The organism is Bacillus pretiosus (assembly GCF_051294775.1).
Taxonomy (GTDB): Bacteria; Bacillota; Bacilli; order Bacillales; family Bacillaceae_G; genus Bacillus_A; species Bacillus_A wiedmannii.
The window spans coordinates 57672-284350 of the sequence record NZ_JBPPHF010000002.1; the positions used below are offsets into that span (position 1 = coordinate 57672).

The following is a 226679-nucleotide window of genomic DNA, read 5'->3' on the forward strand; positions in this document are numbered from 1 at the left end:
GATGAAAGAGGGATTCTTCCTACTATGCTAGAGTGCGATGAATGTAATAAGACCCAATTGGATGATATCGAGGGAAGTTGATAAAAAAGAGCTTGAAACAATTCAAGCTCTTTTTCATTATTATTTATGTCTTAAAATATGCTCAACCTCATGCGCACTTAATTTACTTGCCTTAGCAATTGTTTCAAGTGGTATACCAAGATCATGCATACTTTTAATCATTTGAATTTTTCCTTGTTGAACCCCTTCTTTTCGCCCTTTTTCTATACCTTGTTCTAAGCCCTTTGCTAAGCCTTTTTCCATACCTTTTTCCAAGCCTTTTTCCATACCCTTTTCCATACCCTTTTCCATGCCTCTTTTCATACCTTCTGTCTCTGCATGGGCGAATTTTGCGGCTTCATCCATTAAAACTTTCTCCCTTGCGTCATAGGCTTGTCGGAAAGAGGAATCTTGACTCATACGTTCCCACTTGTTTATTGCTTTTTGTAAAATAGGGTCTTGGTTCATAGCAATATCCTCCAATGTTTTAGTTAAGTGTTCATCCTCATTTGCTGAAAGCAATAAAAGCCAACGAACAAATGGATCTTTCCACGGATTTACTTTTTCTTCATGCCATTGTTTTGTTAACTTTGGAATTTCTACAATGTGAATTTCTATGTCATCACTCAAGAGTTTTTGTTGCTGTGAATTCCATAATGTGCCCGTTGTATGAAATTCTTTGTGGTCTGAGAACATTATAAAGTTCAATAAATTAATGGTGATGGTTTTATGAAGCGAACTGTAAGGCATACCTTTTTGTAATTGAGATGTGTATAATTTTCCCCAATAATATAAACTACGTTTCATCATATCGTGATTATTATTGAGCTGTATTTCTACATTTACTTTTGTTCCTGTGTTTAATGTCGCTGAAATATCTAAAATAGATAACTTATCCTCTTCATATTCCCGATGTAAATGTGGATCTTCTAGTTGTAGAGAAGCGATGGGTGATTCTAAAGACTCCTGTAACGTAGCGTTTAAAAATGCAATTAGAATATCTTCACTACCATTCGTACCAAACAATTGTTTAAATGCAAAATCAATGCGTAAATTAACTAACTGTTGGTTGAACAAAGTTTGTCCTCTCCCTTGTGTCAGGTTGCTTCTTTCTTTATTTCATTGTATCTAAAAAGAACTAGGGCATGCAAATAGACCATTCTGTTATTTTATTAGGAGTATTATTAGAAAGTGAAAGGCAATTATGTCTATGTTATACTCTAGTGAAAATGAATTCTTCCAATCAGTAGCCGCTGCAATAGAGAAGAAAGATCCAGGCATTATTGTGAATAAGCATTCTAATACGCACTGGAAAAATTGGGTGGAGTTTGATTACGAAAACTCATATTAAAAATGAAAGAGTAGACTAAAACCTTTCTAAGAAAAAAGACGAGCTAACATTTTAGCTCATCTTTTTTCATTATACAACCGCAGGATTATAAATCATCGTAAAGTGTCCTTGTAATAATTCAATTTGACAAGGTGTATGAAGCGAGCTTTCTCCATCTGTATCTACTTCTTTTTCTTCTTCTGTTTCAATATGAATGGATTTCGCTTTTACGTGGAAGATGTCATTTTCATTTGAGTCTTCAAATAGTTTCTTTCCGATATAATCTTTAAACGCTTGAATGCCTGTTGATTTGACTACGAAAATATCAAGTGTTCCGTCGTCGCATTTTACGTTCGGGATAAAGGACGGAATCCCGCCAAGATATTCCCCGTTTCCAACCATAACAAGGACAGCTTCGTCTTCATATACTTGTCCGTCGTACGTAATTTTTACTGGGAATGTTTCAGCATTTTTGACAGTTCGAATTGTGCTTAAGTAGTAGCCGATTTTTCCAAGCTTTGCTTTCTCTTCTGCATCAATATTGTTTGATACTTCAGAGACCAGTCCAATGCCCCAGAAGTTTAAGAAGTGTTGTCCATTTGCTTTTGCAACATCAACTGGTTTTACGTGTTCTTGTGTAATGAGTTTTGCTGCTTCTGCGATGTTTTGCGGAACGCCTAGCGTACGAGAGAAGTCGTTGCAAGTGCCGCCTGGAATGATTGCAAGTGTAGGTCTAGTTTCAAGAGGTGCTAAGCCATTTGTGCATTCGAATACAGTACCGTCGCCACCAAAGACGATAATTAAATCTACTTTACTAGCAAACTCTTGGCAATATTTTGTTGCATCGCCTTGCTCTTTCGTATGAAGGATATGTAAGTCAGGAAAAGCTGCCGCAAGAGGTGGTACGATTTTCGTTAAGTTCGTATGTAGATCACCTTGTCCTGCTTTCGGATTTACGATGAGGAGTACTTTTTCAAATTTTGTTTTTGTCATTTTATTCTCTCCCTTTGTCTTTTACGAATCGTGATAGAAAATAAACTTCCATCAATGATTGATAGAAGTTTATTCTATTATATTATTCCGTTACAACTGAAGCGATAAATGGTAAGTTACGATATTTTTCTGCGCAGTCGATACCGTAGCCAACGATAAATTCGTCTGGAATTTGGAAGCCAACATATTCAGCTTTTAAGTCCACTTTACGACGCTCAGGTTTATCAAGTAACGTACAGAATTTCAATGCTTTCGGTTTATGCATAAAGAAGTGATCTTTTAAGAAGTGAAGTGTTAAACCAGAATCGATAATATCTTCTACGACAATTACGTTTTTTCCAGTAATGTTTACATCGATATCTTTTAATAGTTTTACTTTGCCAGTTGTTTCTGTTTGATTTCCGTAGCTAGATGCAGAAATAAAGTCGATTGTTACATCGTTTTTAATGTGACGAATTAAATCGGCAGCGAATACGAAAGATCCTTTTAATACAGCGATTACTACGATTTCTTCTCCTTCAAAGTCACGTTCGATTTGAAGTGCTAGTTCTTTTACTTTTTCTTGTAATTGTTCTTCAGAAATTAAAGTATCTTTTATTTCAAGATTCATTGGAGTCCTCCTACAGTGTAAAACTTGTGAACATTTCGACTGTAAAGGAAAGAAGGGGAAAAGTCAAAGAAGATATAAGTTTTTTACAGAAATCCCCACAAAATAGTCAGATGATATGATATACTGATCATATAAAGAAAACGCTTTCAAAGAGGGTGATTATGATGAGAAAGAAAGAGTATACAAGTGCAACATTTATAAAAGCATTACTTTTAACAATTGTTCTTGGTAGTTTGGCTTACATAATTGATGTACCAGCGATTCGAATTTCACTAATTGGAATGACTTTAGTATTAGGCGCAATTTCCCACGGTATGATGTCACAGCTACAAGAAGCTGGAGTGGATCATATGAAAGATCATATAGATAAGAAATGAGAAACCTTCACGTATAGAGAGTGAAGGTTTTTTGTTTCTTACAAAAATGTAAGGTAGTTGTAAGGCAAATCGATAGTTGCATAGTAGTGTTTTGGATAAACTATAGGTGTAAGGTAAAAGGCAAGCATATTTTAGGTAAATTAAGTTTTAGGCACTCTATATGTGAAAAAGGAGTAGGAGGGCATGGAGAAACGTTGGACGACCTTTTCTTTTTTAGCAACTAGCAACACCGTAATGCTAGCTGGCGAAATGGATTTTTTGCACTTGTTTGATCGAGAAGACGATCATTCTTCTTCTAAATTTACAATGAAATGGAATAAATGGAGCGAAAGTTGTAGGTTTGAAGAAGAGGCCCCTAACGAAGAGCAAAAGATTATTTTGACAAACCCTATTAAAGCGTGGGTTGTTCAACGTCGTAAGTGTAACGTCAAAAATCACTTAAAGAAAACTGAGCCGAGACAATTAGTTATCGCTCCGGCCCGTTCTACTTCTAAATCACGCGAAAGTAACATGTAAATATTGAGACACACACCCGAAAAAACATCGCATATATTGCGATGTTTTTTTATTTTTCTACAATGAAATCTTTAAATGAAATATATTTCATCTGCATCTTATATTTATATCTCTTGTTTATTCTAGTGATACATCCGATGCGAGTTGATGTGAATAAAATATAAGGAGAGAATGAAGATGAAAAAGAGACTATTACCAATTTGTGCAATGGCACTTTTAACAGTAGGATATTCTTCAGTAGCGAGTGCGGATACTGGAACAGTAACAAAGGAAGAACAGGCACAACTGCAGCAAGATAAAGCGAAAAAAGAAGCAGTGATTAAAGAACAGCAAAAAAGTGAAGAAGAGAAAAAGAGAGTAGCGCAAGAGCAGTTGAAAAACGATAAGGCGAAAAAAGAAGCAGTGATTAAGGAACAGCAAAAAAGTGAAGAAGAGAAAAAGAGAATAGCACAAGAACAGTTGAAAAATGATATGGCAAAAAAAGAAGCAGCACAAGTACAACAAAAAAATGGTGCGGTAAAAAAAGAAGTAGCGAAGCCAGCTGTACAAGGTGAAAAATTACCAAACACAGCATCCAATAATGTAGCAATGATGGCACTAAGCGCATGTCTTGTAGGGATAGGGACATTATTTGGTTTGAATCGTCGCAATAAAGTTAAGGCGTAAATAAAATATTGTCCTATAAAGAATGGAATAATTTCATATATTAAAAATGGTAGGTTATTCCTACCATTTTTGGCATGGAGGGATGAACATGAAGTTACTCAATTATATAGGTATCATATTGATGGCCATAGGGCTATTCACGGGATCATATTACGCTATGGAATGGTATAAAGGAAAAAGCTCTGCTCAACAATTAACGAAAGAAGAATTAAAGAGCCTTGAAAATATACAACATAATCAACTTTCTTACGAAACACCTGTAACTTCCCAAGTACCTTCTTCTCAAACAGAACATAAAGAAGGAGAAAAGGTTGCACTGTTAAATATACCGAAAATAAAGAAGAAGTTTTCTATATACTGGGGAGCGGATGATGCAACGTTGAAGAAAGGAGTTGGAATGTTCGTTAGTGATGTAACGACAACACCATCTGGAGGGGGACATACTGTACTGAGTGGACACCGGGATACTGTCTTTACAGATTTAGGAGAGTTAAAAGAAAAAGACACTCTTGTTTTAGAGTATGATAATAAAACTTACACATACGAAATTCAAAAGATATGGATTACCCATGCGGATGATCGTACTGTTATTATAAAAAAAGAAGAACCGATATTAACACTAACGACTTGCTATCCATTTGATTATATAGGGGATGCACCAGATAGATATATTATCGAGGCGAAGTTAACGGCTAGTTATTCAAAATGAAGTGATAGTTTCTGAAAGTGGAAGGGGGATACATAAGTTATGTCAAAAAACATTTTAATTGTGGAAGATGAAGATATTTTGCGTGAAATATTAAAAGATTATTTTTTGAGTGAGCAATATGTGGTGTTTGAAGCAAGAGATGGGAAAGAAGCTTTAGTTGTATTTGAGGAAGAAGAGGTTGATTTAGTTATTTTAGATATTATGTTGCCGGAACTTGATGGATGGTCTGTTTGCCGAAGAATTCGTAAAACATCTGAGGTTCCTATTATTATGCTGACGGCACGTGTAGATGAAGATGATACGTTACTTGGATTTGAACTTGGGGCAGATGACTATGTGACGAAGCCGTATAGCCCACCAATTTTATTAGCAAGAGCGAAAAGGCTGTTAGAAAGTAGAAAAGTAACGAAGCAACTTCTAGAGAATGAAGATGATACATTATCCATCCAGGGTATTCACGTCCACTTCCCATCGCGCACTGTTACGGTAGATAGGAAAGACATTAATTTAACACATACTGAATTTGAAATATTAGCGTATTTCATGAAAAATCAAGGGATTGTTTTAACGCGAGAGCAACTCATTTCAAGAATTTGGGGATATGAATTTGCTGGTGACGATCGAACGGTTAATAGTCATATTCGTAATTTAAGAAATAAATTAGGAGAGAAAGCAAAGTGCATTACAACTGTAGTACGAACAGGTTATAAATTTGAGGGGAATGTATGAGAAAGGGGATTGTACTAAAATTATTTGCCCTCACAACAGCATTATGTATGTTAATTTTAGCGACGATATTTATTGGACAAACGATATTTTTTAAACAATATTATGCGAATCGAAAAGTAGAAGATATTAAAGTGAATTTAAATTCCTTTGAGAAGAATTATTTGAATTATGCAGGAAGTGCAGAAGGAGTTCAGAAGCTGGAGCAAGACTTTTTAAGAGAAAATAATACGTGGATTACAACGTTAGATCAGAATGGGAATTTAAAACATGCGGATGATTTTTATTTTGAAGTAACGATAGATCGTAGGCAACAAAAGAGCTTTGGACAACAAATATTCAAAATTCCTTTATACAATCTCGTCAATATAGAGGAGATTGATAATAAATTATCAGATCCGTTTTTAGGACAAGAAATTTATTTTTCTGGCGTGAAAAAAGGTGATAGTTTTATTCCATTCTCTTTCGCGTTAGGTAAGCAAAATTTAAATGGATCTAATAAACCGTTAGAAAAAGCGTTTCAGGAGAAAATGAAATTAGATGAGGAGAAAAAGAGAGCGGATCAAGAACAACTTGTTAAAGAAAAGAAACCAGCTGTTCAGGAAGAATCTGCTCAGGAATTAGATACTTACATAAGAGGACGTGTTACGAAAGTACAGTTTCCTGATGTAAAAGGTCTTGTAAATCCAATTTATAAAAATAGTCTATTCTTAGATAGCATAAAAGAGTTTCAAAGGGATGTATTACTAAATGAAAGTAATCAAATAGAATATTCAATAAAAACAATGGACTATGAAAAAAATGATATAAAATATAAATTATTAATGAAACCAATAACAGAAAGAGACGGATCAGTCACATATATTTATGCGATGGCTTCTTTACAGCCTGTAGATGAAGCTGTACAAATGGTGCAAGATTACTACATTTACATCATTGCATTTGTAGTCGTTCTTATTTTTCTAGCTTCGTTCTATTATTCAAAACAAATTGCAAAGCCGTTATTAAAAATAAATGATACGACGAAGAAAATAGCACACTTAGATTTCACAGAACAAATACCGATTACTTCAAAAGATGAAATTGGTGATTTATCGAAAAATATTAATGTATTATCTAATAAGCTCCATTCGCATATTGGACAGCTAGAACAAGATATTGAAAAGGAAAGAAAGTTAGAAAATACGCGGAAAGAATTTATTTCTGGTGTTTCGCATGAATTAAAAACACCGCTGAGTATTATGAAAAGCTGTATTTCTATTTTAAAAGATGGAGTAGCTGAGCATAAAAAAGAATACTATTTTCAGGCAATGGAACGAGAAGTAGATAAAATGGATACTTTAATTTTGGATATGCTGGAGTTAGCTAAATTTGAGTCAGGTACATATAAAATGAAAAAGGATGTATTTTATATCGATACAGTAATTGAAGATATATGTGAACACCTTTCTGTGGACATAGAGAAAAAAGAACTTCATGTGCATAAAAATATATGTTCATTTGAAGTAGTCGCAAATCAAAGTCGGATTGAACAAGTAATCGTGAACTTCATTACGAATGCCATACGTTATACACCGAATAAAGAGGATATTATTATTTCTACAATAGATGAGAAAGATCGTATAAAAGTGTGTATTGAAAATAAAGGTACTCACATTGAAGAAGAGCAATTAGATAAAATTTGGGACCGTTTTTATCGCGTGGATGTAGCTCGCCAGCGTTCACAAGGTGGAACTGGGCTTGGTCTAGCTATTTCTAAAAATATTTTAGAACTGCACGATGCTGAATATGGGGCAGAAAATACAGAAGATGGTGTATTATTTTACTTTTATTTACCTAAAAAAGCGTAGATGATGCATGCTACGCTTTTTTTAATTTATTTTCATATTATCTTTACCTAATCTTTATTTTTAAACGATATAATCTGGGTAGAAAATGAGGTTCTGTAAGGAGTCGATGAACCGTGCATAGCAATTGGCTAAGTATAATGGTATTTATTTTCTTTTGTGCATTTATTGTATTTTTAATTGATATTACGATATGAAGAAAAAGAGCGCTCATTAAGCGCTCTTTTTCTTCGAGTTCAGTTGATAAGCACTAATGCTCTTGAATAGGCGTGGTGAAGTAAGAAATAAAAAGATAAGTAAAACGGTACATAGAATATAGGAGCCAATCATTGTGCTACCGTTAAATATTAAAGAATATAGAACTGCTGATTGACCTTTCGGTGCATATTGTCCCCAGAAAATAATACCAGCGATAAAGTGACAGAAATAGCGAGCAAAGCTACCAACAAATGTAGCAACAATAATGTAACCAATAACTTTCTTTCCTTCGTTTTGTTTTTGTGAAGGTTTGTCTTTACGGCTACTTAAATTGGATTGTTCTAAGCTATTTTCATTGGATGTTAAAAGTGCTTTTTGAATTGGTCGATAGAATAAACCAGCAAATCCAATAAATGCGAAAGCAACGAAGTATTCAATGATTACTTGAATTGGTGTGACGATAATGGCATCGCCTACGACAATTTGTAATAATCCCCAAATTAAGCCTCCTAAGAAAGCCATTTTGAAGCCCCAGCGATATGCGATAATAAAAATAGGAATCATAGCGAATGAGATGGAACCGCCTGTTGCTGATATTTTGATTGAAAGTGGTAAAATGTCGATGACCAGAGCGAAGGCTGCAAGAATTGCAGATTCGATCATCGCTTGTAAATTGGTGTTACGCATGTTGTCTCCCCCTAAATCCAAGTTGTACAAAAAAGAATAGATATCATAGGAGGATACGAAATACGTAAATAAAAAAGAGGTATGTATTTCGGACGTTTGCACAATCCCTGCGTTAGCATTAACTAACAGGTTCGAAGGGTCGGAACGAAGTGTTCCCTCTCAGCGGCATGGCTCCCCCAGTGATAACGAGATTCTTTATTTGTTATTGTTTATTGTAAGCGAAATGGATGAGAATGGCAAACGAATACAGTATGACAATGATTGAAATAGAATTGTAGCGAAATGTTAATAAATATGAAGCAAAAGGGTATAGTACAAGAGAAATAGAGTGTGCTATAATTTTTTTGAAAATAATTATCATTCTCTTCTGAGGGGGAAGGTTATGAGCTTAGTAGATATTAAAATCGGTGAGAAAGTGTTAGTAAAAAGCGTTCAGTCTTTAGATCATTTACTGAAGAGAAGATTGGCTGCTTTCGGTCTTTCTGAAGGAAGCGAACTTCGCATGAAGCAGAAAGCGATGTTCAAAGGTCCTTGTACATTGGAGTGTCGTGGACAGTTAATTAGTATTCGTCATTGTGACGCGAAAATGATAAAGGTGGAATTAGCGTGAATAAGGTAGCTTTGCTAGGGAATCCGAATACAGGGAAGACATCATTATTTAATGCACTTACTGGTTCTTATGAATACGTAGGAAACTGGAGCGGTGTAACAGTAGAAAAGAAGGTTGGTAAATTAAAAGATAAGCAAGGAACATTAATTGATTTACCAGGTGTTTATGATTTGAATCCAGTTTCGCGTGATGAAGGTGTCGTTACAAATTTTCTACTAACAGACGAATTTCATCATATGTTAAATATAGTGGATTCTTCGCAATTCGAGAGAAATATGCATTTAACGTTGCAATTACTTGAGTTTGGAAAGCCGGTTTCAATCGGATTAAATATGGTCGATGTGGCAAAGCAACGAGGCATTGTAATTGATGTAAAACGATTATCAGAGCTATTAGGTGTAACAGTCGTTCCTGTCGTTGCAAGAAGTGGAAAAGGCTGTGAAGAACTACTTGCTACTCTTAAAGAAAATGACAAAAACGAGAAAAAGCCATTCATTATTTCATATGGTGTACAGATGGACGAAGGAATTGGAGAGGTAATAGCTCTTTTAGAGACAGCGAATTATAAGCATCCAAGATGGTTAGCCCTTCAATTTTTAAGCAATAACGAAGTAGTAGAAAAAGAAATGAAAGCATTACCAATTTATAAGGAACTTGTAGCCATTCGATCTCGCTTAGAAGGAAAACTTGATTGTACGTTGGAAGAGCACATTTACAAAACTCGTGAAGCGTATATTGAAAAGTTAAAAACAAATGTTATGAAGCATGAGAAAGAAGGGAAAATTCCTTTTTCGGAAAAAATTGATAGATTAATTACACATAAAATTTTAGGACTTCCAATCTTTTTAGCAGTTATGTTTTTTATTTTTCAGGTTACGTTTACGTGGATTGGTACACCTTTATCCGATATGTTAGATGAATTTTTTGGTGGACAGCTTACGGATTGGGTAACGGCTGGGCTCACAAGTGTTGGAGCTTCTGATTTTATTCAAGCACTCGTTACAGAAGGTATTATTGCTGGTGTTGGTGCGGTATTAGTATTCGTTCCACAAATCTTTGCACTATTCTTTTTCATTTCATTATTAGAAGACTCAGGATATATGGCGCGAATTGCAGTTGTTATGGATAGAATTATGGAGTTCTTCGGTTTAAATGGAAAAGCATTCATTCCGATGATTATCGGTTTTGGATGTAATGTTCCAGGTATTATGGCAGCGAGAACGATTGAACAAGAAAAAGAACGTTTACTTACAGTTCTTGTAACACCATTTATGTCTTGTTCGGCACGTTTACCTGTATACGCATTATTTGCGGGAGTATTCTTCCCTCATAGTCAGGCAACTGTTGTGTTTTCTTTATATGTTGCAGGTATTGTTCTTGCATTATTAGTTACAAAAATTATGTCTCTTACCATTTTAAAAGCGGAAAAGTCTATTTTCGTCATTGAACTACCTCCTTACCGCGTGCCACAAGCGAAAACGTTATGGCTAAGCACGTGGGAGAAAGGGAAAGGATTTGTTCGTAAAGCAGGTACATTCATCTTCGGTGGTTCTGTTGTCATTTGGTTATTAAACTATGCAGGTCCATCAGGATTTGGTGTTGATATGGGAGATAGTTACTTAGCGATGATTGGTGGATTTATTGCACCACTATTTGCACCGCTCGGCTTTGGAACGTGGCAAGCTGCAGCATCTCTTTTAACAGGATTTTTAGCGAAAGAAGTTGTCGTTTCTACAATGGCAATTATTTATGCGGTGAAAGAAGATGTGCTTGGAAATGTAATGGGAGCACATTATACTGCGTTATCAGCATATGCATTTATGTTCTTTATTTTATTATATGTTCCGTGTTTAGCGACAGTAGCTGTTATTAAACGTGAAACAGGATCAACGAAGTGGACGATTTTCTCTGTCGTTTATCCACTCGTTGTTGCTTATGTATTAACGTTCATTATATATCAAGTTGGATCCTTACTCGGATTCTAGAAGGAGATGTATTAGAGTGATGGTCAATATTATAATTGGAGCTATCATTTTTGGTTATGCAGCATACACGTTAGTTAATTTTGTAAAGAGAAGTAAAAAGGGAAAATGCGCAGCATGTTCTTTAAATAAATCGTGTCAGTCGCAAACTTGTAGTCCGGATATGGAGCAAATCGCTCACAAATAGCAAAAAAGCTTTGCGAATTTCGCAAAGCTTTTTTGTTTTACTTTTTAATTTTTACAAGTTGTGATGATTCTACACCATTTTTTCCAGGGAATTCTTTACTAGGGTCTTTATCGAATTTTAATACCCCAACAGATTTTTCATCGCCTTTTACATTTACGTAAGTTGCATCATCAACAATCGCGAACATGTCGGCATATGCACGTCCACTTCCGATAATTGTATTGCCTTCGTATTTTAATTTTGCCCCATCAAGTGTAGCATTTTCTACTTTTTCTTTAGCAAATAATACACCTTGCTCTGCTGTTACAGCTGGTAATTTATTAAGTGGTTTCGTGTCGTCTTTTTCATCAACTTTGCTAAGTAACTCTTTCTTCACCAGTTCTTCACCAGTTTTCTTATCCATAACAAGAACTTTTTTACCCTCTAATGTAGTCATTTTCATTTTATAGAAGTCTTTTTCTTTCACTTCTTTTTTGTTTTTATCTGTAATTTGTTGAACTTGTTCTTCTGATCCGTACAGTACAAAACCGTTTGCTTTCTCTCCTAATAAAGAACAACCTGATAATGCTCCGAATGAAATTGCTGCTGCTAATCCGATGCCTACTAATTTTTTCATGATGATTTCTCCTTTTTATATGTTTTATTGTAAATACAGTTTTTGTATTAGTTCTGAAATGATGAGAAGCTTGTTCGTTGCTTCTGGTATTAGTGTATAAGAAATATTGCAACGTAACTATCGAGTTAGCTTACAGTAACATTACAATAATGTAATTTAGTGAAAGTGCATAAAAATAAGTCAATTTTGAAGAGGATTAATGAGAATATATTAGGAATACAATGTTTTATATAGAATGTCATATTATATTGGCTGTATTTTGGAAATAACATGTAAGGACATATTAGTTTTGTTATAATAAACACGTAGGCTGTAAAAATGAATATTCTTTACTGTTAAGGGAGATTTTTCAGTTTTCCAAGTAGTGAATTTGAAATATGAGGTAAGTCATAGGAGGAATTAGAATGTCTGTATTTAAACGATTACGAGATTTAACAATGTCGAATGTATATTCATTAATTGAAAAAGCGGAAGATCCAGTTAAGATGACGGATCAATATTTACGCGATATGCAAGCGGATGTACAAGAAGCTGAGAAAAGTGTAGCAGCTCAAATTGCACTTGAGAAGAAATTCAAAATATTATTTGAAGAGCAAGAAGCACTTGTGAAAAAACGTGAAGAGCAAGCTCATATGGCTGTTCAAGCAAGCAATCTTGATCTTGCACGTCGTGCTCTTGAAGAAAAACAAAACGCAGAGCAAAAGATGAATGAGTATAAAGCAAGCTATGAGCAAAACAAAGCTGCTGCCGATAATCTTCGCCTGAAGCTAGAAGAAATGCGTAAGCAATTAACAGAGCTGAAAAATAAACGTGAAACACTTGTAGCACGTGTAAATGCGGCGAAAGCACAAAAGAATATTAATCAGGCGATGTCTGGATTTGATTCAAATTCAGCAAAAGCTGGTTTAAGTCGTATGGAAGAGAAAGCTCTTCAATTAGAAGCTGAAGCAGAAGCAAGTGGTGAAGTGTATAAAAAAGAAAAGTCATTAGATGATGAATTCGCAAGCTTAAACAAAAATTCTGCTGTTGACGATGAATTAGCTCGTATTATGAAGCAGTATGAGAAATAATATAGAATAGACAAAGAAACCGACATGTCTGAAGAGAATTCATGTCGGTTTTCTATTACTTTTTAGAGGAGGTTTTGCAATGACATGGACAAATGTGTTAGCCATGCTTGTATGGACTGGAGCAAGTGCAGTACTTTTATTTGCAATTATGTGGGTTGATTCAATTTTTACTAAATACAATGATTTAAAAGAAATAAAGAATGGGAATACAGCTGTAACAACGCGTTTCGTTATGAAATTATTCGCGCAAGGGTACATTTTATCTCAATCCATAACGAAAGCAAATGACTTATGGCAAGCGCTACTTGCATCAGCAGTTTCTTTCGTTATTTTATTAGTGGTAGAAATGTTTATCGAATTTGTGTTAAAGAAAATGTCCGGTTTAGATTTAGAAGAAGGTACGAAAGAAGGCAGTGTTGCGCATGCGATGTTGGCCGGATCATTACATATCGTTGGTGCACTTATTTTAGGTGCTTGTTTATAAAGAGAGAAGGAGGGGTAAATCATGAGTTTATTTAAACGAATTAAAAATATAATGAAGAGCCCAGAACCGCCGAAACCGGAGAAGAGTTTGTTAACGTTAGCTCCTGGCGATATGATTGAAGTTTCATTAGTCATGTACGAATTAACTGGGAAAACGAGTATGCATTCTCGTAAAGAAATTGTTTTAACGCTGCAAGACGGGAAAGATATTCGTTATTTAAAAATTGAAGATCGTGAAAATACGTATTATAAATTATATACACCAATCGATGGTCGTTTAGATTCAATTGATGAAGTTCCGACGACAATTGAAATGGATGATACAGAGTACCATATGGAAGAGCAATATAACGGACGTGTTGTTGTGATGGGAAAAACACCATTCTCTGCTTCAGAGGAACAGTATGTATGGGAATTCCAATCAGATAATCGAAAATTATTGCGTATTGAATGGCAAAATGGTCGCACAATGATGTATGAGGGAGAAGCAATTATTCCTGCTGATGTACAAATTATAAGAGCAACGTAAGGGGGCGTAATCATGTCAAACCGATTGTTTACCATGATTAAATCGTTCGTGATCCCTATACTTGCTATCGTTACGTTACTTGTTGTTGCTGGATATGCCTTATCAGGTTGTCAAGGCGGACAGACAAAGTCGATTCAAGACCGTTATCCACTAGAATCTGTCGCAAAAGAAGGTAAACAAGAATCTTACGTGTATAGGGCCGCCAATCGGTCAGTTCCTGAAGTCGCAAAGGAACTCATTAATGAAAGAGAACCGAAGCAAGCATCTAAAGAAGACGAAAATCAAATGTTCCTCGTTTATTCTGATAAGATTTATAACCTGCAAAAGGATAAAGAGAAACCTTCTGATACGTTAATTGAAATAAGTAATAAAGAATTTGTCCGTCAAAATTACCAACCATCCTTCCTGCAGGGATATATTATGGGGAGTATTTTAAACGATATATTCGGTTCACGAAAATCATCATACGGTGATTATCGCGGATATAATGACAGACAAAATCATAAACCGGTTATTCCAGAGAGACCGCCTACGAAAGAAGAAAAGAAAACCCCGCCTCCAATTACGAAGGAAGGGAAAGGATCTATCATTAAGCGAGGCGATAATGTAGATTCGAAACCTTCCGTAGGAGATACAGGAAGTATTACGAAAAAAGGAAGTAGTACGCCTCCGCCTTCTACTGGAAGCAAAGGGAAAATAACGAAAAATCCAGGTGGTTCAAGCGGATCAGATGTGAAGCCGAAATCATCTATTAAAATGCCGCCAAGGAATACATCGCCTCCGAAAACGAGGGTCGGTGGTTCAGGAAAGATTACGAAGAGAAGATAGGTATAGAGGCCGAAAAGGAGAAGTTGCTTTTCGGTCTTTTTATTATGGAAATTAATCCCTTTTAGCTGGTACAATTAAGTTATAAGGAGGAGATTAGTATGACTATATATAAAAGGTTTAGTTTGATTATGTTCCTCGTCTTATTCCTCAGTTTGTTTATTAGCACAACGATGAAATTTCACTTTGTAGTAGGTATTCTATGGATACTATGTACATGTACTCTTTTTCTATATGTTCCGCTGCGTTTTCAACATGAAGTGCCTGCCTTTCAAAAATATGTAGCATGGATTAAGAGAGGAAGAAGATGGGGAGAGTAAAATTATATCAGCGATTATTAGAATATATCGACCGCAACTCCAAATATATCAGCGATTATTGAAATATATCGACTTATCGACAAAGACTGCAACTTCATAATAAGAAGAGGGTGTGCCAAATTGTTGGCACACCCTCTTTATTCATAATGATTAATGAATATCACGTTTCTTAAAGTTACCGCCTTTTACTTCTGCTACGTCATAAACTGTAATAAAGGCGTGTGGATCGATTTCATTAATAAGTTCTTTCATTTTACTTTCTTCTAAACGGTTAATTACACAAGAAATTTCTTTGAATTTCTCTCTTGAATAACCACCGTATACTTCGTTATATGTTGCACTTCGGCCTAAACGATCACGAATTGTTTCTACCATTAATTCAGGTTCTTTCGTAATGATTTTAAATGTTTTCGAACCACTTAAACCAACTTCAACGATATGAATCACTTTCGAAGCGATAAAGTAAGCAATTGCCGAAAGGATAGCTCCTTGAAGACCGAATACTGTTGATACGAAAATAAATACGAACATGTTTAAGAATAAAATAAGGTCACTTGTTCCAAAAGGTAACTTACGAGAAAGTAATACAGCTAGCATATCGATTCCATCTAATGCGCCGCCGTTACGTAATGCTAGTCCCATACCGAAACCGATAATAATACCACCAACAACTGTAACGAGTAGTGTATCGCCTTCAATAATAGTAGGTATTCCGTGCATAACAACGGTACCTATTGCTAATGAAGCAATCCCGATAATAGAATAAATTGCAAAGCTTTTACCTATTTGTTTATATCCTAACCAAACGAAAGGAATGTTAATAACTGCGATTAGAGCTCCTAATGGTAATCCAAATAATCTTGAACTAACGATACTTAAACCAGTCACACCACCGTCTGAAACGTTATTTGGAATTAATACCGCTTCTAATCCGTATGCTGTAATAAATGCCCCAATAATAATCATCAAAGCTTTTGAAGCGATTTTTAGCTTATTGGGCTTGTTTTTGATAATTTTCTCCATGTAATTTCCTCGTTTCAAACTAGTTTCTTATTTGTTACGTAATTCACACCTAAATTTCATTTTAACATTTAATTTGAAAAATTTCTCTTTTAATGGATGTATGCAGGGAATATTATCACCATATTATCTTTAAAATATTTTTGAAATGAGTATAAGAAATCCCATCCTTTCAAAGGATGGGAGACTATTAAGAAATGATAAAACTAAGCACGGATAGGAATAAAGAAAATCCTAAAATAGCTCCGCAAACTTTCATATGACGTTTACGTCCCATCACAACGATTGCGACATACTCACGAATCATTGCATTAGGCCAGTAATAAAATGCAGTTTTTGATCCGATTCCTTGGCTATTAAGCCCCGCTTGTCTTGCATATATACCAGCGCGGAAAAGATGGAAATTATTCGTTGTAAAAATACTTCTATACTTACCTTCAGGTTTTAAAGACTCCATAATTTCTTTAGAGAACGACATATTTTGATATGTGTTTACAGAGCGATTTTCTTGCACTGTATGTTCAAGCGGGATTCCTTTTTCAACAGCGTACTTTTGCATCGCTTCCGCTTCTGGAAGACCTTCATCTGGACCTTGTCCACCAGAGAAAATGATTGTTGGTGGTGTATTCACAGCGGCTTGTTTCCAGTAAAAGTCGATTGCTTTATGAATACGACTTGCAAGTAAAGGTGGTACTTTATCATTAATTAAGCCGCTACCAAGAACGATGATGAAATCTTGATTACGCCTTGGTCTGTTGAATTGATATAGAAAATAAGCGCTTAAGAAGTTAGATAAGTGTATAAAGAAATATAAGGTTATAAGAGAAATTCCACCAAAAATAGGTTGCAAATGCGGTGAGAAGAAACTTGCTGGACTTATGAAAAAGAATAATATACAGAATAAAATACCTAAAGCAGCAATGAGTGTTAAACAGTTAGTGAACCGTCGTCCTTCTCGTTTCATTAAAATTCTCGCATTCAGAAATAGCCCAAACATTAAAGCAACAACACCGAAAGGAATCATAAGAATAAGTGCTAAAATAGGTAAAATTATACTATAGCGTAGTACATCAATACTTGAATTTACAGATATAATCACACAAAAAAGAAGGAAAAAACAGAAAAAAACATTAAATAAAAAGCCGTTTATTATTTTTCGCGGATCCTTTAAGTAAGAGATAAGAAAAATAATAAACAATATAAGAGGAATAATTCCAAAATACATAAATATAGTACACCTCAATTTTTATAATAATTTGACATACCCTTTATATTACATGATTTTATAATTGAAAATGAAAGAAAAAATGATTTAGAATTTTCTCAATAAAATATATAGATACATATGTTACAATGTATGGAAAGCGATATATTAAAAGTAAAATGGTTGAAAAGGCACTCTATGGAGTGTCTTTTCTTTTTTTCATGTAATTATGCATATTATATTTATTTTCAAGTGAAGAGGATTAAAATATAAGTGGTAGGCAGACTATATAAAGCAGAATTTCTTACAAACATTTCCCTCTACTTTTTGTATCTAACAATCGTATAACAATAAATAATTCTGTTTTATAGCGTCTGTTTATGAAAGGTGCCCTCTTTGAAGGCACCTTTTTATTGTTTCATGTAGATACTTTTCACTGTTGATATAGTGGAAAGTATCTATACTAAACATTAGCAATCTTCCGTATAAATATTATCAATTTACTATATATTCCAGTGGTGTTAACCTACATATGAAAGGCTTTCTTTTTCAAAATATTACCCCTAATAAATTTTTGAAGAAGTCAACTGTCTCCAAAATTGCCATTCATGCTTAGCAAAAAAGAATCCTTTTGGATTCTTTTTTGTGTTCGACATAATGTGACAAAATATATTTAAATAATTTGTTATATTGTTAAATGGTTATTATAGGAAAGAAAAGGAGACTTAAGTATGGGATTTAAAAAATTAATTTTAACAGGTGCAATTGTTGCAACTACAGCATTTACTTCAATTGGAACAGCGCAGGCAAGTGCAGATTTTAAAGATGTTCCAAACAATCATTGGTCTTATAAAGCGATTATGGATTTAGCAAATAAAAACGTTGTTGCTGGATACGGAAATGGGATTTTTGGATTTGGTGATGATGTAACACGTGAGCAAGTTGCAGCTCTTATGTTCCGTCATTTAAAACCGACAGTAAAAGAACAGTATAACAATCCGTATAAAGATGTTACGGATCGTTCAACTATGTTTAAAAAAGAGATTCTTGCTTTAACAGAGATGGGTGTATTCGTTGGAGATAACACAGGAAAATTTAGACCGAAAGATTCGTTAACTCGTGAAGAAATGGCACAAATTTTGACAAGGGGATTCCAATTGCAAATAAGAGGCGATCATAATTTCCCGGATGTAGATAGAAATGGATGGGCGAATCCTGCGATTACTGCAATTAAATCAAATTATATTACGGCTGGAACTGGTGATGGTAAATTCGCACCTAAAATGCATGTAAGTCGTGAGCAATACGTTCAGTTCTTATATAATGCAACGTTACCATTTGAAGAAAGACCAGGAGCAAAACAACCACAACCAGAAGTGAAGCCAGAAGTGAAGCCAGAAGTAAAGCCAGAAGTAAAACCTGAAGTGAAACCGGATCCGAAACGTTTTGCTAATTGTAAAGAAGCAAACGATGCTGGATATTATGACATTACAAGAGATAGTCCATATTATGGTAAGCATTTAGATCGTGATGGCGATGGAGTTGCTTGTGAGAAAAAGAAAAAAGGTAAATAAGAAAAAGCACTCAGTTTGAGTGCTTTTTCTTATGGAAACATGCTATTTTTTTAGGCGGTTCTCATAAAATAAAAGTAAGGAAATGAAAGTAGGTGACAAAATGCCGTCAGTTGTGGAAGGCGTTATTATTGAAAACTGTAACGGAACGATTAATTTAGGAGATAAATATAACGTGCAGCCGATTGAAAAAACGAAAGCTTATAATGGATCAGGATCATCGAATACAGGAAAAAAAGTACAAACATTTAGTGGTATTAGTACAGCAGATGTAAGGGATAGCGATGCGAACGATCAAGGAATACAGTTTACTTTATAGATAAATATGTAAAATTGCATAAAATGATGAACTTGCCCTGTGCTACAATCTAGCTGTGAGCTGTTCATGATTCTTCTGTATTATAGTTGTTAGATTGGAAATATAACATCTTATCAAAAATCATACGTACAAAAAAGACACTTCAAACGAAGTGTCTTTTTTTACTTTAGTGATACCCTTTAGCAGAGTCTTTATGAATTTTATTTTTAAAGATACTGTAGCTCCAAAGTTGATATCCAATAACAATTGGTACCATAACCATTGCAACGAAGAACATAATTTTTAAGTTTAATTGACTACCAGCTGCGTTATATAGCGTTGTACTATAAGCATCATTAATACGAGATGGTAACATTCTTGGGAACATACCTGCAAATCCAGTTGTCATAAACATTGCGATTGTTAAGCAAACGAATGTGAATGCGAGACCTATATTATGTTTGTACACCATAATAAGTGCGAGTACACTCAGTAACATTGCAAGTACCGGAAGAATGAATAGTACCGGATATTCTGTGAAGTTTTGGAATAAATTTGTACGATTTGCAGTTGCTACATAGAAAATAGCTAAAATGATAGCAGCTGCCATTGAAAATGGTCTTGCGATTTTATAAGCACGATCAGATACTTCACCAGTTGTTTTAATCATAACCCAAAGGGCGCCAGATACGACGAATATAGCAGTGAAGAACAGACCACCTAAAATACCATAATGATTTAGTAAGCTTAGTAAATTTCCTTCATAGCCATTTTTTCCGATTTGTAGTCCGTAATAAAGGTTAGCGAACGTAACACCGAATAAGAAGGCGATTAGGAAACTACCAATTGTAAATGCCCATTTACAAGTTTTTTGCCAAATTGGTGAATCGTCTTTATGCATAAATTCAAGTCCGGCAGCACGAGCAAACAGTGCGAGTAATACTAAAAATAGTGGTGTATATAGGTAACTAAACATATTTGCATATGTGACTGGGAAGGCAGCAAATGTTGCGCCACCAGCTGTAATTAACCATACTTCATTACCACCCCAGAATGGGCCGATTGCTTCTTGTAATTGATTTCGTTCTTGTCGGTCTTTCGCAACGAAAGGAAAAATCATTCCGTTACCAAGTGCATATCCATCAAGAATGAAGTAAACTGTCCAAATCACGCCCCATAAACCAAACCAGATAATTGCAAGCATGTCATGAGACATGAGCTGCACCTCCCTCAGTAGCAGGTTCTTCTAATGCTGCTGGTCCTTTTTTCGCGAACTTTAGCATTAAGTATACGTCTGCGATTAAAAGTAATGTGTAGAACAAGATTAAACTAATTAATGAGAACCAAATTTGTGGAACAGATATAGGTGATACAGATTCTGCTGTACGCATTAGTTTATAAACTGTCCATGGTTGACGACCTACTTCGGCAACAATCCAACCAGCGTTAATTGCGATATATGGTAGTAAGACAGACCATATTGTAATTTTTAAATAACGTTTTGAGTTTTCTAGTTTTCCTTTTCGGTTTAAGTAGAAACCGTACCAAGTTAATGCCATAAAGAACATACCAAGTGCAACCATTAAGCGGAAGCTATAGTACACGAGGTTAACATTTGGACGTTCATCTTTCGGGATATCTTTTAAACCAACAATTTCGCCATCAAATGAGTTTGTATAGAAGAAACTCCCTAGTTTCGGAATAGTAAGGAATTCAAAGTTCTTTTCGTTTTTTACATCAGGAATTTGAACAATCGAAAAGCCTTGTCCTTTTCCAGTTTCCCAAACTGCTTCCATCGCAGCTCCTTTAGCTGGTTGATATTTAGCTGCTGATACACCAGACTGATGACCCATAAACGGTGTAACAGTTGCAGCGAATAAACCTAACATTAAACCAAATTTAAATGATTTTTTGAAGAATACCACTTCATTTTTACGTAATAAATGATAGGCGCTAATTGCCATAACGAAGAAAGCACCAACGATATAACAACCAATTACAGTATGGAAGAACATGTTCCAAGCATATGGATTTGTCACAAGTGCCCAGAAATCATTTAATTCAGCGCGGCCGTTACGTACGACGTAGCCAACAGGGTTTTGCATAAAACCGTTTGCTGTAATAATCCAAAGGGCGGAAATATTTGTTCCAAGTGCAACCATCCACATACAGAAGGCACGGAATTTTGGTGAAATTTTGTCTTTACCGAATAACCATATTCCCATGAAAGTAGATTCTAAGAAGAAGGCAACGAGTGCTTCGATTGCGAGAGGTGATCCGAAAATATCTCCCATATATTTGGAGTACTCAGACCAGTTTGTTCCAAATTGGAATTCCATCGTAATCCCAGTTATAATCCCCATTACGAAGTTAATTGTAAATAATTTACCCCAGAAATTTGCCATTTTGCGGTATGTTGGATTCAATGTGCGGGCGTATTGAGTTTCCATACATGCTACTAAAATAACAAGTCCGATTGTCAAAGGTACAAATAAAAAGTGATAAAAAATAGTAATTGCAAATTGAAAACGACTCAGTAACAGAACGTCGGACATAATGAATATTCACTCCTTTTTTACATTATCTACAATCAGTTTATAGTGAAAATACGTTTTAAATAGGAGGGACTTGTTACAAAGGTGTGTGTATATTTTGAAAGAATTATGTCGGTTATCTGAAAATATCTTATTTTCACTATAAAGTAATATCCTTTTTGAGTTTTTTAAATTTTGGTACACTATATAAGTAATGTAAATGAGAGAAAAGAGGGTTCTTTACTATGAAGTCATTAGAAGAGATTTTACAATACAATGAAAAATTCGTTGAAGAAAAAAAATACGAAGAGTACGAAACAGGTAAATTTCCAAACAAAAAGATGGTAATTATCTCTTGTATGGATACTCGTCTTGTTGAATTATTACCGAAAGCGATGAATATGCGTAACGGTGATGTGAAAATTATTAAAGTAGCAGGCGCTGTTATTTCACATCCGTTTGGAAGTATTATGCGTAGTATTTTAGTTGCTGTATATGAACTTGGTGCTGATGAAGTTTGTGTAGTTGGTCACCACGATTGTGGTATGGCAAAAATTCAAGCAAGCAGTACAATTGAGAAGATGAAAGAGCGCGGTATAACAGAAGAGAAATTAGATACACTTCGTTATTCTGGAATCGATTTAGAAAGATTCCTACAAGGATTCTCTAGTGTAGAAGAAAGTGTAGAACATAGCGTATCAATACTTCGCAACCATCCATTACTTCCTGAAGAAGTACCTGTTCACGGTCTTGTTATAGATCCTGACACAGGAAAATTAGATTTAGTTGAGAATGGTTACGACAATTAAGAATTTACTTTGTCATCCTTTTTATCTGGGACAGGATCAAATCCTCCCGGGTGGAAAGGGTGACATTTTAATATACGCTTGCATGTAAGCCAAAATCCTTTCAGAGCACCATGTTTTTGAAATGCTTCTAATCCATAATGAGAGCAAGTTGGATAAAAGCGGCACGTTGGTGGTGTCATTGGAGAAATGAATTTTTGATAAAAGCGTATAATCCCAATAAAAATCTGTTTCATAATGGTCTCCTTTTCAGCATAGTCTTAAAGTATTATAGCACGACTGTACATAATACTTTACTAATGTGGATTTCCGTTATATCATATTGGATATAACGGAATTAAATTAAAAGCGGGAGAGATGTTGTATGCCATCAGTAGAAAGCTTTGAATTAGATCATACGATTGTAAAGGCGCCTTATGTAAGACATTGCGGAGTTCACAATGTAGGTAGTGACGGTATTGTAAATAAATTTGATATTCGTTTTTGCCAACCGAATAAACAAGCAATGAAACCAGATGTTATTCATACGTTAGAACATTTATTAGCATTTAATTTACGTAAATATATTGATCGTTATCCGCATTTTGATATTATCGATATTTCACCAATGGGCTGCCAAACAGGATATTATCTTGTAGTAAGCGGAACACCGACAGTTCGAGAAATCATCGATTTATTAGAACTAACATTAAAAGATGCGGTTCAAATTACAGAAATTCCAGCTGCAAATGAAACGCAGTGTGGTCAAGCGAAACTTCACGACTTAGAAGGAGCACAACGCTTAATGAACTTCTGGTTAAGCCAAGATAAAGATGAACTTGAGAAAGTGTTTGGATAAAAAGGAAAACTGCCTGTTAAAGGGCAGTTTTTTTATTTGTAGAAATGTATGTATGAAGAGTATTGACTTTAACGTATACGTCAAAGTTTATAGTGAAGGTAAATAAAATAAGGTGTGAGGAGGAAATAATGGATAAGTATAGCATTGGCGAAATTTCAAAGGAAACGAATGTAACGACGAGAACACTTAGATATTATGAGGAAATAGGATTGTTACAACCGTCTTATGTTGCTGATTCAGGATATCGTTACTATTCAAAAGGTGATGTAATTACATTGCAGCAAATCACAACTTTTAAAAAGCTTGGTTTTAAGCTTTCAGAAATAAAAGAAGTATTAAAAGAAGAAAAGGGGATTTTAGAAGAAGAAAGATGGAAGAATGCGATTCAAAATGAAATTCAAACGATACAAGGGGAAGTAAAAAGATTACAGGATTTAGAAAAGCTACTATATACAACATTTCATTCTATTGAATTAACAGGGGAGCTTAGGACAGAAGATTTAATGTTATTTATAAAATCCGTACAGGGAATTGATCAGAGGAAGAAATTTTGGAAAAGGTATTTTAATGAGGAAGAGCAGCAGATTATTCAGGGTTTACCAACATTTGAAGAAAATGATAAAAGAACGAAAGATTGGTTGCAAGTATTAAGAGAAATTCGCGAGCGTATAAATGAACCAGTAGATTCACCAGAAGTTCAACAATTGGCGGAAAAAGTAGTGGGTTTTTCCATGCATGTATTTCAAGAAGATGAACAATTAATAAATAAGTATTGGGAATTAATTAGACCTGGAGAGGGAGAGATTGCGAAAGTATATGGACTTGATTCGGAAACAATGAAGTATATAGATGAAATAGTAGAGTGTTATTTGAAAAAGGAGGAAGATAAATGACAGTTATGCAAAAAGAGAAGCTATATGGAAAGGAGCACGCGCGATTAGAGCGGCAATACTTTTATAAACATGTGGGTATTTTCATTCTTGCACAGCTTTTATTTATTTTTGTCATAGGGCTTGTACCAGCTCAAGTGCTACCAAGTGGGTCTTATATTCTTCATATGAAAGAATGGTTTTTGAATAAACAAATAGGCTTTTATCAAAATGAAACTATTAATACCATTGTCAGTGTTTGGACATCGGTACTTATGATTCATTTTATATGGGCGATGTCTTACATTCTTTTTCCGAAAAAGAAACGTAGCTCTTCAAAACAAGAAATACGACAAGAGGTAAAAGAAGAAGTGAAAAAGAAAAAGGAGATTAGTACAAATCGGGCTTGGCTGTATTTAGTTTTTGGTGGCTTAATCGAAATATATTGGGCAACAGGATTAAAAACAAATTCAATGAGTATTTTGACACTTATTGCAATTTTAGTTAGTTTTCATCTCTTAGTTGAAGTAACGAAAAGAATCCCAATTGGAACCGCATATGCAGTATTTACTGGAATTGGGACAGTGGGAACGATAGTAGTAGATATTTTATATTTTAAAGAGCCATTTTCGTTTATTAAAATTTTCCTTGTTTGTTTATTAGCACTATTTATTATCGGATTGAAATTTAGTGGCGACAAGGAAGAGGTGAAATAAAATGGCGTGGATGTATTTAATTATAGCTGGGCTTTTTGAAATTGTCGGTGTAATTGGGATAAAGAAAGTAGCAAAAGATAATAATTGGACGAATAATATTATTTTAATTGGTGGCTTTATTATTAGTTTTCAATTTTTAACGATGGCGCTTCAAGAAATTCAGTTATCAATTGCATATGCAGTTTGGACTGGAATTGGGACGCTTGGTGCAGCAGTTGTCGGTATTTTATTCTTTCAAGAGCCGAAAAATGCTTTTCGAATTATTTGTATCGTTGGAATTATGGGAACGATTATTGGATTGAAAATGGTGAGTTAAAGAAGAGCTGAAATGCTCTTCTTTTTTTATGAAAGTATACTAGACACCCCAACATACAAAACAAAGGCAGAACCGAGAAAATAAACAAATGCTTTTGCTTTTTGCCGCTCTTTTATTTCATCGATTCCAAAAAGGATAAACATAATACTCAAAAGGATAAAAACGTATGGTAACAGCATAGAGAGGTTTGCGAAGAAGCTAAATAGGGCGAGAATAAGTGCGATAGTGGCGATTATAATTCGAATGTTTTTTAACATATAATCCTCCTTTAAAAGAACATTATAAATAGACTACTTACCGAAATAGTTCTGATAAGCTAAGAAATAAAGCACCAGAGCCAGCCATGAAAGCGAGTATACCGCTAGATTTTCTATGCTGTTTTATTTCTCCTATCGCTACAGTGAAGGCCATTAATCCTAAGAAAAAGAACATATAAGGCATAATGTCTCTGTTACCGCTAATAAATCCATAGATTGCTATACATAAAGCGATAAGTGCAAAAGTAATCCGAACGCCATTTAACATAAAAACCCTCCTTTTCCCTTATTTGTTCAATGGTAATAAGAAACAGTAAAGTCCCTAATAGAAAGTGTGAAAGTAGTAGAAAGTTATGTTGCCCTGCCAGTAAACGAATGCTGGTTATGATGTGGGGTAAAATAAGTAGTATATGAAGCGTATTATGAATTCTTCTTGCTGTTTTTTGTGTAAGGCTACGCTTATCAACAGAATGTTTATAAGCGTAGCCTTTATTAATCGTCATGACGGAGAGTACTAGTATGACTAGGACGATTATAATACCGATAATTAATATTTTGAACATGGAATCCCTCATTTTCTTTATTTTACATAATTTTGTAATTGATGAAAACAATAGAAATTAAAAGGATGAAAGAAGGGTGTTACATGGAGACGAAAAAAACATATTATATATCAATAGGAAACGGTCAAATTTCACAAGTGAAGACGGCGGATACGTATAATTTTGAGATTTCCGCAAGTGATGAGGAAATTACGGAGTTAAGAGAGTACTTTGATCAAGCATATGTAGAGGATTTAGGTTCATTTGTACGTTCTCACGTTCCATTTGTTGAATATCATCACGATTCGAATAATGACCGATATGATGAACAACTACAAAAAGCATATAAAATGATTTACGATTTAGGTAATCATGAGACGAAAGAATTAGTCGCGCAAATGGGAATAATCAATGGATTGTAATTGGATAATATTATGCAGAAAAGCGAGAATATGCTACAATTTGTGGTAGGAAAAACTTGTAACCATCAATAGGGGAGTAATGGCATGTACAAATTTAAAGATTATTACCACAATACTGTACAATTATCGTTTGAACGTTATCCATTTTCTCCTGAGCCAAAGCATGTTTGGGTTGTATGCCGGTACGGGGATCAATGGTTATTAACGCATCATTTACGTCGCGGTCTTGAATTTCCAGGTGGTAAAGTAGAATTAGGGGAAACACCGGAAGAAGCGGCAGTTCGAGAGGTTCATGAAGAAACCGGCGGCATAGTTTCTGATTTAACTTACTTAGGACAATATAAAGTATCTGGAAAAGACAAAATAATCATTAAAAACATTTATTTTGCAACAATTAGTGCGGTAGAAGAACATACGCATTACGAAGAAACGAAAGGATCTGTTTTATTAACAGATATTCCTGATAACATTAAAACGGATAGAAAATTTAGCTTTATAATGCGTGACGATGTACTGGCGCGCACGATGAAACATATAGAAGAAATCGGCTGTTTTACGAAGTAAAGTGGCCGGTTTCTTTTTTTGTGTGTAAGAATAAATGTAAATATATCTTTACATTATTTTGGGTATATTATACAATTTTGTAAAGATATATTTACATTTTAGGAGGGGGAAGATGGATAAAAGAAAAGAAACGACTGTTACTGTTTCGATGGGGAAATTAAATTTCTATTCATGTTGTATAGCATTTGCTCTGGCGATTGGAGTTAGTTTTTTACATTCACTTCTTTCAGGTGAGTTTCAAATTGAAATTACGTTACCAACCTTGTTTCTTTTTATTATCGCAATGATTGTTCTTGTTTGTATTCATGAAGCGATACATTTAATAGGGTTTCGCTATATCGGTGGTGTTCCGTGGAGTGAACTGAAATGGGGTGTTAATTGGAAATTAGGTGTTGCATATGCTCATTCTAAACAGGCGATTACAGTAAAGCAAATGAAGAAAGTGTTAATGCTGCCGTTTTTACCAACTGGAATTTTGCCAATTGTAATTGGGTTAACTACGAATGTGCAATCCATCTCATTTTTAGGGATTTTACTAACAGCAGGTTGTATCGGTGACATTGCCCTATATCAAAAAGTTTCAAAGTTTCCAGATGGTGCGCAAGTTAAAGATCATCCGAGTAAACCGCAGTTTACAGTATATGAATAATAAAGGAAGGGGAGGCGTTTTTGAAAAACGGCCTCTTTTTTGTTTGTCAGCTTTTGTCGGTAAGTCGATATATTGTAAAAAATCGCCGATGTAATTTATTTACTATTATTTTGTTTTCATTTCTACCTCTAAAAACGAAAGCACCTCCAACAAATCGTTCACCATGCGTGAATGTTCAAAGTCACCCCAAAACGAATCTCTCTTCCACACACCAAGAATCCCTACTTGTTCAGAACCAAGCACGTCGTTTTCTGGATGATCTCCAACGTAAAGACATTCTATGGCCTTAACATCTAGCTTTTTTAAAGCCCGTTCGAAAATCTCAGGATGTGGTTTTTTAATTCCTTCCGCTTCTGAAACGAGAATTGTATTTGTATACGTATGTATGTTTAGTGCGCGAAGATTATTCATTTGAAAGTCAGTAAAGCCATTTGTAATAATACCAATTTTAATATTTTGTTCTGTTAAACGCTGAAGTAATTCATGCATATTTTGGAAAGGAATACAATGATGTTGAAAGTTTGTAATGTAGTCATACAGCAGTTGCTCTGGTGTTAAAGTGGTAATGTTGTATTCGCAAAGGAGAGTAGCATATACTTTATCTTTCCACGTATAGCCATTATTATCGAGCTCAAGAAATCGAGAACAATACTCTGATTTTTCTATGTTCATTAAGTGAGAGGCAAAGCGATTATATTGATCATGAATAAACTGTTCTAGAGATTGGCGCCGATCTAATAGTGTTCCATCTAAGTCGAATAAGACTGCTTGAATCATGAGAAACCTCCTTATAGTTTGTATAATTAAGTATCGCACATTCGTTAGAAATTGCTTATGATATTTTTGTAGAATGGAACGACGGAGGTTTATATGAAGAGACTGTATGGTAAGTTAGTAGCGGTTGTCGTCGCAATTGGTTTAGTAGCAGGGTGTGATATTTCTATGAAGAGTGTGAAGGAAAAAGAAGTTTGTAAAACAGAAGAAGAATGTGTGGAAATAGGAGATAAGAAACTTCAAAAAGTATATGAAAAAATAGATGGATTATCTGAGCTTGAAGCAGTAGAAGATTATGATATAGAAGAGCATGAAAGTGCGGATATGAAAGGAGCAGAACAGAAAAAAGAAGAGGATGAAAATTACTTCTTTTTAGTTTCTTATTATATTGATGGTGATGAAATTGTAGATCCTTATTTTGAAAAAATAGAACGGAAACGTTTAAATAAAGTGTTCGCTGAAGATAAAGAAGCGAAAGAAGAGGTGCTACAACAGCGTCAAGATAGAGGTTATCATGAAGACTTATGGGATATGTACCGCACGCTCATTCCAGCTAAATATCGTGGGAATATAACCGAATTTGATTTAATAACGGACGGTTATGACGGTGTTGTTGCTCACGTTATGCCTAGTATGGAGAATCCGAAAGATTGGACCCTAAGCTTAGATACACTTGATTCGGCGGTAAATATCGATGAAGTGATGAAAACATTAATTCATGAGACGGCTCACGTGTTGACGCTCGGGCATAAGCAAATACCAGTAGATGAAAACTATGTAAAGGATTTTGAAGAAGATAAAGATATTTCAACGTACCGAAATAACTGTGAAACTCTTTTCTTACAAGAGGGATGTGCGAGGGGAAAATCTTATATTAATCAATTTTATAACTCTTTCTGGAAGGACATTGAGCAGGAGTGGATAGAAAGGAAAGTAGAAGAAAGTGAAGAAACTCAAATTGAATTTTTTAAAGAAAAGCATGAGGAGTTTGTCTCACATTATGGAACGACAAACGTAGCGGAAGATATTGCAGATACGTTTACAGCATTTATTTTGCAAGATTCAAAAAAGGTGAAAGAAGGATCGGAGTTAAAGTATAAAAAAATTACGTTCTTCTATCAGTTCCCTGAGCTTGTAAAAATGAGAGCGGAAGTGTTGACGGGATTATATGATGTTTCGAAAACGTTAGAACAACAAAGTGGACACTAATGCGAGTTATATATGTTAGCCAAGAAAACGTAAAGAATTTTAGTTCTTTGCGTTTTTTATGTTGGTAAAATTGAAAATTCTGTCTTTTTATCAAAAAGAAGAAGGAACTGAAGCTTTAAAAGAGAATTAGTATAAAAATGTCACAAATTAGACACAATTATAATGCGCATATTGTAGGGACTATAAGTTTACTCTCAAGGAGGTAATGAAACGTATGAAAACGATTCTTGCGGTTGCTGGTCTCATTTGGGTAATATCTCACGGTTTTCCGATTTTTGAAGGAGAGCAAATTCGTAGTGCATTAAATAAAAAGTATGATGATTATCATGTAATAGATCGAAAAGAAAATGTCGTTACAGTACGTGTGAAAGATTGTTTCCATACAGTTACAGTTGCGGATGGAAACGTTACAAATGAAACAAAGATGTGTGATAAAAGGTAAAGAAAGAAGCTGACTATAGTTTATCGCCCTAAGTCAGCTTCTTTTTCGTTTTCCAATTAAAAGTTTTTCAAATGCCTCAACAAACACATACATAAGTGTTGCGAGGACGCAGGTGAGTAGTACGCTCAGTAAGACGAGCGTGAAATTAAATACTTGGAATCCGTAGCTAATTAAGTAGCCAAGACCTTGTTTAGAGACGAGAAGTTCGCCGAATATAACACCGACCCATGATAAACCAACGTTCACTTTTAACGTTGAAATAATTGCTGGGAAGGATGCAGGGAGAACGACTTGCTTATAACATTGCCATTTATTTGCGCCAAATGTGTCCATCACTTTTATATAGTTAGAATCGACTTCTTGAAATGCGCTGTAAATAACGAGAATGGTAATGATGATGGAAATGATTACTCCCATTGCAATCGACGAAGAAATATTTGGACCAAAAATTACAATGATAATAGGACCAAGTGCCACTTTTGGCATGGCGTTTAGGACGACGAGATAGGGATCAAGTACGCGGGCGAGAAGTGGCATCCACCAAAGGAAAGTAGCGATAATAGCGCCGAGCACTGTTCCAAGAATGAAGCCTACTCCTGTTTCAAGTAATGTCGTCCATATGTGAACCCAAAGCGAACCGTCAATCCATTTACTAAGGAAGAGATCCCAAATGCTTGAAGGGGAGCTAAAGAGTAAAGGATCGAGCCACTCTTTTTTGCTAGCTATTTCCCATAGTGAAAAGAAAAGAATGAGCAGTAAAAGCTGCAGTGAGCGTGCTAACCATGCGCGCTTGCGTTCTTTTTTCTGAAACTGTTCATGTAGTTGCTTTATATTATCCAAGTTGCTCCAGCTCCTTCCATATATCTTGGAAGAGGGATGGGAAGTCGTGGTGATGGCGTGATTCTAACGGTGATAAGGAACGGATGCTTTCAGGGACGATAAATATTTTTGCAATTTTCCCTGGATTCGCTTGTAGTAAATAAATACGATCACTCATCGCAATGGCTTCTTCAATATCATGTGTTACGAGTAGTGACGTTTTCTTAAATTTGCGTAGTAAGTTGAAAACGAGATCTTCTAGTTTCAATTTCGTTTGATAATCGAGCGCTGAGAATGGTTCATCTAGCAATAAAATTTTAGGATCGGTCGCTAACGTTCGAACGAGAGCGGCACGTTGACGCATACCGCCGGACAGTTCACGAGGGTATTGCTCTTCTACATCATGTAGACCGACTTGTTTTAAAAGCTGTAAAGTATGTTCTTTCGTCTGTTCATTGTAAATTTTTCGGGTGTGAAGTCCGAGCATAATATTTTCTTCAATTGTTTTCCAAGGGAACAAGTAATCTTGCTGCAGCATATATCCCATAGATGAAGTTTTCGTTGTAATAGGCTCACCATCTAAAAAGACGATACCTTCAATTGGATCAAGAAGCCCGGCAATAATGGAGAGGAGTGTCGTTTTGCCGCAACCACTTGGACCGAGTATAGAAATAAATTCGCCTTCTTCCACTTGTAAACTCATATCTTCGAGAATCAATTTGGCATTCTCTTTTGCGAAAAAGCAGTGAGAAACGTTACGTATTTGTAAAAAACTCATACACTTCGCCTCTATTTCTTAATAACGCTTTCGGCAATTTTTGTATTGACGAGCGCTTCGTGTGGAACTTCTTTTTGTAATTCGCCAGCTTCTTTCATAATCGTTTGGAGCTGTTTCCATTCTTCAGCATCTAATAGCGGATTTGTCGCATAAGAATGTTGCTTTTTATAACGTTCAATTACTTTTACTGTAATGTCCTTTGAAGTGTCTTTAAATAACGGAGAAACGGTGTCAGCAATCTCTTCTGGACTATGTGTATCAACCCATTGTTGTGCTTTATAGAGCGCACGTGTGAATTTTTCAGCAGCATCTTTATCTTTCTTTAAGAAGCTTTCTTTTGCCATGAACGTTGTATACGGAACAGTTCCAGATTCATTTCCGAACGAAGCGACGATAAACCCTGTTCCTTCTTTTTCGAATATACTTGCAGTCGGTTCAAAGAGCTGTACAAATTCCCCAGTACCAGATGCAAAGGCACTTGCAATGTTAGCAAATTCGATGTTTTGAATTAAGTTTGTATCTTTGTGGGGATCAATGCCATTTTTCTTTAAAACGTATTCTCCAACCATTTGCGGCATGCCGCCTTTACGCTGTCCTAAAAACGTAACACCTTTTACGTCATTCCAATTAAAAGAGTCTAATTTTTTACGCGAAACTAAAAATGTTCCGTCTGTTTGTGTAAGTTGTGCGAAGTTAATGATAGGGTCTTTTGCACCTTGTTGATGAACATAAATAGACGTTTCAGAACCGACGAGAGCAATATCAATTCCGCCAGATAATAGGGCGGTCATCGTTTTATCTCCGCCAGCTGTTGTTTGGAGGTCAATATTTAATCCTTCATCTTTAAAAAATCCTTTTTCAATCCCGACATATAAAGGGGCGTAGAAGAGAGAATGGGTAACTTCGCCGATGCGAATGTTTTGCGTGTGTTCTTTCGTACCTTCCTTTTTACTACTGCAAGCAGCAAATGTGAAAACAGCTAGTAACATAATGCAAAAAACAGCTATAAATTTTTTCACTATATGACACCTCCTAGAAGTCACTCTACAAGCATGATATGTAGGTAAGTGCCCATATGTGAGTGTAGATAGGAGGAATTTTTTTTGTGGTAAAGAAGTACAAATATAAGGGGTGATAAAATGGAGTACGAATACGATGATAGCGTACATTTACATCTTGACTATTTCGGAACAGAATGTGATATGGAATCGATTGCTTATAAGCGGAAGAATGAAGACGTGTGGGATGTGTATTTTAATTTTGGAACATATGGTCTTCAGAAAGATGAGATCGAGACAGGTAGATTTATGGACGAATATGCTGGTCATTACGTTTTTTCTGTACATGCTCGTGATCTTAGCTGGGAATTTGGAAGTGCTCAATTTGAAGAGTGGGTTTTGAGAAATCAAATAGTAGAAAAATCGCTGCAAAAATAGGGAGGAATTTTGTGGTCGATTTTCTCATTTTCTTGTTCATTTTCGTAGTCGGTTTTTTTATTATGCAAGTACTCATTTACAGATTTGCAAAGAAAAACATTCAAAAATATACAAAAAGAAAATGGATTCATATGTGGCTAGAGATGAATATGAAAAAGGGCCCGAGATTAGATCTTTTTGATTTTGTAGTTATCTTACTTGTATGTATTATATGGAAAGTATGGATGTATTCTCTTATATAATACATATGCTCATGTCTGTTAGAATGAAGGAGAACCTGTCAGTGTTGGTAGGTTCTTTTCTTATGGTAATAATTTTGTGAAGCATAGTTCATTTATGCTGTTAGAATATAGAGCGAAGAAGTTTTATTCCGTTCAATCTTGAACGGCCCTAGCTAATTAAAGTTTCACTGTATTTTTAAGGGGAAATTAAGGATACATGTGTATTATTACAAGCACATAGGGAGACTAGCTGCATACAAATATGGTATTTTGTATATGACAATATGTTTGTTGATGCGAGACGAAGGGGTAAAGGAAAGAGGGAATAAATTGCGCTTTAATGTTTTTACACAGCGACGAAGAAGAGATGAATTTCATTTTAGTTTCTCGGCTCAGCAACCGAGAAAGAATCTATTAATTTCTATCATTCTTAGTGGAATGTGGGCGATCTGTTTAGAAACGCTATTCTTTGTTATGTTAAGGTCTTTCGAATTTGAGAGAACGAAAGATTTTTTTAATGGGGAAATACAGCTAAGTATACTCATTATTGTTTTGTGGAGTGTACTACTATATATCATTCATTTGAATAAAGGCATCAGTCATAAGCTTAGGCCGGCTATTCGAGTGTATGTCGTATTATTTTTAATTGCTCATACGATGAATTGGATGTATATCATCGTGCAGGAGGATATGAGCCTTATAGTAGTAAATACATGGGTGTATTTACAATATGGGCAGTATATATTAAGCCTGTTATTTATTTATATGGTATACGTTTTTGCATATAATTTGTTTGGAAGAGTTTTCTTAAGTACAACGATAACTAGCTTAGTCTTACTTATTTTTGTGATGGTGAACCATTTTAAACTCATTTTTAGAGGAGAGCCATTCTATCCATCTGATTTCACACAGGTTGGCCATATGGATTCCGTTATACCGATGGTTATGGATTATTTTAGTTTTTGGAATATGTTTCTGACAATCGTTGGCATTATTTTGATTGTGTTTGTAGTTATGTATATCCGAAAGTATATTCCAGTTATAAAATCACATATTATTATGAGGATTATTTTAATATGCGGCTCTGCGTTTATGTTGTATGGATATAGTAACTACCCTACTACCTTTATGAATAATATATTTATAAAAAGTGGAGTAGACATCCGCGCGTGGAATCAAGCCGCAAATTATAAGGTGAATGGTTTTGTTATAGGATTTTTAAGTAACTTAGATACGACAGTTATCCAAGAACCAGAGGAATATTCAAAAGAAAATATGCAGCAAATTGCAAAGGATATAGAAAAACAATATGGCGATAAAATAAAAGGACAAAAAAAAGCAGAGAAGCCGAATATTATATTTATTATGAGTGAAGCTTTTTGGGATCCGACAAAATTAACGAATCTTTCATTTAGCGAAGATCCAGTGCCGAATTTACATCATTATACAGAGAATTTTCCAGGTGGACAAACGATAGCTCCTACATTTGGAGGGAATACAGCGAATACAGAATTTGAAGCATTAACGAGTTACTCGATGAGTCTTTTAATGCCAGGTTCTATACCATATCAACAAGCTGTTCCAAGCCAAAAAGAGATTCCATCGATTGCAAGTGAGTTGAAAAAACAAGGGTATTATGCAAGTGCAATTCATGCGTTTAATCGATCGTTTTATAAACGTGAAGATGTATATAAAACATTGGGATTCGATAATTTTAATGCAGAAGATACGATGAAAAATAAAGAAGTAGTGGGAGACAATATTGGTGATTTATCTATGAGTCAAGAAATCATAGATGAATTAAAGAAGAGAAAAGAACCTACATTTATTCATGCGGTGACGATGCAAAATCATTTTCCGTATAAGCCAAATATGTTTGGAGAAAATAAAATAGAAATTAGTGGATTAACAGAAGAGGAATCGAAAGCGGAATTAGAAGCATATACAGAAGGTGTAAGACTGTCTGATGAAGCTCTGCAATATTTAATCGAGCAGCTTAACGATTTAGACAGACCTACTTTATTAGTCTTCTTTGGAGATCATTTACCTATGTTAGGAACTAATAAATCTATTTATAAAGAAGCAGGATATATAGAAAATGAAGAGACGGTAAGAGAAAGATTAATTATGTCAGAAACACCATTGTTAATGTATGCAAATTTTGATTTGCCAAATGACAATTTAGGTTTAGTAAGTCCAATTTATTTTTCTAATCTTGTTTTTGATTATGCAGGACTAAATCAATCACCGTTTTATCAATTTTTATCGGAAATGCATAAAGAAATACCGGTTCTTAGAGATGAGTTAAAGGTTAATAAAGATGGGGAAGAGATAACAGATTTAACAAAGAAACAAAAAGAAATGTTAGAGCAATATAAAATGATCCAATATGATTTACTTGCTGGAAAGCAGTATAGTAAAGATATACTTTTTAAATAGAACAAACAAAAAGAACTTGTATAACGATACAAGTTCTTTTTTTTATAGTATTTAACGGGGTAACCAGACAAGCTGGGTTTAGGGAGTATTACCTGTACATTTAGTATAAATGAAAATGTAATCGTTTTATTGATTGATTTATGAGAAATATGTGAATTTTAATCTTTTCAAAAAATGCGTTCCAATTGAAGCGATTTGGTATAGATTTTTATGAATGCAAAAACTTTATAAGTTCTGCATTTAATTCATCCGCTTGATCAATTGGAGAGCCGTGACCGCTATTTGTAAGAGGATGTAACTGAGAATTTTTAATCCGCTTTTGCGTGAGTTCAGCGCTTTTGTAAGGGATAAGTTGATCGTGAACACCGTGGAATATTTTTGTTGGGACGTTAATTTCACTTAAATCTTTCGTTACATCTTCATTTGCGGCTGCTTGCAATATTTTGATGAGAGCGTAGGAAGCAGACTGCATACCGAGATAAGAAAACCATTCTAACGTAGCAGATCCTAAGTTTCTATTAAAAAATGATAAAGATACATCATTTAAAAATTTTGGCATATTGGCATACATTTGATTAATAAGGGTATCTGCTTGTTCTTTTGGGACACCATAGGGCGATTCTTGATTTTTAACGAAAGAGGGGGAAACAGCATCGACTAATACAAGTTTAGAAATACGATGGCCATTATAGCGGGACATGTACCGAATAGAAAGAGCACCACCTACTGAGAAACCGACTAATGTAGCATCTTCTACTTGAAGTGCTTCGAGAACAATGGCGATATCGTCTGCTAAACGATCGTATGTGTAACCAGTCCATGGTTTATCAGATTTCCCGTTTCCGCGTATATCCATAGCGATGCAGCGGAAACCATGCTGTGGTAACACATTGAGTTGATATTGGTACATTTGATGATTTAAAGGCCAGCCATGAACGAAAAACACGGTTTTACTACCGGGTCCAGGATTAACGTCTTGCACAAAAATATGCACATCTTTCTCGACGGTAACAAACATAAATTATCCCCCTAACCTATTCATATGCTCTATCCCAAAAGCGTTGTTTCGTCATGGCTTTAATGAATTCATTTGCAAGTTGCGTAGGATTTTGTTCTATTAGGATGCCAGGCTTTCCTTCAATATTTAAAGATTGAATAACGGTAGATCCATTTTGAAAGGCACCAATTGGCTTAAAGTGATTATATGATTCTACGACAAATGAACTCGCTTTATTAAGAAACTGTTCATCAAGGTTTCCTCCAATAAGAAGTAGCCCGTCATAAAGAAGTGAAGATCCCGTTAAGAAAGTGTCATTCACGTCCCAACGTACATTTTGCGTTCCTTGCACAATACCTAATCGCTCGGAAACAATTACTGGCTGCAACCCAACTTGTTTGAATTGATTTAGTATATATTGCGCGTTTTGTCCGTCATATCCATTTGCAACAATGACACCTACTCGTAATGTATTAGGACTAAATGTCGTATTTGCCATACTGAGTGCTGGCGATGATTTCGTAACGCCCGATTCTTGAATATTTGGGACTTTTGCTCCGATCGCTTCAGCGACTAACGTAGCTAATTCAGTACTAATATGCCCAATCATAGTTACGACTTGTTGGCGGACCGATTTACTTTTTACTTTTCCTAATTCAAAGGAGAAGGCTTGCATAATATGAACCTTTTCGACGTTACTCATACTATTCCAAAATAAACGTGCTTGAGAGAAATGATCTTTGAAACTAGCGGCTGTTTCTCTCGTTTTATGCCCTGATCAGTAGAAGGATATGTAACGAACCCACCCTTTGTACCGGGGACAGTGTAAGGAGTGCTATTTGCTAAGGAATTATTATGGTAAGCAATTTTTCCTTTGTCGATTATATATTTAGATGCACCATCTCTTTGATTGTTGTGAAATGGACATATCGGAAGGTTAATCGGTAATTCTTGATAATTCGTACCGACGCGTGCCAATTGAGTGTCTGTATAAGAAAAGAGCCTACCTTGTAAGAGCGGATCATTTGTAAAATCAATACCACGGACGATACTTCCCGGATGAAGCGCGACTTGTTCCGTTTCAGCGAATACATTCTCGACGTTGCGATTTAATGTCATTTTCCCGATGATTTTAACGGGAAAATCTCCTTCAGGCCAAATTTTCGTCGCATCTAATATATCGAAATCGTATTTAAATTCATCCTCTTCTTCTAAAATTTGAATGCCAAGTTCGTACTCAGGATAGTTTCCAGCATTAATATTTTCCTACTAAATCAAAATTTTCTTCTTCTGTATAAAATTTAACGGCGAACCCTCGTACATCTCGATTTGTTTCATTCGCCCCTTTTGATCCAGCTACTTCAGAGAAGCGAACGAAAAGGGGGTTTTTTTTTGAAGGGTCATGTAAAAAGTGGGCCATTGTTAGCTCTTCTAAAGATTCATATAGCTCGAATATACCATGTGCACCGTATCCGCGTGCGTGAACGACTCTTTCAGGAATTCGTTCACGGTCAAAATGAGCAAGCTTTTCTCGCATTAGGAAATCTTCTAGAAGGGTAGGACCACGATCACCAGCGGTTAAAGTATTTTCATCATTTGAAATGGTAACACCTGTATTTGTCGTCATTTTCTTTCCTTCATTCTCACGCGTGAAGGATTTAAGTTGTTCTGTTTTTTTATTTTTTTGCCGTCCACATAAAACACCTCCCATAATATACGTATTATTGTTTATAGCTTTTATGCTTATATAGCCTGAAGATACTTTGCTTTATTGGGATGATTTTCCTCAAATGTTCGATTTATCTTTGTTTGTCTATGAAAATCATTTATTATAATAAATGGTATTCTTCGAGATATTATTTTGAAGGGGTGTTGAAGTGAAAGGAAGTTTTCTATCATATAAAGAAGAAGAAAGGAATGCAAAAATTTTTTTATGGGTGCTATATGTCATTGTTGTTTCATACCAAATTTTCTATGCAATCGTATTAGAAAATAAATCATTAACGGATAGGGGACATAGCATACTATGGCAAGTTATTTGCGGAACTGCAATACTCGGTGTGAATGTATATTTAATAAAAAAAGAGAAAGCGAACCTTGTTAAATATGCATGTGTATTTGCATACATAGGAATAGAAATCGTTAATATACTTTCGTATATGCTTTATAATAAGGCGGCATTTGATGGAGTAAATATAATAGAAATTATTTTCATCTTCTTTGTACCTATATTTTTAAATAAAAAATATTTTGTGTTTGTACTTTCGACAATTGTAGGGAAATATGTTATTTATTTATTCGTATTAAAGGAAGTAAAAGGATTTATGTTCCTCATTATGTATACACTCGTATTAATAGCGGCATACATCATTTTAAATCGATTTATACAATACCTTTCAGCGGTAAAGGAAAGTATTAAGATTGCTAGTGAATCACAAAAATTAGCAGTAATAGGAAAAATGGCAGCGACAGTGGGACATGAAATTAAAAATCCACTTGCTTCATTAAAAGGGTTTACGCAATTACAACGAGAGAAGCATGAGGAGGACCCTATTTACGAACAGATGATTTTTGAAATAGAAAATATGAATAATATGATAAGCGAGTTAATGGAAGTTGCTACATGTAAACCTTCTGTTTATAAGAAACATAATATAGGTGAAATTGCATTACAAGCAGTAAAAATTGTTCGCGAAAAAATGAATGAATCTAGCGTCCAGTTTATTTCTAATGTGGAAGAAAAGACGATAGAAGTTGAATGTGATGAGCGGAAAATAAGAGGAGTCTTTCTATATGTCATAAAAAATGCTCTGGAGGCAATGGAGCAAGGTGGCACATTAGAGTTACGGTTAGAAAACAAAGGAAAAGATTATGTAATGCTAAGTGTAATTGATAATGGTTACGGTATTAAGAAAGAAAATTTAGCTCGTGTTAAAGAGGCCTTTTATACAACGAAACAAGATAAAATTGGCCTAGGACTTACTGTAGCGAATCGGCTTGTTACTGAGCAGCATCTTGGTGAATTACATATTTCAAGTGAAAGAGATATTGGAACTAGAATAGATATTATGCTCCCGAAGCAACGTGGAAATAATGAAATCCAAGAGGGAGAAAAGCTAGGAGTTACGATATGAATAAAGACGATATATTTAAAAATGAAGAAATGAAGGCACTGAAAATATTTTTAAGTTTATTTTTCATTATATTTTTTGTATACGATCTTGCCTACGAATTTATTGTACCTTTAATAGGAGGAGAGCAAGAAGGAGTAGGACAATTTGAAGATGGTTTAGGTTTATGGCTTTATTTTCTAATGGTGATTTTGTTTTGTATTGGAGTATACTTCATGAAATGGAAGAATCCATTTGCAGTGAAATATATTATTCTAATTGGATATAACCTATTAGATTTTATCCATAATTTTATGATTTACTACGGTAGTGATGCTGAGTTTGATGGTGGGAATATAGTAGAAGGATTTTTTATTTTATTTGCCCCACTCTTTGTGAACAAAAGGTATTTTTGGTTAGTTACTGGTATACTTGTTGGGAAATACGCTCTTATAGGAATCATTATTCACTCGTCACTCGTTTTAATCCCGATGGCATTATATAGCGTATTTACTATCATATGTTGGATTATGTTTTTAAGGTTTCAATCTTACGTTCGTACGCTTGAGATGATGGATAAAGAAATACAACAAACAGAAAAGCTAGCAACTGTTGGGAAAATGGCTACAGTTATTGGTTACAAAATTAGAAGACCTCTAGCTAATTTAGATAAATTTGTTAATAAGCAAGCAAATAAATATCCTGAGGATAAAATATATAGTGATATTATGAAACAAGAAGTAGAGCGAATTCATACAATCGCTACAGAACTTAGTGGATTTGAGAAATCTAAATCACTAGAATCAGAAGTTCATAATATAGAAGAAATTATCGCTTATGTTATTCGAGTTATGGGAAAGCCTGCTTTAAAGCAAGGAGTGCACATACAAGGTATTTATAGTAAAGACATACCATCGATTACATGCGATGAAAAACGATTAAAGCAAGTATTTTTTAATTTAATTAAAAATGCGATTGAAGCAATGTCAGTTGGCGGAACGATTACGATTAAAGTGACTGTAGAAGATGCAATCATTGTTCAAGTTAAGGATGAAGGTTGCGGTATTCCAAAAGACAAAATTCCGAAGCTAAATGAAGCTTTTTACACAACAAAAGAAACGGGAACAGGTTTAGGTTTAGTAGTTACAGAAAAAATTATTAAAGACCACAACGGTAAAATGAGTTTTGAAAGTGAAGTTGGGGTTGGAACGACTGTGAAGATTGTATTGCCAATGTAATGAAAAAATTTTTAAAAGAGAGATTACTTATTTGAGAGTGATCTCCCTTTTTTATTGTGGATGAGAGTAAGACATGTTGATAAAGGTAGGCAAGTTAATTATATTAACATAGTGTATACAATTAAAAATCCAATATATGGATAAAATTACAATGATAGTATATACTAAACTTGTCTGTTATTCGTTTTAATTCATTTGTATTTCTATTTGCTGACCCGAATCTCGGGTCTTTTTTTGTTAAATAAATTATTTTTTAGTAAGGACTATATATCAGTGATTAAAAAAATAGAATATACAGCACTCGCAGTAATTTGAACATGAGTGATACAACCTCCTTTATTACATATATTGTATATTAGTCTTAATTTTCTGTATATAAATTTAAGAGAAAATGGTGGTACAATGTATGAAGGATATGAGAAGAGAGGATGAAGATTAACATATGTACGTTACTGTAACAGAAGCAGCATATAAAAAGATTATGGATACGATTCCAAATGAAGCGAAATATATAAAGTTATTTTACGATAATGAAGGTTGCGGTTGTGTAATGAGCGGAATTATCGATTTAGTAGCTGTAGCAGAAAAAGATGAGCGCGATGTGGATATCGAATCTAGCGCAATGAATTTTATCGCAGATCGCACAAAGCTTGTATTTATGGATGATAAGTTAACAGTTGATTGGCATGAAGTTGGAGGAACTTTTCAGCTGAAGAGCCCAAGCCAATTTTATAATCCAAATATGAAGTTACACGTTCGAGTGTAAGAAAGAAAAGATGGTCCAAAATATTTTTGGACCATCTTTTTATTATATAAGGTACTATTATTTTCGTTTTTTGTTGATAAGTCGATATATTCGAAAAATCGTCGATATAAGTTTATGTACCAAACAAAGCAAACCTCTCCATACAATACAAAGATTTTTTCACATAATGAAATGTACATGTGATTGAATTTTCTGTATAATCTTATTTGCGGAGGGGATATGCATGAGAAGATGGGGGATTGAGTTATTAATTTTAGCAGTCGTTATTATTTGGGGGATTAATTTTACGATTGCTAAATATGGACTTTTAGAATTTACAGCAATTGAGTTTACTGCACTTCGGATGATATCAGCGGCACCGCTTATGTTACTCCTTACATTTTTTATTGAAAAGTCGGTTTATATGGAACGAAAGGATATACCTAGATTAATCATCGTTAGTGTTGTAGGTATTGTACTGTATCAAACGTTATTTATGGAAACTGTCAAATATACGTCCGCTACAAATGCCTCTTTACTCATTTCTATTTCACCTATTTTTACAACTGTATTTGCTATTTTTTTGAAACAAGAAAAGTTTTCTTCTCGAAAGCTCATCGGTTCTATAATTGCCTTTTGTGGTGCTGCATTAGTTTTATTAGCAGGGCATTCGCTTGCTAGTTCTTTTTATGGTAACGGAATTGGACTTATTACATCAATATGCTGGGGGCTTTATCCTGTTTTAGCAGGTCCATTAATTAAAAAATATTCAGCACTACGTGTTACCGCATGGTCAGCATTAGTTGGCGCGATTCCGCTTTTATTGTTAAGTGGACCACATGTATTTATAATGCCATTTCACATTACACATGGAATGACACTATTCGCTTTACTATATTCCATTTTCTTTGTAACAGTATTTGGTTTAGTGATGTGGTATGTTGGTATTCAAAAAATTGGCGCGTCACATACGATGGTATATATGTATATAACGCCACTTGTAGCTGTTTTATTTGCAGCTATATGGGCAAATGAATATGTATCATTTCAACAAATAATCGGTGGAATTATTATTTTCTTCGGTCTATGGTTTGTGAAATCGGAGAAAGTAAAAATTCATTCTACTGCGGGGGAACCTATATCAAAATAGGAAAACAGATCATCTATGATCTGCTTTCCTATTTTTTTATTTTTGGTAAGAAGACGAGAAATAAGATAGCAGTAATAAGTGGAATTAAGTTTAAAAATGGAATACGGAAGAGTGTGATAAGAATAATACCTGGAAGAAGAACACCGAGGACAGCGTAGAAAATACTATGATTTTTCGTGTACCAATACAATGAAAGTCCAATAAGTGCAGGGATAATGAGGTGAATGAGAGCCATTAAAAAATAAATCATTAGACGCCCCCTTTATTTGTGTACTTATTACATCATATCCGTATGTTCATAGATTGATATCACTTTTTTCATAAATGGACGAAAAATGTTTGGAAAAACGTCACAAATTATGAGAATATGATGTTTGAAATTTTGTATAATATTATTTCCTGAAAACATTCAAACAACATAAACATACTGTTTATGTTGTTTTTAATTTGAGTGAAATGAATTTTAAGTAGTATGAACTCGAAAGAAATGAGTTATACAGCTTTTGTTGGATAGATAAAAATTACTGAAGAGGAGAACAGCATGATTAGTATGTCATTAAGATCATTTAAAATTCAATCGTATTATTTACTAGGTTTTCTTTTGCTAGGATGGATGTTAACACCGTTTTCAGCTCATTTTCTAGGTGCTGGAATTGGACTTATCGTAAGTATGTATTGTGTTTGGCTTTTAGGGAGACGAATTGAGAAGCTTGGAGATAGTATCGTAAAGAAAACGAAAGCACCGACGCTCGGTATGTTTAATCGTTTTGCAGCTGCCATTTTGGGCGCTGTTATTATGTACGAAATTGAGCACCACATGGTTATGTGGGCATTTGCAGTAGGGATTCTGGGTGGTTATTTCTTAATCGTTGTGAATTTAGGCTACTATAGTATGAAAGATGAGGAAGAATTAACAAAGGGCTAAAAAGATAAAAAGCCTCTTTTTAGATGGAATAGAGGGTCCGGCGAGGGGTAGTTACAATAGGAAGCATAATTTTGCATAAAATACAGGTTTCTGCTTCCTATAAGCTAACATGAAATCACGTATTAGTATGACTCTTATGTTCTTTAAAAAAGGTGGATATAATACAACAAATTATTCCGATAATTAGAATAATATATTTTATCGTTTCACTTGTATGCTCAAATAAATTAACATTAAGCATCACAAGTCCCCAAAACATTTGGATCGCTCCATAACTGAATAAAATTTTTCCTGTACGAGAAAAATTTTTCAAAGGCCTCATCCTTTCCTGCATATGTAAATTGTACCATAAAAAAATAATAATGAATGATTATAAAATGAATTTTCTGTAAAATTCGGATGTTGGTATGTAATTTTATGAACTAAGTCATAGATGAAGAGATAAGATATAGAAAGAAGCTTACGTTTTTAACGTAAGCTTCTTTTTTATGTAAGTGTGTATAACCGTTAAGCCGCATTGGGTTTTGTCGGTGAGTACGCGGAACTTTACGGTTACACGACACTTATTCATATGAGTAAAAGGGGTATTCCAACAGAAAGTTTGTACTTAAGCGATTGGACCGCCTAAGTTAATAATATCTTCAGAAACGCTGTCGAACTTTTTGAAGTTCTCTTTGAATTCGCTCGCAAGCTCGATTGCTTTCGCTTTGTAAGCAGCTTTATCAGCCCAAGTTTGTTCAGGCATTAACACTTCGTCAGGTACACCTGGTACGTGAAGTGGAACTTCAAGACCGAAGATGTCATGTTTAGCTGTTTCAGTTTTCGCAAGTTCGCCGCTTAATGCAGCTTGAATCATTGCACGAGTGTAACCTAAGTTCATACGTTTACCAATGCCGTATTCGCCACCAGTCCAGCCAGTGTTTACTAAGAATACTTTCGCATCGTGTTTCTCGATTTTTTCACCAAGCATTTCAGCATAGCGAGATGCATCAAGTGGTAAGAATGGTGAACCGAAGCAAGTTGAGAATGTTGCTTGCGGAGATGTAACGCCGCGCTCTGTTCCTGCTAGTTTACTAGTGTAACCACTTAAGAAATGATACATAGCTTGTTCTTTTGATAACTTACTGATTGGAGGCAATACGCCAGATGCATCAGCAGTTAAGAAAATGATTGTATTTGGGTGTCCAGCAACACTTGGCAGTACGATATTGTCAATCGCATGCATAGGGTATGCAGCACGAGTATTTTCTGTTAAAGTAGTATCGTTATAGTCTGCGATACGCGTTTGGTTATTAATGATAACGTTTTCTAAAACAGATCCAAATTTGATTGCATCGAAAATTTGTGGTTCTTTCTCGTGAGAAAGGTTTACACATTTTGCGTAGCAACCGCCTTCAATATTGAATACACCGTTATCAGACCAACCATGCTCATCATCACCGATTAATTTACGGTGTGGATCAGCAGATAATGTTGTTTTACCTGTTCCAGATAAACCGAAGAATAGTGCTACGTCGCCTTCTTCACCTACGTTTGCAGAGCAGTGCATAGAAAGAATATCTTGTTCAGGTAGTAAGAAGTTCATAATAGAGAAGATTGATTTTTTCATTTCTCCAGCGTATTCTGTACCACCAATTAGTACGATACGTTTTTCGAATGAAACCATAATGAATGCTTCAGAGTTTGTACCGTCAACAGCTGGATCAGCTTTGAAATTCGGTGCAGAAACAATTGTGAACTCTGATTCATGAGTTGTTAATTCTTCTTCAGTTGGACGAATGAATAATTGATGTACAAATAAATTGTGCCATGCATATTCGTTAATAACTTGAATTGGTAGGCGGTAATTGCGGTCAGCGCCTGCAAATCCATTGAAGATGAATAACTCTTCTTTTTCTTTTAAGTATTCTAAAACTTTAGTGTATAATTTATTAAAATGTTCTTCAGAAATCGGTTGATTCACTGCTCCCCAAGCAATTTTGTCAGCAACCGATGCTTCTTTCACAATAAATTTATCTTTAGGAGAACGTCCTGTATATTTTCCTGTTGAAGCAGAAACGGCACCAGTAGAAGTTAATTTCCCTTCATTTCGCATTAATACTTTTTCCACTAATTGCGGAACACTTAGTTGAATCTGTGCATTGCTTCCGTTCAATAATTCATGTAAACCAATTTGGACATTCACAGTACTCATATTTATATACCATCCTTTTCATTTAATGAAATATTTCTCGTAATCCCCAACAAGAGTATAACACAATTATATAAATAATGTATACTATTTATTTCTTTTTGTTTGTGTGAATGTATTATTTCCTTATTAATATTTCATTCCAGGCGTATTGAGAAAAACTTTCAGGAAAATGTGAATATTAATTGACAAATGAATATCATTTCTTTAGTATAGGTTGGGACGGATACTCTCTTATCCCGAGCTGGCGGAGGGACAGGCCCGATGAAGCCCAGCAACCTCACTTGTAGTGGTAAATACAGGTGAATAGGTGCTAAAACCTGTGCGAGGCTAACGGTCTCGAACGATAAGAGCAAAGGGCAAAAAGCAGTATGCAAGTAGCAAATTAAACCTTTCCTCTATGCAAAGTAGGAAAGGTTTTTCTGTATGCTTGTGTGGGAGAATAAATGTATGTCGCAGTTTGTGGCAAATTAAGGATGAGTTCCGTACAATATATACAATTACTGTAGGGAGGTTTACCACATGACAAAAAAACGTCATCTGTTCACATCTGAGTCTGTAACTGAAGGACATCCAGATAAAATTTGTGACCAAATTTCTGATTCAATTTTAGATGCGATCTTATCAAAGGACGCAAATGCACGTGTAGCTTGTGAAACAACTGTAACAACTGGTTTAGTATTGGTAGCGGGGGAAATTACGACTTCTACTTACGTAGATATTCCAAAAATCGTTCGTGAAACAATTCAAGGCATTGGTTACACACGCGCAAAATACGGATTCGATGCAGAAACTTGTGCAGTTTTAACATCTATCGATGAGCAATCTGCTGACATCGCTATGGGTGTTGACCAAGCGCTAGAAGCACGCGAAGGTCTAATGACTGACGCTGAGATTGAGGCAATTGGTGCGGGAGACCAAGGTTTAATGTTTGGCTTCGCATGTAATGAAACACAAGAATTAATGCCACTTCCAATCTCGCTTGCTCACAAATTAGCTCGCCGTTTAACTGAAGTACGTAAAGATGACACATTATCATACTTACGTCCGGATGGAAAAACGCAAGTTACAGTTGAGTATGATGAAAATGGTAAACCTGTACGTGTAGATACAATCGTAATTTCTACACAGCATCATCCAGATGTTACATGGGAAGAAATCGATCGCGATTTAAAAGAGCATGTAATTAAAGCTGTAGTTCCAGCAGAATTAATGGATGGAGAAACGAAATTCTTCATTAACCCAACTGGCCGCTTCGTAATTGGTGGACCACAAGGTGATGCTGGTTTAACAGGACGTAAAATCATCGTTGATACTTATGGTGGATACGCTCGCCACGGTGGCGGTGCATTCTCTGGTAAAGATGCAACGAAAGTTGACCGTTCTGCAGCATATGCAGCTCGTTATGTTGCGAAAAACATCGTGGCAGCTGGTCTTGCTGACAAAGCAGAAGTACAACTTGCATACGCAATTGGTGTAGCACAACCAGTATCAATTTCAGTTGATACATTCGGGACTGGTAAAGTATCTGAAGACGTACTAGTAGAACTAGTTCGTAACAACTTCGATCTTCGCCCAGCTGGTATTATTAAAATGCTAGACTTACGTCGCCCAATTTATAAACAAACAGCAGCTTACGGCCACTTCGGACGTACTGATGTAGACCTAACATGGGAACGTACAGACAAAGCTGCAGCTTTAAAAGAGCAAGCTGGTCTATAATATATGAAAAAAAGCTTTGCGCCGTGAGCGCAAAGCTTTTTTTATTTTGTTTTACTTACAATTTGAATGCATGAGCTACGATATACTTCGCCGTCTAGCTCAATATACTTTTTCATATTCGTCATGCCTTTTCATACGTTTGTATTTCTTTTTTACATGATTTACAAAGGATTGGTTTCTTCTTGAACATATGTAATCAACCTTTCATTTGACGTGCTTTACCCGCGCAAAAGGCACTGCTTAGTAAAAATAGTGTTGCGAATATAATACTTACTAATGTAGCGTATGGAATTGCGCCTTTTAGCGAAAAGCCGACAGTAATGGAAGCGACGAATAAGAGGATGAATGTTGTTGTTAGTTTTTTATAAAGTTCCATAGTGAGTGAACCCCCAGATTATTTTGTAATTTAAAATGAAATCTACCATGTGGAAAATATAAGAGGATTTAAAGAGTAGCTAATGATGTGTAGTCTAGGAGTATAAGAAAGTATATTTTCCTTTTTGTGGTTGTATATACTTATATTGTATCATGGTGTATTAGCGGCTTCATACATAATTGTGTAAAGATAGGTATGATAAAATGAAGAAAAGACTTTAGGAAAGGGAAGATGAAAAATGAGTGTAACTGAACATAAAAAACAAGCTCCAAAAGAAGTGCGTTGTAAGATCGTGACGATTTCCGATACACGTACGGAAGAGACAGATAAGAGCGGACAACTATTACATGAATTGTTAAAAGAGGCAGGGCATACAGTGACCTCTTATGAAATTGTAAAAGATGATAAAGAAAGTATTCAGCAAGCGGTGTTAGCTGGTTATCATAAGGAAGATGTAGATGTTGTATTAACAAATGGCGGTACTGGTATTACGAAACGCGATGTCACAATTGAAGCAGTATCAGCGTTATTACATAAAGAAATTGTCGGATTTGGTGAGCTGTTCCGTATGATTAGTTATTTAGAAGATATCGGAAGCAGCGCAATGTTAAGTAGAGCGATTGGTGGTACAATTGGACGCAAAGTAGTTTTCTCGATGCCAGGATCGAGCGGAGCAGTTCGCCTTGCAATGAATAAATTAATTTTACCGGAATTAGGTCATATTACATTTGAGCTGTATCGCCAATGAGTAAGTATGCTGGAATTGTATTAGCAGGCGGTATATCGAGTCGATTCGGTGAGCCGAAAGCGTTAGCAATTTGGAAGGGAACTACTTTTGTTGAGCATATTGTGAAAGTGATGGGAACTACTTTGCAAGACATTGTAGTAATTAGCCATACTGATATAAAAGAGCGAGTAGAGCAATTCGTACAAGTACCTGTTATAGAAGATATTCCGCATTATAAAGGAAATGGACCGCTTGCCGGCATTGTATCAGGTATGGAATATATAGAAGCAGATTGGTACGCTATTATGCCTTGCGATGCGCCAAATATTTCGCAAGAATGGTTTATCATTTTGCTAGAGCAAACGAGTAATGAATATGATGCGGTTGTACCTATTATTAATGGAAGAAAACAACCGTTACTTGCAGCGTATCATAACCGTGTGAAAGAAAAGATTTATGCTTTGCTTCAGGAAGAAAAAAGAAGTGTGGGCCAGCTTTTATCACAATGTAATGTAAAGTATGTTGCTGGAGAAGATGTACAAGCGCATGCGGATTGGTTTATAAATGTGAATACGAAAGAAGAATATGTGCAGGCTCAAAAAAACCTTTCAAATGAATGAAAGGTTTTTTGGTATACAGAAATTGGGGAACAATTACTGTATAAAGGTATGTGAGTAAGTTGATTTTAAGGGGAATTCTTAAAATCACTATACAGTTAAAACACTGTATAACCATATATTAATTTTTATGGGTTTTTATTACAAGTCTGTTTAGTTATGTTTATTTTTGATATAATGAATATAGAAATAAAACAATGTTTAACCTTATGTATCATTTATGAAACTAAAATTTATAACTGTGTAATAAACTCCCTTCGTCTAGTTGAAGGGAGTTCTTCTGTTTAAGCGAGTAATTCTGATGCGGTGTTCTGAAGGACGGTTTCGTATTGGTCAAGTAACCCACGGAAAATCTCATCCCAGCTTTTTGTTTTAGCATAAGATGAAGCCGCTATGCTCATTTGCATAAGTTGCTCTTCATTTCGCAATAAAGAATGGATGGATGATAGAAATGAATCCGCATGTTTGGGCGGGCAAAGAACTCCTGTCTGTCCATCCGTAATAATATTTTTAACCCCGCCACTATTTGCACCGATGACAGGTGTACCGCATGCAAGTGATTCGAGTACGACATTTCCGAACGTTTCAGTAGCGGATGGAAATACCATGATGTTAGAACAAGCATATACTTCAGCTAAATCCTTACCTTGTAAATATCCAGTAAAAGTGACATTTGTATTCGGAACAGCTTCACGTAAATTTATTGCTAGAGGACCGTCTCCTGCAATGAGCCAATGAATATCGTTTCGAGTATGCGCTGTTTTCGCGATAAGGTGTTGTAACGTATCAATATCTTTTTCAGGGGCAAGCCGTCCAACATAGGAAAGGACATACTTCGCTGTAATATTATATTTTTTTCGGAATAGGTCTGTATTGTAAGATGGATGAAAGAGTGTGCAATCTACACCACGTCCCCATATGGAGAGGGCCTGAAAGCCTTTGTTTTTTAGTTGGTGTAACGTTTCAAAGGAAGGAACGAAATTTTTTTGCATATGACTATGAAACCATTTTAAATAGTTCCAAAGCATATTAGAGAGAAATTCGATTTTGTAATAGCGTAAATAAGCATCGAAATCAGTATGATAAGAACCGACAACTGGGATGTTTAACTTTTTTGCATAATACAATCCACAAAGTCCCATGTTGAAAGGTGTGGCAATGTGAATAATGTCAGGCTTAAAGGAAAGAAGTTCTCGTTTAATGCGCGGAGTAGGAAAAGAAAAGCGACATTCTGGATATAATATTGTTAACGGAATACTTCTCATCTTGTTCACATTAGCCACGAAATTATCTTCAGCTGTATGCTGAGGAGCGAAAACAGAATAGGCGATCTTTTCTTTCTGAAAATAACGTGTTAATCGTTCTAATGTTTTCGCAACTCCGTTAACTTGTGGCGTAAAAGTATCGGTAAAAATGGCGACTCTCATCATATCACTCCTTTATGTGAAAAGTGGGATGAATTGATAAAAAGAGATGATGCCAGAGCAAGTGCCGAGGCACATACCGACGAATACATCAGACGGATAGTGAAGCCCTAAATAAATGCGAGAAATACCAACGCATAATGCTAACGGTAATAGAAAAGCAAATATGCTTGGATTATAGCAAATAAATGGAATAAGGATAGAGAAAACGGCTGTTGTATGACCAGACGGGAAAGAGTGGTCTTTTAATGGATGGACTGGATATTTCGCATCCTGAATTGTTAAATAAGGGCGTTTTCGCGGATACCATCTTTTTAATATTTGTACAGGAATATGGCTAATTGCTAAAGAAATAGCAGTTGCGATTGCAGCTTGATGCAAAGTCCCTTTTGCAAAAATTAAAAAGAAAAGTGTGAGTGCGATTGAGAAAGTAGCACCACCGATATGAGTAATATTGCTGAAAAAGATATTTAATGTTTTTTGATCAAAGTATCGGTTAATTCCTTTGAAAATGTAACATTCTATTTTATACAGTCCACTGACCTTCATGAAAATTCTCCTCCCTCGTTTACATATATATGGAGATATTAGCTTTTATTTTAATAAGATTTTATTGAGGGAGTAATAATGTTTTGTAAAGAAAAAGTTAGTTTTTATCCCGCTTTAATGGGCAGTAAGACCCCCACCTCAAAATGCAGCGAAAGCAAAGAAGTTAGGTGGGGGATCAACTGCCCATAAAAGTCCGATTGGTTCAACTAATAATCAGTGGGGGATGAAGAAAAACCCCACTGATTAAAGTTTCACTTTATATAAAAAGCTGCCACTTTAATGGCAGCTGGAAAAGTTACTTCTGTAATGATTTATAATACTGGCCTTTTTCAACATATTGTGTGCGAATTCGCTCCATGTCTTTACGGTCTTCTTCTGTTAATTCACGAACGACTTTAGCTGGTCGACCGAATGCTAATGTGTTTGGCGGGATTTTCTTTCCTTGTGAAACGAGGCTTCCAGCACCGATAAAGGCTCCTTCACCAATTTCAGCACCATCTAATATAATAGATCCCATTCCAATTAAAGCATCTTTTTTAATATGACAGCTATGTAAAATAACTTGATGCCCAATGGTTACGTCGTCTTCTAAAATAAGAGGATACTGTGGGCTTTGGTGAAGTGTACATTGGTCTTGTACATTTACCCGGTTTCCAATGATTGTTGGTGAAACATCACCGCGTATGACTGTATTAAACCAAATACTTGATTCTTCACCAATGGAAACGTCGCCTGTAATCGTAACATAATCAGCGACAAAAGCACTACTCGCAATTTTCGGATTTTTTTCTTTGTAAGGATATATCATGTAAAGTCTTCCTTTCCTAGAGACTAGTTTCAGTGTATCAAATTATGAGAAAGAGTGAAATGGAGGAGGTCCGTATGTGGAATTATGAAGCAGAGGAAGCGAAAGCTGTCGTTGTTATCGTGCACGGCGCAATGGAATATCACGGACGTTACGAAGCCGTTGCGGAAATGTGGAATCATATCGGCTACCACGTCGTAATGGGGGACCTTCCGTCACACGGAACGACTTCGAGAAATAGAGGACATATTGATTCATTTGATGAATACATAGAGGAAGTTAAATTATGGGTGAAAGAGGCAAGAAAGTATAGGTTACCTATTTTTATATTTGGTCATAGTATGGGTGGTCTTATTGTCATTCGTATGATGCAAGAAACGAAGAGAGAAGATGTAGACGGCATTATTTTAAGTTCGCCATGTTTAGGCTTAGTAGCTGGACCTTCAGCACCACTTCAAGCTGCCTCAAAAATATTAAATATTATCGCTCCAAAATTGCAATTTGCAACGAATCTTACAGTGGAAATGTCCACTCGTAATCATGAAGTTAGGGACGCGATGGAGAATGATTCATTGTTCTTGCGCAAAGTATCAGTACGTTGGTATAGTGAATTGATTAAGTCTATCGAAATTGCTCATAAAAAAATAGATGATTTTCCAGATGTTCCGCTCTTGCTAATGCAAGCTTGTGAGGATAAACTTGTAGATAAAATACGTGTCCGCACTTGGTTTGATAATGTTAAAATAAGTGATAAGGCTTTTAAAGAATGGCCGAATTGTTATCACGAGTTATTAAATGAGTATGAGCGTGATGAAATTTTGAATTATATTCAGTCATTTACTGAAATACGCATCAATAACATAATAGAAACAAACAAATAAGTAAATTATTTGTACATCGAATAGAGGAGATGAAGGAAGAAGTGAACGTACCGAGTAATCCCATAACGCTCATGGCGAAAGTATACCGTGATGTGTTTCCGGTAGTACACCATGAGCTAGCGGTGTGGAAAGAGCGTGCCTACCATATTCCGAATGATGAGCTTCATAGTCAGGCAATCGCGAGTATTGAGAATAAAACGTTTCATTGCGAAGGCGGTGGTATTTTAGCACTGTTAGCAAATGAGCACCGAGAGGAATGCATTCGTTTTATCGTAGCGTATCAAACAATCAGCGATTATTTAGATAATTTATGTGACCGCAGTACATCACTTGATCCGAATGATTTTGCCGCACTGCATGAATCTATGTTAATGGCATTATCACCTGAAGTAGAAGGTGGCGGTAATTATTATCGCTATCGTGATGACCAAGACGATGGTGGTTATTTAGATGAACTTGTTGAAACATGCCAAGATGTTTTAAAGAAAACGAAGCACTATGACAAAATTGCTCCTGTTCTTCATGAACTTGCTTGTTATTATTGTGATTTGCAAATTCATAAACACGTGAAGTTAGAAGAAAGAGAACCACGCTTACAAAAATGGTTTGAAGCACATAAAGAAAATTTACCTGAAATGAGCTGGTTTGAATTTTCAGCATGTGCCGGTTCTACACTTGGAATCTTCTGTCTTGTAGCATATGCATTTCATGATGAATTACATGATGAAGATATTGCGAAAATTAGACAAGGATACTTCCCATACGTACAAGGACTTCACATTTTACTTGATTATTTCATCGATCAAGAAGAAGACCGCGCCGGCGGGGATTTGAATTTCTGTAGTTATTATGAAAACGAGCAAGCGATATTAGATCGTATGAAACATTTTGTAGAAGAAGCAGAGAAGAGCATTGGTGATTTACCTCATGCGAAGTTTCATCGTCTCATAAGCCGAGGGTTACTTGGTATTTATTTATCAGATCAAAAAGTATCAGCACAAAAGAATATGCACAAAATGGCACGGCGCATTGTAAAATACGGAGGGCTTACTTCACGATTCTTCTATTGGAACGGGAAGATGTACCGAAAGAAAATGGCGCAGTGATGAAGAAAACCACTCATGTAGAGTGGTTTTTGTTATAATATGGTAAAGTCTGGTAGTGGAAATGAAGCGATTGTTTCAAAAGCTATATGAAAATATTGAAGTAACGTTACTCATGCTACTTTCCATTTCATTTGTAACTGGAATGTATATGATGATGAATAGGCCAAGTGGTCCTACTATGATGGATTATGTGCCGCAAGTAATAATTGGCACAATTATTATTGTAGATATCGTGTTCTTAATGAATAGTAGAAAAAAACAAACGAATAGTAAATAAAAAAGCATTTGTACACGAGAGTACAAATGCTTTTTTATTTATGATCGTATTTTTGCAAATACATATATGAGAAGTTCAATTGCGAAAATAACTAAAACAGATAGTCCGAATAAAGGCATGACAGCGCCTAGTATAACCATCATGATAAAGAAAACGATTATGCTGTTCTTATCTCTTTGCTTTGGTGGTGCTGCTAATTTTCCTTTCGGCTTTCTTGCAAACCACATTTTTACTCCGTAATAAATAAGAAGTAATAAAGATAATGTCGTTAGTAAGCATAATATTTTATTTGGCCATCCGAATAAATGACCTTCGTGAAGCGGGATACCGTAAGTGAACCATTGTGCAAATAAGCCATAATCACGATAGTCCGTTTTTGAAATGAGTTTTCCGCTATATTGATCAAAGTAAGCTGTTATTTCTTCATTTGGTGCCACATCCATGCCCGTAATACCAGAACCGCTCGATTTCGAAACGGTGAATACACCTTTCGGATCAGTTGGTAGTGAGATAACGTATGGCTTCTTTATTTCAATTCCTTTTTGTAATTCATCGACAGAAATTGTTTTTGGCTCATTTGAATTCGATTCAGGAGGAGCTTCTTTTCTTGTTGCCCACGGCAATTCTTTTACCTTTGATTCAGGCGGTGCCATATACAACTTTGGATATCCAATCGATTCATTCGACGATGCGATTTTATAAATTTGGTTACCCATAAATCCTGACCATGGCAATCCAGATGCGACTAACAAAACGAGTGGAATTGTAAATATAATACCGATAATAGAATGACGTCGTTTTGCTTTTTCTCGCTTATTAGATGCCGGTGTGTTTTTGAACTGGCGTATACTCATATACAATCCAGTTACAATTAAAAAGATTGTCCAGCATGCCGCAAGCTCTATAGTATAGTTGACGACAGTGCCACCAACTAAAAGAGAACTATGTAATTCCCGCATTATATTGGCAAACGTTTCACTTGCATTTTGATCTCCAATAATTTGATTATTGCTATCTAAATACACATATTTTTGTTGCCCTGTATATTCATTTGCAATAGTAAGCCTCGTATTATAATCCCCATTAAACTCACTAATTTTCGCCACACTATAATGTGGATATTTTTTCTCTGTTAAGGAAATAGAATCAGACATCGAAATAGATTCCGTTTGGGCGCTCTTCCCAAAATATAAATCTTTATAGATGAAATCTTCAACTTCTTCCCGAAATAAATACCCAATTCCGCTCAGTGACAACGTAATAAGAAGCGGTGTAATAAAAAGCCCAGCATAAAAATGCCAACGCCAAAAAATGTAATGAAGCGAACGATTTACTTTCATACTTTCAGTTCCCCTAACCTTCCCTATATGAATAAATTCCTCATTTTAATATAGCGAGATTAAGTGTGGATATTTTGAAAGAATTGTGAAAAATGTTAAAAGTTTTGGGGAGGTTTTCTATGTTTATGAAGATCTCTTTGTATTTGATAGATACATCCTAACAACCGCCTCAGCAAGACATTGAGCGGAATCAACAAAATCCTCACCCGCCACCACATTTAAATCAGTACATGCGATAATTGCGGTATCAACTTCATCTTTCAACTGCACAACGAGCGTATTCCACAATTCGCGAGCTTTTTCAATTTCTCCGCCTTTAATACAAGAAATAGTTTGATTAATCATTGTCTGCCATTTTTCATAATGAATGTATTCTATATTCCGTTTTACAATCCCGTCTTGATAAATACCAGCTTGAATTGTCGCTTCTGTTGCGAGAAGCGCGATTCTTTTTGTACTTTCAGGAATTGCTTGTAACGTCTCATCGACTATATTTAAAATCGGGATAGAAAGAGAACGCTGTAATTCTTCAAAATAAAGATGCGCTGTATTGCAAGGCATAGCGATAAATTCTACGCCAGTACTTTCAAGTTTTTGCGCCCCTTCAATAATCACTTTTTTCATCGCCTCGTGATCAATAGCCCGATCCATATAAAACGGTGTTGGACAAGAATAAATCATCATATGAGGAAAGTCCATGTCATGTTTTGCTCCGTATATTGTTTGGCACCCTGCTACAACTGTATCGACGAATGGTCCAGTTGATTTTGGTCCCATTCCTGCTAGTATTCCGATCATTGGTTTGTCTCCTTTAATATGTAATTAAAAACGTTTTTTGCGAACGATAAAAAGAAATAAAGTAAGTAATAAAAATGAATATACGATAGCCCAAGCTGTGAGCCATAGCGTGTGAGTAAGTATATTAAATTTGTATTGTCCAAGCATTAGAAAGCTTTCGACAGGTGGTAAAAACCATAGTAATTCTTTTTTAAATCGGATAGATGCGATCGTTATAAGCAATATGAATGTAAGGCTAAGCCAAGCGGTGCTTGTTTTTTGAATCATATTTCTAGTAAATAAAGTTGCAATTGAAATTCCTATTATAGAGAAAGATATATGAGCGAGAAATCCGACTAGGAATAAAGAAACTGTCATTTTTTCATTAAACATTTGCAAAATCATTGGATAGATTACGGATATAAAAGATAGCACAGTACAAATGAGAAGAGCGGTAATATATTTACCCACATATAGTGCGGAAATATTATTTGTGTGAGAAATAGTAATTTGTTCTTGTACAGGATCTTCCGTATGAAAAATTGTGATTGTAATCCAGGCAGATAATAAATAAAGGGCGAGAGCTGTTTCTAAGTATGTCGGTACAATAGGAGTCGGCTTATATGTATATACAAAAAGTAAGCTCACAAAGTACATCGCAATAGGAGGGACGTACTTATACGATTTTGTATAGTCGAGAAAATGGTAACGAATAAGGGCAAACATAATAAACCTTCTTTCGATTTAAAAGTTAGGTTGTAGCAGTGTGATAGATGCTTTTTTATGTAATAAAAACTGAAGCATTTCGTTTGTATATTCTTTTTCGATTTGTAATTGAATAAGGTTTTGATTTGAATTGTGTGCAACGTGTATAAATCCTAATTGTTTCCGTAGTTCTATCGCTGAAAATGTTTCGTGAACGATTGCTTCAATATAGACTTGTTCTGCTCCTTTTTGTACAGAGATATTTTCCGTGATTGTATGATTTGCTAACTTCACAATTCTATCGGCGAAGTTTTCTAGTAGTTGTTTTTCGTGACATGTGAAGAGTATAGATATGCCGTGTTTTTTTAATGAGAGTAAAATATGTTCTAGTTCTTGCTGAGAGTTAGGATCTAGCCCAGAAAGTGGTTCATCTAAAATTAATAAATGGACATCTGTAAGTAATGCTTGTAAGATGCCTGTTTTTTGTTTCATACCTTTTGAAAAGTTTCGTACAACAGAATGCCTTGCATGATGTAAATGAAAAGATTCAAGAAGCATCGGAATTTTATCTTTTAAATATTTTGTTGATAAACCGTGGATGTGGCCGAGATGATATAAATAATCTTCTAATGTAAAACGAATCCCTTCAGGAAAATGTTCAGGTACATAGCCGATTTGTATATGTTCTTTTCTTTGAAGTGTCCCTGCCGTAGGTGAAATAAATCCTGCAATTATTTTGAGTAGCGTACTTTTTCCAGTCCCGTTCCCGCCAATAATAGCGAGCGCTTCTCCTTCTGGAATGGATAAATCAATGTTGTCTAGTATAAGTGATTTGCCATACTTCTTTTGAATTCCCCTTAGTTCTACTAGCAAAGTTCTATCCTTCTTTCTTCAAATATTGTATATATCCATTATATAGGAGAATAACAAAAAGACGTGCAATGAGTGCACGTCTTTTTTTGTTATGTTTTGTCGATAAGTTGATATAGTGTGTCGAATCGTCGATATATCGAAAAAATCGTTGATATATTTTATCGCTTCTCAATCGCCACAATAAATGGTGGGTTATTTTGCTGGTTAATGAAGCCGTATCGTAGTACGTGAGCTTGTTTTTGGTCGAGTTCTTCTGCAAATTTGAGAACAGCGTCGCGTTCTACTTGTCCTTCTGGGTGTCCGTGGTAAATGACAAGGACGATGATTCCTTCAGGTGCCATTACTTCTAGTAATTGTTCAATTGCCGAGAGTGTTGAGTTCGGTTTTGTAACGATATGCTTGTCACCACCAGGAAGGTAACCTAAGTTGAAGATAGCGCCTGTTACTTTTCCTTTTGCATCTTCTGGTAGTACGGATAGAAGCGTATCGTGACTATCGTGAACTAAAACAGTGCGTTCAAAAAGCTCTTTTTCTTTTAGACGGATAGTAGAGCTTTCAATTGCTTCTTTTTGAATATCAAATCCAAATACTTTTCCGTTATCTCCAACGATTTCAGCTAGGAAGCATGTGTCATGTCCATTGCCGAGCGTTGCATCTACAGCGTAATCGCCTTCTTTTACTGCCGTTTGCAGTAGTGTGCGAGCAAACGGTAATACACGTTCTAATTTCATTGTTGTTTCTCCTCATTTGCATATTTTCCTTGCCAGCTTCCGCGGCGTACAAATTCTGCATCGATGGAATTTAATACTTCCCATTTATTTAAGCTCCACATTGGACCAATCATTAAGTCAGGCGGACCGTCACCTGTGATACGGTGCACAATTACGTCTTCTGGAATCATTTCAAGTTGGTCAACAACGAGACTTACGTAATCTTCAAGAGAAAGGAATTCTAGTTGTCCTTTTTCATATTGCTTCACCATTGGCGTTCCTTTTAATAAATGAAGTAAATGAATTTTAATTCCTTGTATATCAAGCTTCGCTACTTCACGAGCTGTTTCCATCATCATGTCGTAATCTTCAAGTGGAAGACCGTTAATAATATGAGAGCAAACTCTAATGCCATGCTTACGTAATTTATTTACACCTTCCACGTAAGATGGGTAATCATGAGCGCGATTAATAAGGTTTGCAGTTCGTTCGTGAACAGTTTGTAAACCGAGTTCAACCCAAAGGTATGTGCGTTTATTTAAGTCCGCTAAATATTCAACGACATCGTCCGGTAAGCAATCTGGACGAGTGGCGATAGAAAGACCGACAACGTCTTTTTCTGCTAGAAGCGGTTCGAATTTTTCTTTTAACACTTCAAGTGGTGCATGTGTATTTGTGTACGCTTGGAAATAAGCGATACATTTTCCGTCTTTCCACTTTGAGCGCATTTTTTCTTTCATTTCATGATATTGCGTTATAACATCATCGCGGCGATCACCAGCGAAGTCACCAGATCCGGCAGCACTACAAAATGTACAACCACCGTAAGCAACTGTACCGTCACGGTTCGGGCAATCGAAGCCAGCATCTAATGAAACTTTAAAGATTTTTTCACCAAATTCATTTCGTAAATGGTAATTCCATGTATGATAACGTTTATTGTCGTTTGTATATGGAAAAGGGTTTTGAACCTTCATTACTTTCCCTCCTAAGCCGAGTCAAAATGAAACAAAATCCATTATAACATACTCATAAGGTTCATATGGAAGGGACACACTAAAGGGGAATTGAAGCAAGGAGGGACAATTATGGCAGAGCGTCAATCACTTGAATCGTATATTACACAAGCAGAACAAGCGGTGGAATATGCGAAAGAACAATTAGACCAAGGTATGAGACAAGAGCATTATAATACGATGGAGTATTCAGATGCACAGTTACAATTAGAACAAGCATATAACGATTTACAAACGATGCAGCAACATGCGAATGATGAGCAACGTGAGCAGTTAAATAGAGCACGCATGGCAATTCGCCAACTGCAACATCAAATGATTATTACACCGCACTAATAAGGAGTGAATGTAATGGCGAAACGTTCAGATCAAAATAATCCAGAGCAAAAAACGCAAAATGGACATAACGCTGAGTTTTCAAATGAACTTGATCCAGTTGTTCAAGTGAAACAGCGCAACAGTAAAAAAGGACAACCTCAAAGATCAAAGCAATCAGAGTAAACCAGGTCGCAATATGACCTGGTTTTATTTTGCTATATGACAATAATGTAAGATTTCTGTAAGGTTTGCCGATAGTTGTAAGCTTACTTTTCCAGTAGAGTAAGGGAGGATTAAATTTTGGACAAGGAGTTGCTTTATGGGGAACAACATTACAAACAAACGAATTGATGAGTTAGATTACATTCGTGGCTTCGCATTACTGGGGATTATTTTAGTAAATATTCTTGCACTACTAAATATTAAGGTACCCGATCCTAATACAGTAGATGCCAGTTATCAAAGGTTTCTATACTTATTTGTAGAAGGTCGTTTCTTCTCGATTTTCTCATTCTTATTTGGAGTAGGATTCTACATCTTTATTACAAGAGCAATTGCGAAAGGGAAGAATGGGTACGTTCTATTTCTACGCCGCGTAGTTGCACTATTTATTTTTGGTTTAATTCATCAAATGTTTCAGCCTGGAGAAGCACTAGCGTTATACGCAATTTGCGGATTAGTCGTTTTACCGTTTTATAAAGCGAAAAAAGAAGTGAATGTAGTACTCGGTCTTATTCTTACGATAGCTTTTAGTATTATGGCAGCTAAGGAATTATTACCATTAGGTTTAATTTTATTAGGTCTTGCTGCAGGGCAGTATAAAGTGTTTGAAAACCTTTCAGCAAAAATCAAACAAGTCGCTATTTTTACAGGCATTATGTTTGTTTTAAGTGTTGCAGCGTTATGGTATCAATATGGGCATGTTCCTGCTAATCCATTTGTAAATATGATAATTATGAATGAAGATGGAACAATGGACGCTGCAGGTCAATTCTTAAAAATTGGTGTTACAGTTGGACCAATTATTTCAGCTTTCTATGTAGGAGCATTAATTTTATTACTTCAGTTAAAACCAGTTCAAACATTGTTAGCACCATTGAAATACTACGGTCGTATGGCTTTAACGAATTATATCGGACAAACTGCAATGATTTTAATTGCTGGTAGTGTGTGTAACTTTGCAGGAAACTTAACATACATGCAGACGTTATATGTATGTATCGCAATTTATGTTATTCAAATTGTGTTTAGTGTAATTTGGATGAAAATCTTTAAAATGGGTCCACTAGAATGGATTTGGCGTGTTATTACGTATTGGACGGTAACACCTTTAAAGAAATAAGGAGAGAATTGGGCTGTTCCTTTTGTGGAACAGTCTATTTTTATTGTCATCTTTTTTCGGTAAGTCGATATTCCTTTGAGAATCGCTGATAAAATTGCATTTACCAATGAGGTTGATCCAAAAGAAAACGAACCTTACACGCGCGCCTTTTTTATATTACAAAAGTGTAAGGTAATTGTAATGTTAACAAATAGCAGTTCTCTTCTAAAAGGCGCAAAATAGGTAATGGAAAAACAAGCGTAGGAGGATATATATGACGAAACCAGTTGTAGACGTGAAAAACGTTCAAAAAGTGTACGGTAAAAAAGGTGAGAACCAATCACACGCGTTAAAAGGTGTTTCATTCTCAATTCAAGAGGGTGAGTTTGTTGGAATTATGGGACCATCTGGTTCTGGTAAAACGACATTATTAAATGTAATTTCAACGCTTGATAAAGCAACGGGCGGCGTTGTTGAAATTGCGGGTACGGATATTACGAAAATGAAGCAAGGTGAGCTTTCTGATTTCCGTTCACAAAAATTAGGATTTATCTTCCAAGACTTTAACTTATTAGAGAACTTATCTATTTATGAAAACATCGCACTTCCACTTTCCCTTCAAGGTGTTTCATCACGTAATATTGGACCGAAAGTAGAAAAAGTAGCGGATATGCTAGGGATTACAGAAATTCTTCAAAAGTATCCATCTGAAGTATCTGGTGGACAAAAGCAGCGTTCAGCAGCAGCGCGTGCACTTGTGCATGAGCCAGCAATTATTTTAGGGGACGAGCCAACAGGAGCTCTTGATTCTAAAAATGCAACGAGTTTACTTGATGCGATGACAAACTTAAATAAAGATCAAGGTGTATCGATTATGATGGTTACGCATGATCCGTATAGTGCAAGTTACTGTCAGCGTATTTTATTCATTCAAGATGGTGAGCTATATAAAGAAATTCATCGCGGTGGTACGCGTGAAGAGTTCTACAAAGAAATTTTAGATGTACTTGCAGATTTAGGTACACAAAAAGCGTAAGAAAGGAGGTTCCAGTATGTTATTTAAACTTTCCATGTCGGGGCTGAAGAGTAAGCTGAAAGATTATATCGTCTTACTTGTTGGTCTTGTCATGTCTATCTCAATTTTTTATATGTTCCAAACGTTAGCGCTTAATAAAGCGTTTATTGAATCTAACTCAGTTATTCAATCAATTGGATTCGTATTCCAGGCAGGTTCATTTTTACTAGCCATTATAACGTTCTTCTACATTTTATATGCGAACTCTTTCTTATTATCTCTTCGTCAAAAAGAGTTTGGTATGTACATGATGTTAGGAGCAAAAAAACATAAAGTTACATTGCTTATGTTTATTGAAACGATTGTATTAGGTGCTGCGTCTCTTGCGATTGGTATTACAGTTGGTGTAGGACTTGCAGAAGGTATCGGACAGTTATTAATGAAACAATTAGAATTTGCTGGTGAAGGCTATAAAGCATTTTATCTTCCATCTATGACTGTTACTTGCATTTTCTTCTTTGCACTATTTGTATTATCAGCAATTATGAACAGTATTAAGTTATCACGTATTTCTGTACTGCAACTTGTACATGCAGACGCACAAACAGAGCGTGTTGCAGTAAAGGGAAAAATGACAGGTGTCGTTGCAATCCTTGCTGTTATTTTATTAGGAATTGGCTATGCATCAATGATTTATATGGCAAAACTAAGAGAAATGGGAATCCTTATTGCATTAATTACAACAACAACTGGTACTTACATGCTATTTGGATCACTTCTCCCAGTTATCATTAGAAAGTTAAAGAGTAATAAAAAACGTAGTGAAAAAGGACTTAATGCTTTTACGTTTGCACAATTAAATTTCCGTATTAATAGCTTAACGAAAGTACTTGCAACGGTAGCGATGTTAGTTGCTCTTGGAGCGGGTGCAATTTCAGGTGGTATGGCGTTTAAAAATAACGTTATAAAAATGGTTGATGGTTTAGTAATATATGATTCAGTTATTCATAACCCAACAGTTGAAGAAAAGAATATTTTAGATGGTATTACATTTAAAGAGAAAAATGAATATCGTTACAAAGTAGATAATAAATACGTTTATTATGTAAAAGAAGATTTAGAGAAAAATCCTCCTTTCGTACAAGATACAAAACAGATGGAAAGTATGAAGGATTTAGGAAAAATAAAGAAAGTTTCAGAGGAACTGCCAGTAGGTGCAGTTTCTAGAGAAATGAATGAAAAAGATGCGAGTGCTAAAGAACTTCCAGAAGAATGGAACGAGGCTTTCAGAACAATTCAGCCATTTTATCTATATGAAGATCATGCAATTAAAATTGTAGATCAGAAAATGTACGATACTGTAAATGGTAAAGAAGGAATCGTAGTTACTGGAAAAACAGACGATTTTGTAGCATACACAACAGAATGGAAAAAACTTGACGAGTTGCAGCTAGTTAAATATAAAAATGTAAAAGCTGAAAGATTAGATAGTAAATATCAATCTTACAATGGATTCTACGGCGTTGCGAGTGGAACAGTATTTATGGGATTCTTCCTTGGAATTGCGTTCTTAGCAATGATGGCAAGTTGTTTAATGTTTAAAATTCTTTCTGGTGCATCAAAAGATATTACACGTTATCAAATGCTTCGTAAAATCGGTGTGCGCCGTGAGTTATTAACGAAATCGATTTATAAAGAATTATTCTTAGTATTCTTATTCCCGGCAATTGTGGGTATCGCTCACGTATTAGTTGGTATGAATATTTTCGGATTTATTTTAATGGATCCTTACTTCCGTATTTGGGTACCGATCGTAATTTTCGTAGTTATTTATGCGATTTATTACTTCATTACAGTTCAATTGTATAAAGGAATTGTTCTTCCAAAAGAAGATTAATAGGTAAAAAGCCGAGTGAAAGTGCTCGGCTTTTTGTATTTTCAGAAAAAAACACTTTAATGTTACTAAAATGTATAATATAATGTAAATAAGTAACATAATATGAAAGTATCAGCAACCGGAAAATGAAAGGAGGAATCCGATCTGTAGAAAGAAGCTGAACTTGTACTCCCCCTATTTTTTCTACCCACACCGTATTTGTACAATCATAAATTTCCAAATGAAAAATTGTCGTAAGAGTATATTGTGAAAATAATGGATAATACATGGAAATCTCATAGCATGATAAGGTAAAATGGACAGGATAATGAGAAAATTACCGTTCATAAGATGAGGAGATACATGTATGGAAGTTGTAGAGGCATTAAAAGATATAAGCCAAATTGAGGCTATGAAAAAGTATTTAAAAGAGCATTCGCAGCGAGATTATCTTTTATTTGTTATTGGAATTAACACTGGATTAAAGATCACTGAACTACTTAGTATGAAATTTGAAGAGGTATTGAATGAAGATGGAACTGTTAAAGAGTTCTATTCTCTTCCTGTGAAAGATGAAAAATTCAAACAAGATATTTATTTAAATACAAAAGTAAAAGAAGCCCTTTTAGAGTACGCACAATCTATTGATGCTCAAAGAGAAAACTACGTATTTCAATCTAATAAAACGAAAAATTCAATCTCACGCCAACAAGCATATCGTGTTATCCATAGCGCAGCTGAAGCGGTTGGGATTGTTGGAAAGATTGGAACGAATTCAATGCGAAAAACATTTGGATTTCATGCGTACAAAAGAGGAATAGCGATTGCGCTATTGCAAAAGCATTTTCATCACGCAACTCCATCAGAAACGCTCAAGTATTTAGGAATCTCAAAAGATGAGAAGTTTAAAACAGAGATTGATGTAGATTTGTAAGAGCCGTAACTAAAAACTTTAGGAGGCGGAAAATATGAATATTAGAGAGAGTGAACTACCTGGCATTGGATGTAAATTTGAAGTGATAACAAAAGGTAATGAAAAAATGGTTATTGTGATTCATGATGATGGCCGAAGAGAAATGTATCATTTTGATGCGGATCATGATGAGAGTATTTCAAGCATTTCTCTTCGTGATTCTGAAGCGAGACAAATTGCGGCTATATTAGGCGGAATGGTATATAGGCCGCAAGCGCTAGACACAATTGAGATGGCTTTTGAAGGATTATCAATTGAATGGTTTAAGGTGGAGAATAATGCACCAGTAGTACAACAAACAATTGGTAGCTTACATGTCAGAAAAACATATAACGTAACGATTATTGCTATTTTGAAAAAGAATATGAAGAAATTCTTTAATCCAGGTCCAGATTCTATTATTGAAGCTGGCGATATGCTCGTATTGTCGGGTGAAAGACATGAAGTGAAAAGAATTATTAATGAATTGCTTTCAGCAGGAGGTGATTCCTAATCGATGGATACTTTAATCTTTGAAGTTGGAACTGCGTTAGTATTAGTAGCTTTTGCAGCTATCCTCGCTGCGAAGTTAAAGTTCTCGATTATTCCGTTTCTCATTATACTCGGTATGTTAGTGGGGCCTCATGCTCCAGATTTAGGACTTATCGATTTAAGGTTTATTGAAAGCGGAGAAGTTATTTCCTTCCTCGGCCGTGTTGGCGTCATATTCCTCTTATTCTACTTAGGTTTAGAATTCTCAATAAAAAAATTAATTAAATCAGGAAAGTCGATTGCTTTTGGGGGTAGTATTCATATATCGCTTAATTTCATATTGGGTTTACTTTATGGATATGTTATGGGTTTCCCCTTATTAGAAACATTAATTATTGCTGGAATCATTACAATCTCATCGAGTGCAATTGTTGCAAAAGTAATTGTTGATTTAAGAAGATCTGGTAATAAAGAGACTGAATTAATATTAGGAATCATTATGTTTGATGATATCTTTTTAGCTGTATATTTATCAGTCGTTTCAGGGTTAGTACTCGGTGGTGCAACATCATTTGTAGGTGCTCTTACATCGGTGTTAATCGCGGTAGGGTATATGCTACTATTCTTTGTAATCGCTAGAAAAGCTACGCCGTTTCTAAATAAAGTATTAGATATTTCGTCAAACGAAATTTTTATTATCGTAATATTCGCCATTTTATTCTTTGTAGCAGGATTTTCAGAAACGATTCATGTTGCTGAGGCAATTGGAGCATTATTGTTAGGACTCGTCTTTTCTGAAACAGAGCATAGTGATCGGATTGAGCATCTCGTCGTTCCATTTCGTGACTTCTTTGGAGCCATATTCTTTTTCAGTTTCGGTTTAAGTATAGATCCGTTTTCACTTGGAGGAGCAGTGTGGTTGGCATTAGGAGCAGTTTTCATTACGCTCATCGGTAATTTTACAGCTGGAATGATGGCGGGACGTAAAGCCGGGTTATCGCATAAGGCTTCTACGAATATCGGTTTAACCCTCGTATCACGCGGAGAGTTCTCCATTATTGTAGCCAATATCGGCATTGCGGGTGGTTTAATGGCAACGATTAAACCGTTCTCTGCACTGTACGTTTTAATATTAGCATCCTTAGGACCGCTATTAACGAAGGAGTCTGGGAGAATATACTCTCTACTAGATAAAATATTTAAATGGAGTGCGAAAGAACGTGCGAAGCGAGAAAAAGAAGTTGGATAGTATAAATAAGGGGGAGACTGCATGAACTTTATGTAGTCTTCCTTTTTTATATATTGTTGTTGATGTCGTTTTTTGTCGGTAAGTCGATATATTTTAATAATCGCTGATATATTTTCAAGTGACAATTCATATAATTTCATTTACCGAAAAACCATTATCTGAATTTCATCAACTATTAATCAGTTGCCTTCCTATTTAAAAACGACTACAATTTTACTGTTATAGATGAACGAAAAAAATAGAATAGGAGGGGAGACTATGCCAAGGAAAGTATGGCTATTAGTAGCTGGGATGATTATTAATGTCACGGGTGCTTCTTTTTTATGGCCTTTTAATACAATTTATTTGCATGATCACCTAGGAAAATCTTTATCTGTGGCCGGAATGGTATTAATGATCAACTCGCTTACTGGTGTAATCGGAAACTTGCTCGGCGGCGTTTTATTTGATAAATGGGGCGGTTATAAATCAACTTTAGTAGGGATTATTATTACACTCGTATCGATTTTAGGTCTTGTGTTCTTCCACGGTTGGCCGTTATATGTTGTGTGGCTAGCATTAATCGGCTTTGGTTCTGGAATGGTCTTCCCATCGATGTATGCGATGGTCGGTACGGTTTGGCCAGAGGGCGGAAGACGAGCATTTAATGCGATGTATGTTGGGCAAAACGTTGGTATTGCGATCGGAACAGCGTGCGGTGGTTTAGTTGCATCTTACCGTTTTGATTATATTTTCTTAGCCAATTTTGTTTTGTACTTTGTTTTCTTCTTAATTGCTTTTATTGGATTCCGTGGTATGGAAGACATGAAAGAGCCAGGAGTGAAAAAAGAAGTCGAAACGAAAAAAGGCTGGACACTTACACCTGGATTCAAAGCACTTCTTATCGTATGTGTAGCATATGCTTTATGCTGGGTTACATATGTACAGTGGCAAGGGGCGATTGCGACTCATATGCGGGAATTAGATATTAGCCTCCGCCATTATAGTTTATTATGGACGATAAACGGAGCGATGATTGTTTGTGCGCAGCCACTTGTTAGTATGTTAATTCGCTGGATGAAGCGTTCTTTAAAACAACAAATTATGATTGGAATCATCATTTTTGCGGCGTCATTTATTGTGTTAAGTCAAGCGCAGCAATTTACGATGTTCCTCGTTGCGATGGTAACGTTAACGATTGGTGAGTTATTCGTATGGCCAGCAGTTCCGACCATTGCAAATATACTTGCGCCAAAAGATAAGTTAGGGTTTTATCAAGGGGTTGTAAATAGCGCGGCGACTGTAGGGAAAATGTTCGGACCGGTCGTTGGCGGAGCAATTGTTGATTTATACAATATGGAAGTATTGTTTATAGCAATCATGGTAATGCTTGTAGTAGCGATTATTGCAACGAGCATGTATGATAAACGAGTAAAAGTAGAAGAAACAGTTGAAGAAAAAATTGCAGTTTAGTTTGACGGAACATGTTCACATGTTTTAGAATATATTTAAATAAAACAACCTTTGGAACAAGGGAGATAGCTCGGCTGTCGTAAGACGAATTCATTAGTTATGAAGAGTAACGATTAACCGAGAAGCCCCGCTTTAAGCAAGCTCTTAAGAGATTCTAAGCGAAGGGTAGTTCACTTAACTCATATTTGTAATAACAGTGAGAAGGAGTAGTAGTAATAGAAGCTGGTTTAGAGAGTTGACGGTCGGTGCAAGTCAATCCACGTTTCGTTATGAACTCGCCTTTGAGTTGCAGTTGTGAAACTAGTAGTAGCAATTGCCGTTAATCCACGTTACGGATCTAAGCGAATGTATATTTGTACATTAATTTAGGGTGGTACCGCGGGAATCTATAACCTCTCGTCCCTTTCTAGGGATGAGAGGTTTTTTGTATTTTGGGCGGTGAAAATAAATAGAATTTCAAGGAGGGTATCTCATGAGCTTTAATCATCAAAATATTGAGAAGAAGTGGCAAGGGTACTGGGAAGAGAATAAAACATTCCGTACGCCAGATGAGACAGAAAAACCAAAATTTTATGCACTAGATATGTTCCCATATCCATCAGGTGCAGGCCTACACGTAGGACATCCAGAAGGTTATACAGCGACAGATATTTTATCTCGTATGAAGCGTATGCAAGGATATAACGTTCTTCATCCAATGGGATGGGATGCGTTCGGTCTTCCAGCAGAGCAATATGCACTTGATACTGGAAACAGCCCGGCAGAATTTACAGAGCTTAATATTAATACGTTCCGTAATCAAATTAAAGCATTAGGCTTCTCTTACGATTGGGATCGTGAAGTAAATACAACAGATCCAAACTACTACAAGTGGACACAATGGATCTTCCTAAAACTATTTGAAAAAGGTTTAGCTTACGTTGATGAAGTACCTGTAAACTGGTGCCCAGCACTTGGTACAGTACTTGCAAATGAAGAAATCATTGACGGTAAGAGTGAGCGCGGTGGACATCCAGTTGAGCGTCGTCCGATGAGACAGTGGATGTTAAAAATTACAGCTTACGGAGATCGTCTATTAGAAGATCTAGATGAGCTTGATTGGCCAGAAAGCTTAAAAGATATGCAACGTAACTGGATTGGTCGTTCTGAAGGTGCAGAAGTACACTTCAACATCGATGGTACAGACGAGAAATTCACAGTTTTCACAACGCGTCCTGATACACTATTTGGTGCGAGCTACTGTGTACTTGCCCCAGAGCATGCGCTTGTTGCTGACATTACAACAGCAGAGCAAAAAGAAGCTGTAGAAGCTTACATTAACTCTGTTAAAATGAAGAGTGACCTAGAGCGTACAGAACTTGCGAAAGAGAAAACTGGTGTATTCACTGGTGCTTACGCAGTTAACCCAGTAAATGGTGAGAAATTACCAATCTGGATCGCTGACTATGTTCTTGCAACTTACGGAACAGGTGCTGTAATGGCAGTTCCCGCTCATGATGAGCGTGACTATGAATTCGCATCAACGTTCAATCTTCCAATGAAGGAAGTTGTAAAAGGCGGAGACATTACGAAAGAAGCATACACAGGTGATGGTGCGCACGTAAACTCAGCATTCCTTGATGGTTTAAATAAAGAAGAAGCAATCGTAAAAATGATTGAATGGCTTGAAGTAACGAGCGCAGGAAATCAAAAAGTAACGTACCGTCTACGTGACTGGTTATTCAGCCGTCAACGTTACTGGGGTGAGCCAATTCCAGTAATCCACTGGGAAGATGGCACAATGACAGCTGTGAAAGAAGAAGAATTACCATTAGTTCTTCCTAAAACAGAAAACATCCGTCCTTCAGGTACAGGTGAATCACCACTTGCTAACATTGACGAGTGGGTAAACGTTGTTGATCCTGAAACTGGTAAAAAAGGTCGTCGTGAAACGAACACAATGCCACAATGGGCTGGTAGCTGCTGGTATTACCTACGTTACATCGATCCAAACAATAGCGAAGCACTTGTAGATCCTGAAAAAGTAAAACAATGGCTTCCAGTTGATATTTATATCGGCGGAGCGGAGCACGCTGTACTTCATTTACTATATGCTCGTTTCTGGCACAAAGTATTATACGATATCGGTGTAGTTCCAACGAAAGAGCCGTTCCAACAATTATTCAACCAAGGTATGATTCTAGGTGAAAACAACGAGAAAATGAGTAAATCAAAAGGTAACGTTGTAAACCCTGATGATATTGTAGCAAGCCATGGTGCAGATACACTTCGTCTATACGAAATGTTCATGGGACCATTAGATGCTTCGATTGCTTGGTCTGAAAATGGTCTTGACGGAGCTCGTCGTTTCCTAGACCGCGTATGGCGTCTATTCATTCAAGATAATGGTGAATTAAGTGAGAAAATTACTGATGCACCAAATAAAGAGCTTGAAAAAGCTTACCACCAAACAGTGAAGAAAGTAACAGAAGACTATGCAGAGCTTCGCTTCAACACAGCGATTTCTCAAATGATGGTATTCATCAACGATGCATATAAAGCTGAAACACTTCCGAAAGAATATGTAGAAGGTTTCGTAAAAATGATTGCACCAGTTGCACCTCACATCGGGGAAGAACTATGGAGCAAACTTGGATACAATGAAACAATCACATATGCAAGCTGGCCAACATTTGATGAGGCTAAACTTGTAGAAGATGAAGTTGAAATCGTTGTTCAAGTTATGGGCAAAGTTCGCGCGAAACTAACAATGAGTAAAGACGCATCAAAAGAAGAAATGGAACAACTTGCACTTGAAGCAATTCAAGACCAAATCGAAGGAAAAACAGTTCGTAAAGTAATTGTAGTTCCTGGAAAACTTGTTAACGTTGTTGCAAACTAATGAATGAAAGAAAAGCTCAGAGCATTTATGCTCTGAGTTTTTTTGTGTAGAAAATAATTTCAGGATCTCCTTCATCTAAATTTTCAACTATTCCACTACGTACAAATAAAAGAGCGGAATTCCAATACAGACAAACACCTATTTTTCTATAGGAAATATGATAAAAAAGGTAGGCTAAATTGAGTAGAAGAGGTGAAAGGAATGAAAGGGATGGACAATAATGCACCACATGGCTTCTTCGGAGGCGAATCGGACAGTTATACACAAATGATGTTAATGGGAGGAGCTGGCCAACAAGGGTACGGTGGAATTCCGAGCTGGATGGGTGGAGGAGCAGGAGGATTTCCAACATCGGTAGCGGGCATGCAAACTGGAATGCCTACATTAATGGGAGGGTTTTCGACATCAGGGGCTGGAATGCCTACAGTAACAGGAGGATTTCCGACATCAGTAGCTGGCGTACAGACAGGAATTCCAGTAGGAGTACCAACTACATTTCCTTCTTTCGTTGGAGGAGTGCAGACAGGATTTCCGGTACCGGGAGTAGGTGTTGTAGCAGGTGGAGTAGGTGGTTATCCGCAAGGTGTTCACGGACACCATGTACATCACCATCACCAAGGCCAACACGGTCATCATGGACATCACCACCATCAAGGCCAACACGGTCATCATGGACATCATCACCATCAAGGCCAACACGGTCATCATGGACATCATCACCATCAAGGCCAACACGGTCATCATGGACATCACCACCATCAAGGCCAACACGGTCAGCACGGTCATCATCATCACCAAGGTCAACACGGCCATCAACAACAAGTACATCACCACGGACACCATCATATATATCCACAGGCGGTTCTTTATCAAACGCATCAAGGCCAGCACGGTCATCATGGCCAGCACGGTCATCATGGTCACCAAGGCCAGCACGGTCATCAAGGCCAACACGGTCACCAAGGCCAACACGGTCACCAAGGCCAACATGGTCAACAGCACCAACAGCACCAACAGCACCAACAATACCAACAATATCAACAGCAACAATCTTCTCCTTGGACAGGTGGAATTGGAGCAGGAGGAGCAGGAGCAGCAGCAGGAGCGGCTAGCATTAGTGGAGCAGCAGGGCACGCTGGACACGTGGGCCATTAATGAATTGCAGAAAAAAAGACATAATAAAAAACTGCTAGGAAATCCTAGCAGTTTTTTTCAGCTTCTTGGCGCTGGCGTTCGATTTCAGCACGAAGTTGTGGTTCTGGTGCTTGCCAGCTTTCTGGTTTTAGAATTTTGCCGTCACCTTCACGGAATCGAGGTTTTCCATCAGGGAATAGTTTTGCCATGTTTGCGTTATTTACAATTTCGAATCCTTTATCAGGACGTACGCCCATTTCGGCAAACGTTCCGAATGCAAAGTAAATAAGGTCAATTAGTGCATCATATTGATCTTCAACAGTCGTTGCTTCTAGAAATTCTTCTAGCTCTTCTTGCATAAAGCTAGCACGAATTTTTGCACGTTCTTCTGTTAATTTCGTTGGAGTATTTGTCACAGGGTGTCCGAACTCTTCATGCATTTTTGCAACAAGTTCGTATCCTTTATCTAAACCTTTTTCGTTTGTCATGTTGTTTCATCCTTTCTCGCTTTGTGCCGAATCTCATTGTAACATAAGGTGATTATGAAATGAAAAAGGACTGTTCAAAAGTTTCATCTTTTAGTTAAGATAAGGAAAGATTATATCGACTAAACGACAAAACATACCCCATTAATAAAAGAAAGCCATCCCGGAATACTTTTGGGACGGCCTTGCTCGTTATTTTTCTTCTTTTATTAAAATGGATAAAATAAGATCGATGCCAAACATACCAACGAGCAACATTGGAATAACGACAAGTAAATAACGTGTGAAGGAAACATTTTTTAAGTATGTATGAGCAAATAAAAAGACGCCGAGAAATAAAATACCATTTAAAATAGGCTTTACTAATTTTTTAGACATAAGCTCCCCCGTAAATATCTTCTCTCTCTATCTAAAATAAAAACTCCTCTTTCCGTTGTATCATGCTGGAGAGAGGAGTTCAATCATTTCTCATTCAATTACACCAGAATTTGTAATATTTACGGTGTATTTTATAGTAACTGGAACATCTTTATACATTTGCCTCCACTCTTCTAATTTGAATGGGCGATAATGTTGCTTGTATTTAGCTCCTAGCCCGAGCGGATCGACACCTAAAGATTTGAATTGCTTAATTAACTTGTTACCTTGTATATCCAATTGTTTTTGGATGGCTTTCTCAATCTTTTTTGTGTTCTTAGCATTCTCTAAGTTAATTTGTTTTGATACTTCTTGAATGCGAGCATCAATTTTAACATGAATGGAAAAAGAAGACTTTCCATTTTTTATTTTTATATCGTATGTTGGAACAGAACGAATATTATTAATCATTACGTACCCAGGATTTGCTTTAAATTCATGTGAATCCAACTTATGTTTCTCTAAAAGTCCTTTGAATGCAAACATATCTTTTTCTGCAATTTTACCAACATATTTATCCTTTTTAAAAAGACCAATTCCGGTGATTTTTATTTTATCACCATGTTTCTTTAAAATTGGAATATAGTAGTCTTGCCCTTCTTGATAATAACGGAATGCTCCTATATGCAGATTATCTGTTGGTAAAGGACCGGTTTCCATATTATGTTCTAGCATTTTTTTTATATAAATTGCAACGTTGGATGAAGTCGTGTACTTTCCTTTTAAAAGTTCAGTACCATTACCTTCAAGTAAAGCAACATATAAGGCATTTCCAATGTTTACATCGCGAATTAATGTATCGAAGGAAGCAACCATTCCTTTCTTAGCAATTCGGGTGGTAAATAGAGCAACTCGCATTTGCCCGCTAGCAAATGGTTGAGAAGACTCTAAAGATGTGTCTGCTTTTACTTGTTTTACAGCATTTGCTGTTCCTTCAAAAACTTGAACTTTGTTCCCTTTTTGCTGAATAGGACAAACAAATGTTACCTTTATTTTATTATCTTTTGCTACATCAAAGACAGTTCCTTGGATAAGGTGTACGTCATCGATAATATTTTTTTGTAAACATCCAGTTAGACTGATGAGTGTTATACAAGAGATAAGTATTAATTTATTTTTGATTTTTTCCATTTTCTTTTCACCCACACAATGATAAATAGGATTGGGATGTATACATAAATGAGCCAAAAGCTCCCCTTTGATGCATTACTAATAAAATTATTAATATCGTGTCTGTTTGTTAAAAGTTGTGAAACAATGAGGGTGATAATGATAAAAGCGATTAAAACACCTCTTTGTTTTACACGGAATATTTCGTGAGTTGCTCTCGTTGCCGCCCACAAAGGTAGAATAAAACTTGTAATAATAACGAGGGCATAAGCTGAAATTGCAATATATTCTAGCCTTTCTATGAATGGTAATTGAATGACTTGGGTCATAGAAAGTTGGGCCCATATCGTTTTTAACAATTGTTTTTCACTAAAAAACGAAAAGGCTAAAAGGGTACTAAATAAATATAGAAGGTTTGAAAATAGTGCTCCAAGCTGGGCGTATTTATGAGATTGCATAGGCTTTTTCACAAATGGATACACCATGAGGTAAATCTCAAAACCGGTCATACTGTAGATTGACAGTTGAGCGGATTTTAAAATGTCTGAAAAAGAATGTGTGAATATAGGTAGTAAATTATCCCAATGTGAATATTTCAAAACGAATAAGCTTAGAAATAAATATCCTAATGTACCACCAACAGAGATGACGCAAATACCGGTAATTACACGAAATCCAGAAGAAATAATGTAATAGCTAACTAAGCATAAAAAGAGTGTTAACATCCAAGTGGAAGCGGTAGGAAACATCCACACTTGAATAATTTCAACGTATGTTCGAATGACGGAAATACTGACGATTAAAAAATAAGCAGCAAAGATGATGTTAACGCCGTTCCCTAGCCACTTTCCAAATGTTTGCCGATGTAAGTCGATTAAATTACCGTTTGTTTCTTTTAATAAAAAATACATCATCCATATAAGAATCTGGATACAGATTCCTGTGATTAGAACGCCCATCCAGCCATCGTATCCAGCGGCCTTGGCAGTAATTCGAGCGAAGCCGAGAACGCCAGCTCCAAACTGTGCACCGTGAATTAAGAAGAAGACAAAGACAGGAGATATTTGATATTTTTCTTGAACTTTACTCATCGATGCACCTCGTTCTTTAATCATCAAAGTCTGATCTATGTTTTGTTGAAATTCCTTTTGCTGATTTTTTTACATGTTGTGGCCTCGCTTGTACATCCCTTGTATCAATCATCGTTAAAGGAAAACGAATCCAAGAGTCCTTAACCGACTGTTGTCTCGTCGGATAAAACAAAGCGTACGGCTTACGTAAGGAAGTAAGTCTGAATAGATGCGTAAATAAGAAGATAAATCCAAGAGAAATCCCGAACAATCCGCCTATTTCTGCAAACATAAGAAATGGAAAGCGTAGTAATCGAACTGCATTACCCATTTTATAAATAGGTGTAATAAAGGAAGCAAGTGCTGATAAGGCAACGATAATTAATAAAATATTACTCGTTAAACCAGCTTGTACAGATGCTTGCCCGATTACGATACCACCTACAATTCCGAGTGTTTGACCAACTTTCATCGGTAATCTCGCGCCAGCTTCTCTCAATAAGTCGATTGCAAGTTCTAAAAAGAGTGCTTCAATTAAAGGTGGGAATGGTACTTGTGCCCTTGATAAAATCAAAGTTTCAAGTAAATCACTTGGAATAAGTTCATAATGATAATTTAAAATTGCAACATATAGTGGTGTAGCACAGATTGAAAATAGAACAGCGATAAGGCGTAAAATGCGTGAAAATGTAGCGTATAGCCAAGAAACGTTATAGTCTTCTGGTGAAATGAAAAAATCGAAATAGGATACTGGCGTAAGTAGAACACTTGGAGAACCATCCACAAAAATAGCAATTTTCCCATCAATGAGTGCTTTTGTAACTCTATCAGTACGTTCTGTATTGATATAGAGAGGGAAAATCGACTTTTCACCCATTAGTTCTTGTATATAAGCACTATCATTAATTTGATCATATTCAAGAGCACGTAATGACTCCTCGAGAAAATCTACATTTTCTTTTTCAGCGAGGTTGTCTAAATACATCATGACAACTTTTGTTTTGGAAAACTCGCCGACAATCATTTCTTTTGTTTGTAAATCTAAAACAGGAAGACGTTTTCGAACTAAATTAATATTTGTATCAATATCCTCTACGAAACCTTCTTGAGGACCGATAACAGTCGATTCGTTTAAAGGAGGGCTTGGTGCCCGATACGTATCAATTGCAATGTTTGCAAGCATACACTTTTGGTCTTGCTGATTCAATTGAATAATCGCATGTCCCTTTAACACCATGTCCTCAATTTTTTGTAAATCGTTCGTAATTGTAATACCGCTCATTGGAATATGTTCTTTTAGCTCTTCTAGTGAAGCGTTAGGTCGTTCTAAAAGAGTAGGCATTAAATACTTTTGTAATTTCTCTCCATCAAGCGAAGGGCGATAGTAAGAAATCCAATAAGGCATCGTTTCATCGTCAGATGTGTGATAATTAACAAAATCGCTAGATTTTTTGAGTTTCTCTATTAAATCTTGTAGAGAGTGAATCCGGTCTTTTTCTGGTTTCGTAAAATCATAAATACTATTATTTCCAGAGTTTTGCTGCTGATCTTGATCCGAGTTCCCTTGTTTAGAATGTTGTTGCTGATTCTGATTCGAGTCGTTTTGTTTAGAGTTTTGTTGTTGATTCTGATTCGAGTCGTTTTGTTTAGAGTTTTGTTGTTGATTCTGATTCGAGTTGTCTTGATTAGAATGTTGTTGATTCTGATTCGAGTCGTTTTGTTTAGAATTTCGTTGTTGATTCTGATCCGAGTTGTCTTGTTTAGAATGTTGTTGTTGATTCTGATTCGAGTCGTTTTGTTTAGAGTTTTGTTGTTGATTCTGATTCGAGTTGTCTTGTTTAGAGTTTTGTTGTTGATTCTGATCTGAGTCGTTTTGTTTAGAGTTTTGTTGTTGATTCTGATCTGAGTCGTTTTGTTTAGAATGTTGTTGCTGCTGATCCTGAGAAGGCTCTTTGTGTTCCTCTTTTTTTTGCTCGCTATTGCTATCTTTATTATGTTTCATACTTCTAGTCTGTTCTTTTTTATCATTCTCTTGGTTGTTAGGCTGTTGCTCCGAGTTATCTGTTTCGTTTTTCTCTGTCGTATTTGATTTTTTTTTCTTACGTAGCCAATTCCAAATCATATGTATGCCCTCTTTGATTGTGTAATATAATGCTATTTTGTGGCTAATTTTGTATATTATTCATTTATTTATGAAAAGAAGGAGGAGATTAGTTTGCATAGAAAAAATCCTTTAGTAAGCAGCAGTTCATACTATGGCGGGAAGAGGGCGAGTCTGTGCAATTTGTAAAAAAGGAAAAGTTTGTTTTAAGAGAGTTTACGTTTGAAAATGGTAGGGGAATTCCTGTTCAAATGGGGTATGAGACGTATGGTACTTTAAATAGAGAAAGGTCAAATGCGATTTTGGTATGCCATTATTTTAGTGCAACGAGTCACGCGGCAGGGAAATATACAGCGCATGATGAGGAGTCTGGTTGGTGGGATGGTTTAATTGGACCGGGAAAAGCAGTTGATACAAATAAATATTTTGTTATATGTACTGATAATCTTTGTAATGTGCAGGTTAAGAACCCTTATGTGTTTACAACGGGACCGAAATCGATTCATCCGAAAACTGGAGATGAATATGCGATGGATTTTCCGGTTTTTACATTTCTTGATGTAGCTCGTGTGCAATATGAGTTAATAAAAGATATGGGAATCTCAAGGTTACATGCTGTAATGGGACCGTCAGCTGGTGGGATGATTGCGCAGCAATGGGCTGTTCATTATCCTCATATGGTAGAGCGGATGATTGGTGTTATTACGAACCCGCAAAATCCAATTATTACGTCGGTAAATGTAGCGCAAAATGCAATTGAGGCTATTCAACTAGATCCAAGTTGGAAGGGCGGAAAATATGGAGAAGAGCAGCCAATGAAGGGACTTCATTTAGCAAATAGAATGATGTTTATGAACGCATTTGATGAGCATTTTTATGAAACGACATTCCCTCGTAATAGTGTAGAGAAAGAACCTTATGAAACATTTGCTGCATTAACATCATTTGAGAAAGAAATAAATAAAGTGACATATAGAAGTATAGAGTTAGTAGATGCAAATTCGTGGATATACACTGCGAAAGCAGTTTTATTACATGATATTGCGCATGGATTTTCGTCTTTAGAAGAGGCGCTTTCTAACATAGAAGCAAATGTACTTATGATTCCGTGCAAACAAGATTTGCTTCAGCCGTCACGCTATAATTATAAAATGGTAGACATTTTGCAAAAACAAGGGAAGTATGCGGAAGTGTATGAGATAGAAAGTATAAATGGGCATATGGCAGGAGCATTTGATATTCATTTATTTGAAAAGAAAGTTTATGAATTTTTAAATCGGAAAGTATCTAGTTTGGTGTAGAAAATAAATGGTGTGAAAAAGGTGCGATGTATGTAGTAGGCACCTTTTTTTACATGATTTGTAGACGGAAAATATATGTGGCAATTGCTATACCGAAGAATGCGATACTAAGCAATAGAAATAAGAATGACATTTCTTGTGGTGATTTTATCTTTTTATTATTCTTCATACTAAGTGCAATAATTGCGGCGATTAAGAAAATGATGCCCGTAATGAAAAGAAAAAGTGTCATTTTCATTGGCTCCTTTCATAAAACAAGTATATTGAGGATACAATGCACGAGTTATGTTTGTAAAGAATAAGTTTTGCGAGAAAATTGAGAAATAAAATTTCCATTCTTTGCGTTCTTTCTTTCGCATGCTAAAATTGACTAGATATGCTTGTTTAAGGAAGAGACTAAAGGTTTTATTGTATATAAGGAGGAACGACATATGACAGAAGTTAAAACAATTACTACAGAAGAAGTGCAAGAGCGTTTAGAAAATGGAGAAACGTTATTTTTAGTAGACGTAAGGGAAGATGAAGAAGTAGCGGCAGGGAAAATTCCAGAAGCTGTACATATTAAAATGGGTGATATCCCAAATAAAGTAGATTTCTTTGATAAAGAGAATGAATATATCTTTATTTGTCGCTCGGGAATGCGCAGTGAAAATGTATGCCATTATTTAAATGAGCAAGGATTTAAAACAATGAACATGGTTGGCGGTATGCTTCAATATGAAGGTGAAACGAAATAAGTAGCTAAAAAAACTTGAAACGTGTTTGTTTCAAGTTTTTTTCTTTTGCATACAGTGTACAAAAGGGGGATAGGTAAATGGGGATTAACTTGCGGAAAGTAAAAATTATTAATAATACAGGGGCTGTTAATGTCGGTGACTGTTATGATATCTCACCTTTAGCTGTAGCAAAAATATATGCAGGTGCTGGAGGATCGAGTGCGGCTATTTTTTTAAATGGGAAAAGGCAGCCAGAAGCGGTGATTCGAACATCAGTATTTCTTCCGCCATTAGCAACGAGTACACGTACATTAGGTTCATAGAGGAAAGGTAGAGTGTAATTATGCCTGCTCATATAAAAGAGTTTGTTATTGTGAATAACACTGGGAATATATTTACTGGTGATAATTTGAGTGATACGTCATTTACTGCTACGAAATCGTATAGTGGCTCAATGGGGTGCACTTGGATTGACGTTGTTACAGTAATAGGGACGGAGACGAAGCTTTGTTTACAGCCGGGTGATTCGGTGACGACAACATATACAAGAGGCACTCCTGCCGGTACTGTAACAGGAACAAATATGGGGCAAAGTGTAAATGCATCGAGTATAGCACAAGCTGTCCCTAATACAGATAATATGGATTCAATTGCTGGACTCCCTTAAGGATTTAAGGGAGTTTTTATTATTTCAAATAAAAATAGTCTTTGAGTTTGTTTTTGTAAATACATATTAAGAAGAAGAGGTTTGTTTCATGTAAAAAAGATGGTGTGCAGGTGGTGAAAGTGTGAGAGAGCGCGATAAAAAACATTCATTAAACTCTAATTTCAGAATTTCACCAAATCTTATTGGTCCTACCTTTCCACCCGTTCCAACGGGATTTACTGGCATTGGGATTACTGGCCCAACCGGTCCCAAAGGTCCGACTGGCCCTCAAGGACCAAGAGGATTACAAGGTCCGATGGGGGAGATGGGCCCGACAGGACTTCAAGGTGTGCAAGGGATACAAGGACCAGTTGGACCAATAGGTGCAACAGGACCAGAAGGACAGCAGGGGCCGCAAGGATTGAGGGGAGCACAAGGAGCTACAGGAGCGACAGGACCAGAAGGAGTGCAAGGGTTGCAAGGTCCGATTGGTCCAACAGGAGCAACTGGGGCACAAGGTATACAGGGGATACAAGGGTTACAAGGTCCGATTGGAGCGACTGGACCTGAGGGACCTCAAGGAATTCAAGGTGTGCAAGGGGTACCAGGTGCAACAGGTCCACAAGGAATACAAGGGGCACAAGGGATACAAGGACCACAAGGACCGAGTGGAAGTGCGGGGGCAACAGGAGCAACTGGTCAAGGGGTTACAGGCCCAACTGGAATAACAGGTCCAACAGGGATAACGGGTCCATCTGGAGGACCACCAGGTCCGACGGGGGCAACTGGTGCGACAGGTCCAGGAGGTGGACCGAGTGGAAGTACAGGTGCGACGGGAGCAACGGGAAATACAGGGGTAACAGGAAGTACAGGTGTAACTGGAGTAACGGGAAATACAGGACCGACTGGAAGTACAGGAGAAACAGGAGCACAGGGATTGCAAGGAATACAAGGGGTTCAAGGGCCAATTGGACCAACAGGTCCAGAAGGTCCGCAAGGTATTCAAGGTATTCCGGGGCCGACGGGCTTAACTGGTGAACAAGGAATACAAGGAGTTCAGGGAATTCAAGGGATAACGGGAGCAACAGGAGATCAAGGTCCACAAGGTATACAAGGAGTACCGGGTCCAACAGGAGAAACGGGACCACAAGGAGTTCAAGGGATTCAAGGCCCGATGGGTGAGATAGGCCCAACAGGACCAGAAGGCCCAGAAGGACTTCAAGGTCCGCAAGGAATCCAAGGAGTGCCAGGGCCAGTTGGAGCAACGGGTCCAGAGGGGCCACAGGGGATACAAGGCATTCAAGGACCGGTAGGAGCAACGGGCCCACAAGGTCCACAAGGAATACAGGGAATACAAGGTGTGCAAGGGATAACGGGAGCAACTGGAGTACAAGGAGCAACTGGAATTCAAGGGATACAAGGGGAAATAGGAGCAACGGGTCCAGAGGGGCCTCAAGGAGTGCAAGGTGCTCAAGGGGCGATAGGTCCAACAGGTCCAATGGGAGCACAGGGAGTACAAGGTGTTCAAGGAATTCAAGGGCCGACGGGAGCGCAAGGAGTGCAGGGGCCGCAGGGAATTCAAGGAATCCAAGGTCCAACAGGAGGAACAGGGGATACGGGTGCAACCGGAGCAACAGGGGAAGGAACTACGGGACCGACAGGAGTAACCGGTCCAACAGGGGTCACGGGTCCTTCTGGAGGACCGGCAGGACCGACTGGTCCAACGGGGCCATCAGGTCCGATGGGAGTGACAGGTCCATCCGGTGGACCACCTGGCCCAACAGGAGCAACTGGGGTGACAGGAGCAACTGGAGATACTGGGGCTACAGGCTCAACAGGAGTGACAGGAGCGACTGGAGAAACAGGAGCAACTGGGGTGACGGGCTTACAGGGACCTCAAGGAATACAAGGTGTGCAAGGAGATATAGGAGCAACAGGCCCCCAAGGTGTTCAAGGTCCGCAAGGAATTCAAGGAGTAACAGGGGCAACAGGAGATCAAGGTCCGCAAGGTGACATAGGTCCGACTGGGCCACAAGGAGCAACTGGAATCCAAGGGATACAAGGTGACATAGGTCCAACCGGTCCAGAAGGCCCAGAGGGACTTCAGGGTCCGCAAGGAATACAAGGTGACATAGGTCCAACCGGTCCAGAAGGCCCAGAGGGACTTCAGGGTCCGCAAGGAATACAAGGTGTTCAAGGGCCAGTTGGAGTAACGGGTCCAGAGGGTCCTCAGGGGATACAAGGCATTCAAGGACCGGTAGGAGCAACAGGCCCACAAGGTCCACAAGGAATACAGGGAATACAAGGTGTGCAAGGGATAACGGGAGCAACTGGAGCACAAGGAGCAACTGGAATTCAAGGGATACAAGGGGAAATAGGAGCAACAGGTCCAGAGGGGCCCCAAGGAATGCAAGGTGTACAAGGAGAGATAGGTCCAACCGGTCCCATGGGGCCACAAGGAGTGCAAGGAGTACAAGGAATTCAAGGAGCGACGGGCGCACAAGGAGTGCAAGGTCCACAAGGAATTCAAGGAATCCAAGGTCCGACGGGAGCAACAGGAGATAGGGGAGCAACAGGTGCGACAGGGGAAGGCACTACAGGCCCAACAGGAGTAACCGGTCCAACGGGGGTAACAGACCCATCTGGAGGACCAGCAGGACCGACCGGCCCAACGGGTCCATCAGGTCCGGCGGGAGTAACAGGTCCATCAGGAGGACCACCTGGCCCGACAGGAGCAACAGGTGCGACAGGAGTAACAGGAGATACCGGGGCGACAGGCTCAACAGGAGTGACAGGAGCGACAGGAGCAACGGGAGCAACCGGAGTGACGGGTTTACAGGGTCCGCAAGGAATGCAAGGTGTACAAGGAGAGATAGGTCCAACCGGTCCACAGGGTATTCAAGGTCCTCAAGGAATCCAAGGAGTAACGGGGACAACAGGAGCACAAGGTCCCCAAGGAATTCAAGGCCCACAAGGAATTCAAGGTCCTCAAGGTCCTCAAGGAATCCAAGGAGCGACGGGGTCAACAGGAGCACAAGGCCCACAGGGAATCCAAGGTCCGCAAGGTGACATAGGTCCGACCGGCCCACAAGGCCCAACTGGAATCCAAGGAATTCAAGGCCCGCAAGGAATTCAAGGTCCAACGGGAGCTACAGGAGCAACCGGAGCGACAGGTCTCCAAGGAATTCAAGGCCCACAAGGAATTCAAGGTCCCCAAGGAATTCAAGGTCCAACGGGAGCTACAGGAGCAACCGGAGCGACAGGTCCTCAAGGAATTCAAGGTCCTCAAGGAATTCAAGGCCCACAAGGAATTCAAGGCCCACAAGGAATTCAAGGTTCAACGGGAGCAACAGGAGCAACCGGAGCGACAGGTCCTCAAGGAATTCAAGGCCCGCAAGGAATTCAAGGTCCAACGGGGGCAACAGGAGCAAGCGGTTCACAAGGTCCAACTGGAGATACAGGTCCAACCGGAGCTGGAGCCACTGGAGCGACCGGGGCGACCGGAGTTAGTACAACTGCAACGTATGCATTTGCGAATAATACATCAGGAACCGCTATTTCCGTTTTATTAGGTGGTACAAATGTACCATTACCGAACAATCAAAATATTGGACCAGGAATTACCGTTAGCGGAGGAAATACCGTATTTACGGTTGCGAATGCGGGGAATTACTATATAGCTTATACAATAAATTTAACAGCCTCTTTACTTGTAAGTTCTCGTATAACTGTAAATGGCAGTCTGCTTGCAGGAACAATAAATTCACCAGCAATAGCTACAGGTTCATTTAATGCGACAATAATTGCTAATTTACCTGCTGGAGCTGCCATTAGTCTGCAGTTATTTGGATTAGTTGCAATAGCTACATTATCTACGGCAACGCCAGGAGCTACTCTAACTATTATTAGACTAAGTTAATAGGAAGAAAACCTTGGAGCTTTTATGCTTCAAGGTTTTTTATCCTGTTATTTGTAGGTAGTCTAATTGGTTAGGAAAGTTTCACTTTATTCACTTAAGCAAAAACATCGCAGTTCGAAAATATATTATAATAGAATGAAAAGAGAGAAATTTGACAGAAAGGGAGGGTGGCGATGCAGGAGATGGTTACAGATTTTTTTGGACGCCCACTTCAAGATTTGCGCATATCTGTCATTGATCGTTGCAATTTTAGATGTACATATTGTATGCCAGCGGAAGTTTTTGGGCCAGATTATGCTTTTTTGAAAGATGAGTTTTTACTGACGTTTGATGAAATTGAGCGTTTGGCAAAACTATTTGTTAGCATCGGTGTACGAAAAATTAGACTTACTGGTGGCGAGCCACTACTGCGTAAAGATTTAACAAAACTTATTGCTCGTCTCGTGAAAATTGAAGGGTTAGTAGATATAGGGTTAACGACAAATGCAATTCATTTAACGAAACAAGCAAAAGCATTAAAAGAAGCTGGATTACATAGAGTAAATGTTAGTTTGGATGCAATAGATGACGATGTATTTAAGGACATTAATGGTCGGAATATCAATACGAAACCTGTTATAAAGGGAATTATGGCTGCAAAAGAGGCCGGGCTTGATGTAAAGGTAAATATGGTTGTGAAAAAAGGGATGAATGAACATCAAGTACTTCCGATGGCTGCTTATTTTAAAGAGCAAGGAATCACACTTAGGTTTATTGAGTTTATGGATGTTGGTAGTACAAATGGATGGAACTTTGATCAAGTCGTTACAAAGCAAGAATTAATTGAAATGATTCATAGTGTGTATCCACTTGAGCCAGCTGAAGCGCATTATTTCGGTGAAGTTGCGAAGCGATATCGTTACGTTGGAACAAATATCGAAGTCGGTTTTATTACTTCTGTTTCAGAGTCATTTTGTTCCTCTTGTACGAGAGCAAGAATTTCGGCAGATGGAAAGTTTTATACTTGCTTATTTGCGACAGAAGGATTGGATGTAAGGGAACTTCTTAGAGGAAATCTTTCGGATGATGAGTTAGTAAGCGTTATACAAGATGTATGGATGAATAGAAAAGACAGGTATTCGGATGAACGGACAGAAGAAAGTGCAAAGAATCGTCCGAAAATTGAAATGTCTTATATAGGAGGATAAGAAAGGGGGCTATCGTATGCAGGAGCGATATTCAAGACAAATATTATTTTCTGGTGTTGGAGAAGAAGGTCAGAGAAAAATTAGAGAGAAGCATGTGCTTATTATCGGCGCTGGTGCTCTCGGGGCAGCGAATGCAGAAGCAATTGTTAGAGCAGGTGTTGGCAAAATAACAATTGCAGATCGTGATTATGTAGAATGGAGTAATTTACAAAGGCAACAATTATATACAGAAGAAGATGCAAAGCAATATAAACCAAAGGCGGTAGCAGCAGCAGAGCATTTACAAGCGATTAATTCTGAGGTGAAAATAAATCCGGTTGTGACTGATGTAACAGTGCGAGAAATGGAAGAGCTAGTGAATGATGTAGATTTAATATTAGATGCGACAGATAATTTTGAAACGCGTCTTCTTATTAATGATATTTCACAAAAGTATAATATTCCGTGGATATATGGTGGTTGTGTCGGAAGCTACGGAGTAACGTATACAATTTTACCAGGAAAAACACCGTGTTTCCGCTGTTTAATGGAACATCCAGCGAGCGGGGCAACATGTGATACGGCTGGTATTATACAGCCGGCAGTACAATTAGTAGTTGCGCATCAAATAACGGAAGCGCTGAAAATATTAGTAGAAGACTATGGGGCACTTCGCGAAACGATGTTATCGTTTGATCTTTGGAATAATCAACAGATGGCATTTAAAGTGAATAGGCAGAAAAAAGACACATGTTTATCTTGCGGAAGATTACGTACATATCCGAGTTTAACATTTGAAGCACAAACAAAAACAGAAGTGTTATGTGGCCGAAATACAGTACAAATCCGTCCAGGTGTGCGGAATGAATTTAATTTAGAAGAAATTAAAAAGCGCTTACAAAGAAGTGTGGATGTAAAAGCTACTCCGTATTTATTATCATTTCCGGTGGAGGAATTTCGTTTTGTTTTATTTACAGATGGCAGGGCGTTCATTCATGGGACGAATGATATAAATATGGCAAAACGCTTATATGCAAGATATATAGGTTGAACCTAAAGGGAGCCCTTTAGGTTCAACGGAAAGAAGATTAAGACTTTCTCGTATAATCTCCACTTTTTCCACCTGTTTTTTCAAATAAGTAAGTTTCGCCAATAATCATACCTTTATCAACAGCTTTGCACATATCGTACACAGTAAGAGCTGTAGCGGAAGCGGCTGTTAAAGCTTCCATTTCAACACCGGTGCTACCTTCTGTTTTAACTTTTACTTCAATAAGTAATCGATATTGTTCTTCGGATTGTTTCCAATCGAAAGAAACGTCAACACCTTTTAATAATAAAGGATGGCACATTGGGATAATATCAGAAGTGCGTTTCGCAGCCATAATACCTGCGATTTGTGCAACTGCTAATACGTCACCTTTCCCAATTTCATTGTGAGAGATTTTATCGTAAATTTCTTTTGTAACGACAATGCTAGAGCACGCAATTGCTGTTCGGACGGTTGCTTTTTTGTCACTTATATCAACCATCTTCGCGCGTCCTTGGTCATTAAAGTGTGTGAATGAAGACATGGAATTCCTCCTTGAAGTAATTTCTATTTAATATATAAAGTTTAATCGAGATAAAAAAAATTGCAAATATGAGGTGAGAAACGATGATAGAAAAACGAATTCCAATTCAAGTTGCTGAGGCAGTAGAGAGAGTAATGGAATATGCGAAAAATGGTGAAGTAGAAGAGGTTTCTATTACGGAAAGTTACGGGAGAATTCTTGGGGAGGATGTTATCTCTGATCATGACGTTCCTCATTTCGATCGTTCTCCTTACGATGGTTTCGCGATTCGAGCAGAAGATACGAAAGAAGCAAATCAAGAGAATGCGATTGAGTTTGAAGTAATAGGAGAAATCGGGGCAGGATCTGTTTTTACAGAAGAAGTAGGACATTTTCAGGCGGTTCGTATTATGACAGGAGCAGCTATTCCAGAGGATTGTAATGCAGTCGTAATGCTAGAGTTGACGGAAGGTTTTGAGAAGAACGGAAAAACATATATGAAGGTAAAGCGTCCTTTTCATAGTGGTGACAATGTATCATTTAAAGGAGAAGATATAAAGAAAAATCAAGTTCTCGTTCAGAAAGGTGTTGCAATTAATCCAGGTGTTGCCGCCTTATTAGCGACGTTTGGATATAGTACTGTGAAAGTTGTAAAACAGCCTGTTGTTGGTATCGTGACGACAGGAAGTGAATTGTTAGAAGTACACGAGTCGTTACAGCCGGGGAAAATTAGAAATAGTAACTCGTATATGATTGCCGCTCAAATTATGAAAGCCGGAGGGAAAGTGCGTTATTATGGCCAACTTGCTGACGAGTTAGATGCATGCTTTGCAGCTGTTCAATCAGCGATGAATGAGGTTGATATTTTAATTACAACAGGCGGTGTGTCGGTAGGAGATTATGACTACTTGCCAGCTATTTATGAAAGATTACAGGCGAATGTACTCTTTAATAAAATAGCGATGAGACCAGGAAGTGTAACGACAGTAGCTGAAGTTGATGGAAAGTTACTTTTCGGTTTATCAGGAAATCCGTCAGCTTGCTACGTAGGCTTTGAGCTATTTGTGCATCCGGTTATAAAAACATATTTGTATGCGAAAGAACCCCACGTATATAGAGCAGATGCTATTTTACAAAAAGATTTTCCGAAGCCAAATCCGTTTACTCGTTTTGTAAGAGCAAACGTGACAATCGTAGACGGGGCATTACAAGCGATGCCGGTCGGTTTAGATAAATCGAGTGCGGTCTCTTCACTCGCCGATGCGAATGCTTTTATTGTGTTGCCTGGAGGAACGAGAGGATTTGAAGCAGGGATGAAAGTATCTGTATTATTGTTAGAGCACGACGAGGGATGTGATTGGCCATGGGCAAAGCCCCTTCAATCTTACAAATAGTAGGATATCAAAATAGCGGGAAAACAACGCTCGTTGAGAAAATTGTGTATGCATTAGCTGAACGAAACATGAAAGTTGCTACAATTAAGCATCACGGGCACGGAGGTTTTCCAGAAGTAGCGCAAAAAGATAGTGAAAGGCACCAAAAGGCTGGGGCTGTTGTCAGTAGTGTAGAAGGCGCTGGATTACTTTCACTGTCGTCATTAAGAGAGGAATGGTCTTTGCAAGAAATTATTCGCTTATATGAGTTTTTTGAAGTGGATACAATTTTAATAGAGGGCTATAAAAAAGAGAGCTATCCAAAAGTAGTATTACTTCGTTCTGCGGAAGACGTTGAACTTTTACATAAAGTAGAAAATATAGTAGCGGTTATTACGTGGCATGATGAACCTGCAAACTTACGAGAAGAATATAAAGTATTTCATATAACAGAAGAAGAGTTGTATATAGACTGGTTTATACAAACGGTAAGGAGTACGAAATGACAAATACGTATTATGAAGTAATTGATACAGAAATCTCGATTGAAGAGGTAGCAAAGAAGGTTATTCGCCGCGAATGCGGTGCTGTTACAACATTTATTGGAACGGTTAGGGAGTTTACGAAAGGGCGTCGTACATTATACTTAGAATATGTCGCTTATAAAACGATGGCAGAAAAGATGCTAGAGAAAATTGGCTCAGAAGTGAAAGAGAAGTGGCCAGGTACACACGTTGCGATTACACATCGCATCGGTACACTGCAAATTTCTGATATCGCGGTTGTTGTTGCTGTTTCAACACCGCATCGTAAAGCGGCCTATGAGGCGAATGAATACATTATGGAACGCATAAAACAAATTGTTCCGATTTGGAAAAAGGAGTTTTGGGAAGATGGAGACTCATGGATTGGTGATCAATTAGAAAAAACGCCATATCCGGCAGGGGAGCCTGGGAAGGAGCTGTAAGTATGATTCGAGTATTATTATTTGCGCACTTGCAAGAGGAAGCAGGAACAAGTGAATTACAAATAGAGAAAGAAAATATTACGGTTGCAGAGTTAAAAGATGTTGTTGCTAAAGAATATAATGTACCAGTGACAGCATCAACTATGGTTGCGATTAATGAAGAATACGCAAATGAGGATGACACGATCCGAGATGGTGATGTTGTTGCACTAATCCCACCAGTGAGCGGTGGTTAATATTGGATTCATTCAAACGACTTTCCTACATAGGGAAGTCGTTTTTTTATGGAAGTTTTGCGAACACTAACTTATAGAACAAGGAGGGTGTTATGAAAAAAATATGTGTAGTTATTACAACGCTATGTGCAATCTTTTTCTCTTCTCCAAGTGATTCTTTTGCGAAAGAATCGAGGGAGCAGCTGTTAGAGAGTGCATTATCAAATAGGTACTATTCAGTTATTAGACAAGTGACAGAAGATCAGTATGAATGTGCTTCCGTTAAAAATATAAAACGTCTCGGTAAGAACGGTGAGTTCGTTCCTAGATTTGAAATTACGCTACAATTTCTTACGTTCCAAGGTGCACATAATCCGCCGAATGATAAAGTTACACTTATTTTGGAAGATTATTTAGATCACGTAAAAATAAAGAAGGTGGAGCGAGAAAAGAATGTTTCTGGTGCTATTGCAGAAAAAGTTTGTGAACGGGAAAAAGAAAAAATAAAAGCTCACTCTAATGATTCAGAGTGATAACTTATGACATTTAGTAAAGAAAGGTAATGAGCGATGGACATACTTTTAGCGATTTTACCGGCTATATTTTGGGGAAGTATTGTGCTATTTAACGTGAAACTGGGCGGGGGACCGTATAGTCAAACGCTCGGTACAACGTTTGGGGCACTTATTTTCTCGATTGTTGTTTATATTTTTATGAAGCCAGTATTAACTCCTACTGTTATTGGAGTTGGAATTGTGTCAGGTTTATTTTGGGCACTTGGTCAGGCGAATCAATTAAAAAGTATTGATTTAATGGGCGTTTCGAGAACGATGCCCATTTCAACAGGACTGCAATTAGTTGCGACAACTTTATTTGGAGTCATCGTATTTCATGAGTGGTCCACGACTATATCAGTCGTCCTTGGTGTTTTGGCTCTCGTTTGTATTATTATCGGTGTTATTTTAACATCACTTCAAAGTGAAGAAGAAAAGAGTGCAGAGCAGGCGGGGAATTTTAAAAGGGGCATTATCATTTTATTGATTTCAACAGTCGGTTATTTAGTTTACGTAGTAGTGATTAGACTATTTAACGTAGATGGTTGGTCAGCTTTATTGCCACAAGCAGTTGGTATGGTGTTAGGGGGCATTTTGCTTACGTTTAAACATCATCCATTTAATAAATATGCACTAAGAAATATTATCCCAGGATTAATTTGGGCAGCTGGAAATATGTTTTTATTCATTTCGCAGCCGCGTGTTGGAGTGGCAACAAGTTTTTCGCTATCGCAAATGGGAATTATTATTTCAACGCTTGGCGGGATTCTTATATTAGGTGAAAGAAAAACGAAACGCCAATTAACGGGGATTGTTGTCGGTATCGTTTTTATTATCGCAGCCGGAATAATGTTAGGTGTTGCAAAAAGTTAAAGGGGGTATTGAAATGTATAGTGATTTAGCAGGAAAAGTTGTCGTTATTACAGGATCAGCAACTGGTCTTGGAAGAGCGATGGGAGTACGGTTTGCTAAGGAGAAAGCAAAAGTAGTAATTAACTATCGCTCACGAGAGTCAGAAGCGCATGATGTATTAGAAGAAATAAAAAAAGTAGGCGGAGAAGCGATTGCTGTAAAAGGTGATGTGACAGTTGAATCTGATGTTGTGAACCTCATTCAATCTGCTGTGAAAGAGTTTGGTACGCTTGACGTTATGATTAATAATGCAGGGATAGAAAACGCGGTCCCGTCGCATGAAATGCCGTTAGAGGATTGGAATAAAGTAATCAATACAAATTTAACAGGTGCTTTTTTAGGAAGCCGTGAAGCGATTAAATATTTTGTAGAACATGATATTAAAGGTTCTGTTATTAATATGTCGAGTGTTCATGAGAAAATTCCGTGGCCACTATTCGTGCACTATGCGGCGAGTAAGGGTGGTATTAAACTGATGACAGAAACGTTAGCGTTAGAATATGCACCAAAAGGTATTCGAGTAAATAATATTGGGCCAGGTGCAATAAATACGCCAATTAATGCAGAAAAGTTTGCTGATCCTAAAAAACGTGCTGACGTAGAAAGTATGATACCGATGGGCTACATTGGAAAGCCGGAAGAAATTGCAGCAGTCGCAACGTGGCTTGCTTCCTCAGAAGCGAGTTACATAACTGGAATTACGTTATTTGCAGATGGTGGAATGACTTTATACCCGTCGTTTCAAGCAGGTCGCGGGTAATATAAAAGGACAAAGAGGTTTATCTCTTTGTCCTTTTTTCTGCAAAAAAAAATAGCGGTCGGCTATTTTAAATTTAATGATTAATTGTATCTTGAAGAAATTCTGTTGCTTGATGTTCAGAAACATTTTGCACAAGTGCAACTTCGCTAATCATCATTTTGCGTGCATTATCTAGCATTTGTTTTTCGCTCGCATTTAATGCTCTCTCTTTATTACGGCGAAGTAAATCGCGAACAACTTCTGCGCTATCTTGCAGATTGCCGTTTTTCATTTTTTCCATATTCATTGTATATCTCTGTTTCCAGGAAAGTGATGTGTCTGATTCCCCGTTTTGAAATTCAAGAAGTATAACATCTAATGTACCTTTATCTACGATATAACGAATACCTGATTTTTGTAATTGATCCATAGGAAGCATTATTTGCATGTCTTTACTAATGATACGTATCACACAATATTGACGTGTTGTTCCTAATATTTCTTTCTCTTCAATGGCTTCGATGACTCCTGCGCCGTTCATTGGATAAACGATTTTATCGCCAATTTGAAACAAATCATCCACCTCCATATGTGGTAACCACTTTTAATGATAGCACAAGTGAGTGAAAATGTCAAATTTTATATAATACCATAATGTTGATATTATAGTCAATAAGTAAAAACTCTTTTTTTTTATATATTTTTTTGCTCTTATTTATTGATGATTTTTTTGAAAAATAGTACAGACGAAGAAAGAAGGCATATCCACTTATTTTTAAGCATAAAATGTAAAATCGCTAATACAATATACCTAAATCCGTTCTTTGCAAGGGAGGGAGAGAAGGTGGGGCGCACAATAAGAATTGATATTACAAATAAAGTTGTAGCTAAATTTAGACCGGATTATTTGGAATTATATACGAGTAAATTTATGATAGGTAAGTTTTATGTCTATACTGAAGGTAAACAATATGTGTTAGAAGACGGATATATATATGAAGACGGAAAATTTTATCGCATCATAGATACGCACCGTGGCAATAATCAAGCGGCGGAGGGCTGCGATCTAGGATGGTGTTAACATGATTCGTGTGAAAGTGTTTGATGAAAGTCACGAAAAAGACTTAGAAGACGCTGTAAATGTTTTTTTGAAAAAGATTGATGATAGTAATTTTGTAGATATTAAGTACCAAGTCGGTGTTTCCATTAATGATGACGAAAACCAAATTTATTGTTTTTCAGCAATGATCGTTTATAAAACATAAAAAAGAGCTGGGTGAGCCAGCTCTTTTTTATGTTTTATGTTGGGACAACATGTGTCGGTAATACGTTCATAATAGATTGAGTTGTGCCTAATTTCTTTTTCGCTAAAAGAGGCTCCCCTGTTTCATGGTTTTGGGCATCTGTACACATACCAAGGTGATAACGATCACCTAAAAATGGATCGATATAAAAACCGTTTTTGAATACTTTATCATTCGGATGTTTTTCATGGTGAATGTCAGAGCAATTAATGCAATAGAACATAGCTTTCATCCCCTTTTTATTTTTGTTTGAAAAAAGTGAGTTGGTAGTCATTTCGCTCCTAAGGAAATGTTGAGGAGAAGAGAAATAACTACCTACTCAAATGGTGGGCATATTCCTTCTGATTTTTCATATCTCGCGTAGTGTCCCTGAGGGAAGGAGGAGAGACGAAATACGCATGATATACGTAAGGCACTTCTTTCAAGATGAATGATGGAGTTTCATGTTGAGAGAAGTTTTTATTTTTTGTTGCCTTTGTGAGTATATTATGAGGGAATGCTCAGAGGGTGTTTGTCCTGTTGAAAAAATGTTGAGAATTTCTCAACAATAAAAAATAACTAGCGTTGACATGAAACCAAAAGGTGTTATATTATCAAAGTGTAACCAAAAGGTGTTATATTTAATTGCCGAATAAAGGAGAATGAAAATGGAACAACAAAATACATTAACTGATATTAAACAAACGATCGTTTTTAACGCATCTATTCAAAAAGTATGGAATGTAGTATCAACTGCAGAAGGGATTGCGTCATGGTTTATGCCGAATGATTTTGTATTAGAGGTAGGACATGAATTTCATGTGCAATCACCATTTGGCCCATCACCATGTAAAGTGTTAGAAATTGATGAACCAAACCATCTATCTTTCTCATGGGATACAGATGGCTGGGTCGTTTCATTTAATCTGAAAGACCTAGGAGATAATAAAACAGAATTTACGTTAATTCACGGCGGCTGGAAACATCCTGATGAAATTCTTCCGAAAGCGAATGCGAAGAGCTCTATTATTCGCGATAGAATGAGTGGCGGCTGGGTAGCGATTGTAAATGAAAAACTGAAAAAGGTTGTTGAAGGCTAAGTGTCTTCATCAGCAGCGAAATATGATGTATTTCAAGCAATTGCTGATCCAACCCGCCGAGAAGTAATACGGTTATTAAGTGATAAAGAGTTACCGATTTCCAAAATAACGGATCATTTTCCGATGAGTCGTACTGCGGTTGTAAAGCACCTTCATATTCTTTCGGAAGCGAATTTAGTAAGCGGAAGAAAAAGCGGAAGAGAGAAGATATATCGTTTGCATCCAGAACCATTAGAGGAATTACAACAGTGGCTCTCATATTATGAACGTTTTTGGGATAATAAATTATCTATGCTGAAACATATTGTGGAGAATGAAGAGTAAAAAGAGGATGACCAAAATGGTCATCCTCTTTATTATTGCTCACTTGTTTGAGTAGCTGGCTTTAATAAAATCCAAGCGATAATTAGTGTAAATACTGCTAATACGAAAGTACTCATATAAATGACGTGTACACTTGATGCTAATGCCTCTTGCGATTCGGTTACTACGTTTGCTGTAGTTCCTCCGTGTCCGCCACCAGATACAAGATCAAGGTTTTGAATACCGCGTGCATGAATCATCGTATTAAAGATTGTGCCAAAGATTGCAGCACCTAACGTTTGACTAAATGTATTAATAAATGTGTTTAAACCAACGGCTGTTCCGCGTGTATGAGCTGGTACGGCTGCTTGAATTGTTACCATATAAATAGGTGTCACAAGCCCCATTCCTAATCCGAATAATCCGACTGCTACATAAATAAGGAACGATGGTGAATTTGTTGATAATGTAAATAATAAGAACGTAGCGACTGATAAAATGCTAGCTCCAAGTAAAATGATTTGTTTCGTTTTTAATTTGCCTACTAAGTTACCAGAGAAAATAGCGCCAAATGTCCACATAACAGGGATTGGCATTAAAATAAGTCCGGCTTCTGTCGCATTTTTTCCTAATACACCTTGGCTCCAAATTGGAAGGTACATTGTAATACTAATGATCATTGCGCCAGCAATGAGCGTTAATATGTTTATTGTAGATAATGTACGGTTAGAGAAAAGTGCTAGCGGAATTAATGGTTCCGGAGATTTTTTCTCGATGAATAAGAAAATAATGAATGAAACGACGGCAAAGATTAATAGGCCGATAATTGTTATGTCGCCCCAGTTTTGCTTACTGCTACCTGTTAATAATGCATATAGTAGAGCGATCGTACTTAATGAGAAGACTGTTGCACCAAGATAGTCGATATGGTGTTTAGCGGGCTTAATAGATTCTTTGTAGTAAATGGCGATCATTAAGCAAGCGATAATTCCAAATGGGACGTTTAAGAAGAAAATATAACGCCAAGATAGAGAATCAACTAAAAATCCACCGACTAAAGGTCCGATAACACCCGATACACCCCAAACGGCACTCATCCAACCTTGTGCTTTCGCGCGGTCTCTCGCTTCGCTATATAAGTCTCCAATAATCGTCATTGTGATCGGCATAACAGCACCAGCACCTATACCTTGAAGAGCACGGAAGAAGATTAATTGTTCCATTGATGTAACGACTCCGCAAAGCGCAGAACCGATTAAGAAGATTGTAGCTCCGATGAGTAAAACTTTTTTACGGCCGAATAAATCAGCTAACTTTCCGTATATTGGAGTCGAAACAGCTGTTGCAAGCATATAAATTGCATATACCCAACTAACAAGTTCGACGCCTGACAAATCACTCGTTATACGAGGGATCGCTGTACTAACAATCGTTCCTTCTACCGCAGAAAGAAACGTCATTAGCATTAAAGACATCATGACTTTTTTTCTCATATTTTTTCCCCTTACCCTTTTTCAAATATTCAACAATATAAAATATAAAGGTACTAAGGTATATAAAGCAACAAAAAAGCAATGGGAAGTTAGGAGGAGCGTATATTTGTCGTTCTTTGTCGGTAAGTCGATATATTTAAGAAAACGCCGATATATGTTGTAGAAACGCTGATATATTCGAGGAATCGCCGATATAATTGTAGAATCACTGATATAATTTCATATACCTAAAAAAGAAACAGGAAGCCCTGTTTCTTTTTTTAATATTGCATTTTCGCGTTTTCTCCAGCTGTTGTTCCGGCAATTCTACCAGTAACGAGAGCAGATGTAATATTATAGCCGCCAGTATAACCGTGAATATCAAGAACTTCTCCGCAGAAATATACGCCGTTCGTGAATTTAGAAGACATTTCTTTCGGGTTAATTTCTTTAACGGATACACCGCCGCCAGTAACGAATGCTTTTTCAATTGACTGCGTACCATTTACATTCACAGTAAATTCTTTAAAGTCTTTCACAAGTGCACGAATTTTCTCGTGAGAAACTTGTCCAGCTTGTTCGCTGCCATCAATTTCATTCTTTTCTAATAAGAATAGGAAGTAACGTTCAGGAACATAACCTTTTAATACATTTTTAATTCCTTTTTTCGGATCCTCTTTCATTTGTTTCAGCATGCGCTGGAATAGTTGTTCACTATTTTCTTCTGGCAATGCATCGATACTCATTTGAATCGTATTCGTTTTAAACTTTTTCAGTGCTTTCACGACGAATTGGCTACAACGAAGAGCGGCAGGACCAGATAGGCCGAAATGAGTGAAGAGCATGTCCATTTTGTGAGAAATGATAGCTTTTCCTTTCGGGTTTAATACGCTTAAGTTAACATCGCGTAAAGCAAGACCTTGTAAGGAGCGATCACGAATAAATGGTTCGTTTGAAAGGATTGGTACTTCTGTTGGGAATAGCTCTGTAATTGTATGCCCAGCTTTTTCAGCCCAAGCGTATCCGTCTCCAGTAGAGCCAGTTTGAGGAACGGATTTTCCGCCAACAGCGATAACGACATGATTCGTTTCTAACACTTCGCCAGTTTGCAGTACGACTGCTTTCGTTTGACCGTTCTCATATTCAATTGTTTCAACGGGTGTATTCGTACGGATTTTTACACCTAAGTCTTTTAATCGTGTTAAAAGTGCGTCTACTACTGATTGTGCTTTATTTGATACAGGGAACATGCGACCATGATCTTCTTCTTTTAGTTGCACGCCAAGCTTTTCGAAGAATGTAATAATATCTTCATTATTGAAAATAGAAAAAGCGCTGTATAAGAAGCGACCGTTTCCTGGTATATGTTTAACGATCTCATCAAGTGGTAGACGGTTCGTTACGTTACAACGACCACCACCAGAAATCGCAAGTTTACGCCCTAGTTTATTTCCTTTATCAAGAAGTAAGACACTTGCGCCTTCTTCTGCAGCACCGATTGCAGCCATTAGCCCAGAAGGCCCGCCGCCGATGACAATAACATCATAATGCATAATATATCGACCTCATTTTCTACATTTCCTGCCTAAAAGAATAGCATGTTTTCCCTTAAAAGAAAAATAGAGTGAAGTACTGCTTAAGGAGAGAATTGTGGTACAATACAAAAGTTAGAGTTCAGCACTATCCTGCTATTTGTGGGCAATAAGACAAAAACCTTAAGATGTAAGAGAAATAAAAAGGGAATTTGGTAGCTCATAAATGCTCGAATAGTTCAACTAATAATCAGTGGGGAAGAACACCCACACTGATTAAAGTTTCACTTTATGTAGATGTAGGAGGATTTTTGTATGTCCGATTCGAAATTTCTGCGCGGAACGCTTATTGTTACGTTAGGGACATTTTTAGTAAAGTTCTTAGGCATGATTTACGTCTTTCCGTTTCATGCATTAGTAGGTACAGAAGGCGGAACGCTCTATACATATGGATACATTCCATATACGATCTTTTTAAGTATTGCAACGGCAGGGGTGCCGCTTGCTGTTTCCAAATTTGTTTCCAAATATAATGCGCTTGGCGATTATAAAACGAGCCGGAGAATGTTCCGTTCGGGAATGGTTATGATGATAGTAACAGGAGTTCTTTCGTTCCTAGTTCTATACATGACAGCGCCACTGTTTGCAGAAGCAATGCTTGGTAAACAAAGTATACACAGTAATGTAGAAGAAGTTACGACGATTATTCGTCTTGTAAGTTTTGCACTTATTGTTGTACCAGCAGCGAGTTTAATTCGTGGTTATTTCCAAGGTCACCAATCGATGGGACCGACTACTGTTTCGCAAATTATTGAACAAATTATTCGTATCGTCTTTTTATTAGCGGGTAGTTTTATCGTTATTAAAGTACTTGGCGGTACAGTTGCAACAGCAGTTGGGGTAGCGACATTTGCTGCGTTCGTTTCAGCAGTTGGAGCGCTCGGTGTACTCATTTGGTACTGGTTAAAACGTAAAAAACATTTGGATCAATATTTAATTGAACAAACTGTACCAGAATCGACAGTGAGTACGGTTCAATTATTTAAAGAATTATTTGCATATGCGATTCCTTACGTTGTAATTGGGTTAACAATTCCTTTATATCAACAAATTGATACATTGACATTTAACTCAATTATGCAAGCGATTGGCCAAGGTGATATCGCAGAGCGAGCGCTTGGTATTTTCACAATGTGGACGCATAAATTAATTATGATTCCTGTATCGCTTGCAACAGCGTTTAGTTTAACGCTTGTACCAGCGATTACAAAATCATTTACTGAAAAACAATACCGCTATTTAAAGTTACAAATTACACAAACATTCCAGGCAAATATGTTCTTAACATTGCCAGCAGTTGTCGGTATTTCAACACTTGCATATCCAATTTATACTGCGTTCTATGACTCAGATCCACTAGGTGGACAAGTATTAATGTGGTATGCACCGGTTGCGTTGTTATTCGCTTTATTTACAGTAACAGCAGCAATTCTGCAAGGGATCAATCAACAAAAACATGCGATTGTCGCGCTTATTATGGGTGTTATTTTGAAATTCGTATGTAACGTAATCTTTATTCGTTATTTCGGTACAGTTGGAGCGATTTTAGCAACTGCAGTCGGATTCTTAGCTTCAGTATGGTATACGAATCGACAAATCAAAAAACATGTACACTATTCATTTGGTGTTGTATATAAGAGAACTTTCCAAATTGCAGTATTAACACTTGTAATGGTCATTGCTGTAAAGTTATCACAATGGACTCTGTCCTTCATGATCTCACCTGATGGCCGAATGGGTGCTCTTATTACAGTTGTGGTTTGTGCAGGTATTGGTGGTCTTGTGTATGGATTGTTAGCAATTCGCACAGGAGTACTTGAACGAGTATTTGGCGGAGAAGCGTTAGAGAAAATCCAACGTAAACTTGGCAATAGATTCAAAATAAAGTTGAAATCAAAAGGGGCGTAATTACGTCCCCTTTTCTATGATAAACAAAGAAGGTGAAAAACGTGAGATTAGATAAATTATTAGCAAATATGGGATATGGAAGTAGAAAAGAAGTAAAGAAATTATTGAAAGACGGCGTTGTAAAAATTGATGGAACGCCAGTGAAAGATGCGAAGGTTCATGTAAATGTAGAAGAGCAAGAAGTTATGATTCACGGAGAAGTTGTGGAATATAAAGAGTTTGTTTATTTAATGTTGCATAAACCACAAGGCGTTATTTCAGCGACAGAAGATGATAACCATGAAACGGTAATAGATTTATTAGAGTTAGAAGATGCAATCTTTGATCCGTTCCCAGTTGGACGACTTGATATTGATACGGAAGGTTTCTTATTGATAACAAATGACGGGAAGTTATCACATCAATTGTTATCTCCGAAAAAGCATGTGCCGAAAAAATATTATGCACACGTTGCAGGAGTAGTAACAGAAGAGGATGTAAAAGAGTTTGCTAAAGGTGTTATTTTAGATGATGGCTATGAAACAAAACCAGGTGCACTTACAATATTAAAAAGCGATGAGATTTCTGAAATCGAGCTTGTAATTACAGAAGGAAAGTTCCATCAAGTGAAGCGTATGTTTGAAGCGGTAGGGAAAAAAGTAGTCTACCTAAAGAGAACAGAGATGGGACCATTAGTATTAGATGAAGAGCTAGAACTTGGACAATACCGAGAGCTATCAGATGAAGAAGTAGAAATGTTAAAAACATATCAAGTAGATACTGAGAAATAGTGCTGTTTTTGGCGCAGAAAAGACCCCTTTCTAACGAGTTAGAAAGGGGTATGTATTTATTTACATACAATTATTTGTTCATTATGAGGTCATTCTCACTTTCTTTCCTGTTGTTGTCCACTTACCGCGGCAAGGGCTATACACGAGTTCATTAAACTGCAACACATTTAGATCACGTTGTATCGTTCGCGGTGTGATCCCGAACTCATCTACAAGGTCTTTCGTCGTTACCGTTCCGTTTTCATTGATGTACATATAAATTGATTTAATGCGTGTTAGCATACGAGTAGTTGTAGGTTTCAAGAGAAAACCACTCCTCTACTAGTTTTTTTGACCCCATTCAGGAAAGAAGGTCGTTACTACCATTGTACTCTACATGATAAAATTCATGCTTTAATCTACTTAAATTTTACAGAAATTTAACAAATATTCATATAGAAAAATATTGGTAGTTGACATTGTATATATGGTCAGTCAACTAACACATAAAATTCTACGTAAAACGCCAAATTCCTGCAAATTTTTTTAGAAAAATAAAAGAAAAACTAATAAGAAATATCTGAAATATTACAATTGTTAGGTATTTGAGTTTCGTATATGGCATAAGAGATTTCGGTTTGTTATGATGAAAGAAACAATATAGTGAAGGATGGATGCGTGATGTCAGCGATTAATTGGACAGAAGAAGTTGCAAAACGAAAAGATGATTTAATTCGTGATACACAAAAATTTTTACAAATTAAAAGTGTATGGGAAGAAGAATCAGCGAAAGAGGGCGCACCATTCGGTGAAGGTGTAGAAAAAGCTTTATCTTTCATGTTACATAAAGGAGAAACTGAAGGTTTTGCTTCTAAAAATTTAGAAGGGTATGCAGGTCATCTTGAAATGGGACAAGGAGAAGAGTTAGTAGGTATTCTTTGTCACGTTGATGTTGTGCCAGAAGGAGATGGCTGGACGACTCCGGCATATAGTGCAGATATTCGCGATGGAAAGATTTTTGCACGTGGTGCAATTGACGATAAAGGCCCAACGATGGCAGCTTATTATGCGATGAAAATTGTGAAAGAATTAGGTTTGCCTCTTTCAAAACGCGTTCGCATGATTTTAGGAACAGATGAGGAAAGCAATTGGAAATGTGTAGATCACTACTTTAAAAACGAAGAAATGCCAACAATCGGTTTTGCGCCAGACGCAGATTTTCCAATTATTAATGCAGAAAAAGGAATTTCTGATATACAAGTTGTGCAAAGTGGTAGTGAAGAAAAGAAAGGTACATATGAACTTGTTTCATTTGAATCAGGTCGCCGTTTAAATATGGTTCCTGATTTTGCAGAAGCGATTATTACAGGAGAAGATGTAAATGCACTTACAGTAGCATATGAAGAGTATTTACAAACTGCTAAAAAAATAGGTGAAGCAATTGTAGAAGGTAATACGGTGACGTTGCAAATTAAAGGGATTTCAGCTCACGGATCTACTCCAGAGAAGGGTGAGAATGCAGGTTTATTACTGGCAAACTTCTTAACTACAGTTGCTCTTGATGGAAAAGGGTCTTCATTTGCATCGTTTGTAACAGAAACATTTACAGGAGATATTTTAGGAGAGAAAGCTGGTATTTCTTATAAAGACGATATTAGCGGACCGTTAACTGTGAATGTTGGTCGCCTTTCTTATACGAAAGAGAATGGTGGTAATTTAGGATTAAATGTACGTTACCCGGTTACGACTAACTTTGACGAAATGATTGCCAAGTTACAAGAATACGTTGGTAATCATGGATTTAAAGTGGCGGATTATTCAAACTCTCGCCCGCATCATGTTGATAAAGACCACGTGTTAATTCGTACGTTGCAGCGCGTATATGAAGAACAAACAGGAGAAAAAGCAGAACTATTAGCAATCGGCGGTGGTACTTACGCTCGTTCATTGAAAGCTGGCGTTGCGTTTGGTCCGTTGTTCCCTGGAAAAGAAGAACTTGCGCATCAAAAAGACGAATACATTGAAATTGAAGACTTATTAAAAGCAACAGCAATTTACGCGCAAGCAATTCATGAATTAGCGAAGTAATGGATATATAAATAAGAAGAGGCCGTCCCGATACATATTTTGGGACGGTTTTCTGTTACGTATAGGTTGCTTTTCTTATCGTATTTAGTTGTTAAGTCGATATAATTTCATTTATCCCGCATTAACGGGCAGTAAGACCCCCACTTTAAAATTTAGCGAAAGCGAAGAAGTTAGGTGAGGATCAACTGCCCATAAAAGCCCGATTGGTGAGGGCTGATAATCAGTAGGGGATGGACAAAACCCCTACTGATTAAAGTTTCACTTTATTAACGCGACCCTAACTTGGTTAGACTTGTAGGGAAGTTTGATTCTATTTAATTGAATGAGATAAGAAAGAAAAGCAACAATAGAAAGAAGGAGAAGATGTACATGGAGCCGCATTATTTTGTCGCGATTACGTTACCGAATCATATAAAAGAAGTGCTGTCTAACTATAAAGAGGAAATGCAGGAGGAATTACCATTTCGTTCATGGGTACATAAAGAAGACTACCATATTACCCTTTCATTTTTAGGTAGTGCAACAGAGGAACAATTAGAAGGAATAAAGAATGGATTACAAACCCTTACAGAAACGCAAGAACTAGCGTTCACATTACAAGGATTTTCTACGTTCGGTATGGAAGATAGGCCGCGTATTTTTTGGTCGAAGGTAAGCGAGAATTACGATTTGCTTCAATTACAAAAGCAAGTGCACGCTATGTGTGAAGGGAATGGATTTTCTTTAGAAGCGCGCCCGTATCATCCGCATATTACTGTTGCTCGTAAATGGGTAGGAGAAGAGAAGTTTGATTTAGAACATATAAAGGAAGTACCTGAAATATCATTTCAAGCGGATACGATTACTTTATACGAATCTCACGTGAAGGAGACACCGAAGTATAAAGCGATTGCTGGAATAAAATTACAAAAATAGAATGTATGAAAACGTTTTTTATACAGGTGAATATACTATAGAGAATAATGAGTTACTGTATAGGGCTTCAATGATAAGAAAAGTCTTATCATTTGCAGCTCGTTTCATCCCTCTATTTACGGGCAGTAAGACTCCTACCTCAAAATTAGGATCAAGCAAAGAAGTTAGGTGGGAGATCAACTGCCCATAAAGGCCAATTGGTGAAGGCTAATAATCAGTGGGGTAAAGCTTTCCCGCTGATTAAAGTTTCACTTTATTTTAACTTTAAGAATGATGGTGATTTTTTTATGTTGAAAGTAAAACGTCCATTTGATGCCTATTTAGATGAAATGAATAAAATTACAATTTTGCTCCCACATGCGTATGGAACAAGCCGGACATTTCGTTTGCAAGAAGGAAGTAACGTGAAAGATTTACCGATTGCTCATACAATTGCGCTTCCGGATGCAACGAAGTATGAGTGCTTTATAGAAGAGCCGCTAGATGTGGGGAAGTATTATACAGTACGAGATGAACGGAATGAAGAAACAGATTTACAAATAGGTGCTGTCATAAGAACAGCGATTTTCGATGAAAAGTATTACTACGAAGGTACAGATTTAGGAGCCGTGTATCAAAAAGAAGCAACGACATTTAAAGTATGGGCTCCAACTGCGAGGCTTGCGAAAGTAAGGATTTATAAAAGTGATAAAGAATATACCGATCATGAAATGTATAGAGGAGAAAGTGGGGTTTGGATTCATACATTACAAGGCGATTTAGCCGGAGCAAAGTATACATTTCTTGTTTGTATTAATTTAATATGGAATGAAGCGGTGGATCCTTACGCAAAGTCAGTGACTGTAAATGGGACGTACGGCGTTGTTATCGATTTGGAAAAGACAAATGTAACAAAACGAGAGCAATTACCACCATTACAGGCAATGACAGATGCCATATTGTATGAACTGCATATTCGTGATGCTACTATTCATCATGGCAGTGGAGTGAGTAAAAAAGGAACATATAAAGGGCTAATGGAAGAAGGGACAATAGGGCGAAATGGGACGTTAACAGGCTTGTCTCATATAAAAGATTTGGGTGTTACACATGTTGAACTATTACCTTTATATTGTTTCGGCGGTGTAGATGAGGCGAATCCTTCCTCTGCATATAATTGGGGTTACAATCCATTATATTACAATGCGCCAACGGGATATTATGCTACAGACCTCTCTGATCCGTATAACAGGATAGTAGAGTGTAAGCAACTAATTGAAACATTTCATGAGCACGGCATTAGAGTGATTGTAGATGTTGTATATAATCATGTGTATGAAAGAGAGCTATCATCATTTGAAAAGCTTGTCCCAGGATATTATTTTCGTCATGGTGAAGATGGCATGCCTTCTAATGGGACGGGAGTCGGGAATGATATAGCATCTGAACGGAAAATGATGAGGAAATTCATTGTGGAGTCTATTTTATATTGGCTTACTGAATACAATGTTGATGGATTCCGATTCGACTTAATGGGAATTTTAGATGTCGATACAATGAATATAATAGAAAAAGAAGTGCGAAACATAAAGCGAGATGCATTGTTATTAGGAGAAGGGTGGGAGCTACAAACACCACTTCCTCTAGAGGAAAAAGCAACGTTAAATAATGCAAAGAAAATGCCGCATATTGCGCAATTTAATGATCAATTTCGTGATGGGATAAAAGGGAGTACCTTTCATATAAATAAGCGTGGTTTTGCATTTGGTGGGCATGTAGACTGTAATCATTTGCAGTATATAGCATCGGGAAGTCTTTTGAGTATGAAAGAAACAGGTCTGTTTCTAGAGCCTGTGCAAAGCATTAACTATGTAGAATGTCATGACAATATGACGATGTGGGATAAACTAATGCGGAGTAATGAAGAACCAGAAGAGATTTTGAAAAAACGTCACCTTCTAGCGAGCGCAATGGTGATTCTTTCGCAAGGCATTCCTTTCTTACATGCTGGGCAAGAGTTTTATCGTACGAAGCAAGGAAATGAAAATAGTTATAATGCAAATGATGAAATTAATCAATTAGATTGGGATCAAAAAGAGGAAGAGATAGAGACCGTTAACTATATAAAAGGTTTAATTGCGATTCGCAAAGAGCACAGAGCATTCCGATTACAAAACGCAGACCTTATAAAAAAGCACATGACTTTTTTGCAAACATCTCCAGAAGTACTTGCATATCACCTAGAGCATGCAGAATCATTTGGACCGTGGAAAGAGATTATAGTTTTATTTAATAGCGGTTTAGAAGCTAAAACGGTGCAACTTCCGAAAGAAGAAACGTGGCATGTGTTAGTAAACGAAAAGCAAGCGAAAATAGAGCCAATTTCTTCATTTAGAGGAAAGGAACTTAGGCTCGCTCCGATTAGCACGTATATATTGACGATAATGTGACAAATCGCTACTTGACGATGAGAATGTAATAAATGTAGAATTGACAAAGGTGACGATTTTGATAAGTTGTCATTCTATGACAGGTTTTGTAAAATAAAATAGAGAGTTTTTGGCTTATGCCAAGTTTTCTTTTCATTTACAGTAAAATATATGAATCCACAACATATGTAGAAATGTTGCGGTTTTTCTTTTCATAACTATAAAAGATAAGGATTTGTTAACGGGTAATGAATATGGAATGGTTGGAACAATTATTAGGAAAAGAGTGGAGTCTTGTACCGGCTGGTGGAGTAACGGGCGATGCGTATATTGCGCAAAACGGACAACAGAAGTTATTTTTAAAGCGGAATACATCGCCCTTTTTAGCGGTATTGTCAGCAGAAGGAATTGTTCCAAAATTACTTTGGACAAGAAGGGTAACGAACGGTGATGTAATTTCTGCTCAAAAATGGCTTCCGGGACAGAAGCTAGAGCCAGAGGATATGAAACTAGAACGTGTTGCGAAACTTTTGAAGAAAATACACTCTTCTAAAGCGCTTGTACAGATGATTCAAAGACTTGGGAAGCAGCCGCTTCACGCACAAGAGTTATTACAACAACTGCAACTGGTTTTAAGAGGAGATATAAGGGATGATGAAACAATTCAGCAAGGCCTTCAATATTTAATGGATTCATTAAAAGATATTGAATACAATGAATTCGTTGTATGCCATTGTGATGTGAACCATAACAACTGGCTATTGTCGGATGAAGATGAGTTGTATTTAATTGATTGGGATGGAGCTGTAATTGCTGACCCAGCTCTAGACCTCGGTATGTTATTATATTGGTACATTCCGCGCCACGAATGGAGCGAGTGGCTCAAATATTATGATATTGAAATGGATGAATCGCTGCTTAGGCGTATGAGATGGTATGTAATAGCACAAACGATTTTGTCTATGCAATGGCACACAACAAAAAAACAGCAAGCAGAAGCTGAATATTGGCATCAATATTTACAGCAACTACTTGCTTCAGAGTAATACTTAAGAAAAATTGTCCATTCCAGCAATCCACTGAGTAAGTTGTTCTTGATTATTGGAAATGTGGTTGTCCAAATTAGAGGAAGATTTACCCGATTGACTATAAGAATATACATCGTTTAGCATTGCTTTAGCGTCACTACTTATACTATCGTTTGCGAGTAACGATTGAATGAGACGCTCTAATTGCTCGCATTCAGAAACTGTCCCGCAACAATCACTTTGGTGATTGACTAAAATATCTTTCAGCACTTCTAATTGATGTTGTTGATTAATTGGCATGAACGGATCATCCTTTCGATTGTTTTTCTCTTCAAATGTACGAGAAAAAGCTGTTTCGTCATGGAATGTTTAATGCTGTATGTAGTTTTTATCAAAATGGTACATCTTATACTTGAAAGAAACGGACCGAGTGCTCGTACGTACTTGGTTTTTTGTTTGGGAGATTGATTAAAACAGAGAGAAGGAATTATTCCTTTAAAATAGCTATGTAAAGAGAGGGAGACATCTATGCGTTTAAGACATAAACCATATGCAATGGATCGAATTAATGAGTATTCACATATCGTAATTGGAAACCCAGAGGAGCGCGCTGGTAACTGGAAAGAAGTATTTGGAAATGAGCAACCAATTCATATTGAAGTAGGTACAGGTCGTGGCCGCTTTATGTACGATATGGCAAAAGCAAACCCACATATTAATTATATTGGAATTGAAAAATTCACAAGTGTTGTTGTAGATGCACTTGATAAATTAATTGAAGAAGAAGTACCGAACTTAAAGTTAATTAATAAAGATGCTGAAGATTTAACAGTTTTCTTTGCAAAAGGTGAGATTGACCGCGTTTATTTAAACTTCTCAGACCCATGGCCGAAGAATCGTCATACGAAGCGTCGTCTAACGTATAAAACATTTTTACGCAATTATGAAGAAGTGTTAGTAGAAGGCGGAGAAATTCATTTCAAAACAGATAACCAAGGTTTATTTGAATACTCTCTAATGAGTATGGCTGAGTATGGTATGTTATTAACTTACCTGAGCCTAGATCTTCATAATAGTGATTATGAAGGAAACATTATGACAGAATACGAAGAGAAATTCTCAAGTAAAGGTCATCGTATTTACCGAGTTGAAGCAAAATATCGCACAGAGCCTATGCAGTAATGCATAGGTTTTTTTTGTAACTAAAATAATCGGAATTTTATGTTAATATTGAAAGGAAAGGGGGATGAAAAATGGAACAGTTACAAATTGGAGATATAAAAGTGACGTGGCTAAAAGGCGGGAACACACATTTAGATGGGGGAGCAATGTTTGGTGTTGTACCGAAAGTGCTTTGGTCACGTAAATATAAACATAATGATACAAATCATATTTATTTACGAACAGATCCGTTACTTTTGCAAACGAAAGACGGTAATATGCTCATTGATTCCGGAATAGGAAACGGTAAATTGAATGAGAAGATGAAGCGAAATCAAGGTGTAACAGAAGAGTCATCGGTTTATAAATCATTAGAAAAACTAGATTTAAAACCTGAAGATATTCAGTATGTCTTAATGACACACCTGCATTTTGATCATGCATCTGGTTTAACGAAATGGGAAGGTGATCACCTTGTGCCATCGTTTCCGAATGCGAAAGTTTACGTAAGCGAAACAGAATGGAATGAAATGAGGAACCCAAATATCAGATCACGCAATACATATTGGAAGGAAAATTGGGAGCCGATTGTAGATCGAGTTGTTACATTCCAGCAAGAAATAGAAATTACGGATGAAATAAAAATGGCGCATACAGGTGGTCATAGTGATGGACATGCAGTTATTGCTTTAGAAAGCCAAGGGGAAACGATGCTTCATTTAGCGGACCTATTGCCGACGCACGCCCATCAAAATGTATTATGGGTAATGGCCTATGATGATTATCCGATGACATCAATTGAAAATAAGCAAAAGTGGATGAAATACGGCGCTGAAAACAATGCTTGGTTTACGTTTTATCATGACGCGTATTACCGTGCAGTAAAGTGGAATAAGGAAGGACATATTGTAGAAAAGATAGAGCGGAAAACGAGTGTAGAAGCATAAAAATAGGAGGTTGCTCCAGAATATTTGTTGGAGCAGCCTCCTATTTAGATATGCTATATAAATAATGAAGCATATCTCCATTATAATATTTAGTCGTGAATTCTTTTTCTTTAATCATACCAAGCTTCTTAGCAACTTTTTGTGAAGCGATATTGTCATGTTTAATAATTGAATAGACTTTTGACAGTCCTAACTCATTAAAAGCATATTCTTTAATGCCTTTAGTAATTTCACTTGCGTAACCTTTATACCAAAATTCTTTTTTTAGCAAATAGCCAATTTCTATGACCTGTTCAACATCAGTATCCTGCATGCTTAAACCGGCATTTCCTATAAATTCATCAGTTTCTTTTAGATACATCCCCCATAAGCCAAAGCCAAAATCTTTATATCGTTTTATATTTCTATCTAACCAGGATTGAACATCAGCATCAGAAAAATTGTGCTCATAAGCATACATTACATCTGGATCTTGCAACATCATTTTTAAATCATCAAAATCATCTTGTCGCATTTCCTTTAGGCATAAGTATTCGGTTTCTAATATCATCTAACATCGATACTCCTTTTATTTCTTTCACAATTAAAAAATAAGAGGTTCACCTAATGGGAACCCTCCTTTTTATGCTGCTATAACCTCTAAAACAGTACCTGTTTTAGCATCAACTAAAAATTCAAATCGTTCTTGTATATCATCTAACATTGTTGTAAGACCGCCACGATAAACTTCGTATGCGACATCATATTTTTCAAATGCCTCTGGAACCATATGTACCCAAGAGCCAGTAATTTCACCTTTATGACTTAATGCTTGTTTCACCATTTTCAATGCTTTTTCTGAAGAAATATGGGATTGTTCTTGTACTTTGTTTGCAACAAGATAACCAGCTGCGAACCCAACGCCAAGACCTGCTACTAAACCTTTCCAGCTCATATATTCACCTCAATTCTATAAAATAAAAATAGTGTACCAATAATAATTATAAAGCAAATACAGTTAAAAAAGAAGAAACTAGAAACATTTCGAAAATTTCGTTACAATAAAAGAGGTATTCTACTAAGGTTTGAAAGAAGGGGACTTCGTGAATAAAGAGACATTACAATTATTTCGTACGTTAACAGAATTACAAGGTGCATCAGGTTTTGAGCATGATGTACGCCGTTTTATGAAGCAAGAATTAAGCAAATATGCGGATGAAATTGTACAAGACGGTTTAGGTAGCGTATTTGGCCTGAAAAAAGGGGACGAAACTGGCCCACGTGTTCTTGTAGCAGGTCATATGGATGAAGTAGGTTTCATGGTTACGCAAATTATGAAAAACGGAATGCTTCGTTTTCAAACGTTAGGCGGCTGGTGGAGCCAAGTGCTATTAGCACAACGTGTACAAGTTATGACGAAGAATGGTCCTGTTGTTGGGGTTGTTGGTTCTATTCCTCCTCATTTATTAAGTGATGCGCAACGTGCAAAACCGATGGATATAAAAAATATGTTAATTGATATAGGTGCAGATAGCTATGAAGATGCGATTGAAATTGGTGTAAAACCAGGACAACAAATCGTGCCAATCTGCCCGTTTACGCCGATGGCAAACGAAAAGAAAATTATGGCGAAAGCTTGGGACAACCGTTACGGATGTGGCCTTGCAATCGAATTATTAAAAGAATTAAAAGATGAAACATTACCAAACACATTATACTCTGGTGCGACTGTACAAGAAGAAGTTGGTCTTCGCGGTGCACAAACTGCTGCAAATATGATTCAACCAGACATTTTCTATGCGCTTGATGCAAGTCCAGCAAACGATGCATCTGGTGATAAAACGCAGTTCGGTCAATTAGGAAAAGGTGCTCTTCTTCGTATTTACGACCGTACAATGGTAACACATAGAGGAATGCGCGAATTCATTTTAGATACAGCAGAAACACACAACATTCCGTACCAATACTTTATTTCACAAGGTGGTACAGATGCGGGCCGTGTACATACAAGTAACTCAGGTATCCCATCAGCAGTAATTGGTGTTTGCGCACGTTACATTCATACACATGCTTCTATTTTACATGTTGATGATTATGCGGCAGCAAAAGAACTCATTACGAAGCTTGTAAGAGCAACGGATAAAACGACGTTAGAGACAATTAAGAATAACGCGTAGAGGAGAAGGGCGAAAAACCCTTCTTTTTTTAGGTTGAATAGATGCCCCAGCGGTGTGTGGTGGCGGTTAGTGCTTAATAGGTGCTCGAATGGTGTATTAAGACCGTGGGTAGGAAGAAAGAAGAAGCCTGTTTTTTGTTTAGGACCAATAATATTGCGGAAAGCCATCTTCTTTTATAGGTAGAAGGGATTCCACTGTGGTGTGTGATAGTGGTTGGTACTTAATTTGTGCCGAAGCGGATATTGGATGGAACAAAATGATGAATTTTTATAGAGGTGAACGAAATGAAAGTAGTAGTTGGATCGAAGAATAAAACGAAAGTTGGTGCTGTGGAGAAGGTTTGGAAAGATGCTACAATTACATCTCTTTCTGTTCCTTCAGGGGTAGCAAATCAGCCGTTTACAGATGAAGAGACGATGCAAGGAGCGGTTAATAGAGCGAAGCGAGCGCTAAAAGAAGGAGAAGCTCAAATTGGTATTGGATTAGAAGGTGGCGTAATGAAAACGGAGCACGGTTTATTTATGTGTAACTGGGGCGCGCTAGCAACAAATACCGGTAAAACATTCGTTGCAGGCGGTGCACGTATTAAGTTACCAGATGATTTTTTAGCACCTCTTGAAGATGGCAAGGAGTTAAGTGAAGTGATGGAAGAGTTTGTACAAAGAAAAGATATTCGTAGTCACGAAGGTGCTATCGGTATTTTTACAGATGATTATGTCGACCGCACGGAATTATTTGTACACGTTGTTAAGTTACTTGTTGGGCAATATAAGTATGACGAAAAGCAAGCATAAACCTTGCACCATGCGCGATGTATGGTAGTATAAAAGAAAGATTATAACATGAAAAAGTGCACTCGTTAGAGGAGGAAATATAGATGAAATCATTAGAAAGCATGGAGCAATTCCAACAATTGAAAAATGAAGAGAATGTAGTCTTTATGTTCTCAGCAGAATGGTGCCCAGACTGCCGTTTTGTAGACCCGTTTATGCCAGAAGTAGAAGAGAAATATAGTGATTTCTCATTTTACTATGTAGATCGTGATGAGTTTATTGATCTATGCGTAAAATTAGACGTATTTGGCATTCCGAGCTTTGTAGCGTACAATAAGGGTGAAGAAACAGGTCGCTATGTAAACAAAGATCGTAAAACACAAGAGCAAATCGAAGAGTTCATTGAAGGTTTAAAATAAGGCAATTTGCCAATTGAATTGTAAAACAACCTCTACCTTCGCGGGGGAGGTTATTTTTTTGGAAGGGAGGAAAAAGAGATGAAGATGACAAGTAAAAAGATGAAAGACGAGTTAATGAAGAAATTATCTCGCCCAGAATGGGACTTTCAGTATGATAGCGAGAAAGAAGTTCTACGTATAGAACAGAAAGACTCGAAAAAAGGTATTAACGTATCGCTTCCAGGAGTTGTGGCAAAATGGGAAGTGAATAAAGAAAAAGCAATTGAAGAGGTTGCTTATTACGTACAAGAAGCGTTAATTGCGATGCATAAAGAAGAAAATAGCGCAGCGAAAATTTTACCTGTTATTCGCTCTACTTCTTTCCCGAAACAAGCAGAAGAAGGAAATCCGTTTATTATGACGGATCATACGGCGGAAACACGTATTTACTACGCGTTAGATTCGAATAAAACGTATCGACTCATTGATGAGCGTCTATTACAAAAATTAGAACTTACAGAGCAACAAGTGCGTGAGATGGCATTATTCAACGCTCGCTCATTAGGTTATGAATTTAAACAAGAAACAGTAGCAGGGAATACATTCTACTTTTTAAACACAAATGATGGGTATGATGCGACGCGTATTTTAAACGAATCGTTACTACAATCGATGCGTGAAAAGATTTCTGGTGACATGGTTGTTGCTGTTCCTCACCAAGATGTATTAATTATTGCTGATATCGTCAACGAAATCGGTTATGATATTATTGCACAAATGACAATGAAATTTTTTGCCGAAGGGCATGTTCCGATTACATCACTTTCATTCGTATATGAAGATGGAGACTTCGAGCCAATCTTTATTTTAGCGAAGAATCGGAAGAAGACAGATGGAAAAGAGAAAGGATGAACGAAGTGAACGTTTTTTACAACCTTGAAGGAATTGGTGACACTCTAATTGTTGCCTTACAAGATATTACTTTAGAGAACCGTACTTTTGATCGCAAAGGAGATGTTGCACGCGTATACGATCGTGAAAGCAATGTAACAGCAGGATTCAACATCTTTAATGCGTCTTCTTACTTAGAAGTAAAAGAAACAGGTAACCTAACATTAACGAAAGAATTTGTAGAAAAAATCAACGGGATTTTAGCGAAGAACGGCTTTGAAGAAACAGTAGAAGCAGATCTTTCTCCAAAATTTGTTGTAGGCTATGTAGCTGAAAAAGAGAAGCATCCAAATGCTGATAAGCTAAACATTTGTAAAGTAGAAATCGGTACAGAAACATTACAAATCGTATGTGGCGCACCGAACGTTGATGCAGGACAAAAAGTTGTCGTTGCAAAAATCGGCGCTGTAATGCCAAGCGGTATGTTAATTAAACCAGCTGAACTTCGCGGTGTTCCTTCTTCTGGAATGATTTGTTCAGCACGTGAATTAGAGCTTCCAAATGCTCCACAAGAAAAAGGTATTCTTGTATTAGAAGATAGCTTTGAAGTTGGACAAGAGTTCAAATTTTAATTGATGTAAGAAAAGAGAGGTTGTCCTTTTGGACAGCCTCTCTTTTCTGTTGAATCATTGATATATTGCGAGTTGTGACAGATATATTCAAAAAATCGTTCATATGATAAGGATGTCACCTTTTTTCTCAAAAACTATATTGTATTTTATAAACAAACTAGTTAAAATTTAGAAAAATAGAAGGGGATAGACGTATGAAACAACAACTAAAAATCGCAGAACTTCTGAAACGAATTGAAACTTCAAAACAGCAAGATATCGAACTAGGTTCCTATGAAATATATGTGTTTAGCGAAAATGAATTAGAAAAAGGACAAATCGGTTATCGATATGATAAACATAAAAATTCATTAATAAGTGAAGAACATGGAAAATGGAAAGAAGAATGGATTGTTATCGGATATGAAACAGATATGGGGGATCCGATTTTCGTAAATGTGGCTGATGGTGCGTATTTAGTTTATACGGCAGAGCGTGGTACAGAAACATGGCAACCCGTTCATATTGGAAATATGGATGAGATTATAAAACAATTATAAAAAACTTTGAGACCGGTGCAAAGTGATGGGAGAAACACATGAAGTATATAAAAATAATGAGCATGATTGTATTCATTGGAATATATATGGGAGGTTGTTCGCAAGAAGAGCCGAAAAAAGAAGTAACATCTTCTATGCAGGAAAAAAAACAAGATAACAGGGAAGACGCACCGGTAGAAAAGCAGCAAGAAGAACAAGAAAAGAAAGAAGAACCGCAAGCAGTTCAAACGAATGAGCAAGTGGAGCAGAAGCAGGAGGAAGTGCCGGCCGAGGAAAAGAAAGAGGAAGCTACGCCAGCGCAGCCAACAGAGCAACCGCTGCAAAATAATGAACAAAAAGTAGAGAGTAATGAAAAACAAGGAAAGTTTCTTGTTGTTATTGATCCGGGGCATCAACAAAAAGCAAATTTAAATTTGGAGCCGATCGGGCCAGGAGCAACGACGCAAAAATATAAAGTGACAGATGGTACAACTGGTGTTGTGACGAAAAAAAGAGAGGCTGTTCTTGTATTAGAAATGGCTTCCGTATTAAAAGAAAAGTTAGAAGCAAAGGGAATACAAGTATTAATGACGAGAACGTCACAAGATGTGGATATAAGTAATAAAGAACGCGCGACATTTGCGAATGATCATAAGGCGAATTTATTTTTACGTCTTCATGCAGATGGCTCTGAAAATCCGAATCAAAGTGGATTTGCTGTATTAACGCCGGCAGAAGGAAGTCCGTACACGAAAGAGATTTATGCTGAAAGTCTTCAAATCTCTCAAACGATTGTAAATAAAATGAGAGAGAATCATCAAGTGAAAGTAAATGGAATTAAATTCAGGGATGACCTTTCTGGATTTAATTGGGCAAAGGTTCCTGGCGTACTATTAGAACTTGGATTTATGTCAAATTCTGAAGAAGATAAAAAATTATCTGACCCACAGTATGTAAATTCTTTATTGCAAAGTGTAACGGATAGTGTAGATGAGTATCGGAAGAGTAAAGCTTAAACGCAGTCTTACATGGAAGGCTGCGTTTTTCCATATGAAAACACTCGTAAATTAGAATGTTATGGATAAATATGACATGCTTAATTTTACCTGCACTTTTTGCCGAATGCTGATACAATAAAGGATGTTACTATTTAGTAGAAAGAGTGGTAAGCATGTTAGATTGGATGAAAAAGCTGTTTAACAAAGAGGAAGAACAAACAGCGATAAATAAAGAAGTACCAAAGCAAATCGAAAGTCAGCCGAAGATCCCTCGTGTAAACCACTACACTGAAGCAAGAGAAGCACAAATGGCAAGTCGGAATGCAGGTAAATGCCGTTTTCCATTAGTACCGGATAATGGGTTCGATGAAGAGGATGTTATAGCAACAGGGCATTTTGAAAAACAACCTGTTCAAGTTGTAACATATGAAAATCAGCCTACTCAAAGAGGGGTCAAAGTGGAAAGAAGTAGACGACAGTATGTGGAAAAGGTAGTTTCTACATATGAAGAGCCGGCAGTACAATATGAACCGGAGAGAGAGCCTGTCGTAAAGAAAGCATCTGCACCTTCGCAAGAAAGTAACCGTAGACCATTTCGTCCAACAGAAATGATCTCGCCAATTTACGGATATAATCGTCCTTCTGTAGAGAAAAAGGAAGAAAAGCAGAAGGAAAAAAAGGAAAGAGAAGATCTTGAAATATCTGTAGAGGGCAAATCAGTCGTTGATGCATGGTTAGAGAAAAAAGGATATACATTATCTGATTTCTCAGAAGGACAAGCAACGAATTCTTCCAGTCATGAAGGTGTTGATCAGCGAGATCAACAAAGTAAAAAGGAAGAAAAGTCAGTTGTCGATCAATGGCTAGAGAAAAACGGTTATGAAACTGAACGCCAAGAGCCTATAGTAGAAGAAAAAGAAGTGGTTCAAGAAATTAGTGCACAGCAGGCAGTTCCAGCGGGTGAAGTACCTCATCAAACAATTGCTGAGCGTATGGAAGATGCTAAGCAAGAAAGTGATGTAGTGGTCAAAAACATTCTACAAACAGAATTAGTAGATTCTAAAGTAGAGCACGAGGATACAATATTATCAGAAGAAACTAAACGTAATACAGAAATAGAACAACCTACTATTGAAGTAGAAAAGCAAGCTCCAGAAGAATCAGTGATTGTCAAAGCAGAAGAAAAACTTGAAGAAACAATCATCGTGGAAATACCAGAAGAAGTGGAAGTAATTGCAGAAACAGAAGAGTCAGAAGAAGTGGAAGTAATTGCAGAAACAGAAGAGTCAGAAGAAGTGGAAGTAATTACAGAAACAGAAGAGTCAGAAGAAGTGGAAGTAATTACAGAAACAGAAGAGTCAGAAGAAGTGGAAGTAATTGCAGAAACAGAAGAAGCAGAAGAGCTAGAAGAAGTGGAAGTAATTGCGGAAGCAGAAGAGTTAGAAAAAGTGGAAGTAATTGCAGAAACAGAAGAGTCAGAAGAAGTGGAAGTAATTGCGGAAGCAGAAGAGTTAGAAAAAGTGGAAGTAATTGCAGAAACAGAAGAGCCAGAAGAAGTGGAAGTAATTGCAGAAACAGAAGAGCTAGAAGAAGTGGAAGTAATTGCAGAAGCAGAAGAGCTAGAAGAAGTGGAAGTAATTGCAGAAGCAGAAGAGCTAGAAGAAGTGGAAGTAATTGCAGAAGCAGAAGAGCTAGAAGAAGTGGAAGTAATTGCGGAAGCAGAAGAGTTAGAAGAAGTGGAAGTAATCGCGGAAGCAGAAGAGTTAGAAAAAGTGGAAGTAATTGCGGAAACAGAAGAGTCAGAAAAAGTGGAAGTAATTGTAGAAGCAGAAGAGTTAGAAAAAGTGGAAGTAATTGCGGAAACGGAAGCGCCAGAAGAAGCAGAACCTGTAGCACTTGAGGAAACACAGCAAGAAATGGTTTTAAATGAAGTAATTGAACAAACGAATGAATTCATACATGTTGCAGAGGCTGAAGAACAAGCGAAGAAAGATGTTCAAAGCTTTGCGGATGTTTTAATTGCGGAAGAACAACGAGTTGTAGAAGAAGCACCGATTGCAGAAGGACAACAAGTTGTAGAAGAAGCGCCGATTGCAGAAGAACAGCGAGTTGTAGAAGAAGCACGGATTGCGGAAGAGCAACGAGTTGTAGAGGAAGCACCGATTGCAGAAGGACAACAAGTTGTAGAAGAAGCACGGATTGCGGAAGAGCAACGAGTTGTAGAAGAAGCGCCGATTGCGGAAGAACAACGAGTTGTAGAGGAAACACCGGTCTCAGAAGAGCAACCAATTGTACAAAAAGAAGAACCAAAACGTCAGAAAAAGCGCCATGTCCCATTTAATGTTGTTATGTTGAAACAAGACAGAACGCGATTAATGGAAAGACATGCGGCTAGAGTAAATGCAATGCAACCTTCTATGAGTGAACGAGTAGAGAATAAGCCTGTCCAACAAGTGGAAGAAAAGCCAATGCAGCAAGTAGTAGTGGAACCACAAATGGAAGAAAGACCAATGCAACAAGTGGCAGTAGAACCACAAGTGGAAGAGAAACCAATACAGCAAGTAGTGGTAGAATCACGAGTGGAAGAGAAACCAATGCAGCAAGAGGTAGTAGAACCACAAGTGGAAGAAAAACCAATGCAGCAAGTAGTGGTGGAATCACAAGTGGAAGAACGTCCAATGCAGCAAGTAGTAGTGGAACCACAAGTGGCAGTAGAACCACAAGTGGAAGAGAAACCAATGCAGCAAGTAGTGGTAGAATCACGAGTGGAAGAACACCCAGTGCAACAAGTAGTAGTAGAACCACAAGCGGAAGAGAAACCAATGCAGCAAGTAGTGGTGGAATCACAAGTGGAAGAACGTCCAGTGCAACAAGTGGTGGTAGAGCAAGTACAAAAGCCAACTTCAAGTACGGAAGTACAAGAGAAAGCATATGTTGTAAATCAAAGAGAGAACGATATGCGAAATGTATTGCAAACACCACCGACATATGCAATTCCGCCATTAACATTGTTGTCAATTCCGCAGCAGGCAGCGTTAGATAATACGGAATGGTTGGATGAACAGAAAGAATTATTAGATACAACATTTAATAATTTCCACGTTGGTGCACATGTTATTAACGTATCGCAAGGTCCAGCGGTAACTCGTTTTGAAGTACAGCCAGACCCAGGTGTGAAAGTAAATAAAATTACAAACTTAAGTGATGATATTAAACTGAGTTTAGCAGCGAAAGATATTCGTATTGAAGCACCGATTCCAGGGAAGAGTGCGATTGGAATCGAAGTTCCAAATAAAGAAAGTAAGCCAGTATTCCTTCGTGAAATTTTAAGAAGTCCTGTGTTTACAAAGAGCGAATCACCGCTTACAGTTGCGCTAGGACTTGATATTTCAGGCGATCCAATTGTAACGGATATTCGAAAAATGCCACATGGACTTATTGCGGGTGCAACGGGTTCTGGTAAAAGTGTGTGCATTAACGCAATTTTAACGAGCATTTTATATAAAGCGAAACCGCATGAAGTGAAGCTAATGTTAATCGATCCGAAGATGGTTGAGCTTGCACCATACAATTCTGTTCCGCATCTTGTAGCACCTGTTATTACGGATGTAAAAGCAGCGACAGCTGCATTAAAGTGGGCGGTTGAAGAAATGGAGCGTCGTTATGAATTGTTTGCGCACGCTGGTGCTCGTGATTTAACTCGTTATAATACGATTGTAAGTGGGCGAGAAATTCCAGGAGAGACATTACCTTATATCGTTATTGTCATTGACGAGTTAGCCGATTTAATGATGGTAGCACCTGGTGATGTTGAGGAAGCGATTTGTCGTATTGCGCAAAAAGCACGTGCTTGTGGTATTCATTTATTAGTAGCAACGCAGCGTCCGTCTGTAGATGTTATTACAGGTTTAATTAAGTCAAACATTCCAACGCGTATTGCATTTACTGTATCATCTCAAGTTGATTCGCGTACGATTATTGATATTGGGGGCGCGGAGAAATTACTTGGCCGTGGTGATATGCTATTTTTAGGGAACGGTACGTCTAAACCAGTTCGTGTACAAGGTGTATATGTATCGGATGATGAGATTGAGAAAACAGTTGATCATGTGAGAAAGCAAATGAAGCCGAATTACTTATTTAAGCAAGAGGATTTATTAGCGAAAACAGAACAAGCTGAATCGGAAGACGAATTGTTCTTTGATGCATGTCAATTTGTTGTAGAACAAGGGGGAGCGTCCACATCTTCTGTACAGCGAAAATTCCGCATCGGTTATAATCGCGCGGCACGTCTCATTGAAGAGATGGAATCGCAAGGGATTATTTCTGAAGGAAGAGGAACGAAACCGAGAGATGTCCTTATTTCTGAGGATGAATTCGCTGCTATGCAGGAAACAAATGTATAGTAAACGGTTTTGCTGTATACTAATAGAAAATGTTGGATAGTAAAGTAGGGAGTAAAGCGACATGAAAGAAATTGAATTAAAATTAAAAGGTGAAATAAATAGACTAACAAATAGAACATTTAAATTTGACGAACGTGTTGGAGAAGGTTGGTTCTCTGCCGTTTACTTTTTAAAGACTAGAGAAATCATTGAAGAATTTCGCCCGAAAAGTGTTGTGACGATGCAATTTTTCCAAAAGGAAAATGCAGTTCTTTGCGGAACAGATGAAGTGATTGCGTTGCTACAAACATTCGCCAAAAATCCTGAGGAACTTGAAATTAACTCTTTAAAAGATGGCGATAATATTAGTCCGTTTGAAACAGTGTTAACAATTCATGGTCCTTATGAAAATTTCGGATTTTTAGAAGGTGTCATTGATGGGATTTTAGCCCGTCGTACATCAGTTGCGACAAACGTATATAACGTTGTCCAAGCTGCGCGTAGCGTAGATAAAGAAAAACCAGTTATTTTCATGGGAGATCGTGACGATCATTATACGCAACAAGCTGGTGACGGTTATGCAGCATACATCGGAGGTATGAGCGCACAAGCGACGCATGCGATGAATGAATGGTGGGGTAGAAGTGGTATGGGGACAATGCCTCACGCATTAATTCAAATGTTTAATGGTGATGTTGTGGAAGCGGCAAAAGCATATCATAAGAAATTCCCAGAAGATGAATTAGTTGTATTAATTGATTACAATAATGATGTCATTACAGATGCACTTCGCGTAGCGCGTGAATTTGGATCAACATTAAAAGGTGTACGTGTAGATACGTCGCGCACGATGATTGATCAATACTTCATTCGCCACCCAGAAGTACTTGGAACATTCGATCCACGTGGTGTAAACCCATCGCTTGTATTCGCACTTCGTAAAGCACTTGATGAAGAAGGATTCCAGCATGTAGACATCGTTGTAACTGGTGGATTTGATGAGAAGCGTATTCGTGAATTTGAAGCTCAAAACGTACCTGTTGATATATACGGAGTAGGAAGTAGCTTATTAAAAATGAATATTGGCTTTACTGGTGATAACGTAGAATTAAATGGAAAACCAGAAGCGAAAGCTGGTCGTAAATATCGTCCAAACCCACGTCTAGAGCGTGTTCAATTAGAAAAAAGAGAAGATATGTAAAAGAGAGAAAAACTGATAGGTGATTGACCCTATCAGTTTTTCTGTTATCATAGTATAGCGGCTTCTTTTTTGCTATAATGGATTTGTTATGGACATAAAAAAGAAGTACGTACGAGTTTATCCTGATAAGTGAAGGGAAAGAATAACTTCACTACATCAAAAATGTATGATGATTACCAAAATAAGAAAAGATTCATATACTGTCTTATAGATAGGCCGTTGTATTAGTTCGAAATGTTGGAGGTTCTTTAAGATGACAGTTTACCATTTTGTAGGAATTAAAGGAACAGGAATGAGTTCATTAGCTCAAATTCTTCATGACATGAAGCATACTGTTCAAGGGTCTGATTATGAAAAGCGTTTCTTTACACAAATAGCGTTGGAAAAGCGTAATATCTCGATCCTTCCTTTTGATAAAAATAATGTAAAAGAAGGACAAGTGATTATTGCAGGAAATGCATTTCCTGATACGCATGAAGAAATTGTAGCAGCAAAAGAATTAAACATCCCAGTACATCGTTACCATCACTTCTTAGGTGATCTTATGAACCAATACACAAGTGTTGCTGTAACTGGTGCGCATGGAAAAACATCAACAACTGGTTTGTTAGCCCATGTAATGCAAGGTGCACACCCTACATCTTACCTCATTGGAGATGGAACAGGGCATGGGGTAGAAAATAGTAAGTATTTTGTATTTGAAGCTTGTGAGTATCGTCGTCATTTCTTGTCTTACAATCCAGACTATGCAATTATGACAAACATTGATTTTGATCATCCAGATTATTTCTCAGATATCAATGATGTATTCAATGCATTCCAAGAGATGGCATTGCAAGTGAAAAAAGGTATTATTGCATGTGGGGATGATGAAGAACTTCAAAAAATTCAAGCGAAAGTACCTGTTATTTTCTATGGATTTGGAGAAGATAATGATTTCCAAGCACGTAACATTCAAAAGAGAACAGATGGTACTATTTTCGATGTATTCGTTCGTAATACGTACTATGACACGTTCAAAATTACAGGATACGGCAACCACAGCGTATTAAATGCATTAGCAGTAATCGCGCTTTGCCATTATGAAAACGTTGATGTAGAAGCAGTTAAGCATCAGTTAACAACTTTTGAAGGCGTAAAACGTCGCTTTAATGAAAAGCCAATGGGAGAGCAAGTTATTATCGATGACTACGCACACCATCCGACAGAAATTAATGCAACGATTGAAGCAGCTCGTCAAAAACATCCAGAGCGTGAAGTTGTCGCTGTATTCCAGCCGCATACATTCTCACGTACAGAAAAGTTCTTAGATGAGTTCGCTGAAAGCTTAAGCAAAGCTGACCAAGTATACTTATGTGATATTTTCGGATCAGCGCGCGAAAACAAAGGTGAATTAACAATTGAAGATCTGCAAAAGCGTATTGACGGTGCAGAACTAATTACAGATACAACAACGGATGTATTAAAGAAACATAAAAACGGCGTTCTAATTTTCATGGGCGCAGGAGACATCCAAAAATTCGAAGCAGCTTACGTAAAAGAAGTTCAAGTTGCAGAGAAGTAATAGAAAAGACGCATAGCTGTGGCTGTGCGTCTTTTTTTGTTGTGTTCGATATATTTTAAAAAGCGTTAATCTGTTGATATTGTTTATTCTTTTTGTATAGTTGTTTTAATAAAAAGATATATAGTGAACTAAAAAGTACATATCCGATTAAATAATAGAATGAAAACATATCGAATTGTTTGGTTATCATAATTCGAATCGCGAAGAATGCAAACGGAAGTGCAATTAAAACGCTAGTACTAAAGGAAATCATTGTTTTTAAAAATTTTAATTGCTTTGTATTCCAATGGTTTTCTCTACAGGTGAACCAAATATTGCTTACGATAAAGGCTAATAAAAATGGTAAATTAGCTGAAATATTTATAAAGCCAAATGCGATAGGTACTGATAAAGCAACGAGTGGAGCAACAGATAGCCCTGTAAAGTATTTAATAAATGTATTTGTAGATTGCTGTGCATCTTGAATAACGTCTGTATATTCTCCGGCAATTTCCTTTGCTAATTCTTTTGGAGGAAGAAATTCTTCAATCACTTGTGAAGGGATGATTTCTAATGGTATCCCTTCACTTTCTTTACTTAATGCATTTTCATATAAATCCGATTTGATCTCTAGCACATGTTGTTCTCTTGCTGACGTAGGTAGGTTCATTAAACCTTTATGAAGATCGTGTAAGAAAGAAGTAATGAGTTCATTTGAAAAGAATTGTTCTTTATTCATTTTTTATCCTCTCCTTTAGCTAGTAACATTAGAGCATGATACACTGCATCATAATCATGTAAGCGACTATTTAAAATTTCTCTCCCTTCGTCTGTAATTCGATAGTATTTTCTTTTTGGGCCATCACCGGACTCTTCCCAATAGGAAATAGCCCAATTGTTTTTCGTGATTCGATTTAATATGGGGTAAATCGAACCGTTTGGGATATGAAACACAGGGATATCTTGTAATGCACTTGTAATTTCGTATCCGTACATAGGTTGTTTACTTATTAAAGACAAAATAGCGAGATCAAAAACACCTTTACGTAATTGTATTATAAAATTATCATTTTTTTTCATACCTTAACTATATATGACTCATATCTAGATATCAATCATATATAGTGGTTGTTCATATATAAAATTCAAAAGAAAGTGTGAATATTTAACAATTTACATCTGTAAGTGTTAGAATAATAAGAAAACTGAAAGGGAGCTAAAAAACATGTTCACACTTCGAGTAGACGATGAAATCGAATTACAGTTATTAGAGAAGCATCATAAAGAGGAACTATATCAATTAATAGACCAAAACCGTAATCATTTACGAAGATGGCTTCCTTGGGTAGATGGGATGAAATCAGCTGGTGCGTATGATGAGATTTGTCCGATGTGGTTAAAGAAGTTTGCAGAGGGAGACGGTTTTGAAAGTGGCATACGTTATAAAGGAAAGTTCGTTGGGATGGTAGGCATTCATCCGGTAAGTTGGGGGAAGAAAGCGGCCAGTCTCGGATATTACCTGGCAGAAGATGCTGGTGGGAAAGGTATTATGACGCGTAGCGTGAAAGCTGTACTTCACTATGCATTTGAGGATTTAAAATTAAATAAAGTGGAAATTAGATGCGGTGTTGAAAATGTGAAAAGCCGCGCTATCCCAGAGCGTTTAGGTTTTAAGTTAGATGGTATTTTAAGAGATGATGAATGGCTATATGATCATTTTCACGATATCGCTGTATATAGTTTACTAGCTTCAGAGTGGAAGGAGATTCGATGAACGAGAAGATACGTATTATTCCGTATGAAAGTACGTTTCAAGATGAAGTAGTAGATCTTATCGTGCATATTCAGCAAAAAGAGTACAATGTCCCCATTACGAAAGAAGAGCAGCCAGACCTGCTTGAAATAGAAACATTTTATCAAAGGAATCATGGAAACTTTTGGGTAGCAACTTATGATGATAAAGTAGTTGGAACAGTAGCTTTATTAGATATTGAGAATCAGCAAGTAGCGCTAAGAAAAATGTTCGTAAAAAAAGAATTTCGCGGAAAAGAATGGGGCGCATCACATAAGTTGCTCCAAACAGCAATTTCGTGGGCTGAGAATAAAAAGCTGAAAGATATTTACTTAGGAACGACAGTGAAATTTTTAGCAGCACATCGCTTTTATGAAAAGAAGGGTTTTCAAAGTGTGGATATAGAAGATTTGCCAAAAAGTTTTCCAGTGTTACAGGTGGATAAGAAATTCTATAGATATATTGTTTAAGAAGGTCATGTAGAAATGGCCTTTTTTATGAACTAAAATGGAAAAAGTGGTATAATTTGGGGTAGGGGGTGCGTGTATGAACATTCCGATTCAAAGAAGTAAATCGGTAGTAATTTTCGTTTGTCTCACGTTAGTTTTTATGTTCGTATATCCACTTGTCATGATTATCTCAAATAAAGAGCAGTGGATGTCAGCGTTAATTGGAATGGGTTTATGTTTCCTTGTAAATGTACCACTCGTTTGGGAAGTATTTATTAAAAAGCATCAAGTAGAAAATGGTGTATTAAAGTACGGTATTTTAAATGACGATATCGTATTGAAAGAGATACGAATTATTCGTCAAGTTGGGAAATCCCTTGAAATTACGACGAATGCATACAAAGTACATATGGTTGCAATGCCGCAACATATGAATGAATTTTTGGCGCTTATCGAGAAAGAGAACCCAAATGTGAAAATAGAAATGGTAGGTAAGAAATGAAATATGTAAAACCTTTATTCTGTTTAGAAATTTTATTTGTGCTTGTTGGTTGCACTAGAGTATATATGAAATGGGATCTGCCTCTATATGTACCGATATTAATAGGTACTATCGCAGTGGCGCTGTTATATTATTTTCATTTTCAGCAAACAGAAAACGAAAAAAGTAGCTCTATGTAATTAGGAGGATTAGAAATGAAAAAAGTCTTTATGTTATTTTTACTTCTGCTAACCGCATCCGTTCTTTTAATAGGGTGTGGTGCGAAGAAGGAAAAGGCTGATATGAACTTTGATAAGGCACAAAAGGTTGAGATTGAATCACTTACGGATTCAAGTGAGAAAAAAGTAATTACTGATAAGAAAGAAATTGAAAAGCTGTTTGAAGTCATGAAAATGGATAAGTGGGAAATGCAGTCGGCTCCTTTAGATACTCCGCAAGGGAAAACATTTAAAATATACCAAGAGGATACAAAAAAATTATCGGAGTCGAGTAATGATAAAAAAGAGTTACATGAAATTGGTACGATGACAGTATATAAAGATGTCCCTTATGTCGAAGTGGAAATGAAAAATAAGAAAATGAGTTTTAAAGTGCCAGAAGATGTGGCGAAAGATTTATTAAATTATTAATAAAAAAACGCTCGGAGAACATTCCGAGCGTTTTTATTATTATTTTAAGTTCTCTGGGTTTAAAGCTTCTAGTTCAGATACAACGAAGCGTCCGTCTTTACGGATTAGTACGTCGTCGAAGTAAATTTCGCCGCCGCCGTATTCAGGGCGCTGGATGCATACTAAATCCCAGTGAATGTTCGAGTTGTTGCCGTTCCATGCATCTTCGTAAGCTTGTCCAGGTGTAAAGTGGAAGCTGCCATCGATTTTTTCATCGAATAGGATGTCTCCCATTGGATGTAAGATGTATGGGTTTACGCCAATTGCGAACTCACCAACGAAGCGTGCGCCTTCATCTGTATCGAAGATTTTGTTAATGCGCTCTGTATCGTTTGCAGTTGCTTCAACGATTTGACCGTTCTCAAACTTAAGTTGTACATTTTCAAATGTATAGCCGTTGTAAGGAGATGGTGTGTTGTAAGAAACTGTACCGTTAACAGAATCGCGAACTGGTGCAGAATATACTTCACCGTCCGGAATGTTTAAATGACCTGAGCATTTAATAGCTGGAATGTCTTTAATAGAGAATGTTAAGTCAGTTCCAGGACCAGTTAGACGAACTTTATCTGTTTTATTCATTAATGTAACAAGGCTATCCATCGCCTTATCCATTTTACCGTAGTCTAAGTTGCAAACTTCGAAGTAGAAGTCTTCGAAAGCTTCTGTGCTCATTTTAGCAAGTTGTGCCATAGAAGCATTTGGGTAGCGAAGAACAACCCAGCGCGTTTTCGGAACGCGGATGTCTCTATGAACTTTCTTACCAACTGTTTGACCGTGAATTTGCATTCTTTCACTTGGTACGTCAGCTTGTTCGTTAATGTTATCGCCAGAGCGAAGCCCGATATAAGCGTCCATATCTTTCATTACGCTTGCTTCATATGCAGCGATTTGTTCGAAGTGTTCTTCAGTAGCACCCATTAATAAAGAGCGATCTACTTGATGATCTTTTAAAGAAACGAATGGGAAACCACCAGCTGCATATGCTTCTTTTACAAGTGCAGTTACAAGTTCTTTTTGTAAACCAAAGTTTTCAATTAATACTTTTTCGCCTTTTTGTAAGCGGATAGAGTAGTTAATTAAATTGTATGCTAACTTTTCAATGCGTGGATCTTTCATATGTAAAGCCTCCCTACTAATTATGTATCCTTTCCTATTGTAACCTACTTAGTGGAATTTGTTGAATCATTTATGTTAAAGTTAACGAATAAGTATGAAAATTCTAATGAAAAGATAGGGATTAGAACGAAAAGGAAAATGATTGTATAATAGGGGAAAGTATGAAAAAGATAAAGGAAGTGATGAAATGCAAGTTCTTTTATATGTAAGTGCAGCTATTATCGCGGTTGCTTTCGCTGTATTAGTAGTGTATGTATGCAGAACGTTGTTATCGGTTCAGAAGACGTTAGAAAACGTTGCAAGCACGTTAGAAGGTTTAGAAAAGCAAATGCAGGGGATTAGCGTAGAGACGGAGCAATTATTACATAAAACAAATGCGTTAGCTGATGACATTCAACAGAAGTCACAATCGTTAAATAAAGTAGTATCAGGTGTAGATGGAATTGGAACGACAATCCATTCTTTAAATACGAAACTTCGTAATGTATCAGAGTCTGTTACGGACGAAATTGAAAATAATGCCGATAAAGTAGCGCAAGTTGTACAGTGGAGTAGCGCAGCAATTGAAGTATACAATCATTATCGTGCGTCAAGACAAGAGAAAAAGGTTGAAAAAGAAGAGCGTAAATTAGAAAGACTTGAGAAAAAAGCTGAAAAGAAAGAAAAGCGCTCTAGACTCCGTATGAGAGGTGAATCGTGATGAATATGACAAAAATTGAAGCAATTGAAGAACTTGAAGTATTAGTAGAAAAAAACGAACCTTATGTTCTTTTTAAACATAGTACGACATGCCCAATTAGTCATGGTGCCTATACAGAATTTCAAGCGTATTGCAGTGAAGAAAGAGCGGTACCAGCGTATTACTTATACGTACAAGATGCGAGAGATGTTTCGAATCGTGTTGCAGAACAGTACAGCATTAAACATGAATCTCCGCAAGTGTTATACATAAAAGATGGGATGGTAGTATGGAATACGTCTCATTGGAACATTAAAAAAGACGCTTTAGAAGAGAATATTAAGTAAAAAGAAGCAAGCTAAAGGTGCTTGCTTCTTTTTTTTGTTTTTGTTGAAATATATTTAATGGTACACTGTTATTAGTTCAAATTAAATAATTAGATTGTTGAAAGTAGGTTTTAAGTAATGAAGAAAATGGCATTATCCTTCGCGGTCGTAAGTTTATTACTAGGAGCTTGTAGTAATGATACGATTAGTAAGAAGGATGAAGTTATACAGAAGGATACGAAAGAAAAAAGCATGATTCCGAGAACTGCTGTTTCGAAAGATTATTATAGAACTGTAATTCCTTTAAAAGAACAAAAGGTTATCAATACAGCTAATATAACAACAAATTCTAAATTAGATTTAGCAGAGTATGAAAATGGTTTAATGAATATTGCAAAAGAGCAATTTGATACAGAAAATCATGTACTACAATTAAATCAGTATATTCCGGAGAAGTTAGTTGATGAACTAGTCGCAAAAGTAAAAGCACCCGTTTTGACAAATATTATAGAACAAGACTATTTCGGGAAGCAGAATTCAAATGAATTAAGTTTATCTGGCGTTGTGATCGGTTTAGCCATGTCTTCAAGTGTATCGAATGAAGAAGCTATGTCTAAGGGTACTGAAGTTGCCAAGCAACTTATTGAAGCGATTAATAAAAATGACAAGTATAATAAGTCTCCAATTACGTTTGCTATCTTTAAGCAAGAAAGTACAAGTTCTTTAAAAAATGGAACGTATATTGCTAGTGCTACCGTTCAAAAGAATGATACGAACCTTGGAAATTGGAGTACGATCGATGAACAAGCGTATTCATATCCTTCTGATGAATTTAAACAAGCACATGGAGAAGATAATACAAAAATAACTGACTTTGCTAAGGCAATAAAAGATTTTTCTCCGGCAGATTTTATCCCAGTAAATGCTAAAGTTTCTTACAAGAAAAATCAGATGGATACATTAAATATGAATATCGTTATTAAATATAACGGTAAAACAGAATTAATGGCTCTTACTCAAATGGCTGCTCAAAGTATGTTAGAAAAATTACCTAAAGATGCGAAAGTACAATTGCAGATAAAGTCCGAGAGTAAAATTGAGGCAATTATTATAAAAGAGAAAAACAGCGAAAAACCGTTTGTTTCCTTCTTATAAAAAAAAGACAGTGTTTAAACTGTCTTTTTTTATTGTAAGTGAAAAGGTACGATGGGAAGGAGCGCCGCGTAATACGCTTCCTATATCCGCTGTGCCGATTTTAAAGAAAGCAACACATTTACCTGTCGTTGTCGATGTAACGCATTCTACAGGGCGCCGCACACCTCCAAATCCAGCGCATCAAATGACTACCATTGTCGTTTTCTGTCGGTAAGTCGATATATTTAAAAAATTGCTGATATAATTGGAGTTGTGGTCGATATGTTTGGAAAATCGCCGATATAAATTTCATTTACTATCTACTATCGTATTGCTTAAAATAAGGTTTCTACGTATTGGATATCTATTTTTTTACAAAAAATGCCCTTTTTTTCATAAAAAATACGAAAATACGAGAAAAGAAGCGAATTTTTTTGAAACTTTTGCGGGAAAATATTGTATGAGCCTGCGTTTTTATCGTATCATTAGTAAAAGGAAGAACTCGGGACGATTGGTGGCATCTGCAAATAGAGTTGATGTCTTTTTTTCATTCAAGTAACCGATACATAAAAATAGATAACAAAAATAGAAGGAGTGTGCGATGAGATGAACGTAACAATTTATGATGTAGCGCGTGAAGCAAACGTTTCAATGGCTACCGTATCTCGTGTAGTGAACGGTAATCCAAATGTAAAGCCTACAACAAGAAAGAAAGTATTAGAAGCAATTGATCGTTTAGGGTACCGCCCAAATGCGGTAGCACGTGGACTAGCAAGTAAGAAGACAACTACAGTAGGTGTTATTATTCCTGATATCTCAAATACGTTTTATGCAGAACTTGCTCGTGGAATTGAAGATATCGCAACAATGTACAAATATAACATCATTTTAAGTAACTCTGACCAAAACAAAGAGAAAGAGTTCCATTTATTAAATACGATGCTTGGAAAACAAGTGGACGGAATTGTTTTCATGGGTGAAGATATTACAGACATTCACATTGAAGAATTCAAAAAGTCTCCAGTACCAATCGTATTAGCAGCGTCATTTGATGAGCAAAATGAAACGCCATCAGTAAATATTGATTATACGCAAGCAGCTTACGACGCAATGAAGCACTTTATTGAGCAAGGGCATACGCGTATCGGTTTCGTCTCTGGTCCTTTCATTAATAAAGCGGGAAGCGCGAAGAAGTTACAAGGTTATAAAAAAGCTTTAGAAGAAGCAGGTATTTCATATGATGAAAATCTTATAATCGATGGAGATTACACATATGATTCAGGTATCGAAGCATTCGAAAAGCTTTGGAGCAGTGATGAAAAGCCAACAGCAATCTTCGTATCTTCTGACGAAATGGCACTAGGTGTAATCCATGCAGCACAAGACGCTGGATTAAACGTACCAACTGATGTAGAAGTACTTGGTTTCGATAATACACGCCTTGCATTAATGGTTCGTCCGCAACTTTCAACAGTTGTACAACCAATGTATGATATCGGTGCAGTAGCAATGCGTCTATTAACAAAGTATATGAACAAAGAAAAAGTGGAAGATCACACTGTTATCTTACCTCACCGTATCCAATTTAGAGATTCAACGAAATAAGTATAAAAAAGCTCACAGCAATTGCTGTGAGCTTTTATTCGTATTCAGGGTAGTATGTTTTAACTATTGTATCTACCGTTTCATTTTTTTTAACGTGTAAAAATCTTGCGTACAACTCTGTTCCTGTTTCAAATGAAGTATCATTTAATTCAAATACATGTAGCACTTTTCGAAACTTCCATGTGACTTGTTCACCGTACACATTATCGTACGATTCTTCAGAGTGTATAGCTATTTTTTTGCCTAATTCGTGAGCTTCCTCTAGGTCGTTTGCTTTAACGAGGATAATACTTTCTTCAAAAAGTTTATCGTGATTTTCTTCATAATGCTCATCCACTTTCGTAGGATGAGGCTCACCAGAATGAACAGATTCAAATAATAATTTTACAGCGTACATATTATGCTGCATGTTTCACCTTATAAATAATACTTGCGACAAGCGAAGCAGGTATTGTAAATACGTTGCTTTGATAATGATAGTGTATTTGGGATTCTTCATAAGACATGTTGTCATAGAGTTCGTTTTGTGACACGTTCATTTTTTTCTGTTTTTTCTTTAATATCTTAATATAGTTATACTGTATTGGGACGAGAATGATGAAATAGGCTAATACGATTAGTGAAATCCAAATCATTATGAACACTCCCTTGTAAAGAATATTTATATATGGTAATTATATCGATTTATATAAAAAATATCCATTTTTTTGGTGGTCAATTTTCTTTCCAAAATGCAAAAAGTTCTTCAGGACTTCGTAAATTATGTTCCAGGCATGTTTGTGTGCAGTGCGTTTAAAACTTTGTATTAATTGTTCTAACCTAGAAGGATTATATTGTTTTACATTGCCAGCAATAATAATTTCATCTTTGTCTAAGTTAAGTGATAATTTTAGTAAAGTTATATTTGTTTCTAATTGTACAACTTAGACATAAAAAAACTTTTTGTCTAAGTCGATTGTAATATAATCGAATCGCTCTACCTGTTTAAAATATCCTACAATATCATCTTCCAATTGAAATCCTCCCGAGTATATGGCCTATTGGTGACTTCGCTATAAAATGGTATTGTTCCTTGTTATATGTCACATAAGTGCAAATTTAACTATTATAGGGCAATGTCATGTATAATAGAAAGAAAAGGCTTGTGAGGGGGGAGAAGAGATGATCGTTCTTTGGATAATTACGCTTTGTATGACTGCTATTTTTGCATATATGACGTTAAAACAAAATGGCTTAAAGCGATTTGTTCCAGGAAGTATTCTTGCAGGAATTGCCCTTATCACGTATGTAATTTCTATTTTTATTGAAAGTGTATCAGTGGACATGAGCACAAGTTTAATGTTCATGGGTATTACACTATTTGCAGGTAGTATTATGGTACTTATGGTTGCAGGTATTATTTTATTTATTCATATGAATTCGGAAACGTTATAGAATATAGAAAAGGCATGTCCCGAGGGGCATGCCTTTTTATCCGTTCAATTATGCTCTATCTTTAGAAGAATTTTGTTGTTTTAATAAGTCGCGAATTTCGCTAAGAAGAACTTCTTCTTTTGTTGGTTCTGGAATTTCTTCTGTCTTTTCTTCTTCTTCTCTTTTAGATGTTAGTTTGTTGAACACTTTAACGAACATAAAGATAGAAGCTGCAATAATTAAGAAATCAAAAATAGTTTGGATGAAGTTACCATACATAACAGCAGATTTACCATATCCAAAATGTAAATCTGTAAAGTTAACGCCACCTAATACCATACCAAGTAATGGTGTGATAATATCTTTTACTAAAGAACTAACGATTTTACCAAATGCAGCACCGATTACAACCCCGACAGCTAAATCGATTACATTCCCTTTGAATGCGAATTTTTTAAACTCGTTCCACATGTGTTAATCCCATCCTTTCCACGATTCAATATGAAATTTATAATTCCTATCAACATATTCTATAGAAATTTGTGAGAGAAATAAAGGGGAAATGGGAATGAAAGTAAATTCTGAAAAATGTATCCGTTTTAATTTTTGTTTACATTCTCCAGTAGAGATTGCAGCAGTTGCTGCGTTTTTAATCCTTCTAATCCATCTACAACAGGCTTTGTATCTCCTTGTACACATTCAATAAAATGATGAACAGCATCTTCAAAACCACGTTGTTTTAACGTCGTATCCCATGATGGTGAACCAATCTGAGAAACTGCATTTTCCTGCTCAACTTCAAATGTGTTCATATTTTTTACGCGAATGATTTTACCTGTCGTTACAAGTTCAATTTGTTCTAAATTTGTACCGGCGTGGCGATGCATTGCGGTAGAAAGTAACAGTCCACTTGGCGTTGTATATGTGTGATGTCCGTAAAGAAGTTCATTCTTTTCATTTATTTGCATCATATTATGAACGACGTTAAGATCATCATTAGCTAACCAGCGAGCAGTATCTACAATATGTAAGTAATCATCTAACATAGTAAAGTCGTACGTATATGGCCCCACCTTATTTGTGCGGTGTTTTTCAATTCGAACCCATGAAATATTATGAGCTTGCTCTTTTGCAGCAAGATACATAGGAACGAATCGGCGATTAAATCCGACCATTAACTTTCTGTTATGCTTTTCGCTCAACTCGACTAGTTGCTCAGCTTGCTCCACTGTAGCTGCTAGCGGCTTATCAACATAAACGTCAATTCCTTTTTTCAGAAGTTCAGAAACGATTTCATAATGTGTAGCAGTTGAACTATGGACGAAGATTGCATCACATTCTGAAGCTAACGTTTCAATAGAATGAAAGTCTTGAATGCGGTATTGTTGGCAAACTTGTTTCCTTTTCTCCGCGTTAGGTGTAAACGCTCCTACAAAATTCCAATCTGTTTCTTTTGTAAGTGTTGGAAGATAGGCCTTTTGCGCAATACTTCCAAGTCCAATCATCCCAATTTTAGGTTTATTCATGTTTATTCCCACCCTATTAATATTGATGTAACAGGCTAAATGTAGCATAGGGTGAGGGAGGAAGGCAAAAATTAGCTTTTTACTTACGTCCTTCTAACAAAATCTTCTCTATCTCTTCAAAGTTATGAGCGCGAGCATGCTCTAACGGGGTAACACCATCGTTGTCTGGAATATTTACATCAGCACCGTGTAGCGCTGTCTCCATGCTTGTCATCTCCTTTTTAACTTCTTGTTCTTGTGAAGCAACCTTGTAAAAAAATTACGCAACATATCATGCTTAATGTTTTTTTGAACATGGAATTTCAACCTCCTCATTTCAACTGTAAAAGAAGAACATTAAATTTTTATAAACTGACGCTAAAATTACTATAAAATCGCTTGAGTATTTGAACATATATTTTTATGCTTATGAATAACATGGTTTGTTAAAGTGAGGATGTAACATATGTCTATTAAAACAAGATTTTTACTCTCTTATATCGCTGTTATTCTCGTTTCCATCACGCTCATATTAGTCGCGGGATTTTTAATTGTTTTTTCTATAACAGGAGACTTGGAATCAGTGAAAAATTTCTATAAAAGTTCCTATATTCAAAAGCCGCTTACGCCAGAAGAAGAGAATACGTATATTGAATTGAAATTAGCGGCAAAGAAAAATCAATCACAACTATTAGATGAATCGTTCGTTTCATCACTTGAAAAAGAAGGGGTGAAAATAGTTGTAAGAAAGGGAGAAACCATTTCTTATGCTACAAAAATATTTGAAGGTGTATCTTTAAAAGAAGCCATTCCGAAATTTGAATCAGCAAATATTAATAGTCGTGGTACAACAGAACTAGGCGATACATTTTATCGATATGTAAAATTTGATTTTTATTTTCCCGGAGATGAAGAAGGGAGTATATTTGTACTAAAAAGGCAAAGTTCATTTGTAGATCTTACACAAAAATTATTTCCAATTTTATTCGTAGCACTTTTACTGTTAGCGATATTACTCATTGGATTAGTAAGTTATTTCGTCTCAAGAAGTGTGATAAAACCAATTTTTGTGTTGAAAGATGCGACTGGGAGAATTAAAGAAGGGAATTTAGATTTTCAAATTCCAGTTACATCCCATGATGAAATCGGGCAATTAAATCAAGGGTTTGAGGAAATGAGAAAGAAATTAAAAGAGTCGATAGAGATGCAAACGCAGTATGAAGAAAATCGAAAAGAGCTCATTTCCAATATATCTCATGATTTAAAAACACCGATCACATCTATTATCGGATATGTAGAAGGCATAAAAGATGGAGTCGCAAATACGCCAGAGAAAATGGATAAGTATTTAACGACCATTCATACGAAGGCAAAACATATGGATACACTTATTGATGAGCTCTTTTTGTTTTCGAAGCTTGATTTGAATCGAGTTCCCTTTCAGTTTGAAACGATAGAGTTAAACGTGTTTATGCAGGAATTATTAGAAGAGATGCAGATGGATTTAAGTGAGGAAGGTATAGAAGTTTACTTACAATTACATTCATCACCACTATATGTAACGGCTGATTGCGAAAAGATAAATAGAGTGATATCAAATTTAATTCATAATAGTGTGAAATACATGGATAAAGAAGAGAAGAAAATTACTGTAACAGTATTGAGTGATAACAATAAAGTTATTGTGAAAGTGATGGACAATGGGGCAGGTATAGAAGCTGATACGCTGCCGTATATATTTGAGCGGTTTTATCGTGCAGAGCAATCGCGAAATTCTAGCACAGGTGGAAGTGGGCTTGGCTTAGCGATAGCGAAGCAAATTGTTGAAGAACATGGCGGAGAAATTTGGGCGGAAAGTAATCTTGGGGAAGGTACAAGTATTTTCTTCTCATTGAAAAAAGTACAGGAATGTGGTGAGTAGAATGAAGAGGATTTTACTAGTAGAAGATGAAATAAGTATTGCAGAATTACAGCGAGATTATTTAGAAATTAGTGATTTTCAAGTCGATGTAGAACATTCAGGAGAAGTAGGTCTACAAATGGCTCTTCAGGAAGATTATGATTTAATTATTTTAGATATTATGCTTCCGAAAATGAATGGTTTTGAAATTTGTAAACAAATACGTGCTATAAAAGACATTCCGATTTTACTTGTTTCAGCAAAGAAGGAAGATATAGATAAAATTCGCGGACTCGGTTTAGGAGCGGATGATTATATAACGAAACCTTTTAGCCCGAGTGAATTAGTCGCAAGGGTAAAAGCTCATATTTCTCGTTATGAAAGATTATCAGGAAATGTGAGTAAGCAACGTGATACGTTATACATTCACGGAATTTCTATTGATCAGCGAGCGAGAAAAGTTTTTATAAACAATGAAGAAATTGCGTTTACAACGAAAGAATTTGATTTATTAACATTCTTTGTAACGCATCCAAACCAAGTATTAAATAAAGAACAGTTATTTGAACGTATTTGGGGACTAGACTCAGCTGGCGATTTAGCCACTGTCGTTGTTCACATTAGAAAGCTACGTGAAAAGATTGAAAGAGATCCTGCTCACCCGCAATATATTGAAACAGTATGGGGAGCTGGTTATCGTTTTAACGTGTAATGTACCTGCCAAGTAATTGGTAGGTTTTTTTATGTTATTCGAACGAAAAGGGAATAATAGGTAATTTGTGTTAAAATATAAAGAGAGATAAAACATAGGAGAGCATGAGAGGGCGTGCTACATTTTGGGAGATACATTAAAAGATAATAAATTAAACAAGGCTTTAAAGATTGGAACGAATATCGTACTTATCTTATTAATTATCGGTGCAATACAAATGTTTTATGATGAAGATTCTACGAATGATCATTTCGGTGGGCTATTTATGATGGTCTTTTTTGGAATTAAAATAATTTCTAGTTTTATGATAAGTTTAAAAGAAGGAGATAAAAAGGCAGTATTACTTGATGTAGGTTTAATGATTTTTTTGTTCTTCTTGTTGTTTCTAGTGTGAAATATTTCTTTTGAAAAGCTCATAGTCTTATAGAGACTGTGAGCTTTCCTTAATAATAGCGGTACTAGTGTAACGATTTATAAAATGTTTGAGTAGTAGAAGTAAACTGAGCAGATTCTTCTAAAAAAGGATAATGGTTACTCTCCTCAAATATCACAAAGATAGAATTACGTATGCCATCATGCATCTCAATAGAATACTGAATTGGGCACTGTACATCATGTCTTCCGCATATAATAAGTGTCTTTGTTTGGATGGAAGGTAAATGCTCTCTTAAATCAAATGAAGGATATTTATTGGCGAAAGCATTCATCCGGCTAGCGGACATTGTTTTTTGGATTGGTTTACTAAAATAAGAGTTGTAGTTTTCGGGTTTATACAATGATAATTTTGTTCTCTTAGTAGATAGTTCTTTTCTTTCTGCATTTGTAAGGTGAGGGGTTTTTAAGTTTTCGATGAGCTTTTGCATATAATGAAACTGTGGATGTGTCGGGTAATAAATACAAAATGGTGTTTCGGTATAGTTACTTGCTGCAGCTCCGGCCAAGGCTAATGATTGTAAGGAATTTGGATATGTAATTGCATATAAAAGTCCAAGCATACCACCTGTTGAATGACCGGCGAAATGCCATATTGGAAGGTGCAATGCTTCTCGTATTGCTTCTAAGTCGTGAACTGTTTCAATCATACTTAATTCTTTTTCTGAATTGGCTTTTGCTGAGTTACCAGCGTTTCGTAAATTAATGAGGAATACACGATGCGTAGCAGTGAAAACATTCGCAAAGTAATCACCAGTTTCATTAAATTGTGAATAGTGATGTGTAATGCAAAGCGGTTCGCCATTTCCTTTTGTAAAGATTTCAAATGTGCCACGTTTCGTGTTGATTATTTGTTGTGTCCACATAATATCACGACCTTTTCTCATAAAAGTTGGACCACTTAATTATGAAATAAAATATATCAGCGATTATCAAAATATATCGACTTACCGACAGAAACCGACAATAATAGCAAGCTATAAATAAAAGGAGGCTATTCAAAAACGAGCCTCCTTTTCGTTTAGTACAAAGATTTTGTCATATTATTCCGAATTATTTCAAGGGATTTCGTTACAGTTAATGCGTTCTTTTCTTCAATTTCAGGTTTACGGGGGATCGGTTTATACATGTTGTCTGGATCTTCCCACGTGAGGGGAAGTTCTGTTTCAGCTTGTCCTTTCCAAGCGTCAATCCATTCTGGAGGGAGATAACCTGAGATGTTTTGGATGTTGTTCATTTCGAGCCAAATGAGTGCCCAAGCTCTTGGGACAACGCGCCAGTGGTCATAGCCACCGCCGCCGACAGCGATCCAGCGACCTTCGCAATATTCATTAGCGATTTCGCGAGCGAGCTTCGGTATTTCACGGTAAATATTCATCGTTGCGCAAAGATGTGTAAGTGGGTCGTAATAATGTGCGTCAGCGCCGTTTTGCGTTAAAATAATATCCGGTTTAAAGTATGCGGCAACTTCTTTTACGACAGTGCGATATGAATTTAAAAACGATTCGTCTTCTGTAAAGGCATCGAGTGGAACGTTAAAAGAATAACTATAGCCATTACCTTGTCCGCGTTCATTTACAGCACCAGTTCCAGGGAATAAATAACGCCCAGTTTCATGTAGTGAAATGGTGCATACGTTAGGATCGTCGTAAAAAGACCACTGTACACCATCACCGTGATGAGCATCTGTATCAATATATAAAACACGTAAACCGTATTTTTTCTGTATATATTTCATTGCGATGGAACTATCGTTATAAATACAAAAGCCAGATGCCTTACCACGGAAGCCGTGATGTAAGCCGCCGCCTAAATTAAGCGCGTGTTTTACTTTTCCGGAAAGAACAGCATCGACAGCAGTTAACGTACCGCCAACGAGTAATGCGCTTGCTTCGTGCATATTTGGAAACATCGGTGTATCTTCTGTTCCGAGTCCATATGTCATCGCAATTGATTTTTCTAACTTACCTTCTCCAGCACGTTTTACCGCATTTATGTACTCCTCTGTATGAACGTAGGCGATCTCTTCATCTGTAGCCATCCGTGGTGAGATGATTTGGGAGGGAGAGATAAAACCGCCCTTTTGTAATAAATCATACGTAAGTGTGACGCGTAGTTGGTTAAAAGGATGATCAGGGCTAAACGAATAGCCCCGAAAGTCATCCGAATAAATAAACGCGCTACTCATGCTTGCATCCCCATAATGTTCGGCCATAATACGCGGTAGCCTTCTGCTTCAAGTGCATCAATCACTTTTAGCGGATTCATCGTTTGAATGCGGAAAACGAGTACTTTATCATTCTCATCTTTTGCTGGATAGACGAGAACGCTCACGATATTGATTTGCAAATCACTAAAAATAGCAACGACTTTTCCAAGAATACCAGGTTCGTTTTTTACTTGAATTTCAATTTGTGAACTTGGTTGATGTGCTCCTGTTAATTTCACTAACGTGTGCAGTACAGTAGATTCAGAAATGATTCCAACTAGCTTGCCAGCCTTTGTAACAGGGAGACAGCCAATTTTATTTTCAAAAAATAAAGTAGCAATTTCTTCAACGAAATCGAGAGGATGGCAAGTCATTACAGGATGTTTCATAATAAGTTCAAGTGGTTGCTTCAGCATATCGAGTGAAACTTGTTCATCTAAAATAGACGGACTTGCATCTCTTACATCCCGATCAGAAATAATGCCTACGACATGATTATTTTGATCGACAATTGGAATGTGCCGAATGCCTTTCGTGCGTATCGTTCGGATTGCTGTTTCGATTGTATCGTTTGGATGTAGTGTCACCACATCTTGATTCATAATTTCTTCTACAATCATTCCAGTTGCCCCCTTTATTAATACATAAAACGATTGTGAAAACGTAGACGATCAAATGCTTGAATAGAATCCGTATCAACGCGTTTTCCGATGCGGACCATTAAACAGTTAGCAGGATGTGAACAAATTTCAGGATCATCTGTAGCCATCCATTGTAAGCCACCAGCATTCATCATCTTTTCCATTACTTTTCGGTACTCCCAAACATTTAAGCCTGTTTGTTTTAAATCCCAGTGCCAATAATATTCAGTCGTCAATATAATGTAATCTTCCATATGATCGTCCATCATTGAAACTTCTAATAAGTTCTTTCCGACAGCGCAACCGCGGAAGGCGGGGACAACTTCAATTGCCCCGAGTTCAATTAAGTTTTCAATCTTTCCTTCTGACCATCGTTCGAGCGGATCAGGATATAAGTATGTAACATATCCAACAATCGTTTGGTCATGTCTTGCAATAATGAGACGAGCTTCTGGTAATTTAGAAATTTCGACAATTGCTTTATATTGCTGCTCGGCAGGACGAAACGCAACTAAATCGGGATGAAATTCATACATTTCTAAGTTATGTGTAGAGACAGGACCTTCAATAATTAAAGTGCCTTTCGCTGTTTTTAAGTTTCTAGCATTATATATTTTTTTATGAATCAATGTATTACTCACCACCTTGAGGGTTTGTGAATCTATTAATATCGTACTTTATAATATATGCGATGTGAATCGAAATTTGTCATTAAAAATTTGTCTAAAAATCAACAAATATACTGAAAATTTTAAATAATATCATTATAATAGATAATAGAATACATAGGAGGGGGATGTAAAGTATGAAAGTAGAAACGCTTCCTGTCATTAAAGGAGAAAATAATTTGCCGAATTATGATGAGGCATACGCGAATTTTAACTGGGAAGAGGTTAATAAAAACTTTACTTGGAATGAAACAGGCCGAGTAAATATGGCGTATGAGGCAATTGATAAGCATGCGAAATCCGATCGTAAAAATAAAGTAGCCCTTTATTATCAAGATGGATCGCGAAAAGAGAAATATACATTTAAGGAAATGAAGGATTTTTCTAATAAAGCAGGAAACGTCCTGAAAAATTATGGCGATGTAGAAAAAGGCGATCGCGTTTTTATTTTTATGCCGCGTTCTCCAGAATTATATTTTGCACTTTTAGGTGCAGTGAAATTAGGAGCAATCGTTGGTCCGCTATTTGAAGCATTTATGGAAGGCGCAGTTCGCGATCGTTTAGAAGATAGCGAAGCGAAGGTGTTAATTACAACTCCTGAATTGTTAGAGCGCGTACCATTAAATGATTTACCTGCTTTAAAAACAGTCTTCCTTGTTGGAGATAATGTAGAAGAAGGCGGTAAAACGGTAGCGTTCAATCCTTTATTTGAACAAGCTTCAAAAGAATTACATATCGAATGGTTAGGCCGTGAAGACGGTTTGATTCTACATTACACATCTGGTTCTACTGGTAAACCAAAAGGTGTTCTTCATGCGCAGAACGCAATGGTTCAGCACTATCAAACGGCGAAATGGGTATTAGATTTAAAAGAAGATGATGTATATTGGTGTACAGCTGACCCAGGCTGGGTAACTGGAACGGCTTACGGTATTTTCGCACCGTGGTTAGTTGGAGCATCCAATGTTATTTTAGGTGGACGCTTTAGCCCAGAAGCGTGGTATGAAGCACTGCAAGATTACGGTGTAACAGTTTGGTACAGTGCACCAACAGCATTCCGTATGTTAATGGGAGCTGGACAAGACGCAATTAAAAAATATGATTTATCACAAGTTCGTCACGTATTAAGCGTTGGTGAACCGTTAAATCCAGAAGTAATTCGCTGGGGTATGAACGCATTTGGACTTCGTATTCATGATACGTGGTGGATGACAGAAACAGGTGGACAAGTTATTTGTAACTACCCTTGTATGGAAATCCGTCCAGGTTCAATGGGTAAACCAATTCCAGGTGTGAAAGCAGCGATTGTTGATAATGAAGGAAATGAAGTTCCTCCATACACAATGGGTAACTTAGCAATTGGTAAAGGTTGGCCAGCGATGATGCGTGGAATCTGGAATAACCAGCAAAAGTATGAATCTTACTTTATGCCGGGAGATTGGTACGTATCAGGTGACTCTGCTTATATGGATGAAGATGGATACTTCTGGTTCCAAGGGCGTATTGATGATGTAATTATGACGTCAGGTGAGCGAGTTGGTCCGTTTGAAGTAGAAAGCAAATTAATCGAGCATGCTGCTGTTGCAGAGGCTGGTGTAATTGGTATTCCTGATCCAGTGCGCGGGGAAATCATTAAAGCATTTATCGCGCTTCGAGCAGGATATGAACCATCTGATGAATTAAAAGAAGAGATTCGTCAATTTGTAAAGAAAGGCCTAGCAGCTCATGCAGCGCCAAGACAAATTGAATTTAGAGATAAATTACCGAAAACGAGAAGTGGTAAAATTATGCGCCGCGTATTAAAAGCGTGGGAATTAAACTTACCAACAGGTGACTTATCAACGATGGAAGATTAAGAGAGGAAGGTCTGAACGAAATAACGTTCAGACCTTTTTTTATGTTATTATAAACTTATATATATAAGTTAAAGGGGTAATAAAATGAAAACAGAAAAAGAAAAGATGATACTAGGAGAAATGTACATACCAGCTGATCCAGTTTTAGTTCAAGAGAGGGAGCAAGCTCGTATATTAACGAGAAAATTAAATGAAATGCCAGAAGTACAATTAAAAGAGCGTAGCGAAATCGTAAAAGAACTATTCGGAACGACTGGAGATAACATTCATCTTGAATCTTCTTTTAGATGTGATTATGGCTATAACATTCACGTTGGCGAAAATTTTTACGCGAACTTTGACTGTACCATTTTAGACGTATGCCCGGTGACAATCGGAGTGAACTGTATGTTAGCTCCAGGAGTTCACATTTATACAGCAACACACCCGCTTGATCCAGTAGAGCGCATAAGCGGATCAGAATACGGAAAACCAGTTACAATTGGTGATAACGTATGGATTGGCGGAAGAGCGATTATTAATCCTGGTGTAACAATTGGCGATAATGCGGTGATTGCATCTGGCGCCGTTGTAACGAAAGATGTGCCGGACAATGTAGTAGTTGGCGGAAATCCTGCGAAGATTATTAAAAAAATAAAATAATATTTGAACGAAGTGCCTTCCTCGTCTGTATACATTTATGAAAGAATAGATGAGGGAGGCTTTTTTATGTCTAATAAATTACTTCTTGCTTTTGCTTTAATTGGAATTATAGTCGTATTTTCTTGTGGGTTGCTATTACCAATGCCAATCGGATTTAAAGTATCAATGATTACCGCTGGGGTCATGATGATTATTATGTTTTCCATCATTATTCCGTTTGATAGAAAACATATAGTACGGAAAAATGGATATAAAATTGATTTTACAAAAACAAAAGTGTATTTTCGCTGGAATGTATTTGATACGATTTCGGCTTGTCTTGCAGTGTATGCATGCATATGTGTGCAAGCATTAAATATTTTAGTTTCAACCGGTCATACAATACAAAACCCGTATGTTCAATTTTTTACAAATCAATCACAAGTATGGATTATTGTTGCAAGTGCATATTTAATTTCCCGTATTTCATTAACGTTAAAAGGAATAAAGGAGATCAAAAATCATGGCGCAGATTGGGATTGAGGAGGAGCTCATGCTTGCGTATCAAAGTGGAGATAAGCAGGCTGGGGAAAGACTATATGTTTTAATCAAACCAGCGCTATACACATTTTTGTATCGATTTAACCGAGATGAACAGTTAAGTATCGATCTTGTGCAAGATACGTTTTTGACGTTAGAGCGTAAGAAACATATGTATGAACTTGAAAAAGGCAAAATAAAAACGTATTTATTTCAAATTGGTTATCGTCTCATGATTAATAAATTAAATAGAAGAAAAAAGTGGCGTACGCTTTTGCCCTTTTTAGTGCCGATTCAGGAAAAGGAATTTTCTCACGAAGATCGGCTCACAGTAAGAGAAGCGATTTTGAAAGTTCCTGAAGAACAGCGAGCTGTCCTTATTCTTTCTTATTATCATGATATGCAGCAAAAAGAGATTGCGGAGATATTAAACATTCCGATTGGAACAGTGAAATCGAGACTCCATAACGGGATAAAGAAATTGAAACAATTGCTGGAGGTGGATGAAATTGAGCGAAAATCCCTTTAAGAGTGAATGTAAATTAAAGCAGCATTTAGATAGTGATCATGTAGAAATACCAGATTTTCCAAAAACGGTAAGTCGCTTCGATCGATTAATCGGATTTCTTGGTTCTCCAGCGAAAGATCCTGTGGAGGCGACCATTGGGAATGATTTATCGGTTGTATTTCATGTGTCGTTATTAGCTGGGGTTCCAATTCTTTCCCTTGTTACGATACTCTTTGTGACGTTGTAAAGGATTGGCGAGGAGAGAAACCCGACCTCTATTTGACACGCCTATATAAATGATGGTATAAAGAAAAGTATATGAATAATTGAGCGTGGAAAGGGAGAAGTAGTGATCATTTCCCTGTTTTAGAGAGCTGATGGCCGGTGAAAATCAGCACATAGATGATCGCGAATTACGCCCCTAGAGCATCTTTTTTCGATTGAGTTGTATTCAAAAGGGAAAAGACGGTGCTAAGCCGTTATGTAAATAAGGTGGTAGGCTTTTTTTTGCCTGCAACTAGGGTGGTAACGCGATAATCAAAATCGTCCCTTATTTGAAGGGGCGATTTTTTTATGTTTTCAACCTTCACGCCAGTAATGAACTTAAAGGAGAGTATGTAGGATATGGGTATTTTACAAGATCTTGAATTTCGCGGTCTAATTAATCAGCAAACAGACGCTGAGGGACTTGAGCAATTATTAGAAAAAGAAAGCGTTAAATTATACTGTGGTTTCGATCCGACAGCGGATAGCTTACACATCGGTCATATGTTACCAGTATTAATGTTACGTCGCTTCCAATTAGCTGGTCACCAACCAATCGCACTTGTTGGCGGTGGTACTGGTATGATCGGTGACCCAAGTGGTAAAAAAGCAGAACGTACATTAAATACGAAAGATACAGTTGCTTACTACACAGAAAGCATTAAAAACCAACTTTCAAACTTCTTAGAGTTTGAAAACGTGGACAACCCAGCAACAATGGCTAACAACTATGACTGGCTTGGTAACTTAGATGTAATTTCATTCTTACGCGATATCGGTAAAAACTTCGGTTTAAACTATATGTTAGCAAAAGATACAGTAGCATCTCGTTTAGATACTGGTATTTCATTCACTGAGTTTAGTTATATGATTTTACAATCATACGACTTCTTAAACTTATACCAAAACCATAATTGCCGCTTGCAAATCGGTGGTAGTGACCAATGGGGTAACATTACAGCTGGTCTTGAATTAATCCGTAAATCAGAAGAAGATGCGAAAGCGTTCGGTTTAACAATTCCACTTGTTACAAAATCTGACGGTACGAAGTTTGGTAAAACAGAAGGCGGCGCAATTTGGTTAGACCCAGAGAAAACAACTCCTTACGAGTTCTACCAATTCTGGATTAACACAGATGACCGTGACGTTGTTAAATACTTAAAATACTTCACATTCTTATCTCATGAAGAAATTCTTGAGCTTGAGAAGCAAGTAGCTGAAGCACCAGAAAAACGTGCAGCACAAAAAGCATTAGGTGCTGAAATGACAAAACTTGTTCACGGCGAAGAAGCATTAGAGCAAGCGATTAAAATTTCAGCTGCATTATTCAGCGGTTCTGTAGCAGAACTGACTGCAAGCGAAATCGAACAAGGATTCAAAGACGTACCATCTGTAGAACGTACTGCAGAAGATACAGTATTAATCGATTTACTTGTAGAAAGCAAAATCTCTCCATCAAAACGTCAAGCACGTGAAGATGTAACGAACGGCGCAATCTACGTAAACGGTGAGCGTACACAAGCATTAGACTACGTTGTAACAGAAAACGACCGCATCGAAGGTAAATTCACAATCATTCGCCGCGGTAAAAAGAAATATTTCTTAATTCGTTACTAATCAGAAACGAATATAAAACAAATAGTACCCCGGATTGTAGGCTGAAAAGTTTATGATTCGGGGTTTTTATGTATGAATTTAGATTACCTTACGAGTTCTTGTAAATAGAATATGAAGAATTAATATGAGCATATAAAGTAAGCTACTGAGCATAACAATAAATGCTGTTGGATAAAATTTTGCTGCATATATAAAGAAATCGATTTGATAAATATCTTCGTAACTTGAAACGGTGCCTTTAAAGTAATTTGTAAACTTAGCGCTATATTTCCATTCATCAGGATCATCTATTAAATTACTCCCCTGATACCAATTAATAAACGCGGAAGTAATAAAGAACATGCATGCACTACCCAATTGAACCATTTGGTTTATTGTCAAAATGAACCAACCTCCTATTTTATGGTTATTATAGCGTGCATTCATATTTCTGTAACCTTTTTGTTGTAATCTCCTTTTCGAGTTCATACGGAAATCACATGTAAGCGGTATGATAAATGTATAACAACTAGAAAGGAGTGGTAAAACAAAATGTCACTAGAAGCGCTCATTATTTTTTCTTTGCTAAACGCGGGTCAGCTTGCAGAGAATTCGAAGGTGGATGTACATAAAGAGCAGAAAGATGCTTATGTATATGTTCAGAAAGAGGAAAATAAATAATTTTATTTTATATATAAACGAAAAAAGCCAATCCAGAGGATTGGCTTTTTGTCATTAACGAGAGTAGAACTCTACGATTAATGCTTCGTTGATTTCAGCTGCTAACTCAGAACGCTCAGCGTGACGAGTGTAAGTAGCTTCTAATTTATCAGCATCGAAAGTTAAGTATTCTGGTACGAAGTTGTTAACTTCGATCGCTTCTTTAACAACAACAAGGCTGTTAGATTTTTCGCGAACGCTGATTGTTTGACCAGGTTTTACACGGTAAGATGGGATATCTACGCGAGATCCATCAACTGTGATGTGGCCGTGGTTTACTAATTGGCGAGCTGCACGACGAGTGCGAGCTAAGCCCATACGGTAAACTAGGTTGTCAAGACGAGCTTCAAGAAGGATCATGAAGTTTTCGCCGTGCTTACCAGGCATTTTACCTGCTTGGTCAAATGTGCGACGGAATTGACGCTCAGTCATGCCGTACATGTGACGAAGTTTTTGTTTCTCTTGTAATTGTAAACCGTATTCTGAAAGTTTCTTACGTTGGTTAGGACCGTGAGGACCTGGTGCGTAAGGGCGTTTTTCTAATTCTTTTCCTGTGCCGCTTAGAGAGATTCCAAGACGACGAGACAGTTTCCAAGCTGGACCTGTATAACGAGCCATAGTTGACTCCTCCTTTAAAAATGTTTTTATTTACGTAAAATAAAAACAGACGTAATCGATATTTACGGGCATTTTGTTTTCATGTACCTTCGCTCCAGCAGCAGGGAGTTACGAGATACACCTCCGTAGAGGAACAAAATACAAACGATAAACTCACATTACAAGGCTGCCTTTTTATTTTACACAAACGCTATTATATCTTTTACCCAGAGTTTCGTCAAGCAAGTACGTTTTTGTTTTATGCATATAAATTTTGGAAATGAACAAGAAGGAATTTAAAACGATATAAAAGAAGTGATAGAAACACAAATGAAACGCTTACATAAAATGTAGTAAAAAATGTTCATTAATTTTTTGTTGATGAATATGCGGGAATAAAAACATAAAAGGGGATGTTTTTATGAAAAAGAAGCATATGGAGACAGCGTTAATTCATCACGGGTATACATCTGAGGAACATAAAGGAAGTTTAACACCACCGTTATTTCAAACGTCTACATTTACATTTGAGACTGCGCAGCAAGGAGAGGCGAGTTTTGCGGGAGTGGATCCGTCTTATATTTACTCAAGACTTGGAAATCCAACTGTAAGATTATTTGAAGAACGTATGGCGGTGTTAGAAGGAGGAGAAGAAGCACTTGCTTTCGGATCAGGAATGGCAGCTATTTCAGCAACGTTAATTGGCTTTTTAAAAGCTGGAGATCATATTATTTGTTCAAATGGATTATACGGGTGCACGTACGGTTTTTTAGAAGTGTTAGAAGAGAAATTCATGATTACGCATTCGTTTTGTGATATGGAGACAGAGGATGATGTCGAAAATAAAATCCGTCCAAATACAAAGGTTATTTTCGTTGAAACACCGATTAATCCAACGATGAAATTAATCGATTTAAAACAAGTTATTCGGGTTGCGAAGCGAAATGGCTTACTTGTCGTTGTTGATAATACGTTTTGTTCACCGTATTTACAAAGACCGCTTGAGCTTGGTTGTGATGTGGTTGTTCATAGTGCGACAAAATATATTGGTGGTCATGGCGATGTTGTCGCGGGTGTAACGATTTGTAAAACGAAAGCATTAGCTGAAAAAATTCGCCCAATGCGAAAAGATATCGGCGGCATTATGGCGCCGTTTGATGCGTGGTTATTGTTACGTGGATTAAAGACGTTAGCGGTAAGGATGGACCGTCATTGTGATAATGCAGAAAAAATTGTATCGTTCCTGAAAAATCATGATGCGGTAGAAGGTGTTTGGTATCCAGAAGGAGAGTTAGCATCTCGCCAAATGAAACGGGGCGGTGGTGTGATTTCTTTTTCAATTAAAGGCGGAAAAGAAGAGACGCAAGCGTTTATCAATGACCTTCACTTTATTACAATTGCCGTAAGTTTAGGGGATACAGAAACGTTAATTCAGCACCCAGCAACGATGACACACGCTGCGATTCCAGCTGAGCTAAGACAAGAAATGGGTATTTACGATAATTTAATACGTTTATCTGTCGGTTTAGAATCATGGGAAGATATCGTTTCTGATTTAGAACATGCACTAAAGAAAAAATCTACTATTAGTAATCAATAAAAAAGAGTGAGCTATCGGTTTCGTACGTGATGTACGCAATCGATAACTCACTCTTTTCTTTTTTAAATATGTTTTAGGAGTGTTTCCACAAACTTTTCTAAATAGCGCTGATCTACTTCATCAAAACGATTTTTTTCAGGGCTATCAATATCAAGTACACCGATGATAGTTCCTTCTTTCACGATCGGTACAACGATTTCTGAATTCGAAGCACTGTCGCAAGCGATATGTCCTGGAAATTGGTGAACGTCTGCTACAAGCTGCGTTGTTTTTGTTTCAGCTGCAACGCCGCAAACGCCTCGTCCAAATGGAATGCGCACGCAAGCAGGCATTCCTTGGAAAGGTCCAAGAACAAGCTGATTTCCGTCTGTTACATAAAAGCCAACCCAATTCACACGATCTAAAAATTGATTTAATAATGCGGACGCATTTGATAAGTTTGCGACTACGTTCGGTTCGCCAGTTAATAATGCATCCAGTTGTTTAATTACTGTCTCGTATTGCTCTTCACGAGAACCTGCATAACTTTCTTTTGTAAACATGGAAACAACTCCCTTTTTATCGAGATGTGTAAAATATTAGCAAAATACGATGTATTTCACATGACTTTGTCGATAGAAAATTAAAGGAATTTGTCTTAAAAGTCAAGAAATTTAAACTATAGCTGTTCAGTGAGAGGAAGTGAGCGCATGAAACAGACGAAACAAAAAGTAATTGATGCGGCAATATCGTTGTTTAACACGAAAGGTTATGATGGAACGTCGGTGCGAGAAATTGCAAAGCGAGCGGATGTGAATGTAGCGAATATTTCATATTATTTTGCTGGAAAGCAAGGTTTATTAGAACAGCTTATTACTGACTTTTTAGAAGGATATATTCATGTGATTGAAATGTCGTTCGAACAGAGAGAATATTTGTCGGCTAAAGATGTGATGATGCAAATGGTGCGCGAGATTTTACGATATCAATTTGAAAATAGGGAACTGACACGTTTCTTCTACCGAGAGCTTTCACTTGATACGACATTAATTCGCGAAGTGATGACCATTTACTTTTCTAAAGAAAGATATTATATAGAGCAAATGATTAGACAGGGACAAATGAAGCAAGAGTTTAAAAAGGTATCTTTTACAATGTTTATGACGCAATTAAAAGGCATGATGAATATGCCGTTTTTATATCCACAATATATATCAGAAGTGCTGCATTCTTTTCCGTCTGAGACATTTTTCATAGAAATGTACACGAAAGAAATTGAACAATGGATGGAGCAAACATTATGTATAACGAATATGTACTATGAATTGCCAAGAGCTGTTCATATGTGAAAAATCCCCACCTAACGGACTGAGGTGGGGATTTTTGTGCTTTCTTTCCTTTGCCATGCATTGTTGCATAATAGCGCAATAATTGTTAATGAGGCTCCGGCAATTTCAATTTTGTCGACTGTATAACCTCGAAAGATGGAACCGATAAGTGCAAGTACAGGAACTAAATTCATAAATAATATGCCGTTAATAGATGAAATATAGCGATTTCCTGTGTTCCAGCAAAATACAGCGATAACACCTGCAACAATCGACATATACAAGAGTTCAAAACGAACGCTCATAATGGTACGAAGTGACGGCATAGTAACGATGTTTGTGTACGTGAAGAAAGTGACAATAACGATGAGTGAAATGGAGCCGAATAAACAAGTTAACGTCGTATATCGAAGTGGTGACCAAGATTGAAAACGAGCACCACCGTTCGTGTAAATGACCCAGCAAGTAACGCCGCATAGCATAAGTATATTTGTTGAGAGGTGACTGGCAGCTCCAAATAATAAGTGAATATTTCCTTTTGAAATGACGAGCATAACACCGAGCAATGCAACGAACATACAAAGGAATGTGTAGTTTTGTGGGCGTTTGTTTTTTGTTATCGACTGCAATAATAAAGCGATGAGTGGCATAAGAGACTGAATCATCGCAGCATGAATGGCCCCAGAAGGCCCAGCAAGTTGTTGGCCGTAAAAAATGAGAAAACCATATCCAGCGAAACCGACTGTTCCGTAAAAGAATAACGAAAGTGTTCTTTTCTCTAAGCGGAGTGAAGTTTTTCCTTCAGTAATGAATAGCAAAATAAGAAAAATAATAGCTGCTGATCCGTATCGGATAGTTGTGAAGAAGAACGGATCAATAAACTGCAGGGCATTTGCCATGACAGGAAACATAAATCCCCAAGCCGTTACGGCAAGTAAGCATAGGAGGGATCCGAGTAGCATTTGTTTTTTGTCCAAGAGTATCTTTCCCCTTTACATTTCGTTATAGTAAGTTGATGAAATAAGTATAAAGAGTAATTGTTTATAGAAGGAAATATCGATTTTTTATGACAGTTATAACTTTATGTTAGAGGTGTGTACGATGGATTTGGAGGCAGTACGATCGTTTATTGAAGTGAAGAATACGCGAAGTTTATCAAAGGCGAGTAAGCTTTTACATATTTCTCAACCGGCGCTTAGTAAACAAATTCAAAGGTTAGAAGCGGGCTTAGAGGTTACTTTACTGAAGCGTTCCGCACAAGGAGTGGAGTTAACAGAAGCTGGAGAGTTATTTATAACAAGAATGTTACCGATTTTGGAACACATATATGAAGTGAAAGCCGAAATGAAGAATTTTCAAGAGAAGCGGAAAATTTCTATAGGCATATTGCCAAGTTTAGCAGCTCATTACATATCAAAATGTAAAGATGTATTAGGTGACGGATTCGAAGTAGAATGGAAAATTGAGCATACGAAAGTACTAATGGGACTCTTTAAAGAACGGAAGATTGAAGCGATGTTCGTCGATTCAGTAGTAGAAGGCGCTACGTGTATAAAAGAAATGCGAGTAGAAAAAATTGTTTGTGTAGTTTCAAATGATCATCTTTATAAAGAGAAAACAGTGATCCGAATGGAAGATTTGCAAAATGAAAAGTTAATCGTATACCCAGAAATCTGTGATGTAAGGAAAATGATTACGAATATGTTTCAGGGGATAGGTGCGAAACCAATCATTGCATTTGAAACTTCTTATGCAGAACCGATGCTTGCGATGGTCGGAGCTGGACTTGGTATTACGTTACTTCCAGAAATGTCAGTAAAGCAAGCGGTAAAGCAAGGGAATGTGCATGCGATTTCTATTGAACCACCACTTGCACGCAAAATTTATTTCGTATCCCATATGGAAGAGAACCCGTTATTGCAATCATTTGATGATAGAAGCTAATCCAAACAGAAGATTGAGAAAGATTACAATTGCATTGAAAGAAACATGAAATTTTAAAAAAAACTAGGTCAAAAACAAGCCATTACATGGTATGATTAGTACATTGTTAGTTGTTAAATATAGGGGGATTCCCTTTTTATACATAATGCCTTCCATTTCATAAACGGAACGGACAAAAAAAGAGATATAACTAGGAGGCTTTTTTGCATGGATTCTATCCTGACGATCGTTATCATTGTAGTAAGCTCTATTCTAGTGCTGCTCATGATAGAGCTTGTGATAAGAAATCGTTCATATAAAGATATTGAAGCACTGGAGCAGTGGAAACAAGAGATAAAAGATAAACCTGTGGCAGATGAACTAAAACGGGTGAAAGATTTAAACATGACGGGTCAAACAGAAGAACTGTTTGGTAAATGGCGTGAAGAATGGGATGAGATTGTATCAACAACCCTTCCGAAAGCAGACAAAGATTTAGCGCAAGCGCGAAAATTCGCCTCGCAATTCTCCTTCCGAAAAGCAAAGCATGCGATGAATGAATCCATAAGTGGTTTAGATGACGCTGATAATCGTATTACAGATATTTTAAATGAATTACAGCAATTGTTAGAAAGCCATGAAAAAAATAGCTCGGAAATTGAAGAGTTACGTGATACATATCGTAGTATGAAGAAGAGTGTTCTTGCTCATAGACATATGTATGGAGCAGCAGAGCAGAAAATCGAAGAGATGCTAGATGCTGAATCTAATAAGTTTAAAAGCTTTGAAGAGGCAACAGATAATGGTGACTATTTAAAAGCGAGAGAAATTGTTATTAGTTTAGAAGAAGGTTTGGCAAGCTTAGAAATCATTATTCATCAAATTCCGGATTTATTGGTAGAGTGTCAAGCGACGTTACCAGTTCAGCTGGAAGATTTATTACAAGGACATAATGATATGGTAAGACAAGGTTATGTATTAGAGTATTTGGAAGTCCCTAAAGAAGTTCGTGATATGACGACACAACTACACACATGTTTAATGGATATACAGGAGCTTCATATAACAGAAGCCGCTGAAAAAGTAGAAAACTTAAAAACGCGTTTAGATGGCTTCTATGATCAACTGGAACAAGAAGTACATGCGAGACATTATGTGGAGCAAAAAACACTTTCTGTTTATGAAGACTTAGAAGAAATTCGTACTGAAACGATTGAAACAAAAGCAGAAACACAACTTGTGAAACAAAGTTATCAGCTACAAGATAAGGACATTGAGTCTCAAAAAGTAATTGAAAAGCAAATGCATATTTTAACGAAACGTTTTGAAATGCTGCGATTACGCGTTGCGGAACAAGATATAGCCTTCTCTATTATTCGTGAGGAACTAGAAGAGGTTTATGAGCAATGTGAAACGTTAAAAGTACTTCATGCAGAATATAAAGAAATGCTGCAAACGATGCGTAAAGAAGAATTTGAAGCACGTGAGAAGTTACAAGAAATGCGAAATATCATTTTTGAAACGAAACGTTTTATGCAAAAGTCGAATTTGCCAGGTCTTCCAGAAAGCATTATGGAAGATTTACAAAGAGGACAAATGGCAATGCAAGCTGTATATGAACAGTTAGAAGTGAAACCGTTAAATATGAATGCTGTAAATAGCAGTTTAGAAGAAGCGTACACAACTGTTAATGGTGTAGCTGAAATGACAGAAGAGTTAATTGGACAAGCGTATTTAGTTGAAAAATTAATTCAATACGGTAATCGTTACCGCAGTCATGATGAGAACCTTGCAGAGAGCTTAAATTATGCGGAGAAATTATTCCGTGAATATCAATACGATGCAGCTTTAGAACAAGCGGCTTCTGTACTAGAGCAACTTGAACCTGGCGTTGTTCAAAAAATAGCTGAATATGTAGACAATGAACAAACCCTTTCATAAGGGTTTGTTTTTTTGTGTAATTTTGGGGACGATGTTGCTATAATGAATAGCGGAATACAGTAAGGTTATTCGTTTTAAAATATAGTGAAACTGTAGTCAGTAGGGTCATCCTCGCTAATTATCGGCCTTCACAATCGGGATAAAATGGAACCTTTGAGTAGTCTTAGCGTAATTACACGTATTTGTGATATGATTATATGATGTGATAGCGCTGAAAGGGGAAGAACGATGATCTATTTTGATAATAGTGCGACGACGAAGCCATATCCAGAAGCCCTTCAATCGTACGTAACGGTTGCTGGAAAATATTTTGGAAACCCTTCTTCTATTCATTCGCTTGGAGGAGAGGCAGAGCGTCTATTAACACAATCAAGAACGATTGCAGCGCAGCTTCTTCACGTTAAACCTTCTGAGATTATTTTCACATCAGGTGGAACGGAAGGGAATAACCTTGCGATTAAAGGAATAGCGATGAGGAATCGTTCGCGCGGTAAACATATTATTACAACAAATATTGAACACGCGTCTGTGTTTGAAGCATATAAACAATTAGAAGATCTCGGTTTTGATGTAACATATTTACCGGTTAATGAGCATGGTGTTGTATCGGTAGAGGATGTAAAACGAGCACTTCGTGAAGATACGATTCTTGTGTCAATTATTCACGTGAACAACGAGACTGGAGCAATTCAGCCTGTTGCTGAAATTGGAACGTTATTATCGAACTATCCGAAAATAAGATTCCATGTGGACCATGTACAAGGGATAGGAAAAGTACCGCTTGATTTATATGCTTCTCATATTGATCTTTGCTCAATATCTGGACATAAATTCCACAGTGTAAAAGGAACGGGTCTTCTTTATGTACGTGATGGCGTAAGATTAGATCCAATTTTATCAGGTGGTCAACAAGAGCTTAAGTATCGCTCTGGTACAGAAAACTTACCTGGCATTGTAGCGATGGTGAAAGCACTTCGCATGACAATGGAACAAGTGAAAGAAAAGATAGCTCATTTGCAAAATTTACAAACAGAGCTTGTCCGTTTCTTGAAAGAGATGGAAGATGTAACGATTAATACGTCGCTTGCATATGCAGCACCGCACATTTTAAATGTGTCATTTGTTGGTTTAAAACCAGAAGTGGTCGTTCATGCTTTAGAAGAGCACGGTGTATATGTATCGACGAAGTCTGCTTGTTCTTCAAAAGCAAATGAAGTGAGCAGAGTGTTAGTGTCAATGGGAGTACCCCATGCCGCTGCTGCAAGTGCTATTCGTATTAGTTTGGCACCAGAAAACACGATGGAAGAAGTAAAACAATTTGAAGGTATTGTGAAAGAGACGATGCCAAAATTATATGAAGTGATGAGGTAAAGGAATATGATGACATATGAATATATTTTAGTTCGTTATGGAGAGATGACGACTAAAGGTAAGAACCGCTCTAAATTTGTAAGCACATTGAAAGATAACGTAAAGTTCAAGCTGAAAAAGTTCCCAAATATTAAAATCGATGCAACGCATGACCGTATGTACATTCAATTAAATGGCGAAGACCATGAAGCAATTTCTGAAAGATTGAAAGATGTATTCGGTATTCATAAGTTTAACTTAGCGATGAAAGTACCATCAGAATTAGAAGATATTAAAAAGGGTGCATTAGCAGCTTTCTTACAAGTAAAAGATGATGTGAAAACATTTAAAATTACAGTGCACCGTTCTGATAAGCGCTTCCCAATGAAGACGATGGAGTTACTTCCAGAAATCGGTGGACACATTTTAGAAAATACAGAGGATATCACAGTAGATGTTCATAATCCAGATGTGAATGTACGTATAGAAATTCGCAGTGGTTACAGCTATATTATGTGTGGTGAGCATATGGGAGCTGGTGGTTTACCAGTTGGTGTTGGCGGAAAAGTAATGGTACTTCTTTCTGGTGGTATCGATAGCCCAGTAGCAACGTACTTAACGATGAAACGCGGCGTGTCTGTGGAAGCAGTTCATTTCCATAGCCCACCTTTCACAAGCGAGCGTGCAAAACAAAAAGTAATCGATTTAGCACAAGAGTTAACGAAGTACTGTAAACGTGTAACGCTTCACCTTGTTCCATTTACAGAAGTGCAAAAAACGATTAATAAAGAAATTCCATCTAGCTATTCAATGACAGTTATGCGCCGTATGATGATGCGTATTACAGAGCGTATCGCAGAGGAGCGTAATGCACTTGCAATTACGACTGGTGAAAGTCTTGGACAAGTAGCAAGCCAAACGTTAGATAGTATGCATACAATCAACGAGGTAACAAACTATCCGGTTATTCGTCCACTTATTACGATGGATAAATTAGAAATTATTAAAATCGCTGAAGAAATCGGCACATATGATATTTCAATTCGTCCGTACGAAGATTGCTGTACAGTATTCACACCAGCAAGCCCATCGACGAAGCCGAAGCGTGAAAAAGCGAATCGTTTTGAAGCGAAATACGATTTCACACCATTAATCGATGAAGCTGTAGCGAACAAAGAAACAATGGTATTACAAACGGTAGAAGTAGTGGCGGAAGAAGACAAATTCGAAGAACTTTTCTAAAACCATAAATTACCATATCTAAAACGTGTATGAAGTCATGTTATTTATCACACTCTATACTCACAAGGAGGTGATATAACATGTCACGTAGCACAAATAAATTAGCGGTTCCTGGTGCTGAATCAGCATTAGACCAAATGAAATACGAAATCGCTCAAGAGTTTGGTGTTCAACTTGGAGCAGATGCAACAGCTCGCGCTAACGGTTCTGTTGGTGGTGAAATCACTAAACGTCTAGTTTCACTAGCTGAGCAACAATTAGGTGGTTACCAAAAATAATCCCATATAAGATGGCTTAGAAAGAGCGGGTTTTCCCGCTCTTTCTTTTTGTTGTTTGCATCGGTATACATTCATTTCGACATAGACATAAAAAATTTGTCAAAAGAAGAGGGTTCAAAATTAACTGAAAATTCTTTATTATATAAGGGAGGCATAGAAATGGAGGAGGATATTGTATGAAGAGAGAGGAATTGTTGGCGCCACCGTCTTATAATTTAGTTTCTGAAATAGAGAAATATACAGGTGATAAAGATAAGCTTGCTTTAATTTGGCAAGATGATAAAGGGAATAGACGAGAAGTTACATACGCTGAGCTTATGAAAGGTGCGAATAAAATTGGAAACGCTTTTATAAAGAGTGGTCTGCAAAAAGGGGACAAGCTCCTCATTATGATGCCGCGCTTAATTGAAGCGTACATGACGTATATCGCTGCGATTAAAGCAGGATTTGTCGTAATTCCGAGTTCGGAAATGTTGCGCAAAAAGGATATAGAATATCGCATTGGGCACGGGGAAGTAAAAGCAATCGTAAGTTATGAGCCGTACATTGGGCAGTTTGATGATATAGAAGCGATGGAATCTCTTCAAAAATTCGTTCTGAGCGAGCAGTCAGTAGATGGATGGATTAATTTAAAAACAGCGTTAGAAACAGAAAGTGACATGTTAGAAATGGCGAAGACTGATAAAGAAGATATGGTCTTTTTATCTTACACGTCAGGAACGACAGGAAACCCAAAAGGTGTTGTTCATACGCATGCGTGGGCATACGCTCATTTGCGCACGAGCGCTCCAAATTGGCTCGGAATTGAAGAGGATGATGTTGTATGGGCGACGGCTAGTCCAGGTTGGCAAAAGTGGATTTGGAGCCCGTTTTTAGCAACTCTCGGATCGGGAGCGACAGGATTTGTATACAACGGTAAATTTGAACCAAAAACGTATTTAAACTTATTAGGTGATAATAAGGTGAATGTGCTTTGTTGTACGCCGACTGAGTATAGATTAATGGCAAAAGTAGAAGACTTAAGTGAGTACAATTTAGAAGCGTTACATAGCGCTGTATCCGCAGGTGAGCCATTAAATAGAGAAGTCATTGAAACGTTCCAAAAGCACTTTAATATTACAGTAAGAGACGGCTACGGGCAAACGGAAAATACATTGCTTGTTGGTGTAATGAAAGGGATGGATATTAGACCGGGATCAATGGGAAAACCAACGCCAGGCAACCACGTTGATATTGTAGATGAAGAAGGTATTCCAGTACAGGTAGGAGAAGTTGGTGATATCGCAGTTCACATTGAAACGCCAGCCCTCTTTAAACAATATTATAAAGACGATGAGCGCACAGCGATGCAATTCCGCGGTGATTATTATATTACCGGTGATAAAGCGAAGAAAGATGAAGACGGCTATTTCTGGTTTGAAGGGCGCGGTGATGATATTATTATTAGCTCTGGTTATACAATTGGGCCGTTTGAAGTAGAAGATGCGCTCGTAAAACACCCTTACGTAAGAGAGTGTGCGGTTGTCGCAAGCCCTGATGAAATTCGCGGAAGTGTCGTGAAGGCATTTATCGTATTAAGAGAGAATATAGACAAGAATGAAGAAACATTAATTCCAGTACTCCAACAACACGTCAAAGAACTCACTGCACCATATAAATACCCTCGCAAAATTGAATTTGTAGATGAACTACCAAAAACGATTTCCGGAAAAATTCGCCGTATTGAGCTTAGAAAACAAGAGATGGAGATTCCGTCAAAATAATTTTAAAAACAGTGAAGGAAATAGTTGAATGAAATGCCAAACAATGATAATATAAAAACGAACACAAGTTCGATTTTTATAAACTTAAAAAAGAGGTGTCCATATGATTTTAGGTATTAATCCGTACTTAGTTTTAGATGGTAGTGGGCAAGAGGCTGTACAGTTTTATAAAGAGGCGTTAGACGCAAAAGTAGAAATCATGCAAACTTTTGGTGACATGCCTGAAAATCCAGAATACCCGATTCCAGCTGAAGCAAAAGAGCGCGTTTTACATGCTACTTTAAAAGTTGGTAATACGGACCTTATGATTTCTGATACATTCCCAGGTCAAGGGCATGCAATCGGATCTCAAGTAACAATTGCAATTCAAATTAGTAATGCAGAAAAAGCGAAAGAAGTATTCGAAAAGTTACAAGAGGGTGGAGAAGTTATTATGCCACTTCAAGAAACGTTCTGGAGCCCAGCATACGGACAACTTAAAGATAAATTTAGCATTGAATGGCAAATCACAACGAACCCTACTGAACAAAAGTAATTTTTAGAAAAGCACCATTTTTAATCGAAATGGTGCTTTTTTTATACGCTCTAATTTCGTAGACTAAAGGGAAAAGGGGGATGAGCATATGGGAGAAATTTGGTATGGCGGCACCACTTACACGATGCGAGAAGAGAATGAAAAAGTAGAAGCTATTTATGTTGAAAAGGGCATGATTGTTGATGCTGGGAGTAAGGAAGAGCTAGAAAGTCGATATTCAGACGTGAAGTTGTATGACTTAAAAGGCAAAACGATGATCCCAGGTCTCGTTGATAGTCATATGCATCTTATTGGGCACGGGGAGAGGTTACTCCGTCTAGACTTATCAAATTGTACATCTTATAGCGAAGTGTTGACTCTTGTTCAGAAGCGAGTAGAAGAAGCGCCAAAAGGTTCTTGGGTTATTGGAGAAGGCTGGAATGAAAATAATTTTACAGATACAAAACAAGTTCATGTACGTGATTTAGATGAAATCTCTAAAGAACACCCCATTTTATTAAAGCGCGTTTGTCGCCACGTTACATGGGTGAATTCATACATATTGCAAGAAGCGAACATAACAGAGACGACGCAAGACCCGAAAGGAGGAAAAGTCGGCCGGGACGCATTGAATAATTTAACAGGGCTTTTATATGAACAAGGACAAGAACTAATAAAACATGTTCAGCCTGAAATTGATGAAGCCTACTTACAAAGAGCTCTGCAAACAGCGATTAAAGATTGCTGGCAATACGGACTCGTCGGTGGGCATACGGAAGATTTAAATTATTACGGTGGTTTTAGAAAAACGCATAATGCGTTTTCTCATGTTATAAAAGAAATGCCCTTTAAAGCGCATTTGCTCGTTCACCATGAAGTGGCACATGAGCGAAAAGAATATGAAAATGAGCATTATATTGAATTTGGAGCGATGAAAATTTTTTCTGATGGCTCTTTTGGCGGAAGAACAGCTTTATTAAGTGAACCGTATGAAGATGCGCAGGAAACAAATGGAGTTGCAATCTTCTCACGTGAAGAGCTTGCGGAGTTAGTGAAAAAAGCACGGGATTTACATATGCCAGTTGCGATTCATACAATAGGTGATTTATCGCTTGAATATGTCATTGATGCACTTGAATTATATCCACCAGCAGAAGGTTTTCGCGATCGTATTATTCATTGTCAGTTAGCTCGTGAAGAATTGATTGAGAGAATGCAACACTTGCCGGCTATTATCGATATTCAGCCCGTCTTTGTGTCATCGGACTTCCCATCAGTCATTGAAAAACTAGGCGAGCATCGTCTTCGATATGCATATGCTTGGAAGACGTTACTAGAAGCGGGATTACACTGCAACGGTGGGTCTGACGCGCCAATTGAACAAGTGAATCCGTTTTTAGGCATATATAGTGCTGTTACACGTAGAAGTTTTATTGACGGCGTATGCTATATGCCAGAGGAAAGATTAACGGTATATGAAGCTATCTCTTTATTTACAACAGGAAGTGCCTATGCAATCGGAAAAGAAGCGAAGCGAGGGAAAATCGCAAAGGGATATGAAGCGGACTTTACGATAGTAGATCGAAATATATTTGAGGTAGAGGCAGAAGAAATAAAAGAAGTACAAGCAGAAATGACGGTAATTGATGGGAAGATTGTGTATAGGAAAGACGTGTGAAAATATATCGACTTACCGATAAAAAATGACAAGAATAGTGGTCGGTAGCGAGAGAAATAAATAACCGCCGAATTATGGGATCCCATAATTCGGCGGTTATTTTAATGCTATAAAAATGTTCTCTGTACTTTTTCCCAGAAGGAATTGTTTTTTAATTTAACTGTTTTAATTTGTTTATCGCTTAAGCGTACAACAGCTTTTTCCACTTGTTTAATGCTAAGCGCTTCATTATCCATACCGATAACTGGATAATCGTTACCGTCTGGTCGTAGTTTTAAAGTTAGTGTACGCTCGTGATTTAAAATGAATGGTGAACCGAGCGTACGGTATGTGTTGTTATTTAAAGATGCTAATTCGCTTACTTGGAAGCATGGGATAAGCGGATCAACAACCGCACCATGTAATGATTTATTGTAAGCTGTACTTCCTGTTGGGGTAGAAACAACTAAACCGTCCCCTCTAAATGTTTCGAAATATAGATCATCAACGTGAACATCTACAACGAATGTTTTAATAATGCTAGAGCGTAATGAGAACTCATTTAAACAATGGAAAGATGTACCGTGATCTACATCTACCTGAATTGTTGGATATTTTCGCACTTCAATTTCATTTTTTGTAATTTCTTGAAGGGCTGTATCGACGTGATCAATATGGAAATCGCAGTAGAAAGAAGTTTCATCTTTCGTAGAAATCCCTGCGTATAAACAATCTTCTCTAAAACCAGTTTGACGAACGGCTTGTAAGAAAGTTGCATCATCTCCAACACTGACGATAGCGTTTGCATTTTTTGAATGATCTAATATGGTAAAACCATTCTCTTCTAAAATACGATAGATTGGTTTCATTTTTTCAACGAGCGTTGCTTTGTCATCACCATAAAAGAAAAATAAATTGCGACGATCTGCCATTATGTATCCCTCCACTGCAGTTAAATTTTCTGTTCTTCGTGCTACATATCATCCAAATATGTTCCCCGACGATATGTTCAAATAATATATTTCGATATAAAATGTCAAAATCCCTTTTTATTTTTAGAAAAATTTTTATATTCAATTTTAAAGGTTCCTGTTTAATGATGAATAAACTTGTCGATAATGGGTACGGAGTGAAAGGATGATACGTATGAAGTGGCTCGTGATTGGAATAATAATTCTTCTCCTTTTTATTTTGCTTATACTATTGTCGAAAATAAAGCTTAAAGTGACATTTTTATATTCAGAAACGGAAAAGCAATGTTTGTTTCAAGTGAAAATATGGATGATTCGATATACGTTTGACGTATTGGAAAGAATTGAAAAACAGCAGAAAAAGACAGGAGAGAAAATCGAAAAAGCTGAAGAAGACGGCGGAATTGATAATAAAATTATGGCACAACTTGATAGTATAGGGGAACTGATAAAAAAGCTGCAAGAAGTTCATACTATCGTTAAAGATTTTCTCAAACGAGTAAAAATCAATGGTTGGAAATGGCACACCCAAATTGGAGCAGGTGATGCAGCTAGTACTGGAATTGTCACTGGATATGCATGGGGGACAAAAGGAATGGCTGCTGGAGTTGTAGGACAATATATGCATATTGTTGACGTACCAGAATTTGAAATCACCCCTGTTTTTCAAGGGAAAGGATTTGCATCAAGATGTGAGTTAACAGCATCTTTTCGTATATTTCGTGCTATAAAAACGGGTATCAAATTACTCACGTTTATGAGAAGACAAAGATCTGGTACGAATGAAAAATCAGTTCAAGCATAGGGGGGATATAAAGTGGACCATCCAATTCAAGGTTTAATGACAACCGCAATGCAGCATTTAAAACAAATGACTGATGTAAATACAATTGTTGGTGATCCGATTAAAGCGGCAGATGGAAGTGTAATTCTTACCGTTTCAAAAGTTAGTTTCGGATTCGCTGCTGGTGGAAGTGAATTTGGTAAAGTAGAACATTCAGGCCGTCATCCATTTGGCGGGGGAAGTGGTGGAGGAGTTTCTATTAATCCTGTTGCTTTTCTTGTAATAAATGGAGAAGGTGTAAAAGTGTTGCATTTAGATAAGCAAACACACGTCATCGATAAAATAATTGAATTAGCACCACAAGCTGTTGATAAAGTGAAAGAAATGATGGATAAACGAAAAGAAGACGATCCTGAATTTCAAATTTAACAAATAAAGAAGCTAATCAATGGATTAGCTTCTTTAATTTTTTTGTAAATAAAGCGATTTTATTTGCATTATCGATAGGGACAAACTATCATTTACATTGTACATATTTTGTTTAAATAAGGGAGGATTTTCAAGTGGCAAACGTAACTTTTAAAGGTAACCCAATGACTTTAGTTGGAACAGAAGTTAAAGTTGGCGATCAAGCGCCAGAATTCCAAGTATTAGCAAATGACTTATCTCCAGTAAGTTTAGAGACATACAAAGGCGAAGTAAAATTAATTAGTGTTGTACCTTCAATCGATACAGGTGTGTGTGATGCACAAACACGTCGTTTTAACCAAGATGCAGCAGGTATTGAAAACGCGAAAGTGTTAACAATTAGCGCTGACTTACCATTCGCTCAAAAACGCTGGTGTGCAGCAAACGGTTTAGAAAATGTTGTTACACTTTCTGACCACCGCGATCTTTCATTCGGTGAAGCTTACGGCTTAGTAATGAAAGAGCTTCGTTTACTTGCTCGTGCAGTATTCGTAGTAGATAGCAATGACAAAGTAGTTTACGCAGAATACGTAAGCGAAGGTACAAGCCATCCAAACTATGAAGCAGCATTAGAAGCAGCTAAAGCGGCAAAATAATGTGAAGAAATGACCTCTTATAAAGAGGTCGTTTTTTCTCATGTATTGCTGCGTAATGGTACCAATATATGAGAAAAAACGTTATATCATATATAACTTAAAGGGGAGCTCTTTGCAGGAGGTCGCTTTTTCTTTTTGGAAAAAAACACTTTGTGGTATGATATAAGTTATGTGTAAAAGAGAGAAGGAGGAATGTACGTGAGTCAGACAGTAGAAACATTATTTTCTATTTTTGATTCTTCTGCGGTAGTTTTACGTAAAGAATTAGATGTAACATATTTAGAGGCGCTTGTAGAAACAGGTGATAACTTGTTTGAAGGAGCAATTTTACAAGAGGAATTATCCGAATCAGCAATTGAAAGGCTGAATCGTGAATATAGTACGTTTAATGAAGAAACATATAAAGGTGAAGAAATTCGTAAAGCATTTCAGTTAGCCATTTTAAAAGGAATGAAAGAAGGCGTACAAGCGAATCATGAAATGACGCCTGATGCAGTTGGAATGTTCATGAGCTACTTATTCCATAAATTTATGCAAGGGCAAAACGAAATTACTGTTTTAGATCCTGCAATTGGAACAGGTAACTTAATGACTACAGTATTTAATAGCGCCAAAGAAGGACTAGCAATGAGTGGATTTGGTGTAGAAGTGGATGAAGTGTTAATTAAACTTGCTTTAGTAAATGCGAATTTACAAAAGCATGCAATCGAATTCTTCCATCAAGATGGACTAGCGCCACTTTATATCGATCCGGTTGATGCAGTCGTTTCAGACTTACCGATTGGTTACTATCCAAATGAAATCGGTGCAAGTGAATATAAGTTAAAAGCAGATGAAGGAATGTCGTATGCCCATCACCTATTTATTGAACAAAGTGTGAAACATACGAAAGAAGGCGGGTACTTATTCTTCCTAGTACCAAACTTCATTTTTGAAAGTGATCAAGCACCAAAATTACATGCATTTATTAAAGAAACATGTTTTATTCAAGGGCTATTACAGCTACCTGTTTCCATGTTTAAAAACGAGAAAAATGCAAAAAGTATATTTGTTCTCCAAAAGAAAGGTCCTAGTGTAACAATGCCAAAACAGGCGTTATTAGTGGAGTTACCTAAATTCTCCAACATGAAGGCGATGGAGAACATTATGGATCAATTAAATACTTGGTTTGCAACCCACAAATAAGGCAAGGTATATGTAACAGGATTAGTAATTCATGTAGTACAGTTTTATAGGATATGTCATATTTTTAAATATATACTAGATTAAACTGAATTTTTTTGAAATCTGTAATATATATTTTTTCTTGGTGTTACAATTTTTTCACTTGAAATATATGTCGGACGATGTTTAAATTAAAATCGTGAGTATAAAATTCACTAATGATGAAACGTTTTCATATTTAGTGAATTTGATCAGATAAAATCGAGCGGTTTGTGGACATATCCACACAACTACCAAGAGAAAAAGGGGCGAAAGACTAGATGTCAAAAATCATCGCGATTAACGCAGGAAGCTCTTCCTTAAAATTCCAATTATTTGAAATGCCAAGTGAAACAGTATTAACAAAAGGTTTAGTAGAACGTATCGGTTTAGAAGATAGTATCTTCACTATTACTGTAGATGGCGAAAAACAAAAAGAAATTACAAATATTCCAGATCATGCAGTAGCAGTAAATATGCTTCTTAAAAAATTAACTGAAAACGGAATCGTTAAGTCTCTAGATGAGATTGGCGGTATCGGTCACCGTGTTGTTCACGGCGGCGAAAAATTTGCTGACTCTGTTTTAATTACTGATGAAGTATTAGCTGATATCGAAGAGTTAAGCGATTTAGCACCACTTCATAACCCAGCAAACCTTGTTGGTATTAAAGCATTCCAAGAAGTATTACCAAACGTACCAGCAGTAGCAGTATTCGATACAGCATTCCACCAAACAATGCCGGAATCTGCATTCTTATACAGCCTACCATATGAGTACTATGAAAAATTCGGTATCCGTAAATACGGTTTCCACGGAACTTCTCATAAATACGTAACTGAGCGTGCGGCTGAATTATTAGGTCGTCCACTTGAAAGCTTAAGCTTACTTTCTTGTCACTTAGGTAATGGTGCAAGTATCGCAGCAGTAGAAGGCGGTAAATCTATCGATACTTCTATGGGCTTCACTCCACTTGCTGGTGTAACAATGGGTACACGTTCTGGTAACATTGACCCTGCTTTAATTCCATACATCATGGAAAAAACAGGCCAAACAGTAGAAGAAGTAGTTAGCGTATTAAACAAGAAGAGTGGTATGTTAGGTCTTACTGGTTACTCTAGTGACCTACGTGACATCATTGCGAAAGAAGAAGAAGGCGACCACCGTGCGAAAGTAGCACTTGATGTATTCGTAAGCCGTATCCACAAATACATCGGTTCTTACACAGCTCGTATGAAAGGCGTTGACGCTATCATCTTTACAGCTGGTGTAGGTGAAAACAGTGCGATTATTCGTGAGCGTGTATTAGAAGGCCTTGAGTACATGGGCGTATACTTCGACGTAAAACGTAATAACGTATTTGGTGAAGAAGCATTCATCAGCTTCCCACACTCTCCAGTAAAAATTATCGTAATTCCAACTGACGAAGAAGTTATGATCGCTCGTGACGTACTACGTCTTGGAGATATTGGTTAATATACTATATGAAAAAAAGACGAGATCCTATAGGGTTTCGTCTTTTTTCTATTGGATATATTTCAAGATTCCATCTGGATATAGTGCTTTCTCTTTTTGAATAAGAATATAGCTGAATGATTTCATGACCAATTTCTCCATCTAGATGAAAGATATTTTCTAAGCAGCCTAAATAATTGGTGATTTCCACTTCTGTGTGAAGCTCTTCTTGAAATTCGCGAATAACGGTATGTGCTGATTTTTCACCAAGTTCAATTGAACCGCCAAGAGGTCGGTAATATGTTTCATCGCCTGTATGATATTCTTGTACGAGAAGTCTACCGTGATGTATAGCAATGCCAAAAGCTTTTGCACGTGGATACATATATAATCACTCCTTATTTCTTTTGTATAAGGATGATTATAATGTGTTTTGTAATAAAAAGTATCGTGTATTTAGGACTGCGGTCTAATCGTGAGTCCATCAAATAGGTCACTCCAAAATGCTTCATTGTACTGGTATACATCCATAGTAGGGCATTTTATAACGCAAATATTTTGTAATCCCCAATCTTCTTGGGCAACATTTGGTACATCTGCAGGAAGTAGTAATAGGACAGAGAATTTATGTTTAACTATTTGAGATAAAATGTGTTCCAAAGAATGCGCTTCTTCGTATGTTCCTCCAGTTCGAATAAACAATATGGATTCTGCCGTTTCAATTGTAGTTAGAAAACGATGAATTCGATGCTCATAGTTTAACTTAACTTCTGTATAAGAAGGCCAAGAAGTTGGTGTGTTTACATCTGTTTTAAAGTCGTGGCAGGAGTCGATTTCATATAGGTTGTCACGGAGTCTTAATTTCGCACCATCATCCCAAAATGAGATGAAAGATAAGTTTTCGAACTGTAGAAAACGGTCAAATCGATTTTGTAATAATACATTCACTTTTTCTAATGAAGGGCTTAGCATAAAATCGATAACACCAAAAAAGGGTGATAATTCGAATTGGTATAACGCCCAAGCAGGCCAGCAGTTTTGTCCTAAGCTGAATACTGCATTATATTCTTTTTTTATATTGGATAGATTCATGTGATTTATCTCATCCTTTTTGCTAATATTTTATGTCACTAAAAAATGGAATGTGAATAAAGATAGACAAGCATATTTGCAAAGAATAAGCAGAAATATGTTACAATAGAAAAAAATCGAACGAGGTGGTTGTTACGATGCGATCGAAGCGAGAACAAGCCATTTTAGACAATATAAAAGAATGGGAATCGCAATTAGTTGAGCAAGAAGCGACTGATTTTCAAAAAATTTTTGATAAATGGGTACATACGACAATTGCGAAATTACCTGAGAAAAAACGAAAAGATTTCTTTACGAAAGCAGATGGATGGCTCTTTCATTTGCATGCATTGATTCAAAGTTCACAATCACAGTTAGACGCGCGTAATCGTATTTTAGGAACGTCGAGATTATTTGATGAATCAATTGAGCAACTAGAAGATTTGAAAGCATTATCTATTGATCAGTTAACATACATAGCAGAGCAGCAAACAGCGCGACATCGCCTATATTCATTCGTACAAGGCGGAGCAACGGGTGCTGGAGGTTTATTATTATTAACGGCTGATTTTCCGGTTATGATTGCATTAAATGTGAAGGCTGTCCAACTTATTGCAACATCATTTGGACATGATGTGAACAAGCCTTATGAAATGATGCTTGCGTTAAAGGTGTTTCATGCGTCATTACTACCAGGAAGGCTTCAGCAATACGCATGGTACAATTTACTGCAAGAGCTAGAGCAAGAAGATTCGTTCTTCTATGAAGGAGACGAAGCGGTATTACAACCAGCTTCTACTGAGGTTGTGTTAAAACAAATTTTGAAAACATTTTCGATTTATGCTCTTCGTCGTAAATTATTCCAAGGTATTCCGGTAATTGGAATGGCAATCGGGTCTACAGTGAACTATCGTTTAACAAGAAATGTTACTGAATTTGCAAATAGATTTTATCAAGTGCGCCACATAGTCGAGAAGGAAAAAAGAGCGTAAAAAAAGCGAGAGGCCGAAGCCTTTCGCTTTTTTTAATTTGTTGCATGCTTTTTGGACATTGGAATAGATACTGGTTGCTTTTCTGCTTTTTTCTCTGCTTTTGGATAATAAATTAAATCCAATGTTTTTGCCTGTACAGCAATTGAAAGAATAGTAAAAGCAATTTCTGTCCAATTTAAATAATATAATGAAAGCGCAAGAACAATCGCGTCAAAGACGAAGAAAATTTGCCCAATTGTAAAACGAGTTCGTTTACTTAATACAATTGTTAAAATGTCGTCTCCGCCGGTTGCACCGCCAAATCGCAATATAAAACCGAGTCCAATACCAGCTAACGCACCGCCAACTACTGCAGCTATAAATAAATTATTTGATAAATCGACCGTAAATGGAGAATAATTTTCCATAAGAGAATAAAATACTCCGAATGAAATCGAACCTAGGAATGAATAACCAACCATTTTTTTACCTAAAAATGAAGCACATAATAAAATAATTGGGATATCCATAATTACAGTTGAAATAGATGGTGAAATATCATAAAAATTTTGGATAAATAGTGCAATTCCTACAAATCCACCTTCTGTTAAGTGGTTTTGGAAGTGAATGTGATATAGCGCTGCTGCTAAAATAAATGAACCGATTAAAACCATAAAAATTTCTTTAATAATTTGTCGACTTTGGATGTTCCTCATCGTTATTCCTTCTTTCCGTAGTTAGTAGTCCTTTTTGTGTTGTAAACTAACTACGAGCTCACATGTAGCTTCAGTTAGTTTACGAAAAAAACTAACTACGCTATATGTCGCTGAAGAAATAACGAATAATCCTCTCGTCCATCAATTCTCCCTACCTTCGTTTTAGTTTAAGTCTTAAAACGACTAAACAAAACGTGGAGTAGGATTCTTCATTTAGCAATCCTGCTCTTCTTTGTTTTGTTTAGCTAGTAACAATTAAGTCCTAAACAAAACGCTACGTGTAAGAAGAGTCTTTTTTTTGCCAAATTATCCTTCGGGCAATCATAATTTCCCCACTCTCGTATTTTTTTCGCTAGACTAAAGTATCTGAGCTGAAAAATACGCTACGTGTATGATTCGTCAATACGATGCCACATGCTCCTTCGAGCGATCATGATATCAAAATCCCTTCCTTCAAGATTTATATTATTATATCATACTTTCAAAAAATGTATGCGGATGGAAACCGACAATAAGCGGAGGAAATCTACAAAAATTGTTATGTTTAAATATTTTTGTAGAAAAGCCTAAGTTATTTTGCAGAATTGGACAGTGTTTTAATGTTTGTCCAATAAGTAAGAAAGAGAAGGCGTTTATTCAGTTGTATCTTTCTGGTCACCTTTATCTTTAAAAAACGCATCCCAGCTAATCACACTTAAAAAAGTTAAAGCGATAATAATGAAAGCTCGCATAAAATTGAGACCTCCTTTTGTACATAGTATATGAATAATTCGCTTCAGAATGTGTCATTTTTTTACAAGTCTTAATTGTTATGAGATTATATCAATATAGATAGATGAAAGGGAGAGAGAAGATATGCTAAAAGACATGTTCAAAAGAAAAGAATTAGTATGCGTTTCATGTCAGAAAAAGATTCAATATGAAGAAGAGCTCGTTGCTTTTGTAAAGTTGCCAAAGGAAAGAAGTATATTAGTTGGACCGTTCGATGTGTGTTTAGCGAAAACAGCACAAAAAATATATTGTAAATCGTGTTACGACAAAAAAGCATGACCCAAAGTAATTGAGGGACATGCTTTTTTCATTGGTGTGCTTTTCCCTCAGATACATTTTGAGTGAGTCGATACCAAAGCCAAAGGTCATTAATGATGGAAGCGAGATCGGCAATTTCTGAATTAAGTTTGCAAGAAATTTCGAAGTTTTCTTCGTTATTTAAATGATGCTGTTTTGCATTAATAGAGTGCTCGAGTTCTTTTATACGATCAGGAATCTTTCCTCGAACTTGTTCCCACTTTAATAAAATAGCATGCTGTATTTTTTCGGGGATATCTTCCCAATCTTCTTGTAAATACGGAATTTCAATTCCTAGATGATCATCGTATAAGAAATATTTTTCCATAAGTTCACCCCCGTTTTCCTGCTTCTATTGTACATGAAAACAGAAAGAAGCTCGACGGAATTGTTTGAAAAAAATTGAAAATGACTCTTGATACATTTTGTGAAAGGTGTTAAAGTGTGTATTATTATAAAAGAAAATGAATATTTATTCTTTAGGGGGATGCAAAATGGAGAAGAAAAAAGTGGTATTAGCATATTCTGGAGGTCTTGATACTTCCGTTGCAATTAAATGGTTACAAGAGAAGAATTATGATATTATCGCGCTTTGTTTAGACTTAGGGGAAGGTAAAGACTTAGCATTCGTAAAAGAAAAGGCACTTTCAGTAGGTGCAATTAAATCATATATGATTGATGTTCAAGAGGAATTTGCAAATGAATATGCATTGATGGCGATGCAAGCGCACACGTTATACGAAGGGAAATACCCTCTCGTTTCTGCATTATCTCGTCCACTTATCGCTAAGAAATTAGTAGAAATTGCAGAACAAGAAGGGGCGACTGCAGTTGCACACGGATGTACAGGGAAAGGGAATGATCAAGTTCGTTTTGAAGTTTCTATTCAAGCGTTAAATCCTTACTTAGAAGTGATTGCGCCTGTACGTGAATGGAAATGGTCACGTGAAGAAGAAATTGCATATGCAAAAGAAAACGATGTACCCATTCCGATTAATTTAGACAGCCCGTTTTCAATCGATCAAAACTTATGGGGACGCAGTAACGAATGTGGTATTTTAGAAGATCCATGGGCAGCGCCGCCAGAAGATGCGTATGAGATGACATTGGCATTAGAAGATACACCGAATAAACCAGAGTTTGTAGAAATCGGCTTTGAAGCAGGTGTACCGACTACTTTAAATGGCACTGCATATTCACTTTCAGAATTAATTAAAACGTTAAATGCGCTTGCTGGAAAACATGGCGTTGGACGTATCGATCACGTAGAAAATCGCCTCGTTGGTATTAAATCGCGTGAAGTATACGAATGTCCAGCGGCAATGACGTTAATCACAGCACATAAAGAGCTGGAAGATTTAACGCACGTAAAAGAAGTAGCACATTTTAAACCGGTGATTGAGCAGAAAATAACAGAACTTATTTATAACGGTTTATGGTTCTCTCCTTTAAAACAAGCGCTTCATGCTTTCTTACAAGAAACGCAAAAAAATGTAACAGGTACAGTGCGTGTGAAATTATTTAAAGGCCATGCGATTGTAGAAGGACGTAAATCTGAGTACTCTTTATATGACGAAAAATTAGCAACATATACTGCTCAGGACGAATTTAATCATGATGCAGCAGTTGGATTCATTTCATTATTCGGTTTACCGACGAAAGTATACAGCCAAGTGAATCAAAAGAAGGTGGAAGCGTGAGCAAACTTTGGGGCGGACGTTTTACAGAAGAAGCGGAAGCGTGGGTTGAAGAGTTTGGAGCATCCATCTCCTTCGATCAACAATTAGTAAATCAAGATATAAAGGGAAGTATTGCGCACGTAACGATGCTAGCAAAGCAAGGTATCGTTACGAAAGAAGAAGCAGAGAAAATAAAGATAGGGCTTCAGTATTTATTAAAAGAAGCAAAAGAGAATAAGCTTCAATTCTCAGTAGAAGCAGAAGATATTCATTTAAACATTGAAAAAATGTTAATTGAACAAATCGGTGAAGTAGGAGGGAAACTTCATACAGGACGAAGCCGTAATGATCAAGTAGCGACTGATATGCATTTATATTTGAAAGAAAAAGTAGAACATATTATAAAAGCTACAAAACAATTGCAAACTGTTCTTGTTCATCAAGCAGAAAATAATATTGAAACCATTATGCCTGGTTATACGCATTTGCAGCGTGCGCAGCCAATTTCATTTGCTCATCATATTCTCGCTTACTTTTGGATGTTAGAGCGTGATGTGAATCGTTATGAAGATTCATTAAAGCGCATTAACATTTCACCATTAGGAGCAGGAGCGTTAGCTGGGACAACATTCCTGATTGACCGAGAATATAGTGCGGAGCTTCTTGGATTTAATGGACTCTATGAAAATAGTTTAGATGCAGTAAGCGATCGTGATTTCATACTGGAGTTCCTAAGTAACTCATCTATGCTCATGATGCACTTATCACGCTTCTGCGAAGAACTTATTTTATGGAGTAGCCAAGAGTTTCAATTTATTGAAATGAGCGATCAATACGCAACGGGAAGCAGCATTATGCCACAAAAGAAAAATCCGGATATGGCGGAACTTATTCGTGGTAAAACAGGCAGAGTATATGGTAATTTATTTAGTTTACTTACAGTCATGAAAGGATTACCGCTCGCTTACAATAAAGACTTGCAAGAAGATAAAGAAGGAATGTTTGATACAGTAAAAACAGTAGAAGGCTGCCTTCATATTATGGCAGGCATGCTAGAGACGATGACTGTAAACAAAGAAAAAATGGGGCAAGCTGTGACGCAAGATTTCTCTAACGCAACAGAAATTGCTGACTACTTGGCCAGCAAAGGACTCCCATTCCGTCAAGCTCATGAAATTGTTGGGAAGCTAGTGCTACACTGCACACAAAAAGGAATTTATTTAGTAGATGTACCACTTGCAACATATAAAGAAATGAGCTCATTATTTGAAGAAGATTTGTATGAAGTTCTTTCACCATATGCAGCTGTAAAGCGTCGTAACAGTGCTGGCGGGACAGGATTTGAGCAAATTGAGAAAGCTTTGGAGAAGGCGAAGGGATTAGTTGGAGAGTTTGTTGGAAGTTGATTGATTTATAGGGCAGAAGGTACGCGAATCTTAGTAGAGAGAAGCGTACCTTTTTTGTGATTTTTATTGCTTAAAGTTAATCATACTTATGTCGATCTTCCGTAATTCGAATATACTCAATATCCATCAAATCTCTAAGTAATGCACCATTACTTAGTTCCACACCATGTTTTTCTTTAAAATGTGTACGGATTGTATCTAACATTTCGAGCTCTTTCCCGTTCACATCTAAAATAATACGTTCAGAATCATTCATATAGCATCCTCCTTTTTTAACATATATATTTTGTCCGTCTATTTCTAAAAAATGTATCTTAACCTAAAGTTAGGAAATAAGAAAGGAATGGAAAATGAGACGTATTTATTTTATAGGGATAATTTTGTACACGCTAATTGTATTACATGTTGCATTCCCAAATATCTTTTCATTTGAGGATGTAGAAACAGTACACGTTGGGATATTTATCTTTATTCTATTTGTAGTAGATTGCTGTATTTCGATATGGCTTTCGAAAAGAAAACATGTACAAGATAAAAAAGAAATGGAACGGAAAAAGAGAAAACGTTCATTTTGGATGACGACGTATTGTTTTTCTTTAGTGATTGCTGCTGTTTTTTTTAGTGAGCATATTCCGTTAGAAAGATTAAATATTGGATTTGGAGCGTTCGTATTTGCATACTATTTTTTCGTGCACTTTCTTCCTTATATGAAAGAAAAGCGAGGAGAAGAGGAAAATCCGCTTGTAGAAGAAGCGAGAGAGCAAGAGCATAAGAGAATAGAAGAAGATATACAGAAGCTCGGGGAACAAAAATGGTATTTGAAATCTAAAATTATATATATTCTTTGCTTTATCACGCCGCCAATCGGTTATTTGTATGTATTCTGCCTTCGTAAAAAAATGACAGAAGATGCACGACAATCGTATTTAATGGTTGCGACTATCATGATGGCATTATGGTCTTTGAAGTTCTTACCGCCATATGTGTTGGCAGTAGCTGTTGTAGTGGTTGTTTGTTTTGTATTTATAGTGAAGTATGTGAAATGAAGAAAAACAAGAGCCTGTGTTATTAAGCTAATAGATAGATTAAAGCAAGAAATGTTATACTATAATTTGCTTATTCAGTAATAATAGGAGGGATAATAATGGTTCAATCAATAGTTCATATCGCATTAGTAGTAAAAGACTACGATGAGGCAATAGAGTTCTATACAAAGAAACTAAATTTCACACTAGTCCAAGATATATATCAGCCAGAGCAAAACAAAAGATGGGTAGTGGTATCTCCTCCTGGTTCAGTCGGCACCACAATATTACTGGCTAGAGCATCTAAACCTGAGCAAGATTCCTTTATCGGTAATCAATCAGGCGGCAGAGTTTTTCTTTTCTTAAATACTGACGATTTTTGGAGAGATTATAATGAAATGATTTCAAGAGGAATAGAATTTGTGAGAGAGCCGAAAGAGCAAGAATATGGAATAGTTGCAGTATTCAAGGATTTGTACGGGAATTTATGGGATTTGTTACAACTAAAAGATGACCATCCAATTACTCAAAGAATTAAGTAGAATACAGTTTAAACTTGATTAGAAAATCAATTAAAAAATGAGGATTTTAAAATCCATGTAAGAGTGGAGAAAAACAGAGAAGATTTATTTTTATGAGTAAAATGAAACATCTTTATTCTTCTTACACATTCGTGAAAAAAAGGAGTGGATTACCCACTCCTTTTTTATCATTGTTGAGCAACATGTATTTATTGTTCATTCAAGCCTAAAGCTTCATTTCCCTTATCCACCAGTAAAACATGTGGACTTGGTGATTTATTTATGAATTAAAGATCACCTTGCTCCTCATCACCACGAACAACAAGGACATCGCATTTCGCATAGCGAATAATATGTTCAGAGACGCTACCAATTAGGAAACGCTCAACAGCATTTAAACCAGTTGCACCACACATAATTAAATCTACTTTATGGTTTGGAGCGATTTCTTTTGAAATTTTAGATTTAGGATTACCAAATTCTAATACAGTTTCAATTTTTTCAAGGCCAGCTTCAAGCGCAGTTTTTTTGTAGTCTTCTAATAAGTCTTCTGCAAATAGATTTGCACGTTCAGCAATTGCGCGGCTATAAGCTTCTACTGCTGAGTATGCTTTTACATCAACGATATGAGCAATTGTTAATGTTGCATTGTTGCGTTTTGCGACTTGAATTGCTTTTTTAAAAGCTCTTTCTGCTTCTTTAGAACCATCCACCGCGATTAAAATATTTGTATATGTATTATTCATAGTAAATTCCTCCCAATCATTTTTATTACCGTTTACAACTTTATTATAAAGCAAATTTTGGTAATGTGCTTGCCAGAAACGTTACAGAATTTTGAAAACTTTGCTTTAATTCATTTTAGTTGTAATTGAGGCGAGAACTTGTTACATATGAAGTATAGCAATTTAAAAGGAGGCATGTTTGTGAGACACGCGCTCATTACAGCCGGTACGAAAGGTTTAGGAAAGCAAGTAACAGAAAAGTTATTGGCTAAAGGGTATTCAGTAACAGTAACATATCATAGCGATATAACTGCTATGGAAACGATGAAAGAAACATATAAAAATATGGAAGAGCGTCTACAATTCGTGCAAGCGGATGTCACGAAAAAGGAAGATTTACATAAAATAGTAGAAGAAGCGATAAGCCGTTTTGGTAAAATTGACTTTTTAATTAATAATGCTGGTCCATATGTATTTGAACGAAAAAAGTTAGTCGATTATGAAGAAGACGAATGGAATGAAATGATTCAGGGTAATTTAACAGCGGTATTTCATTTATTAAAACTTGTCGTTCCGGTTATGAGAAAACAGAACTTTGGCCGTATTATTAATTACGGATTCCAAGGGGCAGATAGCGCACCGGGATGGATTTATCGTTCAGCTTTTGCAGCAGCGAAAGTAGGACTTGTTTCATTAACGAAAACAATTGCTTACGAAGAAGCAGAATATGGTATTACTGCAAATATGGTATGTCCTGGTGATATTATTGGTGAAATGAAAGAAGCGACAATTCAAGAAGCACGTCAATTGAAAGAACATAAAACACCAATTGGTAGATCTGGAACAGGTGAAGATATCGCAAGAACGATTTCGTTTTTATGTGAAGACGATTCCGATATGATTACCGGTACAATTATTGAAGTAACTGGTGCAGTAGATGTTATTCATAGACATCGATAGAGCGAAATAAGGTGAAGTTTTGAATAATTGGACAGTTTATCCTTTACGCTGAGAGGTGCGGATAATACTGTCCTTTAATGTAAGATTAAATCTATCGGAAAACTTGTATTATTTTTTGTCAAATATTGAGATATTATGTTAAAATATAAGAGCGTAGAAAGCGCTTTAAAAAATGATTCAGGGGTCATTTCATAACTCAAGGGGGAACTAATAATGCGTATCGGTATTCCAACAGAAATTAAAAACAATGAAAACCGTGTGGCAATGACGCCAGCGGGAGCGGTACATTTAGTACAAAATGGTCATGAAGTTTTTGTTCAAAAAGGATCAGGTATAGGATCAGGCTTTACAGATGAAGAATACGTACAAGCTGGTGCGAAACTTGTTGAAACTGCTGAAGAAGCATGGAATCAAGATATGGTTATGAAGGTAAAAGAGCCAGTTGCAAGTGAATACGGCTATTTCCGCGAAGGTTTAATTTTATTCACATACTTACACTTAGCTCCAGAACCAGAATTAACGAAAGCATTAATTGATAACAAAGTTGTATCAATTGCATACGAAACAGTGCAATTAGACAATCGTTCTTTACCATTACTTGCACCTATGAGTGAAGTAGCTGGTCGTATGTCTGCACAAATCGGTGCACAATTCCTTGAGAAAAACAAAGGCGGTAAAGGTATTTTACTTGCAGGCGTTCCAGGGGTAAAACGCGGCAAAGTAACAATTATCGGCGGTGGTCAAGCTGGTACAAACGCAGCTAAGATTGCAGTAGGTTTAGGTGCAGATGTAACAATCATTGACTTAAGTGCAGAGCGTCTTCGTCAACTAGATGACATTTTCGGTAACCAAGTAAAAACGTTAATGTCTAATCCATACAACATTGCAGAAGCTGTAAAAGAATCTGACCTTGTTATTGGAGCGGTATTAATTCCAGGTGCAAAAGCGCCAAAACTTGTAACAGAAGAAATGATTCAATCAATGGAACCAGGTTCTGTCGTTGTAGATATCGCGATTGACCAAGGTGGTATTTTCGAAACAACTGACCGTATTACAACTCACGACAACCCAACTTACGAAAAACATGGCGTTGTTCATTATGCAGTTGCTAATATGCCAGGAGCAGTTCCACGTACATCAACTCTTGCATTAACAAACGTAACGGTACCATATGCAGTACAAATTGCGAACAAAGGCTACAAAGATGCTTGCTTAGGCAACACTGCATTATTAAAAGGTATTAACACATTAGACGGATATGTAACATTCGAAGCAGTTGCAGAAGCACACGGTTTACAATATGCTGATGCGAAAGAGCTTCTTGAAAAAGCTCCTGCTTTATCATAATAGAAATACATGTAAGCCCCTCCTTTTGTAAGGAGGGGCTTTTTGCTTGGATTAATTGTCTAGTTTCTTTACAAGTTTCAATCCGAACATCATTGTAAAGAAAAGAATGCCGAATAAGTAATACAAGGCATACTCAACTCGTATCATCGAATTTTTGTCAGTGATATATAAAATAAATAGTATCGCAGAACCGATTAAATGAGAGAGACCAAAAATTTGCGCCATAAGTTTTAAACTCATCTTCTCGATTCTTTCATCCATCTCAGGTAATGGATATTTTTCGGGATCGCTCTTTTTTTTCTTAAAGAATATTTGTTTCCCTACGAATAGTATCGAGTCTAAGAGTATAAATACGCCAGCGAATAGAAGGACAGAAGTAATTTTTTCTTCATCATTACTAGTGAAATAAAGAAAAGTTGAACCTAACAATAAAAAGGTAAGATGCGAAATGAACTTTTGATTAAAAGGGTTTTTCATTCTTTTTCCTCCCCAGTTTTATCTAATTGAAATAAATCTTCTACTTTACAGTTGAAAAACTCACATAATTTCAATGCTAATTCTAAACTCGGGTTGTATTTATTCTTCTCGATAGCGATGAGGGATTGTCTAGTGGATTTGAACAGAGGAAGCTAATTGTTCTTGGGTGATGTCTCTAACGACGCGGAATTGTTTCACCTTATTTTTAATCAAATATACAAAGTCTCCTTTTTGTAAATTTGTTACATTTACTATATCCATTTTTAGGTAATAAGTAGATAAAACTTTACAAAAAGTAAACAAAACTTTACGTGAAATATAGCTTGTTATAATGTTATTTTTTGTGATAATTTGGAATTAAATGAAAAAAGAAGTCGAAAGAGGAGATTTAATGGGGAGTAAAAAGCGGAAGAAAAGGCAAGTTAAAAGACAAAAGTATATGAAGAAAAAACAGGAACAGAACATACCTCTATCACAAAAAATAGTCATTATGATAGAGAAAACATTTCGGTATATTTGTATGGCTCTGTATGTAATTTTGTGTCTTTATTCAGCTAGGGTGTTTTACAGTTTTGGGATAACACCCAATATTATTGAGAATGTTTTTGGGTATCTCCTTGTCGCAATAGAGCTAGTCTTATTCTTTATATTATTTAATAAAGTGTGGCCTAGTTATGAAAGTAAGAACGATAAGCAAAGAAAAATGAGAAAAAAATCTTCAGATGCTTCAAGCTCATCAAGTGGATTCGGTGACTACAGTAGCAACGATTGTAGCAGCTCAAGTGATAGTGGAGGAGATTGCGGAGGTGGTGGAGACTAAGTTGTTTTTTCAGAAGAACGACTAATGAAAGGGTGGGACGAAAGATGGAAACTGTGAACTTAATAGAATTAACAAAGGACATTCAAAATCAACATAAAAACTTCGTGGTTTCAAATGTAAATAGTCATTGCTTACGAATCGCTGTATTTACTGGTGAATATGATTGGCACTATCATTCTAATTCGGATGAATTATTCATTGTATTAGAAGGAGAATTACTTATCGATTTTGAAGATGGAGAAACAGCAGTTTTAAAGCCGAATGATTCTATCTTAATTCCAGCATGCACGATTCATAGAACGAGAGCATTAAAGAGAACAGTAAATCTTTGTTTTGAAAATATAGAAGCTGATACGATTAAAGTGGAGCAGTTATGAAAAAATTATCTGTAGCTGAGTATAGAAAAATCTTTCCGATTTTAGAAAGTCATACAAAAACGACGACGTTTGCTTATGCGGTATGTGATCAAATGATAGATGGTGAAGTTTTTACAAACGAGAAGTTAACAGCAGGATTAATTCGTACAGCTAACGGTATCTATTATGTATTTGGTGATACGGATGATCACAATTATAACGAATATTTATTTGCGTATTTAAAAATGGCTATTGAAAAAACAGAGAAGAGATTTACATTGTTCACTTCGAGTGACGAGTGGGAAATGAAGTTAGAAGAGCGTTTTAGTAATACACTTCGGAACATCCTGCGAATGAAATTTCAACGAGAAATTTTTGAAGAGAGAAAACGAGATGCAAACAAAAATACATATGAAGTGAAGCGTATTGATAAAAGTGATATAGAACGAAGCAATGAATTTACAGAGGAGTATTATAAAGAATATTGGGGATCAAAAGAGCTATTTTTGAACGGTGGTTTCGGATTTTGTATAGAACAAGATGGGATGATTGTAGCTGAATGTGTTTCGATATTTAATGGGAATGGATTTGCTGAAATTGATATTGTGACGCATAAAGCATATCAAGGGAAAGGATTAGCACAAGCTGTTGCAACACGGTTCATTGAACATTGCATGCAAAATGATATTACACCGTGATGGGATTGTTATGTAGACAATATTCCTTCGCAAAAACTAGCTAGTAAATTAAGTTTTAATCATCCAATAGAATATAGATTGTTTGTACGCAAGAAAACGGGGGAATAAAAATGAATGTAGAGTTAACGAGATTCAAAGTGAAACAAGGTAAAAGTCAGCGTGTAGATGCATGGATGCAGCTTCTTAATGACAATATGAAAGAAGTGCTTTTGACACTAAACGACGAAAAGATGTACGTTGAGACAATTTTCCGGGAAATAAGAGATGGAGAAGAATGCTTATATTGGTATTCTGTGCAAGGAGAAGGCGGGGCTCTTGTCGAAAATTCTCATCATGAAATTGATAAAAAGCACTTAGAATTTTGGCATGAATGTATTGATGAAGAAGCACCATCTGTTGATATGAAAACAGAAGTTGTTATGATTCAAGATGTTGTGAAGGAAGCGATGAAATAATAGAATAGTATTTTTGAGAGAAGCACATCAAGGTAGGTGTGCTTTTTATTTTGAAAAAAATTATAGAAAAGCTGTATACATTTTACGCTCTCAAACGTTGAGTATATAGAAGGGAGAGCAGAATGAGTCATGATACGTTTGAATCGTTATTAATAGAGAAGTCAAAAGCTGTGTTTGGATACTTAATTAAGATTGGAGCAGATAGAAAAGAAGCGGAAGATATTGTGCAAGATACGCTGTATAAAGCTTTATTGCTTATGGAGGAAATACCGTTAGAGCATTTAACACCGTGGCTCTTTAGGGTTGCAATCAATCAACACCGAGATTTATATCGGAAAGAAAAAAGGCTAAATCCCATTGCGATTGAATCTGTTGTTCTTATTGGCCAAAAGTCATTAGATGAAGTGCTTTTAACAAGTGAACTACAAGGCGAGGTACAAGAAATATTGGAGACGATGATGGAGGATTATCGTCATATTTTACTGTTGAAATATGAATATGAACTATCTTATAAGGAAATTGCCATTTTATTAAGTATGAAAGAAGATACAGTAAAAACAAGTTTGTACCGTGCAAGAAATCAATTTAAAAAATTGTATAGGAGGAGAAACGATGAGTCGGAAAGACTTTGATTTGAATATGGATGATAAGCAGATGAAAGTTTTGATGAAGAGAGCGAAGCGGAAGCAACTTTGGAGAAATTGGCTTATTTCTATTTGTGCGTCCATTATTGTTATAGTAAGTTTGTTTTTGGGAGCAGCGTATTTTTCTCAGCAAACGTTTAGAAAAATGGAAAGAGAAATGAATGCACTACATAGGGTTCAAGGTCCTAATATTCGTTTCAGTGGAAGTATGTATTTAAGTCTCGGTGTTACAGGGAGTACGGTAATATATAACTCGTATAAAAATATAGCTGGCCAACCAGTAAAATGGGTAAATGATATATATGAATCTGGAATATGGGATTATAGTATGAAGCACTACAATGGTGAGCTTGTTAGTTTAGATGAGGAAAAAAGGGGTGAAGAGGCTGTTGCGATACCAGACTATAATGTACAAACAATGCAAAGAGAAATGAGGTTTTATTTACCTTTCGTTACTTATAAAAATTATGTGGATGACCTGAAAAATATTGGGGATTTGCAAAATAAAGTTGCAGAAGTAGCCTTATCTTTTGATAAATCGTATACAGTTGAACAAATTACTGAGATGCTTCCCAAAAGTGTACAGCCAGTTTGGTTTTGGGTAGATACATATAATGAAAAGAAAAGTGATTCTTATGTAGGGCTAAAAGATCCTAAAAATGGCGCAATATTAAATGCAGAAATGGCTAAAAATGTTTTTGGATTTGAAGGGAGTTATGCAAAAGTAAAAGAAGATGTGAAAAATGATGTAACAATAAACTCAAAAGAGTTTCTATACCAAATGAAGTATTTAGCAAAAAATAGTGAAGGTATACCAAGTGATTATTTTGAACAATATTATAAAGAAATAAAAAATACGAAACCAAAAGACCTACCAATATACGGTGTAGTTGTAACAGGAAAAACAGAGGATTTACAAAGTTTACAAGGAGCACCGTATATTAAGGCTGCTGTTAGAGGTGTAACAGTTGAGAAATATTGATTACAAGAGATTAATGTGAATAATCAGAAAATTTATGTTATAATATGGGAAAAGGAGGTTAATATGAGGCAAATACATGGAGCAATTTATATTTACATAACAATGTTTTTCGTGGCGATATCTTATGGATTAGGGCACGTGTATTCGCATCCTATACTAACTTTTTTAAGCGGAGCATGTATGGCGTTTGCGATTCTTGTCCACCTTTTCTCAGTTTGGATCGTGAAATTTCAATTAAATATTAGTGAAATAGAAGAAGGCACTTTTTGAGTGGCCTTCTTTTTTAATAATATTTTGGAAGCTCTCGTAGCAATTTTTCAATTTCGCATTCGGTTTCTTCACATATAGAAAGTGTACGTAGTCTGAAAAATAAGCTGCGAAGGAAAGATTTTATATTTCCGTATAGAAACTCGTATGATTCAATATGTAGTGTTTGTTTTTGGACTGGTAATTGAGCTACTAAGTCATGAAGGGCTAATATGAGTACGTCTTCCTTTAGACTATTTTGTAGCATTGAGACAATCGGATAAACGAGTCGCTCGTCTTCTTCATATTTGTAGTAAATAGAATGGACACAAACTTTGTTTAATAAAGTTTGTAATATTTCTTCGTAATGTAAAGTTTCCAGTTTAGGACTACGAACAAGCGCTTCAAATGTATCAGAAGCATGAGCGATACTATGTGCCCAGCCGTGGTCTTGAACATATCCACGGAAATCATGTTCATTGTTCATATATAGAATCAATTGATCTTTTACAGTTAAAATATCATTCTGTGATAAGAAATTATATTTTGTATCAGCATCAATAATGAGCGCAAGTAATAATGTCGTAAATGCGCGGGTAAATACAGCATCTTCGTCATCCGAATGAATTTTATACAATAAATATTTTTCACTCATGCTTTCTAATAATAGTTTCTCTAATTGTGTGTGTGAAATGTAGTCCTTTTTGATGAGATGATAAAAAGTAGAGTAGATGAGCTTGTCTCTTAAATAGCTATCGGTAACACCGATATGCTCAAGCATATTGGAACTTAAAGAATCAATGTTAAGTGTTTTATTCAGTATGTAATTATTATTACGAATTTCTTCTAACTGTTGTTGTAACATATAAACCTCCTGTTTTAGAAAATTCTGTATTTTTATAATATAATAAGAGGAAGAAATAGACAATAAATAAGTGCTTTTGAATGGATGGGCATTATGAAGAGAGCATTATTCTTTTTTATTAGTATTTTCTTTTTAGGAAGTTGTTCGATTTCGTATGTTACTTTTTCTAGTGAGAGCAAAAGTTGGACGGGGCAATATAAAGGATATATTAAGGATGACAGTGAAGATGGAATGTTTACGTTTCAGTATAAGGGCGGAGATGGAAATACAGAATTTAAAAATTTAGAGATTGCTATTAATGAAACCTTTAGTGCAATGACGCAAACTTCAGAAGTTCATAAAGGAGCAAGGATTGAAATGAAGTCTTCTTGTGTAAGTTGTGCGCCTCTATCTAAAGATGAACCGATAGAGGTTGTGATTAAATGGGATGATAAGTATGAGGAGAAGATGGTGTTAAATTTGAAATAGCCTAGAGTAAGGAGTTAAAAATGAATAGGCGTATGAAAAACTTTATGTTTTTAAGTGTATTTCTAATCATATTATCAGCGTGTGATATAAAACAAGTAGAGCAAGTAGCGGTAAAAAAAGTACCTGAAGAGGGGTATGTCATAGTAAGAAATGACACGGTATTTTTTGTTGATGATAAAACGTTTAATACAAAAGTAGAATTGCAACATTATATGGAACAACAAATAAATAAAGAGCATCCATCACATATAGTTTTGAGCTTTAAAGATAAAGGCGCATATAAACAGTTAAAAACAGGGGATAAAATAAAAGTATGGTTTTCTCAAATGCTTGAAAGCTATCCAGCAAAAATGATTGTAGAGAAATTTGAAATAGTAGAGAAATAAAAAAGGCAGCAATCACGCTGCCTTTTTTATTATTTCACAAATTGTAATTCTTTCGGGAATTTCGTTAAAATTTCTGATCCGTCTTTTGTGATGTAAATATCATCTTCAATACGAACGCCACCTACGTTTGGTACGTAAATACCTGGCTCGATTGTGAAGACCATACCTTCTTTTAATGGAGACTCGTTACCAGCTTTTACATCTGGATATTCGTGTACGCTAATTCCAAGTCCGTGACCAAGGCGGTGTGGGAAGAAGTCCCCGTAACCTGCATCTGCGATAACAGAACGAGCAGCGTTGTCGATTGCGCCAAGTGTAACACCTGGTTTACATGCTTCAACTGCTTGTAGTTGTCCAGCAAGTACAGTGTTATAAATGCGAGTTTGTTCTTCAGAAATTTCACCGAATGCCACTGTACGTGTAATGTCAGAGCAATAACCTTCAATGATTACGCCTAAATCAAATAGTACGAAATCGCCGCGTTTCATTTTATTTGCACCTGGAATACCGTGTGGAAGAGCAGAGTTTGCACCTGCTAATACCATCGTATCAAATGACATTTTATGTATGCCTTTTGTTTTTAATTCGTGTTCAATAATTGCTAATACTTCTAGCTCACTACGATCTTCTTTAATTGCATTTACACCAACTTCAACAGCGTAGTCCGCCATTTTAGCTGCTTCGCGTAAAATAGAAAGTTCTTTTTCATCTTTAATTAAACGAAGTTCACGAACTTTTTCCTCAGCTGATTTGAAAGCTGCATTTGGGAATAACTTTGTTAATTCTTCGTAGCGTTCTACGTTTAAATGTTCTTTTTCAATTGCAACTGCATTTGCATTGATGCCGCGGTCTTTAATTGCTTTTGCAATCATATCCCATGGTCTGTCAGTATCAGTAAATCCGATAATTTCATGTGCCCAGCCAGCGTTACGCGCTTGACCTTCTTCCATTTTAGGGCAAATTAAAATAGGTTCTTTTTCTTGGAATACAAACATACCAAGAAGTCTTTCGTGTGGTTCGCAGTGGAAGTTTGTCATGTAGAAAACGTTCGGTGTAGAAGTTAAGAACGCAGCTTCTACGTTTTTTTCTTTTAGCCATTGCATTAAATTTTCTAATCTAGCATTCATCGATTGGCACCCCCGAGATATTTAATTACAAATATAACTTTACATCGGAAGAAAGCGTTATGACAAGTAAATAGATGTTAGAAAAGACAGGGAATTGAAAAATCATGTAGAATAAAAAATGAGAATGTGAATAGGGGAGGAATGTAGTAATGAAAGTATCTTATCACGGGCATTCAGTTGTAAAGATTGAAACGAATGGAAAAGTGATTTTAATTGATCCATTTTTAACTGGAAATCCGACAACGGATTTAAAGGCTGAAGATGTCAAAGTAGATGCAATTCTTTTATCGCATGGACATGGTGATCATGTTGGAGATACAGTAGAGCTTGCGAAGAAAAATCATGCAGTTGTTGTGGCACCATTTGAACTAGCGACATTTTTAAGTTGGCAAGGTGTAAATACACATCCGATGCATATTGGTGGTTCGCATGAATTTGACTTCGGAAAAGTGAAGTTTACACAAGCATTCCACGGTTCTAGTTATATTGATGAAGAAAATAAGACGATTACATATACAGGTATGCCAGCAGGTATTTTATTTACAGCAGAAGAGAAAACTGTATACCATGCAGGAGATACCGCTCTATTCTCTGATATGAAATTAATTGGGGAACTGAATAACATTGATATAGCATTTTTACCAATTGGCGATAATTTCACAATGGGGCCAGAAGATGCTGTTTTAGCAGCAAAATGGGTTCAGGCGAAAACTGTTGTGCCGATGCATTACAATACGTTCCCAGTAATTGAACAAGACCCATATCAATTTGTAGAAAAGCTACAAAATTGTACAGGAAAAGTATTAGAAGCTGGAGAAAGTATTACACTATAGAAAAGAAACCCTTCATTTGAAAAGACAAGTGAAGGGTTTTTTACGTGTGTAGGACAGCTTTTAAAGGTTGTACTTGTTTTGATGATTTTTTTCTTTTTGGAAGTGGCTGTTCAGGTGTTTCATTCAATTCCATTGCAACTTTTTTTCCGTCTACGAAAGCTAAAAATACAGCACCTACAACTTCTAATAATTTTTTCATCATATATCCGCTCCTTTGTTTCATTTCTTGTCTTCATTGTATATTGAAGCGGCTGGACAAACTATCGAACGAGATGACAATACCATTACATTGTTGTAATAGAAGAAGTAGTGTCATGTAAGGCGTATTTTGTTGTAAAAAAAATAGTACAGATATATAAAGAGAGAGTGTAACAGTTTTGAAAATATAGTATACTGAAAATACAACACATGAAGAATTTAGGGAAAAGAAAGTATGGTGAAACCATTTGGCTACCAAGCATAACCAAATTTTAGAACATATTAATGGCCTGCCAGTAGGGCATAAAATTTCTGTAAGGCAAATTGCGAAAGATTTGAGTGTAAGTGAAGGGACAGCTTACCGTGCAATTAAAGATGCAGAAAATAAAGGATATGTTAGTACGATTGAACGTGTCGGAACAATTCGAATTGAACAAAAGAAGAAAGAGAATATTGAAAAGCTGACATATGCAGAAGTCGTTAACATTGTCGATGGTCAAGTACTTGGGGGCAGAGAGGGCCTACATAAAACGTTAAATAAATTCGTAATCGGGGCAATGAAATTAGAAGCGATGATGCGCTATACAGAAGCTGGAAACTTACTTATTATCGGTAACCGTACGAACGCACATCAATTAGCGTTAGAAGCCGGAGCTGCGGTATTAATTACGGGCGGATTTGATACGGAAGATCATGTGAAGAAATTAGCAGACGAATTAAAACTGCCGATTATTTCAAGTAGTTACGATACATTTACAGTTGCGACGTTAATTAACCGTGCAATTTACGATCAGCTTATTAAGAAAGAAATTGTCCTCGTTGAAGATATTTTAACGCCAATTGAAGAGACGTTATATTTAAAGCCGAATGATACAGTGCAGCAATGGCATGCGTACAATGAAGAAACGATGCATGGACGTTATCCAATTGTTGATGAAAATAAAAAGGTGTTAGGTATCGTAACTTCAAAAGATATGATTGGTGTCGTGAAAGAAACACCAATTGATAAAGTGATGACAAAGCATCCAATTACGGTAAACGGTAAAATGTCTGTCGCAGCTGCAGCACGTATGATGGTGTGGGAAGGTATTGAGTTACTTCCAGTTGTTGATGAAGGAAATAAACTGCAAGGAATTATTAGTCGTCAAGATGTACTTCAGGCACTGCAAATGATTCAGCGTCAACCACAAGTCGGCGAAACAATCGATGATATTGTAACGAATCAATTTATGACGCCGAAAGAAGCGAAAAATGAACATTTATATCAATTTTCAGTGACGCCGCAAATGACGAATTCAATCGGAACGTTATCTTACGGTGTATTCACAACAATTGTGACGGAAGCAACGAATCGCGTTATTCGTGCGCAAAAGAAGAGTGATTTAATTGTTGAGAACTTAACAATTTATTTCGTAAAACCAGTTCAAATTGACAATGTTGTATCGGTTCATCCGAAAGTATTAGAAATTGGACGTAAATTTGGTAAGGTTGATGTAGAAGTGCATCATGAAGGTAATGTTGTCGGGAAAGCATTACTTATGGTGCAGTTGATCGATAAATAAAAAGATGGAGCAGACCGCTTTGGTTTGTTCCATTTTTTTATTTAAAAGGATAGAAACAAAAAATAAATAGCGTATCATTTCATATGTATAATAAAAATACTGAAAAATTCGAAGATGCGGAAATGGCATAGCGATAAGGAGGAAGTGAATGGGCGGAATCATTTTCTTTTTAGTGGTCGTATGTTTCATCATTATTCATGTTTTAACGCATAGAAGAATGAATGCTATTAAAAAGAGGTTGTATTTTGTAAGTTTGACTCTTGCTAGTATAGGTGCCTTGATTCCTATATCAGGAGAAAATGAGCCGGATTTTCTTTACTTTGGTGTACCAGCTGAAACGTTTGTTTATTATGGTGTGTGGGAATGTTGGTTTAATCCATTAGGTTTTTTCTTTAACTTTATTTTGTTTTATTGGATTTTGAAGCTATTGTTTAAGTTACGTAAGAGTTCGGATAGAGAAGTGAAAAAATAGAAGGATATGTATGAGTACGGATAGAAAATTGGTTGTTAGTTGATAAGAAAGCTTACGCTACTAATCATTAAGAGATAATAATAGTGTAATTGGATAGGGAAACTACGCTTCACTATATGAACTAGGGGGAGAAGAATGGATTTTTACATTAAAGAGCAGTTATGTAAGCAATATAATTTTAATAGTTTTACGAAAGTTTCATTGTTACATGGGGGAGAAAATCAAACATATATATTAGAATCGGACAAAAATAAATTTGTAGTGAGGCAGTATAGAGAGGGACGTTATACAGCCGAGCAAATAGAAGCTGAAATACATTGGTTAATAGCGATACAAAAACAAATGTTAGTACCAGAAGTAGTTGTCAATAAAAGTGGTGATTTAATCACACCTATTATGAAAGATGAAGGGAATATCCAGTATTTTGTTGTCTTTAGGTTTATAAACGGAAGTGAAATTTTAGAACCAAGGGATAGGGACTATGAAAAACTCGGATCATTAATGCGAAAGTTTCATGAAAAAACAAATGAAGTGCTCAAAAGAGTGCCGCAAACTTGGAGAGGTTATGAAAGGCCTATATATAGTGAGCAAAAGATAATCCACGAGCCTTTACAACGATTACTAAATGCTTCATTTCTATCGCATGCGGATAAGCATAAATGCATAAGAATTGCAGAAAGAATACAAGAACTCGCAAATTCAACTCAACTAGGAGAAAAACAATTTGTTCACGGTGATATGCATTTTGGTAATGTTCTTGTAGACAAAGAGGATTGGTATTTACTTGATTTTGATGAATGTGGATTTGGGTATAAAGAGTTTGATATTGGTGTTCCGAGATTACATTTAATTGCTTCGGGACAGTTAGAAGTTGTATGGGGGAATTTCATGATGGGATATGGGGAAAATATTTCGGAAACAGCTATTCGACTTGGGACTGCTTCGAGAATTTTTTATATGGCGGGAAAGATTCCGTTAAGGCTTGATATCGAGCCTATTAGAAAAGATCCCGGTGCTTTTATTCGGCGATATGTTCAGTATGCTGAAGAGGAATTATGTGGTGAGACAATTGTATAAATAAAAAACAGAATATTAATTTAATTAGAGTTTATACTATGTTACAATTGAATTGTAAGGAAATGGATTTTAGGAAGGTGGTATGCAATATGTCATCAGAAGTGCTCTTCTTTGGTGGAATCGCACTATTTTACTTTCTTGTGATGATACCGTTTCAATATTTATACTTACAAGGTTTACATGAAAAAAAGAAACGAACAGGATTATCTCAGCGAGAACTATATGAAAAAATGTCTTTTGAAGAAGAACAATTACATTTTCACGTACAAGGCAACCCCTTTAATATACCTTCTGCTTTTGTTGCATATATGATTTTAAAAGTTAAGGGACGTAAAAAAGCATCACAATGTTGATGCTTTTTTTGCGCTGATTCAGACAGATTTAGCTTCTTCAACTGCTAATGGTAAGAAATGTTTGTATTGGCGAAATCCATTAAATACACTTGCACTACCAAATAGAACAAATAAAACACCAACGATAATTCGAGCGGTTGAAAGTTCTAAAAAGAATTGGTTTATCCCAAAGAATAAGACGAATGAACCAAGTGCCATTGCGGATTTTCCTGAGAGCCAACCTTTCTCCATTGGGCGGTTTGTACGAAAGTATTTTGTTTTGTAGAAGAGGTACAACATAAATGAGACGATAATACAGAAGACTAATACTGGCATAATGCACGCTCCCATCGCTTTGTGAAAAATAATAGTAGAGAAAAACAAATATCTAAACTTTCTAACTTTTATTATAAAGCAATTGTTCGCATGTATGAAATACTTTCCGTTATAATGGAGGATAAAGTGAAACTTTAATTAGTGTGAGGATGTTTCTACGCTAATGATTTGCCCGCACCAATCGGGCTTTTACTGCACGTTAAAGTGAAGAAGTTGAGTAAAAAGGAGATTATACATATGCATGAGCAAATTTTAAGAGCAATTAAAGAGTTTGATACAATTATTATTCATCGTCATGTGCGTCCAGATCCAGATGCGTTAGGTTCACAGGGAGGTCTTGGTACAATTCTACAAGAATCGTTTCCAGAGAAAAATATTTATACGGTTGGGTACAATGAACCTTCACTAGAATATTTACGAGTAATGGATGATATTGAAGATAGTGTATATGAAAATGCACTTGTTATCGTATGTGATACTGCGAACCAAGAACGTGTTGACGATCAACGCTATGCAAAAGGGAAGATGTTAATTAAAATTGATCATCATCCGAATGAAGATCCGTACGGAGATATTACGTGGGTAGATACGACAGCAAGTTCTACAAGTGAAATGATTTATGAGTTTTACAGTTATGGAAAAGATAAAGGATTACAGATAACGAAAGAAGCAGCTCGTCTTATTTTAGCGGGGATTGTTGGGGATACAGGTCGTTTCTTATTCCCGAATACAACAGCGAAAACACTTCGTTATGTAAGTGAGCTTGTTGATATGGATGTGAAGTTCACAGATTTATATAATGAAATGTATAAGACGAAAGAAAAGATTGCTCGTTTAAACGGCTATATTTTACAAAACTTTACGATGGTAGAAGAAGGAGCAGCTTACATTAAATTAACGAAAGAAGTGTTAGAAAAGTTTGATGTACTTCCTTCTGAGGCATCCGGTGTTGTTGGAGCACTTGGTAATATTGATGGATTAAAGTCTTGGGTTCTATTTTTAGAGGAAGACGATGTGATTCGTGTTCGTCTTCGCTCAAAAGGACCAGTGATAAATAAATTAGCAATGCAATATAATGGCGGAGGGCATCCGATGGCTTCTGGTGCAAAAGCATCTTCTTGGGAAGAAGCGGATCGTCTTTTTGCTGATTTACGTGAGTTGTGTAGATAAGAGATTATATATGAGAACGAAAAGAAGGAGCGGCGCTAAAGCCCTCCTTCTTTATTTTTCTTTCTCTATCGTAATGCTAATTTCAAGCACTGTATCAAAAGATATCGTATCGACTTTGAAACGGTATAGCCGATCGTAATGTTTGTACGTTTTGTTTTCGATTACCTTTTTGAGTAGGTCTTTATTTTTTGCTATACTTTGAATGTTTTTCGTTAAAAGATGTTGGAGGTCATTATGGATAGACGTAGTCATATTTTCGAGTGTAAGGTTGTCTAAATCGTATTTTTCTCGATTTATAAGTTTTATTTTAATCTCTTGAATAGTTAAGAGCCGTTTATTTTCTGTATTCAATTTTTCTTGATCTTCGAGAAGGACGTGGAGCTTTGCTTCTTGTTTTTCTATAATTTCTCGTTGCTCTGCTATTTTACTAGCTTGTTCTTCTTGAAAAACACCGTATATGTACAAAAAAACAAACCAGCTCAACACGCCTCCAACAGCAGCACCAGCTAAAACTAAATACCATTTTTTTGCTGTATTGGCACTTGGTACTCTCATACATGTTCCTGCGTTAGCCATTTAATAATAGTAAGACCTGTTTGCATACCACCCGTTGCGAAAAAAATAAGGAGAATTTGTTTTACAATATCTTTCATATCTCCGCCAAAGAAACTTCTTTCAAAGCTATAAAAAGTATCAAATGTTCCGCCAATTGCTGCAACGAGTGCCCAAATTCTTAAATTTTGGGCGAATTGATTAATGTAAGTTAGAGTTGGTTTTCCGATAAGAAATGCACCAAATCCACCAATTAATGAACCACCAAGTATAACCCCAAAGGCAATAAAATAACTAATAATAAGCAGAGAGAAAAAAGTATGTTCTCTTACATCCATCGTCATTCCCCTTTCTTCTTCATATATATGGACAAAGTATAAGAAGTATGTTTTGATTTCCGCTTTCCTCATCACCTATAATAAAAGTAGTCAGATTGGTAAAGAGAGGGTACAACAGTGAAGTTTGTGCATTTACAATGTCAAACCGTTTTTAGTTTATTAAAAAGTGCTTGTAAAATTGATGAGCTTGTAGTCAGGGCGAAAGAACTTGGTTTCTCGTCACTCGCTATTACAGACGAAAATGTTATGTATGGCGTTATTCCGTTTTATAAAGCATGTAAGAAACATGGTATACAGCCTATTATCGGCTTAACAGCTTCTATTTTTAGTGAAGAAGAGGAAAAATCTTATCCGCTTGTTTTACTTGCTGAAAATGAAATGGGCTATCAAAATTTATTAAAGATTTCTAGTAGCATTATGACGAAGTCAAAAGAAGGTATTCCGAAAAAGTGGCTTGCCCATTATGCGAAAGGATTAATTGCTATTTCACCAGGTAAAGATGGGGAAATTGAACAATTATTATTAGAAGACAAAGAGAGTCAAGCTGAAGAAGTAGCTCGCATGTATCAAAGTATGTTCGACAATTTTTATATGAGTTTGCAGCATCATGCGATTCAAGATGAACTGCTCCTGCAAGAGAAATTACCTGCATTTATGAGTAGGATAAATGTTCCAGTCGTTGCAACAAACGATGTACGCTACATCAATCAAAGTGACGCACTTGTTCATGAGTGCTTATTATCTGTTGAAAGTGGAACGAAAATGACTGATCCAGATAGACCAAGGTTGAAAACTGATCAATATTATTTAAAATCATCAGATGAAATGGGAGCACTATTTTCTCACGTAGAAGAAGCGATTTATAACACAGTAGAAATTGCAGAACGTTGCAAAGTAGAAATACCGTTTCATATAAATCAATTACCGAAATTTCCTGTTCCAGCTAACGAGACGAATGATATGTATTTACGCCGCGTTTGTGAAGAAGGCTTGCAGAAACGATATGGTACGCCGAAAGAAGTACATATAAAGCGTTTGAATCATGAATTAAACGTTATTTCTAGTATGGGGTTTAGTGATTATTTCCTCATCGTGTGGGATTTTATGAAGTATGCGCATGAAAATCATATTTTAACAGGACCAGGACGTGGATCGGCAGCCGGCTCACTCGTTTCTTACGTATTAGAAATTACAGATATTGATCCGATTGAATACGATCTATTATTTGAAAGATTTTTAAATCCTGAACGTGTGACACTTCCAGATATTGATATCGATTTTCCAGATATAAGACGTGATGAGATGATTCGATATGTGAAAGATAAATATGGTCAGCTGCGTGTTGCACAAATTGTAACGTTCGGGACGCTTGCAGCGAAAGCGGCGATTAGAGATATTGCGCGTGTAATGGGGCTTCCGCCGCGAGACATTGACATATTCTCAAAACTTATCCCATCAAAGCTTGGTATAACGTTAAAAGATGCATATGAGGAATCGCAATCACTCCGTGAGTTTATACAAGGGAATCTGTTACATGAGCGTGTGTTTGAAATTGCAAAACGTGTAGAAGGCTTACCACGTCATACGTCTATTCATGCAGCTGGCGTTATTATGAGCCAAGAGCCGTTAACCGGAAGTGTTGCAATACAAGAAGGGCATAACGATGTGTATGTTACGCAATACCCAGCTGATGCATTAGAAGAACTTGGTTTGTTAAAGATGGATTTTTTAGGATTACGTAATTTAACGTTACTTGAAAATATTATAAAGTTTATCGTGAAAAAGACGGGGACACAAATTGATTTAAGAAATTTACCACTTCAAGATGAAAAGACGTTCCAATTGTTAGGTAGAGGGGATACAACAGGTGTATTCCAGCTTGAATCAGGTGGTATGCGAAATGTACTTCGCGGGTTAAAACCGAATGAATTTGAAGATATTGTCGCTGTTAACTCGTTATATAGACCAGGACCAATGGAACAAATTCCAACCTTTATTGAATCAAAGCACGGAAAAAGAAAAATTGAATATTTACATCCGGATTTAAAGCCGATTTTAGAAAGAACATACGGTGTAATTGTATACCAAGAACAAATTATGCAAATTGCGTCGAAGTTGGCGGGATTCTCGCTCGGAGAAGCAGATTTATTACGCCGTGCAGTGAGTAAAAAAAATCGTGATATTTTAGATCAGGAGCGTAAGCATTTTGTACAAGGCTGTTTACAAAATGGTTATGACGAGACATCCGCAGAGAAAATTTACGATTTAATTGTAAGATTTGCGAATTACGGTTTTAACCGAAGTCACGCTGTAGCCTACAGTATGATTGGATATCAGCTTGCTTACTTAAAAGCGAATTATACGCTGGAATTTATGACAGCATTATTATCAAGTGCAATTGGAAATGAAGATAAGATTGTGCAGTATATACGAGAAACGAAGCGGAAAGGTTTTCACGTTTTGCCGCCGTCTCTTCAGAGAAGTGGTTACAATTTCCAAATAGAAGGTAATGCGATACGTTACAGTTTACTTTCAATTCGAAACATCGGAATGGCTACAGTGACAGCATTACTCGAAGAACGAGAGAAAAAAGTATTTGAAGATTTATTTGAATTTTGTCTTCGCATGCCATCAAAGTTTGTAACAGAGCGAAATTTAGAGGCGTTCGTCTGGTCTGGGTGTTTTGACGATTTTGGTGTTTCGAGAACAAATTTATGGAAAAGCCTTAAAGGAGCGTTAGAGTACGCAAATCTTGCACGTGATTTAGGAGATGCTGTTCCAAAATCAAAATACGTGCAAGGAGAAGAGCTCTCTTTTATTGAACAGTTAAATAAAGAGAAGGAAGCACTAGGTTTTTATTTATCAAGCTATCCGACAGCGCAGTATGTGAAGTTAGCGAAAGAATTAGAAATTCCATCTCTTGCTCAGGCAATGCGACATAAGAAAAAAGTACAAAGGGCTATCGTGTATATAACAAGCGTGAGAGTGATTCGTACGAAAAAGTTGCAAAAGATGGCGTTTATTACATTTTGTGATCAAAACGATGAAATGGAAGCAGTTCTTTTCCCTGAAACATATATACATTTCTCAGATAAGTTACAAGAAGGAGCAATTGTTTTAGTTGACGGCATGATTGAGCTTAGAAATCATAAGTTGCAATGGATTGTAAATGGACTATATCCGTTAGAAGAAATGGATGTGTATGAAGAAAAGAAAGATGCATCTGTTTACGTGAAATTGTCGTCTCAGTATGAGAAAAAGCTTTTAAATCAGGTTACTAAAATATTGTTTGACTATTCAGGTTTTGCGAAAGTACTAATTTATTATGAAAAGGAACATAAAATGGTACAATTGTCTCGAAGTTTATCGATTCATCCAAGTGAAGAATGTTTAGGAGCACTTCGTGAAATTGTCGGGGAAGAAAATGTAGTTGTGAAAATATAATGGACAATTTCCCTACACTTCGATTATTATAGTAGTAGTGTTCGTGGTCAGACCACTTGGAGAAATTGATATCAGCTAGAATAATTTGAGGAGAGTGGATAGTTTGTCAACACTTCGTGAAGAAGCACTTCACATGCATAAAGTGCATCAAGGAAAATTAGAAACTGTATCAAAAGTAAAAGTAGAAAATGCAAAAGATTTAAGTCTTGCATATTCTCCAGGGGTTGCAGAACCTTGTAAGGAAATTTATGACGATAAAAGTAAGGTATATGAATATACGATGAAGGGAAATATGGTAGCAGTTGTGACAGATGGAACGGCTGTACTTGGTCTTGGTAACATTGGACCTGAAGCATCTCTTCCAGTAATGGAAGGTAAAGCTGTATTATTCAAGAGCTTTGCTGGTGTAGATGCATTCCCAATTGCCTTAAATACAAACGATGTAGATAAAATTGTTGAAACTGTAAAATTAATGGAGCCAACTTTTGGCGGCGTTAACTTAGAGGATATCGCAGCACCAAACTGCTTCATTATTGAAGAACGTTTGAAAAAAGAAACAAATATTCCTATCTTCCATGATGATCAACACGGAACAGCTATCGTAACAGTAGCAGGTCTTGTGAACGCGCTAAAATTAGTTGGAAAGAAAATGTCTGACATTAAAGTTGTCGCAAATGGCGCAGGTGCAGCAGGTATTGCAATTATTAAACTTTTATATCGCTATGGTGTACGCGACATTATTATGTGTGACCGTAAAGGCGCAATCTATGATGGTCGTCCTACAGGTATGAATTCGGTGAAGGATGAAGTTGCAAAATATACAAATAAGAATCGTATTGAAGGTTCTTTAGCTGACGTTGTACAAGGTGCGGACGTATTCATTGGTGTATCTGCAGAAGGTGCATTAACAGAAGAGATGGTTCGTACAATGAATGACGATGCAATTATTTTTGCAATGGCGAATCCAGTTCCAGAAATTATGCCAGAATTGGCAAAAGCAGCGGGCGCAGCTGTTGTTGGAACGGGTCGTTCTGACTTCGCGAACCAAGTAAATAATGTACTAGCGTTCCCTGGTATTTTCCGTGGTGCACTTGACGTACATGCGACACAAATTAACGAAGAAATGAAGATGGCGGCTGTACAGGCTATTGCTGAGCTTGTAGCAGAAGATGAGTTGAATGCAGACTATATCATTCCGGCACCGTTTGACGCGCGTGTAGCGCCTCAAGTGGCAGCTTACGTTGCGAAAGCTGCAATGGAGACAGGAGTAGCTCGCCGTCAAGTAGATCCAAATGAGATTGCTGAGAAAACAAAACAATTAGCGCTGATTGGTAAAGAATAAGCGAGGAATTTCCATTGACATCATCAAATACAAAAGTATATCTCGAAATTGTAAAAAAAATCCGTTCCATTATGGAAGAAGATGGATTGGTGGCGGGGGATCGTTTGCCGTCTGAGCGTGAGTTAAGTTCACGTTTAAACGTAGGGCGTTCCTCTGTAAGAGAAGCATTGCGTGCTTTAGAACTGGTAGGATTGATTGAAACGAGACGTGGTGAAGGGACGTTTATTCGAAACTTTTACGATAACGGTCTTGTACAATTGATTGCGCCGTTCTTGCTGCAAGATGAGAAAACAATTCGTGATTTATTACAAACAAAACGATTGCTTGAGAAAGATATGATTCGAATTGTATGTAATTTGCCGAAAGAAACGTTTTCTAAAGTGCTAAGAAAATTAAATCAAGTGCTTGAAGAAAATGAAAACTCGATTCCAATGCTTCATCAAACGTTCTTTAAAACACTCATTGAACAAGTCGATAATTATTTACTCTATCGCATTTGGATGATCGTAAATGATTACGTATCAACTCTTTCTTGTGAAGTTTCAGGAGATTCTATCGATATGTATAGAAAGCTTTATGCTACTTTGGAAGAAAAACAAGAAAATGATGCACTAAAAATTTACGATGAATTAGTAGAGAATATACAGTTTCACTCGTAATGTATAAAATTTGTCGAAATGACCATGACACGTTATGACAAACATTCTATCGCGTAGCGGTTAAAGTTAAACGTAAAGAGTGAGGTTATTAGACAGATTGAGAAGATAAGGCTAACATCAAACTTTGGTGTTAGCCCAATTTTCTTCTTGCGCTAACCTTAGCTCTCAACGAAGGGGGTCAAATTGTGCTAAGAGATTTATTCGTGAAAAAGAAAAAGTACGCTGCAATACCTTCAGAACAAGTACGAAAAGATGTACCGGATGGTGTTATGACAAAATGTCCGAAATGTAAAAAAATCATGTATACGAAAGAGCTTCTAAAAAATTTAAAAGTATGTGTGAATTGTGGATATCATCATCCTATGAATGCATGGGAACGTCTTGATAGTATATTGGACGAAGGGTCATTCCGTGAGTATGACAAAGAAATGGTTTCATTAAATCCACTCGAGTTTCCAGGATACGAAGAGAAACTAGAGAGCGATCGTAAGAAGACTAAATTGAACGAAGCGGTTGTAACTGGTGAAGGAACAATTGATGACATGCTTGTTGTTGTTGCAGTAATGGATTCTCGTTTTCGAATGGGCAGCATGGGCTCTGTTGTAGGAGAGAAAATTGCCCGTGCAGTTGAAAAAGCATACGACTTACAAGTTCCATTTATTATCTTTACTGCGTCGGGTGGTGCCCGTATGCAAGAAGGGATATTAAGTTTAATGCAAATGGCAAAAACAAGCGTAGCTTTGAAAAAGCATAGTAATGCAGGAGGGTTATTTATTTCTGTTATGACTCACCCAACGACGGGCGGGGTTTCAGCGAGTTTCGCTTCACTTGGTGATTACAATCTTGCAGAGCCAGGTGCACTTATCGGATTTGCTGGTAGACGTGTAATTGAACAAACAGTGCGTGAAAAACTACCGGAAGATTTCCAAACGGCAGAATTTTTATTAGAGCACGGTCAATTAGATGCGGTTGTGCATCGTGATGATATGAGAGAATCACTCCGTAAGATTTTAGAAGTTCATCAAGGAGGGGAAATGGCTGTATGGCAGAGCTAGAATTTGAGAAACCAGTTGTTGAGCTAAGAAATAAGATTCGTGAACTGAAAGACTATACGAAAAACAGCCAGATGGACTTCAGTGAGGAGATTCGTATTTTGGAAGAAAAGCTAGAAAAATTAGAGGAAGATATATACGGCAATATGAAAGTATGGGACCGTGTTCAAATTGCTCGTCATGCAGAACGGCCGACAACGCTCGATTATATTGAGCACTTATTTACTAATTTTTTTGAATGTCATGGAGATCGCCTATTTGGCGACGATGCAGCGATTGTCGGCGGCATTGCGAAATATAAGGGGATGCCTGTAACTGTAATTGGGCACCAACGCGGAAAAGATACGAAAGAAAATATTCGTCGTAATTTTGGGATGCCTCATCCAGAAGGATATCGAAAAGCACTGCGTCTAATGAAACAAGCGGAAAAGTTTAATCGTCCTATTATTTGTTTCATCGATACGAAGGGAGCTTATCCTGGTAAAGCAGCTGAAGAACGTGGACAAAGTGAGGCGATTGCCCGTAATTTATTTGAAATGGCGGGTTTAACGGTACCTGTTATTTGTATTGTTATCGGTGAAGGTGGTAGTGGTGGTGCGTTAGGTCTTGGAGTAGGAGATTACATTCATATGCTGGAAAATTCCACGTATTCTGTTATTACACCAGAGGGTGCGGCGGCAATTCTTTGGAAAGACGCTGGTAAAGCAAAAGAAGCTGCAGAAGCGATGAAAATTACAGCGTTAGATTTGAAAGAATTAGGTGTAATTGACGAAATTATTCCAGAGGCAAAAGGTGGAGCGCATCGTAACATTTTAAAACAATCAGAAAATATAGATTTAATGCTTAAGAAAACTTTTGAACAATTAAGCGGAATTTCGAAAGATGAATTAATCGAAAAACGTTATGAAAAATATATGAAAATTGGGCAAGTTTCGTTTTCAAACGCTTCCATTGGGATAAAATAATAAAAGCGTGCGTTCCTCTTCGCGAATGCACGTTTTTATTATGAAAAGACACATCTTCTCCATTGTGTTTTTATATTTTTTCGTGTTATTTTATTATAAGGCAAATAATCTTTATGAGGTGAGTACAAATGAAACGTATTGGTGTATTAACAAGTGGTGGAGATTCACCTGGTATGAATGCTGCCATTCGTGCAGTTGTTCGTAAAGCGATTTTCCATGATATTGAAGTATATGGTATTTACCATGGATACGCGGGTTTAATTTCTGGTCATATTGAAAAATTAGAACTTGGTTCTGTTGGCGATATTATCCACCGTGGTGGTACGAAATTATATACAGCAAGATGTCCTGAGTTTAAAGATCCAGAAGTACGACTAAAAGGTATCGAGCAATTAAAGAAACACGGTATCGAAGGACTTGTTGTTATTGGTGGAGATGGCTCTTACCAAGGTGCTAAAAAATTAACTGAACAAGGATTCCCATGTGTTGGTGTACCAGGTACAATCGACAATGATATTCCTGGAACAGACTTCACAATTGGTTTTGATACAGCTTTAAATACTGTTATTGATGCAATTGATAAAATTCGTGACACAGCTACATCTCATGAACGTACATATGTTATCGAAGTAATGGGACGTCATGCTGGAGATATCGCATTATGGGCTGGTTTAGCTGATGGTGCCGAAACAATCTTAATTCCAGAAGAAGAGTATGACATGGAAGATGTTATTGCTCGTCTGAAGCGTGGTAGTGAACGTGGTAAAAAACACAGTATTATCATTGTGGCTGAAGGTGTTGGAAGTGCAATTGACATCGGTAAGCACATTGAAGAAGCAACAAACTTTGATACTCGTGTAACTGTATTAGGTCACGTACAACGTGGTGGATCACCAAGTGCACAAGACCGTGTATTAGCAAGTCGTCTTGGCGCAAGAGCAGTTGAATTATTAATTGCTGGTAGAGGTGGACGCTGTGTAGGTATTCAAGATAATAAACTTGTTGATCATGATATTATCGAAGCGTTAGCTCAAAAGCATACAATCGATAAAGATATGTATCAATTATCTAAAGAATTATCCATCTAATCGGCTTAATGTCGGATATTTGGGAACGGTTTCATAATTTTCGGAGGTGCAATATGCGTAAAACTAAAATTGTATGTACTATAGGTCCTGCTAGTGAAAGTATTGAGAAATTAGAACAATTAATCGAAGCGGGTATGAACGTTGCTCGTTTAAACTTCTCTCATGGTAGCCATGAAGAGCACGGCGCTCGTATTAAAAACATTCGTGAAGCTTCAAAGAAAACTGGTAAAACAGTTGGTATCTTACTTGATACAAAAGGTCCAGAAATCCGTACTCACGACTTCGTAGACGGACAAGCTGAGCTTGTAACAGGTGCAGAAGTAGTTCTTTCTACTGAGCAAGTATTAGGTACTGCAGAGAAGTTCTCTGTATCTTATGCTGGTCTTTATGACGATGTAGACCCAGGTTCTCGTATTCTAATCGATGACGGTCTTATCGAACTAGAAGTAATCGAAAAAGCTGACGGAAACATCCGTACAAAAGTTTTAAACAGCGGAACTGTAAAAAATAAAAAAGGTGTTAACGTACCAAACGTAAGCATTAAGCTTCCTGGTATCACTGAAAAAGACGTAAAAGATATCGTCTTCGGTATCGAGCAAAAAGTTGATTTCATCGCAGCTTCATTCGTACGTAAAGCATCTGACGTATTAGAAATCCGTGAATTATTAGAAGAGCATAACGCTCAATACATCCAAATCGTACCAAAAATCGAAAACCAAGAGGGTATCGATAACATCGATTCAATCTTAGAAGTTTCTGATGGTTTAATGGTAGCTCGTGGTGATATGGGTGTAGAAATTCCACCAGAAGAAGTACCATTAGTACAAAAACGTCTAATCAAAAAATGTAACGTGTTAGGTAAACCGGTTATTACTGCGACACAAATGTTAGATTCTATGCAACGTAACCCACGTCCAACTCGTGCGGAAGCAAGTGACGTAGCTAACGCAATCTTCGATGGTACAGATGCAATCATGCTTTCAGGTGAAACAGCTGCTGGTCAATACCCAGTAGAAGCAGTAACAATGATGGCTAACATTGCAGTACGTGTTGAAAAATCATTACAATATGAAGATATGTTCAAAAAACGTATTAAAGAGTTCACTCCAACAATTACAGATGCAATTAGCCAATCTGTTGCGCATACAGCACTTGCTCTTGATGTAGCTGCAATCGTAGCTCCAACAGAAAGTGGACATACTGCGAAAATGATCTCTAAATACCGTCCGAAATCTCCAATCGTAGCTGTAACATCTGACGAGCAAGTAGGACGTCGTCTTGCACTTGTTTGGGGTGTACAAGCATTTATGGCTGGAAAACGTGCAGCGTCTACTGACGAAATGTTAGATACTGCAATTCAAACAGGTATGGATGCAGGTCTAATTGGACTTGGAGACACTGTAGTAATCACTGCTGGTGTTCCAGTTGCTGAAACTGGTACAACAAACTTAATGAAAATCCATGTTGTTGGTGAAGAAGTTGCGAAAGGACAAGGAATCGGTCGTAAAGCTGCAAAAGGTAAAGTAGTTGTAGCGAAAACAGCTGCTGAAGCTGTAGCGAACGTAAACAAAGGTGATATCCTTGTTACAACAAGCACTGATAAAGATATGATTCCTGCAATCGAAAAAGCTGCTGCTCTAGTTGTAGAAGAAGGCGGTCTAACAAGCCATGCGGCTGTTGTAGGTGTATCAATCGGTATTCCTGTTATCGTTGGTGTAAACGGCGTAACAGCAACTTTAAAAAATGGCCAAGAAGTAACAGTTGATGCAGCACGCGGAATTGTTTATAATGGACATGCGGAAGTGCTATAAGTAATACGAAGAGAAGGATCGGAGTCCTTCTCTTTTTTTTACACAAAAACGAGGTGGAATCAGCTTGAAACGCCTGGAATTACGTTTGAAATCCGTTTGTTACGAGGTTCAATAGGGAAAGGTGTTTAGTTTCTGTGTAGCGTATACGGGCGCTCTGGGTTCGTTTAAAGTGATGAGTGAGAGGAGTGTAGAACTATGAAGTGGTTACTATTCTTGTTTATTTTAATACCGGCGATTGAGATTACAGTCTTAATTGGATCGAGTCATGTAATAGGTTTATGGTCTACGTTCGCTATGATTGTATTTACGGGTGTTGTAGGTGTCTATTTGGCGAAAAGGCAAGGATTTAAAGTGCTTAGAGAGATTCAATCTAAGTTGAATAGAGGAGAAATGCCAGGAGGAGCGGTACTGGATGGTATTTTTATCTTTGTAGGAGGTATTCTTTTGGTACTTCCTGGATACGTAACGGATATAATAGGTTTGATCTTCGTTATCCCTATGACGAGGGCTTTGTTGAAGCCATTTGTTATGAAGTGGATGGAATGGAAGTTTAGAAAGAGTTCTACTATTATTGTGCAGAAATAGTGCTTAGATTATAGCGATCTAAGCACTATTTTTTTGCCCCCAAAAGGATGAGAGATGGATGAAGTTCTGTTGATTAAAGTTTTGCTGTATCATGCCTTAAAATGTGGTGAATGCGAAGGAGTTAAGTGGAAATCAGACTGCTCATACAAGTCCGGTTGGTGAAAGTTAATAATCGGTGGTGGACAAAATCCTTACTGATCATAGTTTTGCCTTATTATATTTGCTATGTATTTTTCGATTGGATATGGAGGTGGTTCTTAATGAATGTGTTGTAGGGAAATTCATATGAACTCAAGTTGGTTTTTGTATATAAAAAGAATCAATTGGTATGGAAAAGTTAGATACGAACAGGAAAAATGTTAGTTTAAGTCTTATTTTATACCATTTTGCATATTTATTCATTTACATAAAAAGTAATAAATGTAAGTAATAATTATAAAAATAATAGAATAAATATGTAAAAATACCTCGGAATATGCGTTTTCTATGCAAAAAAACAAGAGTATTATCCTTTTTGTGGGAAATTCTCTTGTTGTATGTAATGAGTGTGAAAAACAAGTATAAGGAATAATCAGTGGGAAATTCCCACTGATTACATATAAGTTCTTTGTTGTATATGAATTAGAAACTATTATTTTGAAGGTGAGCCTTTAATATATTTCCACAAATCATGGAATACACGAGCTTTGTGCAATGTATTAAGTAGTACTAAGATGACTGGACCGATGATTAATCCTAAAAAGCCAAAAAGCTTAAAGCCGACAAATAGAGCGATCAGTGTTGCTAGTGGATCGAGGCCGATATTAGATGAAAGTACTTTAGGCTCCATAATTTGTCTTTGGACAATCACGACGATGTATAAGACGAGAAGACCGATGGCGAAAGCAGTATCGCCAGTGAAAAATACGTATATAACCCAAGGAACGAAGACGGCACCTGTTCCTAAATACGGGAGTAAATCTACAACCCCTGTAATAATCGCGATAGTAATGGCGTATGGTACGCGTAATATTAAAAGTCCGATTAGTACAATAACAGTTGTCATAGATACGAGTGTAAGTTGTGCTTTAACAAAACCAAATAAAGCTTTTCTTAAGTCGACAAAAATAGTTTTTCCATAGCCATGAACACGATTGGGCAAAAATTTTCTTACTTTCTGAGCAAGACGATGCCAATCGTAACTAATGAAGAAAGTGGCTAATAAAACGAATACAAGGACAGTTAAAGTGGTTGGTAATGCACTAATGAAATTTGTTAACCCGCTTATAATAGCAGTTAAAAGTTCTTTCATTTGCGTCGTTGCTTCGGTTCCTAAGTTTTGAATGTTTTGTGTAATCGTATAGCGCTGTGGTTCCCCAAGATGATTAAATTTAGAAATTAAATCATCATAGAGAGGCATAATATGATTAAGTGCAAATTGCTCTGCGAATTTAACGATATCCGGGAACTTTACTGTAACAAGTTGTAGTAAGTATGTTGTGGCCGATATGGCTTCTGTTACAAGGTATGTAACGAGTCCGACGATAGCTCCAAATACGAGAATTAAGCTAACGAGTACTGCGAGTGCGCGAGGAAATTGTAGTTTTTGATTAAGGAAATTGACGACAGGATTAATCAAATAAGCAAATGCGAAAGCGATAATAAAAGGATAGATAAGTCCTGACATATATAGTAATGCATAGAACCCGGCTACCGTTGCTACAATGACAAATATGAGTCGCAATATCATATATAGTAAGTTTCGGTTCAAAGATGTATACCTCCCATTCCAATTTGGATTATCCTAATTCGTTCAACTTATAACGAGTGTGCCCCGCTGATTAAAGTTTCACTTTATGTTATAGTGGAATGATGGATTTTTCCTGCTTTTTCAGTACATGAGTGACTGTAAAAGCTTGGTGTTGATGCTTCTACTATATGGTAAAAACTTCATTTTCTCTTCTTTTTATTTTACCTGTTTCTTATTAGAAAAGAAAGGAGAGACAATCGTTTTCAAAAATGTATATAGGCTTAAATTTTTGATGATGAAAGTCTCAGTTTAGCATTTTAAAATACATAAAAAATGAAGTGGTTATTGTTGAATATACATCGATATAGCATGTATAACGATAGGTTTAAAGGTATTTTTGTTTGGAAATGAGTTCATTATTTTCAGAAAGGAAGTGTAAACATGATTAGTCAGTCAACGTTATTTTTATTCATACTACTTATTATAGGACTTGTTGCTAAAAACCAATCGCTTACTGTAGCTATTGGTGTGTTATTTTTATTGAAATTTACGTTTCTAGGAGATAAAGTCTTTCCTTATCTACAAACGAAAGGGATTAACCTCGGTGTAACGGTTATTACAATAGCAGTACTCGTACCGATTGCAACGGGGGAAATAGGTTTTAAACAACTTGGAGAAGCGGCGAAATCGTATTATGCATGGATTGCTTTAGCCTCAGGGGTAGCGGTTGCTTTGTTAGCGAAAGGCGGCGTACAATTATTGACGACGGATCCTCATATTACAACTGCGCTCGTTTTCGGGACAATTATAGCGGTTGCTTTATTTAATGGAGTTGCTGTAGGTCCATTAATTGGGGCTGGAATTGCCTATGCAGTTATGAGTATTATACAGATGTTTAAATAAGGAATTTTATAGTAATATAAAATTTTTGAATTCTTTCTGTTCACAAAAGTCAGATAATTGTTTATAATAGGATTAGAAACTTTGAAAAGTTACATAACAGCAGAGACTTTACACCAGATAAAATAAAAACAACATAAAACAATTTTATAATGATATTGTTTTATGTTGTTTTTATCATAAAACTCTTCGGGATTAATTTTCCTCACTAACTTGTTGTTTTGAGCGTGAGGATTCGGGGAGACATTCACGCTCATGCTTTCCATGTAAACAATGGACAATAAGAGGGGAACATCGCAACAAATTTGCATGATCGTGCATTTTGCTTGCCTAAAGAGTGAACGGGCGTTCATAATTCAAAAGGGAAGCAAATAGATATAAGGAGCAAGGTTGGGAGAATTTTCAGGAAAAGGAGAGAATGTCATGACTGTTATTCGAGGTTTAGAAGGGGTAGTAGCAACAACATCATCTGTGAGCTCTATTATTGATGATACATTAACTTATGTTGGGTATAATATTGATGATTTAGCTGAGAATGCTACATTTGAAGAAGTAGTGTACTTATTATGGCATCGCAAGCTTCCTAATGAACAAGAACTAGCGAAATTTAAAGAGATTGTATCGGAATACTATAAAGTTCCAGGTGAGATTTTAACATATTTGAAACAAGTAGATTTAAAAATCGCACATCCGATGTCTGTTTTACGAACTGCAATTTCCATGCTATCATTATACGATGAGAGCGCTGAAATTATGGATGAAAACTCCAATTATTTGAAAGCGGTTAAATTGCAGGCTCAAGTGGGAACTTTAGTTGCTGCTTATGCAAGAATTCGTAAAGGTTTAGATATTGTTGAGCCTAGAAACGATTTATCATTAGCTGCAAACTTCTTGTACATGTTAAATGATCGCGAGCCAAATGAAGTTGAAATTGAAGCTTTTGACAAGGCGCTTGTACTTCACGCAGATCATGAGTTAAACGCTTCTACATTTACTGCACGCGTTTGTGTAGCTACACTTTCAGATGTATATTCTGGTATTACAGCAGCAATCGGTGCGTTAAAAGGTCCTCTTCACGGCGGGGCAAACGAAAATGTAATGAAGATGCTAACTGAAATTGGCGAAGAAGAAAATGTAGAATCATATATTCATAATGCTCTTCAAAATAAAGTGAAAATCATGGGCTTTGGCCACCGTGTATATGAGCAGGGTGATCCGCGTGCAAAACATTTACGCGAAATGTCTAAGAGATTATGCGTGCTTTTAGGAGAAGACAAATGGTATAATATGTCTATCAAAATTGAAGACATTGTAACAAAAGAAAAAGGTCTTCCACCAAATGTTGATTTCTATTCAGCTTCTGTATACCATTGTTTAGGAATTGACCATGACTTATTTACACCTATTTTTGCAATTAGCCGTATGTCAGGCTGGTTAGCTCATATTCTAGAACAATATGAAAACAACCGTTTAATCCGTCCGCGTGCTGATTATAATGGACCAACACATCAAGTGTACGTTCCAATTGCACAACGATAAGCGAAAAACACTATTTTGATAGTGAAAATACGCTTTCAAAAGTCTGATTTTTTCGGAAAGACGTAATGATTAGAATATTTTAATTTAAATAACGGTTTGAACTGAGGGGTTATTCCCTCAGTTTCATACATATGAAATTTCAAACATGGGGGTTATCACATTGACGACAGGTGAAAAAATTACTGTAACTAATGGTGTTATGAATGTACCAAACAATCCGATTATTCCATTTATCGAAGGAGATGGAATTGGTCCTGATATTTGGGCAGCTGCATCTCGTGTACTAGAAGCAGCAGTTGAAAAAGCTTATGATGGTGAGAAGAAAATCGTTTGGAAAGAAGTGCTTGCAGGGGAAAAAGCATTCAACCAAACAGGCGAGTGGTTACCAGAAGAAACTTTAAATTTAATCCGTGAATATTTAATCGCGATTAAAGGTCCACTTACAACTCCAGTTGGCGGTGGTATTCGTTCTCTAAACGTAGCACTTCGTCAAGAATTAGATTTATATGTATGTCTACGTCCAGTTCGTTATTTTGATGGTGTTCCTTCACCTGTAAAACGTCCGGAAGATACTGATATGGTTATTTTCCGTGAGAATACAGAAGACATTTATGCTGGAATTGAATATGCACAAGGATCTCCGGAAGCAGAAAAAGTCCTTGCTTTCTTAAAAGAAGCAATGGGTGTTAATAAAATCCGCTTCCCAGAAACATCTGGTATTGGTATTAAACCAATCTCAGAAGAAGGGACAAAGCGTCTTGTTCGTGCTGCAATTCAATATGCAATTAACGAAAAACGTTCTTCTGTTACATTAGTTCATAAAGGAAACATTATGAAATTTACAGAAGGTGCTTTCAAAAACTGGGGTTACGAAGTAGCGGAACAAGAATTCGGCGATAAAGTATTTACTTGGGCTGAATATGATCGTATCGTTGAGAAAGATGGTAAAGATGCAGCGAATAAAGCGATGGCAGACGCTGAAGTGGCTGGGAAAATCATCGTAAAAGATTCTATTGCAGACATCTTCTTACAACAGATTTTAACTCGTCCACGTGAGTTCGATGTTGTTGCAACAATGAACTTAAACGGAGACTACATCTCTGATGCACTTGCTGCACAAGTAGGTGGAATTGGTATTGCACCTGGTGCAAACATTAACTATGTGACTGGACATGCTATCTTTGAAGCTACACATGGTACAGCTCCAAAATATGCAGGTTTAGACAAAGTAAACCCATCTTCAGTTCTTCTTTCTGGTGTATTATTATTAGAGCACTTAGGATGGAACGAAGCTGCGAAATTAGTAACTGATTCAGTTGAGAAAACAATTGCTTCAAAAGTAGTAACTTATGATTTCGCACGCTTAATGGAAGGTGCAACAGAAGTGAAATGTTCTGAGTTCGCTAATGAACTTATTAAAAACATGGATGTAGCGATAATCAAAAACGCATAATTAAAGCGGGGGGGTAAATTATGACAATCAAACGCAAGAAAGTTTCAGTCATCGGTGCAGGATTTACAGGAGCAACAACAGCATTCTTATTAGCACAAAAAGAACTTGCAGATGTTGTATTAGTGGACATTCCACAACTGGAAAATCCAACAAAAGGGAAAGCGTTAGATATGTTAGAAGCGAGCCCAGTACAAGGTTTTGATGCTAACATTATTGGAACATCTGATTACGCAGATACTGCTGATTCTGACGTTGTCGTTATTACAGCAGGTATTGCACGTAAGCCTGGTATGAGCCGTGATGACTTAGTAGCAACAAACTCTAAAATTATGAAAAGTATTACGCGCGACATTGCAAAACATTCACCAAATGCGATTATTGTTGTGTTAACAAATCCAGTTGATGCAATGACATATTCTGTATTTAAAGAAGCAGGATTCCCGAAAGAGCGTGTTATCGGTCAATCGGGCGTATTAGATACAGCTCGTTTCCGTACATTTATTGCACAAGAATTAAATCTTTCTGTGAAAGATATTACAGGATTTGTTCTTGGTGGACACGGTGACGATATGGTACCTCTTGTACGTTATTCTTATGCAGGTGGCATTCCGTTAGAAACGTTAATTCCGAAAGAGCGTTTAGAAGCAATCGTAGAACGTACCCGTAAAGGTGGCGGCGAGATTGTAGGCTTATTAGGAAACGGTAGTGCATATTACGCACCAGCTGCTTCTTTAGTTGAAATGACAGAAGCAATCTTAAAAGATCAACGCCGTGTATTACCAGCTATTGCGTACCTTGAAGGTGAATATGGTTATAGCGACCTTTACTTAGGCGTACCAGTAATTCTAGGTGGTAACGGAATTGAAAAAATTATTGAGTTAGAACTTCTTACAGATGAAAGAGAAGCGTTAGATCGCTCTGTAGAATCTGTACGTAATATAATGAAGGTTCTTGTTTAATAATTAAATATTAAGTAGAAAAAGATTCGGGGCCCCGAATCTTTTTCTACTATTTATTCAAATGTTTTTTTGAAATAATGTGAAAACGCTATCATTTGGTGTATCCTATAATGAAACTATAGATTTATACTATACATTGCCCTCATCATAGTAAATTTCGGATAAGGTATCGCTATTAGTAGGATAATAAGGTGAAAAAATCGGAGGGGGTTGTAACATGTTAAAGAAAAAAGTTCAAATTGGTCGTAGAATGGATGAAATTACAGTAGGAGAGAAATTATCTATCACTGAAAAAATTGAGGATAAAGATTTGTTATTGTACTTAGGGTTAACGAATGATGCCAATCCATTATATATTCAGCATGATTACGCATCCCAAACTCCGTATGAAAAGCCGATTGTACCAAGCATTATGCTAACGGGAATGATTACAACGGCAGTTACGAAATATTTACCAGGTCCAGGCAGTCATATTACTAGGAAGGACCTTACGTTCGTGAAGCATGTTCATCATTATGAAACGTTACAAATCCATTTTGAAGTTGTAGCTGTTTCTGAGGAGGAACATACAATTGATATGCTTGTATCTGCTCATGATGAAAAAGGAGAAACGGTTGTAAAGGGTTCTTTAACAGTAACGCCGCCTTTTAAATCAGTTTCTATTATGGAAAAAGCATTAGATAATTTTTAAAACATGAAAATATGAATAGCGCTAGCATACCTTTCTATAAGGGGGCTAGCGCTATTTTTAGTTGAAGAATCCTTGTGTGAATCCTTCGGCAAAATCGGAACAACCTGTTTTAATAGTATCCCAGCTTGGGGCGTTGAAAGTAAGAATACATGTTACTACTAAAGATAGAATAGGTAGAACTAATCGCATAATAGACCTCCGTGTTTTTAATATTTATATATTTAAATTAATAATATAAAGATTAATAATGTAAGTCAATAAAAGGGGTGATTTTTAAGGTGAAGTGGAAAAAAGAAGATGTTATCTTTGAAACGATAAGAGAAGCTGAAGTGTGGGCAGACGGGGTCGCGAATGAAATGTATGGAAGACTATTTGATAGATATGAAACACCGGACTATAAAATAGCGTATGCTCTTTCGTTTTCCCTAGCGCAGGAGAGGGGATTTGTGGTTCATACGGAAAAATACTTTGAAAAAGGTAGGTTTATCTACCGGGTTTGGATAGCGGAGAGGGAGAGAGAATGAAGTTTTAATTGCTTTTATTTTCGAAGCATTAGTAGAAACGAGCCCATGAATAGACAATTATATTGAGAGGGACCTTGTTTTCTAGTATGATGAGAATAACGGGGAAAATACTAGGATGAAGAAGGTTTCAAGTCTATAACTTGGAGGAAAAGAATGAACAATCGTATTTTAGTAGTTGATGATGAGGAATTTATCTTAACTTTAATTGAATTTAATCTACAACAAGCTGGGTTTGAAGTGATAACAGCGATGGATGGAGAAATGGCGCTTCAAAAAGCGACAACAGAACGCCCAGATTTAATTATATTAGATTTAATGCTTCCAAAAATGGATGGTATGGAAGTGTGTAAAGAATTACGATTGCAGCGCGTTATGACGCCGATTTTAATGTTAACAGCAAAAGATGATGAATTTGATAAGGTGCTAGGTCTTGAACTTGGGGCAGATGATTATATGACGAAGCCATTTAGCCCAAGGGAAGTTGTTGCGCGTGTGAAGGCAATTTTGCGCCGCACGAAATTACAACAAGAAGAACAAGTGAAAGAAGCGTCAGATGAAGAGAGCATCACACTTGCTGAACTTAAAATTTTGCCGGAATTTTATGAGGCTTATTTCCAAGGAAGAAAGCTTGAATTAACACCAAAAGAATTTGAACTACTTGTTTATCTTGCGAAAAATAAAAGTCGCGTGTTGACACGTGATCAATTATTAAGTGCTGTATGGAACTATGATTTTGCTGGTGATACACGAATTGTTGACGTTCATATTAGCCATTTGCGCGATAAAATTGAACAAAATACGAAAAAACCGACGTACATTAAAACGATACGTGGTTTAGGATATAAATTAGAGGAGCCAAAAGGGGATGAATAAATTTCGTTCCAGGCTTCTTTTTACATTTGTTTCTCTTATTGTTTTTATTTTAGTTGGACTAGGTTTATTACTGGAAACCGTGTTTGAAAACTACTATATAGATCATGCAAAAGAGAGAATGGTAAAAGAGACAGAGTATGTTGCGGTATTAGCAGAAGAACAGGGTTTTGATAATGTTTTAAAAAATCCATATGTATTTGAAAAGTTAGAAGAAAAAATACAGGCTTCTATTGCATTTGTAGATGAAAAAAAGAAAGTTCAATATAGCGGCGGAGAACAGTCTGCATTTAGCCAAGGGATAATTAAAGAACTTTCTTCTGAAACAACAAAACAAAGAAACAAAGTCATTACGAAAGAAACAGATCAGAATAATGAATTTTACCATGCGGTATTCGTTCAAGATGTAGCAGGAAAACAAGGGTACATTTTGGTGAAAAGTACAATTGAGCCTTTGAAATCTGTTCATCAAAAAACGTGGGGATTATTAATTATCGGATTTGTTATCGCTTGTCTCGTAGTCGTATTTTTAGGTATGAAAATTACAGGGCAATATATTAGGCCGATTGAATCCGTTACGAAAGTTGCTATCGAATTAGCGAAGGGAAATTATAAAGCACGCGCTTATGAAAGTCATTCGGATGAAACGGGAATGCTGAGTAAAGCGATTAATATTTTAGCCCGTAATTTACAAGAGATGACACTTGAGCAAGAAATGCAACAAGATCGTCTGCATACGTTAATTGAAAATATGGGAAGCGGAATGATTTTAATAGACAGCCGCGGTTATATAAACCTTGTAAACCGTTCTTATAAGGAGACTTTCCACGTAACAGATGAAGAATATTTAGATCGTTTATATTATGAGTCGTTTCATCATACAGAAATTATAGAGCTCGTGGAAGAAATCTTTATGACAGAAGTGAAAGTGCGTAAACAAATGTTATTGCCGCTTGGAATTGAGCGAAAGCATTTCGAAGTATATGGAGCGCCGATTATCGGGACGAACCATGAATGGAAAGGGATTGTCCTTGTATTCCATGACATTACTGAGCTAAAGAAATTAGAACAAATGAGAAAAGACTTTTTAGCGAATGTGTCTCATGAACTAAAGACACCGATTACTTCTATTAAAGGTTTTTCAGAAACGCTCTTGGACGGTGCTATGGATAATAAAAAATTCTGCGAACATTTCTTGCACATTATTTTAAAAGAAAGTGAACGCATGCAAGGGTTAATTGAAGATTTATTAGATTTATCAAAGATTGAGCAACAAGGATTTAAATTGAGTATGGGGACCGTTGATATGAAGGGACTTCTTGAAGACATTCATATGGTGCTTGATAACAAAGCAGGAGAAAAAGAAATTTCTTTACAAGTAAATGCGCTAAAAGGAGTCTCGGTCATTGGAGATCCAAGTCGTTTGAAGCAAATCTTTATTAATTTAATGAATAACGCAATCGTATATACGCCGGCTGGAGGCGTTGTTTCTGTAGAATTAGTAGAAGATAAATATAATGCTTATATAAAAGTATCGGATACGGGAATTGGTATTAGTAAAGATGAAATTCCGCGTATTTTTGAACGCTTTTACCGAGTGGATAAAGCGAGAAGTAGAAATACTGGTGGTACAGGCCTCGGATTATCGATTGTAAAGCATTTAGTTGAGGCACATCACGGTACGATTACAGTGGATAGTGAAGTTGGGGAAGGGACAACATTTACAGTTGTTTTACCAAAATCAGCAACTGAAAAATAGGATGAAGGATGTTTACAATATATTAACAATGGCTTAATTAAATATTAATAAAGGTCTGTTAATATAATACATGAAAACCCCTTCATCCAAGGAGTAATTTTGGACGAGAATAGTTATGCTATTCTCGTCACTTCCCTTTTATGTTAGTAAACGTTTGTATATATGATAGAAAATAGCCGTTATTTTTCTTCTCTCTATTAGTCATGTTAATATAGAGAGAGGAAAGGAACGGTTTTTTTCTGTGAAAAAAATCATTTCAAATTTGTATGGGGAGGTTTCTGGTTTGGAAAAAAAGGTCGTATTAGTAGATGGTAACAATATCGCGTATCGTGCTTTCTTTGCACTACCGCTTTTAAATAACGACAAAGGTATACATACGAACGCAATTTACGGTTTTACAATGATGTTAATGAGAATATTAGAGGAAGAAAAACCAACGCATATGTTAGTAGCGTTTGATGCGGGTAAAACGACATTCCGTCATAAAACGTATAGTGAGTATAAAGGAGGACGTCAAAAGACTCCACCTGAATTATCAGAGCAATTCCCGTTTATTCGTGAGATGCTTGATGCATTCAACGTACCACGTTATGAATTAGAAAATTATGAAGCGGATGACATTATGGGGACGTTAGCGAAAGAAGCGAGTGAACAAGGGTTTCATGTAAAAGTTATTTCAGGAGATAAAGACTTACTGCAACTTGTTTCAGATAATACACTCGTATGTATTCCTCGTAAAGGGATTACAGAAGTGGATGAATATACGAAAGAAGCTTTATTTGAGAAATACAGCTTATCACCAAAGCAAATTATCGATATGAAAGGTTTAATGGGAGACCAGTCAGATAATATTCCAGGTGTACCAGGAGTTGGTGAAAAAACTGCGATTAAATTGTTAACACAGTTTGAAACGGTCGAGGCAGTGTATGAAAATATAGATCAAGTAAGCGGGAAGAAATTAAAAGAAAAGCTAGAAGCAAATAAAGACCAAGCTCTTATGAGTAAAGATCTTGCAACTATTATTACAGATGCGCCGATTACAGTGCATGTGGATGATATGGAGTATAAAGGGTATGAAGCAAGTGATGTGATTCCAATGTTCGAGAATTTAGGATTTACATCACTTTTAAATAAATTAGGTGTTACGCCAGAAGAAACGACTCCAGCTGAATTAGATGATATTACATTTGATATTGTGGAAGAAGTTACAGAAGAAATGCTAGTACAAGATAGTGCGCTTATTGTTGAAGTACAAGAAGATAACTATCATAAAGCGGACATTCAAGGTTTTGGTATTCAAAATGAAAATGGCTGTTACTTTATTCAAACAGAAATTGCTCTTAAGTCAGACGCTTTTAAAGAGTGGCTTGCAGATGGAGAAATGAGAAAGTATACATTTGATGCGAAGCGCGCAATCGTTGCACTTAAATGGAACGGGATAGATATGCAAGGGATTGACTTTGATCTACTAATCGCTGCTTATTTACTTGACCCGGCTGATACGGATAAAGATTTCCGTACTGTAGCAAAAATGAAAGAAACACATGCTGTGAAATCTGATGAAGAAGTTTACGGAAAAGGTGCGAAGCGTGCTGTTCCAGAGCTAGAAGTAGTAGCGGAGCATGTAGCTCGTAAAGTGCACGTATTATATGATGTAAAGCAAACATTCGTTGAAGAGTTACAAAAGAATGAGCAATATGAACTGTTTACAGAGTTAGAATTACCACTTGCGCGTGTATTAGCTGATATGGAAGTAAAAGGTGTAAAAGTTGATACGGAGCGTCTTCGTAATATGGGAGAAGAACTTGCAGGTAGATTAAAGGAAATGGAACAGGAAATTTATAAGCTTGCGGGAACAGAATTTAATATTAATTCACCGAAGCAGCTTGGTGTTATTCTGTTTGAGAACTTAAACTTACCAGTTATTAAAAAGACGAAAACAGGTTATTCTACGTCAGCAGATGTACTAGAAAAGCTTATGGATCGCCATGAAATCATTCCAAACATTTTACATTATCGGCAATTAGGGAAACTAAATTCAACTTATATTGAAGGTTTATTAAAAGTTGTACATGAAGATTCATCTAAAATCCATACTCGTTTCAATCAAGTATTAACGCAAACAGGTCGATTAAGTTCAACGGATCCGAACTTGCAAAATATCCCGATTCGATTAGAAGAAGGAAGAAAGATTCGTCAGGCATTTGTTCCATCAGAAGAAGGATGGATTATGTATGCGGCAGATTATTCACAAATTGAACTTCGCGTATTAGCTCATATTGCAAATGATAAAGGGCTAGTTGAAGCGTTCCAACATGACATGGATATTCATACGAAAACAGCGATGGATGTATTTGGCGTTGAAAAAGATGAAGTAACTTCGAATATGAGACGACAAGCGAAAGCTGTCAATTTCGGAATTGTATATGGTATTAGTGATTATGGTCTTTCACAAAACTTAGGAATTACAAGAAAAGCAGCAGCGGAATTTATTGAAAAGTATTTAGAAAGTTTCCCTGGTGTACAAGAATACATGAGTGACATCGTAAAAGATGCGAAACAAAAAGGGTATGTGGCTACATTATTAAATCGCCGCCGTTATATTCCGGAAATTACGAGTCGTAATTTCAATTTACGTAGCTTTGCTGAGCGTACGGCTATGAATACACCAATTCAAGGGACTGCAGCAGATATTATTAAAAAAGCGATGATTATTATGGCAGACCGTCTAGAAGAAGAAGGATTACAGGCGCGTCTACTTCTGCAAGTACACGATGAATTGATATTTGAAGCACCAAAAGAAGAAATTGAAAAATTAGAGAAGCTTGTACCTGAAGTAATGGAGCATGCGATTGAACTTGCGGTTCCGCTGAAAGTTGATTATTCTTACGGTCCAACTTGGTACGACGCAAAATAAGGAAGTGATGAAATGCCTGAATTACCAGAGGTTGAAAATGTTAGGCGGACGCTTGAAAATCTTGTAACAGGAAAAACGATTGAAGATGTCATTATTACTTATCCAAAAATAGTAAAACGTCCAGATGATGCAGAAATCTTTAAAGAAATGCTAAGAGGCGAGAAGATTGAAAATATAAAGCGAAGAGGAAAGTTTTTGCTTTTATATGTAACGAATTATGTTATTGTTTCACATTTACGTATGGAAGGAAAGTTTTTACTGCATCAAGAGGATGAGCCAATTGATAAGCATACACACGTCCGTTTCTTATTTACAGATGGAACTGAATTACATTATAAAGATGTGAGAAAGTTTGGTACGATGCATCTCTTTAAGAAAGGTGAAGAATTGAGTCAAATGCCTCTTGCTGACTTAGGTCCGGAGCCGTTTGATGCTGAATTGACACCGCAGTATTTACAAGAAAGATTGCAAAAGACCAATCGTAAAATAAAAGTCGTATTATTAGACCAGCGTCTTTTAGTAGGGCTTGGAAATATATATGTAGATGAGGTTTTATTCCGTTCTCAAATTCATCCGGAACGAGAAGCTTCGTCTTTAACAGCAGAAGAAATTGAACGAATTTACGAGGCGACTGTTACAACGTTAGGTGAAGCAGTGAAGCGAGGCGGAAGTACAATTCGAACGTATATGAATTCGCAAGGGCAAATTGGCTCATTCCAAGAACTTCTAAATGTATACGGAAAAAAAGGAGAACCATGTGTGACTTGCGGTACGATATTAGAAAAAACAGTTGTTGGCGGAAGAGGAACGCATTACTGCCCGATTTGTCAGCCGAGAATATAGAAAAGAGATAACATCGGATAGGCATTTGTCATATACATACAGCAGGGCTATGTATAAGGGAGGAGCTTACCGATGTACCTTTATTTATCTCTTATTTTATTAGCTTTTACATTAAGCTTAGATAGCTGTAGTGTAGGGCTAACATATGGTTTAAGAAGCGTAAGAATTCCACTAAGATCAATTATCATTATCGGAATGTGTTCAGCGGCTGTTATGCTTGTTTCAATGGGAATTGGACATATGATCGCGAAAATATTTTCACCTGTTATCGCAACGCGTATCGGTGGGCTTGTTCTTATTGGAATAGGAATTTGGGTATTATACCAATTTTTTCGAAGTGAGAAAAAAGAAGAACCAAAGCAAGAGGAGAAGGTTTGGAAATTAGAAATTGCTTCGCTCGGGCTAGTGATTCAAATTTTACGGAAACCGACTGTTGCAGATTTTGATAAATCAGGCACCATTTCTGCAGGAGAAGCGTTACTTCTTGGTATCGCTCTTTCTATAGATTCGTTCGGTGCTGGAATTGGTGCATCTTTATTAGGGTATGCGCCCGCTATGATGGCAATATTAGTTGCGGTTATGAGTTCTTTGTTTTTATTTATTGGAATGAAACTTGGAACGGTTTTATCAAATATGAAATGGTTACAAAAATTTACATTCCTGCCTGGGGTATTACTCATTATTATTGGAATTTGGAAAATGTAAGTATGGGCGTGGAACATTAGTTTCGCGCCTTTTATATTGTGAGGAGGATTATGATGACAGTAGTAATTGGATTAACAGGAGGCATTGCAAGTGGAAAAAGTACAGTGTCTCAAATGTTTCGTGAACTGAGTATACCAGTTATTGATGCAGATATTATTGCGCGAGAAGTTGTAGAACGAGGAAAACCAGCATATAACAAAATTGTAGAAGTGTTTGGAACGGAAGTATTACAAGAAGATGGAGAATTGGATCGCCCGAAATTAGGAAGTGTCGTTTTCTATAATGAAGAAAAACGATTGCAGTTAAATAAAATCGTTCATCCTGCAGTTCGTGAGGAAATGAATACACAAAAGGAAAAGTACATAAAGGAAGGTATGCAAGCGGTTGTGTTAGATATACCTCTCTTATTTGAAAGCAAATTAACAAGTCTCGTTGACCGCGTATTAGTTGTAGCGGTTAAGCCACATACGCAATTAGAACGTTTAATGAAACGAAATAATTTTTCAGAAGAAGAAGCAACAGTTCGTATTCAATCTCAAATGCCGTTAGAAGAAAAAGTGAAAAATGCAGATGAAGTGATAAATAATGATGGCACAATTATGGGAACGAAAACACAATTACAGGTGATTTTAAAGAATTGGAACATTATTGACTAAAAAATTGTGAAATTAATGAAAATGTTTAGTGACATATCCCCTTTTTGTGTTATACTATTATTGGGATTGGAGATAAATAGTATAACGCATTCAAGGGGGATAACATATTATGACTCGTGTGGCAATTAATGGATTTGGACGTATTGGGAGAATGGTATTTCGTCAGGCAATAAAAGAAAGCGCATTCGAAATTGTAGCAATCAATGCAAGCTATCCATCTGAAACGTTAGCACATTTAATTAAATATGATACAGTTCACGGCAAGTTTGACGGAACAGTAGAAGCATTTGAAGATCACTTGTTAGTTGATGGGAAAATGATTCGCCTTTTAAACAACCGCGATCCAAAGGAATTGCCTTGGACAGATTTAGGTGTTGAAGTTGTAATTGAAGCAACTGGTAAATTTAATTCAAAAGAAAAAGCAATTCTTCATGTTGAAGCTGGAGCGAAAAAAGTTATTTTAACAGCGCCTGGTAAAAATGAAGATGTAACAATTGTAGTTGGTGTGAACGAAGACCAATTAGATATTGCAAAACATACTGTTATTTCAAATGCATCTTGCACAACAAACTGTTTAGCGCCTGTTGTTAAGGTGTTAGATGAGCAGTTTGGAATTGAAAACGGTTTAATGACAACTGTTCACGCTTATACAAATGACCAAAAAAATATTGATAACCCACATAAAGATTTAAGAAGAGCGCGTGCTTGCGGACAATCAATCATTCCGACAACGACAGGTGCCGCGAAAGCGCTTGCAAAAGTTCTTCCGCACTTAAACGGAAAACTTCATGGTATGGCACTTCGTGTACCAACGCCAAACGTGTCTCTTGTTGACTTAGTAGTAGATGTAAAACGTGATGTGACAGTTGAAGCTATTAATGAAGCATTCAAAACTGTTGCAAACGGTGCGTTAAAAGGCATTGTAGAATTCAGCGAAGAGCCTTTAGTATCTATTGACTTTAATACAAATACACACTCAGCTATTATTGATGGTTTATCTACAATGGTAATGGGTGATCGTAAAGTGAAAGTACTTGCTTGGTATGATAACGAGTGGGGCTACTCTCGTCGTGTTGTAGATCTTGTAACGTTAGTTGTTGACGAATTAGCGAAACAAAAAAATGTGCAACATATTTAAGTGAATAAGGGAGAGGGCAAGTGAATATTTGCCCTCTTTTTTTATTTTTTTCTGAAAAGGAAAAAAATTATAGGAGTATATTTTTGAAAGTGGACATACCACGAAACGTTGTGATTACTGTATTTGTGAATCATTTATTTTTTTTAGGGAAAAGTAAAGAGGAAAATATGACAGAAAATCGAAAAAACTGTTGTTGCAAAATGAAAATAAACAAAGTATACTAACACTCGTAAACTTAAGAGCTGAGGTACGTAGTCACTACTTAAAGGGTTAGGACCTCTCTGGACTAACTTTCCCCCGTGGTAGTGGAGCAAGCCAAATTGCAAATTAGTTTTCAATTCGAACAGTTAGAATAAATTTACAAGGGGGAACTGTAGAATGGATACTATGGATACGATGGGTCGTCACGTAATCGCTGAACTTTGGGATTGCGATTTCGACAAGCTTAATGACATGCCGTATATTGAACAATTATTTGTGGATGCAGCACTGAGAGCTGGTGCTGAAGTGCGTGAGGTTGCTTTCCATAAATTTGCACCACAAGGTGTAAGTGGAGTAGTAATTATCTCGGAATCACATTTAACAATTCATAGCTTTCCGGAGCACGGTTACGCAAGTATTGATGTTTATACTTGTGGGGATCGTATTGATCCAAATGTTGCTGCAGAATATATTGCAGAAGGTTTAAACGCGAAAACGCGTGAGAGCATCGAGCTTCCTCGAGGCACTGGTAGCTTCGAAATTAAGCAGAGAGAAACAAAAGCTCTTTAAAAAAGAACATAATTGATTTAAAATGTAAAGAGGTGTATAATGCACCTCTTTTTTAGTTTATAAAAAAGGAAAAATATAACGTACTCGTTAGTGAGATAAATTGAGCTCTTACGAATAAGTTAGTACCCCATCTACCATCTTATTTTTGAAAACGAGATGATAAAATAATGTGCTTAAACTTAAAGTGGTAAGAGAGTTAGAATGAGTTATATAATATTGTATATATATTGTCAGATGAAGTAAGTAGAGAAAAAATAAAGAGTATAGTGTAAAGGAGTGAATATATTGCGTTGTCCATCCTGTTCGCATAATGGTACAAGAGTGTTAGATTCGCGTCCGGTAGACGAGGGGCGCTCTATTCGAAGAAGGAGAGAGTGTGAAAGTTGTTTAAGTCGCTTTACGACATTTGAAAGAGTAGAAGAGTCACCTCTTATCGTTGTAAAAAAAGAAGGCACACGAGAAGAATTTAATAAAGAAAAGATTTTGCGCGGCTTAATTAAAGCGTGTGAAAAAAGACCAGTATCTTTAAGACAATTAGAAGAAGTAACTCAAAGTGTGGAACGTGAACTTCGTAATTTAGGTATATCAGAAGTGAAAAGTGATATGATTGGTGAAATTGTTATGGAAGAACTGCGTGATATTGATGATGTTGCTTACGTACGTTTTGCTTCTGTATATCGCCAATTTAAAGATTTAAATGTATTTATTGAAGAATTAAAAGATATACTGCAAAAAGAAAGAGAGTAGAAGTTGTATTTTATTCTCTTTACATACCGTAGTAATGAGATAAGAGAGCTAGAAGCGAAAGCTAATAGCTCTTTTTCGCTAAGCAATTATATAATGAAGATAGAACGAATGAAGTAGAGGATAGATTGGATGAGAGAAAGGAAAAGCAAGAATGGAAAAACAGTCATGGATGGAGCTATTGCCAATTGATCGTTATAAAGTAAGTGCGAAAGGGTTATTGCATAATTACGACCGAAAAGTGTTAACGATGTTGTATCAGCCGTTAATAGGTAGTAGAGCTTTTAGTTTGTACATGACGCTATGGGGAGAGTTAGAGCAAGATCGTGTGTTTGGAAAAGAGAATACACATCATTCCCTTATGGTGACCATGCAGATGCAGCTTCCCGAAATATATGAGGAACGAGTAAAGTTAGAAGCAATTGGGCTTTTGAAGGTATATATTAAGAAAGAAAAAGATATTCGAATGTTTATATATGAATTGCAACCACCTTTATCTCCGAAGCAGTTTTTTGATGATATTGTGTTAAGCATCTTTTTATACAATCGATTGAGTCGGACAAAATATAATCAAGTAAAGCAATATTTCTTAGAAGAAGAATTTGATTTTGCTTCTTATGAAAATGTTACGCGTTCTTTCAATGATGTGTTTGGTTCGTTTAATCCAGGACAGCTTGAGCATGCGCAAGAAGATCTTCGTATTCCAAAAACGACAGCTATGCCAAGTAACGAGAAGGGAGACGCTCCAAAAGTTTGGAATGATTTCTTTGATTTCTCCTTATTTGTAGATGGCTTGTCCGCTCTTGTCCCTAAAAAGGCGATTACAGATCAAGTGCGAGAATGTGTCATTACACTTGCTTACGTGTATGATGTAGATGTGTTATCGATGCAAAATATCGTTCTTGGTACGGTGACAGAGATGCAGACAATTGATACCGAAAGGCTTAGAAAAGGAGCACGTGATTGGTATCAGTTCGAAAACGGTCAAGCGTTACCTGTATTAAGTGAAAGAGTACAACCTCACGCTGCACGTATGATGGAAGGAAAAGAGCCTTCTACACAAGAAGAGATGTTAATAAAACAGTTAGAGGAAATCTCACCAAAACAACTATTAAAAGAAATCTCTGGTGGTGCAGAGGCGACAAAGGCTGACTTGCAGATCGTTGAAGATGTAATGATCAATCAAAAATTAACGCCAGGTGTTGTGAATGTACTTATTTATTACGTTATGCTACGCTCAGATATGAAGCTTGCGAAAACGTATGTGGAGAAAATTGCTGGGCATTGGGCACGTAAAAAGGTCGGTACAGTAGCTGAAGCAATGGCGTTAGCGAAAGAAGAAAACCGTCAATATCAAGAATGGGCTGAGACGAAGAAAAAAGGCCGTACGTCGAAGAAAACGATAAGAAAAGAAATGGTACCAGATTGGCTGAAAGAAGAGCCGAAAGAACAAGAGAAAGAAACAGTGAAGAAAGATGTAAGTAAGAAAAAAGATGCAAGTACGTTAGATGATGAACGAAAACGACTAGAAGAAGTGTTAAAAAAATATAAGCGTGATTAATAGAAGAGAATGAACGCTCTTTGAGGTGAGAAAATGGAGCATATTCAAAATTCATTTGCAAAGTTAATGGAAAATAAAAATTTTAAAAATAGATATGAAGTATTAAAGGCGGAAGTAATGGCGCATCCGCGTGTGAAAGAATTTATAGACGAACATCAAGGTGAAGTAACAACTTCTATGATTGAGCGCAGCCTTGTGAAGTTATACGAATATATTGGACAAAGTGTAGGTTGTGCGGATTGTCCGGATCTAGGTTCGTGTAAAAACATGCTGCAAGGATATGAGCCAAAGCTCGTTATCCAAGGGAAGATGATTGATATTCAATACGATCGTTGCGTTAGAAAAGTAGCATATGACGAGAGAAAGAAATATGAAAAACTCGTTCAAAGTGTATATATGCCAACTGACATTTTACAGGCAACGATGGAAAACTTAGATCCTTCAGATTTAGATGCGCGTATTGATGCAATTGGTGCAGCTAATGAATTTTTAAGTACATATGAACCTGGTAAAAAAGTACAAGGTTTATATTTGTACGGTAAATTTGGTGTAGGGAAAACGTATTTGTTAGGAGCAATGGCGAATGAACTTGCTCAAAAGAAAATAAGTTCGATGCTCGTATACTTCCCTGAATTTTTACGTGAAATTAAAAGTTCGATTCAAGATAATTCGATTGGGGAAAAGATTGATGCGGTGAAACGCGTACAAGTTTTAATGCTAGATGATATCGGAGCAGAAGCGATGTCAAGTTTTGTGCGTGACGATGTGCTTGGTGCCATTTTGCAATTCCGTATGTTAGAAAACTTACCGACGTTCTTTACGTCTAACTTTGATTTTAAGGAATTGGAACATCATTTAACGTATACACAGCGTGGTGAAGCAGAACAAATGAAAGCAGCGCGTATTATGGAACGAATTAAATATTTAGCGAAGCCAATTCCGATTGGCGGGAAAAACCGACGTCATAAGTAAAGAGTAAGCTGAAAAGCTTGCTCTTTTTTCGTTTTGAACACTTTTCAGAATAGGTGAATTGCAAAACGAAAAACTTCTTATAGAAAATTCATTGTAGCTTGTATCATTTTTTTCTCCCTCCCTTAATATATATAAAATTAGCAAGCCATATTGAGTGGATTTTCTAACGATAGGAAATGTAATTCTACTAAGAGTGAACTTCACGCGGGACGGACTCTTATAGGATTTGTAACGTATAGATACAATCCTTTAGAGCAGGGATAAAAGGGGGGACAAAAGTGATTGAAATTTGCTTCGAAGAAAAAAATGATGCTATGCATGTATATAGACAACTATTGAAAAGAGCGGAACTGTTATATAAGGAAACGAGTGTGTATTTACAGGAACAAAAAGTGGTGATTCACATACCAGTATGTGAATCGAATTATATTGAAAAGATTTTATTGCCGGTAATGGTATATTTCATTGTGAATGTAAAGCAAAATAAGTGGATTTATACAATCTTAAAAGAGAAGTTTTTTTATGAAGAAGAGGAAGAGTGTCATCAAATATTGCATATGGCACAAGAGATTTTAAAGGGAAGAAGAAAAGGGATTGCTCGTGAATTAACACGTCACACATTTGAATCATATATTAAATCTTCTTTAAATAACTGGCTTTGTGATCCGCTTTCGTTCTCGTTTTCATCATATGTTCGTTTTCGCCTTCGTACATATAGGGAAATGGTAGCTAAGCTTGCTGAATTGTCGATTGATGAGTATAAGTTGGAACAAGAATATCAAATGTTTATTGAGACGCTAAGGCAACAAGTGCGCAGCCGAAAATCACGTTTGTCCTGTGTGCATCTTATTTTTGATGAAAGTTTTATTTTCTATGATGATAAAGGTAGACGTTTAAAACAGGAGAAATTGGTCCAATATATAGACGAGGAATTATTAAAGCAAAAGGATGTATATATTGATACGAAAGTAATTGCACCACTTCTTTCTATTTCGCCGAAAAAAATTTATTTATATACGAAAGAACAAGACCATAATATGATTATTACTTTGCGAAATGTATTTCAAGAACGGGTCCAATTACATGGATTACATGAGTTTGAGCGCAATGTGAAAAATTTAAAAAATAAAGGTAACGCCCTTGATTTTCTAAGTTTTTGAGCATATAATTACCTACATAAATGAAATATATTGAAATGTCATGATGAGGACATGAGTAGTTTTCTACGATTTTCAGAGAGGGAAGCCTTAGGGTGTGAGCTTCCTAGTACGGGATTATTACTTACCACCTCTAAACTTTAGCAGTGAACGTTTTTTTCTAGTAATTGCTAACGGACAACACCGTTATGTTGAACTTGAGCAATTAACAATAATGTTAATTGGAACAAGGGTGGAACCACGAATTCAACACTCGTCCCTTTTTACGGGATGAGTGTTTTTTATTTTGAAAAAAAGAGGAGTGACCAGTGATGGCAGATGTAGTTAAAATTACTTTCCCTGATGGAGCTGTGAAGGAGTTTCCAAAAGGCGTAACAACTGAAGAAATCGCAGCTTCTATTAGCCCAGGCTTAAAGAAAAAAGCTGTGGCTGGAAAATTAAACGATGAGATGATTGATCTTGTTACACCAATCGAAGAAGATGGTGCAGTTTCTATTATTACATTAGATTCTGAAGATGGCTTATACATTTTACGCCATTCAACAGCCCACCTATTAGCACAAGCGTTAAAACGTTTATATAAAGATGCTAAGCTTGAGCTCGGCATTGGTCCAGTGATTGAAAATGGCTTCTACTACGATATTGATATGGAAGAAGCAATTACAGTTGAAGACTTCAAGAAAATCGAAAAAGAAATGCAAAAAATTGTGAACGAGAACTTAGAAATCGTTCGTCATGAAGTGCCACGTGCAGAAGCACTTCGTCGCTTTGAAGAAATCGGCGATGAGTTAAAATTAGATTTAATTAACGATCTTCCAGAAGATGCAGTTATTTCAATCTACGAGCAAGGCGAATTCTTCGACCTTTGCCGTGGTGTTCACCTTCCATCTACAGGGAAAATTAAAGTATTTAAATTATTAAGCGTTGCAGGTGCTTACTGGCGCGGCGATAGCAATAATAAAATGCTACAACGTATTTACGGTACTGCATTCGTTAAGAAAGCAGAATTAGATGAGCACTTACGTATGCTTGAAGAAGCGAAAGAGCGCGATCACCGTAAATTAGGTAAAGAATTAAAACTATTTACTAATAGCCAAAAAGTAGGACAAGGTTTACCACTTTGGTTACCAAAAGGTGCAACTATCCGCCGCATTATCGAGCGTTACATCGTTGATAAAGAAGCAAGCTTAGGCTATGATCACGTATACACTCCAGTACTAGGAAGCAGAGAGCTTTATGAAACTTCTGGTCACTGGAATCACTACCGTGATGGTATGTTCCCATCAATGGAAATGGATAATGAAGAGTTAGTTCTTCGTCCAATGAACTGCCCTCACCACATGATGGTTTATAAAAATGATATTCACAGCTACCGTGAATTACCAATCCGTATTGCGGAACTTGGAACAATGCACCGCTATGAAATGTCTGGAGCATTATCTGGATTACAACGTGTACGCGGAATGACTTTAAACGATGCGCACATTTTCGTTCGCCCAGATCAAATTAAAGAAGAGTTAAAACGTGTTGTAAACTTAACTCTAGAAGTGTACAAAGATTTTGGTTTAGAGAACTATTCATTCCGTCTATCTTATCGTGACCCAGCTGATACTAAAAAGTACTATGCTGATGATGAGATGTGGGAAAAAGCACAAGGTATGTTAAAAGAAGCTATGGATGAAATGGGTCTTGATTACTATGAAGCTGAAGGTGAAGCGGCATTCTACGGTCCAAAACTTGACGTTCAAGTTCGTACTGCTCTTGGAAAAG

Annotated in this window: 246 protein-coding genes, 10 pseudogenes, 2 riboswitches and 3 other annotated features (2 of these 261 cut by a window edge); of the genes and pseudogenes, 175 read left to right on the forward strand and 81 right to left on the reverse strand. The window is 36.7% G+C overall.

Annotation, left to right across the window (positions count from 1 at the left end; genetic code table 11):
* Window positions 1–81: the end of a hypothetical protein gene (locus ACSG5Z_RS08400; RefSeq protein ID WP_435711284.1), read on the forward strand. The gene continues 138 nt to the left of window position 1, outside the view; only the last 81 of its 219 coding nucleotides appear in the window; its start codon lies beyond the left edge, outside the window; the stop codon is at window positions 79–81.
* Between the two features lie 39 nt (window positions 82–120).
* On the opposite strand, the gene ACSG5Z_RS08405 is transcribed toward ACSG5Z_RS08400, so the two are convergent.
* Window positions 121–1116, reverse strand: a complete 996-nt coding sequence (locus ACSG5Z_RS08405; protein ID WP_435711285.1) for an Rpn family recombination-promoting nuclease/putative transposase — start codon at window positions 1114–1116, stop codon at window positions 121–123.
* Window positions 1117–1261: 145 nt separating this feature from the next.
* Between ACSG5Z_RS08405 and ACSG5Z_RS08410 the strand changes: the two are divergent.
* Window positions 1262–1390 (forward strand): annotated as a pseudogene (locus ACSG5Z_RS08410) (DUF7003 family protein); the annotation flags it as partial.
* Window positions 1391–1459: 69 nt separating this feature from the next.
* On the opposite strand, the gene ACSG5Z_RS08415 reads toward ACSG5Z_RS08410, so the two are convergent.
* Together ACSG5Z_RS08415 and hpt are read right to left on the reverse strand one after the other, a co-directional pair.
* Window positions 1460–2362, reverse strand: a complete 903-nt coding sequence (locus ACSG5Z_RS08415; RefSeq protein WP_097856765.1) for a diacylglycerol/lipid kinase family protein — start codon at window positions 2360–2362, stop codon at window positions 1460–1462.
* An 82-nt stretch (window positions 2363–2444) separates the two neighbouring features.
* A complete protein-coding gene (gene hpt, locus ACSG5Z_RS08420) occupies window positions 2445–2972 on the reverse strand; it encodes a hypoxanthine phosphoribosyltransferase (protein WP_001047287.1) in 528 nt (175 codons plus the stop codon).
* A 161-nt stretch (window positions 2973–3133) separates the two neighbouring features.
* On the opposite strand from hpt, the gene ACSG5Z_RS08425 reads away from it, so the two are divergent.
* The 6 genes from ACSG5Z_RS08425 to ACSG5Z_RS08450 all read left to right on the forward strand — a co-directional run bounded on the left by ACSG5Z_RS08425 (window position 3134) and on the right by ACSG5Z_RS08450 (window position 7816).
* Entirely contained in the window at window positions 3134–3349 is a 216-nt protein-coding gene (locus ACSG5Z_RS08425) for a hypothetical protein (protein WP_048541082.1), read from the forward strand.
* Window positions 3350–3532: 183 nt separating this feature from the next.
* Window positions 3533–3865: a hypothetical protein gene (locus ACSG5Z_RS08430; RefSeq protein WP_046199459.1), complete on the forward strand. Its 333-nt coding sequence runs from the start codon at window positions 3533–3535 to the stop codon at window positions 3863–3865.
* 177 nt (window positions 3866–4042) lie between these two features.
* Entirely contained in the window at window positions 4043–4531 is a 489-nt protein-coding gene (locus ACSG5Z_RS08435) for an LPXTG cell wall anchor domain-containing protein (protein ID WP_087984903.1), read from the forward strand.
* 88 nt (window positions 4532–4619) lie between these two features.
* Complete coding sequence (gene srtD / locus ACSG5Z_RS08440) at window positions 4620–5240, forward strand: class D sortase, LPxTATN-specific (protein WP_087984902.1); 621 nt, start codon at window positions 4620–4622, stop codon at window positions 5238–5240.
* Between the two features lie 39 nt (window positions 5241–5279).
* Window positions 5280–5969 (forward strand): response regulator transcription factor, encoded by a 690-nt coding sequence (locus ACSG5Z_RS08445; RefSeq protein ID WP_435711286.1) that lies wholly within the window; start codon window positions 5280–5282, stop codon window positions 5967–5969.
* A complete protein-coding gene (locus ACSG5Z_RS08450) occupies window positions 5966–7816 on the forward strand; it encodes a sensor histidine kinase (RefSeq protein WP_435711287.1) in 1851 nt (616 codons plus the stop codon). Before ACSG5Z_RS08445 ends, ACSG5Z_RS08450 begins: the two co-directional genes overlap by 4 nt.
* Before the next feature lie 210 nt (window positions 7817–8026).
* On the opposite strand, the gene ACSG5Z_RS08455 is transcribed toward ACSG5Z_RS08450, so the two are convergent.
* Window positions 8027–8698 carry an energy-coupled thiamine transporter ThiT gene (locus tag ACSG5Z_RS08455; RefSeq protein ID WP_435711288.1) on the reverse strand — a complete coding sequence of 224 codons (672 nt, stop codon included), beginning with the start codon at window positions 8696–8698 and terminating at the stop codon, window positions 8027–8029.
* Window positions 8699–8784: 86 nt separating this feature from the next.
* Window positions 8785–8886: riboswitch (TPP riboswitch) on the reverse strand.
* Window positions 8887–9080: 194 nt separating this feature from the next.
* On the opposite strand from ACSG5Z_RS08455, the gene ACSG5Z_RS08460 reads away from it, so the two are divergent.
* Genes ACSG5Z_RS08460 through ACSG5Z_RS08470 form a run of 3 tightly spaced genes read left to right on the forward strand, consistent with a single transcriptional unit; the run spans window position 9081 to window position 11477 of the window.
* On the forward strand, window positions 9081–9308 hold the full coding sequence (locus tag ACSG5Z_RS08460; RefSeq protein ID WP_000060518.1) for a FeoA family protein: 228 nt from the start codon (window positions 9081–9083) through the stop codon (window positions 9306–9308).
* Window positions 9305–11293, forward strand: coding sequence for a ferrous iron transport protein B (gene feoB, locus ACSG5Z_RS08465; protein ID WP_088064653.1), 1989 nt, complete (start codon window positions 9305–9307; stop codon window positions 11291–11293). Before ACSG5Z_RS08460 ends, feoB begins: the two co-directional genes overlap by 4 nt.
* A 16-nt stretch (window positions 11294–11309) precedes the next feature.
* Window positions 11310–11477, forward strand: coding sequence for a FeoB-associated Cys-rich membrane protein (locus ACSG5Z_RS08470; protein WP_000989597.1), 168 nt, complete (start codon window positions 11310–11312; stop codon window positions 11475–11477).
* 37 nt (window positions 11478–11514) lie between these two features.
* Here the strand turns inward: ACSG5Z_RS08470 and ACSG5Z_RS08475 are convergent, their stop codons facing one another.
* Window positions 11515–12093 carry a lipoprotein BA_5634 family protein gene (locus tag ACSG5Z_RS08475; protein WP_137035362.1) on the reverse strand — a complete coding sequence of 193 codons (579 nt, stop codon included), beginning with the start codon at window positions 12091–12093 and terminating at the stop codon, window positions 11515–11517.
* A gap of 404 nt (window positions 12094–12497) precedes the next feature.
* Here ACSG5Z_RS08475 and ACSG5Z_RS08480 point away from each other — a divergent pair, with 404 nt between their 5' ends.
* The 5 genes from ACSG5Z_RS08480 (at window position 12498) to ACSG5Z_RS08500 (ending at window position 15320) form a co-directional block, all read left to right on the forward strand.
* Window positions 12498–13163 carry a PspA/IM30 family protein gene (locus ACSG5Z_RS08480; RefSeq protein ID WP_000110287.1) on the forward strand — a complete coding sequence of 222 codons (666 nt, stop codon included), beginning with the start codon at window positions 12498–12500 and terminating at the stop codon, window positions 13161–13163.
* A 79-nt stretch (window positions 13164–13242) separates the two neighbouring features.
* A complete protein-coding gene (locus ACSG5Z_RS08485) occupies window positions 13243–13647 on the forward strand; it encodes a DUF350 domain-containing protein (RefSeq protein ID WP_000220323.1) in 405 nt (134 codons plus the stop codon).
* 21 nt (window positions 13648–13668) lie between these two features.
* On the forward strand, window positions 13669–14175 hold the full coding sequence (locus tag ACSG5Z_RS08490; RefSeq protein ID WP_000051753.1) for a DUF4178 domain-containing protein: 507 nt from the start codon (window positions 13669–13671) through the stop codon (window positions 14173–14175).
* A 12-nt stretch (window positions 14176–14187) separates the two neighbouring features.
* Complete coding sequence (locus tag ACSG5Z_RS08495; RefSeq protein WP_435711289.1) at window positions 14188–15003, forward strand: DUF4247 domain-containing protein; 816 nt, start codon at window positions 14188–14190, stop codon at window positions 15001–15003.
* Window positions 15004–15101: 98 nt separating this feature from the next.
* Window positions 15102–15320: a hypothetical protein gene (locus ACSG5Z_RS08500; RefSeq protein WP_088064650.1), complete on the forward strand. Its 219-nt coding sequence runs from the start codon at window positions 15102–15104 to the stop codon at window positions 15318–15320.
* A 150-nt stretch (window positions 15321–15470) separates the two neighbouring features.
* Here the strand turns inward: ACSG5Z_RS08500 and ACSG5Z_RS08505 are convergent, their stop codons facing one another.
* Window positions 15471–16343 carry a YitT family protein gene (locus ACSG5Z_RS08505; RefSeq protein WP_137011975.1) on the reverse strand — a complete coding sequence of 291 codons (873 nt, stop codon included), beginning with the start codon at window positions 16341–16343 and terminating at the stop codon, window positions 15471–15473.
* A gap of 187 nt (window positions 16344–16530) precedes the next feature.
* On the reverse strand, window positions 16531–17565 hold the full coding sequence (locus tag ACSG5Z_RS08510; RefSeq protein ID WP_087984896.1) for a YdcF family protein: 1035 nt from the start codon (window positions 17563–17565) through the stop codon (window positions 16531–16533).
* Window positions 17566–18275: 710 nt separating this feature from the next.
* Between ACSG5Z_RS08510 and ACSG5Z_RS08515 the strand changes: the two genes are divergently transcribed.
* Window positions 18276–19118, forward strand: coding sequence for an S-layer homology domain-containing protein (locus tag ACSG5Z_RS08515; RefSeq protein ID WP_435711290.1), 843 nt, complete (start codon window positions 18276–18278; stop codon window positions 19116–19118).
* Window positions 19119–19200: 82 nt separating this feature from the next.
* On the forward strand, window positions 19201–19434 hold the full coding sequence (locus ACSG5Z_RS08520) for a spore germination protein (protein ID WP_033657613.1): 234 nt from the start codon (window positions 19201–19203) through the stop codon (window positions 19432–19434).
* Between the two features lie 166 nt (window positions 19435–19600).
* Here the strand turns inward: ACSG5Z_RS08520 and cydB are convergent, their stop codons facing one another.
* Both cydB and cydA read right to left on the reverse strand, forming a co-directional pair.
* Complete coding sequence (cydB, locus tag ACSG5Z_RS08525; RefSeq protein WP_137011971.1) at window positions 19601–20629, reverse strand: cytochrome d ubiquinol oxidase subunit II; 1029 nt, start codon at window positions 20627–20629, stop codon at window positions 19601–19603.
* The gene (gene cydA / locus ACSG5Z_RS08530; protein WP_435711291.1) at window positions 20619–21968 is read right to left on the reverse strand and encodes a cytochrome ubiquinol oxidase subunit I; all 1350 of its coding nucleotides are present in this window, start codon (window positions 21966–21968) and stop codon (window positions 20619–20621) included. Before cydA ends, cydB begins: the two co-directional genes overlap by 11 nt.
* A gap of 224 nt (window positions 21969–22192) precedes the next feature.
* Between cydA and ACSG5Z_RS08535 the strand changes: the two genes are divergently transcribed.
* Complete coding sequence (locus ACSG5Z_RS08535) at window positions 22193–22756, forward strand: beta-class carbonic anhydrase (protein WP_435711292.1); 564 nt, start codon at window positions 22193–22195, stop codon at window positions 22754–22756.
* Here ACSG5Z_RS08535 and yidD read toward each other — a convergent pair.
* Window positions 22753–22989, reverse strand: coding sequence for a membrane protein insertion efficiency factor YidD (yidD, locus tag ACSG5Z_RS08540; RefSeq protein WP_000809334.1), 237 nt, complete (start codon window positions 22987–22989; stop codon window positions 22753–22755). The genes ACSG5Z_RS08535 and yidD overlap by 4 nt on opposite strands.
* A 128-nt stretch (window positions 22990–23117) precedes the next feature.
* On the opposite strand from yidD, the gene luxS reads away from it, so the two are divergent.
* The 4 genes from luxS (at window position 23118) to ACSG5Z_RS08560 (ending at window position 25492) form a co-directional block, all read left to right on the forward strand.
* Window positions 23118–23591: an S-ribosylhomocysteine lyase LuxS gene (gene luxS, locus ACSG5Z_RS08545; RefSeq protein ID WP_001141371.1), complete on the forward strand. Its 474-nt coding sequence runs from the start codon at window positions 23118–23120 to the stop codon at window positions 23589–23591.
* Window positions 23592–23719: 128 nt separating this feature from the next.
* A complete protein-coding gene (locus ACSG5Z_RS08550; protein WP_097856773.1) occupies window positions 23720–24484 on the forward strand; it encodes a MerR family transcriptional regulator in 765 nt (254 codons plus the stop codon).
* Window positions 24481–25176, forward strand: coding sequence for a DMT family transporter (locus ACSG5Z_RS08555; protein WP_097856774.1), 696 nt, complete (start codon window positions 24481–24483; stop codon window positions 25174–25176). The genes ACSG5Z_RS08550 and ACSG5Z_RS08555 overlap by 4 nt, the downstream gene beginning before the upstream one ends.
* A 1-nt stretch (window position 25177) precedes the next feature.
* Window positions 25178–25492: a DMT family transporter gene (locus ACSG5Z_RS08560; RefSeq protein WP_000312450.1), complete on the forward strand. Its 315-nt coding sequence runs from the start codon at window positions 25178–25180 to the stop codon at window positions 25490–25492.
* 26 nt (window positions 25493–25518) lie between these two features.
* Here ACSG5Z_RS08560 and ACSG5Z_RS08565 read toward each other — a convergent pair whose 3' ends face one another.
* From ACSG5Z_RS08565 to ytzI, 3 genes and pseudogenes are all read right to left on the reverse strand, one after another.
* Window positions 25519–25749, reverse strand: a complete 231-nt coding sequence (locus tag ACSG5Z_RS08565) for a YczI family protein (protein WP_071721099.1) — start codon at window positions 25747–25749, stop codon at window positions 25519–25521.
* Between the two features lie 37 nt (window positions 25750–25786).
* Window positions 25787–26017, reverse strand: coding sequence for a YczI family protein (locus ACSG5Z_RS08570; protein ID WP_060486654.1), 231 nt, complete (start codon window positions 26015–26017; stop codon window positions 25787–25789).
* 152 nt (window positions 26018–26169) lie between these two features.
* Window positions 26170–26312, reverse strand: a pseudogene (ytzI, locus tag ACSG5Z_RS08575) (YtzI protein).
* Between the two features lie 83 nt (window positions 26313–26395).
* On the opposite strand from ytzI, the gene ACSG5Z_RS08580 reads away from it, so the two are divergent.
* From ACSG5Z_RS08580 to ACSG5Z_RS08590, 3 genes are all read left to right on the forward strand, one after another.
* Window positions 26396–26713, forward strand: coding sequence for a hypothetical protein (locus ACSG5Z_RS08580; protein WP_000448410.1), 318 nt, complete (start codon window positions 26396–26398; stop codon window positions 26711–26713).
* Between the two features lie 84 nt (window positions 26714–26797).
* Entirely contained in the window at window positions 26798–27277 is a 480-nt protein-coding gene (gene mutTA, locus ACSG5Z_RS08585; RefSeq protein ID WP_000276386.1) for an antimutator 8-oxo-(dGTP/GTP)ase, read from the forward strand.
* Window positions 27278–27389: 112 nt separating this feature from the next.
* The gene (locus ACSG5Z_RS08590) at window positions 27390–27926 is read left to right on the forward strand and encodes a DUF3267 domain-containing protein (protein ID WP_087984890.1); all 537 of its coding nucleotides are present in this window, start codon (window positions 27390–27392) and stop codon (window positions 27924–27926) included.
* Between the two features lie 105 nt (window positions 27927–28031).
* Here the strand turns inward: ACSG5Z_RS08590 and ACSG5Z_RS08595 are convergent, their stop codons facing one another.
* The gene (locus ACSG5Z_RS08595; RefSeq protein ID WP_106382734.1) at window positions 28032–28703 is read right to left on the reverse strand and encodes an HAD family hydrolase; all 672 of its coding nucleotides are present in this window, start codon (window positions 28701–28703) and stop codon (window positions 28032–28034) included.
* A gap of 93 nt (window positions 28704–28796) precedes the next feature.
* Here ACSG5Z_RS08595 and ACSG5Z_RS08600 point away from each other — a divergent pair, with 93 nt between their 5' ends.
* Window positions 28797–29909: a recombinase family protein gene (locus ACSG5Z_RS08600; RefSeq protein WP_435711293.1), complete on the forward strand. Its 1113-nt coding sequence runs from the start codon at window positions 28797–28799 to the stop codon at window positions 29907–29909.
* Between the two features lie 214 nt (window positions 29910–30123).
* Entirely contained in the window at window positions 30124–30351 is a 228-nt protein-coding gene (locus ACSG5Z_RS08605; protein ID WP_435711768.1) for a hypothetical protein, read from the forward strand.
* Window positions 30352–30384: 33 nt separating this feature from the next.
* Here ACSG5Z_RS08605 and ACSG5Z_RS08610 read toward each other — a convergent pair whose 3' ends face one another.
* From ACSG5Z_RS08610 to ACSG5Z_RS08620, 3 genes are read right to left on the reverse strand one after another with little or no spacing between them, the layout of a single operon-like run.
* Window positions 30385–31191, reverse strand: a complete 807-nt coding sequence (locus ACSG5Z_RS08610) for an ABC transporter permease (protein WP_435711294.1) — start codon at window positions 31189–31191, stop codon at window positions 30385–30387.
* Window positions 31184–31948, reverse strand: a complete 765-nt coding sequence (locus tag ACSG5Z_RS08615; protein WP_435711295.1) for an ABC transporter ATP-binding protein — start codon at window positions 31946–31948, stop codon at window positions 31184–31186. The genes ACSG5Z_RS08610 and ACSG5Z_RS08615 overlap by 8 nt, the downstream gene beginning before the upstream one ends.
* Window positions 31949–31959: 11 nt before the next feature.
* Complete coding sequence (locus ACSG5Z_RS08620; protein ID WP_435711296.1) at window positions 31960–32967, reverse strand: ABC transporter substrate-binding protein; 1008 nt, start codon at window positions 32965–32967, stop codon at window positions 31960–31962.
* 120 nt (window positions 32968–33087) lie between these two features.
* Here ACSG5Z_RS08620 and ACSG5Z_RS08625 point away from each other — a divergent pair, with 120 nt between their 5' ends.
* From ACSG5Z_RS08625 to ACSG5Z_RS08635, 3 genes are all read left to right on the forward strand, one after another.
* Complete coding sequence (locus ACSG5Z_RS08625; protein ID WP_076540964.1) at window positions 33088–33384, forward strand: DUF3986 family protein; 297 nt, start codon at window positions 33088–33090, stop codon at window positions 33382–33384.
* Between the two features lie 11 nt (window positions 33385–33395).
* Complete coding sequence (locus tag ACSG5Z_RS08630) at window positions 33396–33626, forward strand: hypothetical protein (protein WP_087984884.1); 231 nt, start codon at window positions 33396–33398, stop codon at window positions 33624–33626.
* Window positions 33627–33899: 273 nt separating this feature from the next.
* Window positions 33900–36044, forward strand: a complete 2145-nt coding sequence (locus tag ACSG5Z_RS08635) for an LTA synthase family protein (RefSeq protein ID WP_435711769.1) — start codon at window positions 33900–33902, stop codon at window positions 36042–36044.
* Between the two features lie 208 nt (window positions 36045–36252).
* On the opposite strand, the gene ACSG5Z_RS08640 is transcribed toward ACSG5Z_RS08635, so the two are convergent.
* The gene (locus ACSG5Z_RS08640; protein ID WP_435711297.1) at window positions 36253–37062 is read right to left on the reverse strand and encodes an alpha/beta fold hydrolase; all 810 of its coding nucleotides are present in this window, start codon (window positions 37060–37062) and stop codon (window positions 36253–36255) included.
* A 16-nt stretch (window positions 37063–37078) separates the two neighbouring features.
* A pseudogene (locus tag ACSG5Z_RS08645) lies at window positions 37079–38752 on the reverse strand (catalase).
* A 166-nt stretch (window positions 38753–38918) separates the two neighbouring features.
* On the opposite strand from ACSG5Z_RS08645, the gene ACSG5Z_RS08650 reads away from it, so the two are divergent.
* The 4 genes from ACSG5Z_RS08650 (at window position 38919) to ACSG5Z_RS08665 (ending at window position 43284) form a co-directional block, all read left to right on the forward strand.
* Window positions 38919–40175: an ATP-binding protein gene (locus tag ACSG5Z_RS08650; RefSeq protein WP_435711298.1), complete on the forward strand. Its 1257-nt coding sequence runs from the start codon at window positions 38919–38921 to the stop codon at window positions 40173–40175.
* Complete coding sequence (locus ACSG5Z_RS08655) at window positions 40172–41389, forward strand: ATP-binding protein (protein ID WP_046958663.1); 1218 nt, start codon at window positions 40172–40174, stop codon at window positions 41387–41389. The genes ACSG5Z_RS08650 and ACSG5Z_RS08655 overlap by 4 nt, the downstream gene beginning before the upstream one ends.
* Before the next feature lie 442 nt (window positions 41390–41831).
* Window positions 41832–42155: an iron-sulfur cluster biosynthesis family protein gene (locus tag ACSG5Z_RS08660; RefSeq protein ID WP_048540845.1), complete on the forward strand. Its 324-nt coding sequence runs from the start codon at window positions 41832–41834 to the stop codon at window positions 42153–42155.
* Between the two features lie 223 nt (window positions 42156–42378).
* A complete protein-coding gene (locus ACSG5Z_RS08665) occupies window positions 42379–43284 on the forward strand; it encodes a DMT family transporter (protein WP_435711299.1) in 906 nt (301 codons plus the stop codon).
* Between the two features lie 28 nt (window positions 43285–43312).
* Here ACSG5Z_RS08665 and ACSG5Z_RS08670 read toward each other — a convergent pair whose 3' ends face one another.
* Window positions 43313–43534: a hypothetical protein gene (locus ACSG5Z_RS08670; protein WP_000639043.1), complete on the reverse strand. Its 222-nt coding sequence runs from the start codon at window positions 43532–43534 to the stop codon at window positions 43313–43315.
* Window positions 43535–43825: 291 nt separating this feature from the next.
* Here ACSG5Z_RS08670 and ACSG5Z_RS08675 point away from each other — a divergent pair, with 291 nt between their 5' ends.
* Window positions 43826–44209 carry an ATP synthase subunit I gene (locus ACSG5Z_RS08675; protein WP_060486665.1) on the forward strand — a complete coding sequence of 128 codons (384 nt, stop codon included), beginning with the start codon at window positions 43826–43828 and terminating at the stop codon, window positions 44207–44209.
* Between the two features lie 115 nt (window positions 44210–44324).
* Here the strand turns inward: ACSG5Z_RS08675 and ACSG5Z_RS08680 are convergent, their stop codons facing one another.
* Both ACSG5Z_RS08680 and pckA read right to left on the reverse strand, forming a co-directional pair.
* Entirely contained in the window at window positions 44325–44522 is a 198-nt protein-coding gene (locus tag ACSG5Z_RS08680; protein ID WP_435711300.1) for a hypothetical protein, read from the reverse strand.
* A 294-nt stretch (window positions 44523–44816) separates the two neighbouring features.
* Window positions 44817–46403 carry a phosphoenolpyruvate carboxykinase (ATP) gene (pckA, locus tag ACSG5Z_RS08685; RefSeq protein WP_087984876.1) on the reverse strand — a complete coding sequence of 529 codons (1587 nt, stop codon included), beginning with the start codon at window positions 46401–46403 and terminating at the stop codon, window positions 44817–44819.
* Between the two features lie 228 nt (window positions 46404–46631).
* A riboswitch (SAM riboswitch) is annotated at window positions 46632–46753 on the forward strand.
* 169 nt (window positions 46754–46922) lie between these two features.
* Between pckA and metK the strand changes: the two genes are divergently transcribed.
* Window positions 46923–48122, forward strand: coding sequence for a methionine adenosyltransferase (gene metK, locus ACSG5Z_RS08690; protein WP_000163113.1), 1200 nt, complete (start codon window positions 46923–46925; stop codon window positions 48120–48122).
* Between the two features lie 196 nt (window positions 48123–48318).
* Here metK and ACSG5Z_RS08695 read toward each other — a convergent pair whose 3' ends face one another.
* Entirely contained in the window at window positions 48319–48498 is a 180-nt protein-coding gene (locus ACSG5Z_RS08695) for a hypothetical protein (protein WP_000424805.1), read from the reverse strand.
* Window positions 48499–48736: 238 nt separating this feature from the next.
* On the opposite strand from ACSG5Z_RS08695, the gene ACSG5Z_RS08700 reads away from it, so the two are divergent.
* Both ACSG5Z_RS08700 and ACSG5Z_RS08705 read left to right on the forward strand, forming a co-directional pair.
* Window positions 48737–49246, forward strand: a complete 510-nt coding sequence (locus ACSG5Z_RS08700) for a MogA/MoaB family molybdenum cofactor biosynthesis protein (protein WP_087984875.1) — start codon at window positions 48737–48739, stop codon at window positions 49244–49246.
* Window positions 49243–49845: a molybdenum cofactor guanylyltransferase gene (locus tag ACSG5Z_RS08705; RefSeq protein ID WP_087984874.1), complete on the forward strand. Its 603-nt coding sequence runs from the start codon at window positions 49243–49245 to the stop codon at window positions 49843–49845. Before ACSG5Z_RS08700 ends, ACSG5Z_RS08705 begins: the two co-directional genes overlap by 4 nt.
* Window positions 49846–50126: 281 nt before the next feature.
* Here the strand turns inward: ACSG5Z_RS08705 and ACSG5Z_RS08710 are convergent, their stop codons facing one another.
* The 3 genes from ACSG5Z_RS08710 to ACSG5Z_RS08720 all read right to left on the reverse strand — a co-directional run bounded on the left by ACSG5Z_RS08710 (window position 50127) and on the right by ACSG5Z_RS08720 (window position 52623).
* Window positions 50127–51269, reverse strand: coding sequence for a glycosyltransferase family 4 protein (locus ACSG5Z_RS08710; protein WP_137011947.1), 1143 nt, complete (start codon window positions 51267–51269; stop codon window positions 50127–50129).
* Window positions 51270–51281: 12 nt separating this feature from the next.
* Window positions 51282–51815, reverse strand: a complete 534-nt coding sequence (locus ACSG5Z_RS08715) for a phosphatase PAP2 family protein (protein WP_435711301.1) — start codon at window positions 51813–51815, stop codon at window positions 51282–51284.
* Between the two features lie 295 nt (window positions 51816–52110).
* Window positions 52111–52623, reverse strand: a complete 513-nt coding sequence (locus ACSG5Z_RS08720) for a gamma carbonic anhydrase (RefSeq protein WP_000640213.1) — start codon at window positions 52621–52623, stop codon at window positions 52111–52113.
* 74 nt (window positions 52624–52697) lie between these two features.
* Between ACSG5Z_RS08720 and ACSG5Z_RS08725 the strand changes: the two genes are divergently transcribed.
* The 3 genes from ACSG5Z_RS08725 (at window position 52698) to ACSG5Z_RS08735 (ending at window position 54884) form a co-directional block, all read left to right on the forward strand.
* Window positions 52698–53501, forward strand: coding sequence for an alpha/beta hydrolase (locus ACSG5Z_RS08725; RefSeq protein WP_046958673.1), 804 nt, complete (start codon window positions 52698–52700; stop codon window positions 53499–53501).
* 41 nt (window positions 53502–53542) lie between these two features.
* Window positions 53543–54607 carry a tetraprenyl-beta-curcumene synthase gene (gene tbcS / locus ACSG5Z_RS08730; protein ID WP_046956135.1) on the forward strand — a complete coding sequence of 355 codons (1065 nt, stop codon included), beginning with the start codon at window positions 53543–53545 and terminating at the stop codon, window positions 54605–54607.
* Between the two features lie 61 nt (window positions 54608–54668).
* Entirely contained in the window at window positions 54669–54884 is a 216-nt protein-coding gene (locus ACSG5Z_RS08735) for a hypothetical protein (protein WP_088123562.1), read from the forward strand.
* A 38-nt stretch (window positions 54885–54922) separates the two neighbouring features.
* Here the strand turns inward: ACSG5Z_RS08735 and ACSG5Z_RS08740 are convergent, their stop codons facing one another.
* The 6 genes from ACSG5Z_RS08740 to mnmL all read right to left on the reverse strand — a co-directional run bounded on the left by ACSG5Z_RS08740 (window position 54923) and on the right by mnmL (window position 60266).
* Complete coding sequence (locus ACSG5Z_RS08740) at window positions 54923–56224, reverse strand: PepSY-associated TM helix domain-containing protein (protein ID WP_435711302.1); 1302 nt, start codon at window positions 56222–56224, stop codon at window positions 54923–54925.
* 123 nt (window positions 56225–56347) lie between these two features.
* Entirely contained in the window at window positions 56348–57022 is a 675-nt protein-coding gene (locus ACSG5Z_RS08745) for an aspartate/glutamate racemase family protein (protein ID WP_435711303.1), read from the reverse strand.
* 24 nt (window positions 57023–57046) lie between these two features.
* Window positions 57047–57727 carry an ABC transporter permease gene (locus ACSG5Z_RS08750; protein ID WP_435711304.1) on the reverse strand — a complete coding sequence of 227 codons (681 nt, stop codon included), beginning with the start codon at window positions 57725–57727 and terminating at the stop codon, window positions 57047–57049.
* A gap of 18 nt (window positions 57728–57745) precedes the next feature.
* Window positions 57746–58579, reverse strand: a complete 834-nt coding sequence (locus ACSG5Z_RS08755) for an ABC transporter ATP-binding protein (RefSeq protein ID WP_435711305.1) — start codon at window positions 58577–58579, stop codon at window positions 57746–57748.
* A gap of 158 nt (window positions 58580–58737) precedes the next feature.
* Window positions 58738–59310: a tRNA 5-(aminomethyl)-2-thiouridylate-methyltransferase MnmM gene (mnmM, locus tag ACSG5Z_RS08760; protein WP_088064619.1), complete on the reverse strand. Its 573-nt coding sequence runs from the start codon at window positions 59308–59310 to the stop codon at window positions 58738–58740.
* Window positions 59307–60266 carry a tRNA modification radical SAM protein MnmL/YtqA gene (gene mnmL, locus ACSG5Z_RS08765; protein ID WP_435711306.1) on the reverse strand — a complete coding sequence of 320 codons (960 nt, stop codon included), beginning with the start codon at window positions 60264–60266 and terminating at the stop codon, window positions 59307–59309. Before mnmL ends, mnmM begins: the two co-directional genes overlap by 4 nt.
* 111 nt (window positions 60267–60377) lie before the next feature.
* Here mnmL and ACSG5Z_RS08770 point away from each other — a divergent pair, with 111 nt between their 5' ends.
* The 10 genes from ACSG5Z_RS08770 to leuS all read left to right on the forward strand — a co-directional run bounded on the left by ACSG5Z_RS08770 (window position 60378) and on the right by leuS (window position 71861).
* Window positions 60378–60641 (forward strand): YtzC family protein, encoded by a 264-nt coding sequence (locus ACSG5Z_RS08770; RefSeq protein ID WP_000840869.1) that lies wholly within the window; start codon window positions 60378–60380, stop codon window positions 60639–60641.
* Window positions 60642–60656: 15 nt separating this feature from the next.
* Window positions 60657–60806, forward strand: a complete 150-nt coding sequence (locus ACSG5Z_RS08775; protein ID WP_001129345.1) for a hypothetical protein — start codon at window positions 60657–60659, stop codon at window positions 60804–60806.
* Window positions 60807–60942: 136 nt separating this feature from the next.
* Window positions 60943–61965 (forward strand): DUF418 domain-containing protein, encoded by a 1023-nt coding sequence (locus ACSG5Z_RS08780; RefSeq protein ID WP_435711307.1) that lies wholly within the window; start codon window positions 60943–60945, stop codon window positions 61963–61965.
* 253 nt (window positions 61966–62218) lie between these two features.
* Window positions 62219–62980, forward strand: a complete 762-nt coding sequence (locus ACSG5Z_RS08785; RefSeq protein ID WP_046198226.1) for an ABC transporter ATP-binding protein — start codon at window positions 62219–62221, stop codon at window positions 62978–62980.
* Between the two features lie 16 nt (window positions 62981–62996).
* Window positions 62997–64856 carry an FtsX-like permease family protein gene (locus tag ACSG5Z_RS08790; protein WP_435711308.1) on the forward strand — a complete coding sequence of 620 codons (1860 nt, stop codon included), beginning with the start codon at window positions 62997–62999 and terminating at the stop codon, window positions 64854–64856.
* A 346-nt stretch (window positions 64857–65202) separates the two neighbouring features.
* Window positions 65203–65769, forward strand: coding sequence for a tyrosine-type recombinase/integrase (locus tag ACSG5Z_RS08795; protein ID WP_088064616.1), 567 nt, complete (start codon window positions 65203–65205; stop codon window positions 65767–65769).
* Between the two features lie 34 nt (window positions 65770–65803).
* Window positions 65804–66301, forward strand: coding sequence for a cation:proton antiporter regulatory subunit (locus ACSG5Z_RS08800; protein ID WP_001026048.1), 498 nt, complete (start codon window positions 65804–65806; stop codon window positions 66299–66301).
* Window positions 66302–66304: 3 nt separating this feature from the next.
* Window positions 66305–67528: a cation:proton antiporter gene (locus ACSG5Z_RS08805; RefSeq protein WP_087984862.1), complete on the forward strand. Its 1224-nt coding sequence runs from the start codon at window positions 66305–66307 to the stop codon at window positions 67526–67528.
* 258 nt (window positions 67529–67786) lie between these two features.
* On the forward strand, window positions 67787–68980 hold the full coding sequence (locus tag ACSG5Z_RS08810) for an MDR family MFS transporter (RefSeq protein WP_435711309.1): 1194 nt from the start codon (window positions 67787–67789) through the stop codon (window positions 68978–68980).
* A gap of 187 nt (window positions 68981–69167) precedes the next feature.
* Window positions 69168–69387, forward strand: a binding site (T-box leader).
* 65 nt (window positions 69388–69452) lie between these two features.
* On the forward strand, window positions 69453–71861 hold the full coding sequence (gene leuS, locus ACSG5Z_RS08815; RefSeq protein ID WP_137012338.1) for a leucine--tRNA ligase: 2409 nt from the start codon (window positions 69453–69455) through the stop codon (window positions 71859–71861).
* A 25-nt stretch (window positions 71862–71886) separates the two neighbouring features.
* On the opposite strand, the pseudogene ACSG5Z_RS08820 reads toward leuS, so the two are convergent.
* Window positions 71887–71967: pseudogene (locus ACSG5Z_RS08820) on the reverse strand (GNAT family N-acetyltransferase); the annotation flags it as partial.
* A gap of 95 nt (window positions 71968–72062) precedes the next feature.
* Between ACSG5Z_RS08820 and ACSG5Z_RS08825 the strand changes: the two are divergent.
* Window positions 72063–73016: a hypothetical protein gene (locus tag ACSG5Z_RS08825; RefSeq protein ID WP_435711310.1), complete on the forward strand. Its 954-nt coding sequence runs from the start codon at window positions 72063–72065 to the stop codon at window positions 73014–73016.
* A gap of 44 nt (window positions 73017–73060) precedes the next feature.
* Here the strand turns inward: ACSG5Z_RS08825 and ACSG5Z_RS08830 are convergent, their stop codons facing one another.
* The 5 genes from ACSG5Z_RS08830 to ACSG5Z_RS08850 all read right to left on the reverse strand — a co-directional run bounded on the left by ACSG5Z_RS08830 (window position 73061) and on the right by ACSG5Z_RS08850 (window position 78199).
* A complete protein-coding gene (locus tag ACSG5Z_RS08830) occupies window positions 73061–73483 on the reverse strand; it encodes a pyrophosphohydrolase domain-containing protein (protein WP_435711311.1) in 423 nt (140 codons plus the stop codon).
* A gap of 189 nt (window positions 73484–73672) precedes the next feature.
* Window positions 73673–73858 carry a hypothetical protein gene (locus tag ACSG5Z_RS08835; RefSeq protein ID WP_000038782.1) on the reverse strand — a complete coding sequence of 62 codons (186 nt, stop codon included), beginning with the start codon at window positions 73856–73858 and terminating at the stop codon, window positions 73673–73675.
* 90 nt (window positions 73859–73948) lie between these two features.
* Window positions 73949–75028, reverse strand: a complete 1080-nt coding sequence (locus ACSG5Z_RS08840) for a Ger(x)C family spore germination protein (protein WP_435711312.1) — start codon at window positions 75026–75028, stop codon at window positions 73949–73951.
* Window positions 75004–76098, reverse strand: coding sequence for a spore germination protein (locus ACSG5Z_RS08845; RefSeq protein ID WP_106382724.1), 1095 nt, complete (start codon window positions 76096–76098; stop codon window positions 75004–75006). Before ACSG5Z_RS08845 ends, ACSG5Z_RS08840 begins: the two co-directional genes overlap by 25 nt.
* A gap of 16 nt (window positions 76099–76114) precedes the next feature.
* Window positions 76115–78199 (reverse strand): spore germination protein, encoded by a 2085-nt coding sequence (locus tag ACSG5Z_RS08850; RefSeq protein WP_435711313.1) that lies wholly within the window; start codon window positions 78197–78199, stop codon window positions 76115–76117.
* 155 nt (window positions 78200–78354) lie between these two features.
* Between ACSG5Z_RS08850 and ACSG5Z_RS08855 the strand changes: the two genes are divergently transcribed.
* Window positions 78355–79479: a homoserine O-acetyltransferase family protein gene (locus ACSG5Z_RS08855; protein ID WP_087984855.1), complete on the forward strand. Its 1125-nt coding sequence runs from the start codon at window positions 78355–78357 to the stop codon at window positions 79477–79479.
* A 49-nt stretch (window positions 79480–79528) separates the two neighbouring features.
* Here ACSG5Z_RS08855 and ACSG5Z_RS08860 read toward each other — a convergent pair whose 3' ends face one another.
* Entirely contained in the window at window positions 79529–79711 is a 183-nt protein-coding gene (locus ACSG5Z_RS08860) for a hypothetical protein (RefSeq protein ID WP_000171896.1), read from the reverse strand.
* Window positions 79712–79910: 199 nt separating this feature from the next.
* Here ACSG5Z_RS08860 and ACSG5Z_RS08865 point away from each other — a divergent pair, with 199 nt between their 5' ends.
* From ACSG5Z_RS08865 to ACSG5Z_RS08890, 6 genes are all read left to right on the forward strand, one after another.
* Window positions 79911–80216 carry a rhodanese-like domain-containing protein gene (locus ACSG5Z_RS08865; RefSeq protein ID WP_000141210.1) on the forward strand — a complete coding sequence of 102 codons (306 nt, stop codon included), beginning with the start codon at window positions 79911–79913 and terminating at the stop codon, window positions 80214–80216.
* Window positions 80217–80293: 77 nt separating this feature from the next.
* Window positions 80294–80518 (forward strand): spore germination protein, encoded by a 225-nt coding sequence (locus tag ACSG5Z_RS08870; RefSeq protein ID WP_000512461.1) that lies wholly within the window; start codon window positions 80294–80296, stop codon window positions 80516–80518.
* A 20-nt stretch (window positions 80519–80538) separates the two neighbouring features.
* Window positions 80539–80862, forward strand: a complete 324-nt coding sequence (locus tag ACSG5Z_RS08875) for a hypothetical protein (protein WP_001110863.1) — start codon at window positions 80539–80541, stop codon at window positions 80860–80862.
* A gap of 121 nt (window positions 80863–80983) precedes the next feature.
* A complete protein-coding gene (locus tag ACSG5Z_RS08880) occupies window positions 80984–84760 on the forward strand; it encodes a BclA-related collagen-like exosporium protein (RefSeq protein WP_435711314.1) in 3777 nt (1258 codons plus the stop codon).
* 173 nt (window positions 84761–84933) lie between these two features.
* Window positions 84934–85947 (forward strand): GTP 3',8-cyclase MoaA, encoded by a 1014-nt coding sequence (gene moaA / locus ACSG5Z_RS08885; protein ID WP_087984854.1) that lies wholly within the window; start codon window positions 84934–84936, stop codon window positions 85945–85947.
* A 16-nt stretch (window positions 85948–85963) separates the two neighbouring features.
* Window positions 85964–86977 carry a molybdopterin-synthase adenylyltransferase MoeB gene (locus ACSG5Z_RS08890; RefSeq protein ID WP_435711315.1) on the forward strand — a complete coding sequence of 338 codons (1014 nt, stop codon included), beginning with the start codon at window positions 85964–85966 and terminating at the stop codon, window positions 86975–86977.
* A 37-nt stretch (window positions 86978–87014) separates the two neighbouring features.
* Here the strand turns inward: ACSG5Z_RS08890 and moaC are convergent, their stop codons facing one another.
* Window positions 87015–87500, reverse strand: a complete 486-nt coding sequence (moaC, locus tag ACSG5Z_RS08895; protein ID WP_000094144.1) for a cyclic pyranopterin monophosphate synthase MoaC — start codon at window positions 87498–87500, stop codon at window positions 87015–87017.
* Between the two features lie 83 nt (window positions 87501–87583).
* Here moaC and moeA point away from each other — a divergent pair, with 83 nt between their 5' ends.
* From moeA to ACSG5Z_RS08930, 7 genes are all read left to right on the forward strand, one after another.
* A complete protein-coding gene (gene moeA / locus ACSG5Z_RS08900; RefSeq protein WP_137012314.1) occupies window positions 87584–88873 on the forward strand; it encodes a molybdopterin molybdotransferase MoeA in 1290 nt (429 codons plus the stop codon).
* Window positions 88843–89358, forward strand: a complete 516-nt coding sequence (gene mobB, locus ACSG5Z_RS08905; RefSeq protein ID WP_435711770.1) for a molybdopterin-guanine dinucleotide biosynthesis protein B — start codon at window positions 88843–88845, stop codon at window positions 89356–89358. The genes moeA and mobB overlap by 31 nt, the downstream gene beginning before the upstream one ends.
* Window positions 89355–89819, forward strand: a complete 465-nt coding sequence (gene moaE, locus ACSG5Z_RS08910) for a molybdopterin synthase catalytic subunit MoaE (protein WP_000185929.1) — start codon at window positions 89355–89357, stop codon at window positions 89817–89819. The genes mobB and moaE overlap by 4 nt, the downstream gene beginning before the upstream one ends.
* Window positions 89820–89821: 2 nt before the next feature.
* Window positions 89822–90055: a molybdopterin converting factor subunit 1 gene (moaD, locus tag ACSG5Z_RS08915; RefSeq protein WP_000621775.1), complete on the forward strand. Its 234-nt coding sequence runs from the start codon at window positions 89822–89824 to the stop codon at window positions 90053–90055.
* Between the two features lie 92 nt (window positions 90056–90147).
* On the forward strand, window positions 90148–90567 hold the full coding sequence (locus ACSG5Z_RS08920; protein WP_435711316.1) for a DUF3888 domain-containing protein: 420 nt from the start codon (window positions 90148–90150) through the stop codon (window positions 90565–90567).
* Window positions 90568–90603: 36 nt separating this feature from the next.
* On the forward strand, window positions 90604–91461 hold the full coding sequence (glcU, locus tag ACSG5Z_RS08925; protein WP_435711317.1) for a glucose uptake protein GlcU: 858 nt from the start codon (window positions 90604–90606) through the stop codon (window positions 91459–91461).
* A gap of 13 nt (window positions 91462–91474) precedes the next feature.
* Entirely contained in the window at window positions 91475–92260 is a 786-nt protein-coding gene (locus tag ACSG5Z_RS08930; RefSeq protein WP_435711318.1) for a glucose 1-dehydrogenase, read from the forward strand.
* A 73-nt stretch (window positions 92261–92333) separates the two neighbouring features.
* Here the strand turns inward: ACSG5Z_RS08930 and ACSG5Z_RS08935 are convergent, their stop codons facing one another.
* A complete protein-coding gene (locus ACSG5Z_RS08935; RefSeq protein WP_000451450.1) occupies window positions 92334–92828 on the reverse strand; it encodes a CarD family transcriptional regulator in 495 nt (164 codons plus the stop codon).
* Window positions 92829–93083: 255 nt separating this feature from the next.
* Here ACSG5Z_RS08935 and ACSG5Z_RS08940 point away from each other — a divergent pair, with 255 nt between their 5' ends.
* Both ACSG5Z_RS08940 and ACSG5Z_RS08945 read left to right on the forward strand, forming a co-directional pair.
* Complete coding sequence (locus tag ACSG5Z_RS08940) at window positions 93084–93320, forward strand: DUF2553 family protein (protein ID WP_000533808.1); 237 nt, start codon at window positions 93084–93086, stop codon at window positions 93318–93320.
* Between the two features lies 1 nt (window position 93321).
* On the forward strand, window positions 93322–93504 hold the full coding sequence (locus tag ACSG5Z_RS08945) for a sporulation protein Cse60 (protein ID WP_000621752.1): 183 nt from the start codon (window positions 93322–93324) through the stop codon (window positions 93502–93504).
* A 34-nt stretch (window positions 93505–93538) separates the two neighbouring features.
* Here the strand turns inward: ACSG5Z_RS08945 and ACSG5Z_RS08950 are convergent, their stop codons facing one another.
* Window positions 93539–93766: a DUF3973 domain-containing protein gene (locus tag ACSG5Z_RS08950; protein WP_000498995.1), complete on the reverse strand. Its 228-nt coding sequence runs from the start codon at window positions 93764–93766 to the stop codon at window positions 93539–93541.
* Window positions 93767–94190: 424 nt separating this feature from the next.
* On the opposite strand from ACSG5Z_RS08950, the gene ACSG5Z_RS08955 reads away from it, so the two are divergent.
* Window positions 94191–94622 (forward strand): SRPBCC family protein, encoded by a 432-nt coding sequence (locus ACSG5Z_RS08955; protein WP_000437776.1) that lies wholly within the window; start codon window positions 94191–94193, stop codon window positions 94620–94622.
* Complete coding sequence (locus ACSG5Z_RS08960) at window positions 94623–94946, forward strand: ArsR/SmtB family transcription factor (RefSeq protein ID WP_000098837.1); 324 nt, start codon at window positions 94623–94625, stop codon at window positions 94944–94946.
* A gap of 32 nt (window positions 94947–94978) precedes the next feature.
* Here the strand turns inward: ACSG5Z_RS08960 and ACSG5Z_RS08965 are convergent, their stop codons facing one another.
* Both ACSG5Z_RS08965 and ACSG5Z_RS08970 read right to left on the reverse strand, forming a co-directional pair.
* Complete coding sequence (locus ACSG5Z_RS08965; protein ID WP_001228003.1) at window positions 94979–96418, reverse strand: MDR family MFS transporter; 1440 nt, start codon at window positions 96416–96418, stop codon at window positions 94979–94981.
* Window positions 96419–96678: 260 nt separating this feature from the next.
* On the reverse strand, window positions 96679–97950 hold the full coding sequence (locus ACSG5Z_RS08970) for a BaiN/RdsA family NAD(P)/FAD-dependent oxidoreductase (RefSeq protein ID WP_000558876.1): 1272 nt from the start codon (window positions 97948–97950) through the stop codon (window positions 96679–96681).
* Between the two features lie 294 nt (window positions 97951–98244).
* Here ACSG5Z_RS08970 and ACSG5Z_RS08975 point away from each other — a divergent pair, with 294 nt between their 5' ends.
* Both ACSG5Z_RS08975 and ACSG5Z_RS08980 read left to right on the forward strand, forming a co-directional pair.
* Window positions 98245–99897, forward strand: a complete 1653-nt coding sequence (locus tag ACSG5Z_RS08975; RefSeq protein ID WP_001284033.1) for a putative polysaccharide biosynthesis protein — start codon at window positions 98245–98247, stop codon at window positions 99895–99897.
* A gap of 41 nt (window positions 99898–99938) precedes the next feature.
* A complete protein-coding gene (locus ACSG5Z_RS08980) occupies window positions 99939–100667 on the forward strand; it encodes a pseudouridine synthase (protein WP_001234944.1) in 729 nt (242 codons plus the stop codon).
* 81 nt (window positions 100668–100748) lie between these two features.
* On the opposite strand, the gene ACSG5Z_RS08985 is transcribed toward ACSG5Z_RS08980, so the two are convergent.
* Complete coding sequence (locus ACSG5Z_RS08985) at window positions 100749–100970, reverse strand: DeoR family transcriptional regulator (RefSeq protein WP_000805512.1); 222 nt, start codon at window positions 100968–100970, stop codon at window positions 100749–100751.
* A gap of 357 nt (window positions 100971–101327) precedes the next feature.
* Between ACSG5Z_RS08985 and pepV the strand changes: the two genes are divergently transcribed.
* The 4 genes from pepV (at window position 101328) to ACSG5Z_RS09005 (ending at window position 107103) form a co-directional block, all read left to right on the forward strand.
* Window positions 101328–102734, forward strand: coding sequence for a dipeptidase PepV (pepV, locus tag ACSG5Z_RS08990; protein WP_435711319.1), 1407 nt, complete (start codon window positions 101328–101330; stop codon window positions 102732–102734).
* Between the two features lie 369 nt (window positions 102735–103103).
* A complete protein-coding gene (thpR, locus tag ACSG5Z_RS08995; RefSeq protein WP_435711320.1) occupies window positions 103104–103649 on the forward strand; it encodes an RNA 2',3'-cyclic phosphodiesterase in 546 nt (181 codons plus the stop codon).
* 287 nt (window positions 103650–103936) lie between these two features.
* Entirely contained in the window at window positions 103937–106078 is a 2142-nt protein-coding gene (gene pulA / locus ACSG5Z_RS09000) for a type I pullulanase (protein ID WP_435711321.1), read from the forward strand.
* A 227-nt stretch (window positions 106079–106305) separates the two neighbouring features.
* The gene (locus tag ACSG5Z_RS09005; RefSeq protein WP_435711322.1) at window positions 106306–107103 is read left to right on the forward strand and encodes a phosphotransferase; all 798 of its coding nucleotides are present in this window, start codon (window positions 106306–106308) and stop codon (window positions 107101–107103) included.
* A gap of 3 nt (window positions 107104–107106) precedes the next feature.
* Here ACSG5Z_RS09005 and ACSG5Z_RS09010 read toward each other — a convergent pair whose 3' ends face one another.
* Window positions 107107–107385, reverse strand: coding sequence for a YtzH-like family protein (locus ACSG5Z_RS09010; protein ID WP_001122236.1), 279 nt, complete (start codon window positions 107383–107385; stop codon window positions 107107–107109).
* Between the two features lie 228 nt (window positions 107386–107613).
* Between ACSG5Z_RS09010 and trmB the strand changes: the two genes are divergently transcribed.
* Window positions 107614–108267 (forward strand): tRNA (guanosine(46)-N7)-methyltransferase TrmB, encoded by a 654-nt coding sequence (gene trmB, locus ACSG5Z_RS09015; RefSeq protein WP_001239384.1) that lies wholly within the window; start codon window positions 107614–107616, stop codon window positions 108265–108267.
* 71 nt (window positions 108268–108338) lie between these two features.
* Window positions 108339–109193, forward strand: coding sequence for a YtnP family quorum-quenching lactonase (locus ACSG5Z_RS09020; protein WP_435711323.1), 855 nt, complete (start codon window positions 108339–108341; stop codon window positions 109191–109193).
* Window positions 109194–109233: 40 nt separating this feature from the next.
* On the opposite strand, the gene ACSG5Z_RS09025 is transcribed toward ACSG5Z_RS09020, so the two are convergent.
* Together ACSG5Z_RS09025 and ACSG5Z_RS09030 are read right to left on the reverse strand one after the other, a co-directional pair.
* Entirely contained in the window at window positions 109234–109743 is a 510-nt protein-coding gene (locus tag ACSG5Z_RS09025) for a GNAT family N-acetyltransferase (RefSeq protein WP_435711324.1), read from the reverse strand.
* Between the two features lie 72 nt (window positions 109744–109815).
* A complete protein-coding gene (locus ACSG5Z_RS09030) occupies window positions 109816–110127 on the reverse strand; it encodes a PepSY domain-containing protein (protein ID WP_048540743.1) in 312 nt (103 codons plus the stop codon).
* A 148-nt stretch (window positions 110128–110275) separates the two neighbouring features.
* Between ACSG5Z_RS09030 and ACSG5Z_RS09035 the strand changes: the two genes are divergently transcribed.
* The 10 genes from ACSG5Z_RS09035 to murC all read left to right on the forward strand — a co-directional run bounded on the left by ACSG5Z_RS09035 (window position 110276) and on the right by murC (window position 122709).
* A complete protein-coding gene (locus ACSG5Z_RS09035) occupies window positions 110276–111349 on the forward strand; it encodes a M42 family metallopeptidase (RefSeq protein ID WP_435711325.1) in 1074 nt (357 codons plus the stop codon).
* A gap of 284 nt (window positions 111350–111633) precedes the next feature.
* Window positions 111634–112143, forward strand: coding sequence for a DUF84 family protein (locus ACSG5Z_RS09040; protein WP_435711326.1), 510 nt, complete (start codon window positions 111634–111636; stop codon window positions 112141–112143).
* Between the two features lie 83 nt (window positions 112144–112226).
* Window positions 112227–112541 carry a thioredoxin family protein gene (locus ACSG5Z_RS09045; protein WP_000838193.1) on the forward strand — a complete coding sequence of 105 codons (315 nt, stop codon included), beginning with the start codon at window positions 112227–112229 and terminating at the stop codon, window positions 112539–112541.
* 78 nt (window positions 112542–112619) lie between these two features.
* The gene (locus tag ACSG5Z_RS09050; protein ID WP_000784602.1) at window positions 112620–113432 is read left to right on the forward strand and encodes a DUF1444 domain-containing protein; all 813 of its coding nucleotides are present in this window, start codon (window positions 112620–112622) and stop codon (window positions 113430–113432) included.
* Window positions 113429–114043, forward strand: coding sequence for a YtpR family tRNA-binding protein (ytpR, locus tag ACSG5Z_RS09055; protein WP_147786591.1), 615 nt, complete (start codon window positions 113429–113431; stop codon window positions 114041–114043). The genes ACSG5Z_RS09050 and ytpR overlap by 4 nt, the downstream gene beginning before the upstream one ends.
* 194 nt (window positions 114044–114237) lie before the next feature.
* Window positions 114238–114582, forward strand: a complete 345-nt coding sequence (locus tag ACSG5Z_RS09060) for a thiamine transporter (RefSeq protein WP_087984841.1) — start codon at window positions 114238–114240, stop codon at window positions 114580–114582.
* 38 nt (window positions 114583–114620) lie between these two features.
* Window positions 114621–115577 (forward strand): N-acetylmuramoyl-L-alanine amidase, encoded by a 957-nt coding sequence (locus ACSG5Z_RS09065; protein WP_097889186.1) that lies wholly within the window; start codon window positions 114621–114623, stop codon window positions 115575–115577.
* A 155-nt stretch (window positions 115578–115732) separates the two neighbouring features.
* A complete protein-coding gene (locus ACSG5Z_RS09070) occupies window positions 115733–119965 on the forward strand; it encodes a DNA translocase FtsK (protein WP_435711327.1) in 4233 nt (1410 codons plus the stop codon).
* A 61-nt stretch (window positions 119966–120026) separates the two neighbouring features.
* Complete coding sequence (locus ACSG5Z_RS09075) at window positions 120027–121145, forward strand: nicotinate phosphoribosyltransferase (protein WP_000658380.1); 1119 nt, start codon at window positions 120027–120029, stop codon at window positions 121143–121145.
* 253 nt (window positions 121146–121398) lie between these two features.
* The gene (murC, locus tag ACSG5Z_RS09080; RefSeq protein ID WP_435711328.1) at window positions 121399–122709 is read left to right on the forward strand and encodes a UDP-N-acetylmuramate--L-alanine ligase; all 1311 of its coding nucleotides are present in this window, start codon (window positions 121399–121401) and stop codon (window positions 122707–122709) included.
* A gap of 55 nt (window positions 122710–122764) precedes the next feature.
* Here the strand turns inward: murC and ACSG5Z_RS09085 are convergent, their stop codons facing one another.
* Window positions 122765–123427 carry an HAAS signaling domain-containing protein gene (locus ACSG5Z_RS09085; RefSeq protein WP_435711329.1) on the reverse strand — a complete coding sequence of 221 codons (663 nt, stop codon included), beginning with the start codon at window positions 123425–123427 and terminating at the stop codon, window positions 122765–122767.
* Window positions 123424–123768: a PadR family transcriptional regulator gene (locus ACSG5Z_RS09090; protein WP_088610262.1), complete on the reverse strand. Its 345-nt coding sequence runs from the start codon at window positions 123766–123768 to the stop codon at window positions 123424–123426. The genes ACSG5Z_RS09085 and ACSG5Z_RS09090 overlap by 4 nt, the downstream gene beginning before the upstream one ends.
* Window positions 123769–123913: 145 nt before the next feature.
* On the opposite strand from ACSG5Z_RS09090, the gene ACSG5Z_RS09095 reads away from it, so the two are divergent.
* From ACSG5Z_RS09095 to ACSG5Z_RS09115, 5 genes are all read left to right on the forward strand, one after another.
* Complete coding sequence (locus ACSG5Z_RS09095) at window positions 123914–124462, forward strand: GNAT family N-acetyltransferase (protein ID WP_147786594.1); 549 nt, start codon at window positions 123914–123916, stop codon at window positions 124460–124462.
* Window positions 124459–124950 (forward strand): GNAT family N-acetyltransferase, encoded by a 492-nt coding sequence (locus tag ACSG5Z_RS09100; protein WP_435711330.1) that lies wholly within the window; start codon window positions 124459–124461, stop codon window positions 124948–124950. The genes ACSG5Z_RS09095 and ACSG5Z_RS09100 overlap by 4 nt, the downstream gene beginning before the upstream one ends.
* Window positions 124951–125026: 76 nt before the next feature.
* The gene (locus tag ACSG5Z_RS09105; RefSeq protein WP_435711331.1) at window positions 125027–125431 is read left to right on the forward strand and encodes a PH domain-containing protein; all 405 of its coding nucleotides are present in this window, start codon (window positions 125027–125029) and stop codon (window positions 125429–125431) included.
* Window positions 125428–125610: a hypothetical protein gene (locus tag ACSG5Z_RS09110; protein WP_435711332.1), complete on the forward strand. Its 183-nt coding sequence runs from the start codon at window positions 125428–125430 to the stop codon at window positions 125608–125610. Before ACSG5Z_RS09105 ends, ACSG5Z_RS09110 begins: the two co-directional genes overlap by 4 nt.
* 15 nt (window positions 125611–125625) lie before the next feature.
* A complete protein-coding gene (locus ACSG5Z_RS09115; RefSeq protein ID WP_435711333.1) occupies window positions 125626–126060 on the forward strand; it encodes a hypothetical protein in 435 nt (144 codons plus the stop codon).
* Between the two features lie 39 nt (window positions 126061–126099).
* Here the strand turns inward: ACSG5Z_RS09115 and ACSG5Z_RS09120 are convergent, their stop codons facing one another.
* A complete protein-coding gene (locus tag ACSG5Z_RS09120) occupies window positions 126100–127215 on the reverse strand; it encodes an aminopeptidase (RefSeq protein WP_046956172.1) in 1116 nt (371 codons plus the stop codon).
* A 187-nt stretch (window positions 127216–127402) separates the two neighbouring features.
* Between ACSG5Z_RS09120 and ACSG5Z_RS09125 the strand changes: the two genes are divergently transcribed.
* The 5 genes and pseudogenes from ACSG5Z_RS09125 (at window position 127403) to ccpA (ending at window position 130959) form a co-directional block, all read left to right on the forward strand.
* Window positions 127403–127915, forward strand: a complete 513-nt coding sequence (locus tag ACSG5Z_RS09125) for a DUF948 domain-containing protein (RefSeq protein WP_048531826.1) — start codon at window positions 127403–127405, stop codon at window positions 127913–127915.
* Window positions 127915–128241 (forward strand): bacillithiol system redox-active protein YtxJ, encoded by a 327-nt coding sequence (gene ytxJ, locus ACSG5Z_RS09130; protein WP_046956174.1) that lies wholly within the window; start codon window positions 127915–127917, stop codon window positions 128239–128241. Before ACSG5Z_RS09125 ends, ytxJ begins: the two co-directional genes overlap by 1 nt.
* A 117-nt stretch (window positions 128242–128358) precedes the next feature.
* Entirely contained in the window at window positions 128359–129375 is a 1017-nt protein-coding gene (locus ACSG5Z_RS09135; RefSeq protein WP_435711334.1) for a CamS family sex pheromone protein, read from the forward strand.
* A 52-nt stretch (window positions 129376–129427) separates the two neighbouring features.
* Window positions 129428–129535: pseudogene (locus ACSG5Z_RS09140) on the forward strand (bifunctional 3-deoxy-7-phosphoheptulonate synthase/chorismate mutase); the annotation flags it as partial.
* Between the two features lie 425 nt (window positions 129536–129960).
* Window positions 129961–130959 carry a catabolite control protein A gene (gene ccpA / locus ACSG5Z_RS09145; RefSeq protein ID WP_001103309.1) on the forward strand — a complete coding sequence of 333 codons (999 nt, stop codon included), beginning with the start codon at window positions 129961–129963 and terminating at the stop codon, window positions 130957–130959.
* A gap of 34 nt (window positions 130960–130993) precedes the next feature.
* Here ccpA and ACSG5Z_RS09150 read toward each other — a convergent pair whose 3' ends face one another.
* The 3 genes and pseudogenes from ACSG5Z_RS09150 to dhp61 form a co-directional block, all read right to left on the reverse strand.
* Window positions 130994–131356 (reverse strand): DUF4288 domain-containing protein, encoded by a 363-nt coding sequence (locus ACSG5Z_RS09150; protein ID WP_137012498.1) that lies wholly within the window; start codon window positions 131354–131356, stop codon window positions 130994–130996.
* Window position 131357: 1 nt separating this feature from the next.
* Window positions 131358–131594, reverse strand: a complete 237-nt coding sequence (locus ACSG5Z_RS09155) for a DUF3949 domain-containing protein (protein ID WP_088064585.1) — start codon at window positions 131592–131594, stop codon at window positions 131358–131360.
* 79 nt (window positions 131595–131673) lie between these two features.
* Window positions 131674–131972, reverse strand: a pseudogene (dhp61, locus tag ACSG5Z_RS09160) (protein Dhp61).
* A gap of 148 nt (window positions 131973–132120) precedes the next feature.
* On the opposite strand from dhp61, the gene ACSG5Z_RS09165 reads away from it, so the two are divergent.
* A complete protein-coding gene (locus ACSG5Z_RS09165; RefSeq protein ID WP_000636592.1) occupies window positions 132121–132393 on the forward strand; it encodes a DUF3917 domain-containing protein in 273 nt (90 codons plus the stop codon).
* Window positions 132394–132441: 48 nt separating this feature from the next.
* Here the strand turns inward: ACSG5Z_RS09165 and mscL are convergent, their stop codons facing one another.
* From mscL to ACSG5Z_RS09180, 3 genes and pseudogenes are all read right to left on the reverse strand, one after another.
* Window positions 132442–132843: a large conductance mechanosensitive channel protein MscL gene (mscL, locus tag ACSG5Z_RS09170; RefSeq protein WP_000267007.1), complete on the reverse strand. Its 402-nt coding sequence runs from the start codon at window positions 132841–132843 to the stop codon at window positions 132442–132444.
* Window positions 132844–132971: 128 nt separating this feature from the next.
* Window positions 132972–133898 carry a Gfo/Idh/MocA family protein gene (locus tag ACSG5Z_RS09175; RefSeq protein WP_137012464.1) on the reverse strand — a complete coding sequence of 309 codons (927 nt, stop codon included), beginning with the start codon at window positions 133896–133898 and terminating at the stop codon, window positions 132972–132974.
* Between the two features lie 79 nt (window positions 133899–133977).
* A pseudogene (locus ACSG5Z_RS09180) lies at window positions 133978–134088 on the reverse strand (ankyrin repeat domain-containing protein); the annotation flags it as partial.
* 255 nt (window positions 134089–134343) lie between these two features.
* Here ACSG5Z_RS09180 and ACSG5Z_RS09185 point away from each other — a divergent pair.
* From ACSG5Z_RS09185 to ACSG5Z_RS09195, 3 genes are all read left to right on the forward strand, one after another.
* Window positions 134344–135798, forward strand: a complete 1455-nt coding sequence (locus ACSG5Z_RS09185) for a sensor histidine kinase (protein ID WP_435711335.1) — start codon at window positions 134344–134346, stop codon at window positions 135796–135798.
* A gap of 1 nt (window position 135799) precedes the next feature.
* Complete coding sequence (locus tag ACSG5Z_RS09190; RefSeq protein ID WP_000821767.1) at window positions 135800–136489, forward strand: response regulator transcription factor; 690 nt, start codon at window positions 135800–135802, stop codon at window positions 136487–136489.
* 124 nt (window positions 136490–136613) lie between these two features.
* Window positions 136614–136883, forward strand: a complete 270-nt coding sequence (locus ACSG5Z_RS09195) for a hypothetical protein (RefSeq protein ID WP_137012472.1) — start codon at window positions 136614–136616, stop codon at window positions 136881–136883.
* Window positions 136884–136947: 64 nt separating this feature from the next.
* Here ACSG5Z_RS09195 and ACSG5Z_RS09200 read toward each other — a convergent pair whose 3' ends face one another.
* From ACSG5Z_RS09200 to acuA, 4 genes are all read right to left on the reverse strand, one after another.
* Window positions 136948–137808, reverse strand: coding sequence for an alpha/beta fold hydrolase (locus tag ACSG5Z_RS09200; RefSeq protein ID WP_435711336.1), 861 nt, complete (start codon window positions 137806–137808; stop codon window positions 136948–136950).
* A gap of 134 nt (window positions 137809–137942) precedes the next feature.
* On the reverse strand, window positions 137943–139109 hold the full coding sequence (gene acuC / locus ACSG5Z_RS09205; protein ID WP_000092828.1) for an acetoin utilization protein AcuC: 1167 nt from the start codon (window positions 139107–139109) through the stop codon (window positions 137943–137945).
* On the reverse strand, window positions 139106–139750 hold the full coding sequence (locus ACSG5Z_RS09210; protein WP_000634566.1) for an acetoin utilization AcuB family protein: 645 nt from the start codon (window positions 139748–139750) through the stop codon (window positions 139106–139108). The genes acuC and ACSG5Z_RS09210 overlap by 4 nt, the downstream gene beginning before the upstream one ends.
* Window positions 139751–139767: 17 nt before the next feature.
* On the reverse strand, window positions 139768–140400 hold the full coding sequence (acuA, locus tag ACSG5Z_RS09215) for an acetoin utilization protein acetyltransferase AcuA (RefSeq protein WP_000581394.1): 633 nt from the start codon (window positions 140398–140400) through the stop codon (window positions 139768–139770).
* Between the two features lie 176 nt (window positions 140401–140576).
* Between acuA and acsA the strand changes: the two genes are divergently transcribed.
* The 6 genes from acsA (at window position 140577) to tyrS (ending at window position 145845) form a co-directional block, all read left to right on the forward strand.
* The gene (gene acsA / locus ACSG5Z_RS09220; RefSeq protein ID WP_046956190.1) at window positions 140577–142295 is read left to right on the forward strand and encodes an acetate--CoA ligase; all 1719 of its coding nucleotides are present in this window, start codon (window positions 140577–140579) and stop codon (window positions 142293–142295) included.
* A gap of 84 nt (window positions 142296–142379) precedes the next feature.
* Complete coding sequence (locus tag ACSG5Z_RS09225; protein ID WP_426708068.1) at window positions 142380–142937, forward strand: maltose acetyltransferase domain-containing protein; 558 nt, start codon at window positions 142380–142382, stop codon at window positions 142935–142937.
* Window positions 142938–143003: 66 nt separating this feature from the next.
* Window positions 143004–143459 carry a hypothetical protein gene (locus tag ACSG5Z_RS09230; RefSeq protein ID WP_087985420.1) on the forward strand — a complete coding sequence of 152 codons (456 nt, stop codon included), beginning with the start codon at window positions 143004–143006 and terminating at the stop codon, window positions 143457–143459.
* Window positions 143440–143985 (forward strand): RNA polymerase sigma factor, encoded by a 546-nt coding sequence (locus ACSG5Z_RS09235; protein ID WP_098200032.1) that lies wholly within the window; start codon window positions 143440–143442, stop codon window positions 143983–143985. Before ACSG5Z_RS09230 ends, ACSG5Z_RS09235 begins: the two co-directional genes overlap by 20 nt.
* Window positions 143966–144211 carry a hypothetical protein gene (locus ACSG5Z_RS09240; RefSeq protein ID WP_435711337.1) on the forward strand — a complete coding sequence of 82 codons (246 nt, stop codon included), beginning with the start codon at window positions 143966–143968 and terminating at the stop codon, window positions 144209–144211. The genes ACSG5Z_RS09235 and ACSG5Z_RS09240 overlap by 20 nt, the downstream gene beginning before the upstream one ends.
* 77 nt (window positions 144212–144288) lie before the next feature.
* Window positions 144289–144518, forward strand: a binding site (T-box leader).
* 70 nt (window positions 144519–144588) lie between these two features.
* Window positions 144589–145845 (forward strand): tyrosine--tRNA ligase, encoded by a 1257-nt coding sequence (tyrS, locus tag ACSG5Z_RS09245; RefSeq protein ID WP_046956195.1) that lies wholly within the window; start codon window positions 144589–144591, stop codon window positions 145843–145845.
* A gap of 78 nt (window positions 145846–145923) precedes the next feature.
* Here the strand turns inward: tyrS and ACSG5Z_RS09250 are convergent, their stop codons facing one another.
* Window positions 145924–146226, reverse strand: a complete 303-nt coding sequence (locus ACSG5Z_RS09250) for a YjdJ family protein (RefSeq protein ID WP_137012482.1) — start codon at window positions 146224–146226, stop codon at window positions 145924–145926.
* Window positions 146227–146376: 150 nt separating this feature from the next.
* Between ACSG5Z_RS09250 and ACSG5Z_RS09255 the strand changes: the two genes are divergently transcribed.
* Window positions 146377–146505, forward strand: a complete 129-nt coding sequence (locus tag ACSG5Z_RS09255) for a hypothetical protein (protein ID WP_000050944.1) — start codon at window positions 146377–146379, stop codon at window positions 146503–146505.
* A gap of 54 nt (window positions 146506–146559) precedes the next feature.
* Here the strand turns inward: ACSG5Z_RS09255 and rpsD are convergent, their stop codons facing one another.
* A complete protein-coding gene (gene rpsD / locus ACSG5Z_RS09260; protein ID WP_000135322.1) occupies window positions 146560–147162 on the reverse strand; it encodes a 30S ribosomal protein S4 in 603 nt (200 codons plus the stop codon).
* Between the two features lie 400 nt (window positions 147163–147562).
* On the opposite strand from rpsD, the gene megL reads away from it, so the two are divergent.
* A complete protein-coding gene (gene megL, locus ACSG5Z_RS09265) occupies window positions 147563–148741 on the forward strand; it encodes a methionine gamma-lyase (protein WP_435711338.1) in 1179 nt (392 codons plus the stop codon).
* A gap of 62 nt (window positions 148742–148803) precedes the next feature.
* Here megL and msrC read toward each other — a convergent pair whose 3' ends face one another.
* Window positions 148804–149283, reverse strand: coding sequence for a free L-methionine (R)-S-oxide reductase MsrC (gene msrC, locus ACSG5Z_RS09270; RefSeq protein ID WP_048544449.1), 480 nt, complete (start codon window positions 149281–149283; stop codon window positions 148804–148806).
* 147 nt (window positions 149284–149430) lie between these two features.
* Between msrC and refZ the strand changes: the two genes are divergently transcribed.
* On the forward strand, window positions 149431–150069 hold the full coding sequence (gene refZ / locus ACSG5Z_RS09275) for a forespore capture DNA-binding protein RefZ (RefSeq protein ID WP_435711339.1): 639 nt from the start codon (window positions 149431–149433) through the stop codon (window positions 150067–150069).
* 11 nt (window positions 150070–150080) lie between these two features.
* On the opposite strand, the gene ACSG5Z_RS09280 is transcribed toward refZ, so the two are convergent.
* Entirely contained in the window at window positions 150081–151025 is a 945-nt protein-coding gene (locus ACSG5Z_RS09280) for a DMT family transporter (RefSeq protein ID WP_435711340.1), read from the reverse strand.
* A gap of 124 nt (window positions 151026–151149) precedes the next feature.
* Here ACSG5Z_RS09280 and ACSG5Z_RS09285 point away from each other — a divergent pair, with 124 nt between their 5' ends.
* The 8 genes from ACSG5Z_RS09285 to ACSG5Z_RS09320 all read left to right on the forward strand — a co-directional run bounded on the left by ACSG5Z_RS09285 (window position 151150) and on the right by ACSG5Z_RS09320 (window position 160737).
* A complete protein-coding gene (locus tag ACSG5Z_RS09285) occupies window positions 151150–151992 on the forward strand; it encodes a LysR family transcriptional regulator (RefSeq protein ID WP_435711341.1) in 843 nt (280 codons plus the stop codon).
* Between the two features lie 207 nt (window positions 151993–152199).
* Window positions 152200–153912, forward strand: coding sequence for a septation ring formation regulator EzrA (gene ezrA / locus ACSG5Z_RS09290; protein ID WP_060486568.1), 1713 nt, complete (start codon window positions 152200–152202; stop codon window positions 153910–153912).
* A gap of 228 nt (window positions 153913–154140) precedes the next feature.
* Window positions 154141–155283 (forward strand): cysteine desulfurase family protein, encoded by a 1143-nt coding sequence (locus ACSG5Z_RS09295; protein WP_064460176.1) that lies wholly within the window; start codon window positions 154141–154143, stop codon window positions 155281–155283.
* A gap of 6 nt (window positions 155284–155289) precedes the next feature.
* On the forward strand, window positions 155290–156504 hold the full coding sequence (gene thiI, locus ACSG5Z_RS09300) for a tRNA uracil 4-sulfurtransferase ThiI (protein ID WP_060486566.1): 1215 nt from the start codon (window positions 155290–155292) through the stop codon (window positions 156502–156504).
* A gap of 80 nt (window positions 156505–156584) precedes the next feature.
* Window positions 156585–156782 carry an alpha/beta-type small acid-soluble spore protein gene (locus ACSG5Z_RS09305; RefSeq protein WP_000091640.1) on the forward strand — a complete coding sequence of 66 codons (198 nt, stop codon included), beginning with the start codon at window positions 156585–156587 and terminating at the stop codon, window positions 156780–156782.
* A 176-nt stretch (window positions 156783–156958) separates the two neighbouring features.
* Window positions 156959–158545, forward strand: a complete 1587-nt coding sequence (gene mbcS, locus ACSG5Z_RS09310) for an acyl-CoA synthetase MbcS (RefSeq protein ID WP_087985410.1) — start codon at window positions 156959–156961, stop codon at window positions 158543–158545.
* A gap of 103 nt (window positions 158546–158648) precedes the next feature.
* A complete protein-coding gene (locus ACSG5Z_RS09315) occupies window positions 158649–159080 on the forward strand; it encodes a VOC family protein (protein WP_048544430.1) in 432 nt (143 codons plus the stop codon).
* A gap of 88 nt (window positions 159081–159168) precedes the next feature.
* A complete protein-coding gene (locus ACSG5Z_RS09320; RefSeq protein ID WP_149213744.1) occupies window positions 159169–160737 on the forward strand; it encodes an amidohydrolase in 1569 nt (522 codons plus the stop codon).
* A gap of 107 nt (window positions 160738–160844) precedes the next feature.
* On the opposite strand, the gene ACSG5Z_RS09325 is transcribed toward ACSG5Z_RS09320, so the two are convergent.
* Complete coding sequence (locus ACSG5Z_RS09325; RefSeq protein WP_048544426.1) at window positions 160845–161648, reverse strand: NAD kinase; 804 nt, start codon at window positions 161646–161648, stop codon at window positions 160845–160847.
* 205 nt (window positions 161649–161853) lie between these two features.
* Between ACSG5Z_RS09325 and ACSG5Z_RS09330 the strand changes: the two genes are divergently transcribed.
* The 5 genes from ACSG5Z_RS09330 to ackA all read left to right on the forward strand — a co-directional run bounded on the left by ACSG5Z_RS09330 (window position 161854) and on the right by ackA (window position 166213).
* Window positions 161854–162492, forward strand: a complete 639-nt coding sequence (locus ACSG5Z_RS09330) for a DUF2953 domain-containing protein (protein ID WP_097889195.1) — start codon at window positions 161854–161856, stop codon at window positions 162490–162492.
* A gap of 12 nt (window positions 162493–162504) precedes the next feature.
* A complete protein-coding gene (ytfJ, locus tag ACSG5Z_RS09335) occupies window positions 162505–162900 on the forward strand; it encodes a GerW family sporulation protein (protein ID WP_000350005.1) in 396 nt (131 codons plus the stop codon).
* Between the two features lie 134 nt (window positions 162901–163034).
* Entirely contained in the window at window positions 163035–163535 is a 501-nt protein-coding gene (gene tpx / locus ACSG5Z_RS09340) for a thiol peroxidase (RefSeq protein WP_046956210.1), read from the forward strand.
* 198 nt (window positions 163536–163733) lie between these two features.
* Window positions 163734–164720 carry a class I SAM-dependent methyltransferase gene (locus ACSG5Z_RS09345; RefSeq protein WP_000084362.1) on the forward strand — a complete coding sequence of 329 codons (987 nt, stop codon included), beginning with the start codon at window positions 163734–163736 and terminating at the stop codon, window positions 164718–164720.
* Between the two features lie 299 nt (window positions 164721–165019).
* On the forward strand, window positions 165020–166213 hold the full coding sequence (gene ackA, locus ACSG5Z_RS09350; protein ID WP_000034571.1) for an acetate kinase: 1194 nt from the start codon (window positions 165020–165022) through the stop codon (window positions 166211–166213).
* 48 nt (window positions 166214–166261) lie between these two features.
* Here ackA and ACSG5Z_RS09355 read toward each other — a convergent pair.
* Window positions 166262–166577, reverse strand: a pseudogene (locus tag ACSG5Z_RS09355) (NUDIX domain-containing protein).
* Window positions 166578–166648: 71 nt separating this feature from the next.
* Window positions 166649–167284 carry a DUF1796 family putative cysteine peptidase gene (locus ACSG5Z_RS09360; RefSeq protein WP_435711342.1) on the reverse strand — a complete coding sequence of 212 codons (636 nt, stop codon included), beginning with the start codon at window positions 167282–167284 and terminating at the stop codon, window positions 166649–166651.
* A gap of 137 nt (window positions 167285–167421) precedes the next feature.
* Here ACSG5Z_RS09360 and ACSG5Z_RS09365 point away from each other — a divergent pair, with 137 nt between their 5' ends.
* Window positions 167422–168255 carry an EcsC family protein gene (locus ACSG5Z_RS09365; protein ID WP_001256865.1) on the forward strand — a complete coding sequence of 278 codons (834 nt, stop codon included), beginning with the start codon at window positions 167422–167424 and terminating at the stop codon, window positions 168253–168255.
* A 32-nt stretch (window positions 168256–168287) separates the two neighbouring features.
* Here ACSG5Z_RS09365 and ACSG5Z_RS09370 read toward each other — a convergent pair whose 3' ends face one another.
* Window positions 168288–168950, reverse strand: coding sequence for a YitT family protein (locus ACSG5Z_RS09370; protein ID WP_048544413.1), 663 nt, complete (start codon window positions 168948–168950; stop codon window positions 168288–168290).
* Between the two features lie 855 nt (window positions 168951–169805).
* On the opposite strand from ACSG5Z_RS09370, the gene ACSG5Z_RS09375 reads away from it, so the two are divergent.
* The gene (locus ACSG5Z_RS09375; protein ID WP_435711343.1) at window positions 169806–170000 is read left to right on the forward strand and encodes a hypothetical protein; all 195 of its coding nucleotides are present in this window, start codon (window positions 169806–169808) and stop codon (window positions 169998–170000) included.
* A gap of 28 nt (window positions 170001–170028) precedes the next feature.
* Here the strand turns inward: ACSG5Z_RS09375 and ACSG5Z_RS09380 are convergent, their stop codons facing one another.
* Window positions 170029–170346: a radical SAM protein gene (locus tag ACSG5Z_RS09380; protein WP_088064564.1), complete on the reverse strand. Its 318-nt coding sequence runs from the start codon at window positions 170344–170346 to the stop codon at window positions 170029–170031.
* A 166-nt stretch (window positions 170347–170512) separates the two neighbouring features.
* On the opposite strand from ACSG5Z_RS09380, the gene ACSG5Z_RS09385 reads away from it, so the two are divergent.
* Together ACSG5Z_RS09385 and argH are read left to right on the forward strand one after the other, a co-directional pair.
* Complete coding sequence (locus tag ACSG5Z_RS09385; protein WP_000412317.1) at window positions 170513–171718, forward strand: argininosuccinate synthase; 1206 nt, start codon at window positions 170513–170515, stop codon at window positions 171716–171718.
* Window positions 171715–173103, forward strand: coding sequence for an argininosuccinate lyase (gene argH / locus ACSG5Z_RS09390; RefSeq protein WP_435711344.1), 1389 nt, complete (start codon window positions 171715–171717; stop codon window positions 173101–173103). The genes ACSG5Z_RS09385 and argH overlap by 4 nt, the downstream gene beginning before the upstream one ends.
* Window positions 173104–173179: 76 nt before the next feature.
* On the opposite strand, the gene ACSG5Z_RS09395 is transcribed toward argH, so the two are convergent.
* Window positions 173180–173359: a hypothetical protein gene (locus ACSG5Z_RS09395; protein ID WP_046956214.1), complete on the reverse strand. Its 180-nt coding sequence runs from the start codon at window positions 173357–173359 to the stop codon at window positions 173180–173182.
* 94 nt (window positions 173360–173453) lie between these two features.
* Between ACSG5Z_RS09395 and ACSG5Z_RS09400 the strand changes: the two genes are divergently transcribed.
* Together ACSG5Z_RS09400 and ACSG5Z_RS09405 are read left to right on the forward strand one after the other, a co-directional pair.
* The gene (locus ACSG5Z_RS09400) at window positions 173454–174149 is read left to right on the forward strand and encodes a hypothetical protein (RefSeq protein ID WP_435711345.1); all 696 of its coding nucleotides are present in this window, start codon (window positions 173454–173456) and stop codon (window positions 174147–174149) included.
* 98 nt (window positions 174150–174247) lie between these two features.
* Window positions 174248–174670: a VOC family protein gene (locus ACSG5Z_RS09405; RefSeq protein ID WP_088064563.1), complete on the forward strand. Its 423-nt coding sequence runs from the start codon at window positions 174248–174250 to the stop codon at window positions 174668–174670.
* A gap of 266 nt (window positions 174671–174936) precedes the next feature.
* Here the strand turns inward: ACSG5Z_RS09405 and ACSG5Z_RS09410 are convergent, their stop codons facing one another.
* Window positions 174937–175395 carry a universal stress protein gene (locus ACSG5Z_RS09410; RefSeq protein WP_001066680.1) on the reverse strand — a complete coding sequence of 153 codons (459 nt, stop codon included), beginning with the start codon at window positions 175393–175395 and terminating at the stop codon, window positions 174937–174939.
* A 147-nt stretch (window positions 175396–175542) separates the two neighbouring features.
* On the opposite strand from ACSG5Z_RS09410, the gene ACSG5Z_RS09415 reads away from it, so the two are divergent.
* Both ACSG5Z_RS09415 and ald read left to right on the forward strand, forming a co-directional pair.
* The gene (locus ACSG5Z_RS09415; RefSeq protein WP_060486605.1) at window positions 175543–176334 is read left to right on the forward strand and encodes an SDR family oxidoreductase; all 792 of its coding nucleotides are present in this window, start codon (window positions 175543–175545) and stop codon (window positions 176332–176334) included.
* A 213-nt stretch (window positions 176335–176547) separates the two neighbouring features.
* Complete coding sequence (gene ald / locus ACSG5Z_RS09420; protein ID WP_046956217.1) at window positions 176548–177681, forward strand: alanine dehydrogenase; 1134 nt, start codon at window positions 176548–176550, stop codon at window positions 177679–177681.
* A gap of 51 nt (window positions 177682–177732) precedes the next feature.
* Here ald and ACSG5Z_RS09425 read toward each other — a convergent pair whose 3' ends face one another.
* Together ACSG5Z_RS09425 and ACSG5Z_RS09430 are read right to left on the reverse strand one after the other, a co-directional pair.
* Window positions 177733–178158 carry a hypothetical protein gene (locus ACSG5Z_RS09425; protein ID WP_435711346.1) on the reverse strand — a complete coding sequence of 142 codons (426 nt, stop codon included), beginning with the start codon at window positions 178156–178158 and terminating at the stop codon, window positions 177733–177735.
* Window positions 178155–178419, reverse strand: a pseudogene (locus ACSG5Z_RS09430) (helix-turn-helix transcriptional regulator). Before ACSG5Z_RS09430 ends, ACSG5Z_RS09425 begins: the two are co-directional and overlap by 4 nt.
* Window positions 178420–178549: 130 nt before the next feature.
* On the opposite strand from ACSG5Z_RS09430, the gene ACSG5Z_RS09435 reads away from it, so the two are divergent.
* The 7 genes and pseudogenes from ACSG5Z_RS09435 to ACSG5Z_RS09465 all read left to right on the forward strand — a co-directional run bounded on the left by ACSG5Z_RS09435 (window position 178550) and on the right by ACSG5Z_RS09465 (window position 182383).
* Window positions 178550–178978 (forward strand): hypothetical protein, encoded by a 429-nt coding sequence (locus ACSG5Z_RS09435; protein ID WP_088064561.1) that lies wholly within the window; start codon window positions 178550–178552, stop codon window positions 178976–178978.
* A gap of 44 nt (window positions 178979–179022) precedes the next feature.
* Window positions 179023–179355 carry a cupin domain-containing protein gene (locus ACSG5Z_RS09440; RefSeq protein ID WP_435711347.1) on the forward strand — a complete coding sequence of 111 codons (333 nt, stop codon included), beginning with the start codon at window positions 179023–179025 and terminating at the stop codon, window positions 179353–179355.
* A pseudogene (locus tag ACSG5Z_RS09445) lies at window positions 179352–180140 on the forward strand (GNAT family N-acetyltransferase). Before ACSG5Z_RS09440 ends, ACSG5Z_RS09445 begins: the two are co-directional and overlap by 4 nt.
* 2 nt (window positions 180141–180142) lie before the next feature.
* The gene (locus ACSG5Z_RS09450) at window positions 180143–180487 is read left to right on the forward strand and encodes a DUF6176 family protein (protein ID WP_435711348.1); all 345 of its coding nucleotides are present in this window, start codon (window positions 180143–180145) and stop codon (window positions 180485–180487) included.
* Between the two features lie 122 nt (window positions 180488–180609).
* On the forward strand, window positions 180610–181119 hold the full coding sequence (locus tag ACSG5Z_RS09455; RefSeq protein WP_435711349.1) for an RNA polymerase sigma factor: 510 nt from the start codon (window positions 180610–180612) through the stop codon (window positions 181117–181119).
* Window positions 181100–182113 carry an anti sigma factor C-terminal domain-containing protein gene (locus ACSG5Z_RS09460; protein WP_000087170.1) on the forward strand — a complete coding sequence of 338 codons (1014 nt, stop codon included), beginning with the start codon at window positions 181100–181102 and terminating at the stop codon, window positions 182111–182113. The genes ACSG5Z_RS09455 and ACSG5Z_RS09460 overlap by 20 nt, the downstream gene beginning before the upstream one ends.
* A 63-nt stretch (window positions 182114–182176) precedes the next feature.
* On the forward strand, window positions 182177–182383 hold the full coding sequence (locus tag ACSG5Z_RS09465) for a hypothetical protein (protein WP_001248904.1): 207 nt from the start codon (window positions 182177–182179) through the stop codon (window positions 182381–182383).
* A gap of 13 nt (window positions 182384–182396) precedes the next feature.
* Here the strand turns inward: ACSG5Z_RS09465 and ACSG5Z_RS09470 are convergent, their stop codons facing one another.
* Window positions 182397–183224 (reverse strand): DUF2785 domain-containing protein, encoded by an 828-nt coding sequence (locus ACSG5Z_RS09470; protein WP_098089195.1) that lies wholly within the window; start codon window positions 183222–183224, stop codon window positions 182397–182399.
* A 93-nt stretch (window positions 183225–183317) separates the two neighbouring features.
* On the opposite strand from ACSG5Z_RS09470, the gene ACSG5Z_RS09475 reads away from it, so the two are divergent.
* Window positions 183318–183692, forward strand: a complete 375-nt coding sequence (locus ACSG5Z_RS09475) for a hypothetical protein (RefSeq protein WP_097916527.1) — start codon at window positions 183318–183320, stop codon at window positions 183690–183692.
* A 20-nt stretch (window positions 183693–183712) separates the two neighbouring features.
* A complete protein-coding gene (locus ACSG5Z_RS09480; RefSeq protein WP_046958838.1) occupies window positions 183713–184078 on the forward strand; it encodes a DUF3221 domain-containing protein in 366 nt (121 codons plus the stop codon).
* Between the two features lie 29 nt (window positions 184079–184107).
* Here the strand turns inward: ACSG5Z_RS09480 and pepQ are convergent, their stop codons facing one another.
* Window positions 184108–185205, reverse strand: a complete 1098-nt coding sequence (pepQ, locus tag ACSG5Z_RS09485) for a Xaa-Pro dipeptidase (protein ID WP_000994030.1) — start codon at window positions 185203–185205, stop codon at window positions 184108–184110.
* A gap of 149 nt (window positions 185206–185354) precedes the next feature.
* Between pepQ and ACSG5Z_RS09490 the strand changes: the two genes are divergently transcribed.
* Window positions 185355–186038, forward strand: a complete 684-nt coding sequence (locus ACSG5Z_RS09490; protein ID WP_435711350.1) for a metal-dependent hydrolase — start codon at window positions 185355–185357, stop codon at window positions 186036–186038.
* A 40-nt stretch (window positions 186039–186078) separates the two neighbouring features.
* Here ACSG5Z_RS09490 and ACSG5Z_RS09495 read toward each other — a convergent pair whose 3' ends face one another.
* A complete protein-coding gene (locus tag ACSG5Z_RS09495) occupies window positions 186079–186240 on the reverse strand; it encodes a hypothetical protein (RefSeq protein ID WP_060486545.1) in 162 nt (53 codons plus the stop codon).
* Window positions 186241–186484: 244 nt separating this feature from the next.
* Between ACSG5Z_RS09495 and ACSG5Z_RS09500 the strand changes: the two genes are divergently transcribed.
* From ACSG5Z_RS09500 to ACSG5Z_RS09515, 4 genes are all read left to right on the forward strand, one after another.
* On the forward strand, window positions 186485–187798 hold the full coding sequence (locus ACSG5Z_RS09500) for a CBS domain-containing protein (protein WP_000201566.1): 1314 nt from the start codon (window positions 186485–186487) through the stop codon (window positions 187796–187798).
* A 148-nt stretch (window positions 187799–187946) separates the two neighbouring features.
* Window positions 187947–188270 (forward strand): hypothetical protein, encoded by a 324-nt coding sequence (locus ACSG5Z_RS09505; RefSeq protein WP_088064555.1) that lies wholly within the window; start codon window positions 187947–187949, stop codon window positions 188268–188270.
* A gap of 135 nt (window positions 188271–188405) precedes the next feature.
* Window positions 188406–189347, forward strand: a complete 942-nt coding sequence (locus tag ACSG5Z_RS09510; protein ID WP_435711352.1) for a phosphotransferase enzyme family protein — start codon at window positions 188406–188408, stop codon at window positions 189345–189347.
* A gap of 89 nt (window positions 189348–189436) precedes the next feature.
* Entirely contained in the window at window positions 189437–189700 is a 264-nt protein-coding gene (locus ACSG5Z_RS09515) for a DUF3949 domain-containing protein (RefSeq protein ID WP_142291818.1), read from the forward strand.
* An 18-nt stretch (window positions 189701–189718) separates the two neighbouring features.
* Here ACSG5Z_RS09515 and ACSG5Z_RS09520 read toward each other — a convergent pair whose 3' ends face one another.
* Complete coding sequence (locus tag ACSG5Z_RS09520; protein WP_088064553.1) at window positions 189719–190015, reverse strand: YtpI family protein; 297 nt, start codon at window positions 190013–190015, stop codon at window positions 189719–189721.
* Window positions 190016–190252: 237 nt separating this feature from the next.
* Between ACSG5Z_RS09520 and ACSG5Z_RS09525 the strand changes: the two genes are divergently transcribed.
* On the forward strand, window positions 190253–191185 hold the full coding sequence (locus tag ACSG5Z_RS09525; RefSeq protein ID WP_087985387.1) for a DHH family phosphoesterase: 933 nt from the start codon (window positions 190253–190255) through the stop codon (window positions 191183–191185).
* 51 nt (window positions 191186–191236) lie between these two features.
* Here ACSG5Z_RS09525 and ytrI read toward each other — a convergent pair whose 3' ends face one another.
* On the reverse strand, window positions 191237–191740 hold the full coding sequence (ytrI, locus tag ACSG5Z_RS09530) for a sporulation membrane protein YtrI (RefSeq protein WP_046958744.1): 504 nt from the start codon (window positions 191738–191740) through the stop codon (window positions 191237–191239).
* Window positions 191737–192150: a sporulation membrane protein YtrH gene (gene ytrH / locus ACSG5Z_RS09535; protein ID WP_073516695.1), complete on the reverse strand. Its 414-nt coding sequence runs from the start codon at window positions 192148–192150 to the stop codon at window positions 191737–191739. The genes ytrI and ytrH overlap by 4 nt, the downstream gene beginning before the upstream one ends.
* 42 nt (window positions 192151–192192) lie before the next feature.
* Between ytrH and dnaE the strand changes: the two genes are divergently transcribed.
* From dnaE to ACSG5Z_RS09575, 8 genes are all read left to right on the forward strand, one after another.
* Window positions 192193–195519, forward strand: coding sequence for a DNA polymerase III subunit alpha (dnaE, locus tag ACSG5Z_RS09540; RefSeq protein WP_137011427.1), 3327 nt, complete (start codon window positions 192193–192195; stop codon window positions 195517–195519).
* A 133-nt stretch (window positions 195520–195652) separates the two neighbouring features.
* Complete coding sequence (ystJ, locus tag ACSG5Z_RS09545) at window positions 195653–196861, forward strand: NADP-dependent malic enzyme (RefSeq protein ID WP_170968340.1); 1209 nt, start codon at window positions 195653–195655, stop codon at window positions 196859–196861.
* 14 nt (window positions 196862–196875) lie between these two features.
* Complete coding sequence (locus ACSG5Z_RS09550; RefSeq protein ID WP_000204434.1) at window positions 196876–197520, forward strand: FadR/GntR family transcriptional regulator; 645 nt, start codon at window positions 196876–196878, stop codon at window positions 197518–197520.
* Window positions 197521–197705: 185 nt separating this feature from the next.
* Window positions 197706–198575, forward strand: coding sequence for an acetyl-CoA carboxylase, carboxyltransferase subunit beta (gene accD / locus ACSG5Z_RS09555; RefSeq protein WP_000942866.1), 870 nt, complete (start codon window positions 197706–197708; stop codon window positions 198573–198575).
* Window positions 198563–199537 carry an acetyl-CoA carboxylase carboxyl transferase subunit alpha gene (accA, locus tag ACSG5Z_RS09560; protein ID WP_137011423.1) on the forward strand — a complete coding sequence of 325 codons (975 nt, stop codon included), beginning with the start codon at window positions 198563–198565 and terminating at the stop codon, window positions 199535–199537. The genes accD and accA overlap by 13 nt, the downstream gene beginning before the upstream one ends.
* A 128-nt stretch (window positions 199538–199665) precedes the next feature.
* On the forward strand, window positions 199666–200625 hold the full coding sequence (gene pfkA, locus ACSG5Z_RS09565) for a 6-phosphofructokinase (RefSeq protein ID WP_000821162.1): 960 nt from the start codon (window positions 199666–199668) through the stop codon (window positions 200623–200625).
* 53 nt (window positions 200626–200678) lie between these two features.
* Entirely contained in the window at window positions 200679–202436 is a 1758-nt protein-coding gene (gene pyk / locus ACSG5Z_RS09570) for a pyruvate kinase (protein WP_001232677.1), read from the forward strand.
* Between the two features lie 195 nt (window positions 202437–202631).
* Window positions 202632–203021: an FxsA family protein gene (locus tag ACSG5Z_RS09575; protein WP_048544357.1), complete on the forward strand. Its 390-nt coding sequence runs from the start codon at window positions 202632–202634 to the stop codon at window positions 203019–203021.
* A gap of 631 nt (window positions 203022–203652) precedes the next feature.
* Here the strand turns inward: ACSG5Z_RS09575 and ytvI are convergent.
* Window positions 203653–204771 (reverse strand): sporulation integral membrane protein YtvI, encoded by a 1119-nt coding sequence (ytvI, locus tag ACSG5Z_RS09580; protein WP_137011421.1) that lies wholly within the window; start codon window positions 204769–204771, stop codon window positions 203653–203655.
* 420 nt (window positions 204772–205191) lie between these two features.
* On the opposite strand from ytvI, the gene ACSG5Z_RS09585 reads away from it, so the two are divergent.
* The 19 genes from ACSG5Z_RS09585 to thrS form a co-directional block, all read left to right on the forward strand.
* Complete coding sequence (locus ACSG5Z_RS09585; protein ID WP_000625511.1) at window positions 205192–205653, forward strand: DUF441 domain-containing protein; 462 nt, start codon at window positions 205192–205194, stop codon at window positions 205651–205653.
* Window positions 205654–206040: 387 nt separating this feature from the next.
* The gene (gene citZ, locus ACSG5Z_RS09590) at window positions 206041–207189 is read left to right on the forward strand and encodes a citrate synthase (protein WP_435711354.1); all 1149 of its coding nucleotides are present in this window, start codon (window positions 206041–206043) and stop codon (window positions 207187–207189) included.
* Between the two features lie 160 nt (window positions 207190–207349).
* Window positions 207350–208642 (forward strand): NADP-dependent isocitrate dehydrogenase, encoded by a 1293-nt coding sequence (gene icd, locus ACSG5Z_RS09595; protein WP_000206896.1) that lies wholly within the window; start codon window positions 207350–207352, stop codon window positions 208640–208642.
* A 20-nt stretch (window positions 208643–208662) separates the two neighbouring features.
* Window positions 208663–209601 carry a malate dehydrogenase gene (gene mdh, locus ACSG5Z_RS09600; protein ID WP_088609290.1) on the forward strand — a complete coding sequence of 313 codons (939 nt, stop codon included), beginning with the start codon at window positions 208663–208665 and terminating at the stop codon, window positions 209599–209601.
* A gap of 217 nt (window positions 209602–209818) precedes the next feature.
* Entirely contained in the window at window positions 209819–210292 is a 474-nt protein-coding gene (locus ACSG5Z_RS09605; protein ID WP_000914190.1) for a MaoC family dehydratase, read from the forward strand.
* Window positions 210293–210570: 278 nt separating this feature from the next.
* Window positions 210571–210816, forward strand: coding sequence for a hypothetical protein (locus ACSG5Z_RS09610; protein WP_435711355.1), 246 nt, complete (start codon window positions 210571–210573; stop codon window positions 210814–210816).
* Between the two features lie 153 nt (window positions 210817–210969).
* Window positions 210970–211689, forward strand: a complete 720-nt coding sequence (gene phoP / locus ACSG5Z_RS09615) for a two-component system response regulator PhoP (protein WP_001065223.1) — start codon at window positions 210970–210972, stop codon at window positions 211687–211689.
* Entirely contained in the window at window positions 211682–213445 is a 1764-nt protein-coding gene (phoR, locus tag ACSG5Z_RS09620; RefSeq protein ID WP_435711356.1) for a sensory box histidine kinase PhoR, read from the forward strand. The genes phoP and phoR overlap by 8 nt, the downstream gene beginning before the upstream one ends.
* Before the next feature lie 283 nt (window positions 213446–213728).
* Window positions 213729–216362 (forward strand): DNA polymerase I, encoded by a 2634-nt coding sequence (gene polA, locus ACSG5Z_RS09625; RefSeq protein WP_048544346.1) that lies wholly within the window; start codon window positions 213729–213731, stop codon window positions 216360–216362.
* Window positions 216363–216374: 12 nt separating this feature from the next.
* On the forward strand, window positions 216375–217205 hold the full coding sequence (gene mutM, locus ACSG5Z_RS09630) for a DNA-formamidopyrimidine glycosylase (RefSeq protein ID WP_137011419.1): 831 nt from the start codon (window positions 216375–216377) through the stop codon (window positions 217203–217205).
* 72 nt (window positions 217206–217277) lie between these two features.
* The gene (gene ytaF / locus ACSG5Z_RS09635) at window positions 217278–217910 is read left to right on the forward strand and encodes a sporulation membrane protein YtaF (RefSeq protein WP_000281739.1); all 633 of its coding nucleotides are present in this window, start codon (window positions 217278–217280) and stop codon (window positions 217908–217910) included.
* Window positions 217911–217963: 53 nt separating this feature from the next.
* Entirely contained in the window at window positions 217964–218566 is a 603-nt protein-coding gene (gene coaE, locus ACSG5Z_RS09640) for a dephospho-CoA kinase (RefSeq protein ID WP_000219319.1), read from the forward strand.
* A gap of 109 nt (window positions 218567–218675) precedes the next feature.
* Complete coding sequence (locus tag ACSG5Z_RS09645; protein ID WP_097844335.1) at window positions 218676–219704, forward strand: glyceraldehyde-3-phosphate dehydrogenase; 1029 nt, start codon at window positions 218676–218678, stop codon at window positions 219702–219704.
* Window positions 219705–220091: 387 nt separating this feature from the next.
* Window positions 220092–220475: an adenosylmethionine decarboxylase gene (speD, locus tag ACSG5Z_RS09650; RefSeq protein ID WP_002003660.1), complete on the forward strand. Its 384-nt coding sequence runs from the start codon at window positions 220092–220094 to the stop codon at window positions 220473–220475.
* Between the two features lie 285 nt (window positions 220476–220760).
* Window positions 220761–221222, forward strand: coding sequence for a transcriptional regulator NrdR (gene nrdR, locus ACSG5Z_RS09655; RefSeq protein ID WP_001203687.1), 462 nt, complete (start codon window positions 220761–220763; stop codon window positions 221220–221222).
* Between the two features lie 151 nt (window positions 221223–221373).
* Window positions 221374–222780, forward strand: coding sequence for a replication initiation and membrane attachment family protein (locus ACSG5Z_RS09660; protein ID WP_087985378.1), 1407 nt, complete (start codon window positions 221374–221376; stop codon window positions 222778–222780).
* Between the two features lie 33 nt (window positions 222781–222813).
* Complete coding sequence (dnaI, locus tag ACSG5Z_RS09665) at window positions 222814–223752, forward strand: primosomal protein DnaI (protein WP_000400114.1); 939 nt, start codon at window positions 222814–222816, stop codon at window positions 223750–223752.
* A 278-nt stretch (window positions 223753–224030) separates the two neighbouring features.
* Window positions 224031–224912, forward strand: coding sequence for a putative sporulation protein YtxC (gene ytxC / locus ACSG5Z_RS09670; protein WP_087985377.1), 882 nt, complete (start codon window positions 224031–224033; stop codon window positions 224910–224912).
* Between the two features lie 31 nt (window positions 224913–224943).
* Window positions 224944–225173: a binding site (T-box leader), on the forward strand.
* A 47-nt stretch (window positions 225174–225220) separates the two neighbouring features.
* On the forward strand, window positions 225221–226679 hold the 5' portion of the coding sequence (gene thrS / locus ACSG5Z_RS09675; protein WP_000786074.1) for a threonine--tRNA ligase. The gene runs 479 nt beyond the window's last position; the window shows 1459 of its 1938 coding nt (coding positions 1–1459); it begins with the start codon at window positions 225221–225223; its stop codon lies beyond the right edge, outside the window.

What these genes read in the sequence shown, in the direction of transcription:
- ACSG5Z_RS08705 (WP_087984874.1), top strand. Translation starts at nt 49,243, where the DNA reads ATGAGTAAGTATGCTGGAATTGTATTAGCAGGCGGTATATCGAGTCGA.
- ACSG5Z_RS09235 (WP_098200032.1), top strand. Translation starts at nt 143,440, where the DNA reads ATGGCGCAGATTGGGATTGAGGAGGAGCTCATGCTTGCGTATCAAAGT.
- ACSG5Z_RS08655 (WP_046958663.1), top strand. Translation starts at nt 40,172, where the DNA reads ATGAATAAAGACGATATATTTAAAAATGAAGAAATGAAGGCACTGAAA.
- ACSG5Z_RS08835 (WP_000038782.1), bottom strand. Translation starts at nt 73,858, where the DNA reads ATGTCTAAAAAATTAGTAAAGCCTATTTTAAATGGTATTTTATTTCTC.
- tyrS (WP_046956195.1), top strand. Translation starts at nt 144,589, where the DNA reads ATGGGTATTTTACAAGATCTTGAATTTCGCGGTCTAATTAATCAGCAA.
- ACSG5Z_RS08570 (WP_060486654.1), bottom strand. Translation starts at nt 26,017, where the DNA reads ATGTTAAATGGCGTTCGGATTACTTTTGCACTTATCGCTTTATGTATA.
- moaA (WP_087984854.1), top strand. Translation starts at nt 84,934, where the DNA reads ATGCAGGAGATGGTTACAGATTTTTTTGGACGCCCACTTCAAGATTTG.
- ACSG5Z_RS09460 (WP_000087170.1), top strand. Translation starts at nt 181,100, where the DNA reads ATGAGTCGGAAAGACTTTGATTTGAATATGGATGATAAGCAGATGAAA.
- ACSG5Z_RS08495 (WP_435711289.1), top strand. Translation starts at nt 14,188, where the DNA reads ATGTCAAACCGATTGTTTACCATGATTAAATCGTTCGTGATCCCTATA.
- mutM (WP_137011419.1), top strand. Translation starts at nt 216,375, where the DNA reads ATGCCTGAATTACCAGAGGTTGAAAATGTTAGGCGGACGCTTGAAAAT.
- ACSG5Z_RS09020 (WP_435711323.1), top strand. Translation starts at nt 108,339, where the DNA reads ATGGAACAGTTACAAATTGGAGATATAAAAGTGACGTGGCTAAAAGGC.
- coaE (WP_000219319.1), top strand. Translation starts at nt 217,964, where the DNA reads ATGACAGTAGTAATTGGATTAACAGGAGGCATTGCAAGTGGAAAAAGT.
- ACSG5Z_RS09095 (WP_147786594.1), top strand. Translation starts at nt 123,914, where the DNA reads ATGTTCACACTTCGAGTAGACGATGAAATCGAATTACAGTTATTAGAG.
- ytrI (WP_046958744.1), bottom strand. Translation starts at nt 191,740, where the DNA reads ATGAGAGTACCAAGTGCCAATACAGCAAAAAAATGGTATTTAGTTTTA.
- ACSG5Z_RS08635 (WP_435711769.1), top strand. Translation starts at nt 33,900, where the DNA reads ATGCGAGACGAAGGGGTAAAGGAAAGAGGGAATAAATTGCGCTTTAAT.
- ACSG5Z_RS09190 (WP_000821767.1), top strand. Translation starts at nt 135,800, where the DNA reads ATGAAGAGGATTTTACTAGTAGAAGATGAAATAAGTATTGCAGAATTA.
- ACSG5Z_RS08555 (WP_097856774.1), top strand. Translation starts at nt 24,481, where the DNA reads ATGACAGTTATGCAAAAAGAGAAGCTATATGGAAAGGAGCACGCGCGA.
- ACSG5Z_RS09520 (WP_088064553.1), bottom strand. Translation starts at nt 190,015, where the DNA reads ATGCCAGTATTAGTCTTCTGTATTATCGTCTCATTTATGTTGTACCTC.
- pyk (WP_001232677.1), top strand. Translation starts at nt 200,679, where the DNA reads ATGCGTAAAACTAAAATTGTATGTACTATAGGTCCTGCTAGTGAAAGT.
- ACSG5Z_RS08485 (WP_000220323.1), top strand. Translation starts at nt 13,243, where the DNA reads ATGACATGGACAAATGTGTTAGCCATGCTTGTATGGACTGGAGCAAGT.
- ACSG5Z_RS08725 (WP_046958673.1), top strand. Translation starts at nt 52,698, where the DNA reads ATGTGGAATTATGAAGCAGAGGAAGCGAAAGCTGTCGTTGTTATCGTG.
- rpsD (WP_000135322.1), bottom strand. Translation starts at nt 147,162, where the DNA reads ATGGCTCGTTATACAGGTCCAGCTTGGAAACTGTCTCGTCGTCTTGGA.
- pepV (WP_435711319.1), top strand. Translation starts at nt 101,328, where the DNA reads ATGTCAGCGATTAATTGGACAGAAGAAGTTGCAAAACGAAAAGATGAT.
- srtD (WP_087984902.1), top strand. Translation starts at nt 4,620, where the DNA reads ATGAAGTTACTCAATTATATAGGTATCATATTGATGGCCATAGGGCTA.
- ACSG5Z_RS08790 (WP_435711308.1), top strand. Translation starts at nt 62,997, where the DNA reads ATGTTATTTAAACTTTCCATGTCGGGGCTGAAGAGTAAGCTGAAAGAT.
- ACSG5Z_RS09225 (WP_426708068.1), top strand. Translation starts at nt 142,380, where the DNA reads ATGAAAACAGAAAAAGAAAAGATGATACTAGGAGAAATGTACATACCA.
- ezrA (WP_060486568.1), top strand. Translation starts at nt 152,200, where the DNA reads ATGGATTCTATCCTGACGATCGTTATCATTGTAGTAAGCTCTATTCTA.
- ACSG5Z_RS09415 (WP_060486605.1), top strand. Translation starts at nt 175,543, where the DNA reads ATGAAGTATAGCAATTTAAAAGGAGGCATGTTTGTGAGACACGCGCTC.
- mobB (WP_435711770.1), top strand. Translation starts at nt 88,843, where the DNA reads ATGGGCAAAGCCCCTTCAATCTTACAAATAGTAGGATATCAAAATAGC.
- ACSG5Z_RS08715 (WP_435711301.1), bottom strand. Translation starts at nt 51,815, where the DNA reads ATGAAGGTCAGTGGACTGTATAAAATAGAATGTTACATTTTCAAAGGA.
- ACSG5Z_RS09165 (WP_000636592.1), top strand. Translation starts at nt 132,121, where the DNA reads ATGATCGTTCTTTGGATAATTACGCTTTGTATGACTGCTATTTTTGCA.
- ACSG5Z_RS09575 (WP_048544357.1), top strand. Translation starts at nt 202,632, where the DNA reads ATGAAGTGGTTACTATTCTTGTTTATTTTAATACCGGCGATTGAGATT.
- ACSG5Z_RS09330 (WP_097889195.1), top strand. Translation starts at nt 161,854, where the DNA reads ATGATACGTATGAAGTGGCTCGTGATTGGAATAATAATTCTTCTCCTT.
- ACSG5Z_RS09135 (WP_435711334.1), top strand. Translation starts at nt 128,359, where the DNA reads ATGAAGAAAATGGCATTATCCTTCGCGGTCGTAAGTTTATTACTAGGA.
- ACSG5Z_RS08735 (WP_088123562.1), top strand. Translation starts at nt 54,669, where the DNA reads ATGAAGCGATTGTTTCAAAAGCTATATGAAAATATTGAAGTAACGTTA.
- ACSG5Z_RS08965 (WP_001228003.1), bottom strand. Translation starts at nt 96,418, where the DNA reads ATGAGAAAAAAAGTCATGATGTCTTTAATGCTAATGACGTTTCTTTCT.
- ACSG5Z_RS08770 (WP_000840869.1), top strand. Translation starts at nt 60,378, where the DNA reads ATGGCAGAGCGTCAATCACTTGAATCGTATATTACACAAGCAGAACAA.
- ACSG5Z_RS08625 (WP_076540964.1), top strand. Translation starts at nt 33,088, where the DNA reads ATGGAGTACGAATACGATGATAGCGTACATTTACATCTTGACTATTTC.
- ACSG5Z_RS08450 (WP_435711287.1), top strand. Translation starts at nt 5,966, where the DNA reads ATGAGAAAGGGGATTGTACTAAAATTATTTGCCCTCACAACAGCATTA.
- ACSG5Z_RS08825 (WP_435711310.1), top strand. Translation starts at nt 72,063, where the DNA reads ATGAAAGGGATGGACAATAATGCACCACATGGCTTCTTCGGAGGCGAA.
- mscL (WP_000267007.1), bottom strand. Translation starts at nt 132,843, where the DNA reads ATGTGGAACGAGTTTAAAAAATTCGCATTCAAAGGGAATGTAATCGAT.
- ACSG5Z_RS08700 (WP_087984875.1), top strand. Translation starts at nt 48,737, where the DNA reads ATGAGTGTAACTGAACATAAAAAACAAGCTCCAAAAGAAGTGCGTTGT.
- ACSG5Z_RS09495 (WP_060486545.1), bottom strand. Translation starts at nt 186,240, where the DNA reads ATGATGAAAAAATTATTAGAAGTTGTAGGTGCTGTATTTTTAGCTTTC.
- ACSG5Z_RS08945 (WP_000621752.1), top strand. Translation starts at nt 93,322, where the DNA reads ATGATTCGTGTGAAAGTGTTTGATGAAAGTCACGAAAAAGACTTAGAA.
- ACSG5Z_RS09040 (WP_435711326.1), top strand. Translation starts at nt 111,634, where the DNA reads ATGAAAGTAGTAGTTGGATCGAAGAATAAAACGAAAGTTGGTGCTGTG.
- ACSG5Z_RS08890 (WP_435711315.1), top strand. Translation starts at nt 85,964, where the DNA reads ATGCAGGAGCGATATTCAAGACAAATATTATTTTCTGGTGTTGGAGAA.
- ACSG5Z_RS08535 (WP_435711292.1), top strand. Translation starts at nt 22,193, where the DNA reads ATGAAGTCATTAGAAGAGATTTTACAATACAATGAAAAATTCGTTGAA.
- ACSG5Z_RS09105 (WP_435711331.1), top strand. Translation starts at nt 125,027, where the DNA reads ATGAACATTCCGATTCAAAGAAGTAAATCGGTAGTAATTTTCGTTTGT.
- ACSG5Z_RS08955 (WP_000437776.1), top strand. Translation starts at nt 94,191, where the DNA reads ATGGAACAACAAAATACATTAACTGATATTAAACAAACGATCGTTTTT.
- ACSG5Z_RS08475 (WP_137035362.1), bottom strand. Translation starts at nt 12,093, where the DNA reads ATGAAAAAATTAGTAGGCATCGGATTAGCAGCAGCAATTTCATTCGGA.
- ACSG5Z_RS08870 (WP_000512461.1), top strand. Translation starts at nt 80,294, where the DNA reads ATGGGGATTAACTTGCGGAAAGTAAAAATTATTAATAATACAGGGGCT.
- cydA (WP_435711291.1), bottom strand. Translation starts at nt 21,968, where the DNA reads ATGTCCGACGTTCTGTTACTGAGTCGTTTTCAATTTGCAATTACTATT.
- ACSG5Z_RS09255 (WP_000050944.1), top strand. Translation starts at nt 146,377, where the DNA reads ATGTCACTAGAAGCGCTCATTATTTTTTCTTTGCTAAACGCGGGTCAG.
- ACSG5Z_RS09400 (WP_435711345.1), top strand. Translation starts at nt 173,454, where the DNA reads ATGAGACGTATTTATTTTATAGGGATAATTTTGTACACGCTAATTGTA.
- ackA (WP_000034571.1), top strand. Translation starts at nt 165,020, where the DNA reads ATGTCAAAAATCATCGCGATTAACGCAGGAAGCTCTTCCTTAAAATTC.
- ACSG5Z_RS08665 (WP_435711299.1), top strand. Translation starts at nt 42,379, where the DNA reads ATGAGAAGATGGGGGATTGAGTTATTAATTTTAGCAGTCGTTATTATT.
- murC (WP_435711328.1), top strand. Translation starts at nt 121,399, where the DNA reads ATGACAGTTTACCATTTTGTAGGAATTAAAGGAACAGGAATGAGTTCA.
- ACSG5Z_RS08775 (WP_001129345.1), top strand. Translation starts at nt 60,657, where the DNA reads ATGGCGAAACGTTCAGATCAAAATAATCCAGAGCAAAAAACGCAAAAT.
- ACSG5Z_RS09210 (WP_000634566.1), bottom strand. Translation starts at nt 139,750, where the DNA reads ATGATTGTAGAAGAAATTATGAATCAAGATGTGGTGACACTACATCCA.
- ald (WP_046956217.1), top strand. Translation starts at nt 176,548, where the DNA reads ATGCGTATCGGTATTCCAACAGAAATTAAAAACAATGAAAACCGTGTG.
- ACSG5Z_RS09025 (WP_435711324.1), bottom strand. Translation starts at nt 109,743, where the DNA reads ATGATATTAGAAACCGAATACTTATGCCTAAAGGAAATGCGACAAGAT.
- ACSG5Z_RS08435 (WP_087984903.1), top strand. Translation starts at nt 4,043, where the DNA reads ATGAAAAAGAGACTATTACCAATTTGTGCAATGGCACTTTTAACAGTA.
- trmB (WP_001239384.1), top strand. Translation starts at nt 107,614, where the DNA reads ATGCGTTTAAGACATAAACCATATGCAATGGATCGAATTAATGAGTAT.
- ACSG5Z_RS09320 (WP_149213744.1), top strand. Translation starts at nt 159,169, where the DNA reads ATGGGAGAAATTTGGTATGGCGGCACCACTTACACGATGCGAGAAGAG.
- mbcS (WP_087985410.1), top strand. Translation starts at nt 156,959, where the DNA reads ATGAAGAGAGAGGAATTGTTGGCGCCACCGTCTTATAATTTAGTTTCT.
- ytaF (WP_000281739.1), top strand. Translation starts at nt 217,278, where the DNA reads ATGTACCTTTATTTATCTCTTATTTTATTAGCTTTTACATTAAGCTTA.
- ACSG5Z_RS08975 (WP_001284033.1), top strand. Translation starts at nt 98,245, where the DNA reads ATGTCCGATTCGAAATTTCTGCGCGGAACGCTTATTGTTACGTTAGGG.
- ACSG5Z_RS08720 (WP_000640213.1), bottom strand. Translation starts at nt 52,623, where the DNA reads ATGATATATCCTTACAAAGAAAAAAATCCGAAAATTGCGAGTAGTGCT.
- luxS (WP_001141371.1), top strand. Translation starts at nt 23,118, where the DNA reads ATGCCATCAGTAGAAAGCTTTGAATTAGATCATACGATTGTAAAGGCG.
- ACSG5Z_RS08830 (WP_435711311.1), bottom strand. Translation starts at nt 73,483, where the DNA reads ATGACAAACGAAAAAGGTTTAGATAAAGGATACGAACTTGTTGCAAAA.
- ACSG5Z_RS09410 (WP_001066680.1), bottom strand. Translation starts at nt 175,395, where the DNA reads ATGAATAATACATATACAAATATTTTAATCGCGGTGGATGGTTCTAAA.
- ACSG5Z_RS08845 (WP_106382724.1), bottom strand. Translation starts at nt 76,098, where the DNA reads ATGAGTAAAGTTCAAGAAAAATATCAAATATCTCCTGTCTTTGTCTTC.
- leuS (WP_137012338.1), top strand. Translation starts at nt 69,453, where the DNA reads ATGAGCTTTAATCATCAAAATATTGAGAAGAAGTGGCAAGGGTACTGG.
- ACSG5Z_RS08615 (WP_435711295.1), bottom strand. Translation starts at nt 31,948, where the DNA reads ATGAGTTTTTTACAAATACGTAACGTTTCTCACTGCTTTTTCGCAAAA.
- ACSG5Z_RS08565 (WP_071721099.1), bottom strand. Translation starts at nt 25,749, where the DNA reads ATGTTAAAAAACATTCGAATTATAATCGCCACTATCGCACTTATTCTC.
- ACSG5Z_RS09285 (WP_435711341.1), top strand. Translation starts at nt 151,150, where the DNA reads ATGGATTTGGAGGCAGTACGATCGTTTATTGAAGTGAAGAATACGCGA.
- ACSG5Z_RS08520 (WP_033657613.1), top strand. Translation starts at nt 19,201, where the DNA reads ATGAAAGTAGGTGACAAAATGCCGTCAGTTGTGGAAGGCGTTATTATT.
- metK (WP_000163113.1), top strand. Translation starts at nt 46,923, where the DNA reads ATGACAAAAAAACGTCATCTGTTCACATCTGAGTCTGTAACTGAAGGA.
- ACSG5Z_RS09120 (WP_046956172.1), bottom strand. Translation starts at nt 127,215, where the DNA reads ATGAAAGATCCACGCATTGAAAAGTTAGCATACAATTTAATTAACTAC.
- ACSG5Z_RS08710 (WP_137011947.1), bottom strand. Translation starts at nt 51,269, where the DNA reads ATGAGAGTCGCCATTTTTACCGATACTTTTACGCCACAAGTTAACGGA.
- ACSG5Z_RS08430 (WP_046199459.1), top strand. Translation starts at nt 3,533, where the DNA reads ATGGAGAAACGTTGGACGACCTTTTCTTTTTTAGCAACTAGCAACACC.
- ytxJ (WP_046956174.1), top strand. Translation starts at nt 127,915, where the DNA reads ATGAATATGACAAAAATTGAAGCAATTGAAGAACTTGAAGTATTAGTA.
- ACSG5Z_RS08550 (WP_097856773.1), top strand. Translation starts at nt 23,720, where the DNA reads ATGGATAAGTATAGCATTGGCGAAATTTCAAAGGAAACGAATGTAACG.
- ACSG5Z_RS08930 (WP_435711318.1), top strand. Translation starts at nt 91,475, where the DNA reads ATGTATAGTGATTTAGCAGGAAAAGTTGTCGTTATTACAGGATCAGCA.
- ACSG5Z_RS08810 (WP_435711309.1), top strand. Translation starts at nt 67,787, where the DNA reads ATGCCAAGGAAAGTATGGCTATTAGTAGCTGGGATGATTATTAATGTC.
- ACSG5Z_RS09295 (WP_064460176.1), top strand. Translation starts at nt 154,141, where the DNA reads ATGATCTATTTTGATAATAGTGCGACGACGAAGCCATATCCAGAAGCC.
- ACSG5Z_RS08795 (WP_088064616.1), top strand. Translation starts at nt 65,203, where the DNA reads ATGGAAGTTGTAGAGGCATTAAAAGATATAAGCCAAATTGAGGCTATG.
- ACSG5Z_RS08935 (WP_000451450.1), bottom strand. Translation starts at nt 92,828, where the DNA reads ATGGAGGTGGATGATTTGTTTCAAATTGGCGATAAAATCGTTTATCCA.
- ACSG5Z_RS09435 (WP_088064561.1), top strand. Translation starts at nt 178,550, where the DNA reads ATGGGGAGTAAAAAGCGGAAGAAAAGGCAAGTTAAAAGACAAAAGTAT.
- thpR (WP_435711320.1), top strand. Translation starts at nt 103,104, where the DNA reads ATGGAGCCGCATTATTTTGTCGCGATTACGTTACCGAATCATATAAAA.
- ystJ (WP_170968340.1), top strand. Translation starts at nt 195,653, where the DNA reads ATGCATAAAGTGCATCAAGGAAAATTAGAAACTGTATCAAAAGTAAAA.
- ACSG5Z_RS09175 (WP_137012464.1), bottom strand. Translation starts at nt 133,898, where the DNA reads ATGAATAAACCTAAAATTGGGATGATTGGACTTGGAAGTATTGCGCAA.
- ACSG5Z_RS09470 (WP_098089195.1), bottom strand. Translation starts at nt 183,224, where the DNA reads ATGTTACAACAACAGTTAGAAGAAATTCGTAATAATAATTACATACTG.
- pfkA (WP_000821162.1), top strand. Translation starts at nt 199,666, where the DNA reads ATGAAACGTATTGGTGTATTAACAAGTGGTGGAGATTCACCTGGTATG.
- ACSG5Z_RS08445 (WP_435711286.1), top strand. Translation starts at nt 5,280, where the DNA reads ATGTCAAAAAACATTTTAATTGTGGAAGATGAAGATATTTTGCGTGAA.
- ACSG5Z_RS09060 (WP_087984841.1), top strand. Translation starts at nt 114,238, where the DNA reads ATGAAACAACAACTAAAAATCGCAGAACTTCTGAAACGAATTGAAACT.
- ACSG5Z_RS09405 (WP_088064563.1), top strand. Translation starts at nt 174,248, where the DNA reads ATGGTTCAATCAATAGTTCATATCGCATTAGTAGTAAAAGACTACGAT.
- ACSG5Z_RS09515 (WP_142291818.1), top strand. Translation starts at nt 189,437, where the DNA reads ATGTCATCAGAAGTGCTCTTCTTTGGTGGAATCGCACTATTTTACTTT.
- ACSG5Z_RS09425 (WP_435711346.1), bottom strand. Translation starts at nt 178,158, where the DNA reads ATGAAAAACCCTTTTAATCAAAAGTTCATTTCGCATCTTACCTTTTTA.
- ACSG5Z_RS08740 (WP_435711302.1), bottom strand. Translation starts at nt 56,224, where the DNA reads ATGAAAGTAAATCGTTCGCTTCATTACATTTTTTGGCGTTGGCATTTT.
- ACSG5Z_RS08695 (WP_000424805.1), bottom strand. Translation starts at nt 48,498, where the DNA reads ATGGAACTTTATAAAAAACTAACAACAACATTCATCCTCTTATTCGTC.
- hpt (WP_001047287.1), bottom strand. Translation starts at nt 2,972, where the DNA reads ATGAATCTTGAAATAAAAGATACTTTAATTTCTGAAGAACAATTACAA.
- pckA (WP_087984876.1), bottom strand. Translation starts at nt 46,403, where the DNA reads ATGAGTACTGTGAATGTCCAAATTGGTTTACATGAATTATTGAACGGA.
- mnmM (WP_088064619.1), bottom strand. Translation starts at nt 59,310, where the DNA reads ATGAAATTAGAACGTGTATTACCGTTTGCTCGCACACTACTGCAAACG.
- ACSG5Z_RS09070 (WP_435711327.1), top strand. Translation starts at nt 115,733, where the DNA reads ATGTTAGATTGGATGAAAAAGCTGTTTAACAAAGAGGAAGAACAAACA.
- ACSG5Z_RS08505 (WP_137011975.1), bottom strand. Translation starts at nt 16,343, where the DNA reads ATGGAGAAAATTATCAAAAACAAGCCCAATAAGCTAAAAATCGCTTCA.
- dnaI (WP_000400114.1), top strand. Translation starts at nt 222,814, where the DNA reads ATGGAGCATATTCAAAATTCATTTGCAAAGTTAATGGAAAATAAAAAT.
- ACSG5Z_RS09395 (WP_046956214.1), bottom strand. Translation starts at nt 173,359, where the DNA reads ATGAATGATTCTGAACGTATTATTTTAGATGTGAACGGGAAAGAGCTC.
- ACSG5Z_RS09450 (WP_435711348.1), top strand. Translation starts at nt 180,143, where the DNA reads ATGAATGTAGAGTTAACGAGATTCAAAGTGAAACAAGGTAAAAGTCAG.
- megL (WP_435711338.1), top strand. Translation starts at nt 147,563, where the DNA reads ATGAAAAAGAAGCATATGGAGACAGCGTTAATTCATCACGGGTATACA.
- ACSG5Z_RS09305 (WP_000091640.1), top strand. Translation starts at nt 156,585, where the DNA reads ATGTCACGTAGCACAAATAAATTAGCGGTTCCTGGTGCTGAATCAGCA.
- ACSG5Z_RS09525 (WP_087985387.1), top strand. Translation starts at nt 190,253, where the DNA reads ATGCATGAGCAAATTTTAAGAGCAATTAAAGAGTTTGATACAATTATT.
- ccpA (WP_001103309.1), top strand. Translation starts at nt 129,961, where the DNA reads ATGAACGTAACAATTTATGATGTAGCGCGTGAAGCAAACGTTTCAATG.
- ACSG5Z_RS09065 (WP_097889186.1), top strand. Translation starts at nt 114,621, where the DNA reads ATGAAGTATATAAAAATAATGAGCATGATTGTATTCATTGGAATATAT.
- ACSG5Z_RS09505 (WP_088064555.1), top strand. Translation starts at nt 187,947, where the DNA reads ATGGGCGGAATCATTTTCTTTTTAGTGGTCGTATGTTTCATCATTATT.
- ACSG5Z_RS08595 (WP_106382734.1), bottom strand. Translation starts at nt 28,703, where the DNA reads ATGATTCAAGCAGTCTTATTCGACTTAGATGGAACACTATTAGATCGG.
- ACSG5Z_RS08490 (WP_000051753.1), top strand. Translation starts at nt 13,669, where the DNA reads ATGAGTTTATTTAAACGAATTAAAAATATAATGAAGAGCCCAGAACCG.
- ACSG5Z_RS09115 (WP_435711333.1), top strand. Translation starts at nt 125,626, where the DNA reads ATGAAAAAAGTCTTTATGTTATTTTTACTTCTGCTAACCGCATCCGTT.
- ACSG5Z_RS09380 (WP_088064564.1), bottom strand. Translation starts at nt 170,346, where the DNA reads ATGGAAAAATATTTCTTATACGATGATCATCTAGGAATTGAAATTCCG.
- ACSG5Z_RS08805 (WP_087984862.1), top strand. Translation starts at nt 66,305, where the DNA reads ATGGATACTTTAATCTTTGAAGTTGGAACTGCGTTAGTATTAGTAGCT.
- ACSG5Z_RS09325 (WP_048544426.1), bottom strand. Translation starts at nt 161,648, where the DNA reads ATGGCAGATCGTCGCAATTTATTTTTCTTTTATGGTGATGACAAAGCA.
- ACSG5Z_RS08840 (WP_435711312.1), bottom strand. Translation starts at nt 75,028, where the DNA reads ATGGAAAAAATCAAAAATAAATTAATACTTATCTCTTGTATAACACTC.
- mutTA (WP_000276386.1), top strand. Translation starts at nt 26,798, where the DNA reads ATGTACAAATTTAAAGATTATTACCACAATACTGTACAATTATCGTTT.
- thiI (WP_060486566.1), top strand. Translation starts at nt 155,290, where the DNA reads ATGATGACATATGAATATATTTTAGTTCGTTATGGAGAGATGACGACT.
- ACSG5Z_RS09085 (WP_435711329.1), bottom strand. Translation starts at nt 123,427, where the DNA reads ATGAATAAAGAACAATTCTTTTCAAATGAACTCATTACTTCTTTCTTA.
- ACSG5Z_RS09370 (WP_048544413.1), bottom strand. Translation starts at nt 168,950, where the DNA reads ATGAGGAACATCCAAAGTCGACAAATTATTAAAGAAATTTTTATGGTT.
- ACSG5Z_RS09585 (WP_000625511.1), top strand. Translation starts at nt 205,192, where the DNA reads ATGATTAGTCAGTCAACGTTATTTTTATTCATACTACTTATTATAGGA.
- ACSG5Z_RS09075 (WP_000658380.1), top strand. Translation starts at nt 120,027, where the DNA reads ATGAAAGAAATTGAATTAAAATTAAAAGGTGAAATAAATAGACTAACA.
- ACSG5Z_RS09510 (WP_435711352.1), top strand. Translation starts at nt 188,406, where the DNA reads ATGGATTTTTACATTAAAGAGCAGTTATGTAAGCAATATAATTTTAAT.
- ACSG5Z_RS08800 (WP_001026048.1), top strand. Translation starts at nt 65,804, where the DNA reads ATGAATATTAGAGAGAGTGAACTACCTGGCATTGGATGTAAATTTGAA.
- ACSG5Z_RS09455 (WP_435711349.1), top strand. Translation starts at nt 180,610, where the DNA reads ATGAGTCATGATACGTTTGAATCGTTATTAATAGAGAAGTCAAAAGCT.
- phoR (WP_435711356.1), top strand. Translation starts at nt 211,682, where the DNA reads ATGAATAAATTTCGTTCCAGGCTTCTTTTTACATTTGTTTCTCTTATT.
- ACSG5Z_RS09645 (WP_097844335.1), top strand. Translation starts at nt 218,676, where the DNA reads ATGACTCGTGTGGCAATTAATGGATTTGGACGTATTGGGAGAATGGTA.
- pulA (WP_435711321.1), top strand. Translation starts at nt 103,937, where the DNA reads ATGTTGAAAGTAAAACGTCCATTTGATGCCTATTTAGATGAAATGAAT.
- ACSG5Z_RS09100 (WP_435711330.1), top strand. Translation starts at nt 124,459, where the DNA reads ATGAACGAGAAGATACGTATTATTCCGTATGAAAGTACGTTTCAAGAT.
- ACSG5Z_RS09475 (WP_097916527.1), top strand. Translation starts at nt 183,318, where the DNA reads ATGAAGAGAGCATTATTCTTTTTTATTAGTATTTTCTTTTTAGGAAGT.
- accA (WP_137011423.1), top strand. Translation starts at nt 198,563, where the DNA reads ATGGCAGAGCTAGAATTTGAGAAACCAGTTGTTGAGCTAAGAAATAAG.
- ytpR (WP_147786591.1), top strand. Translation starts at nt 113,429, where the DNA reads ATGAACGAAGTGAACGTTTTTTACAACCTTGAAGGAATTGGTGACACT.
- glcU (WP_435711317.1), top strand. Translation starts at nt 90,604, where the DNA reads ATGGACATACTTTTAGCGATTTTACCGGCTATATTTTGGGGAAGTATT.
- ACSG5Z_RS09010 (WP_001122236.1), bottom strand. Translation starts at nt 107,385, where the DNA reads ATGCCAATTAATCAACAACATCAATTAGAAGTGCTGAAAGATATTTTA.
- ACSG5Z_RS09490 (WP_435711350.1), top strand. Translation starts at nt 185,355, where the DNA reads ATGAAAGTATCTTATCACGGGCATTCAGTTGTAAAGATTGAAACGAAT.
- ACSG5Z_RS08785 (WP_046198226.1), top strand. Translation starts at nt 62,219, where the DNA reads ATGACGAAACCAGTTGTAGACGTGAAAAACGTTCAAAAAGTGTACGGT.
- ACSG5Z_RS09465 (WP_001248904.1), top strand. Translation starts at nt 182,177, where the DNA reads ATGAGGCAAATACATGGAGCAATTTATATTTACATAACAATGTTTTTC.
- ACSG5Z_RS09155 (WP_088064585.1), bottom strand. Translation starts at nt 131,594, where the DNA reads ATGATTTGGATTTCACTAATCGTATTAGCCTATTTCATCATTCTCGTC.
- ACSG5Z_RS08425 (WP_048541082.1), top strand. Translation starts at nt 3,134, where the DNA reads ATGATGAGAAAGAAAGAGTATACAAGTGCAACATTTATAAAAGCATTA.
- ACSG5Z_RS08950 (WP_000498995.1), bottom strand. Translation starts at nt 93,766, where the DNA reads ATGTTCTATTGCATTAATTGCTCTGACATTCACCATGAAAAACATCCG.
- ACSG5Z_RS09315 (WP_048544430.1), top strand. Translation starts at nt 158,649, where the DNA reads ATGATTTTAGGTATTAATCCGTACTTAGTTTTAGATGGTAGTGGGCAA.
- ACSG5Z_RS08515 (WP_435711290.1), top strand. Translation starts at nt 18,276, where the DNA reads ATGGGATTTAAAAAATTAATTTTAACAGGTGCAATTGTTGCAACTACA.
- ACSG5Z_RS08780 (WP_435711307.1), top strand. Translation starts at nt 60,943, where the DNA reads ATGGGGAACAACATTACAAACAAACGAATTGATGAGTTAGATTACATT.
- ACSG5Z_RS09045 (WP_000838193.1), top strand. Translation starts at nt 112,227, where the DNA reads ATGAAATCATTAGAAAGCATGGAGCAATTCCAACAATTGAAAAATGAA.
- ACSG5Z_RS08745 (WP_435711303.1), bottom strand. Translation starts at nt 57,022, where the DNA reads ATGATCGGAATACTAGCAGGAATGGGACCAAAATCAACTGGACCATTC.
- ACSG5Z_RS09090 (WP_088610262.1), bottom strand. Translation starts at nt 123,768, where the DNA reads ATGAAAAAAAATGATAATTTTATAATACAATTACGTAAAGGTGTTTTT.
- ACSG5Z_RS09230 (WP_087985420.1), top strand. Translation starts at nt 143,004, where the DNA reads ATGTCTAATAAATTACTTCTTGCTTTTGCTTTAATTGGAATTATAGTC.
- cydB (WP_137011971.1), bottom strand. Translation starts at nt 20,629, where the DNA reads ATGTCTCATGACATGCTTGCAATTATCTGGTTTGGTTTATGGGGCGTG.
- moaC (WP_000094144.1), bottom strand. Translation starts at nt 87,500, where the DNA reads ATGTCTTCATTCACACACTTTAATGACCAAGGACGCGCGAAGATGGTT.
- msrC (WP_048544449.1), bottom strand. Translation starts at nt 149,283, where the DNA reads ATGTTTACAAAAGAAAGTTATGCAGGTTCTCGTGAAGAGCAATACGAG.
- ACSG5Z_RS08920 (WP_435711316.1), top strand. Translation starts at nt 90,148, where the DNA reads ATGAAAAAAATATGTGTAGTTATTACAACGCTATGTGCAATCTTTTTC.
- ACSG5Z_RS08640 (WP_435711297.1), bottom strand. Translation starts at nt 37,062, where the DNA reads ATGTTTGTTACCGTCGAGAAAGATGTGCATATTTTTGTGCAAGACGTT.
- acsA (WP_046956190.1), top strand. Translation starts at nt 140,577, where the DNA reads ATGAAAGTAGAAACGCTTCCTGTCATTAAAGGAGAAAATAATTTGCCG.
- moaE (WP_000185929.1), top strand. Translation starts at nt 89,355, where the DNA reads ATGACAAATACGTATTATGAAGTAATTGATACAGAAATCTCGATTGAA.
- ACSG5Z_RS09200 (WP_435711336.1), bottom strand. Translation starts at nt 137,808, where the DNA reads ATGAGAAAAGGTCGTGATATTATGTGGACACAACAAATAATCAACACG.
- ACSG5Z_RS08590 (WP_087984890.1), top strand. Translation starts at nt 27,390, where the DNA reads ATGGATAAAAGAAAAGAAACGACTGTTACTGTTTCGATGGGGAAATTA.
- ACSG5Z_RS09125 (WP_048531826.1), top strand. Translation starts at nt 127,403, where the DNA reads ATGCAAGTTCTTTTATATGTAAGTGCAGCTATTATCGCGGTTGCTTTC.
- acuC (WP_000092828.1), bottom strand. Translation starts at nt 139,109, where the DNA reads ATGAGTAGCGCGTTTATTTATTCGGATGACTTTCGGGGCTATTCGTTT.
- moeA (WP_137012314.1), top strand. Translation starts at nt 87,584, where the DNA reads ATGATAGAAAAACGAATTCCAATTCAAGTTGCTGAGGCAGTAGAGAGA.
- ACSG5Z_RS08675 (WP_060486665.1), top strand. Translation starts at nt 43,826, where the DNA reads ATGATTAGTATGTCATTAAGATCATTTAAAATTCAATCGTATTATTTA.
- ACSG5Z_RS09440 (WP_435711347.1), top strand. Translation starts at nt 179,023, where the DNA reads ATGGAAACTGTGAACTTAATAGAATTAACAAAGGACATTCAAAATCAA.
- ACSG5Z_RS08670 (WP_000639043.1), bottom strand. Translation starts at nt 43,534, where the DNA reads ATGATTTATTTTTTAATGGCTCTCATTCACCTCATTATCCCTGCACTT.
- ACSG5Z_RS08750 (WP_435711304.1), bottom strand. Translation starts at nt 57,727, where the DNA reads ATGTTTGCCCTTATTCGTTACCATTTTCTCGACTATACAAAATCGTAT.
- ACSG5Z_RS09375 (WP_435711343.1), top strand. Translation starts at nt 169,806, where the DNA reads ATGCTAAAAGACATGTTCAAAAGAAAAGAATTAGTATGCGTTTCATGT.
- ACSG5Z_RS08970 (WP_000558876.1), bottom strand. Translation starts at nt 97,950, where the DNA reads ATGCATTATGATGTTATTGTCATCGGCGGCGGGCCTTCTGGGCTAATG.
- ACSG5Z_RS09385 (WP_000412317.1), top strand. Translation starts at nt 170,513, where the DNA reads ATGGAGAAGAAAAAAGTGGTATTAGCATATTCTGGAGGTCTTGATACT.
- speD (WP_002003660.1), top strand. Translation starts at nt 220,092, where the DNA reads ATGGATACGATGGGTCGTCACGTAATCGCTGAACTTTGGGATTGCGAT.
- refZ (WP_435711339.1), top strand. Translation starts at nt 149,431, where the DNA reads ATGAAACAGACGAAACAAAAAGTAATTGATGCGGCAATATCGTTGTTT.
- ACSG5Z_RS09150 (WP_137012498.1), bottom strand. Translation starts at nt 131,356, where the DNA reads ATGTACGCTGTAAAATTATTATTTGAATCTGTTCATTCTGGTGAGCCT.
- ACSG5Z_RS08480 (WP_000110287.1), top strand. Translation starts at nt 12,498, where the DNA reads ATGTCTGTATTTAAACGATTACGAGATTTAACAATGTCGAATGTATAT.
- ACSG5Z_RS08865 (WP_000141210.1), top strand. Translation starts at nt 79,911, where the DNA reads ATGACAGAAGTTAAAACAATTACTACAGAAGAAGTGCAAGAGCGTTTA.
- ACSG5Z_RS09360 (WP_435711342.1), bottom strand. Translation starts at nt 167,284, where the DNA reads ATGAATCTATCCAATATAAAAAAAGAATATAATGCAGTATTCAGCTTA.
- ACSG5Z_RS09050 (WP_000784602.1), top strand. Translation starts at nt 112,620, where the DNA reads ATGAAGATGACAAGTAAAAAGATGAAAGACGAGTTAATGAAGAAATTA.
- ACSG5Z_RS09185 (WP_435711335.1), top strand. Translation starts at nt 134,344, where the DNA reads ATGTCTATTAAAACAAGATTTTTACTCTCTTATATCGCTGTTATTCTC.
- ACSG5Z_RS08600 (WP_435711293.1), top strand. Translation starts at nt 28,797, where the DNA reads ATGAAGAGACTGTATGGTAAGTTAGTAGCGGTTGTCGTCGCAATTGGT.
- ACSG5Z_RS08580 (WP_000448410.1), top strand. Translation starts at nt 26,396, where the DNA reads ATGGAGACGAAAAAAACATATTATATATCAATAGGAAACGGTCAAATT.
- ACSG5Z_RS09365 (WP_001256865.1), top strand. Translation starts at nt 167,422, where the DNA reads ATGCGATCGAAGCGAGAACAAGCCATTTTAGACAATATAAAAGAATGG.
- ACSG5Z_RS08850 (WP_435711313.1), bottom strand. Translation starts at nt 78,199, where the DNA reads ATGATTTGGAATTGGCTACGTAAGAAAAAAAAATCAAATACGACAGAG.
- ACSG5Z_RS09605 (WP_000914190.1), top strand. Translation starts at nt 209,819, where the DNA reads ATGTTAAAGAAAAAAGTTCAAATTGGTCGTAGAATGGATGAAATTACA.
- mnmL (WP_435711306.1), bottom strand. Translation starts at nt 60,266, where the DNA reads ATGAAGGTTCAAAACCCTTTTCCATATACAAACGACAATAAACGTTAT.
- ACSG5Z_RS08660 (WP_048540845.1), top strand. Translation starts at nt 41,832, where the DNA reads ATGTACGTTACTGTAACAGAAGCAGCATATAAAAAGATTATGGATACG.
- ACSG5Z_RS08875 (WP_001110863.1), top strand. Translation starts at nt 80,539, where the DNA reads ATGCCTGCTCATATAAAAGAGTTTGTTATTGTGAATAACACTGGGAAT.
- ACSG5Z_RS09480 (WP_046958838.1), top strand. Translation starts at nt 183,713, where the DNA reads ATGAATAGGCGTATGAAAAACTTTATGTTTTTAAGTGTATTTCTAATC.
- ACSG5Z_RS08455 (WP_435711288.1), bottom strand. Translation starts at nt 8,698, where the DNA reads ATGCGTAACACCAATTTACAAGCGATGATCGAATCTGCAATTCTTGCA.
- ACSG5Z_RS09005 (WP_435711322.1), top strand. Translation starts at nt 106,306, where the DNA reads ATGAATATGGAATGGTTGGAACAATTATTAGGAAAAGAGTGGAGTCTT.
- pepQ (WP_000994030.1), bottom strand. Translation starts at nt 185,205, where the DNA reads ATGAATGCTAGATTAGAAAATTTAATGCAATGGCTAAAAGAAAAAAAC.
- ACSG5Z_RS09660 (WP_087985378.1), top strand. Translation starts at nt 221,374, where the DNA reads ATGGAAAAACAGTCATGGATGGAGCTATTGCCAATTGATCGTTATAAA.
- mdh (WP_088609290.1), top strand. Translation starts at nt 208,663, where the DNA reads ATGACAATCAAACGCAAGAAAGTTTCAGTCATCGGTGCAGGATTTACA.
- ACSG5Z_RS08460 (WP_000060518.1), top strand. Translation starts at nt 9,081, where the DNA reads ATGAGCTTAGTAGATATTAAAATCGGTGAGAAAGTGTTAGTAAAAAGC.
- ACSG5Z_RS09030 (WP_048540743.1), bottom strand. Translation starts at nt 110,127, where the DNA reads ATGAGCTGGAAAGGTTTAGTAGCAGGTCTTGGCGTTGGGTTCGCAGCT.
- ACSG5Z_RS08510 (WP_087984896.1), bottom strand. Translation starts at nt 17,565, where the DNA reads ATGTATTTTGGAATTATTCCTCTTATATTGTTTATTATTTTTCTTATC.
- yidD (WP_000809334.1), bottom strand. Translation starts at nt 22,989, where the DNA reads ATGAAACAGATTTTTATTGGGATTATACGCTTTTATCAAAAATTCATT.
- ACSG5Z_RS08500 (WP_088064650.1), top strand. Translation starts at nt 15,102, where the DNA reads ATGACTATATATAAAAGGTTTAGTTTGATTATGTTCCTCGTCTTATTC.
- ACSG5Z_RS08415 (WP_097856765.1), bottom strand. Translation starts at nt 2,362, where the DNA reads ATGACAAAAACAAAATTTGAAAAAGTACTCCTCATCGTAAATCCGAAA.
- phoP (WP_001065223.1), top strand. Translation starts at nt 210,970, where the DNA reads ATGAACAATCGTATTTTAGTAGTTGATGATGAGGAATTTATCTTAACT.
- moaD (WP_000621775.1), top strand. Translation starts at nt 89,822, where the DNA reads ATGATTCGAGTATTATTATTTGCGCACTTGCAAGAGGAAGCAGGAACA.
- ACSG5Z_RS08560 (WP_000312450.1), top strand. Translation starts at nt 25,178, where the DNA reads ATGGCGTGGATGTATTTAATTATAGCTGGGCTTTTTGAAATTGTCGGT.
- ACSG5Z_RS09110 (WP_435711332.1), top strand. Translation starts at nt 125,428, where the DNA reads ATGAAATATGTAAAACCTTTATTCTGTTTAGAAATTTTATTTGTGCTT.
- ACSG5Z_RS08860 (WP_000171896.1), bottom strand. Translation starts at nt 79,711, where the DNA reads ATGACACTTTTTCTTTTCATTACGGGCATCATTTTCTTAATCGCCGCA.
- ACSG5Z_RS08605 (WP_435711768.1), top strand. Translation starts at nt 30,124, where the DNA reads ATGAAAACGATTCTTGCGGTTGCTGGTCTCATTTGGGTAATATCTCAC.